Below are 172,232 nucleotides of genomic sequence, written 5' to 3' on the forward strand. Positions count from 1 at the left end.
GCTGCGCCAGTCATTGGCGTCAAAAATCCGTTTCGAATGCGGGTCCTGATTATCATAACCAAGGTCGGCAATCTCGGGCAGAAGGTGCTCGCAATCTTCGTACAGGTCCCAGTATTTGCGACGTGCAACATAGGGATCATGCGGGTGGGTAAAGCTTACAGTCAGGCACCATGGACGGTCGTCCTTGCCACGGGCCAGATCGTATAGCTTGGACTTGGCGTTATAGGCCACCTCGTCATCATATTCCATTTGGTTGGAAATCTCGGCTACACCTGCGCCCGTGACCGAACCCATATTGTGATACCACCAGTCAATCCGCTCGCCTGGTTTACGGTAGTCCGGGGTCCAGCCGAAATCGGCGGGGTAGATGTCGGTGGTTAGGCGATCTTCAAACCCGTGCAACTGATCGGGCCCGACGAAATGCATCTTGCCCGACAGACAGGTATAGTACCCTGCACGGCGCAGATGGTGGGCATATGTCGGAATATCACTGCCAAACTCGGCGGCATTGTCATAGACACCAGTGCGCGACGGCAACTGACCGGACATAAAACTGGCCCGACCCGGCGCGCACAGGGGCGACGCCGTATAGGCATTCGCAAATCGCGTGGATCGTTCGGCCAGCTTTTTCAGGTTTGGCGCATGCAGCCAATCGACAGGACCGTCAGGAAAAAGGGTCCCGTTCAACTGATCCACCATCAGGATCAAAATATTAGGTTTTGTCATTTCTCAGCCTCGAGCAAGGTGCTGAGCACGCGCATCGCGTGGTTTACAGCCAGTTGCGGTTCTTCCGGGGCGCTCAGCGCGGCGTGGATATAAAGTCCGTCGATCAAGGCGATCATGTTCCCGGCCGCCTCAACCGGATCGGCCAAATGCGGGCGAAGCGCATAAACCAGGTTCGACCGGATACGGGCCTGATAAATCTGCCACAATCGCAGAGCGTCGTCATTGGTCTGCGCAAGAACGTAGAACGTCATCCACGCTGCCGTCACATCCGGCGTGAAACAGGATGGGGCAAAGCATGCCCGGATGATCGCCTGCGCGCGTCCACTTGGCGTGGCTGCTTTCAGTTCGGACCGGACCTCTGCCCCGAAATCCGACAGGATGCGACGCATCGCTGCCAGAAAAATCTGATCTTTACCGCCGAAATAGTGATGTGCCAGCGCGCTGGACATGCCAGCCCGCTTAGCGATCTGGCTGACGGTTACATCGAGGGATTTTTTCGACCCGAGCTCAGCAATCGTTGCCTTTACGATCGCATCACGGCGGATTGGCTCCATTCCGAGTTTCGGCATCCGTACCCCTCAACTGCTTTTGATAGAAAAACGCTAGGAGATTTTTATTGACTCGTCAATTAATAACGTTTTTTCGGCCGAAATCGGCTAAAGTTTAGGTGCAATACTGGGGGTCGTCAGGCTGCTGCGGTTCAACACGGCCTCGCGCCAGGCAATAAAACTGACTGCCAACAGAATCAGCGTGCCCCCGGCGACCACCCACAAATCTACGCTTTCGTGGAAAACCAACGCCCCAACCAGCGTGGCCCAGATCAGCTGTAAGAATGTGACGGGCTGCGTCACTGCTACGGGGGCGGCCTGCAGGGCCAAGGTCATCAGATAGTGTCCAAGTGTGGCAAAACAGGCAACCAGAAACAGCACACCCAAATCATGGAGACTTGGCGGGGACCACACGGCAATGGCGAAAGGTATCAGCGCCATCGTCACCCATATCGACATATGTGCAACCACGACCGAGGGCGGCAGATCTCGCACCAGCATCTTGGCCAGCAGGTAGGATGCACCAAGCGTCAACGAAGTCCCCAACATGGTCACGTGACCAACCGAGATATCCCGAAACCCAGGTCGGAGAATAATTGCGACACCGATCAATGCGACACCAATGGCGGCAATCCGGCGGAAGGCTAGTTTCTCGCCTAGAAACAGCACAGCACCCAATGTGACATAGACTGGCGTCATGTAGTTCATGGCCGTGACTTCGGCCAACGGAATTCGGGTCATGGAAAAGAACCACAGCATCACGGCAATGGCGTGAACCACCCCGCGGATGCCGAACAGTGTCAGATGCCTACGTGTCAGAGGTGTCGTAACGATCAGCCTTAACGCTGGCAGTAGGAACACCAACCCAAAGACAAAGCGCAGAAATGCGGCCTGTATCGGGTCCATGGAGGTGCCCAGAGATTTGACGAGCGCAGTCATGACAACAAAGGACAGACCGGCGGAAAACATCCAGAACATTCCCGCCAATGGCCGATAGGTGTTAGGTTGAGTTGTCATGTTAACGGTTCAACACCGAAACACAGGTGGGAACAAGACCTCAGATCGCCACCAGCTTGACCGCAATCGCCAGCATGACAAAACCGATAACAACATCCAGCACCTGCCATGCCCTTGGGCGGGCAAAGACCGGCGACAGAATCCTTGCCCCGTAGCCCAACGAGAAGAAGAAGACAAAGCTGGACAGCATCGCTCCAATAGCAAAGGCCAACCGGTCATCATATTGTGCAGATATCGACCCGATCAGAACCACCGTGTCCAGATAGACATGCGGATTCAACCAGGTGAAGGCCAGCACGGTCAGCAGGACAGACCTCAGACTTGAACGTGTCCCTTCACTGACATCCATGGAAGACCCGCCGCGCCAGGCCGATAGCAGGCTGCGCAACCCGTACCAGGTCAGAAACACAGCCCCGCCATAGCGCATGACCGGCTCGAACCAAGGAGCAGTCTGAGCAAGCGTTCCGAACCCGGCAACCCCTGCCGCAATCAGAATGGCATCCGATACGGCGCAGGTCAGGCATAGGGCAAAAACATGTTCGCGGCGCAGCCCTTGACGCAGGACAAAGGCGTTCTGCGCACCAATGGCCAAAATCAGACTAAAGCCCAGAGCGAATCCGGAAATCAGAGATGCGGACATGAAACCTCCTGTGTTCGATTTGATTGACTAGAGCCAGTCAGTCGATTTATCAAATTAAAGAAGTTACACCTGGTTAAGCTCTGCTAATGTTGCTGGATCCCAATCACCTTGCCGCACTTTCGGCCATTCTACGCCACGGAAGCTTTGACGCCGCCGCCTCAGAGCTGTCGGTGACGCCTTCGGCGATATCGCAGCGGATCAAGTCATTAGAGGATCGGATAGGCGCCGCTCTGATCACTCGTGGTGCGCCCTGCACAGCGACACCCGCCGGCTTGCGCATTGCCAGATACGCCGAGGATATCGGGCTGCTTGAGGCACAGCTGGCCCGTGAACTTGCGTTGGAGGGAACCTCTGGCCCCACCCAGGTGCGCATTGCAATTCCCGCAGACAGTTTGGCCACATGGTTCATCGCTGCGATGGCCCAAACAGATGAGTTGCTGTTCGATCTGGTAATTGATGATCAGGACCATTCGGCCGATTGGTTGCGCCGCGGTGAGGTCAGCGCGGCTGTTACCACCGGAGGGCAACCGGTCTCTGGCTGCGATGCCCATCCACTTGGGGATTTCAGGTATATTCCAACGGCCAGCCCAGGTTTTATGCATAAATGGTTCCGGGAAGGTGTAACCAAAAGCAGCCTTGCCATGGCACCGTGCCTGACCTTCAATCAAAAGGACGGTCTTCAGAAAGCCTGGTTTGCGAGAGAGTTCGGGCACCACATTTCCCCGCCATCGCATTTCCTGCCATCCTCACACGGGTTTGTGGATGCAGCGATCGCCGGCATCGGGTGGGGAATGAACCCGATTGAGTTGGTACAAAAGCCTTTGGCAGATGGCCTGTTGTGCCCCTTGATACCAGACAAGCCCCTTGATGTTCCGCTGACCTGGCAGGTCGGGCGTGTCTTATCCTCGGCCCTTTCGCCGCTGACCGCCGCTGTAAAGCGCGCGGCTGTCGACGCGCTTATTCAACGATAGACAGGATTGGCCGATCAGGATGGCTCGGGCGCTTTAGGAATCGGCGTCACCACCCGGTAACAGGCAAAAGCTGCGATCAGGCTGACCAAGACAACGATCAAAACCGCCGCCGAGACCTCTTGCATATGTGCCAGACCAGCCAGTGCCGCCGACACGATGACCGCAACAATCCGCGAGATGCTTTTCACCGCTGCCGCCCCTTTGACCCGCTGATCAAACGGGGCGATATCCAGAAAATACAACTTTCGGGCACTGCTGATGCCTGTTACCGCCACGGTCACCACAAACAGGGCAACCGCATAAGTGTGCACCTGATGACCGATATGGAGGTAATGGACCGTCAGCAGCCCTGCTCCGGTCAAGGCCACCATCAGAGTTCCGGATACCATGACCGCCCGGTGGGATTTCAGGTTAACAAACTGCCACAAAGGCGCAGAGACCAGATATCCAGAGGCCGACGAAATGATCATTGCGGTAAGACCTTTGGCCGAACTGTGATGTGCCTCGGCCGCCATCAGGGCAAAGAACGGAACCGATAGACTGACAACCACAATCGGAAGGCGCATGACCATATAGCGCCGGAACCAGGTCTGGTTGAACATCGCCAGAATATCGGTGAAATACTCGGACCAATGTCTTTTGCTTTCGTCCTCAGGCGCTGTGGAAATTTTCTGATGCGGAACTTCGGACATCGCCAGGATTGATAGGCCAGACAACAGAAAAAACACCACTGCAACTCCGATCACAACCGAATGGCGCGCAAACGGAGGGTTGCCCAGCGTGATTTGATGGACCAACAGAACAAGACCGATTGCGCCCAATCCGCCGGCGCCTAACTGCAGATATCGCATGATCATCCGTGACCTGGACTGAACGTGCGCGCCCAGCAGGTCAGTAAGCAGCAATGTCTGGATCTCACCCACGAGACCGATCAAAAAAAATGCGGCGATAAAGGCTGTGGCCGTGAACACGAGACTGCCCGTCGCGGCCGCCGCCAGAGCCATGACAAGGCAGGCCCCGATCAATACTTCGGTCATCGCGATGCTGCGTTTCTTCTGTTCGCGCAGCGCAATGACCTGGGCCAGAAACACGTCGGCGATCATGCTGCCGACCATGCGGATTGAAACCAGCGCGCCGGCGATGAACATCGGGAGTTCCAGCGAAACCGCAAGAAACGGCAAGACAATGGACGGGCTGCCAAGGGTCCAGGCGACCTGGGACAGAATACTCTGCCCGGTCAAAACAGGCACATTGCGTTTGGCCAAATCAAATTGAGGTTCGGTCATCTGCTCTTTGACTCACTGCTTCAGCTATTCGACCCAGCCTATGGGTTCGAACCTGATCGGCCAATAGCCCTATCCTCCAACCAACAAAAAACCCGGCCTGACGGCCGGGTTTCCAAATCTCAAGATGCGGGGCAGATCAAAGCTGCGCCATCACCTCATCCGAGGCTTCGAAATTGGTTGTGACGCGCTGAACGTCATCATCATCTTCCAGCGCATCCACCAACTTCATCAGCTTTTGCATATCCTCAAGCCCCAGCTCGGTCGTGGTGCTTGGCTTCCAAACCAGTTTGGTGGATTCCGTTTCACCCAGCGCGGCCTCGAGCGCGTTCGAGACGTCGTTCAGATCGGTGTCGGCGCACCAGATGATATGACCTTCGTCCGAGCTTTCAACATCTTCCGCGCCTGCCTCAATGGCCGCTTCGAACACGGTGTCGGCATCACCAACCGTATCTGGATAGACCACTTCACCCTTGCGTTCGAACATAAAGCCGACGGAACCTGTCTCGCCAAGATTGCCGCCATTCTTGGAAAAGGTCGAGCGCACAGTCGATGCGGTCCGGTTCCGGTTGTCGGTCATCGTCTCGACGATGACGGCCACGCCGTTGGGGCCATAGCCTTCATACCGGATTTCTTCGTATTCGTCGCCGTCGCCTGCCTGCGATTTCTTGATCGCCCGGTCGATCACGTCTTTGGGGACCGAGTTTGACTTGGCCTCTTTCACCGCCAGACGCAGACGCGGGTTCTTGTCGGGGTCGGGGTCGCCCATCTTAGCGGCAACAGTGATCTCTTTTGACAGCTTGGAAAACAGTTTGGACCGCGCGGCGTCCTGACGTCCCTTGCGGTGTTGGATATTGGCCCATTTGGAGTGGCCTGCCATGGTGCGTCCTCGTGATAGTGATTGCGTATTTGGCGCCCATATAGACGTTTGCGGGCCATGGGATCAAGAGACCGGCTTGCGACGGCTTCTTCTGCGAGTATGTTGGCGGTATGACGACAGATCAGATCATACTTTTCGCTCTCTTTGCCACTGTATTCGGAATGCTGCTTTGGGGGCGGTTTCGCTATGATCTTGTTGCGTTTTCCGCGCTTCTGATCGGAGTGGTGTTGGGTGTCGTGCCCGTCGATGACGCTTTTGCCGGTTTTGGTCACTCGGCGACCATCATCGTCGCGCTGGTTCTGGTCGTTTCGGCCGGGCTGGTCCGGTCCGGTGCGGTATTCTTGATCACGCGATCCCTGGTTGACGCGTCACGCGGCCTTGGGGCCCATATCGCCTTGATGGGCGGTATCGGGGCTGTTCTGTCCGCCTTCATGAATAACGTCGCTGCCTTGGCCCTGTTGATGCCGGTCGACATTCAGACCGCACGAAAAGCCGGACGAGCCGTCGGCCTGACCCTAATGCCGCTCAGCTTTGCAACAATTCTGGGTGGGATGGCGACCCTGATTGGCACGCCACCGAACATCATCATCGCCTCAATCCGCGCAGAAACTTTGGGCGAGCCCTTTCGTATGTTCGATTTCGCCCCTGTGGGTGGCATTGCTGCGATTGCCGGGCTAGCCTTTGTCTCACTGGTGGGCTGGCGATTGATTCCGAACCGGGGACCGCAAACCGAAACCTCTGAGGCGCTGGCCGAATATATCGCAGAACTGACCGTCCCACCGGAATCGCCGTTGATCGGCAAACGGGTCAGCGAGCTTTATGAAGATGCCGAGAAATCCGACGTCGCCATCATCGGCATGATCCGCGACGGCAAGCGCCGCTATGGCCGGTCGGCCCATGCAACACTGAATCAGGGTGACGCGCTGGTGCTTGAAGCCCGCCCCGAGGCGCTGGATGAATTCCGCGCGGCGCTGAAGCTGGATTTTTCGGACACACGTCGGCAGGAGCTTCTGACCGCTGAAGGCGACGGGCTGGAAGTCGTCGAGGTTGTCGTGACCGAAAACGCCCGCATCACCGGGCGTACGGCGCAGGGGTTGGGATTGGCATGGCGGCAGAGCACCGTTTTGATGGGCATTTCGCGCCAGGGCCGCAGCATCACCGAACAGGTCCGCAAAACCGAGGTTGAGGCTGGCGACATCCTGTTGTTGCTGTGCCCGCGTGATCGCAGCGCCGATGTGACCGAATGGCTGGGATGCCTACCGCTGGCCCAACGCGGTCTGAACGTCACCGCCAATGAAAAGGCCTGGCTTGCGATTGGCCTGTTTGCCACCGCGGTACTGGCAGCCAGTGTTGGGCTGATCTACCTGCCGGTCGCATTGGGGCTGGTTGTGGTTGCCTATGTGCTGACCAAGATCATGCCAATCGCAGATCTCTATACTCACATCGAATGGCCGGTGGTCGTTTTGCTGGGCTCGATGATCCCCCTGGGGAGCGCACTGGAAACCTCGGGCGGCACCGAACTGATCGCCAATGCGCTGATCCAGTTAACTAACGGCCTGCCTGCATGGGCTATTCTGACCGTTCTGATGGTGGTCACCATGACCCTGTCGGACGTGTTGAACAACACCGCCACGGCGATTGTGGCGGCCCCGGTCGGCATTCAGATGGCCCGCACGCTTGAGGTTTCCCCCGACCCGTTTCTGATGACGGTCGCCGTTGCAGCCTCGGCTGCGTTCCTGACGCCTATCGGGCATAAGAACAACACGCTGGTTCTGGGTCCGGGTGGCTATCGGTTCGGAGACTACTGGCGCATGGGCCTGCCGCTGGAAATCCTGATCATTGCGGTTTCGATACCCGCCATCCTTGTGTTCTGGCCGCTGTGACGGGTAAGAGCCGTTCCATGAAACAATTTCTGATCCTGCAGTTACGCCCGGAAACCGATGCGTCCGATGCCGAATATGCCTCGATTTTGGACAAGACCGGCTTGAGTTCTGAACAGACCCATCGCATCCGGTTGGATTGTGAAGACCTGCCCGACGGCTTGGACGTGACCGACTATGCTGGAGTGATCGTCGGCGGCGGCCCCGGCTGTGTCAGCGACGATCCGGCGACAAAATCGCCGACGGATGCCCGCACCGAAGCCGCCATCATGGGCCTGATGCCGCAGATCACCGCGCGCGATCATCCGTTCATGGGGTGCTGCTATGGGCTGGGTATTCTTACCGCGCATCTGGGTGGCGATGTCAGTAAAGACCAGTTCGGAGAGCCCGTCGGCCCCTCAACCTGCCACGTGACAGAGGACGGTGCGACCGATCCACTGATCTCGGGGCTGGGTCAGAGTTTTGATGCTTTTGTGGGCCATAAAGAGGCTGTGCAATCCCTGCCAGAAGGGTGCGTGCATCTGCTTGCCTCGGACCCTTGCCCGTTCCAGATGATCCGCTGGGGCCAGAATGTCTATGCCACACAGTTCCACCCCGAGGCTGATGCCCGCGACTTTGAAGAACGTATCACCATCTACAAACACCACGGCTATTTCCCGCCCGAAGATGCTCAGCGTCTGATCGACATTTGCCACGCCGCCAATGTCACTCTGCCCGGTGAAATCCTGCGCAGGTTCGCCCAACGCTACGGCTGACCCTACGGCGCGGTTGCCTGCGGCTTTGACCCTCGCTTACGCTGGTCCGAACGGCTTTGGGAGGAGTTGTAGTTGGATCTGCTTATTAATGTCGGCCTGCCACTATCGTTGGCCATAATCATGCTGTCCTTGGGTGTCGGGCTTGAGATCGCCGATTTCCGCCGGGTTGTCAGCAGACGATACCCTTTTGCGATAGGGGCGTTCTGCCAGGTGATCTTGCTTCCCATTGCGGCATTTACAACGGTCAAACTCTTTGCACTGCCACCGGAAATTGCAGTCGGTGTTATGCTCCTCAGCTTTTGCCCCGGCGGTGTTACCAGCAATATCCTGACTAAACTGGCCAAGGGTGATGTCGCTCTTTCCGTCAGCCTGACAGCCATCATCAGCTTGCTGTCGATGGTGACGGTACCCGTATTGGCCGCCTGGTCGATCAATCACTTCATGGGCGAGGACGCACCCGAGGTCTCGATCACCGGCCTCGCCATAGCGATGTTCCTGATAACCACCCTGCCCGTCGCTATCGGCGTCAGTATACGGCATTTCGCAAAAGGATTCGCAGAACGGGTCGATGCCCCTCTGTCCAAACTGGCTTCGATTCTTTTCGTCCTGATCGTTCTCGCCGCGCTGGCCGGGAACTGGGAAATGTTCGTCGAAAATTTGGGGCTGATGGGGTCGGCGTTGATCACCCTGAACATTGCGCTGCTGCTGATCGGGCTGGGACTGGCCTGCGCCGTGAACCTGTCATGGAACGAGAGCAAGACGATCTCGATCGAAACTGGCATCCAAAACTCGACTCTTGGCATCACATTGGCAGCGCTGATTACCAGCACGGAAAACGGGCTAAGCCCTCTTGCTCTGCCATCGGCCGTCTATGGTATCTTGATGTATGTCGTCGCCCTGCCATTTATCGCCTGGCTGCGCCGCAGCTGAGAGGAAAAAACATGTCCAATAACACCGCAGATGCCATTGTCGTTGGGGCTGGGCTGGCTGGGCTTGCGGCCGCGGCCGAGCTAGGCGACCGCGGAAAAAAGGTGATCATACTGGATCAGGAACCCGGTCATTTCCTCGGCGGTCAGGCGTTCTGGAGCCTCGGTGGATTGTTCATGGTCGACACGCCGGAACAGCGCCGGATGGGCATCAGGGACAGCCACGAACTGGCCTTGCGTGACTGGCAGGGCAGCGCGCAGTTTGACCGCGAAGAAGACGCTTGGCCCCGCAAATGGGCCGAGGCCTATGTCGAATTCGCCGCCGGTGAAATGCGGCCCTGGCTGCACGATATGGGGCTGCGATGGTTTCCTGTGGTTGGATGGGCCGAACGTGGCGGTTCTTATGCCGATGGGCATGGCAATTCGGTACCTCGGTTCCACATCACATGGGGCACCGGCCCTGGTGTTCTGGAACATTTCATCCGTCGCGTGCGCGAACATGTCAGCACAGGCCTGATCCAGCTGAAGTTCCGCCACCAAGTCAGCCATATCATTATGCAAAACGGCTGTGCCAAAGGCGTCTCGGGAGAGGTCTTGGCTGAGGACGCAGCCGCGCATGGCGCCAAGACCAACCGAGAAGAGGTTGGGGAATTCGAGGTCTATGCTCCTTCGGTCATCGTCAGTTCGGGCGGTATTGGTGGCAATTTCGAAATGGTGCGCAAGAACTGGCCGCGCGACCGCCTGGGCGAACCACCCAAAGACATGATCGCGGGCGTGCCGTTCCACGTTGACGGCCGCATGATCCCCATCAGCGAAAAGGCCGGTGGACATGTGATCAACGGCGACCGGATGTGGCATTACACCGAGGGCGTCAAAAACTGGAACCCGATCTGGCCATCGCACGGAATTCGTATCCTGCCCGGCCCAAGCTCTATGTGGTTTGACGCGCGCGGCAATCGTCTGTTGCCCCCTTGTTTGCCGGGGTTCGACACGTTGGGCACGCTGAAAGAGATCCTGAAGACCGGTTATGAATACAGCTGGTTTGTACTGACGCAGAAAGTCATCAAAAAGGAATTTGCGCTCTCCGGGTCGGAACAGAACCCGGATTTCACCTCGGGCAGCTGGAAAGAGGTTATCCGTCAGCGCATTTTGTCAGGATCTCAAGCCACCGCGCCGGTCGAGGCCTTCAAACAACACGGGGAAGATTTCATCGTTGCCAACACTCTGACCGAACTGGTCAGCGGCATGAACCAACTGGGTGGCGATCTGATCAATGAGGCGCATTTGCGCGCCCAGATCGAAGCGCGGGACTCACAGGTCGACAACCCGTTTACCAAGGACGCGCAGATGGCGGCTATTCTGGCGGCCCGCAACTATCGGGGTGACAGGTTGATCCGCACCGCCAAACCACACAAGTTCCTTGATCCTGCCAATGGGCCGCTAATCGCGGTCAAACTTCACATGCTGACGCGCAAAACGCTGGGCGGTTTGCAGACCAACCTCGACAGTCAGATGATCGGTGCAAACGGTCAGGTCGTTCCCGGGCTGTTCGCCGCAGGAGAGGTCGCCGGTTTCGGCGGCGGCGGCTATCACGGATACAACGCGCTGGAAGGCACATTTCTGGGCGGCTGCATCTTTTCCGGGCGCAACGCAGGACGGTCGCGCGCTGTGGCCTGATTACTGCGTGCGTATGAATTTCAGAACCGGGTCGCCTGCGCTGTCCAGCAGCGCAAGGCTATCGCCCGCCACCGCATAGGACACCACGTTTTGCAGGGCGGCAAAGAACTGATCCTCGACCTGCTCCATCTCGGGCGGGCAGGCCATCAAAGTGGCCGCAATATTGTCTGGAAACGTCAGCGAAGTGCCCGATATCTCGGCCTGCCCGGTGAACCGGTTGCAACCGCCTGAGCCGCTAAAGGCACCGCCTTGCGCAAACTCAAGCTGCGGGGCGCGTTCGCTGTTCAGCACGGCCCCATCCACACCAATCGCCGTCCAGCTTGTGTTTTCCAGCCCCGCCGACGTGGGGCCGCCAGTCTTGACCAACAAAAGGTCGGCTGTATCCGGCGCACCATTGGTCAGGACCGGATACACCGTGTCGGTCGTAAACAGCAGTTGTGACCCACGATATATTGCCCCCCGCACCGCATAGGTCATCCCGTCACGGATCAGAGCATCATCATAGGTCAGTTCAAACTCGGCAGGCACCCCGCTCAGCACGTAGCGCTGCGCAGCCAGCGTTACCGCTGGCGCATCCGCAAGCGATATATCCTGCAGCTCGATATAAAGCGTCGCGTCTTCAGGTACGGCAATCCGTTCGCGATAGGAGGCGGTACCGGTCACCGAACCAGCCGATACATCGCTGCCAATCAGCGCCACCATAATCGCACCCATTACGATCAACTGACCAAATTTTGGAAAAGGCATAATCCCGTCCTTTCGTCCAAGTTCTAGAGGAAAAGATTGTGTCTGGATCAGCCTTTACAAGACCGTCAGCGCAAAACCGGCGGGTTCGCGCCGGTGTCACAACGGCCAGATGATCGGAATAAGCAACGAAGCAAGCAGCCCAACCGTCAGGTTCAAGGGGATGCCAACCTTCATGAAATCGACAAACCGATATCCCCCCGGACCATAGACCATCATGTTGGTCTGATATCCGATTGGTGTCGCAAAGGATGCAGATGCCGCCAACATCACCGCAACTACCAGCGGCCTTGGGTCTACGCCGACGGCCTGCGCCAACCCGATTGCGATCGGCGTGACCACTACCGCAACGGCGTTATTGGAGACGAGTTCGGTAAGCACCGAGGTCAAAACATAGATGGCCCAAACGATCAGGAACGGTGGCAGCGCACTAAGCCCAGGTGCGATTGCATCGACGATCAGGGAAACCGCCCCGGACTTATCAAGCGCGGCCCCGATGGCCAGCATCGAGAATATCAATGCCAGAAGTCGCCCTTCGATAAAGGAAAACGCCTCATCCGCGTCTATGCAGCGGGTGACCAGAACCAGAGCGACCGCAAGAATGGACAGCAGCAGAATTGGCGCCACACCTAAAGCAGCCAATACGACGATCCCGATAAGTGCGCCAATCGCCACCGGAGCGTGATTGCGGCGGAACGCACGCGCCGAGGGCTGTGTCACGTCGACCATATCCATATCAGCGGCAAGCTTCTGGATATCGGCAGGTGATCCCTCCAACAGCAGAGTATCCCCGACCCGCACCACGAGGTCGTCTAGTTGACGACCGATATTCTGGTTCCGCCGATGTACCGCCAGAACGTAGACACCATAGCGGCGGCGCAGGCGCATCACGCCCAGCGTTCGCCCAACCATACGGCACCCCGGTGTGATCAGCACTTCGACCGTTTTGGTCTCGACCGCAGAAACCTGATCAACACGCTTTAACTCTTTGTTGCTTTGCAGGCTCAGCAACTCGGTCATCTCGGTTCGCAGAACCACGCGGTCCCCAACCTCGAGCGTCACACCCTTGAGGTTGCGCCGCAGCGACTCGTCCCCTCTGACCACGTCGATCAGACGGACGCCGGGGCGTTTGAACAGTTGCACCCCTGTCACCTCGCGCCCGACCAGGTTGCTGTCGGGCGGGATGACGGCCTCGGTGAAGAACTTCATCTTAGAGCGATCACTGAGAAGCGAGGCCATGCTGTCGCGTTCCGGCAGCAGACGCGGCGCAACAAAGCGCAGATAGATCATGCCGTAGATCACCACTGCGATGCCCAAGGGCGTGACTTCGAAAATCGTGAATGCAGCCAGACCCTGAGATCGCGCGACACCATCCACAAGCAGGTTGGTCGAGGTGCCGATTAGTGTCAGCGTCCCCCCCATGATGGCAGCATAGCTGAGCGGGATCAGCAATTTCGAGGCCGGCACGTTCAACGTGCGGGCAATCTGTACAAAAACCGGGATCATCACGACGACCACGGGTGTGTTTGACACCACCGCCGAGGCCAGAACCACAAACCCCATTAGCATGGCAATCGCGATACGCGGGTTAACCTGTGCCTGTTTCTGCGCAGTTGCGGTAAAGGAATCCAATGCCCCGGTTCTGACCAGAGCCCCCATGACGATGAACATCGCCGCAATCGTCCATGGCGCAGGATTGGACAGAACTGCCAACGCGCTTTGATAGGGCAGGATACCGGTCACCAGCATCAGGGCAACACCCGCGATGGCGACAACCTCGGTCGGGTAAGCCTCGCGCAGGAACATGACAAACATGCCTGCGACAACCAATAGCGCCACGATCGCGCTGCCCGTTTCTGTCAGTTGAAGAAATTGCATTCGTGGTATTCAGTCCGAACCCTGGCCCAGCTTGCGCGCCCGTCGGGCAGTTTCCCGTATTGCGGGCAGCAGGGCAAGCCCAACGTCGCGCTATTGCGGCCCGGCTTGTTGCAAGCGACCCCCAACGCGCACCATTTGCACGGATTTTGCCTGACCATTGCGATCATCGGTTTCCACGAACACACCGCTTAGCGTTGCTTCGCCATTTGCAGGCGTAAACCGCGCCTTGGGCATCCCGGTGATGAACCGGCGCATCGGTTCTAGCTTTTCCATACCAATGACAGAATCGTAATCCCCGCACATCCCGGCATCGGTCAGATAGGCTGTTCCCCCCGGAAGGATCTGCGCATCCGCGGTTGGAACATGCGTATGGGTTCCAACCACGAGGCTGGCGCGCTTGTCGCAATAATGCCCCATCGCCATCTTTTCGGATGTGGCCTCGCAATGCATATCAACGATGATCGCCTGCGCCTGACCGCCGCGCGGGTGTGACTTCAGAATTGGCTCGATGGCCGAGAACGGATCATCGAAGGGCCGCTTCATAAAGACCTGCCCAAGCACCTGTACAACCAGAACCTTGCGCCCGCCAGGGGCGGTATAGAGACGATGCCCGCGCCCCGGAGCACCCTTAGCAAAGTTAACGGGGCGCACAATGCGCGGTTCGCTCTCAATGAATTGCAACATGTCCTTCTGGTCGAAAGCGTGGTCGCCCAGCGTCAGACAATCCGCCCCTGCATCTAACAGCAGCTTGGCATGATCCCCGGTCAAACCCATTCCGTTCGAGGCATTCTCACCATTGATCACCACGAAATCCAGCCGCCATTCGTCGCGCAGACGTGGCAGATGTTGCTGAACAGCCGCGCGTCCAGCGCGGCCCATAACGTCACCCAGAAAAAGTATCCTCATAGAAACCGTCTAAGTGTGGCAATTCGCAAGTACAAGCCGTTAAGCTGACCCAATGAACGGCAAAACTCTTTATTTAGGAGATTCTTTATGTTTCGGATCGGTCTGACCTTTGGTGTCTGTGCCACGCTTGCTGCCTGCTCGGAAGAGCAAGCGGTCAACTCAAACCCACAGCTGCCAAACCCCTCGGCCATCTATTGCATCGACAGCGGTGGGCGGTATGAAATTCGGGACGGAGAGAATGGCCAGACCGGCGTGTGCATATTGCCTGATGGCACCGAAAAAAATGCCTGGGAATATTTTCGCGCTAAAAACCAGGGCTGATACCTTCGTTAAAAGGTCAACACACGGCTTTCAGTTACTACCATATCAAGCGGCTGATCCGTCGATTCCAGCGGCAGCCCGTCTGCTTCTTGCGCATCGAAGGCAAAACCGATGGCCAGAGTCGGGCGTTTCGCGCGCAGCCCTTCCAATGTCCGGTCATAGAACCCGCCCCCATAACCCAGACGCCCCCCATTTGCATCGAATGCCACCAGCGGAACGATTAGAATTTCGGGATCGAAATAGTCATCGACCTCGGGCACTTTGGCGCCAAACGGACCATCCTTCAGCCTGCCTTCGGGCGTCCAGCGAGAGAATTTCAACGGCTGCCCGGCCGCCTGAATAACCGGCACACCAACCGGGCCATAAGCGGACGCCTCGGCCATGGCGGGCAGCGGGTCACTCTCGGTCCGGATGGGCATATAACCCGACAGGGGTACTCCGCGGTGCCCGGCCAGAATTTCAGACAGTCGCCCGGCGGCACCGGGCGGATTTGCATCAAACGCAGATTTGCGCCGGGCAAAGGCCGCCTTGCGCGCGGCAGCTTTGATTTCGGTCAGATCGGTCACAATAGCACCACGCTGGCAAGCCCAAGAAAGATAAAGAATCCCATGACATCCGTCGTTGTCGTCACAAAGGTTCCTGACGCCAGCGCCGGGTCAACACCCATCCGGTCCAGCACGACCGGTACTACCGTACCTGCAAAGCCTGCGATCACCATGTTCACGACCAGAGCGGAGCCAATCACGACACCCAGCAACGGCGAGCCGAACCAATACATTCCCACCACGCCCAGAACGGTGGCAAAACACAGCCCGTTCAACATGCCCACCAGCAGTTCCCGTCGGATCACCCGCATCACGTTCGCACCTGTCAGGTCGCGCGTTGCCAGGGCTCGCACTGCGACGGTCAGCGATTGTGTCCCCGCATTGCCCCCCATCGAGGCCACAATCGGCATCAGAATGGCCAACGCCACCAACTGATCAATCGCCGCCTCGAACTGGGAAATCACCAGCGAGGCGCAGATCGAAGTACACAGGTTTACCGCCAACCATGGCAGGCGTCGCCTGCTGGTCGCGGCCACACTGTCGGACAGCGAGCTTTCGTTGCTGACACCGGCTAGGCGCAACATATCCTCTTCGTATTCCTCATCCAGCACCACCATCGCGTCATCAATGGTGATCACACCAACAAGCCGTCCGTCACCATCCACCACTGGGGCCGAGATCAGGTGGTACTGATTGAACGCATAGGCCACGTCCTCTTCATCCTGATCGACGGGAATGGTATAGAACTCTTCTTCGGCAATTTCGTGCAGAGGCACCTCGCGCCGGGTGGCCATGAGTTTGCCCAGTGTTACCTGTGCTGTTGGCTTCAGCCGCGGATCAACAAGAACCAAATGGTAGAATTGTTCTGGCAGTCCGTCATTGGCACGCATAAAGTCAATGGCCTGCCCAACTGTCCAATGCTCGGGCGCCATGACGACCTCGCGTTGCATAAGCCGTCCGGCCGAGTTTTCCGGGTAGGATAACGCCTGTTCGGCCGCGATCCGTTCGGAATCCTCCAGCGCACCCAGGATGGCTTCTTGCTGCGGCTCTTCAAGGTCTTCCAGCAGATCGACGACATCGTCGCTTTCCATGTCGCGTACGGCATCCGCCAGAACATCGGGACGCAGGACTTCAATAACTTCTTCCCTGACACCTTCGTCCAGTTCAGACAGAATATCGCCGTCGAACTCTTTGTCATACAGACGGATCAACCGGGCGCGGTCATAGGGGTTGATCTGTTCCAGAAGGTCGGCGATGTCGGCAGCGTGCAGCGGGTCCATCAATTCGACCAGCTTGTCGCGGTCATCAACATCAACTGCATACAGAATGGATGCTACCGTTCGACGATCCAGTGCATAAGCGTCATCATCAGAAGTCGGCTCACTTACGGGTTCGTTAATACCTGTTGTCATATCTGCCCCCGCTCTGTTCGCCCATTGGCCCCTAAATAGAAGAAGCAGCTACCGGAAAACAATGACAATGCGCCGATTTACCGACAACTTTCCTGCCCCTATGCTGTTTCGCAGTCCCAGACAGGCGGAGATGAATGAGTATGGCGCAAAAAACGCTGCTGAAAGGGCGTGTCCTGAGTTTCACTGGCACCCCGTTCGAGGGCGAACCGACCGAGGCTGTCAAAATCAGCGAAGCGGTTCTGATCGAAAACGGTCGGATTTCCAGCGTATCGGATGCCGACAGTCTGCACAATGCCCACCCCGAGGCAAAAGTCGTGGATCATGGTCAGCACGTGATCCTTGCAGGATTTGTTGATGCGCATGTGCATTATCCGCAGACCGCCATGATCGCCAGTTGGGGCAAACGCCTGATCGACTGGCTGAACACCTATACCTTCCCCGAAGAGATGAAATTCGGGGATGCAGCCTATGCCTCTGAGATTGCCAACCGGTATCTGGACCTGACAGCGGCACACGGCACCACCACGATGTGCAGCTATTGCACCATCCATCCCGAGAGTGTTGATGCCTTTTTCCTTGCGGCCAAACAACGCGGTCAACGTGTGGTTGCGGGCAAAACCTGCATGGATCGCAACGCACCCGATGGCCTGAGAGATACCGTGCAAACTGCCTATGACCAATCCCAGACTTTGCTTGAGAAATGGCACGGGATCGACCGCCTGTCCTATGCGATTACGCCGCGTTTCTCACCCACCTCCACACCCGAACAACTAGAGGCCATGGGCGCATTATGGGCAGAGCATCCCCATTGCCTGATGCAAACCCATCTCAGCGAACAGACTGATGAAATTGCCTGGGTACGCGAGCTGTTTCCCGACGCCCGCGATTATCTGGACACCTATGAAAAGTTCGGCCTGCTGGGCCCCAACGGCCTGTATGGCCACGTCATCCACCTTGAGGCACGTGAACGCGACCGACTGCGTGAGGTCGACGCTGCGTTGATCCATTGTCCGACCTCAAACACCTTTATCGGGTCAGGCCTGTTCGACATGGCAGGGTTGATGCGCGACGGACACCGGGTTGGTCTGGCAACGGATACTGGTGGCGGTTCAAGTTTCTCGATGCTGCGCACGATGGCATCGGCCTATGAGATCGGACAACTGCGCGGAACGCCGCTGCATGCCGCGCAACTGCTGTGGCTGGGCACCATAGGGTCGGCCCGAACGCTGAGGCTGGATGACAGCATCGGCAATATCGCCCCGGGAATGGAGGCCGACCTGATCGTGCTCGATCTCGCCTCCACCCCGGCCATAGCTCAGCGCGAGGCCTGCGCCGATGACCTGTGGGAGGCCCTCTTTCCCACCATCATGATGGGCGATGACAGGGCGATTGCCGAGGTTTGGATCGCAGGTCAACCTGTCAGGACCTAGGATTGCAAGGCAAGGGCCAATCGGTTCTGCCGTTCAATCACCCGGGGCAGATCCAGCGTTGCGATCTGCCCGTCCCGCACGATCTGACGGCCTTCGACAAACAGGTGCTTTACCCTCGTCGGACCGGCAAGTAACAGGGCTGCCGGATCCCAACTGCCCGCGCTTTCGATGCCGCGCGTATCCCAAATGGCTATATCGGCACGCTTTCCGACAGCCAGACGGCCGCAATCAGGTCGGTTCAAGACATCCGCCCCACCCCGCGTGGCAATTTCAAGCGCCTCACGTGAGGACATGGCATCGGCACCGCTGGCGACACGCTGCAACAACATGGCCTGCCGCGCCTCGAGGATCAGATTGCCGCTGTCATTGCTGGCCGACCCATCGACGCCAAGACCCACAGGCACGCCACTATCTCGCATCGACCTTACCGGTGCTATCCCCGAGCCCAACCGGCAGTTCGAACAGGGACAGTGGGCCACGCCAGTCCGGGACCGGGCAAACAGATCAATCTCTGCCCCGTCCAGTTTCACGCAATGGGCGTGCCAAACATCTGACCCGGTCCAGCCCAAATCCTCGGCATATTGACCGGGGCGGCAGCCGAATTGTTCCTGCGAATAGGCGATATCCTCGTCATTCTCGGCCAGATGGGTATGCAGCATGACGCCCTTGTCGCGGGCCAGAATGGCCGTGTCCCGCATCAAATCGCGACTGACCGAGAACGGCGAACACGGGGCCAGCCCGACGCGACACATTGCACCCTCGGAAGGGTCGTGAAACGCGTCAACCACGCGGATCATGTCGTCGAGAATATCTGCTTCGGCCTCGACCAGAGCATCCGGTGGCAGGCCGCCATCGCTTTCACCAATACTCATCGCGCCGCGCGTTGGGTGGAACCGCAGGCCGACCTCAGCCGCCGCAGCAATGGTGTCATCCAGACGCGCGCCGTTGGGGTATAGATACAGGTGATCAGAACTGAGCGTACATCCCGTCAACGCCAGCTCGGCTAAACCGATCTGGGCGGATACGAACATCTCTTCGGGGCCAAATCGCGACCAGATCGGATAGAGCGTTTTCAGCCATCCGAACAAAAGCGCATCCTGCCCGCCAGGCACGGCGCGGGTCAGGGTCTGGTACAGATGGTGGTGCGTGTTCACGAGGCCGGGCGTAACCACACATCCGCTTGCATTATGGATCTCTGCGGTTGCCTGCAACCCGTGGCCGATCTGTTCGATCTGTCCATCTCGGATCAGAATATCCGCGCCAGAAAGTTCACGGCGCTGGTCATCCATGGTCAGGATCGTGTGTGCATTTTTGATGAGGATATCAGTCATCTTGCTCTCCTTGCATAGCCCGTTTCATGCATGGAGTGCAAAAGCTGGCGGAAAACGGGCACAAGAACCAGCCGGATTAAGGCTAATCGGCCCGCCAGTCCGCCGCAACAGTTTTTAGAAGTTGCGCAGGATTTCCAGCGCCGCCGCGTGGATCTGCGGGTTTGCCGCTGCCAGAGCCCGACCACCTTCATGGGCGGGGCCGCCCTGCCAGTCGGTGACGATACCGCCGGCGGCCTGGATCACGGCGATTGGCGCCTGAATGTCATAGGCGTTCAGACCTGCTTCGATCACCAAATCCACCTGACCCGCTGCAAGCAGAGCATAAGCATAGCAATCCATTCCATAGCGGGTCAGGCGCACGTGCTGTGACACAGCCTCAAACCCGGCACGATCTTCCAACGCGCCGACCTCGGGGAAGGTCGTGAACAGAATCGCTTGGTCCAGAGAAGGTGTTGAACGGGTCTTCAGGGACATATCGCCCGTAGGACCATGGCTTCGCGCGATATCCGCTGAGCCGATGAAGCGTTCCCCGATATACGGCTGGTCGATGATCCCCATGATTGGCCCGTCCTGCGTGCTAAGCGCTATCAGAACCCCCCATGTCGGTGTCCCGCTGATAAACCCTCGGGTGCCGTCGATCGGATCCAGAACCCAGGTGCGGCCACTTTGCCCCTCGTGCTGCCCATATTCCTCGCCAAATATTCCATCTTGGGGCCGATGTCGGGCCAAAACCGCGCGCATAGCTTTTTCAGCTGCGCGGTCGGCGACAGTGACCGGATCAAATCCCTGATCCAGCTTATTCGAAGTCTCAAGATTAGACTGCCTGAAAAAAGGAAGAATGGCCGCACGCGCCGCGTCGGCCATTTCTTCAGCTACTTCAAGATCACTCAGCGACATCTTATCCATACGCTACCCGTGCGTTCCGTCAGGATCAGAGTCAACCCGCGAAATCAGGCAACATCACTCAGAACGCGCGCAAGCTCGAACAAGCGGCGACGCTGGTTTTCCGGTATGGCATAGTAAGAGCGGACGAGATCCAGGGCCTCTTTGTCGCCCATAAGGTCTGCAGGTACCGATTTCTTATCCGAGCTTCCTTTCTCGACCTCTTCCAGGCCTTCAAAGAAGAAACTGACCGGAACATCCAATGCCTCGGCAATGTCCCAAAGACGAGACGCGCTGATTCGATTGGCACCGGTTTCATATTTCTGGATTTGCTGAAACTTGATACCAACTTGCTGTGCCAACTGCTGTTGGGTCATGCCAATCAGCCAGCGGCGATGCCTGACGCGTTTGCCCACATGGACATCGACGTGATGGGTCATTGGTACTATCCTCCCTTACACACACAACTGAAACGGGTGCGCAACATGCTTTGTTACCGCAACATTAGCGAGCCCGACTTAACCACTCCCTAATTTGGAACATGCCCCCCAAATCAGCACCATAGCGCACTATTACGTTTTTTGGCGCTTTTTTCAAGAAGGTTGAATCTGATTCCACAAACAATGGTTTATAGTTGTGTTGTGAATACCGCGCACACGTTGATTCCGATCTGGAAACAATCACCTGATCAACACCGGATTAACGGGGTCTTCAGCAGGGTAACAGATTGACAAGACCACGACAGAACTGACCTATGCCCGAAAAGACGGAGCCAAATCATGCTGGCGTTTCATATCCAGACCAACGGGGCCAAGGCCCAGCTTTGCAATATCGACCCGCCAGAACCTGGCGACAACCAGGTCTGCATTCAAATCAAAGCCTGCGGTTTGAATTTTGCGGATCTCCTTATGCAGAAGGGGACGTATCAGGACACCCCGGTGGCGCCCTTTTCCTTGGGCATGGAAGTCGCAGGGATTGTTCGCGAAATTGGAAACAATGTACGCCACCTGAACCCGGGTGACCGCGTCGCTGTCTATTCCGGCCAGGGCGGCCTTGCTGAATTCGGAGTGTTCGAAGCCGATCGTGCAATCGCAATCCCTGACTCTATGAGCTTTGAAGACGCCGCCGCAATTCAGATCACATATGGCACCAGTCATATTGCCTTGGATCATCGTGCGCGGCTCAGGCCCGGCGAAACCCTTTTGGTGACCGGTGCGGCAGGTGGCGTCGGCCTGACGGCGGTAGAGATCGGCAAGCTTATGGGCGCCACGGTTATTGCGCAGGCGCGCGGCAGTGAGAAACTCAAGGTGGCACAGAAGGCCGGGGCCGATCATCTGATCGACGCATCCGAAGATCTCCGCGCCCGTGTCCAGGCATTGGGAGGCGCGGATGTCGTATATGACGCGATCGGTGGCGATGTGTTTAAAGCCGCCTTTCGCGCGACCAACCCCGAAGGTCGCATCCTGCCCATTGGCTTTGCGGGCGGTGAGGTGCCGCAAATTCCGGCCAACCACCTACTGGTCAAGAACCTGACAGTCATCGGGCTCTACATCGGCGGCTACTTGAAGTTTCGACCTCAGATTGTGACGGACAGCTTTGAAACGCTGTTTCGCTGGCATAGCGAGGGCCGCATCAAACCGCATATCAGCCATGTCCTGCCCCTGTCCGAAGCCGAACGCGGACTGGCCATGCTGTGCGACAGGACGGCCACCGGGAAAGTTGTCATAACCCCTTAAGGGATGATCAACCGACAACGGCTTTGAGCGGCACCCCCCCAAGCAAACGAAAGTTCTGGCGCACCAGCGTCGCCAACGCCTCAACCACGGCCCCGCGGCCAGTTTCGCCGCCATACAGATTTATCATATGCGCAGGAAGCTCGGGCAGGACGCCACCCGAATCGATCTGGGCAAGATGTGCGGCCTCTGTCCCTTCGAGCATGGCATGAACCGCCAAATCGGCGCTGACGGTTGCCTCGATAGTACGGTCATTTTCGGTTTCCACCGAAAGCTCCCAGGGAATTCCAGCCGCATCCAGCGCAGCAATGACCTGCGGCCTGAACAGACACCGACGCCCCAGCGCTAGCGGAATGGGGCGTTTTCGCCAGGCAGACCCGCCCGGCGCACCAATCCAGCGCAAAGGAAGCTCGGCAATCGTCTCGGCCCCCTGCCCCACTGTCGCCTCGGTCGTTAGGATCAAATCGCAGTCTCCGCGCTTAAACATATCCTTCAGTTGCAGCGAATAGGAGGAGATAAGCTGCACACGGACGCGTGGGAAATCCGCGTTGAATCGCTGCAGCACCCGGGGGATAGCCGGATAGACGATATCATGCGGCACACCAAGAACGACCTCGCCCTCATAGGCCTGATCCGTCAGCTTGGACATCACCTCGTCATTCAACGAGATCATGCGTCTGGCATAGGCCAAAAGCTGTTCGCCCGACGCTGTCAGCGCGATGGTTCTGCCACTTCGGTCCAGCAGCTCCAGACCTAAAAGCTCCTCCAACCGCTTTAGCTGCATCGATACGGCAGATTGTGTCAGGTGCAGGAAACCGGCTGCCCGCGTCACGCCACCCTGATCGGCAACTGCCACAAAGGAGCGGAGAGTGGTGATGTCCAAATTTCGCATCTTCACGATTCCTTATGGATGTGTTCAATAATATTCATTTTCAAAATGTGTCACAGCCCTCCATATAAATCAAGGAAGTTGATGCAATAGGCACAACACATCAGCAAAACCGAAAGGACAAGGCTATGACGCAAATCACAGCTTCAACATATTGCAAGCCACGGCAGCGCTTTAAGCTCATTTCTGTTCTGAATGCGCTATCGCTACGGCGCCAACGCTGTCAGCTCGCCAGATTGGACGACCGCGCCCTTCTCGATATCGGCATTACCCGTGAAGAGGCCGAAGCCGAAGCAAAACGCCGCATATGGGATGCTCCGGAATTCTGGCAAAAATGAACCTAATCCACTACTTTTACCACTGAATGGCGGCTGACACCTCGAAGCCGCCATTTTTGTTGCGTGTTTTAGCCTGTTTCCCGCGTTAAACCCTTGAAACACAGCCCGCACTTGCCGATATTTGCGAGGAGCGCGGCCTGACATCGGGACGCAAAAAGAATATGTGGAGGGAGACCTTTTAATGGCACAATTTGACACGATCCGGACGGCGACCGGTACGCGCGCTGCCCAGATTGACGAGGGCCTGCGCGCCCATATGAACAAAGTCTACGGCACAATGTCCGTGGGCATGCTGATTACATTCATGGCGGCTTGGGCCGTTTCCGGGCTAGCTACCACAACCGACCCATCGGTGGCAGCCGGGCAAATAAACTCGGGCACCTATCTGACGTCGCTGGGTGCCGCGATCTATACATCGCCTCTGCGCTGGGTGATCATGTTTGCACCGCTGGCGTTCATCTTTGGCTTTAGCGCCGGTATCAACCGCTTGTCCGCCGCAGCTGCACAGCTGGTGTTCTATGCATTCGCAGCAGTGATGGGCCTGTCGATCAGTTGGATTTTCATTGCCTTTACCGGCATGTCGATCATTCAGGTGTTCCTGATCACGTCGATCGCTTTCGCAGGACTATCCTTGTACGGTTACGTCACCAAGAAAGACCTGTCCGGAATGGGTACATTCCTGATCATGGGTCTTATTGGCCTGATCGTGGCGATGGTTGTAAACATCTTCCTGCAGTCACCCGCGATGATGTACGCGATCTCGGTGATCGGCGTTCTGATCTTTGCTGGTCTGACCGCCTATGACACGCAAAAGATCAAAACCACCTACCTGCAGATGGCTCATTCGGGCGACCAGGAATGGTTGGGTAAAGCCGCAATCATGGGCGCGCTGAGCCTGTATCTGGACTTTATCAACATGTTCATGTTCCTGCTGCAGTTGTTTGGAAGCCGTGAATAGTCCGGACCACCAACCATTTTGAAAATGTCAAAGGCGGGCCGATTGGTCCGCCTTTGTTCTTTCTGGTTAGCGCACTGGCTTTAGGCTCGAATGCCGCAACAAAAAAGGCCTCTCATCCTGACGATGAGAGGCCCTTCAATTCCACAGTAATATGAATTTAGCTGCAGTTCAACTGAACAGCAAATCCGGAGCTGCGCTTTTCTGAACCTTTGCGATAAACGTCGCCGACAGGCAAGCAGCCAGTGAATTGTTCAGCGCCAGTACCAAAGTTTGCACCAATCGTATTCGGAACCCTGGTGCGGCTATTTTCGGTACGCACGACGCCGAAAAGCGTTCCGTTCACTTCAACAGTGCTCAGGAACAGGTTTGTATCTGAGCCGGAAACGACTACTGCGCTGGTATCGCTGCGCGCGCCATTTTCTATTGCAACACGTGCAATTTTACCCGGATCGGTCTCGTCCGTTGAAACTCTGACCGGGGGCAGCTCTGCCAACTCTGCCGGAACATTGGTGGACTCTGGAACAAACGCCGCCGCACCCGGCACTTCGCTGATGCTCCGCGGCTCACCATCAATGCCCGTAAAGCCAACACCCTCGCGGTTATAGGGGTCTTCACAGGCTGCGAGAGCCAGAATAGTTGCTGTGGATAACAAGATTTTTTTCATGACGGCCAACATTTTGGAACGGTTAGCTCAAGCGTAGTTGCAATACATTCCAAAAAGCAACCCAGCGGGCAAACGAATGCCTCGGCTGCTGATGCTTCGCTGCAACGGCCTCCAAGCGCGCTCCGGCTGCCTTGAGCCGATAGATTCAGGTATGAAACATCGTCACGCAAACGAAAAAGGCCCTGTCGAAACAGGACCCTTGTCATTCTGTCCAAGCTGGACGGCAGATTACTTGATCTTGCCTTCCTTGTACTCGACATGCTTCCGAACGACCGGGTCGTATTTACGAACGGTCATTTTCTCGGTCATGGTGCGCGCGTTCTTTTTGGTCACATAGAAGTGGCCCGTGCCCGCGGTCGAGTTCAGACGGATCTTGATTGTCGTCGGCTTCGCCATGGTTATCTCCTGCGTCCGAAAAGGCAGGGGCCTTTCGGTTGAATTCCTATGAGCGTGCGCTTTTACCCGGTCATGCAGCCGAGTCAACCTGAATTCGGGTAGATCGGCGCAGATTTCATCAAAACACAAGATCGTCCCTGCACCCAGCTTATCGCAGACCTTAACGCGGCCATTTCGGCCACAAGGGATGCCAGCTCAGCAGCCACAGCAAGACCTGTATCAAAGGATGACTCCAGCCGTGACCCAGCTGCGGAACAACGCGATTCGTCTTAGCAATATTAACGCGCGGAGGGCCTGTAAGCCGGATCTTGTTCCAGGGTTGCCCCCTTCGATGACCATTCCTCTAGGCCGTGCATTGCTGCACGGCTCAAGCTGCCAACCCGGTCCCTCTCGGCCAAGACGCACTTAGCGGCGGTATCGGCGGACGCCGACCTGCCCGCGTGGGGACCCTATTTGGCATTGCTCCCGGTGGGGCTTGCCGTGCCACCCCTGTTGCCAGGGGCGCGGTGGGCTCTTACCCCACCGTTTCACCCTTACCATGCACGCATGGCGGTCTGATTTCTGTGGCGCTTTCCGTCGGGTTGCCCCGCCCGGGCGTTACCCGGCACCGTTGTCTTGTGGAGTCCGGACTTTCCTCTCGGGCTTACGCCCCAGCAGCCATCCGGCCCTCCGCGCAAAGACCCGACTAAACTTCCGCTCGGATACCGTCAAGATGTTCCATGAACCCTGCCAATCTTTCGATATCACCCATATCCTCCTTGGAAAGCGGGCCGCGCCGCACCGGAGAAAACCGGCTTCTGAACGCTTTCAGTAAATCCTCGGTGCTGGCCTCTGGATAGCCTACTCTCATCGCAATAAATGCGAAGTGTTTCTCATCTGGAGGCATTTGATCCAGGCAAATACCCTTGAGGACAGTAGGCCCTACGGCCAACCCAAGATGCGCAAGGCGATCCCAATCGAACTTGGAACCAGGATCAAGTTTTCGCTGGGGGGCCAAATCCGAATGGCCGATAACATTCCATGGTTGGATTCCCAGACGGTCTTGAATATCCGATAACAAGTTCTCCAAAGCAGCCATTTGCGGCTCCGAAAACGGAACCAGCCCTGAGTTATCCAGCTCTATCCCAATTGAACGCGAATTGATATCAGTTCGCCCGCGCCATTCCCCTGCCCCGGCGTGCCAGGCCCGGTCCTCTTCGCGCACCAATTGCCAAAGCGTGCCATCGGAACCGATCAGGTAATGCGCAGAGACTTCGAAGGCCGGGTCACACAAGCGATCCAGCGCAGCCTGCGCGCTGTCCATTGCTGTGTAGTGGAGAACCACCAAAGACGGCGTCAGCCCATCCCGGCGATCTCCGAAATTGGGGGATGGGTGCCAGATGGGCTTTGGATCAGTTGTTGACGGCACTGCGGAACGGGCTGGGATCCCAGCCGCAAGCATATCCGTCGCCATCAGGGTCCAGCCCCTTGCGGTCCTTCTGGGGACCGCCATTTGACAGGAACTCGATCTGCGCCTGGTCCGCCGATGGGAATTTCGCGCAATTCCGCTGTGCCTTGGCCTGCAGGTTGAACCCCGCACGGCTGTAAAGCTGGGCACCGACCGGATTGGATGTGCTCAGCGCGTATTGGACGATATTTGGCTGACCATCCGCTCCGCGTTGCGGAACCGCGGTTGGGGCGACAACCTCATAGGTTTGGCTGTTCTGTTCGATTCGAGCAGCATCGGTTTCGATACTGCGACGTTCAGAAACCGCAGCAAAATCCTGTTCGTCAGAGATGCCGCTGTTGCTGGCAGTCGGCACGGATACTGAAGTGGCGGTCGCCTGCGTCGAGGTGCTTGCAAGCGCGGCGGCAGTGGCCGTGGCCAGGTCAGCGCCATCCGCGCCCGATGTCGACGACCCCAGAGGTCGTTGCGAGACCTCATAGGGTTCCGGCAGAGGGCTTCCAGTGCCGCCCTGCCCTGCCAGCTCAGCTTCTCTTTGCGCCTGATAAGTCGGGGTGTTGAACCCTGTACCCTGAACCGGAGCCACCGTGTTACAGGCGGCCAGCAACCCGATTGCGGGGATCAGAATCGTAAAGCGCATTCAGCTGCTCCGTTCTACGTTGTCTTGTTGATCAGAGGATTACCACCATTTCCCCGGCTTGGCCACAAAGCCCGCTGCGCTTTCCAGCGCATAGGCTGTGTTCAGCAAATCGCCTTCGTCCCATGGACGGCCAATCAGCTGCAGACCAAGCGGCAAACCCTGAGAATCAAGACCTGCAGGAACCGAAATGCCCGGCAAACCAGCAAGGTTGACCGTCACGGTAAAGACGTCGTTCAGATACATCTGAACCGGATCCGCCTCGGTCATTTCACCCAGACCGAACGACGCCGAAGGCGTGGCCGGGGTCAGGATGGCGTCAACACCGGCGGCGAAAACGTCCTCGAAATCTTTCTTGATCAGCGTGCGGACCTTGCGGGCGCGGTTGTAATAGGCGTCATAGAAACCTGCCGACAGAACATATGTCCCAACCATCACACGGCGCTGCACCTCGTGCCCGAAGCCTTCGGCGCGGGTCTTTTCGTACATCTCTGTGATGCCGTCGCCCTGCCCTATCTGCGCGCGGCGGCCATAGCGGACACCATCATAGCGCGCCAGGTTCGAGGACGCCTCGGCAGGCGCAATCACGTAATAGGCGGGCAGCGCGTATTTGGTATGCGGCAGCGAGATGTCGACGATCTCGGCCCCTGCGTCTTTCAGCATCGCGGCGCCATCTGCCCAGAGTTTTTCGATCTCGGCGGGCATGCCGTCCATCCGGTATTCCTTGGGGATACCGATCTTCTTGCCCTTGATGTCGCCGGTCAGCATGGCCTCGAAATTCGGGACGGCCAACTCGGCGCTGGTGGAATCCTTGGGGTCATGACCGCACATGGTTTCCAGCATGATCGCTGCATCGCGGACATTCTTGGTCATCGGCCCGGCCTGATCCAGTGAGGATGCAAAGGCCACGATGCCCCAGCGCGAACACCGGCCATAGGTCGGTTTGATGCCAGTAATGCCGACAAAAGCCGCTGGTTGACGGATCGAGCCGCCAGTATCGGTGCCTGTGGCGGCCAGACACAGATCAGCCGACACCGCCGAAGCCGATCCGCCGGAGGACCCGCCCGGTGTCAGCTGTGCGTCGTCATTGCCACGGCGCCAAGGGCTGACCACATTGCCATAGACCGAAGTTTCGTTGCTGCTGCCCATGGCAAACTCGTCCATGTTCAGCTTGCCCAGCATCACGGCACCCGCGTCGGCCAGTTGCTGCGAAACGGTAGATTCGTATTCAGGTTTGAAGCCTTCAAGAATCTTTGAGGCTGCCTGCGAGGGCACGCCTTTGGTGCAGAATAGGTCCTTGATGCCGATCGGCAGACCACACATCGACGGCGCATCACCCGCTTTGATGCGCGCGTCCGCTGCCTTGGCACGTTCTATCGCGATCTCGGGGGTTTTATGAACAAAAGCGTTCAGCGCATCGGCTGCATCAATGGCGGTCAAGCAGGCTTCGGTCAGCTCGACCGAGGTGACATCACCGGCACGCAGGGCGTCGCGGGCTTCGGCCAGGCCCAGTTTGTTCAGATCGCTCATGTCTTACTCCACCACTTTGGGGACTGCGAAAAAACCTTCGCGTGCGTCGGGGGCATTGGCCAGAACCTTGTCCTGCTGGCTGCCGTCGGTGACCACATCCTCGCGGCGCTTCAGGCGCATCGGTTCGACCGAAACCATCGGCTCGACACCGTCGACATCCACTTCATTCAACTGTTCGATGAACCCAAGAATGGTGTTGAACTCGGATGCCAGCGCAGGCAGCGCGTCATCCTCGACCTTGATCCGGGCCAGTTTGGCCACCTTTGCGGCGGTGCTTTGGTCAATCGACATCGGAAAACCTCATATGCGTCAGGGGGCATTTACCTGTCTGATGCCTCGGTCGCAAGGGTAGCAGGCGGTTGTTCTGCCCCTTCTATGCAAGGAGGTGGCTTAGCCATACAAAAATGCATAGCGCCTATGCACAAAAGTAAACCAATTAGTTCAGAATCCGCCTTGAAAAAGTGAACTGCGCCGTTCACTTCTTACAGCATGGCACAGCCACTAACTGGAGTAAGATGATGAAAACGCTCATGACCGCATTTGTGTTGGCCACTACTGTTCTTGCTACGCAAGCTCAGGCATTCGGACCCACCATGGGTTCGCTAACCCGCGACCTGTCTTTCCCTGATCAGGTTTCCGAACCAGTTACACAGGACAAAACGAAGCTGGGTAACTGACGCCACAACTTCGTCCGGGTCGGATCCCCCCTCTCCGACCCGGAATTTCGAATTTGACTGCTGCGTTTGATTTGCCGACTCGCTACGATGCGTCCGAACACACCGCCGGATTTCCGGCAAGCCCACGGAGCATAGAATGAGCGCGCGAAAACAGGCAGTCCTGGACGCAATCGACGCAGCCAACACCCAAGATCCAACCTTAGAGAACGGCCAACCCGCAGCGTTGCTTTACGGACAACGCATGAGCGCTGAACTGGCCAGGCTTTTTCCTGATGCATCGAACTCGCTTGAGATCGCCGCACGCGGGCAACATGTTGAACGCTGGAAGCTGGCCCGAAGTGAATATCCCGAAGGGCGCGCCGGGTATCTGGCTTGGCGCAAGGCGCAGGGCGAATGCCATGCGCAAACCGTCATGACCTTGATGAAGCAGTGCGGATTTGAAGAAAACGAAATCCAAGACGCCGGACGCATGGTCCGCAAGCAGGGTATCAAACGTGACATCGAGGTGCAGGCGCTGGAAGATGTGGCCTGTTTTGTGTTCCTCAAATGGTATTTCGCTCCCTTCGCCGAAAAGCACTCGCAGGAAAAAATCCTCAGCATAGTCGAGAAAACCGCGCGTAAGATGTCATCCGATGCACGCACCAGGGTTCTGGCCGAATTTGACCTGCCCGCAGAACTGGCTGCTGCGTTTCAGGCCTGAGACGCACGGCTTAGGTGCCTGCGGTAGACTTCGATCATCCAGCCCAACATCGTGGCGTTCAGGATGTGCCACAGAAAATGCGTACCAGTCGGGAACTGCGTGCAAATCGGTGCGTCCAAAGCGCGAAAGGAGATCGACACGATCAGGATCACTGCGCCGGTCGCCAGCCCGCGGGCGGTATCAGGCCGGCGTTTCGACAACAGGATTGCGTAAATCAGGATCAATAGCGGCACCGGAGCATAGGCGGCCGATCCGCCCAGACCCGGAATCAGTTGGAACACCGGAATCGTCACAGCGGCATATGGCACAAACAGGGCCGCGCCGATCCACGCGTAAAGCGGCCGCAACTGCCAGACGTCGCGATTCATTGCAAAAATATAGGTCAGAATAAAAAGCAGGATGGGTGCAGTATCCGCCAACGCGGACCAGACCTGTGCATGGGTGTGAAACAAATAACTGCCAATTCCGATGCCGACCAGGATAACCACAAGCATTTTTGCCAATGGCATCCCCGGCCCGCGCACCCGCCGCCACATAATGAAAGCCGCAATCAAAAAGGCGGCATTCGTAACCGCATTTATCGGCTCTGCCCAATAGGCAGGCGATAAACGCTCACAATAGCTGTCAATTTCCCGAAACCAATCCATGAAATTTTACATACCCGATGCTAGTCTGCTGCCAACAGTTCATTTGGGAGTGCTTTTCATGAATATCATCTGGCTTGGGCATGGCAGCTTTCGCATTGAAACAGCAGGACAGGTTCTGCTGATCGACCCTTGGCTGACCGGCAACCCCGTTTTGCCTGAAGATCAGCATGACGCTGCTTTGGAAGGCGCGACACATATCCTGCTGACACACACGCATTTCGATCATGTCGTTGACATTGTCTCATTGGCCAAACATCTGAACGTCCCCGTGGTCGGTCAGTATGACCTGATGGGGTACTGGAGCGAAGCTGAAGGTCTGGAAACAGTCGGCTTCAACAAAGGCGGCACGGTCAACCTGAACGGTGTTATGGTCTCGATGGTACCCGCCTCGCACAGCTCGACATTTTCAACCCCAGACGGGCTGCGCACCGGCGGCAGCGAGGTCGGTTTCATGATCTCATCCGAGGGGCACATGCTCTATGTTTCGGGCGACACCGATATCATGGCCGATATGGACTGGATGGGGGATTACTATAAACCCGATATAGGTATCCTGTCCGCAGGGGGCCACTTTACCATGGACATGAAAGGCGCCGCCTATGCTGCAAAGCGCTATTTCAATTTCAAAACCGTGATTCCCTGCCATTACAAGACCTTCCCGATTCTGGAACAATCCGCGCAGGTGCTGGCGGACGGTTTGCCGGGTGTCGAGGTGATCGAACCGCAGCTGATGCAAGCCATCAAGCTGTAGCCGCTTGATGAGTAACGCGGTAACACCCTCTCCAGAACTGGTCGCTGTCGTACGGCGCTGGAATGATGCGGTTCGCCTCAAGGATCGCGCCGCGCTGATGAACCTGCTCTCGTCATCTGAACATCTGCGGTATCAGGGGTCGGCAGATGGCGAAAGCTGGTCCGGACAGGTGTTCCGCCAGGGCTTTGCCGACCACACCCGTGAAATTCCGGATTTCAGCTGGGACGAACATTCGCTCGAGGCGTTTGAATGCGGTGACATAGGATGGGCCCATTGCGAAGCAACACTTGCATTCACATCAAACGGCAAAGCCACGCTCCATAGGTTCACCTTTGTATTGCATCTGGAAAACGGTGTCTGGAAGATGATCCAGATGCATGTCTCCAACCCGACTTCGAACATGGAGAAAATCGGGATCGAGCATGAAGCGCTGAACGCATTGATCGCGGCAGCTCGGCAGGAATTCACTCAGGATCAACAAGAGGGCGCGGCTTCGGTTATGTTTACTGATATCGCGGGTTCTTCTGAAATCACGCGTCAGGTCGGAGATCACAAATGGACCGCGCTCATATCCAGCCATTTCGATCTGGCTGAAAATCTAATTCACACCCATGGCGGCCGACTGGTCAAATCACTTGGGGATGGCACGATGTCGATCTTCTCCTCTGTCCACGACGCGATCCAAGCGGCGACCGAATTCCAAAGGGAAAATGCGGCCCTACAGTCGGATATACCCTTGGGTCTTCGGGTTGGCATTCATACCGGCGATGTCATTCAGCGGGACGAGGATTTCTTTGGATCGGTGGTCAATAAGGCCGCACGGGTGACTGGCCTTTGTGGCGCGAATGAAATTCTTGTCACCGACGTTACCCGATTGCTGCTGGGCGCGACCGCCGGGCTGCAGTTCAGCGCTCCGATTTCGGCTCAACTAAAGGGGTTTGGTGGGCCACAGACGGTCTATCGCGTGGACTGGGCCAAACCCTAGCACCGCAGGCCGGTCCCAACCCAGATTATTTAATGTCCCTCTTTTTGGTGAAGAATTCGCGCAGCAGGGCTTCGCAATCCTTGTCGGCAATACCGTCAAACACTTCGGGTTTATGGTGCGACTGTGGATGGGAAAACACCCGCGCCCCGTGAGCTACCCCACCCGATTTGGGATCAGAGGCCCCGTAATAGATCCGCCGAACACGAGCGGCGGCCAAAGCCGCGGCGCACATCGCGCAGGGTTCCAGTGTGACATAGATGTCGTGGTCAATCAGGCGTTCCGATCCGGTCGCAGCACAGGCGGCGCGCAGGGCCAGAATCTCGGCATGTGCGGTTGGGTCGTTCAACTCGCGTGTCTGATTGCCTGCCACGGCGACAACCCGGTCGCCCAGCACGATAGCAGCCCCTACCGGAACTTCGCCGCGTTCACCGGCTTCGCGCGCCTGCTCAAGCGCGATATCCATGTACGATTTGAACTCCATGCCTCTGACTGCATCAGAAACCTGCCTTTCGCAAGGCGGCGGGATGCGCTATGGGCTGCAAATGACTAATACCCCTCCTCCAGGCGACCGGATCGCCAAAGTCCTTGCCCGCGCTGGCGTCGCCTCGCGCCGGGAAGCGGAACGCATGATCGAAGCAGGTCGTGTGGTTGTGAACGGCAAGACGATCGACAGCCCCGCGCTGAACGTTACCGCCAAAGACAAGATCACCGTCGACGGCAAGCCGGTGTCCGAGCCGGAACCGTCACGTCTTTGGCTGTACCACAAGCCACCCGGTCTGGTTACGACGACGAAGGACGAAAAAGGCCGCGCGACGATCTTCGACAAGTTGCCCGAGGACATGCCCCGCGTCATGAGCGTCGGGCGGCTTGACCTGAACTCGGAAGGGTTGCTGTTGCTGACAAATGATGGCGGCATCAAGCGCAAGCTGGAACTTCCTGCCACCGGATGGCTGCGCAGATACCGCGTCCGTGTAAACGGGCGTCCAAAAGACGAGGATTTCGCGCCGCTCCGAAAGGGGCTGGTGATCGAGGGTGAACGGTTCCAACCGATGGATGTAACACTCGATCGGCAACAGGGCGCAAACGCCTGGCTGACCATTGGCCTGCGCGAAGGTAAAAACCGCGAAATCCGCCGCGCGATCGAGGATATCGGCTTTGCCGTGAACCGGTTGCTGCGCGTCTCGTACGGCCCGTTTCAGTTGGGCAAACTGAAACCCGGAGAGGTCGAGGAAATTCGCCGCCGGGTCATGCGTGATCAGCTTGGTCTTGAGGCTGAGCCCGAGGCTCCGGCCAAACGCCCTGCACGACCACAGCGCAAACGGCCTCCGATCGGCAAGAAATCTCGCAAATGATAAGGGTTAGACAACCTTCCCCCTAGCGCCGGGGCCGCGCATCCCCTAAGTTTTCCGCAAAGAGAAACTCAGGGAGCATCATGTCCGGGTCCGGAGTACAAAAACTGGCTTACGTGGCCTTATTGGTTCTGTTGTTCGGCGTCTGCACCGGGTTACTGGGAGGGCTGTAAGCACATGGCCAGACGCTTTGGCGGCAAATACAGCCCAAACGACTCAGATTCGTCGACAGATCAACCGGCGCGCGGTCAGTTTGATGGCGCGCGCGTAGAACCAGCTGGAGCACGGGCTAATATCCTGTTTATCCCGGCTGTTCCATTGGTGTTTCTGTCGCTGAACGACGGTGCAATCGGGATGACCATTGGACTTGTTGCCGCTGGTTTGCTGACCGGGGCGGCCTTTCTGCTGCGCGAAGGGTTGCGGGCCGAAGCGGCCTATAACGCGCGGCGCACCGCACGGCGCCCGGCAATTCCCCGCAAGATATTTTCCAGCGTTCTGACCGGCCTTGGGGCCGGGTTGGCCTCATACCGATCCGAGTTTCTCGATGCGGCAACCGTGTCTGACGCCAGCCTCATCGCCCCAGTTTTATTCGGCACCGCCGCTGCTGTGTTGCATTCCGTTTCCTTCGGCCTGGACCCTATGTCAGACAAAGGCATGGAAGGCATCGATACCTTTCAGCAGGACCGTGTCGCACGGGTAGTCGAAGACGCTGAGGCGCATCTGACCGAAATGACCGACGCCATCAAACGTGCTGGGGACCGCCGGATCGAAGCGCGGGTCGAGCGATTTCAGGAAACTGCCCGCGATTTGTTTCGCACCGTCGAAGAAGACCCGCGCGATCTGGCCGGAGCAAGAAAATACCTGACCGTCTATCTGCAGGGTGCCCGTGACGCGACGGTCAAGTTCTCGGATGTTTATGCCAGAACACGTGATGCACAGTCGCTGCAGAATTACTCGTCTCTACTGGATGACCTGGAACAGAATTTCTCTGCCAGGACCCGTAAGATGCTATTGGATGACCGCAGCGATCTGACGGTTGAAATTGACGTGCTGCGCGAACGGTTGCAGCGCGAAGGCGTTCGGTTGGACTGACCGGCCCAAAGTATACAGAGAGGATTACCCCATGTCCGAGGAAGTAAAGAACAAGGCAGTCGAAGCCGAAACGCTGGTACAGGAAGTGACCGCCGTCGCCCTGCCCGACCCCACGGCGGAAATTGTCCTTCTGAAAGAGGCCGACGAGCCTGTAGGTGCTGAAATTCGTAAACGCATGGGCGAGATCGACATGGGGAACACGAATTCCATCGTGTCCTTCGGCTCGGGTGCGCAGGCCGAGTTGCAGGAAATCAGCCAGGCGATGCTGGCAGATGTGCGCAACAAGGATGTCGGCCCGGCGGGTGACAGCCTGCGCAATATCGTGACCACGATCCGTGGTTTCTCGGTCAGCGAACTCGACGTGCGGCGCGAGCGTAGCTGGTGGGAAAAACTGTTAGGCAAGGCCGCCCCGTTCGCCAAGTTCACCGCCCAATACGAACAGGTTCAAGGCCAGATCGACCGGATCACGGATGACTTGCTTTCGCATGAACATACGCTGTTGAAGGATATCAAATCCCTGGACATCCTGTATGAAAAGACGCTGGGCTTTTATGATGAGCTGGCGCTTTACATCGCAGCCGGCGAAGAGAAGCTGACCGAGCTGGACAGTCAGGACATTCCTCAGAAAGAGGCCGAGGTTCAGGCCGCGCCCGAAGAGGATCAGGTGATGAAAGCGCAGGAGTTGCGCGATCTGCGCGCTGCCCGCGATGATCTGGAACGCCGGGTGCATGATCTGAAGCTGACGCGACAGGTCACCATGCAGTCGCTGCCCTCGATCCGTCTGGTTCAGGAAAATGACAAATCCCTGGTGACCAAGATCAACTCGACCCTGGTGAACACCGTGCCGCTCTGGGAAACCCAGCTGGCACAAGCCGTCACCATTCAGCGCAGCGCCGAGGCCGCCGCCGCCGTGCGCGATGCGAATGACCTAACCAACGACCTTCTGACCGCGAATGCCGCCAACCTGCGCGAGTCGAACAAGGTGATCCGTCAGGAAATGGAGCGCGGTGTCTTTGATATCGAGGCCGTAAAACAGGCCAATGCCGATCTGATCGGAACCATCAATGAAAGCCTGGAGATTGCGGATGAAGGCAAGGCCAAACGCGCCGCTGCCGAGCAAGAGCTGCAGAAGATGGAAACCGAACTGCGCGACACTTTGGCCGCAGCCAAAGCGCGCAAGGACGGTATCGGTGACAACGCCGGAACAGCTGTTCCGGGCTAATGGTGGATTGAAGGTGCGGTCACAGGGATATCTGAAGCCCGTATTGGGTCTGGTCGCATTGCTGGCGCTGGCCAACTGCGACGAAGCCCTGACGTCTTCGGTTGCCCCTCAACCGCGCCCCGTAGCCCCCCCAGCGCCTGCCCCTAATGCCTATGTACCTCCATCTGCGGCCAGTCAGGATCTGGCGCGGTTCTATCAGCGGGTAGAACGTGACCTGCTGACGCGTGGTATGCTGCGCAGCGATGGCGGCGGGCCGGACACTCCCTATGATGCCAGCGATCTGGAGCGCAATTTCGAGACGATTGCCTTTTTCAACGAGTATCCAGATCACGCCGTCACCGCGACCACATACTCGACCGAGGGCCAGCTTAGCCGATGGTCCGCCCCCATCCGTGTTCAGACAGAATTCGCCCCGTCTGTGTCCCCCGAAATGCGGGCAAAGGATGCCGAACAGGTCGAGATCTTTACCGCGCGGCTGTCCAAAGTGACCGGCCATCCGATGTCTGTAGTTACCCGCAAGGCAAATTTCCATGTCTTTTTCGCGGGAAAGGATGACAGTGCATACGTGGTCTCCCGCCTGAAACAGCTTGTGCCCGGTATCGATCAGCCTTTGCTTGACCTGGTTGCAAACCCGCGTTCAAATATTGACTGTTTTGTCATCGCGTCTCCGACCAACCGGTCCCTGCACCGGTTTGTTCGAGCGGTGGTGCTGATCCGTGCTGAATTGCCTGATATGCTGCGACGCAGTTGCATCCACGAAGAAATGGCGCAGGGGCTGGGACTCTCCAATGACAGCAACGCTGCGCGACCATCCATCTTTAATGATGACGATGAATTTGCGCTGCTGACCAGCCATGACGAGAAATTACTGACAATGCTCTATGACCCGCGTCTTGAGCCTGGCGTGGCTGTCGAAGACGCGCGTCCCGTGGTGCGGATCATTGCGCGCGAACTGATGGGCCAGCAGCTGTGAGCCCAAGATAAGGAGACCCCAAATGGGTATTTTCGATTTTCTGACCGGCGAGTTCATCGACGTCATCCACTGGGTCGACGACACCCGCGATACGATGGTCTGGCGGTTCGAACGCGAGGGCCATGCGATCAAATACGGCGCCAAACTGACCGTGCGCGAAGGCCAGGCGGCCGTTTTCGTGCATGAGGGGCAGCTGGCGGATGTTTTCACTCCCGGTCTCTATATGCTCGAGACCAACAATATGCCGATCCTGACGACACTGCAGCATTGGGACCATGGCTTTCAGTCTCCGTTCAAATCCGAGATTTATTTCGTCAACACGACTCGCTTCAATGACCTGAAATGGGGCACCAAGAATCCGATCATGCTGCGCGATCCGGAATTCGGACCGACCCGCATTCGCGCTTTCGGTACTTATACAACCCGGGTCAAAGACCCAGCAAAATTCATGATCGAAATCGTCGGCACCGATGGTGAGTTCACGATGGACGAGATCAGCTTTCAGGTGCGCAATATCATCGTTCAGGAATTCAGCCGGGTCATCGCAGGATCAGGCATTCCGGTTCTGGACATGGCCGCCAATACCGCCGATCTGGGCAAGTTGATCGCGGCAGAAGTGACCCCGGTCTTGGACGGGTACGGGCTGGAGATGCCTGAATTTTATATCGAGAACATCTCACTGCCACCCGCAGTTGAAGCGGCGCTGGACAAGCGGACATCGATGGGGCTGGCTGGTGATCTGGGTAAATTCACCCAGTATTCAGCCGCTGAGGCGATGACAGCCGCGGCCAACAATCCCGGTCAGGGCGGTGGCATGGGCGCTGGCCTTGGCATGGGAATGGGCATGGCCATGGCACAGCAGATGTCGAACATGGCAGCGGGTCAGCCGAGCGGTCCGTGGGGCGGTTCCGCCCCCGCTGCCCAGCAACCTGCGGCGCATACGGCGCCTCCGCCGCCTCCGCCAGTGGAACACGTCTGGCATATCGCCGTTGACGGGCAAACCAGCGGGCCATTTTCCAAGGCCAAGATGGGCCGCATGGCGACAGAGGGAGAGATCACCCGTGACACCCATGTCTGGACCGCGGGTCAGGACGGCTGGAAAAAGGCGGGTGAGGTACAGGAACTGGCACAGTTGTTCACGATCCTCCCGCCCCCCCCGCCCGGAGCCTGAAGTGACGGAAAGCTTAGGCAGCAACGTTTAACGCGTATCCGCAACCTTTCTGAAAGAGCAAACGAATGTCTACTTTGGACCGCTACTCAAAGCCCCAAATCGTATTGCACTGGCTGATCGCTGTGATCATCATCGGCGAATGGATCAGCAGCGATGGCATGGGACGGGCCCTGCACGCCCGGCTCGAGGGCAACACGGTCTGGACAGAAGGGGCCACCCCTCATGTCTGGCTTGGCTGCATCGTCTTTGCGCTGATCCTGGTCCGCATCCTTCTTCGGTGGCGACAGGGCGCGCCTGCCCCTGTCGAGGAAAGCTCGGCCCTGTTGGCGACCGCTGCGAAACTGGGACATCTGTTGCTGTATGCGCTGATGGTCGCGGTGCCAATCTTCGGCATGTTGGCCTGGTTCGGGGGAATCCATGTTGCTGGTGAGGTCCACGAAACCGTGGGCAATGCCCTGTTGTTCGTCGCATTAGGTCACGCTGCCTTTGCCATCTGGCATCATTTCATCAAACGGGACGGGGTGCTGAACCGGATGCGCCTGTCCTCTGGCCGATAACGCAAATTCGAGGCTTCAATGGCCCCTACCGACCCTAACATTGTAGACGGACACCGCTTTCCCTGCGATCAATGCGGGGCGGATTATCGGTTCAATCCCGGTGATGGTACGCTCACCTGTGACCATTGCGGTCACTCAGAGGCAATTGGCGCCGGACCGTGGGGCGGTGCCAGCCTGAAAGAGCTGGATTTCAACAGTGCGCTTTCGGATCAGCTGCCTGATGATGAGATCGAGGAAACGCGTGTTCTGATCTGCCCCAACTGCGCGGCTCAGGTTGAATTCGACCCGGCCACGCATGCAGCCGAATGCCCCTTTTGCGCAACCCCGGTGGTCACCGATACCGGCATCAGCCGTCATATCAAACCCCGCGGTGTGCTGCCTTTTGCGCTGGATGAGCGCACGGCGCATAAAGCGATGGGAGACTGGCTGGGACGGTTATGGTTCGCCCCAAACGGGTTGAAGGATTATGCCCGCAAAGGGCGCAAGATGCAGGGTATCTATGTTCCATACTGGACCTTCGATGCGGATACGAAATCCACATATCGGGGCGAGCGCGGCATAGTTTACTATGAAACACGCAGTGTCATGCGCGATGGCAAGCGTGTACAGCAAAGGGTCGCCAAGGTGAGATGGTCCCCGAAATCGGGCCGGGTCGCACGGTTCTTTGATGACGTTCTTGTTCTGGCCTCTCAGTCTTTGCCCAAGAAATATACCGACGCGCTGGAACCCTGGGATTTACCCGCGTTGGAGCCATACCAGCCTGAATACCTCGCCGGTTTCCGGGCCGAGGCCTATACGGTCGAACTGAATGACGGCTACACCGAGGCCCGCGCACATATGTCCCGCGTGATCGAACGGGATGTACGCTTTGATATTGGTGGCGACCGGCAGCGCGTTCATGCGGTTGAGACCGATGTGCGGGATGTGACCTTCAAGCATGTCCTCCTGCCGATCTGGATGGCCGCCTACAAATATCGGGGGCAGACGTACAGGTTTGTAGTAAACGGCCGCACCGGGCGCGTTCAGGGGGAACGTCCCTGGTCAGCGCTCAAGATCTCTGTCGCCGTGTGCCTTGGCCTTTTGGTAGCTGCCGGTGTTGGCTACATGGTGGCAACCGGTCAGCAATGACGTGACCGGCTAACCGCATCAGCACTTGAACATCCGCCAGTCTGACCTCATCCTGCGCCCTGTCAACGCCGATGGGGAGGCCTGTGTGACACTATCCGCTCTGAACAATCTACTGGATCAACGGCATTCCTGCCGCGCCTTCCTTTCTGACCCGGTGCCAAAGGATCAGATTAATCAGATCCTGACCAGCGCAGCCAGCGTTCCAAGCTGGTGCAATGCGCAGCCCTGGAACGTGACCATCACCAGCGGGCCAGAGACCGATAAGTTTCGGAAGGCTCTGCAGGATGAGGTAACCGCGGACACGCCATCCCCGGACCTGCCCTTTCCTGCCTCCTATTCGGGCATCTACCAGGAACGCCGCCGTGAATGCGGCTGGGCCCTTTACGAAGCCGTTGGCGTTGAACGCGGAGATCGCGCCGGGTCCACCCGGCAGATGATGGAGAATTTCGCCCTTTTCGGAGCGCCCCATTGTGCAATCATATCCAGCCCAACGGAACTCGGCGCTTATGGCGCGATGGATTGTGGTGGCTTTGTTACGGCCTTCACCCTGGCGGCGCAGGCTCTGGGCATAGCGACAATTCCGCAGGCCGCAGTGGCCAGCTATGGCCCTTTTCTGCACCGATATTTCAATATCCCGGATGACCGTCTGATCCTATGTGCGATCTCTTTCGGCTATGCAGACAAAGACCACCCGGCCAACGGGTTTAGAACCAGTCGCGCCGCGCCCGACGCGTTTGTCGACTGGATCGGCTGAACATCAACAGGAGGAACCAGATGCGCACGCTGTTGCAGAGGGTCTCGCAGGCAAAAGTCTCGGTCGAGGGTGCGGTGATCGGGCAAACCGGTCCGGGCCTGCTGATACTGGTTTGCGCGATGCAGGGGGATGACGACCAAAAGGCTGAACAGCTAGCTGCCAAAGTCTCAAAGCTGCGGATATTCAAGGATGAGGCCGGCAAGATGAACCGGTCAGTTCTGGATATCGGCGGCTCGGCCCTTGTGATCAGTCAGTTCACCCTTGCCGCTGATACCTCGCGCGGGAACCGCCCGGGGTTTTCTGAAGCGGCACCGCCAGAGGTTGGAAAGCGCTTGTATGAGACCTTCGCCCAACGGCTGAGCGGCCTTGGTGTCCCCGTCGAGACCGGTCAATTCGGGGCGGATATGGCCGTCGAACTGGTCAATGACGGCCCGGTCACGATCTGGGTCGAAAGCTGATGGAGCAAAGGCAAAAGGCAACCCGAATATGGCAGGCCGGAGTCGACGCGGTTAGTGGATATGCGGCGACGTTAACGGCGCTGAATGATATCGAGGCGCCCGACCAAATTTTAGCTGTCGGCAAAGCTGCGGCGGCGATGACCCGCGCAGCGCTGGACCATTTCGGCCCCCTCCCCGCGCTGGTTGTCACCAAAGATGGCCACGGGGACGCCCTGCCTGACCATGTCAGGGTGATCGAGGCCTCTCATCCCGTTCCTGATATCCGCAGTCTGCAAGCGGGCCGCGAACTGCGTGAGATGGTCCAGTCGATGGGATCGTCTTCGCATTTGCTGCTGCTGGCTTCGGGCGGGGCCTCGTCTTTGGCCGAGGACCTTGTAGCTGGCAAAACGCTGGCGAATCTGGAGCAGTTGAACCGAAAACTGCTGTCGGAAGGGTTGAATATCTCTGAAATGAACGCCGAACGGCGCAAACTGTCCCAAATCAAAGGGTCTGGCCTGTTGGCCCAGTTCAAAGGAGCGAAGGCGACTGTACTGGCGATTTCCGATGTGCCCGGCGATGACCTGAACGTTATCGGATCGGGCATTGGCGCACTTCCTGAGCCGCGCGATTTTCAGGGAGTTGCTCGCATCGTTGCATCGAACAAGCATGCCCGTGCTGCCGCCGTCCGACAGGCCATGGCCGAGGGCGCACCCGTTTTAGCGAATGAGGAATGCCTGCACGATGACCTGAAAAGCATAGCAGCCCGTTTGGGGCCACAGCTGCGCAATATGCCCGAAGGCGTCATGGTTTTCGGTGGAGAGCCAACTGTCGTGCTGCCCAGAAATCCAGGCAAGGGTGGGCGCAATCAGGCCCTCGCTTTAGCGTTGGCCAGAGAAATCGCGGGTATTGCTGGGCTGACGCTGCTTGTCGGGGGCACCGACGGCACCGACGGGCCGACCCAGGCCGCGGGGGCGATTGTTGACGGGACCACCTGGGGCGATGGTGCGGAAAAGGCGCTGCGGGATGCTGACAGCGGCAGCTATCTGGAACGCGTAAATGCTCTTTTCGTCACCGGACCGACCGGTACCAACGTAATGGACCTTATTGTCGCAATCCGAAGCTGATTTGACGATTTTCACCTGCACCAAAACCTTTTTGGCCCCGAGACTGACCGAATGAATCCAGCCGACAATTCGCTACTCGACATCGAAGACCTGCCAGATATCGGCATTCGCATGCCGGATGGGTGCCGGCTTTCAGCCCGGATATGGAAGCCGTCGAATGCAGAAAGCCACCCTGTACCTGCCATTCTGGAGTTCCTGCCCTATCGCAAACGCGACGGCACTGCGACACGAGACGCCCTGACCCATCCATGGTTTGCCAAGCGCGGCTACGCCTGCACCCGCGTGGACATGCGCGGCAATGGTGACAGCGAAGGGCTGATGGAGGATGAGTATACCCAGCAGGAACTGGACGATGCAGTTGCAACTATCGAGTGGCTGGCGCAGCAACCGTGGTGTTCTGGTTCTGTAGGCATGATGGGGATCAGTTGGGGCGGTTTCAATGCATTGCAGGTGGCGGCACTACAGCCAGAGGCGCTGAAGGCGATTATCACGCTGTGCTCGACCGCCGACCGGTATGCGGACGACATCCACTACAAGGGTGGCTGCCTGCTGAACGAAAATCTCGGCTGGGGTGCGACCATGTGGTCTTATTCATCGCGCGCTCCCGATCCGGCCCTGCGTCCGAACTGGCGCGAGCTGTGGCTGGACCGCCTTGAGAACGAGCCCTTTCTGCCCTCTGTCTGGTTGCGCCATCAGACGCGAGATGACTATTGGCGTCACGGGTCAGTCTGCGAGGATTTCAGCGCTATCCGGGCGGCGACTTTGGCTGTTGGCGGCTGGGGTGATGCCTATAAGAATACGGTGCCTTTATTGGTTGAACAGCTTGATTCTCCGGTCAAGGGGATCGTCGGACCTTGGGTTCACAAGTATCCGCATTTTGCTGTTCCGGAGCCCCGAATCGGATTTCTGCAAGAAGCCCTGCGTTGGTGGGACCATTGGTTGAAAGGCCAGGATACTGGCGTCGACCAGGAACCCGACTATCGCGCCTATCTTATGGATGGGGTACGCCCCCAGCGCTGGTACAAGGAACGGCCCGGTTGCTGGATAACCGAGGATAAAGGCGCGACCTCGCATCTTCCTATTCAAACTCTGAATATCTCTAATGCTGGGCTGGACCAACCCGGACCGCTGGACATGTGCATCCGATCCCCCCAGACCTGCGGGATGGAAGGTGGAGAATACTGCGCCATCTGGTTGGGGCCGGATATGCCGGGCGATCAGCGTGTGGATGATGCATTTTCGGCCTGCTTCGACAGCGCCCCACTGGCCAATGATTTGAACATCGTGGGCGCGCCGCAAATATGCCTGCACATCAGTGCCGACCGTCCCCATGCCCAGATGGCCGTGCGCTTGAATCACGTCCATCCCGATGGGGCAACAACACGCATAACATACGGTGTCCTTAACCTGTGCCATCGCGATACCCATTCGCAACCGACCGAATTGGTCCCTGGCAAGGTTTACGAGGTCACGCTGGATCTGGACCATATCGCTTATCGGGTGCCAAAGGGACACCACTTGCGGATTGCGGTATCCAGCGCCTATTGGCCGCTGATCTGGCCTTCGCCCGAGTCTGCAGAACTGCATCTGACCGAAGGCCAAATCAAGCTGCCCATCCGTCACGCGGCTAGCGAGGCATATGTATTCCTTCCCCCGGATGCCGAGGCCGCACACGACATCACGACTGTCCGAGACAGCCGGAACTCTCGACAGGTCGAAACTGACATGAATTCGGGGGAAACTCATCTGATTATAGAAGATGACTTTGGCCTTGTTACAGACAACCACCACGGCCTGACACATGGCGGAACAGCCTTTGAACGTTGGTCGATTCGCCCTGATGATCCGTTATCTGCACGCGGATATTGCCATTGGACACAAGAGATAATCCGTGACGGCACGGAGCTGCGTACAGAAACATCTTGCGAAATGTGGTCAGACGCCGGAAACTTCTACCTCTGTGCTGAACTCAAGGCATTTGAAAACGGCAGTTTGGTATTTTCAAAGACTAAGGAGGATACCGTACCGCGTAATCATATGTGAAATTCAAGCAGGTCTGAGCCGGACTTTTTTCTTGCTCGACCAACCGAATTGCGCCTAACTTGACTGGCGCGTCAATAAAAAAACCCGTCAGGGGCTGACGAGATAAATCACTGGGAGATATCTGAATGAACGAACAAATCACTCACATGGCCAAGCAGGTTACAGCTGGCAAGCTGACCCGCCGCGAATTTATGGGGAAAGCTGCAGCACTTGGTGTGTCTGCTGCGATGGCCAGCACAATGTTTGCCGATGCTGCACGCGCGGCTGGCCCGAAAAAGGGCGGTGATCTGAAATTTGGCCTGCAGGGCGGGGAATCCACCAACTCGCTTGACCCGGCCACCTATGCCAGCTCGGTTCCGTTCCAGAACGGCAAGCAGTTCGGCGACCAACTGGTCGAGGTTGCGCCCGATGGATCGATCGAACCGCGCCTTGCAGAAAGCGTCGAAGGCAGCGCGGATGCCAGGGTCTGGACCTTCAAACTGCGTCAGGGCGTGGAATTCCACAACGGCAAGACCATGACCAGCGAAGACGTGCTGAAAACCATGGAGCGTCACTCGAACGAGGATTCCCAATCCGGTGCTCTGGGAATCATGCGCGGCATCGAATCGATGAAGGCTGATGGCGACAATTTCCAGGTTACGCTGAATGAACCAAATGCCGACCTGCCCTATCTGATGGCAGACTATCATCTGATCATCCAGCCGGATGGCGGCATGGAAGATCCTGGCGCAGGGGTTGGCACCGGCCCTTACCAAGTGGAAGTCAACGAACCCGGCGTCCGCCACGTGTTCAAAAAGTTCGCCAACCACTGGAGCGATTACGGCAATTTCGACAGCGTCGAAGTGGTTGTTATCAATGACGCTACCGCCCGGACCGCCGCGCTGCAATCCGGTCAGGTCCACGCGATCAACCGGGTTGAGCCCAAGATTGCTGATCTGCTAGGTCGCGCACCGAACCTGACTGTGCATTCAACCGCAGGCCGTGGCCACTATGTGTTTATCATGCATTGCGACACGGCACCGTTTGATAACAATGAACTGCGTTTGGCCCTGAAACACGCGATTAACCGTCAGGATCTGGTCGACAAGGTTCTGCGTGGCTATGGCTCGATTGGGAATGACATGCCGATCAACGCGGCCTACCCGCTGTTTGACGGTTCGATCCCGCAGCGTGAATTCAGCATCGAAAAAGCAGCTGAGCATTACAAGAAGTCGGGTCATGACGGCTCGCCAATCATTCTGCAGGTCGCTGATGGCGCCTTCCCTGGTGCAGTGGACGCGGCCGCCCTGTTCCAGCAGACCGCGGCTCAGGCTGGTATCCCGCTGGAAATCAAGCGTGAACCCAACGATGGTTACTGGTCCGAGGTTTGGAACGTACAGCCGTTCTGCGCCTCGTACTGGGGTGGCCGTCCGGTGCAGGACCAGATGTATTCGACCGCGTATCTGTCGACCGCAGACTGGAACGACACGCGGTTCAAGGTTCCGGCCTTTGACGAGATGCTGTTTGCAGCCCGCGCCGAGCTGGACAATGACAAGCGCAAAGACATCTACAAACAGATGGGCATGATGGTCCGCGACGAAGGCGGCGTAATCTGCCCGATGTTCAATGATTTCGTCGAAGGTGTCAGCAATCAGCTGGAAGGTTGGGAAAGCGACCCGACCCAAGAGATGATGAACGGCAACATGTCCCGCAAGATGTGGTTCTCCTGATAAGGACCACGGATCATGCATCCTATCATCAAATTGGTTTCCCAGCGCCTTGCGCTGGGACTCCTATTGCTGTTTGGCGCTTCGGCCCTGATTTTTGGCCTGACCGAAGCCCTGCCCGGAGACGCCGCGCAAGCCGTCCTGGGACAGTCCGCAACTCCTGAGGCTCTTGCTAACTTACGTGAGGAAATGGGGCTGAACCGCCCTGCCCTGACCCGATACGCCGAATGGCTGGGCGGGATCATTCAAGGCGATCTGGGCCAATCGATGACCAACAAACTGGATATCGCTGAAAGCATCGGCAAGCGCCTGGGCAACACGCTGTTCCTGGCTTGTGCCGCCGCCGTCGTCTCCGTACCACTCGCTATCTTCCTTGGCTTGTTGGCCGTCCGCTATCGCAACCGCATGCCGGACAAATTGATCTCGGCTGTGACCTTGACCACGGTTTCGATCCCCGAATTCCTGATCGGCTACGTGATTATCTATTTCGTTTCCGTAAAACTGGGCTGGTTTTCCTCGCTTGCGATGATCAACGATTCGATGTCCTTCGGTGAAAAGCTCTATGCAATCGCCTTGCCGGCCTTTGTGCTGACGCTGGTGGTATTGGCACAGATGATGCGGATGACCCGCGCCGCAATCCTAAACCTGATGCAGTCGGCCTATATCGAAACGGCTGAGCTGAAAGGTTTGTCCAGTTTTCAGGTCATCGCGCGACATGCCTTCCCCAACGCGATTTCGCCCATTGTCAACGTTGTTATGCTGAACCTGGCCTATCTGGTCGTGGGCGTCGTCGTGGTCGAAGTGGTGTTCGTTTACCCTGGCATGGGGCAATATCTTGTGGACTCGGTGACCAAGCGTGACGTGCCTGTGGTTCTGGCCTGCGGCGTTGTCTTCGCTGCGGTCTATATCGGGCTGAACATGGTTGCCGATATCGTGTCCATCCTTGCCAATCCAAGACTGAGGCACCCGAAATGATGAAGAATCTTCCTATTTCGGCCATGATCGGTCTGTTTTTCACCGGGCTGTACTTTTTCGTGGCGCTCGCCGCACCTCTGATCGCTCCTTACGGCATGGCCGAGGTGGTCGGTGATGTCTGGGAACCGTCCAGTGCCAAACACCTGTTGGGTACGGACAATATAGGGCGCGATCTGCTAACTCGCATGATCTATGGCGGGCGCACGACCATCTTTATCGCTGCTGCTGCCACAATCCTCAGCTTTGCCACCGGCACCACGCTGGGATTGCTGGCCGCTGTTCTTGGTGGCTGGGCCGATCAGGTCCTCAGCCGAGCGGTTGACCTGGTCATGTCGATCCCGACACTGATCCTGGCGCTGGTCATTCTGGCGATTGTCCCGGTGACTGTCCCGATCCTGATCCTGGTGATGGGCCTGCTGGATGCCACACGCCCCTATCGCCTGTCGCGATCAGTCGCTGTGGATATCAATGTGATGGACTATGTTGAGGCTGCCAAGCTGCGCGGTGAGGGTCGTATCTGGATCATCTTCCGGGAAATCCTTCCCAATGCTCTGTCGCCTCTGGTGGCCGAGTTCGGATTGCGGTTCATCTTTATGGTTCTGTTTATCTCGACCCTCTCGTTCCTGGGTCTGGGCGTCCAACCGCCGCTGGCGGATTGGGGTGGAATCGTGAAGGAAAACAAAGACGGTATCGTCTATGGCATCGGCGCGGCGCTATATCCGGCTGTTGCCATCGCGACCCTCGCCATCTCGGTCAACCTTGTTGCTGACTGGGTCCTGAACCGTACCACATCGCTGAAAGGAGGCCGGGGATGAGTGATACCCTTCTCAAGGTCCGCGACCTCAAAATCGGCGCGACCGTCTATCCACCGGGTGAAAAACCCCATGATATCGAAATCGTGCACGGGGTCAGCTTTGACCTTGAACGCGGCAAGGTGTTGGGGCTGATCGGTGAATCCGGGGCCGGTAAATCCACCATTGGTCTGGCCTCAATGGCCTATGGCCGTGGTGGTGTTGAACTCACCGGCGGAGAGGTTTGGGTTAACGGGCGCGATATCCTGAAAACCCCGCATAGCGATATCCGCAATCTGCGCGGAGGCGAAGTAGCATATGTTTCGCAATCCGCCGCAGCATCGTTCAACCCAGCCAAGAAGATCATGGATCAGGTGATCGAAGCCGCGGTGGAGCACAAGAAGTTTTCGCGTAAAGAGGCCGAAGCCCGCGCGCGGGAACTGTTCGCCAAGCTGGGGCTTCCCGATCCGGACAATATTGGTGATCGCTATCCGCACCAAGTTTCGGGCGGTCAGCTACAGCGGTGTATGACAGCGCTGGCGCTTTGTCCTGAGCCTGATCTGGTGGTGTTCGACGAACCGACAACTGCGCTGGATGTGACCACCCAGATCGATGTTCTGATGGCCATTAAGGAAGCCATTCGTGATACCGGCGTTGCCGCGCTCTATATCACCCACGATCTGGCAGTCGTTGCGCAAGTCAGCGACGACATCATGGTTCTGCGCATGGGTAACACGGTCGAGTACGGCAACACCGATCAGATCATCAACAACCCGCAGGAAGAGTATACCAAGGCGCTGGTCTCGGTCCGCTCCATCGAACATGAAGAAAAGAAGCCAACTTCCGAACCAGTGCTGACAGTTGACGGGATCACTGCGCGCTATAAGGGGCTGAATTTCGACGTGCTGCACAACGTCAATGTCGAGCTCCATCCGGGCCAAACATTAGCGGTTGTGGGCGAATCCGGTTCTGGCAAGTCCACGCTGGCACGGGTGATCACCGGGCTGCTTCCACCGCGCGATGGCGAGATCAATTTCGCCGGACGCAAGCTCAGTGGCGATCTGAAGGGCCGCAGCCGTGAAGACCTGCGTGAGTTGCAGATGATTTATCAGATGGCAGACGTGGCGATGAACCCGCGTCAGACCGTCGGCACTATCATCGGGCGCCCGCTGGAGTTCTACTTCGGTATGCGCGGCGCGGAAAAACGCAAGCGGATCGTGGAACTGCTGGATGAGATCGAGCTGGGCGAAAAATACATGGACCGCTATCCGGCGGAACTGTCTGGCGGCCAGAAACAGCGTGTTTGCATTGCGCGTTCATTGGCGGCCAAGCCCAAGATGATCATCTGTGACGAGGTCACCTCGGCGCTGGATCCGCTAGTCGCGGATGGTATCCTCAAACTGCTGCTGGACCTGCAAAAGATCGAGGATGTGGCCTATCTGTTCATCACCCACGATCTGGCAACAGTGCGCGCGATCAGCGACAGTATTGCGGTGATGTATCAGGGCCGAGTCGTCCGCTACGGCCCCAAGTCGCAGGTGCTGAGCCCACCGTTTGACGACTATACCGACCTACTGCTCAGCTCTGTCCCCGAAATGCATCTGGGCTGGCTGGAAGAGGTCGTCGCCCACCGCAAAATGGAAAGCGCCGGGAACTGATCCCGGCCCTTCCTGTAAGTTTATGAAATCCCGGCGCCATTCGATCAAGGTGTCGGGATTTTGCCATTTGGGGCGGGATCAGGCAGCCAGACCGCACCGAATCTTTTAGGGTCGGCTGAAGCAATCTGAAAAAGGGTCAGAGCATGGACCGCAAACTTCTCCTCATCATTCTGGACGGTGTTCCATGGCGCAATTTCCGTCGTTTGTTCGGCAATCTGGAAGGCTGGGTCGACACCGGCGAGGCGCGCGTTTGGAAGAAGCGCGCTGTGCTGCCGTCAATCTCGGCAAGCTGCTATGCCTCGATCCATACCGGTGTTACACCGCAGGAGCATGGCTGTACCGGCAATGGCAACGTGTTCCGCCTGAGTCAGAAGGACATCTTCAGCCAAGTGCGCGAAGCCGGCGGCGTGACTGGGGCTGTGGCCCACAGCTTCTGGTCGCAATTTTTTAATCGCCATCCATTCGACTATGTCCGCGATGTTGAATACGACGAGCCCAACAGCAAAACGATCAATCATGGTCGGTTCCACACGATGACAGGCTATGGCAAAGCCAACCAGATGACGCCCTGTGACGTCGATCTGTTCGCGACGCTGACAAATCTCTGCCTACGCCATGGCTTGGACTATGGATTGCTGCATACCAGCACTTTGGACAGCATGGGTCACAGATTCTTTCATGAATGTGAAGAGATGGACCATGCCTGTTTCGTGATGGACGAAATGCTGGCCCCGTTTATCCCGCGCTGGCGGCAGTTGGGTTACGACGTCATCGTCACCGCAGATCACGGCCAGGACGATCGTGGCCATCACGGTGGGCGTGGCGCATTGCAGCAGGAAACCGCGCTGTATTACTTCGGTGACGCCGAAGGCCCCGATGCGGACGCTGTGATCGACCAGCTACAACTGGCGCCCACGATTCTGGGCCGTTTGGGTGCCCCGGTTGCCGAAACCATGAAGGGTCAGCCCTTCTTGAAGTAGGGGATCAGTCGTAGGGCCAGATCTGCTGGCCCAACGCCTCTATCGCCACCGAGATCCTCTCGAAGCTGTCCGCCGCACGTTTGACCATGGTGCGCGCCCGCAGATAGCCGTGCACAAGGCCGGGTTCATTGATGCAATGAGCCTGCCCACCTGCAGCCCTGATCTGCTCGCAATAGATCGCACCATCATCACGTAAGGGATCACAATCTGCAGTTACCACCACGGTTGGGGGCAGCCCCGAGAAATCCGTGTCATGCAATGGAGCGAAGGTCGGGTCGTTTTCCGGCACATCTCCACCACAGCGCACCTTCTCGTAAAAACTTACATCCTCCAGCGTCAGCAAAGGCGCATGGGCATGTTCCTTATAGGAACCACGGGATGAATCTCCGCCCAAGCCTGGATAGATGAGGACCTGACCAAGAAGATTGTCGAACTGCGTCCGTCCGTGCTGTGAAACTGCGGCGGCCAGATTTCCACCCGCGCTGTCGCCCGCCAGAACGAAAGGGTCCTGGAACTCTTGCACCGCCCAGTTGGTTGCAGCCCAACTATCGTGAAACTGGGCAGGATGAATATGTTCGGGGCTCAGGCGGTAATCCACGGCAATCACCCGATACCCAGTTTGTGCACAAAGTTCGGCACAGACATCGTCGTGACTGTCCAGCCCGCCGACGACAAACCCGCCGCCGTGGAAATAGATCACCGTCCGGCTTGGATTGCCTGCGGTGTAAATGCGAACAGGCACGCCATCGGCGCGCCTGTCTTCTGTTTCAACACCCATTGGGCGAGGTTGGCGAAAATCCTTGCACATTACGTCATAGACGCCGCGCTGATCTTCGATCGACAATTCGACCGCGTCATCAGGATAGCTTTCAGCCGTTCGTCTTATGAACGCCCAGGTTTCTTCATCGATCAGACGTTCATAGTCCATAGCCCCTCCGCGATCAGGCAGCCCACTCCCATGGCCGGGTGAACGATCCCAGCACTTTGCTGACATCGTCGTCCGAGGAACCGTTGGCGTCAAGCTGCGCGACAAGTCCGCGCTTTTTATCATCCAGAACCGAAACCACACGCGCAGCAACGCCTGCGTCTTCAAGCGCACCATTGTAGATGCGTGTGATCGCCTGCTTACGTAGCTCGGGCTTAAAGACTTTGCCCACTGCCGTCTTGGGCAGTTCGTCCAGAATGGTCATGTGCTTAGGTTGCGCGGCACGCTCGTGAACGTGAACTCTGCAGTATTCCATCAGCTCCTGCTCTGTCACACTGGCCCCAGAGACCAGTTCGACAAAGGCACAGGGCACTTCACCCGCATGGGCGTCTGGTTGACCGATCGCACCGGCAAATGCCACGGCTTCATGCCCCAACAGCGCCTCTTCGATCTCGGCCGGGTCGATATTGTGCCCGCCGCGAATGATCAAATCCTTGGCACGACCGGTGATCCACAAATAGCCATCATCGTCAAACCGGCCCAAATCACCGGTGCGCAGATATTTGTCATAGTGGAACAGGCCCACGTTCTTTTCGACCTCTGTATACGTGTTGCCCGCAAATACGCCGGGGTTCGAGATACAGATCTCACCAATCTGATCAGTTCCACATTCGGTCGGACCGTCGGGCCCATCCTGCAGGATTTTCACATCCGTATAAGGGAACGGAACGCCAATCGAACCGATCTTCTTTTCGCCATCCACCGGGTTGCACGACACAAGGCAGGTGGCTTCGGTCAGGCCATAGCCTTCGACTATAGTGACGCCGGTGGCCTCTTCAAAGCGACGAAACAGTTCAACCGGCAAAGGAGCCGAGCCTGAGAAGGCCGTTTTCACTGACGAGATATCAGCGTCGACAGGGCGCTGCATTTTGGCAGAGATCGCTGTCGGAACCGTGATGATAAAGCTGACTTTCCAACGCTCGATCAGTTTCCAGAAATTGTCGAAAACGCCATCCCCGCGATATCCTTGAGGCGTCGGGAAGACCACATGCGCACCCGAACTCACCGCAGCCATGACGATCACATGCACAGCAAAGACGTGGAACATGGGCAGTGGGCACATGACCACATCGTTTTCGTCGAACAACAAGGTGCCACCACACCAGCCATTATAGATCAGGCCGGAATATTTGTGTTGTGCAACCTTGGGCATGCCGGTTGTACCACCAGTATGGAAATAGCACGCAACACGGTCTGATTTACTGTCTTCGAATGTCAGTGTCTTGGACTGTTTCGCCAGCTCTTTACTGAAATTCAAATAGTCCGCATGAGCCAATTTAGCCTTGTCGCCCATTTTGGGACGCACAAGGGGGACGATCCACGATTTCGGAGGCGTCAGATAGCGATTCAGGTCGATTTCCAGAATTGTGTTCACACCGGGCGCGTGGCGTACGGCCTCTTCCACCTTCTGTGCAACATCGGCTTTGGGAAATGACTTTAGCGTCACAACAACCTTGGCTTTCGTCTCGCGCAAAATTGCTGCGATTTGCTCGGGCTCCAACAACGGGTTGATCGGGTTCACGATCCCTGCGACGGCCCCTCCCATAAGGGTCACCAGAGTTTCGTTGCAGTTGGGCAGAACATAGGCCACCACATCGTTTTCACCGATACCCAGAGATCTGAAAAGATTGGCGGCCTGATTGACCTTACCCAGCAGATCAGACCACGTCAGTGTCTCGGCCTTATCGGTTGGGCCGGAAAACAGCTGAAAGCTAATGGCCTTGTGGTCGGGGAACTTGGCCGCCGTTCGAGAAAGTAACTGATGAAAGGTTACCGGTACGTCTCGATCCTCCCACGGCATTTCATTTTCTATTCTTGCCTTATCGTCTAATCCCGCGAATGCCATTAGTTCCTCCCTGTACTTTTACTGCGTCACGCGCAGGCTCTCATCTAGGATGAAAGTAAAACCCGCTCATGTGCAAGTAAGGGCTTAACGGCAGAACAACCCAGAATGTAGAATGACGCTGGGGCGCAAAACAAAATATCTCGCCATCAGGTTACTCTGCTGCAACACCATCGGTAAATTGCAACCGTGCCAAACGCGCGTACAGCCCATCCTGCGATACCAGATCGTCATGCGTTCCCTGCGCAACGATCTGCCCGTTCTCCAGGACGATGATGCGGTCGGCTTTTTTCACGGTTGCCAATCTGTGCGCAACAATCAGCGTCGTCCGCCCTGCACGCAACCTGTCGACAGCCCCTTGCACAGCGCGCTCGCTTTCAGCGTCCAATGCCGATGTCGCCTCATCCAACAACAGGATCGGAGCATCGCGCAAAATGGCGCGGGCGATGGCGATCCGCTGCTTTTGTCCCCCGGACAGCATGACGCCTCGCTCTCCTACAAAGCTGTCATAGCCTTCGGGCAGCGTCGAGATGAATTCGTGGGCCGCAGCTGCGCGGGCTGCGTCTTCAACCTCGGCATCCGTCGCATCGAGCCGCCCAAATCGGATATTTTCGCGCGCCGATGCTGCGAATATCGTGGGATCCTGAGGCACAAGTGCCATATGACGGCGGAAATTGGAACGATCCAAATCTCGCAGGTCAATGCCATCCAAACAAACGCGTCCCGAGTCAGGATCATAGAATCGCTGAATCATCTGGATCACGGTTGTTTTTCCGGCCCCCGAGGGGCCGACAAATGCGACGGTTTCCCCGGGGTTGACTGTCAGCGACAGTTCATTCAACGCCACGACATCTGGACGCGCCGGGTAGCGGAAAGTCACATCGTCGAACTGAATCTCGCCGCGCACGGGCGCGGGGAAAACTTGCGCCTGGCCGGGATCGTTCACGGTGTCCTGAGCATTCAACAGCTCGACCAACCGCTCGGTCGCACCGGCCGCACGCTGCAATTCGCTCCAGATTTCGGACAGGGCCGCAACCGAACCGGCCATGATGATCGAATAGATCACGAACTGGATCAGAACGCCCTCGGTCATGACACCATTGCGGACATCATTCGCCCCCATCCACAACACGCCCACGATTCCGGAAAACACCAGGAATATAACGATGACGGTCAGCACGGCCCGGGTCTGAATTCGGCGCAGCGAGACAGTATAGGACGTTTCGGTCATCTCACCGAATTGATTTCGGCTGGCCTGCTCATGGGTAAAGGCCTGAACGGTTTGAACCGCGCTCAGCGCCTCGCCGGCATTGCCTGATGAGGCTGCGATCCAGTCTTGGTTTTCCCGGCTAATAACCCGCAGGCGCCGCCCCAATACCAGTATCGGAACCACAACCAGCGGAATCAGCAGCAAGACCATCCCGGTCAGCTTGGCCGAGGTCAGCAGCATCAGCACAAGCCCGCCCAGAAACATCAACATATTGCGTAGAGCGATCGAGACCGACGAGCCCAGCACGGATTGAATCAGCGTGGTGTCGGTCGTGATCCGGCTCAGCACCTCACCCGTCATGATACGTTCATAGAATTCGGGGCTCATCCCGATGACGCGATCAAAAACGGCTTTGCGGATATCGGCGACAACGCGTTCACCCAGGCGCGTAACAAGCGCGTAGCGGATGCCTGTTCCGACGGCCAGAATCGCGGCGATGCCCAGCGCCGCCAGAAAGTACCAATCCAGTAGCTCTCCGTCTTCGATCCGAAAGTTGTCGACCACACGGCGGACAGCCAAAGGCAATGTCAGCGTCATGCTGGCGGTCAGAACCAAGGCCAAAGAGGCCCCAATCATTTGCAATCGATAAGGCTTCATGAATGGCCAGAGCGAAGCCAGAACACCGATCTTCCTGGACCTGGCCCGTTCCTCAGCCGCACCGGGTGCGGGTTTTGCTGCTGGACTGGCTGAGACGGGTTTTGCCATGTCAGGCCCTTACTTCGTGTTCGAATTCCGGTATCCCGCTTCTTGGCGTCTACAACCCGCCGGGTCAAGCGGTGCAGCCGAATGGCCCAAACGAAAGGCTATTTGACGCAGATTTTTGGGGCTGATTTGGAGCGGGCGGCGGGAATCGAACCCGCTTCATCAGCTTGGAAGGCTGAGGTAATAGCCAGTATACGACGCCCGCTCAGCGGTGGCTGGTTTATGCCATGCCCAAGGTGTCGTCAAGCACAGTTCGCACGCGAAATTCAAAATCATATGACACCCGGGGACGGACCCCGGCGCATCGGTAATCCCGGGGTCGTTTCGGCAGCGGGCGGCTTATTCAACGCGCGGCATTCGCCCATTCGCAAGATTCAAGATCCGCCGAAATACGGATCATGGATGCCAGATTCTTACTGGAAGATTCGGCCAAACCAATCAACTTCGCAGGATAGGTCGTTGCGGCGCTCAGCGCATCCTTCAGCGGGACACCGGCATTTTTAACAAGGATGCGAACAGCCGTCGTCAGATCCAGGTCAGCCCCTGCCAGCGTTCCATTTTCAAGCGTCAGGCGGCCATCCGTTCTGGTAATACGGCGCCCTTCAAGGTTGAATTCGGCATCCTCTGTTCCGGCAACAGCCATGGCATCGCTGACCAGAAATATCCGGGCCGGGCCGGTCTTTGCCGCCCATGCCGCCCGCATGACCTCAGGGTGTACGTGTATACTGTCGGCAATCAGACCCGCAGACAAACCCGCATTAGCCAGCGCCGCCCCCACAAGACCAGGCTCGCGGTTTCCAAGCTGGCTCATGGCGTTGAACAGATGTGTGACACAGCGGGCGCCCGCCGCAGCATAACGTTGACAGGTCGCAAAATCCGCATCGCTATGACCCAGAGACACCAGAATTCCGGCCTCAGCCAAAGAGGTAACCTGTCGCTCAGACACAGCTTCTGGCGCCAGGGTTACTTTGAGGCAAGGCAATCGGCTGGCCGCGGCTATTAGGGTGGTCAGATCCTCTTCATCCATCGGGCGGATCAGCGCGGCGTCATGCGCCCCTTTTCGCGCCAACGAAAGATGCGGTCCCTCCAGATGCAGTCCAGCGACACCGGGAACACCGACATCCACAGCCTTGATCGCGGCCTCTATTGCCTGCTGGGTCTTGGCCGCAGTGTCGGTAATCAGGGTGGGCAAAAAGGATGCGACGCCAAGCTTTCTATGCGCTTGAGAAATACGCTGGATAGTCTCGACAGAAGGGTCATCGTTGAACATGACACTACCACCGCCATTGACCTGTAGGTCCACAAATCCGGGGCAGAGAATATCACCGTTCAGATCGACCTGCTGCCCGGCGATTTTGGTTCCGTCTGCCGGGGTGATCTCGGACAAATTACCTTGGCGAAACACAACCGCCTGCCCCTCCAGCAGGTGTGTGCCGTCGAAATAGGCGCCGTTTCTGAATACAACCGTCTCAGAGGTCATACAGTTTCCGTAACTTTCTTAAGGTGACGCGGGGCATCAGGGTCAATTCCGCGATTGCAGGCGACCGATTCAACCATGCTATAGAACGATGTGATGGCGCTGATGGGATCGGTCAGCCAATGGTCCGTTCTGACGACCGGCAGAGGCTGCGCCCGTTTCACCGCCGAGGTTGCGGCAAAAACGGTAGCCCCTTTTGCCGCCAACGCATCAGCCGCTTCTGCCGTTGTTTGTTCAGCGGCATCACCGGCGGCGAACACAATGGTAGGAAACCCTTCTTCAACGATTGAGACCGGCCCGTGCAGAACTTCGGCAGTCGAATAGCTCTCGGCGTGGATCTGGCAGGTCTCTTTGATTTTCAGCGCCGCTTCATTCGAGATCGCCAGCGATGGACCGCGACCCAAGGTAAACAGGGACCGGCCGGAAATCGCATTGGCGGCCGGGGTCCAGTCGCATTGGGCAGCCTTCCCAAGATACCCGGGCAGTAACCATATGGCCTGCTTCAGCTCTGCCTCATCCGCGATTTCCGCCAGCAACCACAGCCCCGCCACCAGAGACGTCACAAAGGTCTTAGTTGCTGCCACACTCAATTCCGGTCCCGCATGAAGAGGCAGGACGGCATCCGTGGCATCTGCAAGGTGGGATTCCGTATTGTTCGTAATGGCGACCGTCACGGCACCAGATCGTTTCAGCGCGCGCGTCATGCCAACGATGTCCGGGCTTTGTCCAGATTGCGACACCGATATGCTCAATGCACCCTGCGCCCGAAGCTCGGCACCATAGATCGAGTTGACCGAAGGCCCGACCGAGGCAACAGGAAGATTCAGCAACAGTTCGCATGCATATTTCAGATAGGTGCAGGCGTGATCCGAAGATCCTCGCGCCACCGAGACCAGAAAACGCGGGTCTGCGTCGCGCGCCAACTGGGCAGCGTGGCGGATATTGTCAGCCCCATTGCTTAGCAATCGGTCTACGGCATCAGGAATTTCCAGTATTTCCTGACGCATCTTAGAGAGTTCTACGGACATCTAGTTCCGTCCTTTCCGGTTACAACCGCAATTCAGCAACAAAATCATACGCATCGCCGCGATAAAGCGAGCGTGTCAGTTCGGCGACGCGTCCGTTTCTGAGAAAAGAAACACGTTCAATATTCAGCCCAGCGGCTCCCTCGGGAACATCAAGCAGTTCAGCCTCACGCGCGGCCAAATTCAGGGCCGAGATCTTCTGAACCGCCCGAACAGGACGGCGGCCCAGCCGATCCAAGACCTCGTACAGAGAGGTGGTCACTTCGATCGGGTTGGGCAAGATATCCAAAGGCAACGCCGCTTTTTCCAGCGCCAGCGGGCGGCCATCGGCTTCGCGCAATCGGTAGATACGAGAGATTTGCTCACCCTCGGACAAGCTCAAGGCGGCAATCTCTTCTTGGGTCGGCGCAAAGACCCCCCGCTCCAGCCATTTCGACGCGGTTTTCATTCCACGGCTGGACATGTCTTCGGTGAAGGATGTCAGATGCGTCAGCGATTGTTCGACCCGTGGCATGCGCTCGCGGATGAACGAGCCCGAGCCCTGACGCTGTTCGATCACGCCCTCCTGGACAAGCTCTTGAATCGCCTTTCGCACGGTGACGCGCGAAAGGTCCGTGATCTCGACAAGTTCTCTCTCGGAAGGAAGCGACGATTTGGGGGGCAGAACACCCATATCAATGCCCTCCTGCAGCCTTCGCCGCAGTTGGACATATCTCGGCCCATTATCAGCGGTCAGCCAGGAATCCGAACGCAGAAAATCAGCAATGCTCATGTTCGACCTCCTTTGCCAAGGCGAGCGCCCCGTCGAGCGGTTCTCCTAACGGCGCGCGCAGGTCGGATTGCATGTTTTCGGGCAGATACGACGCGTATTGACCACCAATACCGCCCGTCAGGCACAGCGCGGTTCCCGGGTTCCACCCCAAATGCGTGGCGGTATCCGCCAGATAGGCAGCACCTGCCCGCATGATTTGTTGCGCAACCACGTCGTCATCTTGGGCAGCCATGGTCACTTTTGGTGCAATCGCACCAAACTGCGCAGGGTCTGCAGCCCCCGCAAAGCGAACGATCCCGGCAGGTCCGTCATGCTCGGACAGCAAAGTGGTCAAAAGGTCCGAACGGGCCTGCGTTCCATCAAACGCACGCAATGCCAAGGACAATGCCATCCTTCCAACCCACTGGGCCGAGGCTTCATCCCCCAAGACCGAGCCCCAGCCACCGGCAAAGCGCATGTCTCTACCAGTTTGTCTGGCCAGAAATGAGCCTGTACCACAATGGGCAATCAGCCCGTCCTGCGCACCCAGCGCCCCGCGCAAGGCTGCGGGACGATCATCCTCTATCCGGGCGTGCTTTAGACCAAGCGCATCCCTCAAACGAGTTGCGATCGCCTGATCCGTGACCCCAGCCAAACCAACAAAGGCAGGACTTGCCAACAAGCCCTCAACCCCGATGCCAAGCTTGCCAGACAGCCGGTCTAACCCCAGCTTTATCTGTGAAACGCCAGCCTGAAAATCAGTCGAGACGTTTGCAGCGCCAACTTCAACGCTGTGAGCGATTCCAGCAACTTCACAGGCCACACGACAGCGCGTTCCACCGCCATCAATGGCCAGCACAGCATTATTCAGGGACTCAGTCATGACAATACCAATACAATACCTATTTCGATTAGAAAAGCCTCGTTTTATGCTATTTTCGCCAATATCTCGATTTTTCCTTTAAAATCAGCACCCAAATAATACCGAAAAGAAAATGTTGGACAGGTGGTATTAAATAGGTATTGTAATCGGGAAACCTGGGAGGGGATTCTCTTGACGCTGCCGTCAACCGAACAACTGCACCGCGACGCCGCCAGCCTGAGCCGCGAAGACCTGACAGGGTCGGCGCTGTTGCTGGCCGAGGGGCAGATCGCTGCGGCAGCGGCGGTGCGCTCGGCCACACAGGCTATTGCATTGGGCGCCGCTGCGATGGCCAGGACGCTCCGGTCGGGCGGCATGTTGCACTATGTTGCGGCAGGCTCGTCCGGTTTGATGGCGGCGGCTGACGCGCAAGAGCTGGGCGGAACATTCTCGATCACGCCAGACCAGTTGCGAATCCATATGGCTGGTGGTCTTCCGACGGGTGTCGAGATGCCGGGTGATTCCGAAGACGCCGACGGTGACCTGCGTGAAGCGCTGAACAGTTTGTCAGCCCAGGACACGGTGATCGCCGTATCCGCAAGCGGGTCGACCCCCTACACGATGACAGCCGCAGGCATCGCCCGTGCAAAAGGCGCGACCTTGATCGGCATCGCCAATAACGCCAACAGCCCCCTGCTGATACAGGCCAACATCCCGATCCTGCTTGCCACACCGCCCGAATTGATCTCTGGATCAACTCGGATGGGCGCGGGAACGGCACAAAAGATCGCCTTGAATATGCTGTCGTCGCTGATGGCGCTTGACCTTGGCCACGTACATGGCGGCATGATGGTCAACCTGCGCGCCGACAATGACAAACTGCGCGCCCGCGCGGCCGGAATCGTCACCCGCATTGCCGAGGTGGACACAGGCGCTGCAAAGCGCGCACTGGAAGCAACGCGCGGTGATGTGAAGCCCGCCGTGCTTGTCGCCGCAAAAGGTGTTTCGGCATCCGAAGCCACCGAACGCCTACGAACATCAGACGGAATCCTAACGGCCGCACTGGCCATAGAATAATAACCATCAATCGGGAGAATATGGATGACCAAGAATAGCTTGAAACTTGCTCTGCTGGGCACGACGCTGATGGCGTCGGCTGCCTATGCGGAAGATGTGACCCTGACCATCGAAAGCTGGCGAAATGACGACCTGACGCTATGGCAGGACCAGATCATCCCTGCGTTTGAGGCCAAACACCCCGGCATCAAAGTGCAATTCACACCCTCGGCCCCGGCAGAATACAACGCTGTCCTGAACTCGAAACTGGATGCGGGCTCGGCTGGCGATCTGATCACCTGCCGTCCTTTCGATGCATCACTGGCCCTCTATGAGGCCGGCCACCTGAGCGACCTGTCGGGTGTCGAAGCGATGGGCAACTTCTCGGATGTGGCCAAATCGGCCTGGCAGACGGATGACGGCTCGGCCAGCTTCTGCGTTCCCATGGCATCGGTGATCCACGGGTTCATCTACAACAAGGACGCGTTTGCCGAACTGGGCATCGAAGTTCCCACAACCGAGGACGAGTTCTTTGCCGCCCTCGACAAGATCAAGGAAGACGGCACTTATATCCCGATGGCGATGGGCACCAACGACCAGTGGGAAGCCGCCACTATGGGTTATAACAACATCGGCCCGAACTATTGGAAAGGCGAAGAGGGCCGCCAGGCGCTGATCGCGGGCGAGCAAAAGCTGACCGATGAAGCCTGGACCGCCCCCTATGCCACCCTGGCCCGTTGGGGCGCTTATCTGGGTGATGGATATGAGGCGCAGACCTATCCCGACAGCCAGAACATCTTTACCTTGGGCCGCGCAGCCGTCTACCCTGCGGGATCCTGGGAAATTTCGGGCTTCAATGCGCAGGCCGATTTCGAAATGGGCGCCTTTAAGCCCCCAGTCCAGAATGCGGGCGATACGTGCTATATCTCGGACCACACCGACATTGGCATTGGTATGAATGCGGCCACCGCGAATCCCGAAGCTGCCGAGACGTTCCTGGCCTGGGTCGCAAGCCCGGAATTCGCCGAAATCTTCGGCAACGCCCTGCCTGGCTTCTTCCCGCTCTCGAACACTCCGGTCGAGCTGCAGGATCCGCTGGCCAAGGAAATCGTAGGCTGGCGCGAAGAGTGTGAATCGACCATCCGCTCGACCTATCAAATCCTGTCGCGTGGCACACCGAACCTTGAAAACGATACCTGGGGCGCTTCGGTTGCCGCCATCAAAGGCGCAAAATCCCCCGAGGAACTGGGTGCCGAACTGCAGGAAGGCCTGGCCTCCTGGTACGCTCCGCATCAGTAAGCTGATCCATACCCGGGCGGTGCCGACCGCCCGGGTAACTCCGACACCCCTTTGAAAGCAATCCCATGACCCGCCCCCGCATCCGCTGGCATATCGTTGTATTTCTGGCACCTGCCGTACTCGTCTATACCGCTGTGATGATTTTCCCGCTGTTCAACACACTGCGCCTTGCACTGTATACAGAGGTTGATCAGGCTCGCGTGTTTGTCGGATTGCAGAATTTCCGGACGCTGTTTTTCGATCCCAACTGGTCGGATCAGTTCTGGAATGCTCTGGGTAATAATTTTTGGTTCTTCCTGATCCATATGTTGGTTCAGAACCCGATCGGCATCGCGCTGGCCGCCCTTCTCAGCCACCCCCGCCTACGGTTTGCCGCCCTGTATCGCTCGGCGATCTTTATTCCTACGATCCTCAGCTTTGTGATCGTGGGCTTTGCCTGGAAACTGATCCTGTCGCCGATCTGGGGCATCGCACCTTCGATGCTGGATGCGGTTGGGCTGAAGTCCCTCTTTGCACCGTGGTTGGGCAAAGAGGAATACGCACTGACCACGCTGGCGCTGATCTCGGTCTGGCAGTTCGTAGGCATCCCGATGATGCTGATCTATGCCGCCCTGCTGACCATCCCCGAAGAAATCCTTGAGGCCGGAGAGATCGACGGCATCACCGGGGCCTCGGCCTTCTGGAAGATCAAACTACCGCTGATCCTGCCCTCGATCGGGATCATCTCGATCCTGACCTTTGTGGGAAATTTCAACGCATTCGACCTGATCTATGCCTCACAAGGCGCGCTGGCGGGGCCGGATTTCTCAACCGATATTCTAGGTACTTTCATGTATCGCACATTCTTCGGCTTCCAGTTGCAACTAGGCGACCCGCATATGGGATCGGCTATCGCCGGGGCCATGTTCGCAATCATCCTGGTGGGCGTCTGTATCTATCTGTTTGGCATCCAGACCCGGATGCGCCGGTATCAACTGTGAGGGCAAACGGATGAACAAAGCACGCCATAACCCCCTCAACACCGTAGCGATGCACGCTGGGCTGATCCTGTATACACTGATCGCTCTGTTCCCGGTCTTTGTGATCCTGATCAACAGCTTCAAAACCCGCCGGTCGATCTTTCGCGAACCGCTGGCCCTGCCCAACGCAGACAGTTTTTCGCTGATCGGCTATGAGACGGTGATGAAGCAGGGGGATTTCCTCCTCTACTTTCAGAACTCGATGATCGTCACCGTGGCGTCGTTGTTCTTTATCCTGCTGTTCGGTGCCATGGCGGCCTATGCGCTGTCCGAGTACCAGTTCAAAGGCAACCTGCTGATGGGCCTGTATCTGGCACTGGGGATCATGATTCCGATCCGCATAGGCACTGTCGCAATCCTTGAGATGATGGTGGCGACCGGGTTGGTGAACTCACTTTGGGCGCTGATCCTGGTCTATACGGCACAGGGTTTGCCGCTGGCTGTGTTCATCCTTTCCGAATTCATGCGGCAGGTCAGTGACGATCTGAAAAACGCCGGGCGCATCGACGGGCTGTCGGAATATACGATCTTCTTCCGCCTGGTGCTGCCACTGGTGCGGCCCGCCATGGCGACGGTGGCGGTGTTCAACATGATCCCGATCTGGAACGACCTTTGGTTCCCGCTGATCCTGGCCCCCGCCGAAGAGACCAAGACCCTGACGCTGGGCAGCCAGGTCTTTATCGGTCAATTTGTCACCGACTGGAACGCGGTCCTGTCAGCCTTGTCGATGGCAATCCTGCCGGTCCTGGTTCTCTATGTCATATTCTCGCGCCAGCTGATCCGCGGCATCACGTCAGGGGCTGTCAAATGACACGTGTTCTGATCGCAGGTCTTGGCAATATGGGGTTCAGCCACGCGCTGGCCCATCACCATCACCCTGACGTGCAAATTGCTGGGCTGGTGAACCGATCCGGGCGCGTGGATCACCCCTATCTGGCGGATTATCCTGCCTATTCGGATTTCGAAACCGCGCTGGCCGAAACAAACCCGGATCTGGTCGTGATCGCCACCTATTCCGACAGCCATGCGGATTATGCCTGTGCGGCGATGGAAGCCGGGGCGCATGTCTTTGTAGAGAAACCGCTGGCCACCAATGTCGCTGATGCGCGGCGCGTGGTCGAAACCGCCATCCGACTGAACCGCAAGCTGGTTGTTGGCTACATCCTGCGCCACCACCCCTCGTGGGTGCGGCTGATTGCCGAGGCCCGCAACCTGGGTGGGCCTTATGTATTCCGCCTGAACCTGAACCAGCAATCCAACGGTGCGGAATGGGAGACGCATAAAGCGTTGATGCAGACCACCTCGCCCATCGTGGATTGCGGCGTTCACTATGTCGATGTGATGTGCCAGATCACTGATGCCCGGCCCGTCCGTGTCCACGGAATGGGTCTTCGGCTGTCCGATGAGATCGCGCCCGACATGTACAATTACGGGCAATTTCAGGTGGTTTTCAATGACGGCTCGGTCGGCTGGTATGAGGCCGGCTGGGGGCCGATGATGTCTGAAACCGCGTTTTTCGTGAAGGATATCGTGTCGCCCAACGGTTCTGTCTCGATCACGGACGGCAACAAAGGCGCATCCGCAGATATTGATGGGCACACAAAAGTCGGCGGCCTGCTGGTCCACACACCGCAAGGCGACCATACGATCGATATGCCGGATGAACCTGGCCATCAGGATCTGTGTGATGCCGAACAGTCCTATATGCTGCGCGCCATCGCTGAAGATATCGACCTGACACGTCATATGAATGACGCTGTCCAATCCCTTGCCATTTGCCTGGCCGCAGATGAAAGCATCCGCACTGGCCAGCCCGTTTCCTTTGAGGAGCAAGCGACATGACCGCCCTGACGCTGAACAAAATCAATAAATCCTTCGGCAATGTGCATGTCCTAAAAGACATCACGCTTGAAGTCGAAGACGGCGAGTTTGTCGTCTTTGTCGGCCCTTCGGGCTGTGGCAAATCCACCCTGTTGCGGGTGATTGCGGGGCTCGAGGATGCATCGTCCGGTGAGATCAACATTGGCGGGCAGCAGGTCAATCTGGTGCCCCCATCCAAGCGCGGGATCGCGATGGTGTTCCAAAGCTATGCGCTCTATCCGCATCTCAGCGTTCGGGGCAACATGACCCTGGCGCTGAAGCAGGAAAAGCAGCCCAAATCGGAAATCGAAGGCCGCGTGGCCAAAGCCAGCCGGATGCTGAACCTCGAGCCCTATCTGGATCGCTTCCCCTCGGAATTGTCGGGCGGTCAGCGTCAGCGGGTTGCCATTGGCCGCGCCATCGTGCGCGAACCCAAACTGTTCCTATTTGATGAGCCTCTGTCCAATCTGGATGCCGCGCTTCGCATGAATACGCGAATCGAGATCGCCAACCTGCACCGAACGCTGGATGCGTCGATGATCTATGTTACCCACGACCAGACCGAAGCCATGACCCTGGCCGACAAGATCGTTGTTCTGCGTGACGGCCGGGTAGAACAGATCGGTAGCCCGATGGAACTGTATAACAATCCCGCGAACCAGTTCGTGGCAGGGTTCCTCGGCTCGCCGTCAATGAATTTTCTGCCTCAAGGATTGCTCAACGAAAGCGGTCAGAACACGATCGGCATTCGGCCCGAGGATCTGTTCCTTGCAGATGACGGCCCGCTCACTGCACGCGTCAGCCATGTTGAGAAGCTGGGCGGAGACACAAATGTCATCGCGCAGATCAACGAACACGCCATAACCGCCCGGCTGTTTGGCCAGCATGCGATATCCGAAGGGCAGGAATTGCGACTCGCCTATTCTCCGGACAGGGCCTATCGGTTCAATCCAGAAGGTCAGCGCCTTACCTGACCGCTTTTTCACTGGCAAATTACTAATAAAACACGCTGTGATCAGTCCGTTTTGACGGGCTGGTCCAATCGGCGTATCCTAACGCATCCCGAGTAAATCTGTTTCCTGAGTATCCCGGCGCCATCGTTATTGGCGCTGTTATCACCCTGTCACAAATGCCCCCTAAATCCGTTTCATCGACTTTTCACAGACAGCCAGGAGCAATCCATGAAAGACGTTGACCCTACCACACTTTCCGCCGACGACTGGGACGAGCTGCATTTCCCCCGCCCCGAAGAAAACGACTTTGACCGTGTCGTCGAAAGCGCCATTTCCCGCCGTGGATTTCTGTCCGGCGTCGTGGCCTTCGGCTCTGGCGCGGCTGCGTTGGGAACCGGCCTGCTTGGCTCGACCTCGGCGCAGGCACAGGCTGCATCCCGGTTCGCTTTCACCCCGATTGCCGCACAAACTGATGGCACCGTCCATGTGCCTGAAGGGTTTGAGTGGAAGATCTTGATGCGCTGGGGCGATCCGCTGTTTTCGGATGCCGATGGCTATGACCTCGCCGAGGGCGGCCCGGTCGAGAACTCGGACCGCATCTTTGGCGAGAATACCGACGGCATGGAGACCTTTAACTTCCAGGGTCATGAGCTGATTGCGATCAATCACGAATACCCGAACGGTAAAATCAACCTGCCAGCCGCGCAGGAAGGTGTTCCGGCCAGTGCTGACGACGTGCGCAAACTGCAGAACCTGCAAGGCGTGACCGTGATGGAAATCACCGAAGGCCCCGAAGGTTGGTCGGTGGTCAAGGACAGCCCGTTCAACAGGCGCATCCACCACAACACGCCGATGGCTATCGTCGGCCCCGCCGCTGGCCACGACCTGCTGAAGACCGAGGCCGACCCGGCCGGCACAACCTCGCTGGGCACCATGAACAACTGCGGTGCAGGCAAGACGCCCTGGGGCACCTATCTGACCTGTGAAGAGAACTTTAACGGCTATTTCGGCTCCAGCGACGAAAACGCCAGCTACGATCAGAAGGTTGCGGACGGCTTCAAGCGCTATGGTGTCAAAGCCGAAAGCTGGAACGGCTACGAACTGTTCGATCCGCGGTTCGATACCTCCAAAAACCCCAATGAGCCGCACCGGGTGGGCTGGATCGTCGAAATCGACCCGACCAAACCGGACAGCACCCCGGTCAAACACACTGGTCTGGGTCGCTTCAAGCATGAGAATGCCGAGGTGACTCTGGCCGCTGATGGCCGCGTGGTTGTCTATATGGGCGATGATGAGCGGGGCGAGTATCTGTACAAATTCGTCTCGAACGGCACCTATCAGCCCGGCGGCGAAACCCAGAGCCTGTTGAACGACGGCACGCTTTATGTGGCGAAATTCGATGACGACATGACAGGCACCTGGCTGCCGCTGACGCCGGATGCAACAGGCATGGATGCGGCGGATATTGCGATCTTCACCCGATTGGCGGCGTCCAAGGCGGGTGGCACGACCATGGATCGCCCTGAATGGGTGGCGTCCAGCCCGGTGGCGGTCGAAGCCTATTGCTGCCTGACCAACAACAAGAACCGCGGCGTGAAACCAAATGCCGGGGGTGACGATACGTCGACCAATGGACCCAACCCGCGTGAGGCCAATAGATATGGCCAGATCGTTCGCTGGAAACCGGATAATGACGACCACGCAGCCGATGCGTTCGTCTGGGATCTCTATGTCATGGCCGGCAATCCGACGGTGCATTCTGACGCCCGCGCCGGGTCGGCCAATGTGAACGAGGGCAACCTGTTCAACTCACCCGACGGGATGACCATCGACTCGACCGGTCTGGTCTGGATCCAGACCGACGGCAATGACGACAATGAAGAAGACTTCGCAGGCCACGGCAACAACCAGATGCTGGTCGGCGATCCGGTCACAGGCGAAATCGCCCGTTTCATGACCGGTCCAAACGGGTGTGAGGTCACGGGTCTGGCCTGGTCCAGCGATCTGCGCACCATGTTTGTCGGCATTCAGCATCCCGGCAGCGAATGGCCGGATGGAGGCACACCGCGCTCGTCGGTGATCACGATCAAGCGCACCGATAACGGGCTGGTCGGTTAAGCTGTTCCAGATTGTCCCCGGTCCTATGGGTCGGGGACGTCTATTCCTCAGATATCCTCACCGGGCGGCTCCAACGGTCCGCCTGGAGCCATCAAGTGGCGCTCGGACAGCCAGGGATTAAGCTCCAAAGCATGTGACAGTGCCGCACGGGCTTCATCTATCCGATGCAAGCCAAGCAGCGTCAGGGCGCGCCCGCTGATCGCCGCGACATGGTTCGGAGACAGCTCGATCGCCTTGTCCAGATCCGGCAACGCAGATGCGAAATCCTGGCTAAGATAATATGCAAAGGCGCGCTGATTGTACCCCTCGGCATAGTGCGGGCAGTATTCGATGAGCTTGTCAAACTCCTCGATGGCGCCCCGAAGGTCCCAGCCACTGCGGCGGGTCATGCCCCGGTCCAGCACGGCCTGCGCAACAGCGTCGGGCGCATCGGTCCACAACTCCCATAATTGATTGGAAAATGTCTGGGCTTCGGCCTCGTTTCCAACATCCTGAATTTGCGCGATTACGGCCGAGATGCTTTCAGTATGATCCGGCGAGGACGGGCATTCTTCAGACCAGGCGACACCCGGAGGGGCCGCCAACACTAGCAGAGGGAACACAAAACGCTTCATACGCGTATGGTGACGCGCTTGCGCAATTCGTCAACCCACCCTGTCCAAAGCGCCTGAAACAACGGTTTCCTTAACTGCCTCCATCGCCACAAAGGTCGAGGTATTCGCCACATGCGGAAGCGAGGATATCTTCTCAGCCAAAACGGCGCGGTATTCCGACATTGAACCAGTGCGGATTTTCAGCAGATAGTCGAAATTCGACGCGATCATATGAGCTTGCTCGATTTCGGGCACCTTGCGGACTGCGGCGTTAAACTCGGCCAGTGCCTTTTCTCTTGTGTCGGTCAGGCGCACCTCGACAAAAGCCACATGGTCCAACCCCAGTCGGATCGGGTCCAGTAGGGCGCGATACCCGGTGATCACCCCGCTAGCCTCAAGTCGCTTTAGACGCGCCTGGGTTGGGGATTTCGACAGCCCGATCCGCCGCGCTAGGTCGGCAACTGATATGCGCCCATCCTCTGAGAGAATCGCCAAGATCGCTCGATCAAACCGATCCAAATCCGGAAAGTTCATTTGCACGGCATTATCCCCTAAATACAGTCCATCCGACCAGATGAATTAAAAAATACGGCAATCGTCCTGAGAAATCGACATTATATTCAACAAAAGCCTGGAGGATTCATGTCACACAGCCTGAGCACCCATATCGACAGCCAAACCTACGCTGATCAAACCGCCGTTCTCGACAATCTTATCGATCATGCCGCGCTGTCTGAAACTGATCGAGCCCAAATCTGTGCGGCAGCCGCCCAGCTTGTGCGTGATATTCGATCCAGTACATCGCCGGGCATGATGGAGGTGTTTCTGGCCGAATATGGCCTGTCCACCGATGAGGGCGTGGCGCTGATGTGTCTGGCCGAAGCGCTGCTGCGCGTGCCGGATGCCGACACGATCGATGCTCTCATCGAAGACAAGATCGCGCCGTCCGACTGGGGCAAGCATCTTGGGCAATCCTCCTCGCCGCTGGTGAATGCCTCGACCTGGGCGCTGATGCTGACCGGTAAAGTTCTCGACGACGGCAAGCCCTCGCCTGTCAGTGCCCTGCGTGGCGCGATCAAAAGACTGGGTGAACCGGTTATCCGCACGGCCGTCGGGCGCGCGATGAAGGAAATGGGTCGTCAGTTCGTGCTGGGCGAGACCATCCAGTCGGCCATGGAACGTGCCAGCGGGATGGAGGCCAAGGGCTATACCTATTCCTACGATATGCTGGGTGAAGCCGCACGGACCGAGGCCGACGCGGCCCGATATCATTTGTCTTATTCCCGTGCCATCACCGCCATTGCAGAGGCCTGCACCCATGATGACATTCGCGCCAATCCAGGCATCTCGGTAAAGCTGTCAGCGCTGCACCCTCGGTATGAGTTAGCACAGGAACAGCGTGTGATGGCCGAGCTTGTTCCCCGCCTGCGCGCCCTGTGCCTTTTGGCCAAAGCCGCTGGCATGGGCCTGAATATCGACGCCGAAGAGGCCGACCGCCTGTCGCTGTCCCTGCAGGTCATCGAAGCGGTGATGGCTGAACCTGCGCTGGCAGGATGGGACGGGTTCGGAATTGTGGTTCAGGCCTATGGTCCGCGTGCCGGAATCGCTCTGGACGCGCTCTATGGAATGGCCGAGCGCTATGACCGCAAACTGATGGTGCGGCTGGTCAAAGGCGCCTATTGGGATACCGAGATCAAGCGCGCTCAGGTAGAAGGCGTCGAGGGTTTTCCGGTGTTTACCAGCAAGGCCGTGACCGATGTTTCCTATATTGCTAATGCGCGAAAATTGCTGGGCATGACCGACCGGATTTATCCGCAGTTTGCCACCCATAACGCTCATACGGTCAGTGCAATTCTGCAGATGGCAACTGATCAGCCTTTCGAATTCCAGCGGCTGCACGGGATGGGGGAAACCCTGCACCATCTGGTTAAGGACGCAAACAAGACACGCTGCCGCATATATGCGCCTGTCGGGGCCCATCGTGACTTGCTGGCCTATCTGGTGCGGCGACTGCTTGAAAATGGTGCGAACTCTTCATTCGTGAACCAAATCGTGGATGATACTGTTCCCCCGGAGGAGGTTGCGGCCGATCCGTTTCTGACTCTCCGCGAACCGGCGCGCGCCATCCCAACCGGACCCGAACTGTATCAACCCGAGCGGCCCAATTCGCAGGGGTTTGACCTGCGGCACATTCCCACTTTGGACCGGGTCAATGCCGCGCGGGACGCGTTTCGAACGCATCACTGGTATGCGCCCCCGTTGTTGTCCGGCGATGCGCGGCCCGATGACGATCAGCCCATCGTCAACCCCGCACAGTCGCGGGATCGCCCCGGTGCCGTTGCCCCGGCCAGCGCACAGGATGTCGAGCTTGCTTTGACTGCAGCCACCCCCTGGCAGGTAGTGGCAGATCAACGCTCGCAGGTTCTGAATGCCGCCGCCGACCTTTACGAGACCCATTTCGGTGAGCTTTTCGCCCTGCTGGCCCGTGAGGCTGGTAAGTCCCTGCCCGATGCAGTCGCCGAACTGCGCGAGGCGGTAGATTTCCTGCGCTATTATGCGGCGAATATACCCGACGCAGAACCAGCGGGTGTGTTCACCTGCATCAGCCCGTGGAACTTTCCGCTGGCCATTTTCACCGGTCAAATATCCGCCGCTTTGGCCACTGGGAATGCGGTGTTGGCAAAGCCCGCACCGCAGACACCATTGATCGCGCATCGCGCCGTTGAATTGCTGCACGAGGCCGGAGTGCCACGCAGCGCGCTACAGTTGCTGCCGGGCGGTCCATCGGTGGGCGCAGCCCTGACCTCGGACCCGAGGGTGTCGGGAGTGGCCTTTACCGGCTCGACCGGGACCGCCCTGAAAATCCGTGCGGCCATGGCCGGAAACTTGCGGCCGGGAACGCCTCTGATCGCGGAAACTGGTGGCTTGAATGCGATGATCGTGGACAGCACCGCCCTGCCCGAACAGGCGGTTCAGTCCATCATCGAAAGCGCGTTCCAATCAGCGGGGCAAAGATGTTCGGCCCTGCGCTGTCTCTATGTCCAGGAAGACATTGCCGATGATCTTCTGACCATGCTGACAGGGGCCATGGACGCGCTGCTGGTTGGCGATCCCTGGTTGATTTCAACCGATTGCGGCCCCGTGATCGACGAAGATGCCCGCCTTGGAATCGCTGATCACATCGCATTGGCACGGTCCGAAGGGCGTGTCCTGAAAGAGATGTCCGTCCCTGGTGACGGCACGTTCATCGCCCCAACCCTTATCGAAATCCCCGGCATTGCCGAGTTGGAGCGCGAGGTGTTTGGCCCCGTCCTGCATGTAGTGCGGTTCAATTCCTCGGAGTTGGATCAGATCATCGCCGATATCAACGCCACAGGATACGGGCTGACCTTTGGCCTGCACACACGGATCGACGACCGCGTTCAGCACATCACCGAAGCTGTTCATGCCGGAAACATCTACGTCAATCGCAACCAGATCGGCGCCATAGTTGGATCGCAACCCTTTGGCGGCGAGGGTCTGTCGGGGACCGGCCCAAAGGCGGGCGGGCCGAACTACCTGACCCGTTTCTGCGCCCCGGACCGGCAGGTCAGTCCCGAGCAATGGTCCACCGATATGACCGATCTACCATTGCCAGAAGGAAAATCTGCTGAGATCAAGGCGCGGTTGCTGCCCGGTCCGACGGGTGAATCGAACCGCCTGAGTGAATTCTCACGCGCACCGCTATTGTGTATGGGCCCCGGAGTTGAAGCCGCACAAGCGCAGGCCAACGCGGTCAAAGCACTGGGCGGGCGGGCTATCACTGCTATCGGCGCGTTAGACCTGCACCGGCTTGAAAACCTGACTGGCTTCTCGGGCGTATTGTGGTGGGGCGACGACGCAACCGGTCAGGAAATCGAGCGTCATCTGTCCCGGCGTGCAGGCCCAATCATCCCTCTGATCCCCGGCCTGCCAGATCGCACCCGCGTTCTGGGAGAACGACATGTCTGTGTCGACACCACTGCTGCGGGTGGGAATGCCGCATTGCTGGGGGGTGCGGCCTAAACAGGCCTTGACGCTGGGCAGCCAACCGCCCAGCGTCGCACCATGTTTCCAATTCGTGACCATAACCCTTCGGGACGCACACCGTATGTCATCTATCTGTTGATGGCTGCAAATATCCTGATTTTCCTCAGCTATGCGGGAAGCATGGAGAACCAGCGGCTGATCACCCAGCTGTATACCGACTATGCGGTGGTGCCCGCCCGGATTACGGACGGCTATACGCTTGAGACCCTCGTGACCTCGATGTTCCTGCATGGCGGCTGGATGCATCTGGCAGGAAACATGCTGTTCCTGTGGATCTTCGGCGACAACCTCGAAGACGAAATGGGCCACCTGCCCTTTCTACTGTTCTATCTTGCCGCCGGTATCGGGGCCGGTCTGATCCACGTCGTCACAGCGCCACAATCTCTGGTCCCTACGATTGGTGCGTCTGGCGCAATAGCTGGCGTCATGGGTGGCTATTTGTTGATGTTCCCCAAAGCGCGCGTGGACATCCTGCTTGTTCTGGTGATCTATTTCCGTGTCTTCTCGATCCCGGCGTTTGTCATGCTAGGCGTGTGGCTGGGTATGCAGTTCATTGGGAGCCTGTCCAGCAACCCCGACGAGGGCGGCGTCGCCTATTGGGCCCATACCGGGGGCTTCCTTGTTGGTTTGCTCTTGTGCATACCCCTTTGGTTGCGGCGCGGCGCGAGTGACTATTGGAACCGCACCCATGGGCATCCGCCCCATCCAGAGCACGAATACAAGCTGTCACAATCCCGCATCCCCCGCATCCCGCGCCGGTAAGCGCCCACCGCTGAGCAAGGTAACCTCTTGCGCGGCGGCTTGTACCAATCGGCCCAATTCCGGCGCGCGTTCAGTGCTGAACCGGGCGGTAGGGCCAGATACGGAAATGCCCGCACAGGGTTCCCCCCGGTCGTTGAAGATGGCCGCACCGATGCATGACATCCCCTCGTATCGTTCCTCCCGATCATGCGACCACCCGCGGGCCCGGGTCTGATCCAGATCGCTTTGCAGTGCATCACCGGGCACCAGTGTTTGAGGCGTGAAGACCTTTGTGTCCAACGTGCCCAGCGCTTTGATCAATGCAGCCTCGTTCAACGCGGCCAAGATCGCCTTACCGGTGCCCGAGGCATACATCGGTGTCCGCGCGCCCGGTGGAAAAAAGGCCCGGATCGGATTGGCCGTTTCGACCTGCCCCACAAACACCACTTCGGCCCCGTCCGGAACGGCTAGATTCGCCGTCTCGCCGCTATCTTGCATCAGCCGGCGTAAAATGGGCCTTCCGATTTCGATAACACCATTACGGCGTAGAAAGGACGCTCCGGTGCGATAGGTCTCGATCCCGATCATCCATTCTTGACGCTCTTCATCAAAGGCGACGAAACCGTGCTTCTGCAGCGTCACCAGAATTCGGTGTGTTGTGGCCGTGGGCACATCAACTTCGCGCGCCAAATCGCTGAGTGCTGCGCGTTCCAGACGGGCCACTGTGGTCAAAACGCTCAGCGCCCGATCCAGCGATTGCATGGTCCCGGCCGAGCTTTCCTTGAACAGCGATTTTGGTCTGCCGCGTGGCCTTTTCTGCGTTTCCATCCCAGGCATTTCCTTTCAGCTGTCCAGAGTTTCTCGCGTCCGGATTTCTTGCACGTAAAAATGAAAAACGGAAAAGTTTAAAATATCAGTAGCTTAATATTTATCTTCAATAAATGAAAATATTTTTCAAGAAAATTGCGTAATGCAGCTTTTTCCCGGACACTTATCTCCAAAGCAGAGGAACAAGCCATGTCGAACCAAAACCCGGTTTTCATTCCCGGCCCGACCAACATACCTGATAGATTGCGCCTGGCCATGCAGGTCCAGACGCAGGATCATCGCGCGCCGGACTTTGTCCAGACATTTGCACCCGTACTGGAAGACACCAAGAAGGTCTTTGATACCGCTGCGGCCCAGATCGTTATCTTTCCCGCCAGCGGCACAGGTGGATGGGAGGCTGCAATCACCAACACGCTCAGCCCCGGTGATAAGGTCCTGATAGCGCGCTATGGCGTTTTCAGCCACCGCTGGATTGATCTGTGCACACGTCACGGGCTTGACGTTCAGGTCATCGACTGCCCTTGGGGCAGCGGCGCTCCCGCTGACCAATTTCAGACGGTTCTGACTGGGGACAAAGCGCATGAAATTCGCGCCGTTCTGGTCACTCATAATGAAACGGCGACAGGGGTGCTTTCGGATATCGGGGCTGTAAGGCGGGCGATGGATACTGCCAATCATCCGGCGCTTTTGATGGTGGACTGCGTCAGCTCTTTGGCCTCTGTACCGTTTGAGTTCGACCGCTGGGGCGTCGACATCGCGGTTTCGGGATCGCAGAAGGGATTCATGCTGGCCACTGGCATGGCCATCCTTTGCGTCAGCCAGAAAGCGCTGGACGCGATGGAAACCGCAGAGCTGCACCGGACCTTTTTCGATTTCCGGGATATGATGGCGGCCAATGCGACCGGAGGGTTTCCCTATACACCACCTCTGCAACTGATCTACGGGCTGCGTGAAAGCCTGAAGATGCTGTTTGAAGAAGGCTTACCGAATGTTTACGCCCGTCATCATCGGCTTGCCGAGGGCGTCCGGCGCGCCGTCGATGCTTGGGGGCTGGAACTGGTTGCTCAATCGCCAGACCTTTACTCGGACACGGTCAGCGCAATCTACGTGCCCGAAGGGTTCGACAGCAACATTCTGACCGACCATGCCTTTAACACCTACGGGATGTCCTTTGGTGTTGGCTTGGGCCAGTTGCACGGCAAGGCGTTCCGTATTGGGCATCTGGGCAGTCTGACAGATGCGATGGTCCTGTCCGGACTCTGTACGATCGAGATGGCAATGGCCGATCTAAGCTATCCGATCACGTTGGGCTCTGGCGTCGCCGCAGCCCAGGAACACTTTCGCGCCACACCCGGCAACCGAACCGAGGCCGCGGCGTAAGGAGAATGACAATGTTGGATCACCCCTCTGCCGCGGATCTGACGATCGAGGACATGCGTGTCGCGCATGATCGGATCAAACCGCATATCCGCCGAACTCCGGTCATGGTTTCGGACCACCTGAATGACCTGACCGGCGCGCAGCTGTTCTTCAAATGCGAAAATTTTCAAGAAGCCGGGGCCTTTAAGGTGCGTGGGGCCTGCAACGCTGTATTCGGCCTTGCAGACCATTTGATGCCCAAGGGTGTCTGCACGCATTCCAGCGGCAACCACGCCTTGTCTTTGTCTTATGCGGCCGGCCGCCGCGGCATTCCGTGCAACGTGGTCATGCCGCGCACAGCCCCGCAGGCCAAGAAGGACGCAGTTCGCCGATATGGCGGTACAATCACCGAATGTGACCCTTCGACAAGCTCGCGCGAAGCAACATTTGCCGAGGTTCAGGCCCGAACCGGTGGCGAATTTGTTCACCCCTATAACGACCCGCGTGTGATTACCGGTCAGGCCACCTGCTCCGCCGAACTGCTGGAACAGACTGGTGGTATGGACGCCGTTATCGCGCCCATCGGCGGTGGCGGCATGATTTCAGGCACCTGTCTGACGGTTTCGAACCTTGCGCCCGAGACCGCAATTTATGCAGCGGAACCGGAACAGGCGGATGACGCCTACCGGTCCTTCAAGGCCGGGCATATCATCGCAGATGACGCCCCCAAGACAGTCGCGGATGGGCTGCTGGTGCCCCTGAAAGAAAACACCTGGCATTTCGTATCCAACCACGTGACCGATATTTTTACCGCCTCGGAAGAGGAAATCATCGAAGCGATGAAACTGACCTGGAAGCACCTGCGCGTGGTGATGGAGCCGTCTTCGGCGGTTCCTCTGGCAACCATTTTGAAGAACCCAGAGGTTTTCCGAGGCAAGCGCATTGGCGTCATCGTGACCGGTGGCAATGTAGACCTGGACAAACTGCCCTGGCTGAAAGGGTAAGGAGAAACAACATGAACAAGACCGTAAATTTTGAAGACCTCGAGGTCGGCTTCGACATCCCTGCCGCGATCGGCATGGACGAAAGCGAGATACAGACGCCTTGCCTGATCCTTGATCTGGACGCGCTAGAGAGCAACATCCGAAAGATGGGCGATTTCGCAAAGGCCCATGGGATGCGCCATCGTGTTCATGGCAAGATGCACAAATCGGTCGATGTGGCCAAGCTGCAGGAACGGATGGGCGGTTCGGTCGGCGTCTGCTGTCAGAAAGTGTCGGAAGCCGAGGTATTTGCCCGTGGCGGCATTACGGACATCCTTGTATCCAACCAGGTGCGCGACCCGGCCAAGATTGACCGACTGGCACGGCTGCCCAATTTCGGCGCGCGTATCATTGTCTGCGTGGACGATATCGACAATATCTCCGACCTGTCGGCTGCCGCTTCGCGTCACGGCACAGAACTGGAAGTGTTCATCGAGATCGACTGCGGCGCAGGGCGCTGTGGTGTAACCACGACACCGGCGGTCATCGAGATTGCCAAAGCTGTGCAAGCAGCGCCAAATCTGAAATTCACCGGCATTCAGGCCTATCAGGGTGCGATGCAACATCTCGACACCTATGAGGCCCGTAAAGAGAAGCTGGATGTTGCCATTGCCATGGTCAAAGACGCTGTCGCCGGGTTGAAAGCAGAAGGGATCGAGTGCGAACTGGTTTCGGGCGGCGGCACCGGTTCCTATTATTTCGAAAGTAACTCGGGCGTTTACAACGAATTGCAATGCGGCTCTTACGCCTTCATGGACGCGGATTATGGGCGGATTCTGGATCAGAACGGCCAGCGGATTGATCAGGGAGAATGGGAAAATGCGCTGTTCATCCTGACCAGCGTCATGAGCCACGCCAAAGCAGACAAGGCCATCTGCGACGCCGGTCTCAAGGCGCAGTCGGTCGATAGCGGCCTGCCATTTGTGTTCGGGCGTGATGATGTCGAATACCTCAAGTGCTCGGACGAGCATGGGGTTATCGGGGATCCAGACGGCGTACTGAAAGTCAATGACAAGCTGCGGTTGGTGCCGGGCCACTGTGACCCCACCTGCAATGTCCATGATTGGTATGTGGGCGTACGGGGCGGCAAAGTCGAAGCCCTGTGGCCGGTCTCGGCCCGCGGGAAAGCCTTTTGAGATGAGGGATGTTATGAAAAGCGACGGCCTGCTGATTGTAGGCGAAGATCTGTGCGAGAAACTGGTAGGACGCCAGCAGGCCTTTGACGCTGTACAAGCTGTGTTCGGTGCGATGGCTAAAGGTGGCGCGTGGAACTTTCCCGTTATCCGCGAGGCTTTGGGCCATGCCGACGCACTCTATGGGTTCAAATCGGGATTTGACCGCGACGGTCAGGTGCTGGGCCTCAAATCCGGTGGATACTGGCCGGGCAATGCGGCGAAGGGCCTGACCAACCACCAATCCACAGTGTTTCTGTTCGACCCCGATACCGGGCGATTGTCCGCGCTTGTCGGGGGCAATTACCTGACAGCGGTGCGCACAGCGGCCTCTTCGGCGGTTTCGATCGCGCATCTGGCGCGGCAAGACGCAAGAGTACTTGGTATGGTCGGGGCCGGACATCAGTCAACTTTCCAGCTGCGGGCGGCGGCGGAACAGCGCGACTTCGAAAAGGTCATTGCCTGGAACCCGCATCCCGACATGCTGCCCCGCCTTGCAGCTGTGGCCACTGAGGTTGGGTTGGAATTCGAGGCCGTCAGCCAACAGGAGCTGGGCGCACAGGCGGATGTGATCATCACCATCACCTCGGCTTTTGAGCCGCTCTTGATGAAAGACTGGATCAAGCCCGGCACGCATCTAGCTTGCATGGGCACCGACACCAAAGGCAAACAGGAGGTTGACGCGGATCTCGTCGCTGCGGCGACTGTCTTTACCGACGAGGTCGCCCAGTCCGTGACAATCGGCGAGGCCCAACATGCCATCAGCCTTGGCGCCTTGACCGAGGATGCAATCGCGCCCATCGGCGCCGTCATCAATGGCGACCACCCCGGTCGGACAAGCGACGATCAGATCACTCTGTTTGATGGAACCGGGGTCGGGTTGCAGGATCTTGCAGTCGCCTCAGTCGCTGCACGATTGGCTGAAGAGGCCGATCTAGCCCAGCGCGCGACCCTCTGAAACGAAAAAGCGCGCCTCAATCGGGCGCGCTTGCTTGACCTGTCTGTTGCTGGCTCAGCCCCGGATGACCTTGGAAAACTGATCAAAGATGGGCTCGTTGGAACAGATGACCTCGCCGTCCTCCAGCACGTTACCTTCCGGGTTCAAAGCCTGCACAAAGCCACCAGCCTCTTTCACGATGATGATCCCGGCGGCAACATCCCAGGCATTCAGACGGCGTTCCCAAAAGCCTTCATACCGGCCAGCAGCAACATAAGCCATGTCCAGCGCTGCTGCGCCCCACCGACGTACACCGGCGCAGACTGGCATCAGACGTGCCAGATCCTGCAGGGTCGCAGGCAAGTCAGACCGTCCGCCAAAAGGCAGCCCGGTCGAAAAGATCGACTCGATCATGCGGTGACGACCCGAAACGCGGATACGGGTGTCGTTCATCCATGCGCCTTCGCCATTTTCTGCAAAGAACATCTCGTCCTTGGCGGCGTCATAGATCACACCGGCAACAATTTTGCCTTTATGTTCCAACGCGATCGAGATCGCCCAGTGCGGCAGGCCGTGCAGAAAATTCGTGGTGCCATCCAGCGGATCCACAATCCAGCGGCGGGTGGGATCTTCGCCGGCAATCTCGCCGCCCTCTTCGGCCAGCCAGCCATAGGTCGGGCGCGCGCCAAGCAGTTCCTCTTTCAGGATCGCCTCGGCTGCAATGTCTGCCTTGGACACAAAATCCCCGGCGCCTTTCATCGACACCTGAAGGTTCTCGACTTCACGAAAATCCTTGACCAGTGAACGCCCCGCTTTGCGCGCGGCTTTGATCATGATGTTGAGGTTTGCACTGCCAACCATTGTCCAAAGGCTCCTGTCCGGTCAAACCGCGCGTATACTGGGGCAATGCGCCCTTGCCAAGAGGAATGATACGCATAGCAGACCCGCGTTTTGTGCCTATTGCTCCTGCAGCTTGCGCGCCTCGGTTTTGGCCAGCTTGATCAGCTCTTGCACAAAGGGTTTCTCAAGGTCCTCGGTGCGCACTGCAGCATAAAGGCGACGTGTTACGCCCGCCTTGGTCAGCGGGCGGGTAACATAGTCGGAATTATACTTCACCTCACGCACGACCCAGTCCGGCAGCACCGAAATCCCCCGGTTCGACGCGACCAGCAACAGGATCACTGCGGTCAGCTCAACCTGCCGGATCGCGGCCGGTTCGACCCGCGCAGGGATCAGCAACTGGCTGAACACATCCAGCCGTGTGCGTTCGACCGGATAGGTAATCAGGGTCTGGCCGCGAAAATCCTCGGCCTCAATGAACTCTTTCTGGGCAAGCGGGTGTGTTGAAGCCGCGACAAACACCGCGTCATAGTCAAAGAGTTCGATGAATTCGACACCGGGCAGATCTTCTGGGTCCGAGGAAACGACCAGATCGACCTCTTCTTTTTGCAAAGCCGGCAAGGCATCAAAGGCCAGGCCGGGGCGGATATCGACATCCACATCGCCCCAGGATTTACGAAAGGATTCCAGCACCGGGAACAGCCACTCAAAACAGGCGTGGCATTCAATGGCTATATGCATACGGCCCGTGCGCCCGTCGCGCAAAGAAGAGAACTCCTGCTGTGTTGCCTCGACCTGCGGCAGGATCTGCTCGGCCAGGCGTAACAGCCGCAAACCGGCCGCCGAAAGTTTCATCGGTTTGGACCGGCGCAAGAACAATTCGACCCCGGCTTGATCCTCTAGGCCTTTGATTTGATGGCTCAACGCGGATTGAGTGATGTTCAGTTGATCTGCGGCACGGGCAAGCCCGCCACATTCATGGATCGCCTTGATCGTACGCAGGTGGCGGAATTCGATATGCATTGCGCGGAACTCATGTTGTTCTTGAATAATATGAGTTTGTCTCACAATGCGTAAGCTGGCACAAGGGTCAGAGATTTCACCCGTGAGGCCGAGATGACAAGACCAGAAGTTTCATTTGAATTTTTCCCGCCACAGACACTTGAGGCTTCATTCCGCCTTTGGGATACGGTGCAAACACTGGCACCGCTTGAACCGCGCTTTGTTTCTGTCACCTATGGCGCGGGGGGCACCACGCGCGAGCTGACGCGCGATGCGGTGGCCACACTGCACAAGTCCTCCGGCCTGCCTGTTGCTGCACATCTGACTTGTGTGGATGCGTCACGTCAGGAAACACTGGAAATCGCAGATACCTTTGCTCGGGCGGGCGTGGAGAACATCGTCGCCTTGCGCGGCGATCCGCCCAAGGGTCAGGATCGGTTCGCGCCGCACCCGGAAGGGTTCGCGGACTCGGTCGAATTAATCGAAGCACTGGCAGAAACCGAGATGTTCAGCATCCGTGTTGGCGCCTATCCAGACAAACACCCCGAAGCACGGGATTTTTCCGCCGATATCGACTGGCTAAAGGCCAAGCTGGACGCTGGGGCCGACGAAGCCCTGACACAGTTCTTTTTTGAGGCCGAGACCTTTTTCCGTTTCCGCGATGCCTGTGAAAAGGCAAGGATCGACAAGCCCATCGTTCCGGGCATCCTGCCGATCGAAAACTGGAAAGGGGCGCGCAACTTTGCCCGCAGATGCGGGACACATATTCCGGATTGGATCGAGAATGCCTTTGAGAAGGCCATTCGTGACGACCGCGAAGACCTGCTGGCCACCGCGTTGTGCACAGAACTTTGTTCAGACCTGATCGAGGGCGGAGTAGACAAGCTCCACTTTTACACCCTGAACCGGCCGGAACTGACCCGGGATGTGTGCTTTGCCCTTGGAGTCACACCAAAGGCCGAGCTTCAGAACGTCGCTTGATATCCGCTTGTTTCAGACTGTGCACCCGGGGCCAAAACCCCGGGTGTTTTTGTGGAACAAGTTGGGATTGCCCTGCCTAACAGGGGCCACTTGAACAATCCAACTGAAGCCTTATTCATTGTCGCGGTAAACCGTTCAATTCTGTTACAAATTTGACTTTAGCAGCCGCCCATTCATTGTGGGGCCGTATAGTTTGTTTATGAGTGAATTTAGTATGGAACCTTTTGACAAGGTTAGTGCCCGCGCCAATGCATTCGGCACACTTGGTCTGGCTCAAAGCGCCAGTTCAGATGACATTCGAGAAGCGTGGCGCGACATCGCATTCGAAGCCCACCCCGATAAGAATGGCGGAGACGGTGCGGCCTTGGCCAACGCCAAGGCGGCCTATGATTTGCTGCGCAGCGAGGGGCTGGCCGGGAAAGGTCTGGCGGGCTCGGCGGCGGGGAAACCACGCCGCCCCCGGTTGCGCAAACGCGTTATTCAGCTGGAAACCCAAGATATTGATGCCTGTCGTGCAATGTTGAATACGGCGCTGCCGCACTTGCAGGACTCCCCGGACACCCCAGTGGACAGTCAAGATGCGGATCGCCTGCAAGAGGCTGACCACATTCCGGACGCTGTCGGCTTGCATGGCCGCAACCTGACTTATTTCATTTCCGCACCTGTCTGCGAAGGTGCTAACCGCGTCGCATTGCCGACGAGTGTTCTTGCTGGCTCCAAGCGCGTCAAGACAGAGATTCTAAGCTTTCAGTCCAAAGATGCGGGCACGGGCGAAGTTGTCGTACCCGTTGCGCTTGCGACCAAGAAATTTCCGGGCGCCCGCAGCGTGCGGATCAGATTCAACGCCGACCAGCAAACGCAGGATGAGTACTGGTTGACCGGATGACAAACAAAAGCCCGGCAAATCAATGCCGGGCTTTGCATCCGTTGCAGAAATCTCAGTTTGCGACCGGGCCTTCGGAGGTAAACTTCGGGATCACGCTGCTGGAGGCCCCGTCGGCCTCGATGCCCGGCCAGTTTCCTTCAGCCAGATTTATATTGCCGGGAATATCTTCTTCAAAAAACCCGACAACCACATCGGTAATGTTTAGATACAGCTTGTCATCAACAATCCGCCACAGGTTCGGGTTCGCAGGCACCTTACCGCCGCGTGACACGCCATAGGCGCAGTGACCGTCATATTGCGGCGCATAATAAGCAGGGTTTTCCAAGAACTTGTCCCGGTTCTCTTCGGTCGAGAATGCCCAGGTAACGCCGTTGTATTCGGCCGTAATATCTGACCTTCCGCGGACGGCTTCGGGCTGTGATTGACCGACAGCAACCTGATCCAGACTGCGATAGGCAACCACGTCATATCCTGACACCGCATAGCCGGTGCCGTCCACATACTGATCACCTGCAAGGGCAGGCATGGCAAATGCCAAGGTCGCAGCTAAGGTCCAGGCAAGTCGTTTCATAAGGGCGGTCCTTTTTTATTGGATGGGTGATCGGCCCGGAATACGGGGCTGTGCAGAGAATAGGTGATTCCTCGATCGAACGCAGTCCCGCTCGCGTCGCTGTGACATCGAATGAGAAAACGTGAAGTCTTTTGCACTGAATGTTACAAAATCTTCCCAACGGGCAGGGTTGGACTTTGTCCTTTGCAATATTAGCTGTTGAAGCGAACGGATAATTCACCCGAACTTTGCTGAGAAAGGCAAGAAATGAGCGAGCAATCGACCTATACGCCCCCGATGGTCTGGACATGGGACAGCCAAAACGGCGGACAATTCGCTAATATCAACCGCCCGATTGCGGGGGCAACTCATGACAAGGATTTGCCTGCTGGGCGCCATCCTCTGCAGCTCTATTCGCTTGCCACTCCGAACGGGGTAAAAGTAACCGTCATGCTGGAAGAGCTTCTGGCGCTAGGCCATGAAGAGGCCGAGTACAACGCCTGGCTGATCAACATCGGCGAGGGAGATCAGTTTAGTTCGGGCTTTGTCGAGGCCAACCCGAACTCGAAGATCCCTGCCCTTTGGGATCGGTCCGGTGAAAAACCAGTGCGCGTGTTCGAAAGTGCCTCGATTCTGTTTCACCTGGCTGAAAGGTTCAACGCATTTCTACCCGAATCCGGGCCAGAACGGACAGAGGTGATGAACTGGGTTTTCTGGCAAATGGGCAGTGCACCATATCTGGGTGGCGGGTTTGGCCATTTCTACGCCTATGCGCCCGAGAAATGGGAATATCCCATCAACCGCTTTGCCATGGAAACCAAGCGGCAGCTGGATGTTCTGGATCGGGAGTTGTCCGAGAAAACCTATATCGCAGGCGAGGATTACTCTATCGCCGATATCGCGATCTGGCCCTGGTACGGACAACTGGTTCTTGGGCGCCTGTACAGCGCAGCCGAGTTCCTGGACGTCGAATCCTACAAGAACGTCATGCGCTGGGCCAAGGAGATTGACGCCCGTCCCGCCGTGAAACGTGGTCGCATGGTCAATCGTGCCTTTGGCGAAAAGCATACACAGCTTCACGAACGCCACGAGGCCGGCGACTTTGAAACGCGTACACAGGACAAGCTGGAGCCAGCAGCCGAGTAAACAAACCGGGCTTCGCGCATCAATCTGCGAAGCCCCATTCTACCATTACTTGAGCAAAGGCGGTTTGTCCGGATCGCGCCCAGGAGCGATATGCGCATTCACACGCGCCTCAGGCTGCGGCAGATCGTACCGCAAACCCACCCGCGCCAAAGACGCTGCGGCCGTGTCACTTGATTTGAAAAAACCTACGTCCATTGCCCCAGCTTCGACCCCGGAAAAGGTAAGCGCTTCGGATGCGGCCTTGGCCAGAGCTGCCTCTGCCCCTTCGACGGCATCGACAAAACCCAGCAAATGCCCGAACCCACCTTCAGCCGTTTTGGTGCTGACCAGATAGGCGGCTTGCGCCAACCCAATGGCCGTAGCCAGCTTGGCGTCCAAAGCTGTCAGCAGTTCGTCGGGCAACCCCGATGGAGCCAGGAACTCGGACAGGTGCTGTTGCACCTCTTCGGGACCATGCTGCAAAGTTTCCACCAACCAGCCCAATGCCTCGGGCGGGATCAACATCGAGGACGGGGCAACCTCAAGGTTCAACCCCAGCCCGATCCCCTGCCCCGACAACATAGACGATAAAACCCGCCCCGACAGCGCAACATAGGGCACCGGGCGGTCTGCGAAGCGGGCCAGCCGGTCTTCGCGATCGAATGCCAGCACAAAACGCCCGTCTGCCACATCGAACAATTCGGGCGAAATATTCTCGTTCTTTGCCTCTTCCGTCAGCATCAGGAACAGCTCACTGTCAGCCAGCCGTTCAAAGAAACGCAGACGGGCCGCATCATCCTGCGGAGCGGCCTCAGCCGCGGCATGGGCGGCGTCCAGAGCCGAAATCTCAGTCATTCAGAACCTCTTGCACCCGTGCACGCAAAACCGGCAACAGATCGGCTTCGAACCACGGATTTTTCTTCATCCATGCCGTATTCCGCCAGGACGGATGAGGCAAGGCAAAGACCCGCGGCGCATAGTCCCGCCAGTTGCGGACGGTTTCGGTGACTGACCCACGTGACTTCAGGTGATATCTATGGGCGTGCCCCCCGACAAGAATGGTCAACGGCACAGGCCCAAGATCCGCCATGACCCGATCATGCCAAGTCTGACCGCATACTGGCGGAGGAGGCAAATCTGCCTTGCGCGCATCATAGCCGGGAAAGCAAAACGCCATTGGAACGATCGAGACACGTGAACGGTCATAAAACAGCTCCTCATCAACACCCAACCACGCCCGAAGCCGATCACCGGAAGGGTCGGTAAAAGGGCGACCCGACGCATGCACACGTGCCCCCGGAGCCTGACCACAGACCAAAATAGGCGTGTCTTTGCGGAACCAGACAATGGGTCTTGGTTCATGCGCGGTTTCGGTTGCCGCAAATCGGTCGGCACAAATACGGCAGGCCTCTATTTCTTTTTCGAGTGGGTTCATGAGATCGCAATCAGTGCCGCATCAGGTGGTTGGTGTTCTGAAAGCAAGATAGGTAACACACATCCAGACGCCAACAGATGCAAAAGTCACATTACCAAAAACGACCCCCGGAACGCATTGATCATTTGTTTCATAATTCGACATAATGTGGCCTATATGGCGCCGTAGAGGTACCGTTCTTTCGCCGATCCGAACGGCGCAACAACAAGATAAACCCGCAGGCCTTGGATGCTTGAGTTTGAAAATGTCAGCAAGTCCTTTTGGACCGGGACGCGCCGAAAGGTGATTCTGGACAGAGTGTCTTTTCGCGTCGAACTTGGCACATCCATCGGCATTCTGGCCCCGAACGGTACCGGAAAAACCACCCTGATCAACATGATGGCCGGACTAGAGAAACCCGACGAAGGGGTCATTCGCAAATCCTGCCGCGTCTCTTTTCCGATGGGATTTACCGGCGGAGTTTCAAACAAGCTGTCGGCTCTGGAGAACTCGCGCTATATCGCCAAGATCTATGGTATGGACCCGGACTATGTCGAGGCATATTGCAGTTGGCTGTGTGGCCTGGGTGAATATTTCAATCAACCGCTGGCGACCTATTCATCCGGTATGCGGTCGCGGTTCACATTCGCGTTGATGCTGGCTCTGGATTTCGACATGTACCTCATCGACGAAGGGATGCCGGCCACAACGGATGTTGAATTCAACAAAAAGGCAGGCGACATTCTGCAGGAACGGCTGCGCACAACAACACTGGTCATCGTCTCTCACAACCCGGCCCTGCTTGAAAAATTCGCGCGTCAGGCGGCGGTATTAGTGGATGGTCAGCTTCACTTGTTCGAAACCTTGGAAGAGGCAAAGCAGTTATATGACTACCAAACCCAGGGCTGATAAATACAACTGGCGCCGCAAACGGCGGTCTGCGGGAAATGCCGAAACGCGCGAAGACGCGATCTCGCGTATTCGCCAGGCCACAAAGGCGCCCGGCCCAGAAAATGAACCGCCAGTAGGGACCGAGATCGACGCTATCAAACGCGAGGGACTGACCGGCCGCCAACTGAGGGTGGCACGTCGTCTTGCCCAGAAAAACGGTCTTGCGGCGACTTCGGACTATGATGCAGTTCGGTTGTTGCGCAAAAAGGGAATTGATCCGTTTGAACGCTCCAGTCTACTGAACCTTGCCTCGGAAAAGAAAACTTCGGACGAGCAGACGAATGATCGCGTCACGATCCACCTGCCCCAGACCGTGAAAGATGCACCAGAGAACTTGCCCGGACCCGAGATGAGCCCGGCCGAGCGGCGTGAACGTGAAATCGGACAGATTCAGAGGGACATCGCCCGCCGCCGCCGTCGCAAACTGTTAGCTCTGTTTGCGCGGCTTGCGGCTTTTGTCCTGCTACCTACCTTTGTCGTGGGTCTCTATTTCTATCGGATCGCGACCCCAATGTACGCCAGCAACTCTGCCTTTCTGATCCTTCAGGCGGACGGGGGCGCGGGCTCTATTGGAGGGCTTCTGGCAGGGACCCAATTTGCGACCACGCAGGATTCGGTTGCCACTCAGGAGTTTCTGGAATCGAAAGATGCGCTTGAACTTTTGGACACAGAGGCCGGTTTCGCTGATGTGTTCAAACAGGACTGGATCGACCCCATTCAGCGATTGTCCCCGGACGCCAGTCTCGAAGAGGCTTACAAGCTGTACAAACGCATGATCACGGTCGGATATGACCCGACCGATGGCCTGATCCGGATGGAGGTGGCGACACCCGACCCCCAGACTTCGGCCGCGTTTTCCCGAGAACTGATTTCCTATGCCGAGCAACGGGTAAACGCTCTGACCGAAAAGAAACGCGAAGACCAGATGAAAGATGCCCGGGAAGGGTTTGTAAGCGCTCAGGAAGAACGCAAGAAAGCTCAGGAAGACCTGATCGAGCTTCAGCTGCAAGGCGCAATCCTTGACCCTGAAAGCGTCATTGCCGGGTTGCGGGGCCGCATAAACGAAATCGAGACGCTTATTCAGGACAAAGAACTGCAGCTTGCAGCCTTGTTGGACAATCGCCGCCCAAACAAAGCCAAGGTGGATGGCGCACAGGCCGATATCGCACGGCTTACGGTTGTGCTGGAGGAATTGAACGCCGAAATGCTGGATGTCTCTGCCGGCGAGAATTCGCTGGCCAGGCTGAGTGTTCGGATTCAGATGGCACAGGCCGATCTGGCCGCTCGGGATATGATCCTGCAATCAGCTATGCAGCATATGGAGACAACCAGGACCGAAGCCAATCGTCAGGTTCGGTATCTGACGGTTTCCGTCAATCCTGTTCCCAGTCAGGAACCCAGCTATCCGCGCAAGTTCGAAAATACGATTTTGGCTTTCCTGTTGTTTGCTGGTATCTACCTGATGATCTCGCTTACCGCGTCGGTCCTTCGTGAACAGGTATCCTCGTAAGACACATGAAACATGTAAAAATCTCCGATCTCACGGTCGGCAATGATCTTCCCCTGACGATCATCGCCGGTCCCTGCCAACTGGAAACTGCCGATCATGCCCAAATGATCGCAGGAAAAATGAAAGAGGCCTGCGACGCCGCCGGGGCGCAGTACGTCTTTAAAGCCTCGTACGACAAGGCGAACCGAACTTCGCTGTCGGGTGCGCGAGGTATGGGAATAGACACAGGGCTCAAGGTTCTGGATGACATCCGCAAAACCTTGGGTATTCCAGTGCTGACTGACGTACATACCGAAGCCCAGTGCGCGATTGCGGCCGAGGCTGTGGACGTGCTGCAAATCCCTGCCTTTCTATGCCGACAAACAGATATGCTGCTCGCAGCTGGCGAAACCGGCAAGGCGGTTAATGTCAAAAAAGGACAGTTTTTGGCCCCATGGGAGATGGGCAACATCGTGAGCAAGGTAGAAAGCACTGGGAACACAAACATCCTGCTGACAGAACGCGGAACTTCGTTTGGATATAATACGTTGGTCGCTGACATGCGCGGCCTGCCGCAGATGGCCAAAACGGGATACCCGGTCGTAATGGATGCCACACACTCGGTACAGCAGCCTGGCGGCAAGGGTGGTTCTACTGGTGGGCAGCGAGAATTCGCGCCTGTGATGGCCCGCGCTGCGGTTTCGCTTGGCATCGGTGCGGTTTTTATCGAAACCCATCAGGACCCTGATACTGCACCTTCCGACGGTCCTAATATGATCCCATTGGACCAGATGCCGCAGCTCATCGATACATTGATGCGTTTTGATGCGTTGGCCAAGGCCAACCCTATCCAAATCTGAACAAGAGTATTCCCATGACCAAACCCAACCCCGAGGTGACTCCGAACACCTGGAGCTTTCTGCGCGACGCAATGATCAAGCCAACCGGCTTTCGCGAATATGATGCCCGCTGGAAATATCCAGAAGAGATCAACCTGCCAGGTATGACCGCACTGGGGTTGGGTCTGGGCACACAGATGCGCAAGCGTGGGATTGAACCCGTGATTGCTGTAGCCAATGATTATCGTGATTATTCTCTGGCCATTAAAAATGCCCTGATCCTGGGCCTGATGCAGGCGGGAATTCAGGTAAAGGATATCGGTCCGGCGCTTAGCCCGATGGCCTATTTCGCTCAGTTCCATCTGGACGTTCCAGCCGTGGCCATGGTCACGGCCAGCCACAATCCAAATGGCTGGACCGGGGTCAAGATGGGGTTCGAACGTCCCCTGACCCATGGCCCGGACGAGATGTCAGAGCTGCGAGACATTGTTCTGAATGGCGAAGGGCAGACCCACGCGGGCGGGTCCTACGAATTCGTTGACGGCGTGAAAGAGGCCTATATCGACGATCTGGTCGGCGATTTCAAAGTATCGCGGCCTCTCAAAGTGGTCTGTGCCACAGGGAACGGCACCGCATCCGCCTTTGCTCCTGAGCTCTTTGAACGCATGGGGGTCGAAGTCGTGCCCAGCCATAACCGGCTGGATTATACGTTCCCCCATTACAACCCGAACCCAGAAGCGATGGAAATGCTGCACGACATGTCCGATACCGTGAAAGCCAGCGGTGCAGACATGGCGCTGGGGTTCGATGGTGACGGTGACCGCTGTGGCGTTGTGGATGACGAGGGGGAAGAGATTTTTGCTGATAAGGTCGGCGTGATCATGGCCCGCGATCTGGCCAAGATTTACCCCAATGCCACCTTTGTCGCCGACGTGAAATCAACCGGCCTTTTTGCCAGCGACCCCGAGTTGAAGGCCCGCGGGGTCAAGGCAGATTACTGGAAAACCGGCCACAGCCACATGAAGCGGCGAGTCAAAGAGATCAACGCGCTGGCCGGGTTCGAAAAGTCGGGGCATTACTTTTTGGCCGAACCGATTGGACGTGGATATGATTGCGGCATGCGCGTCGCGGTTGAGATCTGTAAACTGATGGACCGCAACCCGGACCAAAGCATGTCCGACCTGCGAAAAGCGCTACCAAAAACATGGTCGACACCGACCATGTCCCCCTATGCAGCGGATACCGAAAAATACGACATACTCGACCGTTTGGTCGCAAAGCTGGTCGCCAAATCCGAGGCCGGAGAGACGCTAGCAGGTCGCCCGATCAAAGAAGTGGTCACTGTCAACGGTGCCCGAGTCATTCTGGACAATGGCAGCTGGGGGTTGGTGCGCGCCTCGTCGAATACGCCCAATCTGGTGGTCGTCTGCGAAAGCAGCGAAAGCGAGGAAGAGATGCGGGCCATTTTTGCGGATATCGACGCGGTTATCCGAACCGAACCGGGTGTCGGAGATTACGACCAGACCATCTGAGCGTTGGTGTCGGGGCGCTGGCCCCGACACTTCAATTTCCGCCAAACAGCTTAAGCAGTCCTTTCTTGGCCTCGTCCTCAAGCTTGTTCTTCAGCGCGTCCTCGACGCTGTCACCGTCAGTCCCGGCCGTACCGGTATCGCCGCCTATCTTGTCGATGACTTTCTTTTTGACATCATCCTCAAGCTCTTTGACTTTTCCTCCGGCAGCCGCTTCGATCACCTTGGTCAGGTCCGGCTTGATCGACGGATTGCTCCATGGTCCAACTATACGCACCGGAACCGACAGGCCCTCTCCCGAATTCGCACGCAGAGCTACCGGCGTGAACAGATAGTCGATATTGCGCGCTCCGATCCCGACTTTTCCTTTGCCATCCGCGCGGAAATTGTCCAGCGACATCAACAGATCGTTGTTCTGCAAAACGCCCTTATCAATGGTGAAGCTAGCCGTCAGGCTGTTGAACACGGTGGTGCCACCCGAACCTTTGCCTCGTCCCATCAGACGATCAAGGTCAAAACCCGATATCAGCCCCTTTCCTACATCCAAGCGGCCCTTACCGCTGAGCGAGCGCATGATCTGATTCTCGTTCTGGCCAACGCCCAGAAACTCGAATGATCCCGACCCGGTCCCGGACAGCCGCTCGACCCCGACCAAGGCTGTCAGAGCTAGTTTGAGGTCAATGCCCTTGGCCTTTATCTTGCCGCCAACGGACAACCCATTCCGATTATTGGCCACCACCTGCCCGTTCAGCGTTCCGGAAAACAAGGTTGCCGGGTTCATCTCCAATGCAGCCCGAGACCGGTCCAGCCGCATTGTCAGGTCGCTGGGGCCAAGCGTCAGCTCGGGCAGCGCGATAGATTTGGCTGTCAGTCGAATTTCACCATTGGCCAAAGCCAGCGCCGAGGCGTCGATCGGTTCCCTTGACCACCCCTCCGAGGCAGCACCCGAGCCGGAACCGCCGGAACTGGACGAGACCGTCTGACCACTTTGATTATAGCGAGAAAGATCAAGATCACTGGCATCCAACCGAGCAGTGATCTGTGGCGGGTTGGAAATGACAATATCAACTTCGCCTGTAAAACGGTTACTGTCGAGTGAAGCCACCAGATCGCGCACAGATATGCGACCATCTCTGGTATAAGTCATCTGCCCCGACACGTTCGCAGCGCGGCCCAACCCGTGCGGCACTCCAACGCCCTCCTGACCGAACGCGGCCAGCATTTTTTCCGTGTCTTTGGTTTTCAACTGCAGCTTGCCGTCCATCTCTCCGGCAAGGTTGACGCGCCCGTCAAATCCGATGTCACCACCAGGGGCCGCAAGTGCAAGTTCAATCTCGGATGCCGCGCCCGTAGCATAAGCCGGCAAGTCGGGTATCTTGATATCCACGCGGGCCTCACCGCCCGGAACCGGCATTTGTGCATCCAGAACCAAGGGGGCCGAGACTGCTGGCCAACTGGCAGACAAATCCACATCTGCGACATCAAATCGGGCCGATCCATTTTCAACAAAGATCAGACGCGCCTGAGTCAGTTTCAGATGCTCCAGTGTCACCGCGCGCGATGCATCGGCCGGTTTTGATCCACCCGAGCCGCTGGCTGTCGGGGCGACGGCCGTGTCAAACTCCCAGTTTCCGCGCCCGTCTGACAGTTCAAGTCTGAGGGTCGGATTCTCGGCAATAATCCGTTTGATCAGCACATCGCCGGACAAAATGGCCAAGGTATCGACCCCAACCGCCAGGCTTTCGGCGCTCAGCATCGGCTCAGACCCCGCCCACGAGGCATTTCCGAAGGAAACCGCCCCGGTTTCCATGCCCAGCACAGGCCAGAAGGACAGCTTAACGCCCCCCGACAGTTTCAGATCACGCCCGGTTTGTGCCTTGACCTGCTCGGCCAGAATGGTCGCCAACTTGTCGCCCGGCATCAGCAGCAACGCGCCGATGACAAGACCGACCACAGCCACCAAAAGGAACAGGATGCGCATTAGCCATTTCATTTTCTGCTCTCCGACTTATTTGGCACGCTATAAAAAGATCATTCAAAGACGGCAGCGCATTTGCAAGGGGAAGCTTTCCCCACTATATGCCGCGCCATGACCACAAACCCGCCAAACCTCCGCCCCGACCTGGCACCTGCTGCCCGGATCACTGATACACCACGTCCGAACCAGCCGACCATCGGCATGGTATCGCTGGGTTGCCCCAAGGCTTTGGTCGACAGCGAGCGGATTCTGACGCGCCTGAGGGCCGAAGGATACGGCATCTCGCCGGACTATTCAGGCGCAGATGCCGTGATTGTGAATACCTGCGGATTTCTGGACAGCGCCAAGGCGGAGTCTCTGGATGCCATCGGCGAGGCTTTGGTAGAAAACGGCAAGGTTATCGTAACCGGATGTCTAGGGGCCGAACCCGATTACATCCGCGAGCATCACCCGCGTATCATGGCCGTCACCGGACCACATCAATACGAGCAGGTGCTGGATGCGGTACACAAGGCCGTGCCGCCTGATCCCGACCCCTTCGTGGATCTGCTGCCTGCGGCCAACGTTCAACTGACGCCGCGCCACTACAGCTATCTCAAGATATCAGAGGGCTGTAACCACAAGTGCAAGTTCTGCATCATCCCCGACATGCGCGGCAAACTGGCCAGCCGTCCGGCGCATGCGGTTCTGCGCGAGGCGGAAAAGCTGGTCGATAACGGTGTGCGCGAATTGCTGGTGATTTCGCAGGACACCTCGGCCTATGGGTTGGACCGGAAATACGATGTGAACCCCTGGAAAGACCGTGAGGTACGCAGCCATATCACCGATCTGGCGCGTGAATTGGGTCAGTTGGATGCCTGGATTCGTCTGCACTATGTCTATCCCTACCCGCATGTACGTGAACTGATCCCGCTGATGGCGGATGCGGGCAGCAACGTGCTGCCCTATCTGGATATCCCTTTTCAACACGCACATCCGGATGTTTTGAAACGAATGGCCCGCCCCGCTGCAGCTGCCAGAACATTGGACGAGATCGCTGCCTGGCGCGCGACCTGTCCTGACATCACTCTGCGATCCACCTTTATCGTGGGCTATCCCGGCGAGACCGAGGCTGAGTTCCAGACCCTTCTGGACTGGATGGACGAGGCGCAACTGGATCGCGTCGGCTGCTTTCAGTACGAGAACGTCGAAGGAGCCCGATCCAACGACCTTCCTGACCATGTGCCCGCCGATGTCAAACAAGACCGATGGGAAAGGTTCATGGAAAAGGCTCAGGCGATTTCCGAGGCCAAACTGGCCGCCAAGGTCGGCCATACCCTGCAAGTCATCGTGGATGATATCGACGATGAGGCCGCGACCTGTCGCACCACCGCAGATGCGCCCGAGATTGACGGCAATCTGTTCATCGACGAGGGGTTTGAGGCCCTGAAGCCGGGCGACATTGTCTCGGTCGAGGTGGACGAGGCCGGGGAATATGATCTATGGGGCAAGCTTCGCTAACCACACCTACCTGAATTGACCGACCCAGCGGCAGTCAAAAAAGGCTCAACAGCCCGATAACCCAGGCCAATCCGCCAGCCAAAGCAGTCAGTGCCACCGCAGCGCTGGCGGCGTCTTTGGCTTGCCCGGCCAATAGATTGTGTTCGGTCGAAGTATGATCCACCGCCCGTTCGATCGCCGTGTTGAACAGTTCAGCCACCAGAACCAACAGACCGATCACCAGTATCAGAGCCCTAACGCCATCGCTCAGGGGCAGCCACAGGGCCAGACCCGCAGAAACAAGATTGGTGCAGACCCAAGCGCGGAACGAGTATTCACTGTGCCAAGTGGCAGCCAATCCCTGCCAGCTCCAGCGGATGCGGTCCTTTAGATGGGTGACAAGTTTTCTCATGTGACCTCGGTAATTCAATAGGTCAAACAGAAACCCGAACACCGTATGACAGGCAATAAAAAAGCCACCCATAGGGCGGCTTTTTTGTTCGATTGTGCGGGCGGCTATGTCGGAATCCGCCCGCGAAAATCTTATTGAGCAGTCGGATTACATACGGTCTGACCTGCTTCGGTCGTCGCCAGATCTGTCCCTGCCGGGCAGCTCGGCGTGCCGTATTTGTCATAATCTGGGGTAATGTATACCGGTGTCGGCTCTTCCTGTTGCGAGCAAGCAGCCAGAACCAGGGCAAACGCACTAACGGCAGCAAATTTGAGTTTCATGTCCGTCATTCCTCTAATTAATTTCTGTTATTGCCCTGAACATGGGGCCGACTTCACAATACGGTGTGGTTGGTAATTTTGCAATAAAATCAACAGCGCGTTTGCGAAAGCAGGCAAAACCATGCCGGGGGGATTGCCCATGGAATGGGTGCCGCGTGGCAGCTACTGCTTTCGGCACATCTGTTCAGGCGATAAACTGGGGAAAGTCAGCGAACGGAGAAATCAGATGCCAGAAGGTCCTGTCATCGCGCAAAAAGCGCCCTATCCAATCGAAGTAACCGAAGGAAAAAGCTATTTCTGGTGCTCGTGCGGCCGGTCCAATCGGCAGCCATTTTGTGATGGATCTCACAAAGGAACCAGCTTTGAACCGGTCAAGTTCACAGCTGATACCAGCAAGAAACTGTTCTTCTGCGGCTGTAAAAACTGCGCTAACCCACCGTTTTGCGACGGGACACATTCCAAGATCTGATCACTTCAGCCGGTTGAAAACCTGGCTATTTACGCAGAACCCGGGCGCTGAACGAGGATCAGATTGCTGTGCGGCCAGCCATATCGTGCATTTCTCGTGACAGTCCGAGGCCCGGCAACGCGTTACCATCTCGGCGTATTCATCCGGCCTCAACCGCCCGTCGGACATGGCTTCGGTCAACGAGATCTTAAGGCATCGGGCAACAGATCGAGTCAGCCAAAAGTGCTTTTCCACGTCGCCCAGTACAGCGTGTTTCATCCCAATTCCTGCATTTGTATTACTTTCAACGCGGCGAATTGATGTTTGTTCGGGCAGGTTTGTGGTGCTCCTGCAACATCTGGATGTCTTTCCATCCAATCCGGACAGGCAGCCGCCCAGCCACATCCCTGACACAGGCGGATCATTTCAGCCCAGTCTTCCTGACTTAGCCGACCTTTATTGTGGGCCCGCACAATATCCGTACCCGTAGTTTGCCCCATCCTCAACACAAGGCGCAAATGAGTCATGAGGTGTCCAAGGCGCGGCATTGCGGCCCCCCTAAGGGATCAACTTGCTTAACAAATCCTGGTTCCGGCAATATTCGGGGGTCTGCGCTGCCAGAACCGGTTGATTCAAAAAAGATTGGCAATGGCCCGGGTTCGGGCAATCGGTGCATCGCAGAACCGCATCGGTAATCTGATCCACCGATATATGTCCAGCGATTGCAGATTCCTGCAGATCCACCCCCAGCTTGCCAGCCATACGGTCAACAAGACCAGCATGATGCCTAAGCGTTTCGCGATCGGGCATTGGCATTCCTTTCCGTTTCGCTTTGTCCGATCAGACTAGCAATACGAAACAGCCCAAGCCTTGACGCAGGTCAAAGTCCCAATTCCAGTTCGTCCAGATAAGCCCGTGTTGCATCCTGCACCCGTCGGAATCGATCACCGCCCAGCTTTTTTCCGCCATACCATCGAGTGACAATGACGATATGACCGCTCAGTTCGGCCCTTTCCAGCATGCGCAGAATCACCATTCCGGCACCGCTTTCCCCGTCATCCGCCTTGAGCGCACCAGTGGGCAGGATTGCGGCCCAGGTATTGTGCGTGGCCTTGGCATAGCTTTTGTCAGATTTCAGATCCTGCAGGACAGCAGCCACCTCGTCACGGGAACTGACCAAAGCGCCGGACACGGCATATTTCGATCCGCGGTCCGTCAAGACAACCCCCAACCGTTTCAGTCCCGTCATTGTGTCAGCCCAAGCTGCCGCGAGGTTTCCAAAACAATTTCGACGCGCTGAGCATTCGGTGGATGGGTGCCTAGAAAACGATCGCCCGGGTCAGGAATTCGGGCAAAATAGCGGGCTCCTAACAAGGGATTATAACCTGCCCGGTGCGTGATGATCGTTCCCAACCGGTCCGCTTCCAGTTCAAAGTCCTTGACATATATCTGGGCACCCACCTGCGCGCCCAGTTTCTGCGCCTGTTCAAGATCTGCGTCATTTGCCCCCGCTATGCGTGCAAGCTCGCCAAAAATCGCGGCACTTTCTCGTGAGTTTTCGGACTGGCGGGGAATATGGCGCAGGATGTGATGAGCAGATTCATGCCCCATCACAAAGGCCAGTTCATCGGCGTTTTCCACCGATTGAATCATCGCGCGGGTGAAGATTATGACTGGTTGATTGTCGTCATCCAAGGTTTGAAAAGCATTTGCTGGTGCGCGAGGGTTCAGATCAACCACGATCGAAAAATCGCAGTTGCTGACATTACTGCGCCGCTTGCACTCTGCGCGCGCCACATCCCCGACCCTTTGACTGATTTCGCGAAAGGTCAGCACATCGACCTGAAAATCAGTTGAAGGTTGTTGCCATTCCTCTACCGGCTGAACGCGTAGCGAACCAGTGTCACAGGCCGAAAGAACCAGACCAAATATCAACAAGATCAGGCGACGCATACTATTTCCTTTGGTCCGGTCATGCCTTTTCTTCGAACATAGCCCGACACTAGGCGGTTCGCCACCGGACGATTTCCCACGAACGGGTTGCATTGCAATGTTCCGCCCGGCAAGCTGGAAACATGTTTTCGATTGAGCATGAATTCGACTCGACGGTCATAACCCTGGTGGACGAAGGCGAAAAGCCTTTGAACGAGGATGTGGTCATTAACAATTTTGCAGAATGCGTAACGCTGGAACAGTTGGATCCGCGCACTGACCAGATTCAGAAAATTACGCTTTCGCCCGAACAGGTTCGCGATCTTGCGGCTGCGCTGGATCTGCCCGAAGGCGTTTACCAAATTCGCGAAACTCCCGATCAGGTCTGACACGCAAAGACCTTATCACGCGATGTCTGGCCGCGTTTCAGGATCAGTGCAGAGGGCGCAACCCCAAGTGCCACCGCCAGAATCTCACGCGTGGCAGCATTTGCCCGACCGTTTTCGGGCGGTGCCGTGACATATATTCTGATCACCCCGTCCTGAACCACAATCCTGTCTGCAGCAGCTTTCGGAGTCACCTTGACCACAATCTCGGCATCGGGTGCAAAGCAGTCGCTGAGGTCGGGAAGATTTCTGAGTTTCGGTCTGGCCATCGGCACCTTCTGTTAACAAAGACCCTTGCGCGGTTGGGCGGGGAATGAAATTGATCCAACCTGTCCAGCCAATTGCACTTGAAACTCGCCAGACGTTCAACCAGATACAGACTGCCTATGTAAAGGAAGTTAACATATGTCCTTGAATAACCCGGCCGCTTTTGAGTTTCTGCAGACCCGGCGCTCGCGCCCAGCTAAGACGTTGATTGAACCTGCCCCCAACCGTGAGCAGCTGATGCCCCTGCTGACCGCAGCAGCCCGCAGCCCGGATCACGGAAAACTGGAACCCTGGCGGTTCATCGTGCTTGAAAAAGGCGCAATGGGGCGCCTGTCGGGGCTGACGCAGGAATGCGGTGAGGCGCTTGGCAAATCCCCTCAAGACATTGAAAAAGCGCGCGGACAGTTTGATTTAGGCCATCTCGCCGTCGCTGTGATCGAGGTTCAGAAGCCTTCGGAAAAGATTCCAGCCATCGAGCAGACCTATTCAGCTGGGGCTGTTTGCCTTGCTTTGCTGAACGCTGCTTTGACCGCAGGATGGGGCGCGAATTGGTTGTCTGGCTGGCAAACCCACGATCCAGAATTCTGTCGCAAGGCGTTTGGATTGCGGGATAACGAGAGTGTTGCCGGTTTGATCCATATCGCGACCGAGGGCTCGACCCCGCCCGACCGCCCTCGCCCGGATGTTGATGCCCTGACCGAATGGGTCACAGAATGATCATCCTCAACGCCTTTTTTTCAGCGCTTGGTCAGATCGGAGACCCGAAATTCCGCGGGGTCCTGCTTCGGGGCATTGGTCTGACCATTCTTATGCTGATCGCAGCCTGCGCCGGTGCAATTTGGCTGATCAACCGGCTGTCAGGGGACGAGATATCGCTGCCATTCATTGGTGCAGTTCCCTGGCTGAATGACGTCCTCAGCTATTCCGGCATTTTCCTGGTGCTGATCCTGCCAGTGTTTCTGATGATTCCCGTCGCCTCAGCCATCACGTCTGTGTTTCTGGACGATGTCGCGCAAGCTGTAGAGGACAGGCATTATCCGAGCCTGCCCACGGTTCCACGCATCCCGATAGGCGATGCGATCACTGACGCGCTTGGCTTTATGGGCGTGTTGATCCTGGCCAACCTTCTGGCGCTGATCCTTTATGCGATCTTCACGCCACTGGCCCCGTTTATCTTTTGGGCGATGAACGGATTTCTGCTGGGGCGTGAGTATTTTACGCTGGCAGCCATGCGCCGTATCGGGCGTGAGGGCGCGCGAAAACTGCGAGCACAACATTCGTCAACAATTTGGCTTGCGGGCACGTTGATGGCCATCCCACTGTCTATTCCGCTGGTGAACCTTGTGATCCCGATTATTGGAGCTGCTACATTCACGCATATCTTTCATAAGCTGTCAGGGCCAACGCCCTGAAGCTTAGTTTCGCGGTTCCATTTGATTTAGCCAATCGAAATCCCGTACCGAAATCACGCCCGAAATAATGATCCCTGCAATGATAGCCCAGAGCACGACCGACACCCCGGTGGTGATCCATAACTTTTTCTTCATGTGATGCACTTCCGGGGCCCCTGAATGGGTGCCGGGAACGACCTCGCCCAAATCACCCTGGGTCTTGATGCGGATCGGCAGAATCACCAAAAGCGTCATGAACCAGATGACGGCAAACAGAACCAGTCCTGCAGTGATCGTCATGTGTACACCTCCGGTGTTTATACTTGTTCCAACTCGACCAGACAGCCGTTGAAATCTTTGGGATGCAGGAAAAGAACCGGTTTCCCGTGCGCGCCGATCTTGGGTTCACCGCTACCCAGCACCCGGGCGCCGGTTTCTTTCAGGTGATCACGCGCGGCAATGATATCCTCCACCTCATAGCAGACATGATGGATTCCGCCGGCGGGGTTCTTCTCTAGAAAACCGTTGATCGGGCTGTCATCGCCCAGAGGATAAAGCAACTCGATCTTGGTGTTGGGCAATTCAATGAACACCACAGTAACGCCGTGATCAGGTTCATCCTGCGGCGCGCCAACCTTGGCACCTAAAGCGCTGCGGTACTGTTCAGACGCCGCCACAAGATCAGGGACGGCAATGGCAACGTGGTTTAAGCGGCCAATCATGGAACTCTCCTACCTTCTGCGTTGCAGCGGTTATGGGGACAGATCAGGCAAAGGACAAGTGCGCCAAATTGCCGTTAACCCCGTGTTAGCCAGAAGTTCCTAGCGTGAAGCATCTGCTGAATAGGAGTTCTGCCATGGACGATTCGAGCCCCTTCGCCTCACCCGCGCAGCCGACGGCCACGCGGCCGCTGCTGGGACAAACCATTTTGGTTGTTGAGGACAGCCGCTATGCCTGCGATGCCATCCGCCTGATGTGTTTGCATTCAGGCGCGCGGATCAGGCGGGCCGATTGCCTGAAGTCCGCCCGACGCCACCTTCAAATCTATCGGCCTTCGGTGATCTTGGTGGATATGGGGCTGCCAGATGGCTCTGGCGCTGATCTGATTGCCGAACTGGCCATGACTACGCCCCGGATCGGAGCGATTCTGGGCATGTCAGGCGACGACAATTCAGAAACCCTTTCGACAGAGGTTGGCGCGGACGGGTTTCTTGCCAAGCCGCTTAACTCACTGTCCTATTTCCAGTCGTCTATTCTAAGTTGCCTGCCGGAAGACCGCCGCCCCTGCACGCTCCACGCCGTTCGGGATGAGGTGATATGCCCCGATCCTATGGCCTATCAGGACGACATGGCACATATCGCCGATGTTCTGGCCGGACCGAATGACCATCGGTCACTGGACTATGCGGCTCAATTCCTGCGCGGCGTTGCCCGTGATGCTGAAGATACGGTTCTGGCCGAAGCCGCCCAGCAGTTGGCAGCCTCACGCGCCGCAGGTATGCCCATCACCGCTCTGACAGCCCAGGTTGCGGGAATAGTGCAGGCCCGTCTGGAACAGCGCGAGGCTATCTGAAGTGACAACCGCATATCTAATTACCGCATCGCTCCTTTGTCTGTGGGCATACAGACAGACACGCGTCAGCGCGCGTGACATTCGGAACAGCCGTGAGAGGAAAAAGGACCATTTCCTGTAAACCCGCTATCAGAGAATTGGGAATGGGTTGAAAACAGAAAAAAACCGCCACAGGCGACTGTGGCGGGTTTTCTATCAGTCCTGCGGGATAATCCGCAGGCCCAACTCCATCAGCTGGTCCGAGGCCGGGTCGGACGGTGCCTGCATCATCAGATCCTCGGCGCGCTGGTTCATCGGGAACATCATGACCTCGCGGATATTGGCTTCATCGGCCAAAAGCATCACGATCCGGTCGATACCAGCTGCACAGCCACCGTGCGGCGGGGCGCCATAGTGGAAGGCGTTGAACAGCGCGCCAAAGCGGGATTTCACCTCATCCGCGCCATAGCCAGCCAGCTCAAAGGCCTTCAGCATGATCTCGGGCTTGTGGTTCCGGATCGCGCCCGAGACCAGCTCGTATCCGTTACAGGCCAAGTCATATTGATAACCGCGCACGTCCAGAGGATTGCCGTTCAGCGCCTCCATCCCGCCCTGCGGCATCGAGAAGGGGTTGTGTTCAAAGTCGATCGCACCGGTTTCTTCGTCTTGCTCATAGATCGGGAAATCGACGATCCAGGCAAAGGCAAAGCGGTCTTTCTCGGTCAGGTTCAGTTCATCACCGATCACATCGCGCGCCCTGCCGGCCACCTTTTCAAAGGCTTTCGGTTTGCCGCCAAGGAAGAACGCAGCGTCTCCGACGCCCAGACCCAACTGCTGGCGGATCGCCTCGGTCCGTTCAGGGCCAATGTTTTTGGCCAGTGGACCGGCGGCCTCCATCCCTTCGCCCTGATCGCGCCAGAAGATATAGCCCATACCGGGCAGACCCTCTTTCTGGGCAAAGGCGTTCATGCGGTCGCAGAACTTGCGGCTGCCACCCGTCGGCGCAGGGATAGCGCGGATTTCGGTGCCATCCTGCTCCAACAGCTTCGCGAAAATCGCGAACCCAGACCCGCGGAAGTGGTCGGAGACCACTTGCATTTTAATAGGATTCCGCAGGTCGGGCTTGTCGCTGCCATACCACAAGGCCGCGTCCTTGTAGGAAATCTGCGGCCAGTCCTGATCGACTTTACGGCCGCCGCCGAACTCTTCGAACACGCCGGTCAGAACGGGCTGAATCGTGTCGAATACGTCCTGCTGCTCGACAAACGACATCTCAAGGTCAAGCTGGTAGAAATCGGTGGGTGAGCGGTCGGCGCGCGGGTCTTCGTCCCGGAAGCAGGGCGCGATCTGGAAATACTTGTCAAAGCCCGACACCATGATCAGCTGTTTGAACTGCTGTGGGGCCTGCGGCAGCGCGTAGAACTTGCCCGGGTGAAGACGTGACGGAACGAGGAAATCGCGCGCGCCTTCAGGCGAGGACGCCGTGATGATTGGCGTCTGATACTCGCGGAAGCCCTGATCCCACATCCGGCGGCGCATCGAGGCAACAACGTCCGAGCGCAAGGTCATATTCTGCTGCATCACTTCGCGGCGCAGGTCCAGATAGCGATAGCGCAGGCGCGTTTCCTCAGGGTATTCCTGATCGCCGAACACCATCAGCGGCAGCTCGTCAGCGGCGCCCAGTACTTCCAACTCGCGCACGTAAACTTCGATCTCGCCCGTGGGCAATTTCGCGTTCACCAGATCAGCGGCGCGCGCTTTGACTGTGCCATCGATACGGATACACCATTCCGAGCGGACTTTTTCCAGTTCGGCGAATGCCGCGCTGTCGCCGTCGCACAAAACCTGTGTGACGCCGAAATGATCGCGAAGGTCGATGAATAGAACGCCGCCGTGATCTCGGACCCGATGCACCCAGCCAGACAGGCGAACGGTTTCACCGACATTGGCGGCGGTCAGAGCGGCGCAGGTGTGGCTGCGATAGGCGTGCATGGATCATATCCCTTCGGGCGCAGAATTGGTCGGGCCGATACACCGCGTCAGACTGGGAAAGTCAAGGCAAGTCGCACCGTCAAAACGGCCTTTGCACGTTGCCTGAGTAGAAATAGATGCCCAGACCCACCGCAAAGATGATGTTCCCCGCGATGGCATGCAGCAGAACCGCATAGAAAAACGATCCGCGTTTGCGATAGGCCCAGGTAAACAGCAACCCTCCGGCAAATGTCATCAGAGCTACGATCCAGCTCCAATACATCAAATGCGCAAGCGAGAAGAGCGATGCATTCAGCAGATAAGCTGTGCGTCCATTGGGCAGGATTGCGTGGTAGCGACGAAAGAACAGCGACCGGAACAGCAGCTCTTGCGGCAGGGCGGAAACGAATGGGTAAAACACCCAAATCATCGCTAGCAGCTCGGGTTGGTTGTGCAACAGGAAAAAGGCATCTTCGGGACGGGTCAGTCGTACTAGCGCAACACAAAACAGGGTCATTCCCACAGCAAAGCCGGCGACTTCGGGCCAGGACCAGTTGCGCCAGTTATATCGCAATTCAGCCCAAGCAAATCCGTGCGTGAAATGCAACAACACGATCCCGATGGCCGTAAAGGTAAACAGCGATGGAAACATCCAGTTAGGCGGGAAAAGTACGGCGATCAGCACAGGTATGGCGATGAAGAACAAACCGAATTCCAGTCGCAACCAACGGGAAGGTGCTGCGGCTTCAGCCCAATCGGTTTGCTTGTTCACAGTACCGCCAATTCCGCCCAGATCAGGCCTCGCAAGGAATTGCCCATCCAGAACCTTTCCGCGCTTTGCAGGTCGGTCATGGTCAGCACCGCCTCGCTGACTTTATTATTTTCCAGCAAGTCTTCGCGCAAGATCCCGGGAAGCAAGCCGGAGGACAAGGGCGGCGTCAGGCAACGACCATCGGGCATGTCCAGAAAGATGTTAGTGATGGTGCCCTCGCACACTTCGTCACGCTCATTCAGAAACAGCCACTCATCTACGCGCTCGGGCAGTGCCGCCCGGGCCCGGTCATAAACATCGCGCTGCGTCGTCTTGTGCTGCAACCAGATATCAGAGGCGGCAAGCCTCGTATTGGAAACTGCGACCCGCCAGACGGACGGGTTATCCGCCAGTGCACCAGTTGTCACGCCAAACCCGCCACTGATGTCCATCGTCAATCGACAGCGCAACGAGATTGAACCCGCAACTTGGTCAAGCGTTGCAATCGCGCGCCCTGCATCGAAAGGAAGCCCCAATGCCCGTGCCGAACGCTCCATCCGGGCTAGGTGTTTTCCAACACGCACAAACCCGCTCTCTGGCCGGAATGCCAGCGTTTCGATCAGACGGAAGTCAGGGTCAGCTGGTGGGCGAAACGTGCCTTCCATAGCGCTTCCTCATATTCGGATGGGGCAGTGCTGTCCCAAACGACGCCCCCACCCACATTCAGCGTGGCCTTGTTGCCGTCGACCATCAGCGTGCGAATAGCCACGTTGAACTCGGATCGCCCGTCTGGCGCGGCCCAGCCGATAGCACCACAATAGATATCGCGTGGCCAGGGTTCGAGATCGGTCAAAATCTCCATCGCGCGAATTTTGGGCGCGCCTGTGATCGAGCCGCAGGGAAATAACGCGTTTAGAATATCGGAAAGTTCAGCCCCAAGATGCAGCTGCGCCTGCACCAGCGAGATCATCTGATGCACGGTTGCATATGTTTCGACCTTGAATAGCTCGGGTACCTTCACGGACCCCGGCAGCGCAACCCGGCTGATGTCATTGCGCAGAAGGTCAACGATCATTAGGTTTTCAGCGCGGTTCTTCTCGTCTCTCGACAAGAAATCGCGGCGGCGCGCGTCCTCGGCCATGTCTTCGCTGCGGGGTTGTGTGCCCTTCATCGGGCGGGTTTCGATCGTCCGATCTGCACCGGTGCGAAAGAACAACTCTGGCGAGCGGCTGAGCAAATCGGGCAAATCATCCTGCTGAACCAGCGCTCCGTGACCGACCGGCTGGCCCACAGCCAACGCCGCATAAAGCGCGGCGCTATCCCCTTGCAATGTCAGGTCAATGGGGAACGTCAGGTTGGCCTGATAGATATCCCCTGCCCCGATCGCATCGTGGACCAGCTGAAAGGCGCGTGCATATCTTGCCTCGTCCCAGCGCGGTGTGAATTCGGCAACACCGCCTAGGGGTGCGGGCAGATCGCACTGGCCTGGCGCATCATAGGCGCCGAAACACAGCAGTGGCAGGCGGCGGTCAGTAGGCATCCGGACCAACAGGCGGGGTTCCAACGCATATCCAAGCTCATAGCTTGCATAACCGGCCAGCCAGGCCCCATCCGCGCGTGCCTCATCCAGCGCCGCCAAAGCCTGTGGCACGTCTTCCGCTTTGTCTGCGCGGATCACCCGGTCTGGCCGTTCGAAATAAGTTCCCGATCCGGCCGGCCCCTGATCAAAACGAATACGCACGTGCATCCTCATTTGTCGTGCTGCGCGGTATAGACAATACGGCGGTAAGGGAAAGAGGGGAAAGCGGCAATTTCGCCCCTGTTTCCGATACCTCTTGAACCTTTTGGCGCGGTCCCTATAACGCAGAACAATTTGGGCACGCGGGCGGTGCCCTGACTCGCAGTTAACCGAAGGAAACAGGCTATGCCGAGAAGAACCGACATCCAGTCGATCATGATCATCGGGGCGGGCCCCATTGTCATCGGTCAGGCCTGCGAATTCGACTATTCAGGCGCACAGGCCTGTAAAGCCCTGCGCGAAGAAGGATACCGGGTCATTCTGGTAAACTCAAACCCAGCTACAATCATGACCGATCCCGGTCTGGCCGATGCCACTTATATCGAGCCGATCACGCCCGAAGTTGTCGCCAAGATCATCGAGAAAGAACGCCCCGACGCCTTGTTGCCCACAATGGGTGGGCAGACCGGACTGAACACCTCACTTGCACTGGAAGAGATGGGCGTACTGGACGAGTTCGGTGTCGAGATGATCGGTGCGACCCGCGACGCCATCGAAATGGCCGAAGACCGCAAACTATTCCGCGAAGCGATGGATCGGCTTGGCATCGAAAACCCCAAGGCCACCATCGTTACCGCCCCCAAGCGCGACGACGGCTCCACCGATCTTGATGCTGGCGTCCAGATTGCCTTGGGCGATCTGGAAGACATCGGCCTGCCTGCCATCATTCGCCCCGCCTTTACCATGGGCGGCACCGGCGGTGGTGTGGCTTATAACCGCGAGGATTATATTCACTTCTGCCGCTCGGGCATGGATGCCTCGCCGGTAAACCAAATCCTCGTCGATGAGAGCCTGCTGGGTTGGAAAGAGTATGAGATGGAGGTGGTACGCGACACGGCCGACAACGCCATCATCGTCTGTTCCATTGAGAATATCGACCCGATGGGTGTGCATACCGGCGACTCGATCACTGTGGCCCCTGCCCTGACACTGACCGACAAAGAATACCAGATCATGCGCAACGGCTCCATCGCCGTTCTGCGCGAGATTGGGGTCGAGACTGGCGGTTCGAACGTACAATGGGCGATCAACCCCGAAGACGGCCGAATGGTCGTGATCGAGATGAACCCCCGCGTGTCGCGTTCGTCCGCGCTGGCGTCCAAGGCGACCGGGTTCCCGATTGCGAAGATCGCGGCCAAGCTGGCTGTTGGCTATACGCTGGACGAGCTGGACAATGACATCACCAAGGTCACGCCCGCCTCCTTCGAGCCAACCATCGACTATGTCGTGACAAAAATTCCGAAATTTGCGTTCGAAAAGTTCCCCGGCTCTGAACCTTACCTGACCACGGCGATGAAATCGGTGGGTGAGGCCATGTCCATTGGCCGCACGATCCACGAATCGATGCAAAAGGCGCTGGCCTCGATGGAATCCGGCCTGACTGGCTTTGATGAAGTAGAAATCCCCGGCCTGAACGTTGGTGTCTGGGACGAGGTCAGTGACAAAGTCGCGGTGATCAAAGCGATCAGCAAGCAAACCCCCGACCGTCTGCGCACCATCGCGCAGGCCATGCGTCACGGTTTGACCGATGATGAGATATTTGGGGTCACCAAATTTGACCCTTGGTTCCTGGCCCGCATCCGCGAGATCATCGAGGCCGAGCGTCAGTTGCGCAAAGACGGCCTGCCGGTGACCGAAGAAGGCATCCGCAGGCTGAAAATGCTTGGCTTTACCGATGCGCGCCTGGGCAACCTGACAGGCCGTGACGAAGGCAATGTACGCCGCGCCCGCCGCAATCTGGGTGTTAACGCAGTATTCAAGCGCATCGACACTTGCGCTGCCGAGTTTGAGGCGCAGACGCCCTATATGTACTCGACCTACGAAGCCCCTATGATGGGTGATGTTGAGTGCGAGGCGCGCCCGAGTGACCGCAAGAAGGTTGTTATCCTGGGCGGCGGCCCCAACCGGATCGGTCAGGGGATCGAATTCGATTATTGCTGTTGTCACGCCTGCTTCGCACTGACCGATGCGGGCTATGAGACCATCATGATCAACTGTAACCCCGAAACGGTTTCAACCGATTATGACACCTCGGACCGGTTGTACTTTGAACCGCTGACATTCGAACACGTCATGGAAATCCTGACGAAAGAACAGGAAAACGGCACTCTGCACGGTGTGATCGTTCAGTTCGGCGGGCAGACCCCGTTGAAACTGGCCAATGCGCTGGAAGAAGAAGGCATTCCGATCCTCGGCACCACGCCCGACGCCATCGACCTGGCCGAAGACCGCGAGCGGTTCCAGGCGCTTGTCAATGATCTGGGCCTGAAACAGCCCAATAACGGCATCGCATCGACCGACGAGCAAGCGCTGAAAATCGCCGAGGATATCGGCTTTCCGCTGGTGATCCGTCCCTCCTATGTTCTGGGTGGCCGCGCGATGGAAATCGTGCGCGATATGGACCAGCTGCGGCGCTATATCAACGAGGCCGTGGTGGTCTCGGGCGACAGCCCTGTGCTGCTAGACAGCTATCTGGCGGGCGCGGTTGAACTGGATGTCGACGCGCTGTGCGACGGCACGGATGTTCATGTCGCAGGCATCATGCAGCATATCGAAGAGGCCGGCGTGCACTCGGGCGATAGCGCCTGTTCGCTGCCACCTTACTCGCTGTCGAAAGAAGTGATTGGCCGGGTCAAAGAGCAGACCTTCAAGCTGGCCAAGGCGCTGAACGTTGTCGGCTTGATGAACATTCAATTCGCGATCAAGGATGATGATATCTACCTGATCGAGGTCAACCCGCGCGCCTCGCGTACCGTGCCCTTCGTGGCCAAAGCGACGGACAGCGCCATCGCCTCAATCGCCGCGCGTGTGATGGCGGGCGAGAAGCTGGCGGATTTCCCACTGCGCCCTGCATACAAAACCGTGGACGATACCAAGATCGCCGACCAGATGACGCTGGCCGATCCGGATATGCCGTGGTTCTCGGTGAAAGAGGCAGTGCTGCCCTTCGCCCGGTTCCCCGGCGTCGACACTATTCTGGGGCCTGAGATGCGCTCGACCGGAGAAGTCATGGGCTGGGACCGCGACTTCCCCCGTGCCTTCCTCAAAGCACAGATGGGTGCGGGCATGGTTCTGCCATCCTCGGGTCGTGCGTTTATCTCGATCAAGGATGCCGACAAGACCCCGGCCATGCTTGAGGCCGCACAGGTTCTGGCCGCGCAGGGCTTTGCCCTTGTCGCCACCCGCGGAACGCAAAGCTGGCTGGCCGAGCACGGTATTGCCTGTGATCTGGTCAACAAGGTCTACGAAGGTCGCCCCGACGTCGCTGACATGCTTAAAGATGGTCAGGTACAGTTGGTGATGAATACCACCGAAGGTGCACAGGCGGTCGAGGACAGCAAGGCCATCCGATCCATCGCGCTTTATGACAAGATCCCATATTTCACCACCGCCGCCGCCAGCCACGCTGCCGCGTTGGCGATAAAGGCGCAGGCCGAAGGTGATGTCGAGGTCAGGTCCCTGCAAGGCTGACCTTCCCCCCACTACACCAGAATAAAGCAAAACCCCCGGTCCATGACCGGGGGTTTTCATTTAGACAACCGGCTGCGGTGGTTTCTTGCGCCGTTCCTCCGGCAGGAAGAACACCATGTAGAACACGGGGGCCGCCACCATGGTAAGGACCGTGGCAAAGGCCAGACCTCCCATGATGGTCACCGCCATCGACCTGAAGAACGCATCCGTCAACAACGGAGCCATACCCAAAATCGTCGTGATTGCGGCCAGCATCACGGGGCGCAAACGCGAGACCGAAGCCTCTATGATCGATTCACGCAACCCCTGCCCGGTTGCACGTACCAAGTCGATCTCTTCGACCAAAACGATACCGTTCTTGATCAGCATCCCCGATAGGCTAAGCAGTCCCAGTAGCGCCGTAAATGTGAACGGCAGACCCGTTCCCAGCAGACCGATCACCACTCCGTTTACCGACATCGGTACCAACAGCCAGATAATGATCGGCTGACGAATGGCGTTGAATATCAGCACCGAAATCAGAACCATGATCAACAGGCTCAACGGCAACTGACGACCCAGGCTTTTATTTGCATCGCCAGCATTCTCGAACTCTCCACCCCATTCCAGTCGATAGCCCGCTGGCAGCTCCATGCTTTCAATAGCTGTGCGGACTTCGGAATGAACCTGCGCAGCTGTCAAATCCGGCGGGATGTCGGCCCCTACCGTAATGGTCAGCACACGATCCCGGCGGTGAACCAGCGTATTGAGTGCCTTATATTCGAACCTGTCGACCATCTGCTCGATCGGCACGAATTTCTGCGACTGGTCCGAGAATACAACCTGATCCACGATCGAATAATCCCCGTCCACCGGGCGGCGCAAGATGATCGGAATCAGACGGTCGCGCTCGCGGAACACACCACCGGTGATCCCATCGGTCGAGAATTGCAGAGTCGCCGCGATATCTTCGCGCGACACCCCTGCGGTCTGCGCCCGTTCGGTCGCATAAATTGGCTGGACAGCCAGCCCTTGTTCGCGCCAGTCGTGATAGACGTTCAGCGCATTGGGCGAGGCCGCGCGCATCGTCTGCACAGCCTCATTCGCAAGTTGCCGAAGCACCGCCGGATCGCTTCCCGAGAAACGGGCCTGAATTGGATCACCGCCGCCAGGACCAAAGACCAGCCGCTTGGTGCGGAACTTGCCTTCGGGGAACTGCGCCGAGCCAAACGCCTCGAGATCCGCCCGCAAAGCCGGAATGTCATCCAATGTTTCCGTCCGGATGATCATGTGACCGTAGCTGGGGTTCGGTTTTTCCGAAGAGTAGGTCAACAAAAAACGAGTTGCTCCTTGCCCAACAAATGTCGTGACAGATACCACATCGTCCCGATCCGCCAGCCAGTTTTCGAAAACAGCCATATCCTCGGCGGTGCGCGCAATGGGTGTGCCCTGCGGCAGGTTGTAATGCACGAAAAACAGCGGTGTATTCGAGTCTGGAAAGAACTGTTGTTTGACCAAACCAAATCCTGCGAAACAGACCACGGTAATGCCCACCAGCATTGCAATCACCATCCAACGGAACCGCAGCGCCCAGTTTAGGATCGCGCCATAAACACGGAACATGATCCCGCCATAGGCATCAATTTCACCTTCTTTGCCCTGCTTGAAGAAATAGTGCCCAAGCATCGGAGTCACCGTCAGCGCCAGGGTCCAGCTCAGCAGCAGCGATATCCCGATAACAGCAAATAGCGAAAACAAGAACTCGCCCGTCGCATCAGGGCTAAGACCAATCCCGGCAAAAGCCATGATGCCAATCACCGTTGCTCCCAACAGCGGAATTTGCGTTTTGGCCGCAGCCTCATCCGCCGCATCACGCGAATTCTTGCCGCGCAGCATTGCAATCTGCATTCCTTCGGCCACCACAATGGCGTTGTCCACCAACATACCCATCGCGATGATCAAAGCGCCCAACGAAATTCGTTCCATCTCGATCGAGAACAATGCCATGAACAACAACGTGCCAACCACGGTCAGCAACAGAGTTGTTCCCACAACCACAGCCGCGCGCCAACCCATGAACAGGGCCAAAACCGCAACAACAATAGAGACCGACAGCGCGAGGTTCACCAGAAAGTCGTTCGATGCCTGCTCAACAACGACGTGCTGCTGGTAAATCGGCAGGATCTCGACACCATAGGGGATCTGAGAATCCAACTCGGCAAATTTCGCGTCAGCACGCTTGCCGACCTCAACGATATTATCAGTCGAAAGCCCAGCGATACCCAGAGTGAAAGCTTCGGTCCCGTTGAACCGGATGATGACATTAGGATCGGTTAGGCGACCACGATGTACATTCGACATATCGAACAGGTTGATAACCTGGCCCTGCGATCCAACAGAAAGGCCAGCAATGGCGGAAACCGTATCGGATCCTTCGGCGGTTAATATCGCGGTCCGGCCATCTTCTGATCGCAATGACCCCGACGAGTTTACCGAGTCCGCATTTGTAATCGCGTCGGTAAGCGCCTGCAGAGGCACGTTTTGGTTCACCGAAATAGACAGGTCGGGTTCGATAAAGATCGCCTCTTGCGGCAGGCCCATCACCTCGACATCCGCGACACCGTCAACCGTCAGTAGTTCGCGCCGAAGAAATGTGGAAAGCTCATGTTTTTCAGCGTCCGAGAAGCCCTCGGCCGTGACCGCATAAAACAAGCCAAACACATCGCCAAACCCGTCATTGACCAGCGGATCACCCACCCCGGATGGCAGCTCCCGTGAGGCGTCACGGACCTTGGCGCGCAATTTGGTCCAGATCTCCGGCAGCTCGGTCCCATCATAGGCTGAGTTAATCTCGACCTCGATCAGCGAAAAACCGGGCTGGTTCATTGATGTGATTGTCTTGACCTCGCCCATCTGCTGGATGGCGGATTCCAGTGGCTCTGAAACCTCCAGCGCCACTTGTTCAGCCGTTGCCCCCGGATATTGGGTAGCGATGACGGCGTTTTTGATTGTGAAGGCTGGATCTTCCAGACGGCCAAGCGACAGAAATCCCCAGATACCGCCGAACAAGGCGATCAGGATGACCAGCCATGTATAGATAGGGCGATCAATGGATGCGCGTGCGATGTTCATCAATCCGCCCCTTAGTTGGCAAGACCGGTAAAGCGGCGCACCACCTGACCGTCAATCAAAACGTCGCCGCCGGCGACAACGATTTCTTCCCCGTCACTTAGGCCGTCCAGTACGTTGACATCACCGGTTTCCGTGGGCTCGATGGTAACGGGGACGCGGCGCAGTGTCCCTTGGTCAGCCCCAGTCGGAGAAAACACCATTACGCCCAGCGCCCCTTCGACATCGGCCACAATGGCTGTAGGCGGAACAAAGATTCCCCGTTTCTGGTCCTTGACCCGAACGGTCACAGTAGCCGACGAACCAGGCAGAATTTGCAGCCCTTCAGGCGGTGTCAGGCCAAATTGGATGCGGAAGGTTTGACCGACGCTTGAAGATTCAGCATCGAATTCGCGGATCTGAAGCGGGAAGACTTCGTCGCTCACCGGAAATTTCGCGGTGATGGTGATGTCATCCTGCTGGCCCGACCGTTGAAACAAAATTTCGGGTACGTCGACCTCAATCCGAAGTTCGGACATATCATGGATACGCACGATCGGGGTACCTGCGGAAACAGTGGTAAAGGCCTCGACCGCCCGGCTGGACACCAGCGCGTTAAACGGTGCCGTCAATGTCGCCTGTTCCAGGTCGTAAAGCGCGTCACGCACAGCGATATCAGCCAGTTGCGCCGCAGTCTCAGAGTCGTCCACAGCCACTTGGCTGGCCGCAGTTCCCCGCAGCCGAGACAGGCGGGCCAGGGTCCGATCCGCCTGATCTTTTTGCAGAACGGCACGATCATAGCGGCGCTGGAACGGCTCACGATCCAGCTCGGCGATCAGCTCACCCTTGGGGATGACAAATCCTTCAGCCACTGGCATTTCAACAATCTGTCCAGCCACCTGAAAGGCCAGATCAACCGTTTGCCGCGCAGCGACGCGACCAAAGAACTGACGTGTGAACCCAGGCGTGGTTTCCTTTACCACCATCAGCTTTACCGGCTTGGCAGCTTCTTCAGCCATGATTGAGCTGGAGAGAAAGATCAGGGCCACGCCCAAAGCAGAGATCAGTTTCATTTCTTCAGTCCCTCGGGAATTCCAGTTTTCAGTATGTTTTCCCGGATCTTCCGGGCCAGTCTTGCGAATTCTGCGGTTTCATCTTTGTTCAGTCCGGACGCGCGCTGAAACAGGGCGCCTGCTTGGGCTACAAGCATCTGGCGTGTTTCTGTGCCTTTTTCGGTCAAAACCAAAAGCCATGCACGGCGATCCTCTGGATCGCGTTCGCGTCTCAGATAGCCCGCTTTTTCCAAGGCATCGGCGGTCGACGTGATTGTCGAAGGAACTGACAGCATGTCAGCCGCTAAAACGCCCATGCGCCTGGGCTGATCCAATTTGATCACCATATGGCATTCCTGATGGCTCAGTTCTATTTCGATGGCATCGAAGCTCTCCTCGAGCTTCCAATAGAGCGCATACACACCCATCATCGCCTGCATCTCGGGGCTTAAGCGATGCAACAGAGTGTTATGATCATGGGCCATGGGTTGATTCCTTGCAGAATTTGACGCGTATATACTTCGAAAAACGAACTATTCAAGAACTGAAGCTCAATTTCCAACCAAGCTTAACATTCCCTCGGGTCAATCTCTCTTGAACAATACCAATCATAACGGCATTTTGGGTGAATCCAGAAATCCAGGACGCAACATGTATACGCCAGCAATCACCGGCTCGGGTGTTTTCACGCCAGATAATGTCATTACGAATGCCGAGCTCGTTTCGGCCTTCAATGCATATGCCGACAGGATGAACACCCAGAACGCAGAGGCGATTGCCGCTGGTGACGTTGAGCCGATGCAGCATTCGTCTGAAGAGTTCATTCTGAAGGCCTCCGGAATCGAGAACCGCTATGTGATGGACAAAGCGGGGGTTCTGGATCCCGACGTGATGCACCCGCTGTTTCGTCAGCGCTCTGACGATGAACCTGGCATCATGACCGAAATGGCCGTTGACGCCTGCAAGAAAGCACTGGCACAGGCTGGGCGCAACGGGGACGATGTTGATCTGGTAATCTGCGCGGCTTCGAACCATGAACGGGCTTATCCTGCAATCGCGATCGAGATCCAGCAGGCGCTGGGATGCAAAGGGTTCGGATTCGATATGAACGTTGCCTGTTCTTCGGCCACGTTCGGCATTCAGGCGGCGGCGGATATGGTCAGGTCCGGGTCGGTCAAATGTGCGCTTGTGGTAAACCCCGAGATTTGCACGGGCCACCTGGAATGGCGTGACCGTGATTGCCACTTTATTTTTGGTGACGTGGCAACGGCCACCTTGATTGAACGGATCGAGGATGCGACCGGACCGCATTTCGAGATTTTGTCGACCAGCTGCGCCACGGATTTTTCCAACAACATCCGAAACAATAATGGCTTCCTGCGTCGCACTCGGCCAGAGGGATTGACCGACCGCCGCGATATGCAGTTCATGCAAAACGGCCGTAAAGTGTTCAAAGAGGTTCTTCCAATGGTCAGCAAGCACATTGCCGATCACATGGACGCCGAAGGGATCAGCAACGCCGATCTCAAACGTCTTTGGCTGCATCAGGCGAACAAAACGATGAATGATTTCATCGGTAAAAAAGTCATGGGCCGCGAGCCCGCCCCCGGAGAGCAGCCAAACATCCTGCAAGACTATGCGAACACGTCCTCGGCAGGGTCGATCATCGCATTTTCGAAATACTCGGACGATTTCACCGATGGCGAGATCGGCCTTATCTGTTCCTTCGGAGCAGGGTATTCCGTGGGTTCGGTAATCGTGAAACGGCACGGTTAAGACAACACTCCGCGCAACTACAAATTCGTACAAGAAAACCGGGCTCATTCTACCCGGCTTGGTTGTTTGATCCTTGTTTCAGCACTGGCATCACCCCGTCCGGCGGCAAGCGGCAAAAGCCCCAGCATGCGAGCGTTCAGATCGGGTCAAGCTTGACCTAGCATGTCATGAGTATCGGTACGCACACCAAACTGGATCAAGACACGCAGCTTCCCTTGCCTCAGCTCACGCTTTCTTCTTCCAGGTGCAGCTTCATCTCGATCAGAACATGCTGCAGCAGGCTGGTTTCCTTCAACAGGCGTTTGGCCTCGTTCACCGTGATGATACCGTCTTCGATAGCAGACTGGTATTCGGTCATAAGCATGGCAAAGCGTTGGCTCAACGCGATGACATCCGAATTAACACCTCCGGTGCGAGGAGCGTCCGTGTTGCGGCCATCATATGACAGCGTAATGTTCTTGAGGTCGGCCAAAGCCGACGTCACATGCGGAAAGTTGGCCACCGCTTCAAGGCGTGCAACTGCATCAACCGGCATGAACCGATCAGCATGCTCTGCGTTATCTGAATAATATCGGCCAAGCGTGGCTTTGGATTTACCCGTGATCTCGCACGCGGACTCAATTCCAACGTCCTTGACCAACGCTTCGGTGTGCTTTTTGAGATAGGCCCCGATATCTGCCATGTTTTTACCTTTGCTACCTGCCTTCCCCACTACATCTGCCATTGCGGGGGAAAGGGAAATGAAATTTCCCATACCTGAGTCATAATTGAAATGCGATATGTTGGCTATCCCTCAGATATGCGAGGGTTTTGTGAGTGAGTGGCGGCAATAATGCCGGTAGCGAGTGATAGCGGGGCACATATTAGCCCCGCTTCGTTTAGGCCGCTTATAGGCCGAAGGCGTCGCTGTTGTGAGTGCAGGGGCTCCATCCCCAAAGAGCGTGAGCTCATCCCCTAACTGGACAACGGCGGCGTCGCTCATTTCGCCACATGAGATGGCTTGCCCAGGCGGGGCTGGCGAATTAGACCCGAGCCATGGCAAAACTTTACTTCAACTACTCGACTATGAACGCGGGCAAATCGACCGTGTTGCTGCAAGCCTCGCATAACTATCGCGAGCGCGGCATGGATACTTACCTGATGACGGCTGCATTGGATGGGCGCGCCGGTGCTGGGAAAATTGCCTCGCGGATTGGGATATCATCCGAGGCTGATACTTTTGACACCGATGATGATGTTTTCGCCATGATCGAAGCCCGTCTGGCGCAAGGCAAAATTGCATGTGTCTTTATCGACGAAGCCCAGTTCCTGACCGAAGATCAGGTCTGGCAACTGGCCCGCGCCGTAGATGACCTGAACGTGCCGGTGCTGGCCTATGGGTTGCGGGTCGATTTTCAGGGCCGGCTGTTTCCCGGGTCGGCCGCCTTGCTGGCGCTGGCGGATGAGATGCGTGAGGTTCGCACGATCTGCGAATGCGGCCGCAAGGCAACAATGGTGATTCGTCAGGACGAGAATGGAAATCCCATCACCCAAGGTGCTCAGGTCCAAATTGGTGGCAACGAAACCTATGTCTCGCTGTGCCGCAGGCATTGGCGCGAGGCCGTGGGCACCTAAACCGGATTTGGCAGCGGGCGCCCCTGAACAAAGGCCGCAACATTATCTAGCGCCATGTGCCCCATAGCGCTGCGGACCTCCTCAGTCGCGGTACCCAGGTGGGGCAACAGGGTCACGTTCTGCAAATCTATCAGAGCTTGCGGCACTGCGGGTTCGAATTCGTAGACATCCAGACCCGCACCCGCGATTTGCTTTTCTTGCAACGCCGAAATCAGGGCCGATTCATCCACTACCTCTCCCCGAGAAATATTGATCAGGATGGCAGCAGCGTTCATCGCCTGCAGCACCTGCGCATTGATCAGATGCCGGGTTTCGGCACCGCCCGGCACAGCCAGGATCAGGAAATCTACACCGGCAGCCAAAGCTTTGAGGTCTGGGACATAATCCGCCGGAAACTCTAGCTCCTTTGGGCTACGCGATTGATAGGCGACGTGCATACCAAACCCATAGTGGCAACGTCGCGCGATGGCTTGCCCAATGCGCCCCATGCCCACAATGCCGACCCGTTTGCCGGTCACGTGATGGCCCAACATCTGTGTCGGGTGCCAACCCTGCCAAAGGTTTGAACGTACCAGCCGTTCGCCTTCTCCGGCGCGGCGGGCCGTGGACAGCAGCAATGTCATGGCAATATCGGCCGTAGCGTCAGTGACAGCGCCAGGCGTATTGGTCACCGCGATTCCGGCCTGACGGGCCGCCTCCACATCTACGTGATTATACCCAACCCCAAAGTTTGCCAGCAGTTTGCACCGCGGTTCCAGCACCTCAGCAAATATCTGGGCCGAGAACAGGTCTCCCAAGGTCGGCACCACCACATCGAATTCGGACAGCGCATGCCCCATTTCCTTGGGTGACATCGGCAAGGTTTCACTGCGCATCTCTGCGTCGAACTCTGCGCGTGCACGTGCTGCGACAGAGGCGGTCATCGGTCGGGCAATGAACACACGCATCAGTGCATTCGCCCACCGGTTGGAACCTTGCCATCCGGCCCGATCAGGACGATCTCACCAGTCTCATCGGGCAATCCCAACACAAGCACTTCGGACATGAACTTGCCGATCTGGCGCGGAGGGAAATTTATCACCGCCATCACCTGCTTGCCCACCAATGAGGCGGGATCATAATGCGCAGTGATCTGGGCCGAGGTTTTCCGCTCGCCGATGTCTCGTCCAAAATCGATCCACATCTTGATCGCTGGCTTGCGCGCTTCGGGGAAGGGCTCGGCGCGGATAACCTCGCCGACGCGAATGTCGACCTTAAGAAAATCGTCGAATGTAATTTCACCCACGAGACAGCTCCTTGGACCGATCGGTTGCGGCTTTAACAGCGCGGTGCAGCAGGTCGGGAAAACCGAATTCGTCGTGCATCAGGACCTCAAGCGCGGCCTGCGTGGTTCCATTAGGCGAAGTGACATTGACGCGCAGTTGCGATGGGTCCTCGTCAGACGCCATGGCCAAGGCCCCTGCCCCGGCGACCGTGGACTTGGCCAACCTCATCGCCAGTTCATGTGGCAGGCCCTGAGCCTGACCCGCAGCAGCGAGCGTTTCTATAAGGTGGAATACATATGCAGGGCCGGACCCGCTCAGCCCGGTAACGGCATCAATCTGCGCCTCATCCTGCAATCTGACCGTCTCACCGACCGCAGATAGCAGGTTTTCGGCTAGGGCCAGATCCGCATCCGAAACAGCAGAATTTCCAATCAACGCTGTGATTCCCTGTCGGATCGCCGCCGGGGTGTTCGGCATGGCACGCACGATTGGTGTTTTCTGGCCCAACACCTCTTCGAATGTGGAGATTGAGGTGCCCGCCGCGACCGACACGAACAGGCTGCGCCCGCCGCCCAAGGCTGTAATTGCGGGCAGCGCATCGCCCATCATCTGCGGCTTTACCGCGACCAGCACAACTGCAGGCCCCTCGGGTAGCGGGGTATTGATGTTGACGCCCGACGATTTCAGCCAATCCGACGGGAAAGGGTCAATCACCCAGACTGACGAGGCAGGAAGGCCATGCTCTAACCACCCGGCAAGCATGGCCGATCCCATCTTGCCGCATCCCAAAAGCACCAGCCCCTGTTCGGCGACGCGTGACATGTCCATGATTGCCCCTCCGCTTATTTGGCTCGGGGCAAAGCTTTACGCGCGGCCGTAGGCCTCTGCAATGGCGACTTGCATCGCGTCTTCCGGGGTACGGTTGCCCCATGTGACCAGTTGGATCGCGGGATAATAACGCTCGGCGCTCAGGACCGCTGCGGTGATCATCGTATCAATCTGTTCCGGGCTGGCCATCTGACCACCCGCAAGAACCAGACCGTAGCGGTAAACCATCAGCTTCTGATTGGCCCAGTATGTGAAGGCCCCGGCCCAGCACTGATCGTTCATCTTGTTCAGCAGTTCATAAAGCTCGGTCTCGCGCGCCTCAGGTGGCTCCATCTCGAACGAGCACACCATACGCAGCGTTTCGTCATAATTCGACCAGGCCAGCGTAATCGAGTAGGTGCGCCACTGTCCTTCGACAGCCATTGCGATCTGATCATCCCCGATCCGATCAAAGTCCCAATCGTGATGTTCGGCAAGATGTTCAACAATGTCGATCGGATGAAGGTCTTCTTCAAGAAACTGCTCGGAAAGGGCCATAATGCCACCTCACTAATTTCTAGCATTTCGGGGCTGGCAGCGCCCCAGCGCTAGTTGCCTGCTCTACAAGCCGGGCTTCCCCCATAGGCCTGTACTAAATATGGTGCGCTGTGGGTGGTGGCCTGACAACCCCCATTTTTGGGGATAACAGCAATAAGTTGTGGATAGCTGGCAACGGGGATCAAAATATTGGCATCAGATGCAGCTTTGTCTTGATTAATTCCCGCAAGACGGCATGATGCACAACACCGCGCAACCCAGAACCGGATTGCGCGGCGTTTGTCTTTTTTCCAAAATTTCGCGGGGGATTATTCGCCCAGCTTGGCTTCCAACGCTGCAATGCGCGCCTCGAGCGCTGTGTTTTCCTCGCGCGCTTTCTGAGCCATGGCACGGACAGCGTCGAATTCTTCGCGTGTGACGAAATCGCGATCGGCCAGCCAACGGTCGATCATCGACTTCATGGCGTTCTCCGCCTCGTCCTTTGCGCCTTGGGCAACACCCATGGCGTTGGTCATGAGTTGGGAAACATCATCCAGAATCTTGTTGCGGGTTTGCATGGTTATCCTCCGATTTGGCGGTTGGTCTCTATATGGGGAATGATTGGCGCAGGCTCAAGGTTGACTTAACCCTCAAAGCCCGGGCAATGAGACGCACATGCAGGCTGTTCTGAATTTCCCCGATCTGTCGCCCGAACTTTTCTCGATCTCGCTGTTCGGGATGGAGTTCGCACTTAGATGGTACGCCCTCGCCTATATCGCCGGGATTGTGATTGCATGGCGCCTGGGGGTGATCGCCCTAAAGCGCCCCGCCCTGTGGCCCGACAAGGCGCCACCGATGCAACCCGCCCAGCTTGAGGATTTGATCACCTGGATCATCCTGGGCGTGATTCTGGGCGGGCGACTTGGGTTCGTGCTGTTTTATCAACCAGCCTATTACCTTTCGAACCCGATCGAAATTCTGATGGTCTGGCAGGGCGGCATGGCCTTCCACGGTGGATTGCTAGGCGTCGTCGTGGCCTCATATATCTATGCAAGACGTCACCAAATTTCGATTTTGCCGCTTGCTGATCTGATCGCGCATACCGTGCCGCCTGGGCTGTTATTGGGTCGTGTCGCGAATTTCATCAACGCCGAACTGTGGGGAAGGCCCAGCGACCTGCCCTGGGCCTTTGTATTCCCCGGTGCCGCCGCCCAAAACTGCCCGACGGTTATTGGTCTTTGCGCCCGCCACCCCTCTCAGCTTTACGAAGCCGCGCTTGAGGGGTTGCTGCTGGGCGTCCTGCTGTTGTGGCTGGTCTATCGGCGCCGCGCTTTCCTACGGCCCGGTCTGGTCACAGGCGTGTTTATGGCGGGCTATGGCGCATCGCGTTTCATTGTCGAGTTTTTCCGGCAACCCGATGCACAGTTTGTTTCGGCCGGAAATCCGCTTGGACTTGCCTGGCAAATGGGCGGCTACGGCCTGACCATGGGCCAGTTGCTGTCTTTGCCAATGATTGCCTTTGGCCTTTGGCTGGCTTTACGCGCTAAGGCCAAGTGATGACCCTCGCCAACCTCTTACAGGCTCGTATCGCACAAGACGGCCCGATGAGTGTAGCCGACTATATGACCGAATGCCTGCTGCACCCGACACTGGGATATTACACCACCCGCGACCCCATTGGCCCGCAGGGCGATTTCATCACCGCCCCGGAAATCAGCCAGATGTTTGGCGAACTAATCGGGCTCAGCCTTGTGCAATGCTGGATTGACCAGGGGCGTCCGGACCGTTTCACGCTAGCGGAGCTGGGTCCCGGGCGCGGAACGCTGATGGCTGACATGCTGCGTGCAACACAGGGCGTGGATGGCTTTCACGCGGCGGCAGATATTGTTCTGCTTGAGGCCTCACCAACCCTGCGCACCATTCAGGCAAAGACGCTGGATGCCTATGCTCCGCGCTGGATTACATCAGTCACCGATCTACCCGATTCCCCGCTTTTGCTGGTGGCAAACGAGTTCTTTGACGCTCTGCCCATTCGCCAATTCATCCGCGATGACAGCGATTGGCGGGAACGTTTGATCGGGATGAAGGACGAATCACTGGCTTTTGGCCAGGGGCCACGGTCGCCACAGATCGCTTTGAAGAACCGGCTTGAGGACACGCAGGATGGGGATCTGGTCGAGCTTTGCCCTTCGGCCATACCGATCATCACTGTGATCGCCGGACGGATCGCGACCCATGGCGGGGCAGGACTGATCCTGGATTATGGCGACTGGCATTCGCTTGGGGATACGTTTCAAGCGCTGCATGCCCACAAGCCGATAGACCCGCTTTCCAGTCCCGGACAAGCTGATCTGACCGCCCATGTGGACTTCGAACCTCTGGCGAGCGCAGCGCGAGCTGCGGGCTGCGCCCATTCGCGCCTGACACCCCAAGGCGTTTTTCTGGAACGGCTGGGCATCACCGCGCGGGCGCAAGCATTGGCGAAACCACTCAGCGGGTCCAAGCTTGAGGCGTTGATAGCCGCACATCGCCGGTTGACGCACCCAGAGGAAATGGGAAACCTGTTCAAAGTACTGGGCCTGTACCCATCTTATGCCGCATTACCACCGGGACTGGAATCATGACGCTGGAAATTCTGACTTCGGATCTCTTGTCATCCGTACGCCATGGTTTTTTCTGCCGCCGTGGCGGGGCCTCATCCGGGATCTTTGCAGGGCTCAACTGCGGTCATGGATCATCTGACCAGACCGAGGCTGTCGCGATAAACCGTAACCGCGTAGCGGATGCGATGGAGGTCGATCCCGGATCCCTTATCGGAGTCCATCAGGTGCATTCACCGACGGTCATAACTGTTGATGGTCCAATCGACGGGGAAAAGCCTAAAGCAGACGCGTTGGTTACGGCCTGTCCCGGACTGGCGCTGACCATCCTCACGGCGGACTGCCAACCTGTTCTTTTTGCCGACACCCACGCAAAAGTGATAGGGGCTGCACATGCAGGATGGCGCGGCGCGCTGGACGGTGTGCTTGAGGCCACGTTGGACTCCATGGAGGCGCTGGGAGCACGGCGCGAGAATACAGTGGCCGTCATAGGGCCCACAATCTCGCAAATTGCGTATGAGGTCGGGCCCGAGTTCCTAGAAGACTTTGCCGCTGAATCATCAGAAAACCTGCGATTCTTCGCAAATGGAACGGGTGATCGGATGCAATTTGACCTCCCGTCCTATGGGCTGCACCGGTTACGTCAGGCTGGTGTCGGGCATGCAGAGTGGATTCGTCATTGCACCTATTCGGACCCGAACAGATTCTATTCGTACCGCCGATCGGTTCATACAAAAGAAGCCGACTACGGCCGCCTGATTTCCGCCATCAAACTGTGACGCGTGCCCTGATTGTGGCGAAATCGCCGCTTTTTCGCCACATTTGTTGTGTCTATATGAGTCGCCAAAATTAGGTTTTATTGCCCTCTCTCAGATGGTTATCTGCATATTTCTGAATGTGAGCGCGGCTAGATTAAGAAAAGGAAACAACCAACTTTCTTTTGTCCCAGATTCAACCCGCGTCAGCCTTATGGCCGCCTCAATATGGCGACACGTTAGGCCCAGATTGGGTCGTTAGGCACTAAGCCTTGAACAAGTAGGACAACAGGATGAAACAAAGATCCCGCTTTCTCAGCGCTGTTCTAAAAGCGTCCAGAGAGCAAAAACTGGAGATGCCGTGGAAACGGGTTTCCAGTCGTTCTGCCAGTGTGGCGCGCCGTTTGGCTTCGCGACGCTGATTAGACAGGCCTACCAAAGCCATTCTGCCGGCTTTGAGGGTCAAGACACACAGCGGGGGTGCTCCGATCCGGTGTGTGGCGCTTCACAGACACTTTCTGTGAATGTGTTTAGGAGTTTGTGTGCGTAGACAATTTTCGTCTGCGAGTTGTGAGTTTGTCTGGGGGGTCAATGTGTTGACCAAGAGTTTGCGAAATTCCATCGCACTGCGCGGCCGTTACAGCCGACGTCTCGAAGTCGCCATAGCATTCAAGACAAAGAAAACCGATCAGGCGGGCCTGTACGGGGGTTCAGCCTTCCTGAGCGGATGTTTGAGGGGACGGAATTAGTATGACTATTCCACATTCTTTGGCCCGCGCCGCCAGAAACGCCGTCGATACGTCGACAATGCTGCGCGAGATTCCAAGAAATACAACAAAACAAAAAGCGCAGCTGCGGCGCTATGAGGTCAGTTCATTGTTGAGCAATGGCGAGGTATCCCAAACCCGCCACATCGCGCCAGCGCTGCCCATGTTCGAGGATGCGTTTTGTGCCTTTACGCGGGGTTCGCTTGTCGAAACCGAAAACGGGCCGATAGCGATCGAAGATCTTTTGCCTGGCGATACGGTTTTGACCCAGAATGGAACTTCGGAAACCGTGGTCTGGAAGGGCTCGGTGACTTTGATCCCCGGGCGCGAAGACTCGCGTGGTCGCACGCGCCCGCTGACACGCATCATGGCGGATACCTTCGGAATGCAAAAACCGATGTCAGGCGTGACTGTCGGTCCGGCTGCGCGCCTGTTGGGCACCCCAGCACATCTGCGGCACTTGTATGGCGGATCTCCTGTTTTGACGCCCGCGCACGAGTTCCAAGACGGGATGGGTGTCATCGAGATGCTACCGCCTACCCCAATCGAATTGTTTCACATCTGTCTGAAACGCCATTCGGTTATCAAGGTAGACGGATTACAGTTTGAATCATATCATCCAGGCGTAAATGCGGTTCGGATGATCAGCCATTCGCTTCGCTCAATCTATTTGAACTTGTTCGAGCATGTCGAATCGCTGAATGACTTTGGCCCGCTGCAGTTACCGCGTGCCGGAGATGGAGAGGTGGACGCAATCACTGCCTGAGTTTTAACCAGTACTGCAAAGTGGGGGCTTTATGCAGATTTTAATTAGTTGGGTGTTGTTTCTGGTTGTCACGGCGATTTTGCCGCCGTGCACCAGCCGTCACAAAAGGATGCGCTTTACGCCGTCCGGTTCATTCGTTCTTCCAGGACGTCAAACGGTACACCGGGCTCGTCCTTAGCGCCGCGTATCACAAGTGAGGTTTTAACGCTGGCCACGTTTGGCGTGGTCAGCAACTCGCCTGTTAAAAACTGCTGAAAGCTGCTGAGATCAGGAGCGACGCATTTCAGAATAAAATCCACTTCGCCGTTCAGCATGTGACATTCACGGACAAGTGGCCACTCGCGGCAGCGTTCCTCGAATGCGCTGAGTTCGGCTTCGGCTTGGCTTTCCAATCCGACGCTTGCAAAGACCTGAACCTCAAAACCCAACTCACGCGCATTCACTTCCGCATGGTATCCGCGGATAAGGCCCGAGTCTTCCAATGTGCGCACGCGCCGCAGGCACGGAGGCGCGGAAATTCCCACACGTTTCGCGAGCTCTACATTGGTCATGCGACCGTCTGCCTGCAATTCTGCCAGAATCTTGCGGTCAATCTCGTCCAGCCGTGTCGCGACCATAAAAAGCTCCTGAATTTTCGGTTGTTATATCAGCACCCAAGGGATGCGCAATAATGTTTCGCGTTTGCGCAATATTCTTTGGTTTTCCAGGTATTTTTCTAGCGCGAGTTGTGAAACGGATTCTCCGATACGGCACGAAGGGGCTTTAAGCGCCTCAAGGGGGTCGCTATATCCATTCGCCAAGGGGCCGCAGGCCCGTATCAGGCAGATCAAGTCGGGGGTATCATGGCCGAAACAAAACACACCAGGGTTCTGATAATCGGATCAGGACCTGCCGGTTATACTGCGGGCGTATATGCCAGCCGTGCGATGCTGGAACCGATCCTGGTTCAGGGCATCGAGCCGGGCGGACAGCTGACGACCACCACCGAGGTCGAGAACTATCCCGGCTTTACCGAGGTTCAGGGTCCTGATCTGATGATCAAGATGCAGGAACATGCCGCCGCGATGGGATGCGAGATCATCGGCGACATCATCAGCGATCTGGATATCTCGAAACGCCCCTTCACAGCCAAGGGCGACAGCGGCACCATCTACACTGCCGATGCGGTCATTCTGGCCACTGGCGCGCGGGCGAAATGGCTGGGATTGCCCTCGGAAGAGAAGTTCAAAGGCTTTGGCGTTTCCGCCTGCGCCACATGCGACGGGTTCTTCTATCGCGGGCAGGAGATCGTTGTAATCGGCGGCGGCAATACCGCCGTGGAAGAGGCGCTGTTTCTGACCAACTTTGCCAGCAAGGTCACCTTGATCCATCGCCGCGATGAATTGCGCGCCGAAAAGATCCTGCAGGATCGGCTGATGAAGAACGACAAGATCGAGCCCTTGTGGTTCCACGAACTGGACGAGGTCATCGGAACCGATGCGCCTTTGGGTGTCGAAGGCGTGCGCGTCAAGAATGTGAAAACCGGTGAGATTCGCGAAATCCCCTGTAAAGGTGTTTTCATCGCCATCGGCCACGCACCCGCGAATGAGCTGGTCAAGGGCTCGCTGGAAACCCATATGGGCGGCTATGTGATCACCAAACCGGGCTCCACAGAAACCTCCATTCCAGGTGTCTTTGCCGCCGGAGACCTGACAGATCACATCTACCGTCAAGCCGTTACCAGCGCCGGGATGGGCTGTATGGCCGCGCTGGATGCTGAACGGTTCCTGGCCGAGCAGGATTAATCAGGTGATCGAATTCTCCGGCCCGATCTGGAGAATTCTGTTCCTCTCACAGATAGACGCCCCTTTGGCCCCAGCACGGGCGCCAGAGGGGCGTTTTCATTATACGGGCCAATTCGCGCTTTATTCTTCGCTGAGCGCTGAGGGTGCCGAAGTCGCCATCAAACGCTATGTCTGCCCATCCGATCCACCACGCATTCTTCAAAAATGCCGGATCACCGGCGCTCGGCTGGTAGATCTGCGGGGATGCAGTGAAGCCTCGGTCGTGTGGCAGGATATCCACGAAAAAGAAGGCACCTCACCCACCTGGCTATTTTCGGATGACGCCCGCGCCAAAGGCGCCGACGGCTTGCTATACAGCTCGCGATCCCGGCCAGAACTCAGTCATGCGGTTTTGTTTAGCACCTCGCCAGAGGTAGTGTGCCTGGATGGGGATCCGCATCCCTGGTTGCCGGGGCATAGAGGCTTCGCTTGACCCCCGCTCTGCGCCGTTACAGACTCTGAGATGCGAGCAAAACGAACACAGGTGAACCGAGTGAAAAGCGTACTATGGCAAGGCGGGTGGGCTACCCGGCTGAGGATCATGAGCGGCCTGATCCTGTTCATCTTTGCCTTCTTTCACTTCATCAATATCGGTCTGGGACTGTTTCATACTGATTATCTCCACGGAATGCAGAAAGGCCGCCATGTCATTACGCGCAACAACATCGGCAGCGCGATTCTATATCTGGCCTTGCTCGTGCATTTTGGGCTGGCGCTGTATTCGTTAGCTCAGCGCAGAACCATGCGAATGCCTTTCAGTCTGGGGCTGCAAGTGGTGCTTGGATTTGTGATTCCACTGCAACTGATCTCGCACCTTGTTCACACCCGATACGCACATGCAGTTTTCGGGGTTAATGATGAGATGGGTTATATCATCGCGCTAATGTGGCCCAGCTATGCAATCTGGACACAAAGCCTGCTTTTGCTGGTGGTCTGGGTCCACAGTTGCATCGGTCTTCACATGTGGCTGCGCCTGACATCTTGGTGGCAAAGGACGCTGCCTTATCTGATCGGGCTCGCCGTGTTCATTCCGTCTTTCGCTCTGGCAGGTCTTTTGACAGAGGGCCGACGCATCTGGGCTGATTTCGCCGACCCGTTTCTGCGCGATCAGTATATCGAACATTACAACTGGCCATCGCCCGAGGCTTTTCAGGCTCTGATGGGTGTGAGGCAAGATACGCTGCTTGCATTCGGGCTGGCGGTTGGCGCTACATTGCTTGTGTTTCTGGTGCGCAAAATTTTGCGACGCCGGCATTCGGTGCGCATCAAATATGTGGAAGGCCCCGAAATTGTGGCCGAAAAAGGCATGACTCTGCTTGAGATTTCTCAGGCCAACGGCATTCCCCACACTGCGCTATGTGGTGGCAAGGGGCGCTGCACCACCTGTCGCGTTATTGTCGAGAATGGTGCAGATCAGCTCCCCGTCCCCAGTGAGATCGAGGCCCGCAGCTTGGCTGCCGTAAAAGCACCCGAAGGCGCACGCCTGGCCTGTCAGATCCGCCCGACCGAGCCAATCACGGCCTTTCGGATGTACAATCCCGGTAGCGGTCGCAATCGCGCCCACGCCAGTCAGGGGCAGGAACGTAAACTGGCGGTGCTGTTTCTCGATATGCGTGGGTTCACGGCACTGACCACCGGGCAGTTGCCCTATGACATTGTTTTCCTGCTCAACCGGTTCTTTGACGCCATCGTGCCAGCCATCACCTCGGATGGGGGTGTGGTCGACAAGTATATGGGTGACGGGCTGCTGGCAGTGTTTGAAACCGCCGATGCTGCAAGTTCAGCACGGGCCGGGATGAAAGCTGCAGCCAATGTCAGCCGCGCATTGCAACGGTTCAACGAGCAACTCGAAACCGAGGGCAGCCCGCTTATCCGCATTGGAATGGGATTACATCTGGGCGATCTGGTTCTGGGCGAAATCGGCGCCGTAGGCACTGCAAGCCGCACGATTATCGGCGACGCCGTGAATGTCGCCAGCCGATTGGAGGCCGAGACCAAGGGGTTGGGTGTCGAGCTTTTGGTTTCGGGCGATCTGCTGAAGGCAGCGGGGCATGACGGTTGGCAGAACGATCTGCGCCCCTTCCAGTTGCGTGGGGTAACAAGGCCAATTTCTGCCCTGCCGGTCGAACGTGCGTCCGACCTCACCCCCAAGATTGCCGCCTGAGAACACACTCATTCAAACCGGTCTATTTGACCTTGATCCAAGGGATTGTCGTCGGGTTTCGCGTCAAAATGTGGAAAATCCTTCCAATCCGGAGAAAAACCGCGCATATCGTCCTTTGTTTCATAAATCCATCTGGACTTCACCCGACCGCCGGGGCACATGCCCGGCAAACGCCCCTGAATCACTGGCCAATCCATCCTTCGACAAGAGAATTCCCATGACGATGTTAAGCAATCTGGCGCCGATCTCTGAACTTTATGTTTCGTACGAGTCCGCACAGAAACTGAAAGTAGAAGCTGCCGACCTGACAAGCTGGGACCTGAGCCCTCGTCAGATCTGTGATCTGGAACTGCTGATGAATGGCGGGTTCAACCCGCTGAAAGGGTTCCTAAGCGAGGCCGATTACGACAATGTCGTCGAGAACATGCGCCTGGCCGACGGCACCCTTTGGCCGATGCCAATCACGTTGGATGTCAGCGAAGACTTCGCTGAGGGCATCAAACTGGGTCAGGACATTGCGCTGCGCGACCAGGAAGGTGTCATTTTGGGCACCATGACTGTGACCGACCGCTGGACGCCGAACAAGGCGCGCGAGGCGGAAAAGGTCTTTGGCGCAGATGACGATGCCCACCCGGCGGTCAACTACCTGCACAACACTGCGGGCAAGGTTTACTTGGGCGGCCCTGTTGTTGGTATCCAACAGCCCGTTCACTATGACTTCCGTGCCCGCCGCGATACGCCGAACGAGCTGCGCGCCTATTTCCGCAAACTGGGTTGGCGCCGTATTGTTGCGTTCCAAACCCGCAACCCGCTGCACCGCGCGCATCAGGAACTGACCTTCCGTGCCGCCAAAGAGGCGCAGGCCAACCTGCTGATCCATCCGGTTGTTGGTATGACCAAGCCGGGCGACGTGGACCACTTTACCCGCGTGCGTTGCTATGAGGCTGTTCTGGACAAGTACCCGGCCTCGACAACTTCGATGTCACTGCTGAACCTGGCGATGCGTATGGCAGGCCCGCGCGAGGCGGTGTGGCACGGGTTGATCCGCGCCAACCACGGCTGCACGCATTTCATTGTCGGCCGTGACCACGCAGGCCCCGGCAAGAACTCAGCCGGCGAAGATTTCTATGGCCCCTACGACGCACAGGATTTGTTCCGCCAGTTCCAGGATGAAATCGGCGTTGAAATGGTCGATTTCAAACACATGGTCTTTGTGCAGGAACGCGCTCAATACGAACCGAATGACGAGATCGCCGACAAAGACAACGTCACGATCCTGAACATCTCGGGCACAGAACTGCGCCGCCGTCTGGCCGAAGGCCTGGAAATCCCCGAATGGTTCAGCTTCCCTGAGGTTGTGACCGAGCTGCGCAAGACCAAACCGCCGCGCAGTCAGCAGGGCTTTACCGTATTCTTCACCGGTTTCTCCGGCTCGGGCAAATCGACCATCGCCAACGCGCTTATGGTAAAGCTGATGGAGATGGGCGGTCGTCCGGTGACCCTGCTGGATGGAGACATTGTTCGTAAGAACCTGTCATCGGAACTGGGCTTTTCGAAAGAGCATCGCGACCTGAACATCCGCCGCATCGGCTATGTGGCCAGCGAGATCACCAAGAACGGCGGCATCGCTATCTGCGCCCCGATCGCACCCTACGCCACGACCCGCCGCGCCGTCCGCGAAGATGTCGAAGCGTTCGGCGCTTTCTGCGAGGTTCACGTGGCCACCAGCATCGAAGAATGCGAACGCCGCGATCGCAAGGGCCTGTACAAGCTGGCGCGTGAAGGCAAGATCAAGGAATTCACCGGAATTTCCGATCCCTACGACGTACCTGCCAATCCTGAGTTGAGCGTCGAGACCGAGAATGTGGACGTAGACAACTGTGCCCACCAGGTTCTGCTCAAGCTGGAAAGCATGGGTTTGATCGCCGGATCGTAACCTGCGCAAAGAATCAAGCAAAAGGCCCTCGGTTTCCGGGGGCCTTTTTCTATTGGATTATAGTTCTGCCCGAATGGCGGCGACGGCGCGTCCTTCGAAATCACCAAACTCGGCCGCTTTGGACTGGCTGGCCCGCAGGGCATCTAGACGCGCGGCATAGTCATCGACCGAAGCGGCTTGAATCGCACTCCGAATGTCGGCCTCGGAATCGCACAGGATCATCCCGGATGTGTCGAAGAAATCACCAATATTGGGACAGCCCCAATAGATCGGCACTGTCGAGCACAAGATCGCGTCTGTCAGCTTTTCCGAAAAGTAATTCCGCTCCCGCACATTCTCGATCACCACCGAATAGCGATATGGGGCCAGCCCGTCAGACTTTCGGTCAAACGGAGTATAGCCACGCCCCATAATATCGACATCTGCCCCGGATTCACGAACCCAGTCGATCACGGAATGGCGCAGCTGATGTCCTTCGAGATCACGTTTGGCCGAGGCGATCAGAGAACAGGATTTGGATTTCTCAACCAAAAGTTCTCGCCAATCAGGCACCATCGTCACGCCATAAGGCAGAAACACCGCGTTTGGGATACCTTGCAACAAAGCATCATGAAAGGTCAGCACCCGGAAGAACCGCCGCCACGTATAGCGCAACATGTGATCATGTTTGGCATGGATGGCCGAAGGCTCTCCCATCATCAAAGATATCCGCGCACGTGTTCCCCGACGAAGACGCAGATGTACGGTGGAATTGGGGTACATGATCAGATGGTCCGTGTGCGCAAGATCGCCCACTGTTTTTCCGATCAGACGATCCGGGCAACCTTCGGGCCAGGTCAGTTCCGACAAAGGAACCGTGGCCAGTTTCGGCCCCAACCGATGCCCATAGGGCAATATGGCGATTGCAGGTTCTGTCATCATCCGGCATCTGGTAAATTAACCTGACCCCGCATCAGGATATGCCCGCGACCGGCGACCTTGATGCCTGTCATCGCATCCGATGGGCCAGCTCGGGTAACAGTCGCCTGACCGGGGCGCCCCATATCATGGCCTTGCTCGGCAATAAAAACGTCCTTTGGCATCAGCCCATGTTTCCAGAGATACGCCGCCATCGCACCTGTGGCAGATCCGGTAAACGGATCCTCGGGCGGGCTGGGCGGGGCCAACAGCAATCTTGAGAATGTATCGCCCGCTTTGGTCGCGCCTTTGAGCGTTACAAGAAAAGGTTCGGCCATATCGGAGCCGGAAAAGCCCGCCTTTTCGGCAATCTCGCGCAAAGGCCTTTCGACCAGTTTTGCCGCGCGCAGGGCGTCGTGATCACGAAGAACAGTGACACAGAAGGGCAGCCCGGTAGAAACAAATTGCGGTGGCGAGATGATCGCCTCTTTGGGCAGGCTGATGGCAGAGGCGACCAGCTCGGCGGGAACATAGGCGCCGAATTGTGGTGCAATCTGCGTCATCTCGATTTCATCACCGCTGATGCAGATCGAAACAATCCCCGCGCCGGTTTCAAGCGTCAGGGTATTGCCTTGCAGCATTCCTCTGGACTGCATTGCAGCTACGGTGGCGATCGTAGGATGCCCGGCAAAGGGGATTTCGCGACTGGCCAGAAAATAACGAACCCGGAAATCGGCCACATCGGACGGGCCAGTAAAGGTGCATTCAACCAAGGACGTCTCGCGCACATAGGCCATGCAGACGTCTTCGGACAGAGCTGCCCCACCATGAACAACAGCGCACCCATTGCCACCAAAGGCGCGATCGCTGAAGGCGTCTACCCAGTCAAAGTCGAACCAATTCATGTATCGTGCACTCCGATATTCGAACCATCATAGGTTCGACTGTCTCGCCCGACAGGCCATGGATGTCACGAGGAAAACGTACGGAGGTCGCTTTAGTGCACGGCCACCGGCGAAAAATCATGCTCGCGCGCCAGGTTAAACGCCAGCTTGCGATCAGCAACCAGTGCCAGTTGCTGGCCGTCGGCATCGTGTACCGCATATAGCAGGCTCAGATCTCCGGCCTGTTCGCGAACTTCCCGAGGTAGATCGGCGACTTCAACTGTTTTGACATAGACGATCCGATCACCTTCGGCGTTGATTTCAAACGGTGTATTCATTGCTCTTACCCCTTTCTTATGTTGATCGTTTGCACCACGGTTTCGGGCACGGCGCGGGTCAGATCCACATGCAGCAGACCATTTTCAATGATCGCCTCGCCAACCTCGACCCCATCGGCCAACACGAACATGCGCTGAAACTGACGTGCCGCGATCCCACGGTGTAGAAAGATACGTCCTTCGCTGTCGTCGCGCTGACGTCCCCGGATCACCAACTGTCGATCTTCGATGGTAATCGACAGGTCCTCTTCTGCAAACCCGGCCACGGCCAAGGTAATGCGGTAGGAAAAATTCGAGGTCTGTTCAATATTATAGGGCGGATACCCCTCATTTCCGGCCTTTGCAGACCGCTCCAGAAGGCGTTCCAACTGCTCGAACCCCAAAAGATGCGGGTATGAGCCCAGAGTAAGTTTAGACACGTATTTTCGTCCTTTATTGCCAAAGCGACGTGTTGTGCGGCCCCATTCTGGCAACCGCGTATAATAGAATATGGGAATATACAGCGATGTCCACAAGGTCTGGCCGGATCAAGCCTGACACACTATCTTGTGTGACAAGCACCACAACAACTCTGAGTCGCCAATGAACGCGCCCACCGATCTTTCGATGAAAACTGATGAGGTTCTGCGGGTAGAGCTGGAAGTTTTCCGCCGTCAACACCGTGATCTTGACGAAGCAATCGAGGCGCTTCAGGCCACTGGCACCTCGGATCAACTGACGATCAAACGGTTGAAAAAGCAGAAACTGCGCCTGAAAGACATCATTCGCCTGATCGAAGACCGCCTGACCCCGGATATCATCGCCTGAGACATCTGAACCGCATTGCCACAAAGGCGGATTTGGCTATAGTTCGCGCTCTTTCGGAAGGCAGGGACGCAAGCGGATGAGCGACGTTAAAGTGGGGATCATCATGGGAAGCCAGTCAGACTGGTCCACGATGAAAGAAGCCGCAGATATTCTGGATGAGCTGGGCGTGGCCTATGAAAAACGCATCGTTTCAGCGCACCGCACCCCAGATCGCTTGTGGGACTATGGCAAGACTGCTGTCTCGCGCGGATTGCAGGTGATCATTGCAGGGGCCGGCGGGGCCGCGCATTTACCGGGTATGATGGCCTCGAAAACACGCGTTCCTGTGATCGGCGTTCCGGTGCAGACGCGGGCACTGTCTGGCGTCGATTCGCTCTATTCCATTGTTCAGATGCCCAAAGGGTTTCCGGTTGCGACTATGGCGATCGGGTCGGCAGGCGGTGCCAATGCGGGATTGATGGCCGCTGGCATTCTGGCGCTGCAGGATAACGCTCTGGCCGACCGGCTGGATGCCTGGCGCGACGCGCTATCGGCCTCAATCCCCGAAGAACCCGAGGGATGAGCCGGATCGGATTCATCGGCACGGGCCATATTGCGGCCCCGATGGTGCGTTTTTTGGCCCGTAAAGGGCACGAGATCTCCGTGACAGAACGCAATGACCAGGTTTCAACCGCGCTAAAGGCTGAACTGGGTGTGTCTGTCACGACGCCACAGGCCGTGATTGATGCATCCGAGATCGTGTTCCTGTGCCTGCGCCCACATATCGCTGCGGACGTTCTGGCCGCCTTAACGTTTCGATCCGACCATCAGATCGTCTCGGTCATGGCAGCAGTCTCGAAAGATGAACTAACCGAGCTCTGCTCTCCGGCGCCGGCAATCGTGCAAACCATTCCGCTGGGATTTTTGGAAGCCGGTGGTTGCCCGCTTGTCGCTTTCGGCAACGATCAACTGCTGGTCGATTTGTTCGCACCGGAAAACCCGGTGATCAAGGTCGCAGATGAGGCGGCACTGAACGCACATTTCGCCATTTGCGCCATGGTCCCTGGCCTTCTGGACCTGATGGCGACCGGAGCAACTTGGCTGGGAGACACAACCGGAGACGCAGCCGGGGCCGAATTCTACACCACCCAGTTGGTATCGGGCTTTCTGCACGCGATGGATAAGAAGGCCGCAGGCCGCCTAGAGGCCGAACGCGATGCGCTGGCCACTGACGGCACGCTGAGCCTGCAAATGACACAGACCCTGCAAGATCAGGGCGCGCACAAGGTATTGCACGCAGCACTTGGCGCTATTGGCAAACGTTTGGAGAGTTGAGAATGGTGGAAATGCTTGCCCCCGGCGCGACAATCGGGATTTTGGGCGGCGGTCAACTGGGCCGTATGCTGTCCGTTGCTGCAGCCCGGCTGGGTTTTGTGTCGCATATTTATGAGCCCGGTGCGACCCCGCCTGCGGGTCATGTGGCGGATCGTGTGACCACCGCCTCTTATGATGATGCCGAGGCCCTCAAGGCCTTTGCCGAAGCAGTCGATGTCATCACCTATGAGTTCGAGAACATCCCCACCGAAGCACTGGACATTCTGGAAGTCCACCGCCCCATCCGCCCGGGGCGCGAGGCGCTGCGGGTCAGTCAGGATCGACTGAACGAAAAGGCTTTCTTGCAAGGGCTGGGCCTGAATACCGCACCCTTCGCCGATATCACGGATCTGGACAGCCTGAAGGCTGCGATTGACCAGATCGGCACCCCTGCCATCCTGAAGACCCGCCGATTTGGCTATGACGGCAAGGGACAGGCCCGGCTACGCAGCACCGATGACGCTGAAACTGCTCTGGCTGATATGGCGGGCGCGCCTGCGATCCTTGAAGGGTTTGTCGATTTCAGCCATGAGGTATCAATCATCGCCGCGCGCGGATTGGATGGTCAGGTCGCCTGTTTCGACCCCGGTGAGAACGTGCATCGCGATGGCATTTTGCATACCACCTCCGTCCCTGCCCGCCTGCCCGCAGCAAAGCGCACAGATGCGATCCTGCTGGCGGCAAATATCCTGAACGCCTTGGACTATGTCGGCGTCATGGGGGTCGAGTTGTTCGTGACCCCGCAGGGTCTGATCGTGAACGAGATCGCACCGCGCGTGCATAACTCGGGCCATTGGACACAGAATGGCTGCGCGGTGGATCAATTCGAGCAACATATCCGTGCCGTGGCAGGCTGGCCTCTGGGCGACGGGCAGCGTCATTCAGACGTGGTGATGGAGAACCTGATCGGCGACGATATGGACCGCGTACCTGAACTCGCGACCGAACGTGATGTTGCGCTGCATCTTTATGGCAAGGCCGAGGTGAAGGCAGGCCGCAAGATGGGTCATTTTAACCGCATCACGCGGTAAATCAGCCGACAAACCGCGCGGCGATATCCCCGGCCATATAGCTGACGCGCCCGGCAGCCAGCGTTGCCGCGACACGGTTTGTATCTGCCTCCAGAATGACCAGATCGGCACGCTGCCCGGGGGTGAGCGTGCCGCGATCTTGCAACCCAAGTACGCGGGCTGGCCCTGACGACACCAGCGCCCATGCGCCCGCCATGTCCAGAAGGCCGGATTTGGCCAGCATCAAGGCTGCCCGGCGCGGGCTGGGATAGTGATAATCCGAGGCCAGTGCATCGCACAGCCCCATCGCAATCAGGTCCAGCGCGCTAACATTCCCTTTATGCGACCCGCCGCGCACCACATTGGGCGACCCCAGGATGATGTGATCCCCGGCGGTGCGGGCGGCCTCGGCGGCTTCCAGCGTTTCGGGGAACTCTGAAATCCGCGCGCCCCGCGCGCGCCAATCGGAGCGTGTTTGGGCTTTTGCGTCATCGTGGCTGCCCATGCGGACGCCCTGCTTTGTCAAATCAGCACAGAGTATATCCAGTGCGGTAGACACCTCATCGCGGCGAGCATGCATCGACAGCAGCATTTCGAAATGCACCTCGGGATTGCGACCGGCCTTGAGCGCCTGACCGGTCAGACGCGGGGGCTTACGCCCCTCAGCCAGACGGTCATGCGGCAGGTGGTCGTTGAACACGACATAGGGCACCTGCCAAGCCGCAATCTTTTCTGCCAGTCCGGCGTAATCGTCCAGCATATGCGTTTCGAACCGAAGCTGGGGCATCAGATCGGTGACGGTGTGGTCCTTGACTGCCGCAATGGCATCAAACACCTGCCCTGCGAACTCAGGCCCGCGCACCCCACCTTCCCAACTGTAAAACTGGGCCAGAACGGCTGTGGTGATGCCATTGGCCGCCAGTTCAGCCTCGACCGAGAGGATCCCTTCGTTCATCTGCTTCATGGCACCGCGACGGGGCGCGATGTGCCGTTCAAACCCATCACCATGCAGGTCGATAATACCGGGCAGAACCAGATATCCTGACAGGTTGATCTGCCGCCCGGCAGGGCCTGTCTGAACCACGCCATCGGCAATAGACAGATCGGCATCCGTCAGCCCCTCGCCGGGCAGAAGAACCTCTGCACCGGTCAGGGTCAGGCTTAATGCGGTCATTGCGTGGACTCCGAGTCAGGTTCCGAGCAATCCTGTCCGATGCAGATCTCGTCAATAGCTTCCATCACCCCGTCAAGCCAGGTGATCTGCGGGTCGAACTGGCCGAATTCAATGAAGTGCAGGGCCTGAGCTATGACCCGCGGATTGTTCATCATGAACGTATGCGTCACCGGCAGAACCAGGTGATCAGTCATTCCTTCGACCTTGGTGCTTTCAACCGAAACCTTACCGTCATCAGGCCCATCAATCAGTGAAGAAAACACCGGGTTTAATGAGTTCTCGCCTGCGATAACACCCAGTTCAAAATCCACCGGCGGTAGACGACCCGGGATCCCTTCGGCGCCTGTGCCCAGTTGAAGGCCCGCAGGTCCGTTGAGATAGCCGAACACCTCCCACGCGCTAAGTTCATCGACCAGTTGGCTGCCCTGATTGGGCGGCCCCAGCATGACGACACGACCCAGGTTTTCCGGGCTATGATCCTTGAGCCAATAGCGCAACAAAATGCCGCCCATCGAATGTGCCACCACATTGACAGTGTCATCGCCACAAGACGCAAAGGCATCAGGAATGGTTTGTTCGGCCAGTTCGGGAATACCGATCTCGGTCGAGGGATAGCCCGGGCGCACAACCGAATAGTCATGTGACTTGAACAGCTGCTCCATCACGGTGAAAGAGGCCTCGGTCCGCGCAAGACCATGCAACAAGACCACGCATTTCGCGCTGGCCGCGGCAGGGAGCAGAAAGATAAGCAGGGCGATCAGAATTTTCATAAGCGCCAGATAATGCCTTAGCGCCGCTGATGAAAGCCCTACCCCCGCTGACGTCGCAGCACCGCCAGCGCGATGCCGCCCAACACCAACGCTGCGCCAATCAAAAGCCGGGCCTCTGCTGTTTCGCTCAGCAAGAGGACACCGCCCAGAATAGCAATCACGGGCACGCTCAACTGCACTACAGCTGCAACGGTCGGTGCCAGTTGGGGCAAAACACGGTACCACAACGCATATCCCAGCCCCGAAGTGACCGCCCCGGATATTGCCGACAGCAACAAACCGGTGCCCGTCATCTGCCAACCTCCGCCGAGCAGCAGCAAAGCTCCGGCCGTCACCGGAAGGGCAATGACGAAATTCGCCGCCGTACCGGCAAGCGCATTTGGCTCGGACCGTCCCGCCAGAGAATATGCTGCCCAGCCAATCCCGGCAGCGCACATCAGGGCGGCTCCGACCGGGTCCACCTGAACCGTTCCCGACGGCCAAAGCACATAGGCGAGGCCACCCAATGCAATCGCCGCCCCCAGAAGTTGCTGTCGTGTCGGTGAATTTCCAGTCACGGCAGTGGCCACGAACATCGTGATTTGCACCACCCCGAAAAGGATCAAGGCGCCCAGCCCGGCATCCAGTGTAAGATAGGCGATCGAGAACCCGATCATGTAAAGCGACAAGGCGCCAGCGCCAATGAACCGGCGAGAGCTGCGCAACGGCAGGCTGCCGCCACGTATCAGAACCAGCACCGTCAGCATCAGCGCCCCTGCCAGAACGCGCATAACCGCAAACCCCGCCGGGTCGCTATCGCCGCCTTCAACGGCCATCCGGTTCAGAATGGAGTTCGCTGCAAAGGCGCACATGGTGAGGGCGGTCAGAAGGAACAGTCGCATATCAACCCGATATCGGTTTCACACCGGTTTGGGTACTCACTTTCCTAAGGGGACCGGTTAGACCGTCAACCTCGGAATAGTTTTGGCCACAGTTTCAGTCATAAGGGGCGTGTCAAAACGAAACGGGGCCGCCCGAAGGCGACCCCGTTCCTTAGCTCTGCAGCTCCCCTCTGGGCGGTTTGGCTATGCTGCCAAGCGCCTGTGGGGCCGTCAGAATTCGCCAAAGCGAATTCGACGTTTTACATCATGCCGCCCATGCCGCCCATGTCGGGCATGCCGCCGCCAGCAGGTGCATCTTTCTGCGGCTTGTCAGCAACCATTGCTTCGGTAGTGATCAGCAAGCCGGCAACCGACGCTGCATCTTCCAATGCGGTACGGACAACTTTGGCCGGGTCAATCACGCCGAATGCGAACATGTCACCATATTCTTCAGTCTGCGCGTTGAAGCCAAATGCCACATCGTCACTTTCGCGAACTTTGCCAGCAACAACCGCACCGTCGACACCTGCGTTTTCAGCGATCTGGCGCAGAGGCGCTTCGATTGCCTTACGAACGATGTTGATGCCTGCGTCCTGATCAGCGTTTGCGCCTTGCAGAGTGTCCAGTGCTTTACCGGCCTGAACCAGAGCAACACCACCGCCCACAACAACGCCTTCTTGAACAGCAGCGCGGGTCGCGTTCAGAGCATCGTCCACACGGTCCTTACGCTCTTTCACTTCAACTTCGGTCATGCCGCCGACGCGGATAACAGCAACACCGCCTGCCAGTTTGGCAACACGTTCTTGCAGCTTCTCACGGTCGTAGTCCGACGAGGTTTCTTCGATCTGGGTGCGGATCTGAGCAACACGTGCTTCGATCTCGGCTTTTTCGCCAGCACCGTCGACGATGGTGGTTTCGTCTTTGGTGATTTCGATTTTCTTGGCAGTGCCCAGCATGTCCATGGTCACGGACTCAAGCTTCATACCCAGATCTTCGCTGATGACCTGACCGCCGGTCAGGATTGCGATGTCCTGCAGCATGGCCTTACGGCGATCGCCGAAGCCCGGTGCTTTGACAGCAGCAATTTTCAGGCCGCCGCGCAGTTTGTTAACAACCAGAGTTGCCAGCGCTTCGCCTTCAACGTCTTCTGCAATGATCAGCAGCGGCTTTTGCGACTGGATCACCTGCTCGAGCAGCGGAACCATCGGCTGAAGCGAGGACAGTTTCTTTTCGTGCAACAGGATCATGCAGTCTTCGAGGTCTGCAACCATCTTGTCAGCGTTGGTGACAAAATAAGGCGACAGGTAGCCGCGGTCGAACTGCATGCCTTCGACAACATCGGTCTGGGTTTCCAGGCCTTTGTTTTCTTCGACGGTGATAACACCTTCGTTGCCGACCTTCTGCATCGCGTCTGCGATTTGCTGGCCGATCTCGGTTTCACCGTTGGAAGAAATGGTGCCAACCTGAGCAACTTCAGCCGAGTCTTTGACTTCACGCGAGGCGTTCTTGATGCCTTCAACAACCTTGGCAGTTGCAAGGTCGATGCCGCGCTTCAGGTCCATCGGGTTCAGGCCCGCTGCAACCTGCTTCAGACCTTCTTTGACGATGGATTGAGCCAGAACGGTTGCGGTGGTGGTGCCGTCGCCGGCTTCGTCATTGGTGCGGCTGGCGACTTCTTTCACCATCTGCGCGCCCATGTTTTCGAACTTGTCTTCCAGTTCGATTTCCTTGGCAACCGAAACACCGTCTTTGGTGATGCGCGGTGCGCCGAAAGATTTGTCCAGAACCACGTTGCGGCCTTTGGGGCCCAGGGTCACTTTAACAGCGTCGGCCAGGATGTTCACACCTGCCAGCATGCGGTTACGGGCATCGGTGTCGAACTTGACGTCCTTAGCAGCCATGTCGTTTCTCCTTGAGAAAATGTATTGGGATGAAGATCAGAGGAAGCGCGTGGGCTTACTCGATGATCCCCATGATGTCGCTTTCTTTCATCATCAGCAGCTCTTCGCCGTTGACCTGAACCTCGGTGCCCGACCATTTGCCGAACAGGATCTTGTCGCCAGCTTTTACAGCCATTGCGATCAGCTCGCCGCTGTCCTTGCGTGCGCCTTCGCCGGTCGCAACAACTTCGCCTTCGCTGGGCTTTTCTTTTGCGCTGTCTGGAATGATCAGACCACCAGCGGTTTTCTCATCGCTTTCGGTACGGCGAACCAACACGCGGTCATGAAGCGGTTTCAATGCCATCTTTGCAGCTCCTTGGGCTCAAAGTTTATTTATCCTCCCCTCACCTTGTGGTGAGGCGTTAGCACTCGACCCTTGCGAGTGATAACGGCGTATAGCTAGGGGGTCGAAATCCCTGAGTCAACAAGCGTGAAGAATTTTTTATCCTTGGGACTCAGTCAGGCTGATCCCAGCTATAGGCCCAGTGCTTCAGACCCTCTTGTCCGGATTCCGACAAGGCGTAGACGCCTTTTTCAATTTTGTCGAACCAGCCATAATGGTTTTCGCGCATCAGCCTGGTCGCAATCGAAACACCGGTTGCCTTAGCAACATCTGCCCCTTTTGTGGCACCACATTCTGCAAGATGCGCCGCACAGCGCAAAGCATCCTGACGATAGGCGGTGACGAGGCCGTGGCGTGTGGCGCCGCCTGCGTTCGGATCACCTTCAAGCCTGTCAAACTCGCGCAGCAGCCGCGCTGTTTTGGCCTTGTCTTTTCGCGGGGCGTAGGGCCCAGGATCACAATGCACCTCGACAACGCCATCCGCCCGAACAGTTATCAGGCCAAGGCCCAACCTTCGACATAGCGCCGTGTTGTCCTTCAACGCCCGCCTGGCCGTGCGTCCGCGGGGCTTGAGAACACAGATATAGACATTTTCAGTAACCTTCAGTCGGGTGATTGCCTGGTGAAACAGCGCCAATGAGAAACGCAACTTCAACTCTACAATCACAGGCTCTTCACCCTCACGAACAGCCATGACATCGACCGCACCGACCTCGCCTTTGACGGTATAGCCCTGACGCTCTAACAGCGCCTTGATTGGGGGGTAGAGATCCTGCTCGCGGTCCATGTGGCTCATGCTATTCGAATTACTGTGGAATGCCAGACACAGATCAGGTCAGTGTCCATCCAGGCAGGTTGAACACCGGCCTTGGCCCCGGCAAGGTCGCACCCCATATAGGGATTGATCCAACCAGGATGGTACGATGCGTTTTTTGATCTTTTTGGCTTGTCTGCTGGTACCTTTCTCGGCCCAAGCGGCCTGCGAGGGGCGCGACCTGAGGTCTGACCTAAGTCCAGAGGCGCAAGCTGATTTGCAGCAGGCTTTGGCCGACTTCCCGTACCCGGAAGGAAATCACTGGATCGCGACAAAAGGCGATACAGTTCTGCATCTGATAGGAACGCTGCACACAAACGACCCGCGTATGGACGCCGTCACAGAAAGGCTGGAACCGACACTCAGCCAGGCGGATGCGTTCTATTTCGAAGTGACCCAGGACGAAATGACTGCATTTGAACAGGAATTGGCCAAAGACCTCAGCCCTGTTCTGATAACCTCAGGTCCCACCCTGATTGAGCTGATGCCGGAAGAGGACTGGGCCGCCCTGTCCAGCGGCCTGGCAGAGCGTGGCATCCCCAGTTGGATGGCTGCAAAAATGCGCCCCTGGTTTCTGAGCATGATGCTGGGTGTCCCCCCATGCATGACCGAGAATCCGGAAGCCAGCTATGGAATGGACGCGCGCCTGACCGACATGGCCGAAGCCCATGACATCCCCCAGTACTCTTTAGAGCAGATTGACGATCTGATGGCGATGTTTGACCAGCACCCGATCGAAAAGCAGGTGCAATCACTGATCCGCATGGCCAGTGCCTTTGAAAGCAGCGAGGATCAGCTGGCGACTATGGTCAATGCCTATCTGGAAGAAAAGCACGCAGAGATCATCCAATTTGCCAGACTACAAGGGCTTGAAACATCCGGTCTGTCACAAGAGGTCTTCGACGAAGAGTGGTCTAGTTTCGAACAGCAACTTCTAGTCGGGCGCAACAACAACTGGATGCAGCACATATTGGCCATTCAGGACCAAACGGTGGTCATTGCTGTGGGCGCCGGACATTTGGGCGATGACCATGGTCTGTTGAACCAGTTGGAACAGGCTGGATACACGCTGAAACGTGCCGCTTTCTAGGCCCGGCCTTACCCTTCGTCGCAGTTTACGCAGGGGCGGGTGACAAGTGTGCCAGACCACCCTATAAGGCGCCCAAATCTACTCTCCTCAGGACGCTGAAATGACAACCCTCGTATTTGGACATAAATCCCCCGACACTGATTCCACCGGTTCGCCGATCCTGTGGTCGTGGTACATGAACGAAATCAAAGGCGAACAGGCCGAGCCTGTCCTGCTGGGCGAACCCAACACTGAAGCAGCCTTTATGCTGCAGCACTGGGACCTGCCCAAGCCGCGCATCATCACAGACGTAGAGGCTGACGCACCGGTTGTTATTGTCGACACGAACAACCCCGCCGAGCTGCCCGCCAGTATCAACGGCGCCGATATCCGCGCCATTATCGACCACCATAAACTGGTCGGCGGTCTGGAAACCAAAGGCCCGATCGACATCACCGTGCGGCCGCTGGCCTGCACCGCCACTATCATGGTTGACATGATCGGCGACGATGCCGCCAAAATGCCCGATGCCATCAAAGGCGCGGCGCTGACTTGCATCCTGTCGGACACGTTGGAATTCCGCTCGCCCACCACAACCGCGCATGACCGCGCTGTGGCCGAAAAACTGGCCGCGGATCTGGGTCTGGACGTCTCGGCCTATGCTGCAGAAATGTTCGCGGCCAAATCAGATGTGTCCTCATTCTCGGACGCCGAGCTGATCCGGATGGACAGCAAGGAATACGAAGTCGACGGCACCAAATTCCGCGTTTCGGTTCTGGAAACCACAGCACCGGGTGTCGTGCTGGACCGCAAAGACAGCCTTGCGGGCTCGATGGCCGACGTAGCCAAAGAGGACGGTGTCGATCAGGTATTGTTGTTCGTGGTCGATATTCTGAACGAAGAAGCCACCCTGCTGGTTCCCAACGATCTGGTCAAAGCCGTGGCCGAGAAAAGCTTTGGCGCTTCGGTTGATGGCGACGCGGTCGTTCTGCCCGGGATCATGAGCCGTAAGAAACAGATCATTCCGAACCTCAAGGTCTGATCCCAAAATCACCAAAGGCGCCTTGATCGGGCGCCTTTTTTTGCTAGGCATTGCCCTTACTGGCCAAACACCACACGCACTGTCTTAGGCTCAAACGACACTCTTTCCAGATCAATGGGGCCCATCATGACGCAGATCATCCACGCATTGCCCGAGGTTTCCAGCCGGTATAAGGCCCTGTTCGTCGATCTTTGGGGCTGTGTTCACAATGGCATCACCGCTTACCCCGAAGCGGTTGCGGCCCTGCAGGCCTATCGCGCGCAGGGTGGCATTGTTGTCCTGGTGACAAACTCACCCAAACCGCGTGCTGGCGTCGCTACCCAGCTGGCGCAATTCAATGTCCCAGACGACGCCTATGACACGATTGCAACCAGCGGAGATTCGGCCCGGTCGGCCATGTTCCGGGGCGCAGTGGGCGAAAAGGTCTATTTCATGGGCGAATGGCAGCGGGACGCGGGATTCTTTGAACCACTGAAGCTGTTGGACCATCCGATTCATATCGAGCGCGTGCCGCTGGCCGAGGCAGAGGGCATTGCTTGTTGCGGCCCCTTCGATCCTATGGCCGACCCGTCCGTGAACCGCGCTGATTTCCTGTACGCCAAACAAAAGGGGCTGAAGCTGCTTTGTGCCAATCCCGATATTGTGGTGGACCGCGGCGAGGTTCGGGAGTGGTGCGCTGGTGCGTTAGCCAGGCTTTATACGGAAATGGGTGGCGAAAGCCTATATTTCGGAAAGCCTCATCCGCCGATCTATGATCTTGCCCGCCGCAGGTTGCAGGAACTTGGCCACGACATCCCCGATGGGGACATTCTTGTCATCGGAGACGGTCCGCACACCGACATTCTGGGTGGAATGGGGGAAGGCATTGATTCTCTTTTCATCTCGGGCGGGCTAGCCGCGGCCGAGACAAAAACCGAGGCACATCCGCATCATGAATCCCTAACTGATTATATTCAAAAGGAAAAGATAAACCCGACCTATACGATCGGCCGCCTTAGGTAGTCAAAAAAGGCTTGATTTTCTGCAGTTGCAAAGTAATAAAGTTTCCCAACAGGGGTGACTTTGATTTTTTTGTTGCCCGATGAATTCGAGTGAGGGCAACATGTTGGATAATCTTCCACGCGGCACGATCTGTATTGAAGACATCGAGATGGGCATGTCCCGTCACCTTCGTAAAGTGGTGACGGACGAGGATATCGAAATGTTCGCTCAGGTGTCGACCGACAGAAACCCCGTACATCTGGACGACGATTACGCCCGCGACACGATCTTCGAGGGGCGCATCGCGCATGGGATGCTGACCGCGGGTCTGATCTCGGCCGTGATCGGCGAGCAGTTGCCAGGCCACGGCACAGTTTACATGGGGCAGTCGCTGAAGTTTCTCGCCCCTGTTCGCCCGGGTGACATGGTCTATGCCGAGGTCAAGGTGATCGACATTGATTTTGCCAAGCGTCGGGTCAAGCTCGATTGTCACTGCGCAGTGGATGGCAAGAAGGTGCTGGTCGGCGAAGCCATGGTGCTGGCCCCGTCGCGCAAATTCGACTGAGCGTTTCCGGGGGTCTCAGACCCTTGAACAAGCGCGCCTGTCCCGCTAGGCAGTCGCTATGCGCATCATTCGTGACCTCCAATTCATCGAACCCCAAGATCGCGGCGCCAGCGTGGCGATCGGGAATTTCGACGGCGTTCATATCGGCCACCAATCTGTGATTGAACTGGCCCTCAGCGCCGCGCCGAGTGCACCTTTGGGCGTACTTACATTCGAGCCGCATCCCAGAGAATACTTCGCCCCGGACACCCCGCCCTTTCGCCTGATGCGCGGCAATGCCCGCGCGCACCGGTTAGCAAAACTGGGGGTCGAAAAGCTGTATGAGCTGCCGTTCAACGCCGCATTGGCTAGCCTGACGCCCAGGGAATTCGCCCGCAACGTAATCTGCGACGGGCTCGGCCTGTCGCATGTCGTCGTCGGTGCCGATTTCTGTTTCGGCAAAGGCCGCAGCGGCACCGCTGATGACTTGGTGCTCTTTGGGCAAGAGATGGGGTTCGGTGTCACCATCGCTCCATTGATGGAGCGGTCCGAAAATGTCGTTTCATCCACTGCGATCCGTACTGCACTGACCGAGGGCCGCCCGCAGGATGCCGCTACCATGCTGGGTCACTGGCACCGGATCGAAGGCGAGGTGATCGGAGGAGAACAACGGGGCCGTGAACTGGGATTTCCCACCGCAAACATGTCCATTGAGGGGCTGCATCCGCCAAGATTCGGCGTCTATGCCGTTCTGGTCGATGTTCTGGATGGACCTCATCTGGGCAGCTATCAGGGCGCAGCCTCGGTTGGGACGCGACCGATGTTTAATGGTGAGGTCCCCAATATCGAAACCTTCCTGTTCGACTTCTCGGGTGACCTTTATGGCGCGACCCTGTCGGTGGGTCTGGTAGAATACCTGCGCCCCGAGATGACCTTTGACGGTCTGGACGGCCTGATCGCGCAGATGGATGCCGATTGCGACAAGGCCCGCGGCCTGCTGGCGGACCGATGACAACGGATCCGATCGACCGCACCGGCCTGGCCCCCAGGTTCTGGGAACGAAAACCGCTAACCCGCATGAACCAAGCCGAATGGGAAGCTTTGTGCGATGGCTGCGGCAAATGTTGTCTGAACAAACTGGAAGATGAAGACACCGGCGAGGTTGCCCTGACCTGCGTCGCCTGCCGTCTGCTGGATGACGAAAGTTGCCGCTGCACCCAATACGATATCCGCCACCAATTTGTGCCGGAATGTATCGTGATGACGCCGGGCAACATCAACGATCACGCCTATTGGCTGCCACAGACCTGTGCCTATCGCCTGTTGTGGGAGGGCAAACCCCTACACGATTGGCACCCCTTGATTTCTGGCACACCGGACAGCGTTCATGCCGCCGGAGTCTCGGTTCAGGGGCGCACGGTATCGGAATTCGAAACTCCGCTGGAGGAGTGGGAAGATCATATCATCGAGGAGCCCAGCTAATGTACTTTGCCTCTGACAATTCGGGGCCGGTTCACCCGGCGGTCATGGAAGCGCTGAATGCTGCCAATCAGGGCTATCAGATGGCCTATGGAACCGACACCCTGATGAATGAGGTCCGGGATCGCATTCGCGGGGTGTTCGAGGCACCTGGCGCCGCCGTGTATCTGGTGGCCACCGGGACGGCGGCGAATTCGCTGGCGCTGGCGACCCTGGCGCAGCCGTGGGAGACGGTGTTCTGCTCACCTGTGGCCCATATCCACGAGGATGAGTGCAACGCGCCCGAGTTTTTCAGCGGCGCCAAGCTGACGCTGGTTCCGGGCGCGGACAAGATGGCGCCGGACGCGCTGCGCGGCTCGATTCTGGCCGAAGAAACACGCGGCGTGCATGGACCGCAGCGCGGACCTGTATCCATTACGCAGGTGACCGAACGAGGGTCTGTTTACACCCTGTCAGAATTGCAGGCGCTCTGCGCTGTGGCCAAAGAGTATGGGCTGCCTGTCCATTTGGACGGTGCGCGTTTTTCCAACGCCCTTGTTGCGTTGAACTGCTCACCCGCCGAGATGACGTGGAAAGCAGGCGTGGATGCGGTCAGTTTTGGCGGGACCAAAAACGGGCTGATGGGCGTCGAAGCCGTTGTCTTCTTTGATGAAAGCAAAGCCTGGGAATTCGAATTGCGCCGCAAGCGCGGGGCGCACCTGTTCTCCAAGCACCGCTATCTGTCCGCACAAATGGCGGCGTATCTGCAGGATGATCTGTGGCTGACACTGGCCCGTCAGGCCAATAACAACTGCGCCCGTCTGACCGAGGGATTGCGGTCCAAAGGTGCCTCTTTCCTGCACGCGCCGCAGGCGAATATGATTTTTGCCCAATTTTCACGCGCCCAACACAAGCAACTGCATGCCGCAGGTGCTGTTTACCACCTGTGGGGGGCAGAGCTGGACGGGGCAGATGACAGCGAAATTCTAGCCTGTCGGCTGGTTTGTGACTGGTCCATCGAGCCTGCGCAAATTGATCGGTTCATCGCGCTCTTGTAACGACGCGCCCGAAGCTTCAGGCAGTGGCAGGCAGTCTGTTCCAAAAAGCCTCGATCAGAGCGCCGGTCTCTGTCGGGTGAGAGATCGGAGCCATATGCCCTGCCCCTTCGATCACGGCGCTTTCGGCCATTGGAAGACGGGATTTCAATCCAGAGTTTATCGCGACCATCACTGGGTGGGTGAGCGCGCCATGCAGCAGCAATACCGGCATATTGGCGTGTGCGATCCGCTCGGGCCGTAGCAAACCTTTGGAATCCATTATCAGTTCGTTTTCGACCTCGGATACCAGATGAATTCCACGCACCATCCCCGCCCGTGCAGTTTCGGGCATGTCTGACCAACGCGGTCCCCTATCTCCGGCCCACAACCGGTTGAACAGCCTTGCCGCCAAAGGTTCGTCGCCTGCTGCAAGCGCGTCCATACAGGGTTGGGCAACATGCGCGTATTCCGCCACAAGGTCCGGGGCATCCTGCCGTGCCACGGCAAAATACACCGGTTCGATCAGTACGACACTGCGAACCAATGTTGGGTGCTCGACCGCCAGCCGCAATGCAATCGCCGCGCCAAAAGAATGCCCGACCACGTCCATCGGCTCGGTCAAATGTTCAAGTGTGGCTTCGGTCAGCCGGTCATACAGATCCCCCTGGCGATCCCAGTCCGGGCTGCGCCCATGGGACAGCATATCCGGTGCAATAAAACTTGCCTGCCCTTTCATCGCCGCGGCTAGGCCTGCCCAGACCCCGGAATGAGCAATGGTACAATGCAAGGCCAGCACAGGGCGATCACCCTGCCCCAGCCGCGTGACATGCAGGTTCTGCGCAACAGCCATTATCGTGTCCTATTCCTTCAGCCCGGCCAGATGCCTGTCCAGATCGTCCAACCTGTCTTGCCCCCAGAACCGCTGATCGTCTTCCGTTATATAAAACGGAGCTCCAAAAACTCCGCGTTCCACGGCTTCTTCCAGATTGGCGGTATAGGTCTCAGCCCCGAGCAGCAAGCCGCTATCGGCCAGATCCGGGGAAAACCCAGCGTCAGCCAGGCAAGCGCGGATTACGTCGTCCTGCGCGATGTCCTTTTCCTCGGCCCAGCAGGCGCGCACAAAGGAATGCACCAGCTGCCCCACATTCCCCGACCCGTCCTGAATGGCCGCGATAATGGCATAGGAAGACGGCGCCGCATTGGTGGGCCAATGGGCCGGCCGCAGATTGAACGCCATGCCCAGCTTTTTCGACTGTCGCTGCATTTCTTGCGTCCGGTATTCGATGCGCGAGATATGGCGGTCCTTGGGCGGAACACCTCCCGTGCGTCCGAACAGGGCGACGATATCAAGCGGCTTGTAGTTGATTGTCGCACCATGTTTGGCCGCAATCTCCTCCAGGCGCAGTCCGGCCAGGTAGGTGTATGGCGAGAGTGTCGCAAAATAGTAGTCAATTTGGGCCATGTTCACTTTCTCCGCAGCGTTATCTTTGCTGGACGGTAAGGCCATGCTAAGCGGTGTCAACATCACGAATCTGTCACATTTGCCATTGCTGCCCGGGGACCTCAGCCGATGCCGACACTTCACGAACCCAAGTTAATCGCTGGGAACGCTAATCTTCCGCTTGCCGAATCCATTGCACGCCGAATGAGCCTGTATCGCGGCGTCGATCAGGGTCTGGTCGATGCCCGGGTCGAACGGTTCAACGACGGTGAAATCTTTGTCGAAGTGTTCGAGAACGTGCGCGGCGAGGATATGTTCATCGTTCAGCCAACTTCGAACCCGGCGAATGACAATCTGATGGAGCTGCTGATCATCGCTGACGCGCTGCGCCGCTCATCCGCGCAACGGATTACCGCAGTGATCCCCTATTTCGGCTATGCCCGTCAGGACCGCCGCACCAAGGCCCGCACTCCGATCAGTGCCAAGCTGGTGGCGAACATGCTGACCGGCGCCGGGATCGAGCGTATCCTGACCATGGATCTGCATGCAGCGCAGATTCAGGGGTTCTTCGACATGCCCGTCGACAACCTCTACGCCTCGCCAATCTTTGCGCTGGATGTGAAGCACCAGTTCAAGGACAGCCTTGATGAGATCATGGTCGTATCCCCCGATGTGGGCGGCGTGGCCCGCGCGCGCGAGCTGGCCAAACGGATCAACGCCCCGCTGTCGATCGTGGACAAGCGCCGCGAAAAGGCTGGCGAAGTCGCCGAGATGACCGTGATCGGCGATGTCAGAGACAAGATCTGCCTGATCGTGGACGACATGTGCGACACCGCCGGCACCCTGTGCAAAGCGGCGCAGGTGCTGCTGGATAACGGTGCGAAAGAAGTTCATTCCTACATCACACACGGCGTCATGAGCGGCCCTGCGGTCGAACGCGTGACCAATTCGGTGATGAAATCTCTGGTGCTGACCGACACGATCCAGCCGACAGAAGAAATTACCAAGGCCAAGAACATCCGCATCGTGCCCACAGCCCCGATCTTTACGCAGGCGATCCTGAATATCTGGAACGGCACCAGTGTATCGTCACTGTTCGAGGATAAGACCCTGACGCCGATCTACGAGTCGATGTATCATAGGGATTGATCGAACGCGGCGGCCCAAGGGCCGCCTCTTTTCTTTCTGCAATACAGGTCGGAGTTTACCGTGACAGCCTCAAAACGCATTGTTCTATCCAGCGACCACGCAGCTATCGAATTACGCCAGGCGGTTGCCTCTCATATTGCGGCCCAGGGATGGGACGTTGTCGATATCGGCCCCAAGACACCTGAGAGCACCCATTACCCTGTTCATGGCAAAGCCGCCGCCCAAGCAGTGGCTTCCGGGGATTGTCAGCTTGGCATCGTTCTGTGTGGAACGGGTCAAGGTATCATGATGGCGGCCAACAAGGTCCCCGGCATTCGCTGCGGTGTCTGCTCGGATGCCTTTTCCGCACGCATGATCCGCCAGCATAACGACGCCAACATGCTGTCTGTCGGCGCCCGAGTCGTGGGTGAGGGTCAGGCGCTGGATATAGTGGATGCGTTCCTGTCAGCCGAATTCGAAGGCGGACGGCATGCACACCGGGTCGCCATGATAGAGGCATTGGACGAGTCCTAAACCCAAGGCTGGCTTCACAGAATATCCCAGTCATCCTCATGCGGCACCTCGCCGAACGCTGTCCAAGATATTCGGATGCGCGCGATGCGGGTATCCGACCAGGTACGGAACACCGCAGAAAATCCCTCGGGCGTGATGTCCTCGGCCTTGACCTCGGCGCGCAATGCCGAAGATGTATCAACATCCCACAGTGACACGCTGATCTGCACAACAGGCGCGGAACGGAATGGCTGGCTGAATTCTATGTCCGAGCGTCGTTCGCGCGGCCCCTCGCCTGTCCACATGTCACCGCCATCTGCGAAGTCGGAGAACAGCACAACTTCGCCTTGGTCGATACCAATCGGATGGGTACTAAAAGTCTGCATTTTGTCGTCTTTTATAAAGAATTACGGAACCTTAGACCGCGCTTCATCCAAAATCACCACAAAAAAACGGCCCCGCACAGGCAGGGCCGTTTCTAAATCTACATGTCCTGAAACTTACAGGCTCATATGTGTCCCAAGAGCTTCCATATCGGCCAGCAGCTTAGCCGCATCGTCGACGACTGATTGATCGTCGCCGCCTTTGGCCGCGTCATGCGACGCACGTGCCTCGGCGATCAGATCGTCCAGATGCGCGCGGGTCACTTCAGAGACCGGAATGGCCTTTTCGGCCAGAACCGACATGCTGTCGCCATTGATCTGGGCAAACCCGCCGGTGACCAGGTATTCGCTGGACCCTTCGGGTGCCTCGACCTTTAGCAGACCGGGGCGCAACGTGGTGATGGTGGGGGCATGATCGGGCATCGCCGTCATGTCCCCGTCCGCGCCGGGAAGCTGGACCGCAGTCACCGCGAGCGAAGCAAGGCTCCGCTCCGGGCTGACGAGGTCAAAGTGCATCGTGTTTGCCATCAGGTGTGCTCCTTAGGCGGCTTCTGCGGCCATCTTTTCCGCTTTGGCGATCACTTCATCGATGCCGCCAACCATCAGGAAGGCTGCCTCGGGCAGGTGATCGTATTCGCCGGCCACAACGGCCTTGAACGACGCGATGGTGACATCCAGAGGAACCTGAACACCAGGCGAGCCAGTGAAGACTTCGGCCACGTCAAACGGCTGCGACAGGAAGCGTTCAATCTTACGGGCACGGGCCACGGTCAGTTTGTCTTCTTCCGACAGTTCGTCCATGCCGAGGATCGCGATGATGTCCTGCAGCGACTTATAGCGCTGGAGGATCTGCTGAACGTCAGTCGCAACGGTATAATGCTCTTCACCGACGATGGCCGGGTCGAGCAGACGCGAGGTCGAGTCGAGCGGGTCAACGGCAGGGTAGATACCCTTTTCCGAGATCGCACGGTTCAGAACGGTGGTCGCATCCAAGTGTGCGAACGAGGTGGCCGGCGCAGGGTCGGTCAAGTCATCCGCAGGAACATATACGGCCTGAACCGAGGTGATCGACCCGGATTTGGTCGAGGTGATGCGTTCCTGCATCGCGCCCATGTCGGTCGCCAGTGTCGGCTGATAGCCCACCGCCGAAGGAATACGACCCAGAAGAGCCGAAACCTCGGAACCCGCCTGCGTAAAGCGGAAGATGTTGTCGACAAAGAACAGAACGTCGGCACCGGTTGCATCACGGAACTGTTCCGCCAGGGTCAGACCCGACAGAGCGATCCGCATACGGGCTCCCGGAGGCTCGTTCATCTGGCCGTAAACCAGCGCGATTTTCGAGTCTTCCAGCTTGTCGGGAACGATAACGCCGGATTCAATCATCTCGTGATACAGGTCGTTGCCCTCACGGGTCCGCTCACCAACGCCCGCAAACACGGACACGCCAGAGTGCACTTTGGCGATGTTGTTGATCAGTTCCATGATCAGAACGGTTTTGCCAACACCGGCGCCGCCGAACAGGCCGATCTTACCGCCTTTGGCGTAAGGGGCCAGCAGGTCAACAACCTTGATGCCGGTCACCAGAACTTCGGATTCAGTGGCCTGATCCGCGAAATCCGGCGCGTCCTGGTGGATGGAGCGCGTTTCGGTGGTTTCCACGGGACCTTTTTCGTCTATGGGCTCGCCCACAACGTTCAGGATACGGCCCAGGGTGGCGTTGCCGACCGGAACCGCGATGGGTGCGCCGGTGTCCGTGACTTCGGCACCACGTACAAGACCTTCTGTCGCGTCCATCGCGATGGTGCGGACTGTGTTTTCGCCCAGGTGCTGAGCCACTTCCAAAACCAGCTTCTTGCCGTTGTTGGTGGTGTCCAGCGCGTTCAAAATTTCAGGCAGTTCATCTTCGAAGTGCACGTCAACAACGGCCCCGATGATCTGTGTGACTTTGCCTTTTGCATTCGCCATGTTTCGTCTCCGGTTTGTCTCTACAGCGCTTCGGCGCCGGAAATAATTTCAATCAGCTCGTTGGTGATCACGGCCTGACGCGAACGGTTGAACTGGATCGTCAGCTTGTCGATCATCTCACCCGCGTTGCGTGTCGCGTTGTCCATCGCGGACATCCGTGCACCCTGTTCCGAGGCCCCGTTTTCGAGCAGTCCCGAGAAGATCGCAGTCGCAACCGCCTTGGGCAGCAGATCGGCCAGGATGGCCTCTTCGCTGGGCTCGTAATCAAAGACCGCGCCGCTGTCGTCCCCTTCGACATCCTCGAACGAGGCAGGGATGATCTGCTGTGCCGTCGGGGTCTGGCTTACGACGTTGACGAACTTCGAGTAGAAGATCGTGGCTACGTCGAACTCACCCGCGTCGAAACGGGACAGGACGTCTTTTGCGATGTCCTGCGCGTTGGAATAGCCCAAACGCTTGACCTCGCTCAGATCGACATGGCCCACGAACAGGTCGCCAAAGTCGCGCTTGATTGCATCACGACCTTTTTTGCCAACGGTCAGAATTTTGACCGTCTTGCCTTTTGCCTTCAGCTCGTAAGCTTTGGCGCGGGCCAGCTTGGCGATGTTCGAGTTGAAGCCGCCACACAGGCCGCGTTCAGCTGTCATGACAACCAGCAGATGGACATCATCACTGCCCGTACCACGGAGCAGCTTGGGGGCGCTGTCGCTGCCCCCGACCGATGCCGCCAGCCCCGCCATCACGGCATTGAACCGTGCGGCATAGGGGCGCGAGGCTTCGGCAGATTCCTGGGCGCGGCGCAGTTTTGCGGCCGCGACCATCTGCATGGCCTTGGTGATCTTGCGGGTCGATTTGACCGACTCGATCCTGTTTTTTAGATCCTTAAGATTTGGCATGTGCCCGCCTCTCCCTTAAGCGAAGGTTGCGGCGTATTCGTCCAGCGCAGCCTTGATCTTGTCGGAAGCGTCGCCCTTGATCTTGGGGTCCTCGTCCGTGATCCACTGAAGCAGATCCGCGTGCTTGCCACGCAGATGCGCCAGCAGGCCAGCTTCATAGCGGCCAACATCGGTGACGTCGATCTTGTCGAGGTAACCGTTGGTGCCAGCGAAGATGACGCAAACGATTTCAGCGTTGGTCAGCGGCGAGTACTGCGGCTGTTTCATCAGCTCGGTCAGACGCGCACCACGGTTCAGCAGCTGCTGGGTTGCGGCGTCAAGGTCGGAACCGAACTGCGCAAAGGCAGCCATTTCACGGTACTGAGCCAGTTCCAGCTTAACCGGGCCAGCAACCGACTTCATCGAGTTGGTTTGAGCCGAGGAGCCCACACGCGAAACCGACAGACCGGTGTTCACGGCAGGACGGATACCCTGATAGAACAGTTCAGTTTCAAGGAAGATCTGGCCGTCGGTAATCGAGATCACGTTGGTCGGAATAAACGCCGAAACGTCGCCACCCTGGGTTTCAATAACCGGCAGAGCCGTCAGCGAGCCCGCGCCAAAATCTTCGTTCAGCTTCGCCGAACGCTCCAGCAGGCGGGAGTGGAGGTAGAAAACGTCGCCAGGATAGGCTTCACGTCCGGGCGGACGGCGCAGCAGCAGCGACATCTGACGATAGGACACGGCCTGTTTCGACAGGTCATCATAGATGATCAGCGCGTGGCGGCCGTTGTCGCGGAAGAATTCAGCCATCGCGGTCGCGGCATAGGGTGCCAGGAACTGCATCGGCGCCGGGTCGGACGCGGTTGCGGCCACAACGATCGAATATTCAATCGCACCGGATTCTTCCAGTTTCTTCACCAGCTGAGCAACGGTCGAACGCTTTTGGCCGATGGCCACATAAACGCAGTACAGCTTCTTGGACTCATCGTCGCCCGCTGCTTCGTTGTACACTTTCTGGTTCAGGATCGCGTCCAGAGCAACGGCAGTTTTACCGGTCTGACGGTCGCCAATGATCAGCTCACGCTGGCCACGGCCAATCGGGATCATTGCATCGACCGATTTCAGGCCGGTTGCCATCGGCTCGTGAACCGATTTACGCGGGATGATGCCCGGCGCTTTGACGTCTGCAACGCCGCGCTCGGTGGATTCGATCGGGCCCTTGCCGTCCAGCGGGTTGCCCAGGCCGTCAACAACACGACCCAGCAGACCGTTGCCGATTGGCACGTCCACGATCGAGTTGGTGCGCTTAACAGTGTCACCTTCTTTGATGTCACGGTCAGAACCAAAGATAACAACGCCGACGTTGTCGCTTTCCAGGTTCAGCGCCATGCCCATGATGCCACCGGGGAATTCGACCATCTCACCGGCTTGCACATTGTCCAGGCCGTATACACGGGCAATCCCGTCACCGACGCTCAGCACGCGACCGATTTCGGCTACTTCGGCTTCCTGACCAAAATTTTTGATCTGGTCCTTCAGGATTGCAGAAATCTCTGCAGCTTGGATTCCCATTTATCCGACCTCTTTCATTGCATTCTGTAGGGAGTTGAGCTTGGAGCGGATCGAGCTGTCGATCATCTTCGAGCCCACTTTAACGACAAGACCGCCGATGAGGCTTTCATCAACGGTCGCATTTATTGTCACGGTCTTGCCCACACGCTCGGACAGCGTTTTGGACAGTTTATCCATCTGTGTCTTAGTCAGCGCCTTGGCCGAGGCGACATCGGCGGTCACTTCGCCACGCTCTTCGGCCAGCATGTCGCGCAGAACCTGCACCAGTTGCGGCACAACGAACAGACGGCGTTTCTGCGCCATCAGACCCAGCGTGTTGCGCAGGATGGCGTTCAGACCCATCTTGTCGGCAATCGCTGTAATCGCGCCTTCTTGTTCAGCGCGCGAAACCAGAGGCGAGGCGATCAGGTCGCGCAGATCGGCACTGTCGCCCAATGCTGCTGCCAGATCGTTGATTCCGGTTTCCAGACCTGCGAGGTCTTTATTCTCTTTAGCGATCTCAAAAATCGCTGTGGCATAGCGCTCGGCGATGCCTGTGGAAATCGAAGCTGGTTCGGACACGTCCACCCTTCCGATATTTTGGGCCCCGAATTCGCGTTGCGGCAGCTACCCGGGGGCGTGAAGAAACCCCGTCCATAAGGCCGGGGATCAAAATCAACGGGGATGTAGCAGAGGTAAACCCAGCTAGCAACATATTATCACCATGGGCACCTTATCCACAAAGCGTTCTATTTCAGATACTTAGCTTGGGTGCGACCCTTTTATACGGCTGATGAGGGTGAAAAATGTTACCAAACCGCAAGGTTTTGCGATTCCTGCAGCCATTTTCGCGTGTTTCGGCCTTATGATGGAAGCTAGTACCGGCGTTGCGCTAGGCTGGCTTGAGCAGGCCATCCAGCGCCTTGATCTGACGGCGCCCTGTCGCTTTGGTGACGGTTCCGCTGGGCGGTCTGATTTGCTTTGTCGCCTCAACCATCAGAACGCCGCCTGCCATGATCGTCGGCAAGCGCTGGCCAGTTTTCTCTATCAGGCTGCCGGATTTCAACCAGAACCGACGGAAGGACGGAGGCAAATACAAGGCGGAACAATAGTTATCCGTCATAAAGTGATGCGCTCTTAGCTGGCTTTCCAACTGCGAGGCAGAATAAGGGCGCCCGAATCCAAATGGCGTTCGATCGGTCCGTGACCACAGCCCCGCACGGTTCGGTACGATAAAAAGCGCCCGTCCACCGGGACCAAGCACACGCCAGCATTCCGCCAGCAATTCGGCGGGACGTTGTGACGTTTCAAGTCCATGCATCACCACCAGCTTGTCCACATGGCCCGTTTCAATCGGCCACAAGGTCTCTTCCGTCAAAACAGATACGTTGGGCATTCCCGCAGGCCAGGGCATCACCCCCTGCGGCCCGGGCATCAGCCCGATGACGCGACGCGCATCTTTCAGGTAGGGCCGCAACAACGGCACAGCAAAGCCAAACCCTACGACGGTTTGACCTTTGGCCTCGGGCCACAGATCAATCATTCGCCCACGAATGGCCGCCTGCGCTGCACGACCAAGAGTGCTGCGGTAGTAGAAATTCCTCAGATCCTGCACATCAAGATGCATTGCGGACACCTGGCCAATCGGATTAGCTGAGCGCAGTCTAGCAACGAAAGGGCAAAAGGCCATGCCTCTTGAGATCGTCACCATCCCATGTCTCAGCGATAACTACGCATTTCTGGCGCATGACGCGGTTAGCGGCAACACCGTATTAATCGACGCGCCCGAAAGCGGCCCGATTCTGTCAGAACTGGAACGACGTGGCTGGGGCTTGTCTCATGTGTTGCTCACGCATCACCATTTCGACCATGTCGACGGGTTGCCGGCCATTTTGGAACAGCACCCGGCGACGGTGATCGGCGCGGCAGCCGACGCACATCGCCTGCCACCCTTGGATCAACAGGTCAATGACGGCGACAGTTTTGAAATCGGCGGGGAACCCGTCCTTGTTCTGGACGTTTCGGGGCATACTCTTGGTCATATCGCCTTTCACATGCCGCAAAGCGCGGTGGTCTTTACCGCCGACAGCCTGATGGCAATGGGTTGTGGACGCCTGTTTGAAGGCACCGCACCGCAGATGTGGGAATCGCTGTGTAAACTGAGCGCCTTGCCGGATGACACGCTGGTTTGTTCAGGGCACGAGTACACGCAGTCCAACGCCAAATTCGCTCTCACCGTCGATCCAGGAAATTCTGCGCTGCAGAAACGCGTCGCAGAAATTGACCGCACCCGAGCCGCCCAACAGCCTACAGTTCCCTCCACTCTGGCGCTGGAAAAGGCCACTAACCCCTTCCTGCGCGCTGCTGACCCGGCGATTCAGGCGCATCTGGGTATGGCAGGAGCCGAACCAGCCAAAATTTTTGCTGAAATCAGGGCTAGAAAAGATCGGTTTTGATACCTATTTCACCTACTTCACAGCCACGGTCACAACAAATGTGACTGTCAAGAGCAAGAAAACCCTTGAAGCCGGGCTCTGATCAACCAAACTCTAATAGTATGAGGACATGGTTGGGATGGGGATCCGGCCTTCAGCCCGCCCCCTTCTGACCCAAGACAGAGGAGCACCCGCGTGCCTTCATTCTCGAGCACACTAGAACAAGCCATCCACGCGGCCCTGGCGGCTGCGAATGAACGGCGACATGAATTCGCAACGCTGGAGCATCTGCTTCTGGCATTGTTGGAAGAGCCCGATGCGATCCGCGTGATGAAAGCCTGCAGCGTCGATCTTGACGAGTTGCGCAGCACTCTGGTGGAATTCATCGACGAAGACCTTTCGAACCTTGTCACCGATATTGACGGGTCCGAGGCTGTACCGACAGCCGCTTTCCAACGTGTGATCCAGCGCGCTGCGATCCATGTTCAAAGTTCGGGCCGGACCGAAGTGACCGGGGCGAATGTTCTGGTCGCAATCTTTGCCGAACGCGAAAGCAACGCAGCCTATTTCCTGCAGGAACAGGATATGACCCGGTACGATGCGGTGAATTTCATCGCCCATGGTGTGGCCAAGGACCCGGCCTACGGCGAAAGCCGTTCGGTATCGGGCGCGGATCAGGCGGAAGAGGAATCTCCGGCCAGCACTGCCGATGGCGAGCAAAAAGAAAGCGCGCTGGGGAAATACTGCATCGACCTGAACGCGAAATCGCGCGCGGGCGATATCGACCCGCTGATCGGTCGTGCTGATGAGGTTGAGCGCTGCATTCAGGTGTTATGCCGCCGGCGCAAGAACAACCCGCTTCTAGTCGGTGATCCGGGCGTTGGCAAAACCGCAATCGCAGAGGGACTGGCATTTAAGATCATTTCTGGCGAGGCCCCCGATGTCCTGTCAGAAACCACCATCTATTCGCTGGATATGGGTGCATTGCTGGCGGGCACCCGCTATCGCGGTGATTTCGAAGAACGCCTGAAAGCGGTCGTGACCGAGCTTGAGGATCACCCAGACGCGGTTCTGTTCATTGATGAAATCCACACCGTCATCGGTGCCGGTGCCACCTCGGGCGGGGCAATGGATGCCTCGAACCTGCTGAAACCGGCCCTGCAGGGTGGAAAACTGCGCACTATGGGTTCGACCACCTACAAAGAGTTTCGCCAGCATTTCGAAAAGGATCGCGCGCTGAGCCGCAGGTTCCAGAAAATCGATGTGAATGAGCCTTCGGTTGAAGACAGCGTGAAAATCCTGCGCGGTCTGAAGCCCTATTTCGAAAAGCATCACGAGATCAAATATACAGCCGACGCGATTAAAACCGCGGTCGAGTTGTCAGCACGCTACATCAATGACCGCAAGCTGCCCGACAAGGCGATCGACGTGATTGACGAAGCCGGTGCAGCCCAGCATCTGGTTGCTGAAAGCAAGCGCCGCAAGACCATCGGTGTCAAAGAGATTGAGGCCGTTGTTGCCAAGATCGCCCGGATTCCACCCAAGAACGTCACCAAGGACGATGCCGAGGTTCTGAAAGACCTTGAAAAGTCGCTCAAACGGGTGGTCTTCGGACAAGACGTGGCGATTGAGGCGCTCTCCAGCGCCATCAAACTGGCGCGCGCCGGTCTGCGCGAGCCGGAAAAGCCCATCGGCAACTATCTGTTTGCTGGCCCAACCGGTGTGGGAAAGACCGAAGTCGCGAAACAGCTGGCGGATACGCTGGGAGTGGAACTGCTGCGTTTTGATATGTCGGAATACATGGAGAAACACGCGGTCAGCCGCCTGATCGGTGCGCCTCCGGGCTATGTCGGGTTCGACCAAGGCGGTTTGCTGACTGATGGTGTCGACCAGCATCCGCATTGCGTTCTGCTGCTGGATGAGATCGAAAAAGCCCACCCGGACGTGTTCAACATCCTGCTGCAAGTGATGGACCACGGAGAGCTGACCGACCACAATGGTCGCACGGTGAACTTCCGCAACGTGGTGCTGATCATGACCTCGAATGCTGGGGCGCAAGAACAGGCAAAGGCGGCCATCGGCTTTGCCCGCGACCGCCGCGAAGGTGAGGATACCGCCGCGATCGAACGTATGTTCACGCCGGAATTCCGCAACCGTCTGGATGCTGTCATTTCCTTCGCGCCGCTGCCGAAAGAGGTCATCCTGCAGGTGGTCGAGAAGTTCGTGCTGCAGCTTGAAGCACAGCTACTGGACCGCAATGTGACCATCGACCTGACGCCAAAAGCCGCCGAATGGCTGGCCGACAAAGGCTATGACGACAAGATGGGCGCACGCCCATTGGGACGCGTCATTCAGGAACACATCAAGAAACCTCTGGCCGAGGAGCTGCTGTTCGGCAAGCTGGCCAAGGGCGGTGTCGTTCGCGTCTCGGTCAAGAAGGGAGAGCTGGATCTGGACATTTTTGGCCCCGATCAACCGCGCATCCCTGGCGACAAACCCCCGCTTCTGACTGCAGATTAAAAGCAGCGCATCAAATCAAAGCCCGGCTTCTACGCCGGGCTTTTTTCTTGCCCGAGCTGAGTCTCCTGTCTCAAAAGAAAATCTCAGGGGCGCCCGGAAAACCACCCAACTCTGACAATGGGCCTTCCTTGCTGCAATCAGCGCTCGGTCAGCTTCAATTCGATCCGGCGATTCTGAGCGCGCGCTTCTGGGGTGTTTGCGGGGTTGAAGGGTTGGAATTCACCAAAGCCATTGGCCGCCAGACGCTGCGGTGGAATACCCAGCGCATCGACCATATAACGGACAACCGACAAGGCGCGTCCCTGGCTAAGCTCCCAGTTGTCCCGATAGCGGCCAGTTCCGGCCAGCGGGACATTGTCGGTATGGCCATCCACGCGAATAACCCAGTTCAGGCCTTCGGGAATTTCAGCCGCGACACTGCGCAGTATATTGGCCACCTTGGCGATCTCAAGCTGACCCTTGGACGACAGCACTGCTGATCCTGTATCGAACAGTACTTCGGACGAGAACACAAACCGATCGCCTTCGATCCGAACGCCTTCCTGATTACCCAGCACATCGCGCAACCGACCGAAGAATTCCGAGCGATATCGCTGAAGATCCTCGGCCTGCGCCGTAAGTTCTTGGTTCTGACCCGAAAGAGCCTCGGCCTCGGCCTCAAGCCGGGCGCGCTCGGCCTCTTCTAACAGACGACGACGACGCTCTTCCGAGGCGGCGCGGGCGAGTGCGGCGTTCAGATCCTGACCCAATGTTTGAATACGAATATCTGCGGCGGCGTTGCGGTCTTCGTAATCGTCCAGCAGGGCCTGCAATCCACCCAGCTGCTCGCGCAGGGCTGCCATCTGCTGGTTCAGCAAGGCAGTCTGACGCTGCGCCTTGGCTGAAACGGCTTTCTCGGCAGAGATTGCCTCACGCGCAACGGCCAGCAAGGCTGCGCGTTCTTCGGCCAATGTGCGCTGTATCTGTTCCGCTGACAGGGCCTCGGTCTGGGCGGCCAATGCCGCTTGCAGCTGGGCCTGCAACTCCTGACTATCAAGTTCACCAAATTGCCGCTCCAGCTCGGCCTTAGCAGCTTGCGCAGCGGCCAACAGGGTCAGGGTTTCTTCGGCTTGCTTGCGTTGCGCTTCCAGAGCCAGCGTCATAGCGGTCAGTTCCGCATCCGCGTCCTGCAGACGATTGCGCAGGTTTTCGGCCGCCGCAGCTTCGGCCAGGCGCGCGGCCTCTTCGGCGTCAAGCTGGCCTTCAAGCTCGGTGACCAATGCGGCCTGCGCGGCCTCATTTTGTTCCAGATCCGCCACCAACGCTTCAAGCGCTTCGCGGCGGGCAGCATCAAGCCGGGCGGCCTCGGCCTGGGCATCGACCTCGGCACGGCTTTGGGCAAGGGCCAGGTTCAGGGCCTCTTGTTCATTCAGCAATTCCGAACGCTCAGATTCCAGTGAGGCGATAACCCCCAGCGACCGCTCCTGATCGGCCAACAAAGATGCGACCTGTGCTTCGAATGACGTGATCCTGGTTTCTGCCTGCGCCAGATCTTCCTCGGCCTGCGTCAGGGTCGCATTCAGCGCCCCTAACCGGGCCTGAAGGCGGCTGTTTTCCCGTTCTTCCAACCCAAGCGCACCGGCAAGGGCCGCCACTTCGCCGGACAGAGCGGTCAGTTCATCCTCTTGCCCCGAAATCGTCTCGCGCAGCACGAATTGCACCACCATGAAGATGGTCAACACAAAGGTCAGAACCATCAACAGCCCGGTCATCGCATCCACGAAACCCGGCCAGACCGACCCCTGAAACCGCTGACCTGTGCGACGGGACAGAGCCATGGATTACTCTCCTTCCGGAGCGGTTCGAACGGCGCCTCTGGGCAATGTAAGAGCTTTGACCAACAGTTCGATGTCCTTGCGCAGCTCGCTCATGCTTTCTTGGCGGCCTGCAGAAATTTCTTCGAGGATACGCAGCAACTGAACATCCATCGAGCGCAGGCGCATGCGGCTTTCTGCGTCTATTCCTTCGCTGGTCCCCTGTTCCCGCAGATGATCCAGCAGAGCGTCCTGCCCCAGTGCGACACGTTCCAGCGCAGCGGTGACATTCTCGGTCTCAGACTGACGCTGGTTCATATCTCCGATTGCGCCGACAAGATGCCCCAGCTTGCCCGACAGCTCGGCCCGGTCGGTTTCCTGCGCCGAAAACAAGTCCTGCAGGGCGTTCATCTGTTCGGACATTGCATCCAGAACCGGTGTCAGAACCGCCAGTTCGGTGCTGCTGCCGTCATCGCCTGCTGCAAAGCCGACACGGGTGATCGAGGACAACCATTCTTCGAGCTCTCGATAAAACCGGTTCTGCCCGTGGCCCGCGAACAGTTCCAGCAACCCCACAATCAGCGATCCGGCAAGGCCCAGCAACGAAGACCCAAAGGCCACGCCCATTCCCTGCAGTTGGGTTTCAAGGCCAACCATCAGGCGATTGAACACCGCCAGCCCTTCTTCGCCATCCTGCGGATTGAGACTGCGGATCGTGTCGACAATAGCGGGGACCGTCGTGGCCAAACCAAAAAACGTTCCCAAAAGCCCAAGATAGATCAGAACATTGGTGATATAACGCGTGATCTCACGCTCTTCCTCGACCCTTTCGGCCACCGAATCCAAAATAGACCGGGTCGAACTGGAACTGATCTGCGACCGCGCACCCCGGTCCCGCAGCAGCGACGCCAGCGGTGCCAAAAGCTGAGGCGTGCGCGCGTCCTCATGAACAACGCCACCAACGAAGGACTCGATCCAGCGCACCGAACCGATCAACTGTGTCACCTGATAAAAACAGGCAATTACGCCGACGAAAAATACCAGAAGGATAAAACCGTTCAGATACGGGTTTGCATAGAAAACCGGCAAAACGTAAGGCAGCGCCATGAAGATGCCCATACCAGCCAAGCCGATCGCCACAAGCATCGTTACGATCTGACGAATGGGTTGCGAGAAATGCGGTCTCGCGCCCTGTTGTGCCTGCGCCATGCGCGTTTTTCCCGGTTCTTTTCTGCTCTGACGCGAATCTACCGAAAATCTGCCGGTGACGCCAAGGGTTTATGAGGTAATGCTTCGCACCCGTTGCGCTAACCACTCAAGATCGGGATCACGCAGACCAATCTCGGTCAGATGTTCAGCAGTGTTATAAAGGTATTCGGTATTTGGACCACGCCCGCCAACAGCATGGGCAATGATCTGCGCCTGGTCTTCCAACGGCATGCCCCCGCAATACTGCACGTGATCTGCGTCGATAACATAGGTGACTGCCGTTACGACCTCGTCCGTTTCCAAATGCACATCCAGCATCTTTTCGACATAGGCCGACGAGATCAGCTCGCGCTCGCGCAGTTCATGCAAGGTACGCTCTTCGTGGCCTGCTTCGACGGCGAGGGCCAGACCTTTGCACAGGGTGTCTTGCTGTTCATCCAACGCCAGAACAAGGCCGGGTTTCTCTTCGGTTCCGCGGTGATGAATCGAACTCATGCAGAAAGACCGCGCATATCCATTCAGGGTTGCGCGTTCGCTGCGGGACACGGGAAAGCCGGGATTCCACAGCAGCGACCCATATCCGAAAACCCACATCGTCATAGCACTGGTCCTTGCCCGTTTGCGCCTATAAACATCAATTTCAAGGCGGGAAAAAGGGCCATTAGCAATGCGCGGGCTAATACGAGTAGTCATTTTCATCACTGCGATCTGGAGCGCCTATTGGTTCGTCGCCGGATATGGATTGCGCAACGCGATCACAACATGGTTCGACAACCAACAAGAAAGAGGCTGGCTGGCCGATTTTTCGGACGTAGCCACAGCAGGCTATCCGTTCAACCACGTCACCCGACTGAACAGCCCCGCACTGGCCGACCCGGTCAACGGCACCGCCTGGAGCGCCGACTGGATCGAATTCCAAAGCCCCGCGATCTGGCCGGGTCGGCAAGTTCTGCGTTTCGCGGAAACGCCGCAGCTGCTGTCCTATTTCGATCAAACGTCGACCATCGTTGCAGCTGACCTGCAGGCCGAGCTGCAGTTGCAACCTGGTGTCGCGCTGATGCTAGAGAAAATGTCTCTGACTGCCGGACCATGGTCCGTTGCCAATGATGCTGATTTGCTAGCAGCGGGAACCACGCTTGGTCTGGTGATGGAGCAAACCGAAAATCCTCAAGCCTATGCGATCAGCGCACGGATCGACGGCTTTTCCCCCGGCGATGATCTGCGCGCCATGATGCATTCCGCCACCACACTGCCCCAGACATTCGATGCGCTGGAATTGGACATGGTCGCCACCTTTGACAAACCCTGGGACCGATCCGCGTTGGAGCAAAGCCGGCCTCAGCCCACCCGGATCGCCCTGCGTCTGGCCGAGATGAAATGGGGTGCACTACGCTTGTTTGCAGCCGGAGAGCTGGATGTGGACGATCAGGGCATCCCAACAGGCGAGATCTCGATCAAGGCCGAAAACTGGCGCGAGATGATCGCCATGGCCAACGCCGCTGGGGCTCTGCCCGATCAGGCCGTTGATCCGGTAACGCGTGCGCTGAAATTCATGGCCGGTCTGGGAGGCAATCCCGATGCGCTGGATCTGCAGTTGAACTTCCGTGAGGGCTATGTGGCGCTTGGCCCGCTACCCCTTGGTCCGGCCCCGCGGTTGATCCTGCGTTAACGGCAGTACGGGCCACGGCGATACCGGGCTGTGTCCAAGTGAAAATGATCCCGGTGATACCGGTCCGCATTCGGGCCAAGTACCGTTCCGAACGGCCCGCAGGCGGCGCGCCAGATCTTGGTCAGTTGCTTCTTTGACGGGTTCTTGCGCCAACCGTTCAGAACGGTCACAACCTCGCCATTCGCCATCTTGAAACCTGATATGTCTATGGCCCGGCCCTTACCGTGTTCCGATATCCGCGCACCCTTGCGGTTGTTGCGCGTTCGGCATGCGTAGTGGGCCGCGACCTGCAGTTCGACAACGGGACCGCGCCTTTTGAAGGTGGGCTTCACGCTTTTCTCGACCCATTGGTTCAGCGCAATTGCTGTGCCGCAATCCATGGTGGACGGACGGCTAAGCGCCACACCAGAAACTGAGGTGATCTGTACCGCTTCTTTGATCCCGCAGGCTTTGATCTTGCCGGGAACACTACCCACCGGCTTGCCCTGAATTTCGATATTCCCGCAGACCGATGTTTTGCGCAGCTTACGCTTTTTGAACAGCACCTGCTGTACCAGCGTATTCGGCTGCAACTCTGGCTGCATCCCGACCGGAGCGGCAAAGGCCAGAACCGGTTGGTCATCGGGGGTCAACCGGTGTTCAGATGGCGTTGCATTCCCCATTGTGGCACCAAGTACCAACCACCCAATCGACAGACCGCTCCAGCCGCGCCTCATGGGTTGGTATTCCCGCGACCAAAATCCGGCGCGTCCGTATCCTGCCCGGCATCAATGATCCCGCGCCGGATCGCACGTGTGCGCGTGAAATAATCGAACAGCTGATCGCCGTCACCTGTACGAATGGCCCGCTGCAGCGCAAACAGTTCTTCAGTGAAACGCCCCAATATCTCTAGCGTCGCATCCTTGTTGGTCAGAAACACATCGCGCCACATGGTCGGGTCCGAGGCCGCGATCCGGGTGAAATCCCGAAAGCCCGCGGCCGAGTATTTGATGACCTCGCTATCGGTCACACGGCGCAGATCATCCGCTACGCCGACCATCGTATAGGCGATAAGGTGTGGCGCATGGGATGTCACTGCAAGAACCAGATCATGGTGATCGGCATCCATCTCATCAACATTCGAACCCAAACCCGTCCACAATGAGCGTAGTCGCGCAACGGCCTCCGGGTCCGAGTCCTCTACCGGCACCAATAGGCACCACCGATTATCGAACAGCTCGGCAAATCCGGATTCAGGGCCGGAATGCTCGGTCCCGGCCAGCGGATGCGCAGGAATGAAATGAACATCCTGCGGGATGTGAGGTGAGACATCCTGAATGACGTGTCGCTTGACCGAACCCACGTCCGAAACGGTCGCGCCCGACTTCAGGGCAGGCGCAATCTCCTGCGCTACCGCGCCCATCGCTCCGACCGGCACGCATAGAACCACAAGGTCTGCGCCCTCGACGGCCTCTTGCGCGGTGTCGCAGATCCGGTCGCATAGGCCAATCTTGCGCGCGGTGTCGCGCGTGGCCTCGGACCGGGCATAGCCGGTTACTTCGGCGGCCAATCCAGCACGTTTAATCGCCCAGAACATCGACGATGCGATCAGGCCCAACCCGATCAGCGCAACGCGGTCATATACCTGGCTCATGCGGCGCCCCCTTTGAAAGCGGTTATGGCCGCAACGACACGGCGACAAGCCTCCTCGTCCCCAACCGTGATCCGAAGAGCATTTGGCAGGTTATATCCCGCCACGCGGCGCACGATCAAACCCTGTGTCTTGAGGTAATCGTCGCACGCTTCGGCCTCGGCCTGATCCTTAAAGCGGGCGAGAATAAAATTGGTGCTGGACGCATCCGAAGATACGCCGATTTTGGACAACTGGGCCGAAAGCCAAACCCGCAAGCGTGCATTTTCGCTGTGGCAAAAGGTCAGGTACTCTTCGTCCTTTATGGCGGCTTCGGCAGCGGCCAACGCAGTCAGCGACAGGTTAAAGGGCTGGCGTACCCGGTTCAGCACATCAATGAACTCTTGCGCCGCATAGCCCCAACCGACCCGCATCCCGCCCAGTCCATAGATCTTGGAAAAGGTCCGCGTCATGATCACATTCTCGAACCGATCCACCAGAGCGCGGCCTCCGTCGAACCCTTCGACAAACTCGGCATAGGCGCCATCAATCACCATCAGACAGGTCTGCGGCAAGCTTTCGGCCAGTCGGATAAGATCAGCCTCGGGGATCATGGTCGATGTCGGATTGCCCGGATTGGTCACGAACACGATCCGGGTCTGGTCAGTCACAGCGGCAAGAATGTTGTCCACATCCACGTGACGATCGGTTTCAGACACCATCACCGGAGTTGCCCCCGCCATCCGAGCGATGATCGGGTACATCGAAAATCCGTGTTCGGTATAGATGACCTCATCCCCCGGACCGGCATAAGCCTGTGCCACGAATTGCAGCACCTCGTCACTGCCCACGCCGCAAATAATGCGCGCTGGGTCCAGCCCGTGGCGTTCGCCAATGGCCTTACGCAGACTGGCGTGATCTGTACTGGGATACCGGTTCAGGGTGGCCGCACTGTCCCGTACTGCCTCGATCGCTTTGGGGCTGGGGCCAAAGGGGTTTTCGTTCGAGCTCAACTTGATCACATGGTCGACCCCCGCCACCTTCGACTGGCCGCCCTGATAAAGCGCGATGTCCATAATGCCGGGTTGAGGGGTGATCTGGGTCATAAGAGGCTCCGTATTTAGAAGCCCCTCATACCCGTCTCAAAGCGTTGAGAAAAGCGGCAATTCCCTTATGCCGCCTTGAAGCGGGCTGTCGCCGGGTCGGCGTCGTAAAAGGGGGTAAATTCTTCGGTCCGCCGGGAAAGGTCATTGACGCTGTCGATGATGAAGCGGACAGTCTCTTGCGACATCAGATATGAAAAGTTCAGACGCACCCAACCGGGTTTTTTCAACTCTTCACCAGCACCAAGCGCCGCATGCAACTGCTCCGAGGCTGCACGATCAATACCCAGCAACCGATGGGCATAGGGCCCGGCACAAGCACACCCGCCCCGCGCTTGAATGCCATAAACATCACTCAGCATCCGGGTGAATAACTGCTGGTGCACCGGCTGACCTTTACTGTCATGAACAAGAAAGGAAAAAATCGGCAACCGATGTGGATTGTGCGCGCCCAACAAGGTCAGACCTGGGTTATCTCCCCACCCTTCCATTGCCATCTGGTTGTAGAGCGCCTCGCGCCTTGCGATTTCGTCTGCGCCAACCGCATCTTTGACCATGAAAGCCAACGCGGCACGGATGTCGCCTATGACATTCGGCGTTCCCGCCTCTTCGCGCGTTGCAAGATCGGCGCTGTAGTCATGCCCCCAAGGGGACACGAAACTCACAGTGCCACCACCGGGCCAGCTGGGGCATGTGCGCTGCACAACGTTTTGATTGACGATCAATACACCAGACGCGCCGGGTCCACCGGCAAATTTATGAGGAGAGACCACGATCGCATCCTTGCGCGCATCCGCAGGGCCCATTCTCATTGGCAGATAAGGCCCACCGCCCGCATAATCCCAAACCGCTACAGCACCATTAGCCTTAAGCAGCCGCGTAACCGGGTCGGGATCAGTGATTATGCCCGTCACATTCGAAGCGGCCGAAAATGATCCGACGATCAGATCCGCATCCGCGTTTTCCGCCAAGGCACGCTCTAAAGCCGACAGATCGACACCCCCTTCGGGTGCTTCGGGGATTTCAATCACCAGCGCTTTGCTTTCCCGCCACGGCAGGATGTTCGAATGGTGCTCATATGGGCCGATCAAAACCACTGGTCGCGCAGCAGCCTCGATCCCCAACAGGTTGACCAGCCGGTTGAGACCCGCTGTAGCGCCCGATCCCGTAAAGATCACCGCATCATTTTCCCCGGCGCCAACAATCCGGGAGATTTCCGCACGGGCCTCGCGGCGCAGTCGGGTCATGTAGGCCCCGCAATAAGACGCCTCGGTGTGGCTGTTGGCATAAAACGGCAACACATGAGCGGCCACAAAATCCTCGACCTGCTTCAATGCGCGGCCCGACGCAACATAATCCGCGTAAACCAAAGGTATGTCCCCCAGCAGCCCCGGGATCATAACATTCTCGCCGATTAAGCCATCGCGCAACGTGTCGCTACGAACAGCAGCTTCAATGTCAGAACGAAATTGGGAAAGTGTCATTATATGGACTCCGAAGTTTCCCAACAAATATGATTGATATGTGTTGTGTATATAATGCGTATTTTTAGATGGTTTTCATAAATCATGTGTCATATGATTTGAAATGTCAAAAAATCTAGATCATATTGACCACCGCCTGCTGCGTGAATTGCAAACCGACGCTACGCTGTCCCAACGAGAATTGGCCGACCGCATCGGGCTATCGCAAAACGCCTGCTGGCGTCGGCTGAAGGCCCTGAATGATCAGGGCGTCATCATCGGATCGACGGCGCAAATCGCGCGCGAAAAACTAGGGCTAAGCCTTGTAGTCTTCGTCATGCTGCGTACGCGGCACCACTCGGCCGAGTGGTTACAGGCCTTTCGCAGGCATGTTCTGACGATACCAGAGGTCGTGGACTTTCACCGCATTGGCGGCGACTACGACTATCAGCTCAAGGTTGTTACGCAGGATATGGCTTCGTACGACAAGGTCTATCAACGCCTCATCGAAAAAGTCGAGCTGGACAGCGTAACCTCATATTTCGCGATGGAGGCAATTGCAGAAGGACGACCCTTGCCAATCTGATCTGCTCTTTATTTGGCCAAAAAAATTTCTCGGGGGGCATCGCGGCTGGTCGTGATTGGGGGCAGAGTCCCCTAAAACGAAAAAGGCCGCGCAACCGCGCGGCCTTTCGAATCTCGATTTCGGCGAAGATTAGTTCTTCGCGTAGAATTCGACAACCAGGTTCGGTTCCATCATGACAGGGTAAGGCACATCGCCCAGACCCGGTGCGCGCACGAAAGTCGCGGTCATTTTCGAGTGGTCGGCGTCGATGTAATCAGGAACATCACGCTCGGCCAGAGCAGCAGCTTCAAGAACAACGGCCAGTTGCTTGGACTTGTCACGTACTTCGATGACGTCGCCTTCTTTGACACGGTAGCTGGGGATGTTGACCCGCTTGCCGTTCACTGTGACGTGGCCGTGGTTCACGAACTGACGCGCGGCGAACACGGTCGCGACGAATTTGGCGCGATAGACAACGGCGTCCAGACGGCGTTCCAGCAGACCAATCAGGTTTTCACCGGTATCGCCGTTGACACGAACAGCTTCGGCATAGATGCGGCGGAACTGCTTTTCGGTCAGGTCGCCATAGTAGCCCTTCAGCTTCTGCTTGGCACGCAGCTGCAGACCGAAGTCAGACAGTTTGCCTTTCCGGCGCTGACCGTGCTGACCAGGGCCGTATTCACGACGGTTGACCGGGGATTTCGGACGACCCCAGATGTTTTCGCCCATCCGGCGGTCGATTTTGTACTTGGCAGACGTGCGTTTGGTCACGGCTGATCTCCTTCTTAAGGTCGAGGCCCTGATAGGCCACTATGAAGGGCGTTGTCCTCTTGAGGTTTCCCTCATGACAGGCCTCCCCTTGCGGGGGCCACCAACACCAATGAAGCCGCGCTTATATCCGTAGCGCTGGCAGAGTCAACATGCCGAACGGAAGGAACCGAAACTTTCTGAAATTTGATTCAAAGACGGCACCACTAACGGGATTTACTCCGCTAAAGTGGCACCGTTTACAGTTGCGCGTAGGTTCGCGACACCAGTGTACTGGAACTGAGTGGCCTTACGATGAAACGCGACGACAGTTCCGTCCTGCTCTGCAACTTCACCACTCTGATGCTTGATCTGAGTATATGCGCTGATCCAGAATTCCTGATCGCGTGAAGGACAGCCGCTTTCAAACACCAGCGACGGGCTTTCATCATCATCGGAAACGACCAGTAACGCTGAAAACCGTTGCGCCCCGTTCATAAGCTCGAGCGTTCCGACGACATTATCCGAAAAAGTCGTGGCAGGAATAACGCGCCCGATTGTACCTGATGCAAATGCGTTTTTACGCCCGACAACTTCAGCGCTGCCTGCCAGCATCGATGCCTGACCGCGCCAGGACCATGCCGACCCTACATTTAAAAATGCCAGAGGCGCCGCCTCTAGCCCATCAATCTCTGTCTGCGACCATGAAATGGCAACACGACCGTTTACCCCGGTATTCATTTTACCGCCCGTACCCCTCAACAAATCACTGCCCGATGGCCAAGGGTTTATCAGTGACGATTCCGGCAGAAAAGGGACGGAATTGCAGCAATCACGAGAATGTTGCAGAACAGAATCAGAATCCGGATGCAGAAATCCGCGTTTCAAAGACTTAAAGGATCATACTGAGCCCGAATATCGGTCTGCCCTGCATTCGGTCTGATCAGGCTTTTTTCGATTCGCCAACCACAGCGGATTTAGATTTCAAATGCGTGCGCCCTAATCGGCACACTGCACGAGCTGTCAGTTCACCAGCCCCCGATCCGCCATTCCACCGGAAAAGCGGAGGCTGCGGATATCTTCCGGCATCGTCTTGTACTGGTCTCGAAAAGCACGTTTCAGTGACGTTGTAGACGAAAACCCGGTGGCGGTGGCAATCTCGATTTGTGGCAAATCCGTAAACCGCAGCAGGCTATGCGCACGTTCCAAACGCAATTCTCGGTATGTGGCCAAAAGCTTTGCCCCCGTCTTGTTCAGAAACCGTCTCTGAAGCTGCCGGGTTGAAGTGCCGACCATGTTCGAAAGATCCGTGATCCTGAGTGGCTCTTCGACATGATTCAGCATTGCCTCAACCGCTGACATAACCAGGTGATCCCCGCCCGCACGATGGATCAAGCGATTGGCAAGCTGGCTTTCGCAGTCCCGCTTGGGTTCGGACAGGCCGATAAACCCGCGTAGGTTATCTGCCATATTCTCACCATGGTCCAACGAAACAAAATCCGCCAACAAACGCAGCGTACTCAGACGTGTCGTCGCGCTATGCGTGCGCCCGCGCGCCGCCAGATATGTGCCTGTACCACAGTTGGTCAAACCTGCCTCACGCGCTGCTGCATCGAAGTTGGGGTGAATGGCCGCGACTGTTTTTTCCGACAATCTAATCTGGGCCAGCACAAGCACGGCACCACCGACAAGAACGGTCCGTGGCGAAAGGTTCAGAACTTGTGAGACCCATGTTCTTTCGGCGTCGGACAACGTCCAACAATCCGAAAAATCGCCCCAGAAAACAGCCGCTCTTCCGGTCCAGTACTGCGGTCCTCCTACGGACCCCGCACCAGCCAAACGCAGATTAACGACATAGGAATGGTCGCCGGTCAGGTCGCTCAGGGCATGATAAAATTCCCTGATCATCTCGGCCGAGGCAAATGCACTACTATCGCGCACGATCACATCGATGTTGTGGGTTCGCACGAACGCAGCAGAGGTTGGCTCAGCCAGATAGGCTTGGTCATTTTCGAAGATGCAATGCTTCATGTCTCCCCCGCTGAAAAGCCTGGGCCACAGGCAAAGGCATATGGCCCGGGATGGATCAGCCCCTGGCCAGAGCGGGGGCTGATCTGGTTGTCGTCTGTTTACTCTGCGGCTTCTTCGTAAGCGTCCATTGGTGGGCATGTGCAGATGAGGTTTCGGTCTCCGTATGCGTTGTCGA

The 172,232-nt window shown here is 57.4% G+C and carries 175 protein-coding genes, 1 tRNA gene, 1 other RNA gene and 1 pseudogene (1 of these 178 running past the window's edge); 84 read left to right on the forward strand and 94 right to left on the reverse strand.

Annotated elements, in window-relative coordinates; genetic code table 11:
- The 4 genes from betC to AC2FHX_RS10910 all read right to left on the reverse strand — a co-directional run.
- On the reverse strand, positions 1-726 hold the 5' portion of the coding sequence (betC, locus tag AC2FHX_RS10895) for a choline-sulfatase (RefSeq protein ID WP_496701609.1). Its footprint begins 783 nt before the window's first position; the window shows 726 of its 1,509 coding nt (coding positions 1-726); its start codon is at positions 724-726; its stop codon lies beyond the left edge, outside the window.
- A complete protein-coding gene (gene betI, locus AC2FHX_RS10900) occupies positions 723-1,295 on the reverse strand; it encodes a choline-binding transcriptional repressor BetI (RefSeq protein ID WP_271949443.1) in 573 nt (190 codons plus the stop codon). Before betI ends, betC begins: the two co-directional genes overlap by 4 nt.
- Before the next feature lie 87 nt (positions 1,296-1,382).
- Complete coding sequence (locus AC2FHX_RS10905; RefSeq protein ID WP_496689676.1) at positions 1,383-2,291, reverse strand: DMT family transporter; 909 nt, start codon at positions 2,289-2,291, stop codon at positions 1,383-1,385.
- 40 nt (positions 2,292-2,331) lie between these two features.
- The gene (locus tag AC2FHX_RS10910) at positions 2,332-2,931 is read right to left on the reverse strand and encodes a LysE/ArgO family amino acid transporter (protein ID WP_496690941.1); all 600 of its coding nucleotides are present in this window, start codon (positions 2,929-2,931) and stop codon (positions 2,332-2,334) included.
- Between the two features lie 86 nt (positions 2,932-3,017).
- Here AC2FHX_RS10910 and AC2FHX_RS10915 point away from each other — a divergent pair, with 86 nt between their 5' ends.
- Complete coding sequence (locus AC2FHX_RS10915; protein ID WP_281972729.1) at positions 3,018-3,902, forward strand: LysR family transcriptional regulator ArgP; 885 nt, start codon at positions 3,018-3,020, stop codon at positions 3,900-3,902.
- 14 nt (positions 3,903-3,916) lie between these two features.
- Here the strand turns inward: AC2FHX_RS10915 and AC2FHX_RS10920 are convergent, their stop codons facing one another.
- Positions 3,917-5,188 (reverse strand): permease, encoded by a 1,272-nt coding sequence (locus AC2FHX_RS10920; protein ID WP_496701607.1) that lies wholly within the window; start codon positions 5,186-5,188, stop codon positions 3,917-3,919.
- A 136-nt stretch (positions 5,189-5,324) separates the two neighbouring features.
- Complete coding sequence (locus AC2FHX_RS10925; RefSeq protein ID WP_142636775.1) at positions 5,325-6,065, reverse strand: YebC/PmpR family DNA-binding transcriptional regulator; 741 nt, start codon at positions 6,063-6,065, stop codon at positions 5,325-5,327.
- Between the two features lie 110 nt (positions 6,066-6,175).
- Between AC2FHX_RS10925 and AC2FHX_RS10930 the strand changes: the two genes are divergently transcribed.
- From AC2FHX_RS10930 to AC2FHX_RS10945, 4 genes are all read left to right on the forward strand, one after another.
- Positions 6,176-7,948 carry an SLC13 family permease gene (locus AC2FHX_RS10930; protein WP_271949431.1) on the forward strand — a complete coding sequence of 591 codons (1,773 nt, stop codon included), beginning with the start codon at positions 6,176-6,178 and terminating at the stop codon, positions 7,946-7,948.
- Between the two features lie 17 nt (positions 7,949-7,965).
- A complete protein-coding gene (locus tag AC2FHX_RS10935) occupies positions 7,966-8,700 on the forward strand; it encodes a glutamine amidotransferase (protein WP_271949429.1) in 735 nt (244 codons plus the stop codon).
- A gap of 72 nt (positions 8,701-8,772) precedes the next feature.
- Positions 8,773-9,630 (forward strand): bile acid:sodium symporter family protein, encoded by an 858-nt coding sequence (locus tag AC2FHX_RS10940; protein WP_271949427.1) that lies wholly within the window; start codon positions 8,773-8,775, stop codon positions 9,628-9,630.
- Positions 9,631-9,641: 11 nt separating this feature from the next.
- A complete protein-coding gene (locus AC2FHX_RS10945; RefSeq protein WP_496701604.1) occupies positions 9,642-11,303 on the forward strand; it encodes an FAD-binding dehydrogenase in 1,662 nt (553 codons plus the stop codon).
- Here the strand turns inward: AC2FHX_RS10945 and AC2FHX_RS10950 are convergent, their stop codons facing one another.
- The 3 genes from AC2FHX_RS10950 to AC2FHX_RS10960 form a co-directional block, all read right to left on the reverse strand.
- Positions 11,304-12,050 (reverse strand): YbaY family lipoprotein, encoded by a 747-nt coding sequence (locus AC2FHX_RS10950; protein ID WP_496701602.1) that lies wholly within the window; start codon positions 12,048-12,050, stop codon positions 11,304-11,306.
- A gap of 96 nt (positions 12,051-12,146) precedes the next feature.
- Positions 12,147-13,925: an SLC13 family permease gene (locus AC2FHX_RS10955; RefSeq protein ID WP_496701600.1), complete on the reverse strand. Its 1,779-nt coding sequence runs from the start codon at positions 13,923-13,925 to the stop codon at positions 12,147-12,149.
- A gap of 90 nt (positions 13,926-14,015) precedes the next feature.
- The gene (locus tag AC2FHX_RS10960; protein ID WP_142636761.1) at positions 14,016-14,831 is read right to left on the reverse strand and encodes a TIGR00282 family metallophosphoesterase; all 816 of its coding nucleotides are present in this window, start codon (positions 14,829-14,831) and stop codon (positions 14,016-14,018) included.
- Positions 14,832-14,918: 87 nt separating this feature from the next.
- Between AC2FHX_RS10960 and AC2FHX_RS10965 the strand changes: the two genes are divergently transcribed.
- Positions 14,919-15,152 carry a putative hemolysin gene (locus AC2FHX_RS10965; protein ID WP_142636759.1) on the forward strand — a complete coding sequence of 78 codons (234 nt, stop codon included), beginning with the start codon at positions 14,919-14,921 and terminating at the stop codon, positions 15,150-15,152.
- Positions 15,153-15,160: 8 nt separating this feature from the next.
- Here AC2FHX_RS10965 and AC2FHX_RS10970 read toward each other — a convergent pair whose 3' ends face one another.
- Both AC2FHX_RS10970 and mgtE read right to left on the reverse strand, forming a co-directional pair.
- On the reverse strand, positions 15,161-15,718 hold the full coding sequence (locus AC2FHX_RS10970) for a 5-formyltetrahydrofolate cyclo-ligase (RefSeq protein WP_142636757.1): 558 nt from the start codon (positions 15,716-15,718) through the stop codon (positions 15,161-15,163).
- Positions 15,715-17,109 carry a magnesium transporter gene (gene mgtE / locus AC2FHX_RS10975; RefSeq protein WP_496701598.1) on the reverse strand — a complete coding sequence of 465 codons (1,395 nt, stop codon included), beginning with the start codon at positions 17,107-17,109 and terminating at the stop codon, positions 15,715-15,717. The genes AC2FHX_RS10970 and mgtE overlap by 4 nt, the downstream gene beginning before the upstream one ends.
- Positions 17,110-17,249: 140 nt before the next feature.
- On the opposite strand from mgtE, the gene guaD reads away from it, so the two are divergent.
- A complete protein-coding gene (gene guaD, locus AC2FHX_RS10980) occupies positions 17,250-18,539 on the forward strand; it encodes a guanine deaminase (protein ID WP_496701812.1) in 1,290 nt (429 codons plus the stop codon).
- Here guaD and AC2FHX_RS10985 read toward each other — a convergent pair.
- The 3 genes from AC2FHX_RS10985 to AC2FHX_RS10995 all read right to left on the reverse strand — a co-directional run bounded on the left by AC2FHX_RS10985 (position 18,536) and on the right by AC2FHX_RS10995 (position 21,192).
- Complete coding sequence (locus AC2FHX_RS10985) at positions 18,536-19,870, reverse strand: 8-oxoguanine deaminase (RefSeq protein WP_496701597.1); 1,335 nt, start codon at positions 19,868-19,870, stop codon at positions 18,536-18,538. The two genes, guaD and AC2FHX_RS10985, sit on opposite strands and share 4 nt — an antisense overlap.
- Before the next feature lie 114 nt (positions 19,871-19,984).
- Positions 19,985-20,776, reverse strand: coding sequence for a histidinol-phosphatase (gene hisN / locus AC2FHX_RS10990; protein ID WP_496701595.1), 792 nt, complete (start codon positions 20,774-20,776; stop codon positions 19,985-19,987).
- Positions 20,777-20,820: 44 nt separating this feature from the next.
- The gene (locus tag AC2FHX_RS10995) at positions 20,821-21,192 is read right to left on the reverse strand and encodes a helix-turn-helix domain-containing protein (protein WP_142636749.1); all 372 of its coding nucleotides are present in this window, start codon (positions 21,190-21,192) and stop codon (positions 20,821-20,823) included.
- A gap of 339 nt (positions 21,193-21,531) precedes the next feature.
- Here AC2FHX_RS10995 and AC2FHX_RS11000 point away from each other — a divergent pair, with 339 nt between their 5' ends.
- The gene (locus AC2FHX_RS11000) at positions 21,532-22,488 is read left to right on the forward strand and encodes an NADPH:quinone oxidoreductase family protein (RefSeq protein ID WP_496701593.1); all 957 of its coding nucleotides are present in this window, start codon (positions 21,532-21,534) and stop codon (positions 22,486-22,488) included.
- 7 nt (positions 22,489-22,495) lie between these two features.
- Here the strand turns inward: AC2FHX_RS11000 and AC2FHX_RS11005 are convergent, their stop codons facing one another.
- On the reverse strand, positions 22,496-23,377 hold the full coding sequence (locus tag AC2FHX_RS11005; RefSeq protein WP_142636745.1) for a LysR family transcriptional regulator: 882 nt from the start codon (positions 23,375-23,377) through the stop codon (positions 22,496-22,498).
- Positions 23,378-23,502: 125 nt separating this feature from the next.
- On the opposite strand from AC2FHX_RS11005, the gene AC2FHX_RS11010 reads away from it, so the two are divergent.
- The gene (locus AC2FHX_RS11010) at positions 23,503-23,712 is read left to right on the forward strand and encodes a DUF1127 domain-containing protein (protein ID WP_496701591.1); all 210 of its coding nucleotides are present in this window, start codon (positions 23,503-23,505) and stop codon (positions 23,710-23,712) included.
- A gap of 181 nt (positions 23,713-23,893) precedes the next feature.
- Entirely contained in the window at positions 23,894-24,670 is a 777-nt protein-coding gene (locus AC2FHX_RS11015) for a Bax inhibitor-1/YccA family protein (RefSeq protein WP_496701589.1), read from the forward strand.
- Between the two features lie 157 nt (positions 24,671-24,827).
- On the opposite strand, the gene AC2FHX_RS11020 is transcribed toward AC2FHX_RS11015, so the two are convergent.
- From AC2FHX_RS11020 to gatC, 7 genes are all read right to left on the reverse strand, one after another.
- Positions 24,828-25,346: a hypothetical protein gene (locus tag AC2FHX_RS11020; protein ID WP_142636739.1), complete on the reverse strand. Its 519-nt coding sequence runs from the start codon at positions 25,344-25,346 to the stop codon at positions 24,828-24,830.
- A 216-nt stretch (positions 25,347-25,562) separates the two neighbouring features.
- A complete protein-coding gene (gene rpmG, locus AC2FHX_RS11025; protein ID WP_007799108.1) occupies positions 25,563-25,730 on the reverse strand; it encodes a 50S ribosomal protein L33 in 168 nt (55 codons plus the stop codon).
- A 281-nt stretch (positions 25,731-26,011) separates the two neighbouring features.
- Positions 26,012-26,403, reverse strand: an RNA gene (gene rnpB / locus AC2FHX_RS11030) — RNase P RNA component class A.
- Positions 26,404-26,415: 12 nt separating this feature from the next.
- Complete coding sequence (locus AC2FHX_RS11035; RefSeq protein WP_496701810.1) at positions 26,416-27,171, reverse strand: N-acetylmuramoyl-L-alanine amidase; 756 nt, start codon at positions 27,169-27,171, stop codon at positions 26,416-26,418.
- Positions 27,122-27,814, reverse strand: a complete 693-nt coding sequence (locus AC2FHX_RS11040) for a hypothetical protein (RefSeq protein WP_496701587.1) — start codon at positions 27,812-27,814, stop codon at positions 27,122-27,124. The genes AC2FHX_RS11035 and AC2FHX_RS11040 overlap by 50 nt, the downstream gene beginning before the upstream one ends.
- A 39-nt stretch (positions 27,815-27,853) precedes the next feature.
- Entirely contained in the window at positions 27,854-29,341 is a 1,488-nt protein-coding gene (gatA, locus tag AC2FHX_RS11045; protein WP_496701585.1) for an Asp-tRNA(Asn)/Glu-tRNA(Gln) amidotransferase subunit GatA, read from the reverse strand.
- Between the two features lie 3 nt (positions 29,342-29,344).
- Entirely contained in the window at positions 29,345-29,632 is a 288-nt protein-coding gene (gene gatC, locus AC2FHX_RS11050) for an Asp-tRNA(Asn)/Glu-tRNA(Gln) amidotransferase subunit GatC (protein WP_170562049.1), read from the reverse strand.
- 227 nt (positions 29,633-29,859) lie between these two features.
- Here gatC and AC2FHX_RS11055 point away from each other — a divergent pair, with 227 nt between their 5' ends.
- Both AC2FHX_RS11055 and AC2FHX_RS11060 read left to right on the forward strand, forming a co-directional pair.
- Entirely contained in the window at positions 29,860-30,018 is a 159-nt protein-coding gene (locus tag AC2FHX_RS11055) for a hypothetical protein (RefSeq protein ID WP_185956681.1), read from the forward strand.
- A 136-nt stretch (positions 30,019-30,154) separates the two neighbouring features.
- Complete coding sequence (locus tag AC2FHX_RS11060; RefSeq protein ID WP_496701583.1) at positions 30,155-30,718, forward strand: DUF4202 domain-containing protein; 564 nt, start codon at positions 30,155-30,157, stop codon at positions 30,716-30,718.
- On the opposite strand, the gene AC2FHX_RS11065 is transcribed toward AC2FHX_RS11060, so the two are convergent.
- Positions 30,709-31,365 carry a ceramidase domain-containing protein gene (locus AC2FHX_RS11065; protein ID WP_496701581.1) on the reverse strand — a complete coding sequence of 219 codons (657 nt, stop codon included), beginning with the start codon at positions 31,363-31,365 and terminating at the stop codon, positions 30,709-30,711. The two genes, AC2FHX_RS11060 and AC2FHX_RS11065, sit on opposite strands and share 10 nt — an antisense overlap.
- 58 nt (positions 31,366-31,423) lie before the next feature.
- Between AC2FHX_RS11065 and AC2FHX_RS11070 the strand changes: the two genes are divergently transcribed.
- Positions 31,424-32,116: a metal-dependent hydrolase gene (locus tag AC2FHX_RS11070; RefSeq protein WP_281972713.1), complete on the forward strand. Its 693-nt coding sequence runs from the start codon at positions 31,424-31,426 to the stop codon at positions 32,114-32,116.
- Between the two features lie 7 nt (positions 32,117-32,123).
- Entirely contained in the window at positions 32,124-33,101 is a 978-nt protein-coding gene (locus tag AC2FHX_RS11075; RefSeq protein WP_496701579.1) for a nuclear transport factor 2 family protein, read from the forward strand.
- Positions 33,102-33,126: 25 nt separating this feature from the next.
- Here AC2FHX_RS11075 and AC2FHX_RS11080 read toward each other — a convergent pair whose 3' ends face one another.
- Positions 33,127-33,582 (reverse strand): nucleoside deaminase, encoded by a 456-nt coding sequence (locus tag AC2FHX_RS11080; RefSeq protein ID WP_496701578.1) that lies wholly within the window; start codon positions 33,580-33,582, stop codon positions 33,127-33,129.
- 61 nt (positions 33,583-33,643) lie between these two features.
- On the opposite strand from AC2FHX_RS11080, the pseudogene AC2FHX_RS11085 reads away from it, so the two are divergent.
- From AC2FHX_RS11085 to AC2FHX_RS11160, 16 genes and pseudogenes are all read left to right on the forward strand, one after another.
- Positions 33,644-34,450: pseudogene (locus tag AC2FHX_RS11085) on the forward strand (pseudouridine synthase); the annotation flags it as partial.
- Positions 34,451-34,627: 177 nt separating this feature from the next.
- On the forward strand, positions 34,628-35,542 hold the full coding sequence (locus AC2FHX_RS11090) for a 5-bromo-4-chloroindolyl phosphate hydrolysis family protein (protein WP_496701576.1): 915 nt from the start codon (positions 34,628-34,630) through the stop codon (positions 35,540-35,542).
- Between the two features lie 31 nt (positions 35,543-35,573).
- Positions 35,574-36,764, forward strand: a complete 1,191-nt coding sequence (locus AC2FHX_RS11095; RefSeq protein WP_496701574.1) for a toxic anion resistance protein — start codon at positions 35,574-35,576, stop codon at positions 36,762-36,764.
- On the forward strand, positions 36,733-37,737 hold the full coding sequence (locus tag AC2FHX_RS11100; protein ID WP_496701572.1) for a DUF2927 domain-containing protein: 1,005 nt from the start codon (positions 36,733-36,735) through the stop codon (positions 37,735-37,737). The genes AC2FHX_RS11095 and AC2FHX_RS11100 overlap by 32 nt, the downstream gene beginning before the upstream one ends.
- A gap of 22 nt (positions 37,738-37,759) precedes the next feature.
- Positions 37,760-38,908, forward strand: a complete 1,149-nt coding sequence (locus AC2FHX_RS11105) for an SPFH domain-containing protein (protein ID WP_496694759.1) — start codon at positions 37,760-37,762, stop codon at positions 38,906-38,908.
- A gap of 65 nt (positions 38,909-38,973) precedes the next feature.
- Positions 38,974-39,465 carry a cytochrome b gene (locus AC2FHX_RS11110; protein WP_496701571.1) on the forward strand — a complete coding sequence of 164 codons (492 nt, stop codon included), beginning with the start codon at positions 38,974-38,976 and terminating at the stop codon, positions 39,463-39,465.
- 18 nt (positions 39,466-39,483) lie between these two features.
- Positions 39,484-40,593 (forward strand): TFIIB-type zinc finger domain-containing protein, encoded by a 1,110-nt coding sequence (locus tag AC2FHX_RS11115; RefSeq protein WP_496701569.1) that lies wholly within the window; start codon positions 39,484-39,486, stop codon positions 40,591-40,593.
- Positions 40,594-40,678: 85 nt separating this feature from the next.
- Positions 40,679-41,347: a nitroreductase gene (locus AC2FHX_RS11120; RefSeq protein ID WP_496701567.1), complete on the forward strand. Its 669-nt coding sequence runs from the start codon at positions 40,679-40,681 to the stop codon at positions 41,345-41,347.
- 20 nt (positions 41,348-41,367) lie between these two features.
- Positions 41,368-41,805, forward strand: a complete 438-nt coding sequence (gene dtd / locus AC2FHX_RS11125; RefSeq protein WP_496701565.1) for a D-aminoacyl-tRNA deacylase — start codon at positions 41,368-41,370, stop codon at positions 41,803-41,805.
- Entirely contained in the window at positions 41,805-42,908 is a 1,104-nt protein-coding gene (locus AC2FHX_RS11130; protein WP_496701563.1) for a glycerate kinase type-2 family protein, read from the forward strand. The genes dtd and AC2FHX_RS11130 overlap by 1 nt, the downstream gene beginning before the upstream one ends.
- A gap of 51 nt (positions 42,909-42,959) precedes the next feature.
- The gene (locus tag AC2FHX_RS11135; RefSeq protein WP_496701561.1) at positions 42,960-44,951 is read left to right on the forward strand and encodes a CocE/NonD family hydrolase; all 1,992 of its coding nucleotides are present in this window, start codon (positions 42,960-42,962) and stop codon (positions 44,949-44,951) included.
- A gap of 125 nt (positions 44,952-45,076) precedes the next feature.
- Entirely contained in the window at positions 45,077-46,660 is a 1,584-nt protein-coding gene (locus tag AC2FHX_RS11140) for an ABC transporter substrate-binding protein (RefSeq protein ID WP_142636703.1), read from the forward strand.
- 15 nt (positions 46,661-46,675) lie between these two features.
- Positions 46,676-47,632 (forward strand): ABC transporter permease, encoded by a 957-nt coding sequence (locus tag AC2FHX_RS11145; RefSeq protein ID WP_496701559.1) that lies wholly within the window; start codon positions 46,676-46,678, stop codon positions 47,630-47,632.
- Positions 47,632-48,447: an ABC transporter permease gene (locus AC2FHX_RS11150; protein ID WP_142636698.1), complete on the forward strand. Its 816-nt coding sequence runs from the start codon at positions 47,632-47,634 to the stop codon at positions 48,445-48,447. Before AC2FHX_RS11145 ends, AC2FHX_RS11150 begins: the two co-directional genes overlap by 1 nt.
- Positions 48,444-50,081, forward strand: a complete 1,638-nt coding sequence (locus AC2FHX_RS11155; protein ID WP_496677699.1) for an ABC transporter ATP-binding protein — start codon at positions 48,444-48,446, stop codon at positions 50,079-50,081. Before AC2FHX_RS11150 ends, AC2FHX_RS11155 begins: the two co-directional genes overlap by 4 nt.
- Before the next feature lie 143 nt (positions 50,082-50,224).
- Positions 50,225-51,061 (forward strand): alkaline phosphatase family protein, encoded by an 837-nt coding sequence (locus AC2FHX_RS11160; RefSeq protein WP_496690969.1) that lies wholly within the window; start codon positions 50,225-50,227, stop codon positions 51,059-51,061.
- 4 nt (positions 51,062-51,065) lie between these two features.
- On the opposite strand, the gene AC2FHX_RS11165 is transcribed toward AC2FHX_RS11160, so the two are convergent.
- The 8 genes from AC2FHX_RS11165 to AC2FHX_RS11200 all read right to left on the reverse strand — a co-directional run bounded on the left by AC2FHX_RS11165 (position 51,066) and on the right by AC2FHX_RS11200 (position 59,997).
- Entirely contained in the window at positions 51,066-51,989 is a 924-nt protein-coding gene (locus tag AC2FHX_RS11165) for an alpha/beta hydrolase (RefSeq protein ID WP_496693854.1), read from the reverse strand.
- A 13-nt stretch (positions 51,990-52,002) separates the two neighbouring features.
- Entirely contained in the window at positions 52,003-53,892 is a 1,890-nt protein-coding gene (locus AC2FHX_RS11170) for an acyl-CoA synthetase (RefSeq protein WP_496701557.1), read from the reverse strand.
- A 151-nt stretch (positions 53,893-54,043) separates the two neighbouring features.
- On the reverse strand, positions 54,044-55,864 hold the full coding sequence (locus AC2FHX_RS11175) for an ABC transporter transmembrane domain-containing protein (RefSeq protein ID WP_496689641.1): 1,821 nt from the start codon (positions 55,862-55,864) through the stop codon (positions 54,044-54,046).
- A 127-nt stretch (positions 55,865-55,991) separates the two neighbouring features.
- Positions 55,992-56,066, reverse strand: a tRNA-Gly gene (locus AC2FHX_RS11180).
- A 138-nt stretch (positions 56,067-56,204) separates the two neighbouring features.
- A complete protein-coding gene (gene nagA, locus AC2FHX_RS11185; RefSeq protein WP_142636686.1) occupies positions 56,205-57,341 on the reverse strand; it encodes an N-acetylglucosamine-6-phosphate deacetylase in 1,137 nt (378 codons plus the stop codon).
- The gene (locus AC2FHX_RS11190; protein WP_496701554.1) at positions 57,338-58,366 is read right to left on the reverse strand and encodes an SIS domain-containing protein; all 1,029 of its coding nucleotides are present in this window, start codon (positions 58,364-58,366) and stop codon (positions 57,338-57,340) included. The genes nagA and AC2FHX_RS11190 overlap by 4 nt, the downstream gene beginning before the upstream one ends.
- Before the next feature lie 19 nt (positions 58,367-58,385).
- The gene (locus AC2FHX_RS11195) at positions 58,386-59,135 is read right to left on the reverse strand and encodes a GntR family transcriptional regulator (RefSeq protein ID WP_496701552.1); all 750 of its coding nucleotides are present in this window, start codon (positions 59,133-59,135) and stop codon (positions 58,386-58,388) included.
- Positions 59,122-59,997: a glucosamine kinase nucleotide-binding domain-containing protein gene (locus AC2FHX_RS11200; protein WP_281972697.1), complete on the reverse strand. Its 876-nt coding sequence runs from the start codon at positions 59,995-59,997 to the stop codon at positions 59,122-59,124. The genes AC2FHX_RS11195 and AC2FHX_RS11200 overlap by 14 nt, the downstream gene beginning before the upstream one ends.
- A 171-nt stretch (positions 59,998-60,168) precedes the next feature.
- On the opposite strand from AC2FHX_RS11200, the gene AC2FHX_RS11205 reads away from it, so the two are divergent.
- The 7 genes from AC2FHX_RS11205 (at position 60,169) to AC2FHX_RS11235 (ending at position 68,281) form a co-directional block, all read left to right on the forward strand.
- Complete coding sequence (locus tag AC2FHX_RS11205) at positions 60,169-61,053, forward strand: N-acetylmuramic acid 6-phosphate etherase (RefSeq protein WP_142636678.1); 885 nt, start codon at positions 60,169-60,171, stop codon at positions 61,051-61,053.
- A 24-nt stretch (positions 61,054-61,077) separates the two neighbouring features.
- Positions 61,078-62,331, forward strand: coding sequence for an ABC transporter substrate-binding protein (locus tag AC2FHX_RS11210; RefSeq protein WP_142636676.1), 1,254 nt, complete (start codon positions 61,078-61,080; stop codon positions 62,329-62,331).
- A 65-nt stretch (positions 62,332-62,396) separates the two neighbouring features.
- Positions 62,397-63,311: a carbohydrate ABC transporter permease gene (locus tag AC2FHX_RS11215; protein WP_142636674.1), complete on the forward strand. Its 915-nt coding sequence runs from the start codon at positions 62,397-62,399 to the stop codon at positions 63,309-63,311.
- Between the two features lie 10 nt (positions 63,312-63,321).
- The gene (locus tag AC2FHX_RS11220; RefSeq protein WP_496701549.1) at positions 63,322-64,161 is read left to right on the forward strand and encodes a carbohydrate ABC transporter permease; all 840 of its coding nucleotides are present in this window, start codon (positions 63,322-63,324) and stop codon (positions 64,159-64,161) included.
- Positions 64,158-65,192, forward strand: a complete 1,035-nt coding sequence (locus AC2FHX_RS11225; RefSeq protein WP_496701548.1) for a Gfo/Idh/MocA family protein — start codon at positions 64,158-64,160, stop codon at positions 65,190-65,192. Before AC2FHX_RS11220 ends, AC2FHX_RS11225 begins: the two co-directional genes overlap by 4 nt.
- Complete coding sequence (locus AC2FHX_RS11230; protein ID WP_496701547.1) at positions 65,189-66,184, forward strand: ABC transporter ATP-binding protein; 996 nt, start codon at positions 65,189-65,191, stop codon at positions 66,182-66,184. Before AC2FHX_RS11225 ends, AC2FHX_RS11230 begins: the two co-directional genes overlap by 4 nt.
- A gap of 207 nt (positions 66,185-66,391) precedes the next feature.
- Entirely contained in the window at positions 66,392-68,281 is a 1,890-nt protein-coding gene (locus tag AC2FHX_RS11235; protein ID WP_496701546.1) for a PhoX family protein, read from the forward strand.
- 47 nt (positions 68,282-68,328) lie between these two features.
- On the opposite strand, the gene AC2FHX_RS11240 is transcribed toward AC2FHX_RS11235, so the two are convergent.
- Together AC2FHX_RS11240 and AC2FHX_RS11245 are read right to left on the reverse strand one after the other, a co-directional pair.
- On the reverse strand, positions 68,329-68,895 hold the full coding sequence (locus tag AC2FHX_RS11240) for a tetratricopeptide repeat protein (RefSeq protein ID WP_496701545.1): 567 nt from the start codon (positions 68,893-68,895) through the stop codon (positions 68,329-68,331).
- A gap of 30 nt (positions 68,896-68,925) precedes the next feature.
- Positions 68,926-69,408 carry an Lrp/AsnC family transcriptional regulator gene (locus AC2FHX_RS11245; protein WP_425595921.1) on the reverse strand — a complete coding sequence of 161 codons (483 nt, stop codon included), beginning with the start codon at positions 69,406-69,408 and terminating at the stop codon, positions 68,926-68,928.
- A gap of 108 nt (positions 69,409-69,516) precedes the next feature.
- On the opposite strand from AC2FHX_RS11245, the gene putA reads away from it, so the two are divergent.
- Together putA and AC2FHX_RS11255 are read left to right on the forward strand one after the other, a co-directional pair.
- Positions 69,517-72,918, forward strand: a complete 3,402-nt coding sequence (gene putA, locus AC2FHX_RS11250) for a bifunctional proline dehydrogenase/L-glutamate gamma-semialdehyde dehydrogenase PutA (protein WP_496701544.1) — start codon at positions 69,517-69,519, stop codon at positions 72,916-72,918.
- A 42-nt stretch (positions 72,919-72,960) separates the two neighbouring features.
- Positions 72,961-73,704: a rhomboid family intramembrane serine protease gene (locus AC2FHX_RS11255; protein WP_281972692.1), complete on the forward strand. Its 744-nt coding sequence runs from the start codon at positions 72,961-72,963 to the stop codon at positions 73,702-73,704.
- On the opposite strand, the gene AC2FHX_RS11260 is transcribed toward AC2FHX_RS11255, so the two are convergent.
- On the reverse strand, positions 73,669-74,511 hold the full coding sequence (locus AC2FHX_RS11260) for an IclR family transcriptional regulator (protein ID WP_496693860.1): 843 nt from the start codon (positions 74,509-74,511) through the stop codon (positions 73,669-73,671). The two genes, AC2FHX_RS11255 and AC2FHX_RS11260, sit on opposite strands and share 36 nt — an antisense overlap.
- 189 nt (positions 74,512-74,700) lie before the next feature.
- Here AC2FHX_RS11260 and bhcA point away from each other — a divergent pair, with 189 nt between their 5' ends.
- From bhcA to bhcD, 4 genes are read left to right on the forward strand one after another with little or no spacing between them, the layout of a single operon-like run.
- Entirely contained in the window at positions 74,701-75,891 is a 1,191-nt protein-coding gene (gene bhcA, locus AC2FHX_RS11265; protein WP_496701543.1) for an L-aspartate--glyoxylate aminotransferase BhcA, read from the forward strand.
- 11 nt (positions 75,892-75,902) lie between these two features.
- Positions 75,903-76,874 (forward strand): beta-hydroxyaspartate dehydratase BhcB, encoded by a 972-nt coding sequence (gene bhcB, locus AC2FHX_RS11270; protein WP_496694737.1) that lies wholly within the window; start codon positions 75,903-75,905, stop codon positions 76,872-76,874.
- An 11-nt stretch (positions 76,875-76,885) separates the two neighbouring features.
- Positions 76,886-78,049, forward strand: coding sequence for a 3-hydroxy-D-aspartate aldolase BhcC (gene bhcC, locus AC2FHX_RS11275; protein ID WP_496701541.1), 1,164 nt, complete (start codon positions 76,886-76,888; stop codon positions 78,047-78,049).
- Between the two features lie 13 nt (positions 78,050-78,062).
- On the forward strand, positions 78,063-79,043 hold the full coding sequence (gene bhcD, locus AC2FHX_RS11280) for an iminosuccinate reductase BhcD (RefSeq protein ID WP_496690987.1): 981 nt from the start codon (positions 78,063-78,065) through the stop codon (positions 79,041-79,043).
- A 54-nt stretch (positions 79,044-79,097) separates the two neighbouring features.
- Here bhcD and AC2FHX_RS11285 read toward each other — a convergent pair whose 3' ends face one another.
- Both AC2FHX_RS11285 and AC2FHX_RS11290 read right to left on the reverse strand, forming a co-directional pair.
- Positions 79,098-79,883 (reverse strand): inositol monophosphatase family protein, encoded by a 786-nt coding sequence (locus AC2FHX_RS11285; RefSeq protein WP_142636646.1) that lies wholly within the window; start codon positions 79,881-79,883, stop codon positions 79,098-79,100.
- Between the two features lie 96 nt (positions 79,884-79,979).
- Positions 79,980-80,885: a LysR family transcriptional regulator gene (locus tag AC2FHX_RS11290; protein ID WP_496701538.1), complete on the reverse strand. Its 906-nt coding sequence runs from the start codon at positions 80,883-80,885 to the stop codon at positions 79,980-79,982.
- Positions 80,886-80,978: 93 nt separating this feature from the next.
- On the opposite strand from AC2FHX_RS11290, the gene metF reads away from it, so the two are divergent.
- Positions 80,979-81,845, forward strand: a complete 867-nt coding sequence (gene metF, locus AC2FHX_RS11295; RefSeq protein WP_496701536.1) for a methylenetetrahydrofolate reductase [NAD(P)H] — start codon at positions 80,979-80,981, stop codon at positions 81,843-81,845.
- 214 nt (positions 81,846-82,059) lie between these two features.
- Positions 82,060-82,731, forward strand: coding sequence for a J domain-containing protein (locus AC2FHX_RS11300; RefSeq protein WP_496701534.1), 672 nt, complete (start codon positions 82,060-82,062; stop codon positions 82,729-82,731).
- Positions 82,732-82,783: 52 nt separating this feature from the next.
- Here AC2FHX_RS11300 and AC2FHX_RS11305 read toward each other — a convergent pair whose 3' ends face one another.
- Positions 82,784-83,302 (reverse strand): YHS domain-containing (seleno)protein, encoded by a 519-nt coding sequence (locus tag AC2FHX_RS11305; RefSeq protein ID WP_496689615.1) that lies wholly within the window; start codon positions 83,300-83,302, stop codon positions 82,784-82,786.
- A 246-nt stretch (positions 83,303-83,548) separates the two neighbouring features.
- On the opposite strand from AC2FHX_RS11305, the gene yghU reads away from it, so the two are divergent.
- Entirely contained in the window at positions 83,549-84,427 is an 879-nt protein-coding gene (gene yghU / locus AC2FHX_RS11310; RefSeq protein ID WP_271949300.1) for a glutathione-dependent disulfide-bond oxidoreductase, read from the forward strand.
- 45 nt (positions 84,428-84,472) lie between these two features.
- On the opposite strand, the gene AC2FHX_RS11315 is transcribed toward yghU, so the two are convergent.
- The gene (locus AC2FHX_RS11315; RefSeq protein ID WP_281972684.1) at positions 84,473-85,261 is read right to left on the reverse strand and encodes an SseB family protein; all 789 of its coding nucleotides are present in this window, start codon (positions 85,259-85,261) and stop codon (positions 84,473-84,475) included.
- Positions 85,254-85,841, reverse strand: a complete 588-nt coding sequence (locus tag AC2FHX_RS11320) for a uracil-DNA glycosylase family protein (RefSeq protein WP_282027571.1) — start codon at positions 85,839-85,841, stop codon at positions 85,254-85,256. Before AC2FHX_RS11320 ends, AC2FHX_RS11315 begins: the two co-directional genes overlap by 8 nt.
- 228 nt (positions 85,842-86,069) lie before the next feature.
- Here AC2FHX_RS11320 and AC2FHX_RS11325 point away from each other — a divergent pair, with 228 nt between their 5' ends.
- The 4 genes from AC2FHX_RS11325 to AC2FHX_RS11340 are packed head-to-tail and all read left to right on the forward strand — an operon-like array spanning position 86,070 to position 90,631.
- Positions 86,070-86,729, forward strand: coding sequence for an ABC transporter ATP-binding protein (locus tag AC2FHX_RS11325; RefSeq protein ID WP_142636630.1), 660 nt, complete (start codon positions 86,070-86,072; stop codon positions 86,727-86,729).
- Complete coding sequence (locus tag AC2FHX_RS11330; protein WP_496701533.1) at positions 86,707-88,281, forward strand: KpsE/RkpR family capsule polysaccharide export protein; 1,575 nt, start codon at positions 86,707-86,709, stop codon at positions 88,279-88,281. Before AC2FHX_RS11325 ends, AC2FHX_RS11330 begins: the two co-directional genes overlap by 23 nt.
- 5 nt (positions 88,282-88,286) lie before the next feature.
- Positions 88,287-89,120: a 3-deoxy-8-phosphooctulonate synthase gene (gene kdsA / locus AC2FHX_RS11335; RefSeq protein ID WP_142636626.1), complete on the forward strand. Its 834-nt coding sequence runs from the start codon at positions 88,287-88,289 to the stop codon at positions 89,118-89,120.
- 14 nt (positions 89,121-89,134) lie between these two features.
- On the forward strand, positions 89,135-90,631 hold the full coding sequence (locus AC2FHX_RS11340; protein ID WP_496701532.1) for a phosphomannomutase/phosphoglucomutase: 1,497 nt from the start codon (positions 89,135-89,137) through the stop codon (positions 90,629-90,631).
- Positions 90,632-90,662: 31 nt separating this feature from the next.
- Here the strand turns inward: AC2FHX_RS11340 and AC2FHX_RS11345 are convergent, their stop codons facing one another.
- Positions 90,663-92,621, reverse strand: coding sequence for an AsmA family protein (locus AC2FHX_RS11345; RefSeq protein WP_496701531.1), 1,959 nt, complete (start codon positions 92,619-92,621; stop codon positions 90,663-90,665).
- Positions 92,622-92,717: 96 nt separating this feature from the next.
- On the opposite strand from AC2FHX_RS11345, the gene rimO reads away from it, so the two are divergent.
- Positions 92,718-94,106 (forward strand): 30S ribosomal protein S12 methylthiotransferase RimO, encoded by a 1,389-nt coding sequence (rimO, locus tag AC2FHX_RS11350; protein ID WP_142636620.1) that lies wholly within the window; start codon positions 92,718-92,720, stop codon positions 94,104-94,106.
- A gap of 34 nt (positions 94,107-94,140) precedes the next feature.
- Here the strand turns inward: rimO and AC2FHX_RS11355 are convergent, their stop codons facing one another.
- Both AC2FHX_RS11355 and AC2FHX_RS11360 read right to left on the reverse strand, forming a co-directional pair.
- Positions 94,141-94,497, reverse strand: a complete 357-nt coding sequence (locus tag AC2FHX_RS11355) for a diacylglycerol kinase (RefSeq protein ID WP_496690995.1) — start codon at positions 94,495-94,497, stop codon at positions 94,141-94,143.
- 131 nt (positions 94,498-94,628) lie between these two features.
- A complete protein-coding gene (locus AC2FHX_RS11360; protein ID WP_142636616.1) occupies positions 94,629-94,817 on the reverse strand; it encodes a hypothetical protein in 189 nt (62 codons plus the stop codon).
- A gap of 226 nt (positions 94,818-95,043) precedes the next feature.
- Here AC2FHX_RS11360 and AC2FHX_RS11365 point away from each other — a divergent pair, with 226 nt between their 5' ends.
- Entirely contained in the window at positions 95,044-95,286 is a 243-nt protein-coding gene (locus AC2FHX_RS11365; protein WP_496701530.1) for a CDGSH iron-sulfur domain-containing protein, read from the forward strand.
- Here AC2FHX_RS11365 and AC2FHX_RS11370 read toward each other — a convergent pair whose 3' ends face one another.
- From AC2FHX_RS11370 to AC2FHX_RS11390, 5 genes are all read right to left on the reverse strand, one after another.
- The gene (locus AC2FHX_RS11370; RefSeq protein ID WP_496701529.1) at positions 95,287-95,544 is read right to left on the reverse strand and encodes a DUF6455 family protein; all 258 of its coding nucleotides are present in this window, start codon (positions 95,542-95,544) and stop codon (positions 95,287-95,289) included.
- Positions 95,541-95,813 (reverse strand): DUF6455 family protein, encoded by a 273-nt coding sequence (locus tag AC2FHX_RS11375; RefSeq protein WP_496701528.1) that lies wholly within the window; start codon positions 95,811-95,813, stop codon positions 95,541-95,543. Before AC2FHX_RS11375 ends, AC2FHX_RS11370 begins: the two co-directional genes overlap by 4 nt.
- A gap of 10 nt (positions 95,814-95,823) precedes the next feature.
- Positions 95,824-96,081: a DUF6455 family protein gene (locus tag AC2FHX_RS11380; RefSeq protein WP_496701527.1), complete on the reverse strand. Its 258-nt coding sequence runs from the start codon at positions 96,079-96,081 to the stop codon at positions 95,824-95,826.
- A 64-nt stretch (positions 96,082-96,145) separates the two neighbouring features.
- Entirely contained in the window at positions 96,146-96,514 is a 369-nt protein-coding gene (locus AC2FHX_RS11385; protein WP_142636608.1) for a YigZ family protein, read from the reverse strand.
- A complete protein-coding gene (locus AC2FHX_RS11390) occupies positions 96,511-97,218 on the reverse strand; it encodes a M48 family metallopeptidase (protein WP_142636606.1) in 708 nt (235 codons plus the stop codon). The genes AC2FHX_RS11385 and AC2FHX_RS11390 overlap by 4 nt, the downstream gene beginning before the upstream one ends.
- 122 nt (positions 97,219-97,340) lie before the next feature.
- Here AC2FHX_RS11390 and AC2FHX_RS11395 point away from each other — a divergent pair, with 122 nt between their 5' ends.
- Complete coding sequence (locus tag AC2FHX_RS11395; RefSeq protein WP_496701526.1) at positions 97,341-97,586, forward strand: DUF8831 family protein; 246 nt, start codon at positions 97,341-97,343, stop codon at positions 97,584-97,586.
- On the opposite strand, the gene AC2FHX_RS11400 is transcribed toward AC2FHX_RS11395, so the two are convergent.
- Complete coding sequence (locus tag AC2FHX_RS11400; RefSeq protein WP_496701525.1) at positions 97,577-97,852, reverse strand: DUF167 domain-containing protein; 276 nt, start codon at positions 97,850-97,852, stop codon at positions 97,577-97,579. The genes AC2FHX_RS11395 and AC2FHX_RS11400 overlap by 10 nt on opposite strands.
- 136 nt (positions 97,853-97,988) lie before the next feature.
- Between AC2FHX_RS11400 and AC2FHX_RS11405 the strand changes: the two genes are divergently transcribed.
- Together AC2FHX_RS11405 and AC2FHX_RS11410 are read left to right on the forward strand one after the other, a co-directional pair.
- Positions 97,989-98,567, forward strand: coding sequence for a nitroreductase family protein (locus tag AC2FHX_RS11405; protein WP_496701524.1), 579 nt, complete (start codon positions 97,989-97,991; stop codon positions 98,565-98,567).
- The gene (locus AC2FHX_RS11410; protein ID WP_496690998.1) at positions 98,564-99,262 is read left to right on the forward strand and encodes an EI24 domain-containing protein; all 699 of its coding nucleotides are present in this window, start codon (positions 98,564-98,566) and stop codon (positions 99,260-99,262) included. The genes AC2FHX_RS11405 and AC2FHX_RS11410 overlap by 4 nt, the downstream gene beginning before the upstream one ends.
- A gap of 3 nt (positions 99,263-99,265) precedes the next feature.
- Here AC2FHX_RS11410 and AC2FHX_RS11415 read toward each other — a convergent pair whose 3' ends face one another.
- On the reverse strand, positions 99,266-99,541 hold the full coding sequence (locus tag AC2FHX_RS11415) for a DUF1467 family protein (protein WP_142636598.1): 276 nt from the start codon (positions 99,539-99,541) through the stop codon (positions 99,266-99,268).
- A gap of 17 nt (positions 99,542-99,558) precedes the next feature.
- On the reverse strand, positions 99,559-99,963 hold the full coding sequence (mce, locus tag AC2FHX_RS11420) for a methylmalonyl-CoA epimerase (protein WP_271949260.1): 405 nt from the start codon (positions 99,961-99,963) through the stop codon (positions 99,559-99,561).
- A gap of 134 nt (positions 99,964-100,097) precedes the next feature.
- Between mce and AC2FHX_RS11425 the strand changes: the two genes are divergently transcribed.
- A complete protein-coding gene (locus AC2FHX_RS11425) occupies positions 100,098-100,814 on the forward strand; it encodes a response regulator (protein ID WP_496701522.1) in 717 nt (238 codons plus the stop codon).
- A gap of 195 nt (positions 100,815-101,009) precedes the next feature.
- Here AC2FHX_RS11425 and aspS read toward each other — a convergent pair whose 3' ends face one another.
- The 4 genes from aspS to AC2FHX_RS11445 all read right to left on the reverse strand — a co-directional run bounded on the left by aspS (position 101,010) and on the right by AC2FHX_RS11445 (position 105,262).
- The gene (gene aspS / locus AC2FHX_RS11430) at positions 101,010-102,785 is read right to left on the reverse strand and encodes an aspartate--tRNA ligase (protein WP_142636592.1); all 1,776 of its coding nucleotides are present in this window, start codon (positions 102,783-102,785) and stop codon (positions 101,010-101,012) included.
- A 79-nt stretch (positions 102,786-102,864) separates the two neighbouring features.
- A complete protein-coding gene (locus AC2FHX_RS11435) occupies positions 102,865-103,536 on the reverse strand; it encodes a CPBP family intramembrane glutamic endopeptidase (protein WP_496701520.1) in 672 nt (223 codons plus the stop codon).
- Positions 103,533-104,180 (reverse strand): aminotransferase class IV family protein, encoded by a 648-nt coding sequence (locus tag AC2FHX_RS11440; RefSeq protein WP_496701518.1) that lies wholly within the window; start codon positions 104,178-104,180, stop codon positions 103,533-103,535. The genes AC2FHX_RS11435 and AC2FHX_RS11440 overlap by 4 nt, the downstream gene beginning before the upstream one ends.
- Positions 104,135-105,262: an aminodeoxychorismate synthase component I gene (locus tag AC2FHX_RS11445; RefSeq protein ID WP_496701808.1), complete on the reverse strand. Its 1,128-nt coding sequence runs from the start codon at positions 105,260-105,262 to the stop codon at positions 104,135-104,137. The genes AC2FHX_RS11440 and AC2FHX_RS11445 overlap by 46 nt, the downstream gene beginning before the upstream one ends.
- 177 nt (positions 105,263-105,439) lie before the next feature.
- Here AC2FHX_RS11445 and carB point away from each other — a divergent pair, with 177 nt between their 5' ends.
- Positions 105,440-108,784: a carbamoyl-phosphate synthase large subunit gene (gene carB / locus AC2FHX_RS11450; protein ID WP_496701517.1), complete on the forward strand. Its 3,345-nt coding sequence runs from the start codon at positions 105,440-105,442 to the stop codon at positions 108,782-108,784.
- Between the two features lie 60 nt (positions 108,785-108,844).
- Here the strand turns inward: carB and AC2FHX_RS11455 are convergent, their stop codons facing one another.
- Genes AC2FHX_RS11455 through AC2FHX_RS11465 form a run of 3 tightly spaced genes read right to left on the reverse strand, consistent with a single transcriptional unit; the run spans position 108,845 to position 113,408 of the window.
- On the reverse strand, positions 108,845-111,895 hold the full coding sequence (locus AC2FHX_RS11455; protein ID WP_142636582.1) for an efflux RND transporter permease subunit: 3,051 nt from the start codon (positions 111,893-111,895) through the stop codon (positions 108,845-108,847).
- Positions 111,896-111,906: 11 nt separating this feature from the next.
- The gene (locus tag AC2FHX_RS11460) at positions 111,907-112,944 is read right to left on the reverse strand and encodes an efflux RND transporter periplasmic adaptor subunit (protein WP_271949243.1); all 1,038 of its coding nucleotides are present in this window, start codon (positions 112,942-112,944) and stop codon (positions 111,907-111,909) included.
- Entirely contained in the window at positions 112,941-113,408 is a 468-nt protein-coding gene (locus AC2FHX_RS11465; protein ID WP_185956678.1) for a MarR family winged helix-turn-helix transcriptional regulator, read from the reverse strand. Before AC2FHX_RS11465 ends, AC2FHX_RS11460 begins: the two co-directional genes overlap by 4 nt.
- 166 nt (positions 113,409-113,574) lie before the next feature.
- Between AC2FHX_RS11465 and AC2FHX_RS11470 the strand changes: the two genes are divergently transcribed.
- Positions 113,575-114,699: a beta-ketoacyl-ACP synthase III gene (locus AC2FHX_RS11470; RefSeq protein ID WP_496701514.1), complete on the forward strand. Its 1,125-nt coding sequence runs from the start codon at positions 113,575-113,577 to the stop codon at positions 114,697-114,699.
- A 220-nt stretch (positions 114,700-114,919) separates the two neighbouring features.
- Here the strand turns inward: AC2FHX_RS11470 and AC2FHX_RS11475 are convergent, their stop codons facing one another.
- On the reverse strand, positions 114,920-115,381 hold the full coding sequence (locus AC2FHX_RS11475; protein ID WP_142636888.1) for a hypothetical protein: 462 nt from the start codon (positions 115,379-115,381) through the stop codon (positions 114,920-114,922).
- Positions 115,382-115,734: 353 nt separating this feature from the next.
- On the opposite strand from AC2FHX_RS11475, the gene AC2FHX_RS11480 reads away from it, so the two are divergent.
- Positions 115,735-116,313, forward strand: a complete 579-nt coding sequence (locus tag AC2FHX_RS11480; protein ID WP_142636576.1) for a thymidine kinase — start codon at positions 115,735-115,737, stop codon at positions 116,311-116,313.
- Here AC2FHX_RS11480 and AC2FHX_RS11485 read toward each other — a convergent pair.
- The 5 genes from AC2FHX_RS11485 to AC2FHX_RS11505 form a co-directional block, all read right to left on the reverse strand.
- A complete protein-coding gene (locus tag AC2FHX_RS11485; RefSeq protein WP_496701512.1) occupies positions 116,310-117,260 on the reverse strand; it encodes a 2-hydroxyacid dehydrogenase in 951 nt (316 codons plus the stop codon). The two genes, AC2FHX_RS11480 and AC2FHX_RS11485, sit on opposite strands and share 4 nt — an antisense overlap.
- Entirely contained in the window at positions 117,260-117,598 is a 339-nt protein-coding gene (locus tag AC2FHX_RS11490; RefSeq protein WP_496701511.1) for a tRNA-binding protein, read from the reverse strand. The genes AC2FHX_RS11485 and AC2FHX_RS11490 overlap by 1 nt, the downstream gene beginning before the upstream one ends.
- A complete protein-coding gene (proC, locus tag AC2FHX_RS11495) occupies positions 117,591-118,406 on the reverse strand; it encodes a pyrroline-5-carboxylate reductase (RefSeq protein ID WP_496701509.1) in 816 nt (271 codons plus the stop codon). The genes AC2FHX_RS11490 and proC overlap by 8 nt, the downstream gene beginning before the upstream one ends.
- A 36-nt stretch (positions 118,407-118,442) precedes the next feature.
- Complete coding sequence (locus tag AC2FHX_RS11500; RefSeq protein ID WP_142636568.1) at positions 118,443-118,943, reverse strand: type III secretion system chaperone family protein; 501 nt, start codon at positions 118,941-118,943, stop codon at positions 118,443-118,445.
- Between the two features lie 308 nt (positions 118,944-119,251).
- A complete protein-coding gene (locus AC2FHX_RS11505) occupies positions 119,252-119,500 on the reverse strand; it encodes an accessory factor UbiK family protein (protein WP_142636566.1) in 249 nt (82 codons plus the stop codon).
- A 97-nt stretch (positions 119,501-119,597) separates the two neighbouring features.
- Between AC2FHX_RS11505 and lgt the strand changes: the two genes are divergently transcribed.
- From lgt to AC2FHX_RS11525, 4 genes are all read left to right on the forward strand, one after another.
- The gene (gene lgt / locus AC2FHX_RS11510) at positions 119,598-120,479 is read left to right on the forward strand and encodes a prolipoprotein diacylglyceryl transferase (RefSeq protein WP_496701507.1); all 882 of its coding nucleotides are present in this window, start codon (positions 119,598-119,600) and stop codon (positions 120,477-120,479) included.
- Positions 120,479-121,546, forward strand: a complete 1,068-nt coding sequence (locus tag AC2FHX_RS11515; protein ID WP_496701506.1) for a class I SAM-dependent methyltransferase — start codon at positions 120,479-120,481, stop codon at positions 121,544-121,546. The genes lgt and AC2FHX_RS11515 overlap by 1 nt, the downstream gene beginning before the upstream one ends.
- Positions 121,543-122,301, forward strand: a complete 759-nt coding sequence (gene pgeF, locus AC2FHX_RS11520; RefSeq protein WP_496691009.1) for a peptidoglycan editing factor PgeF — start codon at positions 121,543-121,545, stop codon at positions 122,299-122,301. The genes AC2FHX_RS11515 and pgeF overlap by 4 nt, the downstream gene beginning before the upstream one ends.
- A gap of 726 nt (positions 122,302-123,027) precedes the next feature.
- Positions 123,028-123,810 (forward strand): Hint domain-containing protein, encoded by a 783-nt coding sequence (locus tag AC2FHX_RS11525; protein WP_271949219.1) that lies wholly within the window; start codon positions 123,028-123,030, stop codon positions 123,808-123,810.
- A gap of 116 nt (positions 123,811-123,926) precedes the next feature.
- Here AC2FHX_RS11525 and AC2FHX_RS11530 read toward each other — a convergent pair whose 3' ends face one another.
- Positions 123,927-124,427 carry an Lrp/AsnC family transcriptional regulator gene (locus AC2FHX_RS11530; RefSeq protein ID WP_142636556.1) on the reverse strand — a complete coding sequence of 167 codons (501 nt, stop codon included), beginning with the start codon at positions 124,425-124,427 and terminating at the stop codon, positions 123,927-123,929.
- Positions 124,428-124,652: 225 nt separating this feature from the next.
- Here AC2FHX_RS11530 and trxB point away from each other — a divergent pair, with 225 nt between their 5' ends.
- The 4 genes from trxB to AC2FHX_RS11550 all read left to right on the forward strand — a co-directional run bounded on the left by trxB (position 124,653) and on the right by AC2FHX_RS11550 (position 129,733).
- Positions 124,653-125,594 (forward strand): thioredoxin-disulfide reductase, encoded by a 942-nt coding sequence (trxB, locus tag AC2FHX_RS11535; RefSeq protein WP_142636554.1) that lies wholly within the window; start codon positions 124,653-124,655, stop codon positions 125,592-125,594.
- A gap of 4 nt (positions 125,595-125,598) precedes the next feature.
- A complete protein-coding gene (locus AC2FHX_RS11540; protein ID WP_496701503.1) occupies positions 125,599-126,066 on the forward strand; it encodes an RES family NAD+ phosphorylase in 468 nt (155 codons plus the stop codon).
- Positions 126,067-126,126: 60 nt separating this feature from the next.
- On the forward strand, positions 126,127-127,797 hold the full coding sequence (locus AC2FHX_RS11545; protein WP_496701501.1) for an adenylate/guanylate cyclase domain-containing protein: 1,671 nt from the start codon (positions 126,127-126,129) through the stop codon (positions 127,795-127,797).
- 217 nt (positions 127,798-128,014) lie between these two features.
- Positions 128,015-129,733, forward strand: coding sequence for a bifunctional sulfate adenylyltransferase/adenylylsulfate kinase (locus AC2FHX_RS11550; protein ID WP_142636548.1), 1,719 nt, complete (start codon positions 128,015-128,017; stop codon positions 129,731-129,733).
- 57 nt (positions 129,734-129,790) lie between these two features.
- On the opposite strand, the gene AC2FHX_RS11555 is transcribed toward AC2FHX_RS11550, so the two are convergent.
- The 4 genes from AC2FHX_RS11555 to AC2FHX_RS11570 all read right to left on the reverse strand — a co-directional run bounded on the left by AC2FHX_RS11555 (position 129,791) and on the right by AC2FHX_RS11570 (position 132,271).
- Entirely contained in the window at positions 129,791-130,651 is an 861-nt protein-coding gene (locus AC2FHX_RS11555; protein ID WP_496701499.1) for a hypothetical protein, read from the reverse strand.
- On the reverse strand, positions 130,651-131,535 hold the full coding sequence (locus AC2FHX_RS11560; protein ID WP_142636545.1) for a PhzF family phenazine biosynthesis protein: 885 nt from the start codon (positions 131,533-131,535) through the stop codon (positions 130,651-130,653). Before AC2FHX_RS11560 ends, AC2FHX_RS11555 begins: the two co-directional genes overlap by 1 nt.
- Positions 131,536-131,627: 92 nt before the next feature.
- A complete protein-coding gene (locus AC2FHX_RS11565) occupies positions 131,628-131,852 on the reverse strand; it encodes a DUF1150 family protein (RefSeq protein WP_142636543.1) in 225 nt (74 codons plus the stop codon).
- A 5-nt stretch (positions 131,853-131,857) separates the two neighbouring features.
- Entirely contained in the window at positions 131,858-132,271 is a 414-nt protein-coding gene (locus AC2FHX_RS11570) for an Hsp20 family protein (protein ID WP_142636541.1), read from the reverse strand.
- 163 nt (positions 132,272-132,434) lie between these two features.
- On the opposite strand from AC2FHX_RS11570, the gene AC2FHX_RS11575 reads away from it, so the two are divergent.
- The 4 genes from AC2FHX_RS11575 (at position 132,435) to AC2FHX_RS11590 (ending at position 135,043) form a co-directional block, all read left to right on the forward strand.
- Positions 132,435-132,659, forward strand: a complete 225-nt coding sequence (locus AC2FHX_RS11575; RefSeq protein ID WP_037308505.1) for a YdcH family protein — start codon at positions 132,435-132,437, stop codon at positions 132,657-132,659.
- A gap of 76 nt (positions 132,660-132,735) precedes the next feature.
- Positions 132,736-133,221, forward strand: coding sequence for a 5-(carboxyamino)imidazole ribonucleotide mutase (purE, locus tag AC2FHX_RS11580; RefSeq protein WP_271949196.1), 486 nt, complete (start codon positions 132,736-132,738; stop codon positions 133,219-133,221).
- Positions 133,218-133,973 carry an NAD(P)-binding domain-containing protein gene (locus AC2FHX_RS11585; protein WP_496701497.1) on the forward strand — a complete coding sequence of 252 codons (756 nt, stop codon included), beginning with the start codon at positions 133,218-133,220 and terminating at the stop codon, positions 133,971-133,973. Before purE ends, AC2FHX_RS11585 begins: the two co-directional genes overlap by 4 nt.
- Positions 133,974-133,975: 2 nt before the next feature.
- Positions 133,976-135,043, forward strand: a complete 1,068-nt coding sequence (locus tag AC2FHX_RS11590; protein WP_496701495.1) for a 5-(carboxyamino)imidazole ribonucleotide synthase — start codon at positions 133,976-133,978, stop codon at positions 135,041-135,043.
- A gap of 1 nt (position 135,044) precedes the next feature.
- Here AC2FHX_RS11590 and AC2FHX_RS11595 read toward each other — a convergent pair whose 3' ends face one another.
- The 6 genes from AC2FHX_RS11595 to AC2FHX_RS11620 all read right to left on the reverse strand — a co-directional run bounded on the left by AC2FHX_RS11595 (position 135,045) and on the right by AC2FHX_RS11620 (position 140,896).
- Positions 135,045-136,196 (reverse strand): alpha-D-ribose 1-methylphosphonate 5-triphosphate diphosphatase, encoded by a 1,152-nt coding sequence (locus AC2FHX_RS11595; protein WP_496701493.1) that lies wholly within the window; start codon positions 136,194-136,196, stop codon positions 135,045-135,047.
- On the reverse strand, positions 136,193-136,966 hold the full coding sequence (locus tag AC2FHX_RS11600) for an alpha/beta fold hydrolase (protein ID WP_496691015.1): 774 nt from the start codon (positions 136,964-136,966) through the stop codon (positions 136,193-136,195). The genes AC2FHX_RS11595 and AC2FHX_RS11600 overlap by 4 nt, the downstream gene beginning before the upstream one ends.
- Positions 136,967-137,004: 38 nt before the next feature.
- Complete coding sequence (locus AC2FHX_RS11605; protein ID WP_496701491.1) at positions 137,005-137,847, reverse strand: DMT family transporter; 843 nt, start codon at positions 137,845-137,847, stop codon at positions 137,005-137,007.
- Between the two features lie 239 nt (positions 137,848-138,086).
- Entirely contained in the window at positions 138,087-139,727 is a 1,641-nt protein-coding gene (groL, locus tag AC2FHX_RS11610; RefSeq protein WP_496691017.1) for a chaperonin GroEL, read from the reverse strand.
- Between the two features lie 55 nt (positions 139,728-139,782).
- On the reverse strand, positions 139,783-140,070 hold the full coding sequence (locus tag AC2FHX_RS11615) for a co-chaperone GroES (RefSeq protein WP_120632017.1): 288 nt from the start codon (positions 140,068-140,070) through the stop codon (positions 139,783-139,785).
- A 151-nt stretch (positions 140,071-140,221) separates the two neighbouring features.
- Positions 140,222-140,896, reverse strand: a complete 675-nt coding sequence (locus AC2FHX_RS11620) for a DUF2161 domain-containing phosphodiesterase (protein WP_282021525.1) — start codon at positions 140,894-140,896, stop codon at positions 140,222-140,224.
- Positions 140,897-141,032: 136 nt separating this feature from the next.
- On the opposite strand from AC2FHX_RS11620, the gene AC2FHX_RS11625 reads away from it, so the two are divergent.
- From AC2FHX_RS11625 to AC2FHX_RS11655, 7 genes are all read left to right on the forward strand, one after another.
- Entirely contained in the window at positions 141,033-142,013 is a 981-nt protein-coding gene (locus AC2FHX_RS11625; protein ID WP_271949178.1) for a TraB/GumN family protein, read from the forward strand.
- Between the two features lie 100 nt (positions 142,014-142,113).
- Positions 142,114-143,034, forward strand: a complete 921-nt coding sequence (locus AC2FHX_RS11630; RefSeq protein WP_271949176.1) for a manganese-dependent inorganic pyrophosphatase — start codon at positions 142,114-142,116, stop codon at positions 143,032-143,034.
- Positions 143,035-143,160: 126 nt separating this feature from the next.
- Entirely contained in the window at positions 143,161-144,036 is an 876-nt protein-coding gene (locus tag AC2FHX_RS11635) for an HAD family hydrolase (RefSeq protein ID WP_142636518.1), read from the forward strand.
- A 100-nt stretch (positions 144,037-144,136) separates the two neighbouring features.
- Positions 144,137-144,580 carry a MaoC family dehydratase gene (locus AC2FHX_RS11640; protein ID WP_074736482.1) on the forward strand — a complete coding sequence of 148 codons (444 nt, stop codon included), beginning with the start codon at positions 144,137-144,139 and terminating at the stop codon, positions 144,578-144,580.
- Between the two features lie 58 nt (positions 144,581-144,638).
- Positions 144,639-145,571: a bifunctional riboflavin kinase/FAD synthetase gene (locus tag AC2FHX_RS11645; RefSeq protein ID WP_496701488.1), complete on the forward strand. Its 933-nt coding sequence runs from the start codon at positions 144,639-144,641 to the stop codon at positions 145,569-145,571.
- A complete protein-coding gene (locus AC2FHX_RS11650) occupies positions 145,568-146,041 on the forward strand; it encodes a YcgN family cysteine cluster protein (RefSeq protein ID WP_142636512.1) in 474 nt (157 codons plus the stop codon). The genes AC2FHX_RS11645 and AC2FHX_RS11650 overlap by 4 nt, the downstream gene beginning before the upstream one ends.
- Positions 146,041-147,075, forward strand: a complete 1,035-nt coding sequence (locus tag AC2FHX_RS11655) for a threonine aldolase family protein (protein ID WP_496701486.1) — start codon at positions 146,041-146,043, stop codon at positions 147,073-147,075. The genes AC2FHX_RS11650 and AC2FHX_RS11655 overlap by 1 nt, the downstream gene beginning before the upstream one ends.
- 16 nt (positions 147,076-147,091) lie before the next feature.
- Here AC2FHX_RS11655 and AC2FHX_RS11660 read toward each other — a convergent pair whose 3' ends face one another.
- Together AC2FHX_RS11660 and AC2FHX_RS11665 are read right to left on the reverse strand one after the other, a co-directional pair.
- Positions 147,092-147,904 carry an alpha/beta fold hydrolase gene (locus tag AC2FHX_RS11660; RefSeq protein WP_496701484.1) on the reverse strand — a complete coding sequence of 271 codons (813 nt, stop codon included), beginning with the start codon at positions 147,902-147,904 and terminating at the stop codon, positions 147,092-147,094.
- Positions 147,905-147,913: 9 nt separating this feature from the next.
- The gene (locus AC2FHX_RS11665; RefSeq protein ID WP_496701482.1) at positions 147,914-148,516 is read right to left on the reverse strand and encodes a 2-hydroxychromene-2-carboxylate isomerase; all 603 of its coding nucleotides are present in this window, start codon (positions 148,514-148,516) and stop codon (positions 147,914-147,916) included.
- Between the two features lie 108 nt (positions 148,517-148,624).
- Between AC2FHX_RS11665 and AC2FHX_RS11670 the strand changes: the two genes are divergently transcribed.
- Both AC2FHX_RS11670 and rpiB read left to right on the forward strand, forming a co-directional pair.
- Positions 148,625-149,644: a ribose-phosphate pyrophosphokinase gene (locus tag AC2FHX_RS11670; protein ID WP_142636504.1), complete on the forward strand. Its 1,020-nt coding sequence runs from the start codon at positions 148,625-148,627 to the stop codon at positions 149,642-149,644.
- A 60-nt stretch (positions 149,645-149,704) separates the two neighbouring features.
- The gene (rpiB, locus tag AC2FHX_RS11675; protein WP_281972651.1) at positions 149,705-150,157 is read left to right on the forward strand and encodes a ribose 5-phosphate isomerase B; all 453 of its coding nucleotides are present in this window, start codon (positions 149,705-149,707) and stop codon (positions 150,155-150,157) included.
- Positions 150,158-150,171: 14 nt separating this feature from the next.
- Here rpiB and AC2FHX_RS11680 read toward each other — a convergent pair whose 3' ends face one another.
- The 7 genes from AC2FHX_RS11680 to AC2FHX_RS11710 form a co-directional block, all read right to left on the reverse strand.
- Positions 150,172-150,522: an H-type lectin domain-containing protein gene (locus AC2FHX_RS11680; RefSeq protein ID WP_496701480.1), complete on the reverse strand. Its 351-nt coding sequence runs from the start codon at positions 150,520-150,522 to the stop codon at positions 150,172-150,174.
- 114 nt (positions 150,523-150,636) lie between these two features.
- Positions 150,637-151,047: a F0F1 ATP synthase subunit epsilon gene (locus AC2FHX_RS11685; RefSeq protein ID WP_142636498.1), complete on the reverse strand. Its 411-nt coding sequence runs from the start codon at positions 151,045-151,047 to the stop codon at positions 150,637-150,639.
- Between the two features lie 12 nt (positions 151,048-151,059).
- Positions 151,060-152,484 (reverse strand): F0F1 ATP synthase subunit beta, encoded by a 1,425-nt coding sequence (gene atpD / locus AC2FHX_RS11690; RefSeq protein ID WP_282021532.1) that lies wholly within the window; start codon positions 152,482-152,484, stop codon positions 151,060-151,062.
- Between the two features lie 20 nt (positions 152,485-152,504).
- Positions 152,505-153,380: a F0F1 ATP synthase subunit gamma gene (locus AC2FHX_RS11695; RefSeq protein WP_142636493.1), complete on the reverse strand. Its 876-nt coding sequence runs from the start codon at positions 153,378-153,380 to the stop codon at positions 152,505-152,507.
- Between the two features lie 15 nt (positions 153,381-153,395).
- Positions 153,396-154,934, reverse strand: coding sequence for a F0F1 ATP synthase subunit alpha (gene atpA / locus AC2FHX_RS11700; RefSeq protein ID WP_142636491.1), 1,539 nt, complete (start codon positions 154,932-154,934; stop codon positions 153,396-153,398).
- Positions 154,935-155,495 carry a F0F1 ATP synthase subunit delta gene (locus tag AC2FHX_RS11705; RefSeq protein WP_142636489.1) on the reverse strand — a complete coding sequence of 187 codons (561 nt, stop codon included), beginning with the start codon at positions 155,493-155,495 and terminating at the stop codon, positions 154,935-154,937.
- Positions 155,496-155,805: 310 nt separating this feature from the next.
- Entirely contained in the window at positions 155,806-156,540 is a 735-nt protein-coding gene (locus tag AC2FHX_RS11710; protein ID WP_142636487.1) for a class I SAM-dependent methyltransferase, read from the reverse strand.
- A 61-nt stretch (positions 156,541-156,601) separates the two neighbouring features.
- On the opposite strand from AC2FHX_RS11710, the gene gloB reads away from it, so the two are divergent.
- Together gloB and clpA are read left to right on the forward strand one after the other, a co-directional pair.
- Positions 156,602-157,369 carry a hydroxyacylglutathione hydrolase gene (gloB, locus tag AC2FHX_RS11715; protein ID WP_496694696.1) on the forward strand — a complete coding sequence of 256 codons (768 nt, stop codon included), beginning with the start codon at positions 156,602-156,604 and terminating at the stop codon, positions 157,367-157,369.
- Between the two features lie 174 nt (positions 157,370-157,543).
- On the forward strand, positions 157,544-159,868 hold the full coding sequence (gene clpA / locus AC2FHX_RS11720) for an ATP-dependent Clp protease ATP-binding subunit ClpA (RefSeq protein ID WP_496693892.1): 2,325 nt from the start codon (positions 157,544-157,546) through the stop codon (positions 159,866-159,868).
- Positions 159,869-160,005: 137 nt separating this feature from the next.
- On the opposite strand, the gene AC2FHX_RS11725 is transcribed toward clpA, so the two are convergent.
- The 3 genes from AC2FHX_RS11725 to AC2FHX_RS11735 all read right to left on the reverse strand — a co-directional run bounded on the left by AC2FHX_RS11725 (position 160,006) and on the right by AC2FHX_RS11735 (position 163,470).
- Positions 160,006-161,685, reverse strand: a complete 1,680-nt coding sequence (locus AC2FHX_RS11725; RefSeq protein WP_496701478.1) for a peptidoglycan -binding protein — start codon at positions 161,683-161,685, stop codon at positions 160,006-160,008.
- 3 nt (positions 161,686-161,688) lie between these two features.
- Positions 161,689-162,870 (reverse strand): biopolymer transporter ExbB, encoded by a 1,182-nt coding sequence (locus tag AC2FHX_RS11730; RefSeq protein WP_282021534.1) that lies wholly within the window; start codon positions 162,868-162,870, stop codon positions 161,689-161,691.
- Between the two features lie 69 nt (positions 162,871-162,939).
- Positions 162,940-163,470: a gamma-glutamylcyclotransferase gene (locus AC2FHX_RS11735; protein ID WP_496691028.1), complete on the reverse strand. Its 531-nt coding sequence runs from the start codon at positions 163,468-163,470 to the stop codon at positions 162,940-162,942.
- A gap of 67 nt (positions 163,471-163,537) precedes the next feature.
- Between AC2FHX_RS11735 and AC2FHX_RS11740 the strand changes: the two genes are divergently transcribed.
- On the forward strand, positions 163,538-164,539 hold the full coding sequence (locus AC2FHX_RS11740) for a DUF2125 domain-containing protein (RefSeq protein WP_496691029.1): 1,002 nt from the start codon (positions 163,538-163,540) through the stop codon (positions 164,537-164,539).
- On the opposite strand, the gene AC2FHX_RS11745 is transcribed toward AC2FHX_RS11740, so the two are convergent.
- The 4 genes from AC2FHX_RS11745 to AC2FHX_RS11760 all read right to left on the reverse strand — a co-directional run bounded on the left by AC2FHX_RS11745 (position 164,536) and on the right by AC2FHX_RS11760 (position 168,735).
- Positions 164,536-165,255 carry an extensin-like domain-containing protein gene (locus AC2FHX_RS11745; protein ID WP_496701475.1) on the reverse strand — a complete coding sequence of 240 codons (720 nt, stop codon included), beginning with the start codon at positions 165,253-165,255 and terminating at the stop codon, positions 164,536-164,538. The two genes, AC2FHX_RS11740 and AC2FHX_RS11745, sit on opposite strands and share 4 nt — an antisense overlap.
- Positions 165,252-166,172, reverse strand: a complete 921-nt coding sequence (locus AC2FHX_RS11750; RefSeq protein ID WP_496701473.1) for a prephenate/arogenate dehydrogenase family protein — start codon at positions 166,170-166,172, stop codon at positions 165,252-165,254. Before AC2FHX_RS11750 ends, AC2FHX_RS11745 begins: the two co-directional genes overlap by 4 nt.
- Complete coding sequence (gene hisC / locus AC2FHX_RS11755; protein WP_496701471.1) at positions 166,169-167,254, reverse strand: histidinol-phosphate transaminase; 1,086 nt, start codon at positions 167,252-167,254, stop codon at positions 166,169-166,171. The genes AC2FHX_RS11750 and hisC overlap by 4 nt, the downstream gene beginning before the upstream one ends.
- Positions 167,255-167,319: 65 nt before the next feature.
- On the reverse strand, positions 167,320-168,735 hold the full coding sequence (locus AC2FHX_RS11760; RefSeq protein WP_496701469.1) for an aminotransferase class V-fold PLP-dependent enzyme: 1,416 nt from the start codon (positions 168,733-168,735) through the stop codon (positions 167,320-167,322).
- 103 nt (positions 168,736-168,838) lie between these two features.
- On the opposite strand from AC2FHX_RS11760, the gene AC2FHX_RS11765 reads away from it, so the two are divergent.
- A complete protein-coding gene (locus tag AC2FHX_RS11765; RefSeq protein WP_142636466.1) occupies positions 168,839-169,300 on the forward strand; it encodes an Lrp/AsnC family transcriptional regulator in 462 nt (153 codons plus the stop codon).
- 129 nt (positions 169,301-169,429) lie between these two features.
- On the opposite strand, the gene rpsD is transcribed toward AC2FHX_RS11765, so the two are convergent.
- The 3 genes from rpsD to AC2FHX_RS11780 form a co-directional block, all read right to left on the reverse strand.
- Positions 169,430-170,050 carry a 30S ribosomal protein S4 gene (rpsD, locus tag AC2FHX_RS11770; protein ID WP_058279997.1) on the reverse strand — a complete coding sequence of 207 codons (621 nt, stop codon included), beginning with the start codon at positions 170,048-170,050 and terminating at the stop codon, positions 169,430-169,432.
- A gap of 213 nt (positions 170,051-170,263) precedes the next feature.
- Positions 170,264-170,767 (reverse strand): hypothetical protein, encoded by a 504-nt coding sequence (locus tag AC2FHX_RS11775; RefSeq protein ID WP_282021538.1) that lies wholly within the window; start codon positions 170,765-170,767, stop codon positions 170,264-170,266.
- A gap of 282 nt (positions 170,768-171,049) precedes the next feature.
- Positions 171,050-172,057, reverse strand: coding sequence for a helix-turn-helix domain-containing protein (locus tag AC2FHX_RS11780; protein WP_496691033.1), 1,008 nt, complete (start codon positions 172,055-172,057; stop codon positions 171,050-171,052).
- Positions 172,058-172,232 lie beyond the last annotated feature (175 nt).

The organism is Ruegeria sp. CDSC042 (assembly GCF_059610745.1).

Excerpts from the sequence above, each read along its gene's own strand:
- betI (WP_271949443.1), bottom strand. The coding sequence starts at position 1,295 with ATGCCGAAACTCGGAATGGAGCCAATCCGCCGTGATGCGATCGTAAAG.
- AC2FHX_RS10905 (WP_496689676.1), bottom strand. The coding sequence starts at position 2,291 with ATGACAACTCAACCTAACACCTATCGGCCATTGGCGGGAATGTTCTGG.
- AC2FHX_RS10910 (WP_496690941.1), bottom strand. The coding sequence starts at position 2,931 with ATGTCCGCATCTCTGATTTCCGGATTCGCTCTGGGCTTTAGTCTGATT.
- AC2FHX_RS10915 (WP_281972729.1), top strand. The coding sequence starts at position 3,018 with ATGTTGCTGGATCCCAATCACCTTGCCGCACTTTCGGCCATTCTACGC.
- AC2FHX_RS10920 (WP_496701607.1), bottom strand. The coding sequence starts at position 5,188 with ATGACCGAACCTCAATTTGATTTGGCCAAACGCAATGTGCCTGTTTTG.
- AC2FHX_RS10925 (WP_142636775.1), bottom strand. The coding sequence starts at position 6,065 with ATGGCAGGCCACTCCAAATGGGCCAATATCCAACACCGCAAGGGACGT.
- AC2FHX_RS10930 (WP_271949431.1), top strand. The coding sequence starts at position 6,176 with ATGACGACAGATCAGATCATACTTTTCGCTCTCTTTGCCACTGTATTC.
- AC2FHX_RS10935 (WP_271949429.1), top strand. The coding sequence starts at position 7,966 with ATGAAACAATTTCTGATCCTGCAGTTACGCCCGGAAACCGATGCGTCC.
- AC2FHX_RS10945 (WP_496701604.1), top strand. The coding sequence starts at position 9,642 with ATGTCCAATAACACCGCAGATGCCATTGTCGTTGGGGCTGGGCTGGCT.
- AC2FHX_RS10950 (WP_496701602.1), bottom strand. The coding sequence starts at position 12,050 with ATGCCTTTTCCAAAATTTGGTCAGTTGATCGTAATGGGTGCGATTATG.
- AC2FHX_RS10955 (WP_496701600.1), bottom strand. The coding sequence starts at position 13,925 with ATGCAATTTCTTCAACTGACAGAAACGGGCAGCGCGATCGTGGCGCTA.
- AC2FHX_RS10960 (WP_142636761.1), bottom strand. The coding sequence starts at position 14,831 with ATGAGGATACTTTTTCTGGGTGACGTTATGGGCCGCGCTGGACGCGCG.
- AC2FHX_RS10965 (WP_142636759.1), top strand. The coding sequence starts at position 14,919 with ATGTTTCGGATCGGTCTGACCTTTGGTGTCTGTGCCACGCTTGCTGCC.
- mgtE (WP_496701598.1), bottom strand. The coding sequence starts at position 17,109 with ATGACAACAGGTATTAACGAACCCGTAAGTGAGCCGACTTCTGATGAT.
- guaD (WP_496701812.1), top strand. The coding sequence starts at position 17,250 with ATGGCGCAAAAAACGCTGCTGAAAGGGCGTGTCCTGAGTTTCACTGGC.
- AC2FHX_RS10985 (WP_496701597.1), bottom strand. The coding sequence starts at position 19,870 with ATGACTGATATCCTCATCAAAAATGCACACACGATCCTGACCATGGAT.
- hisN (WP_496701595.1), bottom strand. The coding sequence starts at position 20,776 with ATGGATAAGATGTCGCTGAGTGATCTTGAAGTAGCTGAAGAAATGGCC.
- AC2FHX_RS10995 (WP_142636749.1), bottom strand. The coding sequence starts at position 21,192 with ATGACCCATCACGTCGATGTCCATGTGGGCAAACGCGTCAGGCATCGC.
- AC2FHX_RS11000 (WP_496701593.1), top strand. The coding sequence starts at position 21,532 with ATGCTGGCGTTTCATATCCAGACCAACGGGGCCAAGGCCCAGCTTTGC.
- AC2FHX_RS11005 (WP_142636745.1), bottom strand. The coding sequence starts at position 23,377 with ATGCGAAATTTGGACATCACCACTCTCCGCTCCTTTGTGGCAGTTGCC.
- AC2FHX_RS11010 (WP_496701591.1), top strand. The coding sequence starts at position 23,503 with ATGACGCAAATCACAGCTTCAACATATTGCAAGCCACGGCAGCGCTTT.
- AC2FHX_RS11015 (WP_496701589.1), top strand. The coding sequence starts at position 23,894 with ATGGCACAATTTGACACGATCCGGACGGCGACCGGTACGCGCGCTGCC.
- AC2FHX_RS11020 (WP_142636739.1), bottom strand. The coding sequence starts at position 25,346 with ATGTTGGCCGTCATGAAAAAAATCTTGTTATCCACAGCAACTATTCTG.
- rpmG (WP_007799108.1), bottom strand. The coding sequence starts at position 25,730 with ATGGCGAAGCCGACGACAATCAAGATCCGTCTGAACTCGACCGCGGGC.
- AC2FHX_RS11035 (WP_496701810.1), bottom strand. The coding sequence starts at position 27,171 with ATGCTTGCGGCTGGGATCCCAGCCCGTTCCGCAGTGCCGTCAACAACT.
- AC2FHX_RS11040 (WP_496701587.1), bottom strand. The coding sequence starts at position 27,814 with ATGCGCTTTACGATTCTGATCCCCGCAATCGGGTTGCTGGCCGCCTGT.
- gatA (WP_496701585.1), bottom strand. The coding sequence starts at position 29,341 with ATGAGCGATCTGAACAAACTGGGCCTGGCCGAAGCCCGCGACGCCCTG.
- gatC (WP_170562049.1), bottom strand. The coding sequence starts at position 29,632 with ATGTCGATTGACCAAAGCACCGCCGCAAAGGTGGCCAAACTGGCCCGG.
- AC2FHX_RS11055 (WP_185956681.1), top strand. The coding sequence starts at position 29,860 with ATGAAAACGCTCATGACCGCATTTGTGTTGGCCACTACTGTTCTTGCT.
- AC2FHX_RS11060 (WP_496701583.1), top strand. The coding sequence starts at position 30,155 with ATGAGCGCGCGAAAACAGGCAGTCCTGGACGCAATCGACGCAGCCAAC.
- AC2FHX_RS11065 (WP_496701581.1), bottom strand. The coding sequence starts at position 31,365 with ATGGATTGGTTTCGGGAAATTGACAGCTATTGTGAGCGTTTATCGCCT.
- AC2FHX_RS11070 (WP_281972713.1), top strand. The coding sequence starts at position 31,424 with ATGAATATCATCTGGCTTGGGCATGGCAGCTTTCGCATTGAAACAGCA.
- AC2FHX_RS11075 (WP_496701579.1), top strand. The coding sequence starts at position 32,124 with ATGAGTAACGCGGTAACACCCTCTCCAGAACTGGTCGCTGTCGTACGG.
- AC2FHX_RS11080 (WP_496701578.1), bottom strand. The coding sequence starts at position 33,582 with ATGGAGTTCAAATCGTACATGGATATCGCGCTTGAGCAGGCGCGCGAA.
- AC2FHX_RS11090 (WP_496701576.1), top strand. The coding sequence starts at position 34,628 with ATGGCCAGACGCTTTGGCGGCAAATACAGCCCAAACGACTCAGATTCG.
- AC2FHX_RS11095 (WP_496701574.1), top strand. The coding sequence starts at position 35,574 with ATGTCCGAGGAAGTAAAGAACAAGGCAGTCGAAGCCGAAACGCTGGTA.
- AC2FHX_RS11105 (WP_496694759.1), top strand. The coding sequence starts at position 37,760 with ATGGGTATTTTCGATTTTCTGACCGGCGAGTTCATCGACGTCATCCAC.
- AC2FHX_RS11110 (WP_496701571.1), top strand. The coding sequence starts at position 38,974 with ATGTCTACTTTGGACCGCTACTCAAAGCCCCAAATCGTATTGCACTGG.
- AC2FHX_RS11115 (WP_496701569.1), top strand. The coding sequence starts at position 39,484 with ATGGCCCCTACCGACCCTAACATTGTAGACGGACACCGCTTTCCCTGC.
- dtd (WP_496701565.1), top strand. The coding sequence starts at position 41,368 with ATGCGCACGCTGTTGCAGAGGGTCTCGCAGGCAAAAGTCTCGGTCGAG.
- AC2FHX_RS11130 (WP_496701563.1), top strand. The coding sequence starts at position 41,805 with ATGGAGCAAAGGCAAAAGGCAACCCGAATATGGCAGGCCGGAGTCGAC.
- AC2FHX_RS11135 (WP_496701561.1), top strand. The coding sequence starts at position 42,960 with ATGAATCCAGCCGACAATTCGCTACTCGACATCGAAGACCTGCCAGAT.
- AC2FHX_RS11140 (WP_142636703.1), top strand. The coding sequence starts at position 45,077 with ATGAACGAACAAATCACTCACATGGCCAAGCAGGTTACAGCTGGCAAG.
- AC2FHX_RS11145 (WP_496701559.1), top strand. The coding sequence starts at position 46,676 with ATGCATCCTATCATCAAATTGGTTTCCCAGCGCCTTGCGCTGGGACTC.
- AC2FHX_RS11150 (WP_142636698.1), top strand. The coding sequence starts at position 47,632 with ATGAAGAATCTTCCTATTTCGGCCATGATCGGTCTGTTTTTCACCGGG.
- AC2FHX_RS11155 (WP_496677699.1), top strand. The coding sequence starts at position 48,444 with ATGAGTGATACCCTTCTCAAGGTCCGCGACCTCAAAATCGGCGCGACC.
- AC2FHX_RS11160 (WP_496690969.1), top strand. The coding sequence starts at position 50,225 with ATGGACCGCAAACTTCTCCTCATCATTCTGGACGGTGTTCCATGGCGC.
- AC2FHX_RS11165 (WP_496693854.1), bottom strand. The coding sequence starts at position 51,989 with ATGGACTATGAACGTCTGATCGATGAAGAAACCTGGGCGTTCATAAGA.
- AC2FHX_RS11170 (WP_496701557.1), bottom strand. The coding sequence starts at position 53,892 with ATGGCATTCGCGGGATTAGACGATAAGGCAAGAATAGAAAATGAAATG.
- AC2FHX_RS11175 (WP_496689641.1), bottom strand. The coding sequence starts at position 55,864 with ATGGCAAAACCCGTCTCAGCCAGTCCAGCAGCAAAACCCGCACCCGGT.
- nagA (WP_142636686.1), bottom strand. The coding sequence starts at position 57,341 with ATGACCTCTGAGACGGTTGTATTCAGAAACGGCGCCTATTTCGACGGC.
- AC2FHX_RS11190 (WP_496701554.1), bottom strand. The coding sequence starts at position 58,366 with ATGTCCGTAGAACTCTCTAAGATGCGTCAGGAAATACTGGAAATTCCT.
- AC2FHX_RS11195 (WP_496701552.1), bottom strand. The coding sequence starts at position 59,135 with ATGAGCATTGCTGATTTTCTGCGTTCGGATTCCTGGCTGACCGCTGAT.
- AC2FHX_RS11200 (WP_281972697.1), bottom strand. The coding sequence starts at position 59,997 with ATGACTGAGTCCCTGAATAATGCTGTGCTGGCCATTGATGGCGGTGGA.
- AC2FHX_RS11210 (WP_142636676.1), top strand. The coding sequence starts at position 61,078 with ATGACCAAGAATAGCTTGAAACTTGCTCTGCTGGGCACGACGCTGATG.
- AC2FHX_RS11215 (WP_142636674.1), top strand. The coding sequence starts at position 62,397 with ATGACCCGCCCCCGCATCCGCTGGCATATCGTTGTATTTCTGGCACCT.
- AC2FHX_RS11220 (WP_496701549.1), top strand. The coding sequence starts at position 63,322 with ATGAACAAAGCACGCCATAACCCCCTCAACACCGTAGCGATGCACGCT.
- AC2FHX_RS11225 (WP_496701548.1), top strand. The coding sequence starts at position 64,158 with ATGACACGTGTTCTGATCGCAGGTCTTGGCAATATGGGGTTCAGCCAC.
- AC2FHX_RS11230 (WP_496701547.1), top strand. The coding sequence starts at position 65,189 with ATGACCGCCCTGACGCTGAACAAAATCAATAAATCCTTCGGCAATGTG.
- AC2FHX_RS11235 (WP_496701546.1), top strand. The coding sequence starts at position 66,392 with ATGAAAGACGTTGACCCTACCACACTTTCCGCCGACGACTGGGACGAG.
- AC2FHX_RS11240 (WP_496701545.1), bottom strand. The coding sequence starts at position 68,895 with ATGAAGCGTTTTGTGTTCCCTCTGCTAGTGTTGGCGGCCCCTCCGGGT.
- AC2FHX_RS11245 (WP_425595921.1), bottom strand. The coding sequence starts at position 69,408 with ATGAACTTTCCGGATTTGGATCGGTTTGATCGAGCGATCTTGGCGATT.
- putA (WP_496701544.1), top strand. The coding sequence starts at position 69,517 with ATGTCACACAGCCTGAGCACCCATATCGACAGCCAAACCTACGCTGAT.
- AC2FHX_RS11255 (WP_281972692.1), top strand. The coding sequence starts at position 72,961 with ATGTTTCCAATTCGTGACCATAACCCTTCGGGACGCACACCGTATGTC.
- AC2FHX_RS11260 (WP_496693860.1), bottom strand. The coding sequence starts at position 74,511 with ATGGAAACGCAGAAAAGGCCACGCGGCAGACCAAAATCGCTGTTCAAG.
- bhcA (WP_496701543.1), top strand. The coding sequence starts at position 74,701 with ATGTCGAACCAAAACCCGGTTTTCATTCCCGGCCCGACCAACATACCT.
- bhcB (WP_496694737.1), top strand. The coding sequence starts at position 75,903 with ATGTTGGATCACCCCTCTGCCGCGGATCTGACGATCGAGGACATGCGT.
- bhcC (WP_496701541.1), top strand. The coding sequence starts at position 76,886 with ATGAACAAGACCGTAAATTTTGAAGACCTCGAGGTCGGCTTCGACATC.
- bhcD (WP_496690987.1), top strand. The coding sequence starts at position 78,063 with ATGAAAAGCGACGGCCTGCTGATTGTAGGCGAAGATCTGTGCGAGAAA.
- AC2FHX_RS11285 (WP_142636646.1), bottom strand. The coding sequence starts at position 79,883 with ATGGTTGGCAGTGCAAACCTCAACATCATGATCAAAGCCGCGCGCAAA.
- AC2FHX_RS11290 (WP_496701538.1), bottom strand. The coding sequence starts at position 80,885 with ATGCATATCGAATTCCGCCACCTGCGTACGATCAAGGCGATCCATGAA.
- metF (WP_496701536.1), top strand. The coding sequence starts at position 80,979 with ATGACAAGACCAGAAGTTTCATTTGAATTTTTCCCGCCACAGACACTT.
- AC2FHX_RS11300 (WP_496701534.1), top strand. The coding sequence starts at position 82,060 with ATGGAACCTTTTGACAAGGTTAGTGCCCGCGCCAATGCATTCGGCACA.
- AC2FHX_RS11305 (WP_496689615.1), bottom strand. The coding sequence starts at position 83,302 with ATGAAACGACTTGCCTGGACCTTAGCTGCGACCTTGGCATTTGCCATG.
- yghU (WP_271949300.1), top strand. The coding sequence starts at position 83,549 with ATGAGCGAGCAATCGACCTATACGCCCCCGATGGTCTGGACATGGGAC.
- AC2FHX_RS11315 (WP_281972684.1), bottom strand. The coding sequence starts at position 85,261 with ATGACTGAGATTTCGGCTCTGGACGCCGCCCATGCCGCGGCTGAGGCC.
- AC2FHX_RS11320 (WP_282027571.1), bottom strand. The coding sequence starts at position 85,841 with ATGAACCCACTCGAAAAAGAAATAGAGGCCTGCCGTATTTGTGCCGAC.
- AC2FHX_RS11325 (WP_142636630.1), top strand. The coding sequence starts at position 86,070 with ATGCTTGAGTTTGAAAATGTCAGCAAGTCCTTTTGGACCGGGACGCGC.
- AC2FHX_RS11330 (WP_496701533.1), top strand. The coding sequence starts at position 86,707 with ATGACTACCAAACCCAGGGCTGATAAATACAACTGGCGCCGCAAACGG.
- kdsA (WP_142636626.1), top strand. The coding sequence starts at position 88,287 with ATGAAACATGTAAAAATCTCCGATCTCACGGTCGGCAATGATCTTCCC.
- AC2FHX_RS11340 (WP_496701532.1), top strand. The coding sequence starts at position 89,135 with ATGACCAAACCCAACCCCGAGGTGACTCCGAACACCTGGAGCTTTCTG.
- AC2FHX_RS11345 (WP_496701531.1), bottom strand. The coding sequence starts at position 92,621 with ATGAAATGGCTAATGCGCATCCTGTTCCTTTTGGTGGCTGTGGTCGGT.
- rimO (WP_142636620.1), top strand. The coding sequence starts at position 92,718 with ATGACCACAAACCCGCCAAACCTCCGCCCCGACCTGGCACCTGCTGCC.
- AC2FHX_RS11355 (WP_496690995.1), bottom strand. The coding sequence starts at position 94,497 with ATGAGAAAACTTGTCACCCATCTAAAGGACCGCATCCGCTGGAGCTGG.
- AC2FHX_RS11360 (WP_142636616.1), bottom strand. The coding sequence starts at position 94,817 with ATGAAACTCAAATTTGCTGCCGTTAGTGCGTTTGCCCTGGTTCTGGCT.
- AC2FHX_RS11365 (WP_496701530.1), top strand. The coding sequence starts at position 95,044 with ATGCCAGAAGGTCCTGTCATCGCGCAAAAAGCGCCCTATCCAATCGAA.
- AC2FHX_RS11370 (WP_496701529.1), bottom strand. The coding sequence starts at position 95,544 with ATGAAACACGCTGTACTGGGCGACGTGGAAAAGCACTTTTGGCTGACT.
- AC2FHX_RS11375 (WP_496701528.1), bottom strand. The coding sequence starts at position 95,813 with ATGCCGCGCCTTGGACACCTCATGACTCATTTGCGCCTTGTGTTGAGG.
- AC2FHX_RS11380 (WP_496701527.1), bottom strand. The coding sequence starts at position 96,081 with ATGCCAATGCCCGATCGCGAAACGCTTAGGCATCATGCTGGTCTTGTT.
- AC2FHX_RS11385 (WP_142636608.1), bottom strand. The coding sequence starts at position 96,514 with ATGACGGGACTGAAACGGTTGGGGGTTGTCTTGACGGACCGCGGATCG.
- AC2FHX_RS11390 (WP_142636606.1), bottom strand. The coding sequence starts at position 97,218 with ATGCGTCGCCTGATCTTGTTGATATTTGGTCTGGTTCTTTCGGCCTGT.
- AC2FHX_RS11395 (WP_496701526.1), top strand. The coding sequence starts at position 97,341 with ATGTTTTCGATTGAGCATGAATTCGACTCGACGGTCATAACCCTGGTG.
- AC2FHX_RS11400 (WP_496701525.1), bottom strand. The coding sequence starts at position 97,852 with ATGGCCAGACCGAAACTCAGAAATCTTCCCGACCTCAGCGACTGCTTT.
- AC2FHX_RS11405 (WP_496701524.1), top strand. The coding sequence starts at position 97,989 with ATGTCCTTGAATAACCCGGCCGCTTTTGAGTTTCTGCAGACCCGGCGC.
- AC2FHX_RS11410 (WP_496690998.1), top strand. The coding sequence starts at position 98,564 with ATGATCATCCTCAACGCCTTTTTTTCAGCGCTTGGTCAGATCGGAGAC.
- AC2FHX_RS11415 (WP_142636598.1), bottom strand. The coding sequence starts at position 99,541 with ATGACGATCACTGCAGGACTGGTTCTGTTTGCCGTCATCTGGTTCATG.
- mce (WP_271949260.1), bottom strand. The coding sequence starts at position 99,963 with ATGATTGGCCGCTTAAACCACGTTGCCATTGCCGTCCCTGATCTTGTG.
- AC2FHX_RS11425 (WP_496701522.1), top strand. The coding sequence starts at position 100,098 with ATGGACGATTCGAGCCCCTTCGCCTCACCCGCGCAGCCGACGGCCACG.
- aspS (WP_142636592.1), bottom strand. The coding sequence starts at position 102,785 with ATGCACGCCTATCGCAGCCACACCTGCGCCGCTCTGACCGCCGCCAAT.
- AC2FHX_RS11440 (WP_496701518.1), bottom strand. The coding sequence starts at position 104,180 with ATGGAAGGCACGTTTCGCCCACCAGCTGACCCTGACTTCCGTCTGATC.
- AC2FHX_RS11445 (WP_496701808.1), bottom strand. The coding sequence starts at position 105,262 with ATGCACGTGCGTATTCGTTTTGATCAGGGGCCGGCCGGATCGGGAACT.
- carB (WP_496701517.1), top strand. The coding sequence starts at position 105,440 with ATGCCGAGAAGAACCGACATCCAGTCGATCATGATCATCGGGGCGGGC.
- AC2FHX_RS11455 (WP_142636582.1), bottom strand. The coding sequence starts at position 111,895 with ATGAACATCGCACGCGCATCCATTGATCGCCCTATCTATACATGGCTG.
- AC2FHX_RS11460 (WP_271949243.1), bottom strand. The coding sequence starts at position 112,944 with ATGAAACTGATCTCTGCTTTGGGCGTGGCCCTGATCTTTCTCTCCAGC.
- AC2FHX_RS11465 (WP_185956678.1), bottom strand. The coding sequence starts at position 113,408 with ATGGCCCATGATCATAACACTCTGTTGCATCGCTTAAGCCCCGAGATG.
- AC2FHX_RS11470 (WP_496701514.1), top strand. The coding sequence starts at position 113,575 with ATGTATACGCCAGCAATCACCGGCTCGGGTGTTTTCACGCCAGATAAT.
- AC2FHX_RS11475 (WP_142636888.1), bottom strand. The coding sequence starts at position 115,381 with ATGGCAGATATCGGGGCCTATCTCAAAAAGCACACCGAAGCGTTGGTC.
- AC2FHX_RS11480 (WP_142636576.1), top strand. The coding sequence starts at position 115,735 with ATGGCAAAACTTTACTTCAACTACTCGACTATGAACGCGGGCAAATCG.
- AC2FHX_RS11485 (WP_496701512.1), bottom strand. The coding sequence starts at position 117,260 with ATGCGTGTGTTCATTGCCCGACCGATGACCGCCTCTGTCGCAGCACGT.
- proC (WP_496701509.1), bottom strand. The coding sequence starts at position 118,406 with ATGGACATGTCACGCGTCGCCGAACAGGGGCTGGTGCTTTTGGGATGC.
- AC2FHX_RS11500 (WP_142636568.1), bottom strand. The coding sequence starts at position 118,943 with ATGGCCCTTTCCGAGCAGTTTCTTGAAGAAGACCTTCATCCGATCGAC.
- AC2FHX_RS11505 (WP_142636566.1), bottom strand. The coding sequence starts at position 119,500 with ATGCAAACCCGCAACAAGATTCTGGATGATGTTTCCCAACTCATGACC.
- lgt (WP_496701507.1), top strand. The coding sequence starts at position 119,598 with ATGCAGGCTGTTCTGAATTTCCCCGATCTGTCGCCCGAACTTTTCTCG.
- AC2FHX_RS11515 (WP_496701506.1), top strand. The coding sequence starts at position 120,479 with ATGACCCTCGCCAACCTCTTACAGGCTCGTATCGCACAAGACGGCCCG.
- pgeF (WP_496691009.1), top strand. The coding sequence starts at position 121,543 with ATGACGCTGGAAATTCTGACTTCGGATCTCTTGTCATCCGTACGCCAT.
- AC2FHX_RS11525 (WP_271949219.1), top strand. The coding sequence starts at position 123,028 with ATGACTATTCCACATTCTTTGGCCCGCGCCGCCAGAAACGCCGTCGAT.
- AC2FHX_RS11530 (WP_142636556.1), bottom strand. The coding sequence starts at position 124,427 with ATGGTCGCGACACGGCTGGACGAGATTGACCGCAAGATTCTGGCAGAA.
- trxB (WP_142636554.1), top strand. The coding sequence starts at position 124,653 with ATGGCCGAAACAAAACACACCAGGGTTCTGATAATCGGATCAGGACCT.
- AC2FHX_RS11550 (WP_142636548.1), top strand. The coding sequence starts at position 128,015 with ATGACGATGTTAAGCAATCTGGCGCCGATCTCTGAACTTTATGTTTCG.
- AC2FHX_RS11555 (WP_496701499.1), bottom strand. The coding sequence starts at position 130,651 with ATGACAGAACCTGCAATCGCCATATTGCCCTATGGGCATCGGTTGGGG.
- AC2FHX_RS11560 (WP_142636545.1), bottom strand. The coding sequence starts at position 131,535 with ATGAATTGGTTCGACTTTGACTGGGTAGACGCCTTCAGCGATCGCGCC.
- AC2FHX_RS11565 (WP_142636543.1), bottom strand. The coding sequence starts at position 131,852 with ATGAATACACCGTTTGAAATCAACGCCGAAGGTGATCGGATCGTCTAT.
- AC2FHX_RS11575 (WP_037308505.1), top strand. The coding sequence starts at position 132,435 with ATGAACGCGCCCACCGATCTTTCGATGAAAACTGATGAGGTTCTGCGG.
- purE (WP_271949196.1), top strand. The coding sequence starts at position 132,736 with ATGAGCGACGTTAAAGTGGGGATCATCATGGGAAGCCAGTCAGACTGG.
- AC2FHX_RS11585 (WP_496701497.1), top strand. The coding sequence starts at position 133,218 with ATGAGCCGGATCGGATTCATCGGCACGGGCCATATTGCGGCCCCGATG.
- AC2FHX_RS11590 (WP_496701495.1), top strand. The coding sequence starts at position 133,976 with ATGGTGGAAATGCTTGCCCCCGGCGCGACAATCGGGATTTTGGGCGGC.
- AC2FHX_RS11595 (WP_496701493.1), bottom strand. The coding sequence starts at position 136,196 with ATGACCGCATTAAGCCTGACCCTGACCGGTGCAGAGGTTCTTCTGCCC.
- AC2FHX_RS11600 (WP_496691015.1), bottom strand. The coding sequence starts at position 136,966 with ATGAAAATTCTGATCGCCCTGCTTATCTTTCTGCTCCCTGCCGCGGCC.
- AC2FHX_RS11605 (WP_496701491.1), bottom strand. The coding sequence starts at position 137,847 with ATGCGACTGTTCCTTCTGACCGCCCTCACCATGTGCGCCTTTGCAGCG.
- groL (WP_496691017.1), bottom strand. The coding sequence starts at position 139,727 with ATGGCTGCTAAGGACGTCAAGTTCGACACCGATGCCCGTAACCGCATG.
- AC2FHX_RS11615 (WP_120632017.1), bottom strand. The coding sequence starts at position 140,070 with ATGGCATTGAAACCGCTTCATGACCGCGTGTTGGTTCGCCGTACCGAA.
- AC2FHX_RS11620 (WP_282021525.1), bottom strand. The coding sequence starts at position 140,896 with ATGGACCGCGAGCAGGATCTCTACCCCCCAATCAAGGCGCTGTTAGAG.
- AC2FHX_RS11625 (WP_271949178.1), top strand. The coding sequence starts at position 141,033 with ATGCGTTTTTTGATCTTTTTGGCTTGTCTGCTGGTACCTTTCTCGGCC.
- AC2FHX_RS11630 (WP_271949176.1), top strand. The coding sequence starts at position 142,114 with ATGACAACCCTCGTATTTGGACATAAATCCCCCGACACTGATTCCACC.
- AC2FHX_RS11635 (WP_142636518.1), top strand. The coding sequence starts at position 143,161 with ATGACGCAGATCATCCACGCATTGCCCGAGGTTTCCAGCCGGTATAAG.
- AC2FHX_RS11640 (WP_074736482.1), top strand. The coding sequence starts at position 144,137 with ATGTTGGATAATCTTCCACGCGGCACGATCTGTATTGAAGACATCGAG.
- AC2FHX_RS11645 (WP_496701488.1), top strand. The coding sequence starts at position 144,639 with ATGCGCATCATTCGTGACCTCCAATTCATCGAACCCCAAGATCGCGGC.
- AC2FHX_RS11650 (WP_142636512.1), top strand. The coding sequence starts at position 145,568 with ATGACAACGGATCCGATCGACCGCACCGGCCTGGCCCCCAGGTTCTGG.
- AC2FHX_RS11655 (WP_496701486.1), top strand. The coding sequence starts at position 146,041 with ATGTACTTTGCCTCTGACAATTCGGGGCCGGTTCACCCGGCGGTCATG.
- AC2FHX_RS11660 (WP_496701484.1), bottom strand. The coding sequence starts at position 147,904 with ATGGCTGTTGCGCAGAACCTGCATGTCACGCGGCTGGGGCAGGGTGAT.
- AC2FHX_RS11665 (WP_496701482.1), bottom strand. The coding sequence starts at position 148,516 with ATGGCCCAAATTGACTACTATTTTGCGACACTCTCGCCATACACCTAC.
- AC2FHX_RS11670 (WP_142636504.1), top strand. The coding sequence starts at position 148,625 with ATGCCGACACTTCACGAACCCAAGTTAATCGCTGGGAACGCTAATCTT.
- AC2FHX_RS11680 (WP_496701480.1), bottom strand. The coding sequence starts at position 150,522 with ATGCAGACTTTTAGTACCCATCCGATTGGTATCGACCAAGGCGAAGTT.
- AC2FHX_RS11685 (WP_142636498.1), bottom strand. The coding sequence starts at position 151,047 with ATGGCAAACACGATGCACTTTGACCTCGTCAGCCCGGAGCGGAGCCTT.
- atpD (WP_282021532.1), bottom strand. The coding sequence starts at position 152,484 with ATGGCGAATGCAAAAGGCAAAGTCACACAGATCATCGGGGCCGTTGTT.
- AC2FHX_RS11695 (WP_142636493.1), bottom strand. The coding sequence starts at position 153,380 with ATGCCAAATCTTAAGGATCTAAAAAACAGGATCGAGTCGGTCAAATCG.
- atpA (WP_142636491.1), bottom strand. The coding sequence starts at position 154,934 with ATGGGAATCCAAGCTGCAGAGATTTCTGCAATCCTGAAGGACCAGATC.
- AC2FHX_RS11710 (WP_142636487.1), bottom strand. The coding sequence starts at position 156,540 with ATGCATCTTGATGTGCAGGATCTGAGGAATTTCTACTACCGCAGCACT.
- gloB (WP_496694696.1), top strand. The coding sequence starts at position 156,602 with ATGCCTCTTGAGATCGTCACCATCCCATGTCTCAGCGATAACTACGCA.
- AC2FHX_RS11725 (WP_496701478.1), bottom strand. The coding sequence starts at position 161,685 with ATGGCTCTGTCCCGTCGCACAGGTCAGCGGTTTCAGGGGTCGGTCTGG.
- AC2FHX_RS11730 (WP_282021534.1), bottom strand. The coding sequence starts at position 162,870 with ATGGCGCAGGCACAACAGGGCGCGAGACCGCATTTCTCGCAACCCATT.
- AC2FHX_RS11735 (WP_496691028.1), bottom strand. The coding sequence starts at position 163,470 with ATGACGATGTGGGTTTTCGGATATGGGTCGCTGCTGTGGAATCCCGGC.
- AC2FHX_RS11740 (WP_496691029.1), top strand. The coding sequence starts at position 163,538 with ATGCGCGGGCTAATACGAGTAGTCATTTTCATCACTGCGATCTGGAGC.
- AC2FHX_RS11745 (WP_496701475.1), bottom strand. The coding sequence starts at position 165,255 with ATGAGGCGCGGCTGGAGCGGTCTGTCGATTGGGTGGTTGGTACTTGGT.
- AC2FHX_RS11750 (WP_496701473.1), bottom strand. The coding sequence starts at position 166,172 with ATGAGCCAGGTATATGACCGCGTTGCGCTGATCGGGTTGGGCCTGATC.
- hisC (WP_496701471.1), bottom strand. The coding sequence starts at position 167,254 with ATGACCCAGATCACCCCTCAACCCGGCATTATGGACATCGCGCTTTAT.
- AC2FHX_RS11760 (WP_496701469.1), bottom strand. The coding sequence starts at position 168,735 with ATGACACTTTCCCAATTTCGTTCTGACATTGAAGCTGCTGTTCGTAGC.
- AC2FHX_RS11765 (WP_142636466.1), top strand. The coding sequence starts at position 168,839 with ATGTCAAAAAATCTAGATCATATTGACCACCGCCTGCTGCGTGAATTG.
- AC2FHX_RS11775 (WP_282021538.1), bottom strand. The coding sequence starts at position 170,767 with ATGAATACCGGGGTAAACGGTCGTGTTGCCATTTCATGGTCGCAGACA.
- AC2FHX_RS11780 (WP_496691033.1), bottom strand. The coding sequence starts at position 172,057 with ATGAAGCATTGCATCTTCGAAAATGACCAAGCCTATCTGGCTGAGCCA.